This is a genomic window from Cycloclasticus sp., from assembly GCA_040743155.1.
GTDB lineage: Bacteria > Pseudomonadota > Gammaproteobacteria > Methylococcales > Cycloclasticaceae > Cycloclasticus.
The window spans coordinates 979,162-1,209,847 of record JBFLJU010000001.1 but is presented as its reverse complement, the minus strand read 5'-3'; the positions used below and the strand labels follow the sequence as shown (position 1 = coordinate 1,209,847).

Sequence of the window (230,686 nt, the reverse complement as noted above, 5' to 3'; positions counted from 1 at the left end):
GAATAGCAGCAGCTTATGGGGCAGTATTGGCGGTGCAGGAGGCAATTGCTGAGGCCCCGTCAATCAGGTTTCTGGCAGGATTCCACAAGCGCTTGGGTTTGCTGGCATCTTCTCGTCCTACCGCGATTAATTTATCCAATGCGCTCAATGCGGCAAAACAAGTTAATGACCCTGTCATTAATCTATTAAGTTGGGCGAATAATTGGCTAGCGGAAGATATTGCTGCGAACAAGGCCATGAGCTTGCACGCTAGCAACAGTTTCCTTGAGCAAACAAGGGTGCTGACACATTGTAATGCCGGCGCGTTGGCAACCGGTGGCTATGGCACAGCGTTGGGTGTGATTCGAACAGGTTTTCAGCAGGGTCAAATTAAAACAATATATGCCAGTGAAACACGTCCCTGGGATCAAGGTGCTCGGTTGACGCTTTGGGAGTTTCAACAAGACAATATTCCTGCCACCTTGGTGGCCGATAGCGTCGCCGCATCGTTGATGAAAAGAGGCATGATTGATTGGGTTATCGTTGGTGCGGACAGCCTTTGTATGAATGGTGATATTGCTAATAAGATTGGCACGTATTCGCTGGCGGTTTTAGCGAAATATCATGGTGTTAAAGTTATGGTTGTAGCGCCAACAACAACGCTGGATATAAATGCCAAATCAGGCGAAGACATTATTATCGAGCAACGTTCACAAGATGAAATACTGCCGTCGAATTACAAGGGGAGCATTGTGAATGCGTTGAACCCCGTGTTTGATGTGACGCCGGCAGAGTTAATATCCGTCATTGTGACGGAAAAAGGGGTGATTGAATCGCCAGATGCCAGTAAAATGCAGGCTTTAATCAATTAGAACTGATGGAAATCTGATGACGCAAATTCTAGCGATTGCAGCAGGTGGCTCAATTGGAGCGGTAATGCGGTTCCTCGTGTCTACAGGTATTTATAGCTGGCTTGGGCGTGGTTTTCCTTATGGCACACTGGTTGTCAATGTTCTGGGTTCATTGTTAATGGGCTTGCTATACGAGCTATTTTTGCAGCGCTTGTCCATTTCGCCAGAAGCCAGGGCTATTTTACTGGTCGGTTTTTTGGGTGCGTTCACCACGTTTTCAACCTTTTCCATTGAAACCATTAATTTGATTGAGCAAGGTTATTTAATAAAGGCCATCACCAATGTGTTTGCTAGCGTTATTTTATGCATACTGGCGGCGTGGTGCGGGCTACAAATAGCGAGGGGAACATGAAAACAGAAACTGTACGTATTGCTCGGGTTTATTTGACCGAAGCGGATCATCAACTCAGTGAGATTATGCAATACCTTCATGACAGCCAGAGCATTTCGGGTGCCACTGCCTACCGCGGTGTAGAGGGTTATGGTTCATCAGGAAAAATACACGATTCGTCTTTGATCGATTTATCATTCAACTTGCCCATAACGGTTGAGTTTTTTGATGAGTCAAATAATGTGCTCACAGTGCTTGAGCACTTAAAAGAAAACTTCAACCTCAGTCAAACCATCAGTTGGTTGGCTGAACGACACCTCTAAACTAACTTTAAAGGAAAGCTACATGCTTGACCCACAGCTTTTAAGAAACAACCCTGACGATGTAAAGAAACAAATGCAACGTCATGGTTCAGATTTGGATCTTGATATATTTAATGCGCTTGAAAAGCAGCGTAAAGAGATTCAAGTTAAAACACAAAATTTGCAAAATGAACGAAATACACGCTCTAAGTCTATTGGCATGGCAAAAGCGAAGGGTGAAGACATTCAGCCGTTGTTAGACAGCGTGTCTCAATTAGCCGATGAGTTAAAAGCGGCCGAAGCCGAGTTGCAAGGTATCCAGTCTAAATTACAGGGTATTCAATTATCATTACCCAACATTCTCTCGGAAGATGTGCCAACGGGTAAAGATGAAGAGCACAATATTGAGCTCAAACAATGGGGCGCGATTCCAGCGTTTGATTTTGCAGTGAAAGACCACGTTGACTTAGGGCAATCCTTATCAGGTATTGATTTTGAGGCAGGCGCAAAAATTGCGGGCTCTCGTTTTGTTACCTTATCCGGACCACTGGCAAGGTTGCAGCGAGCACTGACGCAATTTATGTTGGATACGCATACCGATCATCACGGTTACCGAGAAACCTATGTGCCGTATTTAGTGAATAAAGAGAGTTTGTTGGGTACGGGTCAATTGCCGAAATTTGAAGAAGACCTCTTTAAAATATCAAATGACTCGCCGTACTACTTAATACCAACGGCAGAAGTGCCCGTCACTAATCTAGTGCGAGATGAAATTATTAGCGCAGATAATATGCCACTAAAGTATGTTGCGCATACGCCGTGCTTTAGAAGCGAAGCGGGTGCTTATGGTCGTGATGTGAGAGGGATGATTCGACAGCACCAATTTGAAAAGGTTGAATTAGTTCAAATTGTAAAAGCATCTGAGTCTGAGCAGGTGCACGAAGAGTTAACGCATCATGCAGAAAGTATTTTGCAAGCGCTTAACCTGCCTTATCGATTAATGCTGCTTTGTTCTGGTGATACAGGGTTTTCAGCAACAAAAACTTACGATCTAGAGGTGTGGTTGCCCGGCCAAGAAGCGTATCGTGAAATTTCATCATGCAGTAATTTTAAAGACTTCCAAGCGCGTCGCCTCAAGGCGCGTTGGCGTAACCCTGAAACAGGTAAGCCAGAATTAGTTCATACCGTTAATGGCTCTGGATTGGCCGTAGGCCGTACATTAATAGCGGTGATGGAGAACTATCAACAAGCGGATGGCTCAATTAAAGTTCCAGATGCATTGAAACCCTATATGGGCCATGTAGAAACAATTACTGTTTAACTAGCAAGCACAAAAAAAGCCCCTAAAAAGGGGCTTTTTTTGTGCAAAATTGCAAATTAATCGCGGCCGTTTATCGCACCTAAGATGTGTAATAAGCTAGTGAATAGGTTAAATAAGCTGATATACAACGTTACGGTTGCCATAATGTAGTTTGTTTCACCACCGTGAATAATGGCACTGGTTTGATAAAGAATCATGCCAGACATCAACATAATAAACATAGCTGAAACGCCTAATGACAAAGCAGGGATGTTAAACACCATTGCGCCAATACCCGCTAAGAAAGCTACTAAAATGCCAACCATTAAAAAGCCAGAAATAAAGCTAAAGTCTTTCTTGGTTGTTAATGCGTAGCCTGATAAGCCAAGAAAAATAACGCCGGTGCCGCCTAGGGACGTCATGATCAGTTCATGACCATTTGAATAGGCATTTAAATACATATTAAGGATAGGGCCTAGCGTCATACCCATAAAGCCAGTTAAGGCAAATACGCAGACGATACCCATGGCACTGTTTCTAAATTTTGTTGTTAGCCATAAAAGACCGAAGTAGCCAACAAGTGTAATGATCATCCCAGGATGGGGAAGGTTCATACTCATCGATAACGCGGCTGATCCTGCGCTAAAAATTAAAGTCATGGCTAGCAATATATATGTATTTTTCAATACACTGTTAGTCGCTAATATACTTTCTTCGCTACGTGAAATTGGTTGATTAAATTGGTTCACTAAAATACCTCATTTGTAATTAAAAATGCTTACTGAACTAAGACTAGACATAGCACATAAGGTTCAATCTTACGTCTTCGCAAAAATACTTCAAGTCTTTTAACAATTAGGCTGGAAAAAAGGCTCAGACTTCAGTAATATGCGCGGCTTGAAAGCAAATCTTTAAGGTTTCTTTCTAATAACCGCTTAAATCTGGAGAGATGGCAGAGCGGTTGAATGCACTAGTCTTGAAAACTAGCATGGGTTAATGCCCATCCAGGTTTTTTATGTGTAGTACCATTTTAATGCATATTGTAAAATGCGTTAATCTTAGTAAAAAAATTATGGAAGGATGGCAGAGCGGTTGAATGCACTAGTCTTGAAAACTAGCATGGGTTAACGCCCATCCAGGGTTCGAATCCCTGTCCTTCCACCATTTTCAAGAAGCCTCACGGAAAGTGAGGCTTTTTTTTGCCTGCTCCTATACCCCATATCCAGTTTTATATTTACATGAAGATTGACAAACTAAACTTGCTACTGACGTCATGATTTTTATACTAAATTGCTATAAGGCGGTTTAATATAGTGGTTAATGTTTGGGGCTATATTTGCATAATTAGAAATTATGTTTCAGTTGCAATATACTCGTCATTGGAAATAACAAGGAAGAGATATGACTATTCAAGAATCAGTTCGAAGAGATGAGTGGGTTGAAATTATAGTTTCTGGTGTTATAAAAAAAAGCGAACTGGATGAGTTTCGAATAACAGCCAAGCAGTCAGTCCAAAATGGACATAATAAAATACTCATTATTTTGCAAGACTTCGGTGGCTGGGGAGATGACTCGGAAAATTGGTCTGATATATCATTAGCGGAAGAGCTTGATGAGCACCTTCATGGAATGGCCATCGTTGGTGAACCGCAATGGAAAAGCTCTGTTGAGCTATTCACGCTTAAAGGGTTAAGAAGCTTCCCTATTGAATACTTTGCCCCAGAGGAAGAAGAGGCCGCGAGATCATGGTTAAAAGAAAGGTCTTAATAGGTTTTCTCAACAAACATAATATTTTTCTATGTTTGATGCTGCTTGTCATACTATCAAGTATTGGTTGTGCAGTAGAGCAACATAAAGCGGGATCAGAAAAACTAAGGTTTAATGCGCTGATATTCGATAACCACTCTGGGATGATGCTCGAAAATGTTAGTGTCAGTGTTCAAAACTCTAGAGCCCATATGTCGTGCAGTGTGCTTTTAATTGGCCGTTCATGCTCAACTACCTTCCAGGAAAGAAATTACAAAGGAAATGCAGTTCATATAACATGGGAAGTCGATGGAGTAGCTTATAAGACGGGGCCCTTTTATGTGACGCTTCCTAAGATGATTAACAGTGAGAAAGTTGCGAGCGTAGCTATAAGCTTTTCATCAGAAAAAAATGTCTTGGCGGAGTTTAGGTATTAATCCATTTTTAAGGAGTTAAATTTTGAAAATGTTCTTTAATAAAAACAAAGGGTCTTATCTGGCAACATTAGGGAAAGGTGTTGTGGCATCGTGTTCAATGGCGCTGATCGTCGGTTGCCAAACCTTAGGCCCTGATTACCTGACTCCAGACGCGCCAATAAGAAGTGAGTGGTCTGAGGTCAGTTCAGAAATAAGTTCAAAGAAAGAGATTTCAGAAAAAACTGATTACGATAAGTGGTGGTTGGTTTTTGATGACGAGGTTTTGAATTCACTGGTTGAGACAGCTAAAGCGCAAAATCATTCTTTGAAAATAGCAGGGGTCAGGATTTTAGAGGCAAAGGCACGCCTTGGCATAGCAACGGGTAACAAATACCCCCAGCAACAGCAACTAAGAGCAGGGCTACTTAAAAAGGGCTTAAGCGAGAATTCGGCCAATTTTTCCTCCTCACTGGACACGTCATATTTGGATAACAACGTCGGCTTGGATATTGGCTGGGAATTAGATGTTTGGGGGCGTTTTAAACGCGGTATTGAAGCCGCAGATGCCGATATGTTGGCTTCAGTTGCTGATTATGATGATGTGATGGTGAGGCTGGTTTCTAGCGTAGCATTAACCTATACACAGGTGCGAACCCTTGAAGAGCGGCTGTATATTGCTAAATCTAATGTCACTATTCAAACAGATAGCTTGAGAGTGGCGGCGGCCCGTTTGGAAAATGGTGTAACGACTGAGCTTGATGTTTTTCAGGCCAAAACGTTGTTACTAAATACTCAGGCTACCATTCCTGCGCTTGAGGTTGAACTCCAAAAATCGCTACATGCGTTGAGTGTTTTACTGGGTGTTCCACCGGGTAATTTGCAACTTGAACTGGCAAGAAAATTGCCGATTCCGGTGGCGCCGGTAGATGTTGCTGTGGGTATACCGGCCGAATTACTGAGGCGCCGACCAGATATAAAGCGCGCCGAGTTACAGACTGCTGCGCAAAGCGCTCGAATTGGTATTGCTGAAGCTGAACTCTACCCGCATTTCACATTGACGGGATCTATAGGGCTAAGAAGCAGTGACACATTCGATAGTCATTTGAGTGATTTATTTCATTCGGACAGCATTGAAACTTTTGTTGGGCCGAGTCTGACCTGGAATATTTTTAATTATGGGCGAATAAAAAATAATGTACGCGTTCAGGATGCACGTTTACAGCAGTTAATAGTGGCTTATCAACGCACAGTATTAGAGTCGCTGCAAGAAGTGGAAGACGCAATTGTCGGTTTTGTTAGGGCGAAAGAGCAGGTTGCTTTTTTTAGAGAAAGTTCGGTTATGGCAAGGCGTTCCGTTGATTTATCATTAATCCAATACCGAGATGGCGCGGTAAATTACCAGCGAGTATTAGATAGCCAAAAAACATTGGCTAGCCAACAAGATTTATACGTGAGTAGCCGCGGCAATGTTGCAGTAAACCTTATCCAGTTGTACAAAGCCTTAGGCGGGGGCGAACGGGTGGAAAGCCAAAAAAACTTTATTCAAGATCCAACCTATCAACAGATGGGTGAACGAACTGATTGGGGTGGCTTAATAACGGATAGCCCTTTAGCTCGGTAATTGGTACTTAATTTTATTGGAATTGTTGATACTAACAGGCGAATAGAAAAATGAATGATCATCCTTTACTGGTTTTTACAGCATTATTGGTTTTTATTTACGGGCTGGTTTCAAAACTGTCTGAACGATCGGTGATAACTGGCCCGATGGTTTTTATGGCTGTTGGTGTTCTAGTCAGTCCAATAGGGATTAATTTGTTCGAGTTACATTTCAAAGCAGAGGCTGTGAAATTGTTGGCTGAAGTTACATTAATCATTATTTTATTTGTTGATGCGACACAAATAAAACTCGGTGATGTTAGAAAATCCAAACAAAAAATAGCCTTAAGGCTCCTCGCAGTAGGGCTTCCGCTAACGGCTTTGTTGGGTGTGCTAGTTGCTATCCCTATGTTTGAATCAATTAGTTTATGGGCGCTTGTGCTTATGGCGCTTATATTGTCGCCAACGGATGCAGCACTGGGACAGGCGGTAATCAAGAGCGCCTATGTGCCTGAAGATATTCGGCGAGCTATTAGCATTGAAAGTGGAATGAACGATGGGATTGCTTTGCCACCAATATTTTTATGTATTGCCGTGTTATTGGTGGAGCAAGGTGTTAGCGAGCACATAGAGAGTGGTTGGGGGCTATTTATGCTCAAACAATTACTAATTGGGCCTTTAATTGGTGGTTTAGTCGGCTTGCTTGGCGGCAGAGCCATTGAGTTTTTCTCAAAGATTGATTGGATGGACCTCTTGTTCCACCGGCTTGTTGTGGGGGCGCTGGCAATACTAGCTTTTGTTTTTGCTGAACTCGTTGATGGAAATGGTTTTATAGCGGCATTTTGTGGTGGTTTATTCTTAGGTGTTAAATCAGATAGTATCCGCGAAACTATGCAAGAGTTTGGTGAAGCCGAAGGGCTACAATTGTCCTTATTTGTATTTTTAATTTTCGGTTTGGTGGCCATTCCAGTGGCGATGAAAATGTGGTCCTTGGAGGTTTTTGTTTATGGCTTGTTAAGCCTCACCATTATTAGAATGCTACCGGTTTATATTTCACTAACAGGTATCGAAATGGACCTAAAAACTAAGTTGTTTGTTGGCTGGTTTGGGCCGCGGGGAATAGCCTCAGTGCTATACCTGTTGATTTTTATCGATGAAGTAGGTGCCGTTGGTAATGAGTTATTAGTGTCTATTATCGTTACAACAATCATGTTGAGTGTGTTGTTACACGGCCTTACAGCGGTGCCATTTTCAAAGTTATTAGCAAAAAAAGTAACTGAAAAATAGAGCCTGTATTGCTGTGATTCTACGTGGGATTGCCGTTAGAGTGCTCGCTTATATAGCCACCAACAAGGCTAGCAACAAGTATAGTTAAGTAAATCTGCCCGCTGATGGCCTCGATATAAGCCAAGGAACGCGCCAGTTCGTTAACCGGGACAATGTCTCCGAAACCCAGTGTACTTAGGGTGACGAAGCTAAAATATATATAACTCCAAAATTGATTAAATTCCTCATCAGGAATCCCATCAAACGTGTTTGTTGTTAATAAGTCGACAGACAAATAAAAGAGCGCCCAAATAATACCGAGCAGGATATAAATACAAATGGAACCTATTAATTTATTCAACGTAATCGGGCCGCTAAACAGTACCTGTTTCATTGCGACGATGACAGACAGTATGCAAAATAAAAGAAGAGGAAATAAATTCAATAATTGGTTTTTTGCGGAATGAAAATAGGCGTCGTAAATTGCCAGAACGATACTCATAATAATTAGACCAATACCTAAAGAAAACCAACGCTTGTTTTTTTGCAAACTCCATACGCTGAAAAACATAAGAGACAGGTATATTGTTTGAATGCCAATCAAAGAATGATTGGGAAACTGTTTTGATAGGCTTGGAGCAATTATAAGGAACACCAGTAATCCAACTAACATATAGCTAAAATTATCCTGTTTTATATCCTTCGTTTTCATGTTTCAGGAGTGGGCCTTAGCGCATTATCGATAATCCTTATTTACTAAGTTATCAATGGAAAGGGAAAAGGTAATTTAGCCAAGATGACATTCTGAGCAATACTTTTCGCATGATGGCAACATGGTGCATATGTTCTGAATAAACGGCTGTTTGAGCATAGGCTCCGCCGGGTGTGATATGTATATACTGTTGGTAATCAGGGTCAGTTATTTTTATCAGCACAGGTATTCGCCCAGGACGAGGAGAACGCGTGTAATTAAAGAGCTCACCGGAAGCCTGTACCTGTCCCTCTTGCATGACAGGCCAAACTTGCTCGACTTTTCCTGAAAATACTTGTCCTGGTAGACCATCAAAAGCCACTTCAGCTTCGTTACCAACGTTCAGGCGCAATAAACTATTTTGCCTGAACCAAGCCACAAAATAATGAGACTCGTTGTGTATAAAAATCATCACGGGGCGTAGAGGCAAAGAAGCGGCTCTCATACCTGAACGCAATGTATTTTGTATAACGTAGCCATCCGTCGGTGCGCGAACAGTGGCTTGATCTAAATTAAATTGAGCTTTAGCTAGGTTGGCACGGGCTTTAGATATAAGTGTGTTTTCACCACTAATAGTCGATTCTATTGCTGATTTAGCTTGAGACTGTTTAGCTTTAGCTTCTTTGATCGTCGCGTTCCATTTGCTAAGTTCTTTTCTCCAACGGTCAAGCTCACGTTGCGTTCCTGCTTTTTGTGCAACTAAACGGATATTTCGCTTCACTTCAAGGCTTGCGCGATCGCGTTCACTCGTCGCTTTAATAACACTGGCATCGGCAGAGTCTAATTCTGCTTTAAGCTTGGGGACAGTTGACTGAATCGTCTCTGCTAATATCGCCTCTTGTTGAGAAACAGTCGCCTGAAATGGGGTTGGGTCCAGAGTAAATAAAACGTCACCTTTCTTAACCTGTTTGTTACCCACAACAATAACGTCAACAACGGTGCCAGTCACAGCAGGAACGATGGGGGTGCTGACAAAGTATTTACGGCTAATTTCAGAATAGGGGTGGTTATAGTTCATCGTAAAAATGAGCGTTCCAATCAGTAAAACACCACCGAGTACCGCGGTTGGAACAGACCATTTATTTAAAGGAATCTTGAAAACTTTAAAGATTGTTATGCAAATGGCTGTGTAAGTTAGAACGAGAAGTAAATCCATTATGTTTTCCCCTCAGGTGCGTTTGAGTTGTCGGCGATGGATCTTTCTAATACGTTGATTCGATTTGTTAAATCAGACAGTTTTTTCTCAATATTCTCAGCTTCATGATGGCTAGCCGCTTTGTTTTGAAAGCCCCAGCCACGGTCTTCTCGATATAAAGTGGACCAAATCCAAAGGAAGGGCCACAAGATATGCAGGGTTAATAAACTGACCCAGCCAGCCACATGAATGGCGTCACTATGGGGGTGGTTTCGGCGCTTAGCAATTTCATAGGGTATGTCGTGAATAACAATAACCCCATAAAAAACGACAATGAAACTAAAGCACAGTATTCCTAACGCAATCCCGCCTATCATACTAACTCCTATAGTTCAAATATCTTATAGACAAATTATCTTAATATCATAAGATGAGGATGGCAATTCATTATTATTGTTATATAAAAGTGAGCTAGAGCGGCAGCATCAAGTGTTTAGCCTCGCAACGATATAAATTCATTAGTTGTTTTAAAAGTGCGTATAAACTTAAGGAGAAGTAATCATGAAACTATTTAACATTTTTTTAATGACAGCCGCCGTTCTTATCACTGGGTGCGCTGCTAATGAAGTAACGAAAGAAAAGTATTCTGGTTTTTTGGGTAACTATTCGCAATTACAGCAATCTCCAACATACCCAGCTTCCAAGATATTTATTGAACCGAAAACTAACTTCTCAAATTATAAAACCATCATTATTGAAAAAGTTGTCATTCTATCTGGAGGTGCTCTTGCGCAGCCGAATAATAGTTTATTGCAATCCATAGCAAGCACATATCAAGGTGAGCTTAAAAAAAGTTTTAAAGCTAAGGGGTATACGATTGTTACTCACGGTGGCGCAGGAACAGCGCGAATTCAAGCTGCAATCACCAGTGTTTACACAAGTTTTGATGATTTAAAGGCATATCAATATATACCCATTAGTGCCGCCATTACTGGGGCGATGCGCGCTTCAGGCTCAGCGAAAAAAAATGCTCGCGTTATGATGGAAGCTAAAGTGACAGATGCAAAAACAGGTCAGTTACTTGCAAGTATTGTCGATTTGCAGAAAGGTAAAGAAGTTGAAGAGTCCGGTGAGGTCACCTTGAATGACGTTAGGCCCGTTTTAAAGCAATGGGCGAAACGTTTCGCAACGGCGTTTTCCCTGTTATAAGCATCAGTTTAAAGAGCATTAGCTTTTTATGAATTTGAGCTGTAAAAGAACATGCCCGCAAACTGTGGGCATGTTCTTTTAGTCATTCAATTGTGCTGGTGAACTAGTCGGTTAAGGGGAGTGTCGACGTTCCGTAATTATTGCTTTCGCACTCAACTTTAATGCGTTCGGAAACTGTCCACCGTCGCTGTGGTTTTCCTTTTAAGTCCTGCATTTTCTGGCGTAACTTTTTACAGTGAGCTTCTTGTTTGTTAGCGACTGAAGTCAACGTCTTTTTGTCAGATGCGGCATCTGGATCAGCAAACATAATGGATTGACTTGTTTCTGCGAGTGCGCCAAGAGGTAGCATGAGTATCAACAATAAGAGTATTTTTTTCATATAGGGCTCTCTAGTAAACTCTGGAATATAAAAATAGCAATTTTTTGTTCTGGTTACAACTAACGTAACGTTTGATGAGTGTTATCTTTTCATGGGGTGACTAAAAGGCAAGGTTAAGGGGGTTATTGGCTGTGTCCAATAAACTGTCCCATATGGACACAGTAGGTGGTGGGTGTTAAAGTCAGTTTAACCTTAGAGTCGCAATGATAGTGCTTACATAGATAATAGCTAACCGGTTTAAAACTGTTTGGAGTTGTATGCAAGTAATAGGTCAACCTCAGAGCCTTTTCGTGTGTCACGAATGTGATGCATTACAAAGTATATCGGCTATACAGCCGGGTAATGTAGCTGTTTGCGTTTGCTGTGGTAGCACACTTTTTAGGAATCCTAAGGGGGGAGTGGAGCGGCCGTTGGCGCTTATTCTTGCATCGGCGATATTGTTTCTAGTTGCTAATATTTACCCAATAATGAAGATTAAAATTGCTGGCATAGAGCAAAGCGCCACGTTGACTGGTTCGGCGAGGGTGTTTCTCGAACTCGGCAACCCGGCTTTGGCTGCGGGGGTGTGGGTTCCCAGCGTGCTTATTCCTGGTCTTATTATCCTTGGCTTGCTCTACATACTGTGTTCCATTCGTTTTAATGTTGGTTTCCCTTATACAAAAGCCATTCTGGTTTTGGTAAGTCGCTTTTTACCTTTTGGAATGATGGACGTGTTTTTGCTGGGTGTACTCGTTGCACTGGTGAAATTAGTAGCTCTTGCCGATGTTTTATTGGGAGCTGGATTCTATGCTTTTGTTGCGCTTATTTTTGTTTTTGCAGCCGCAACAGCATCACTCGAAGTGCATCAGCTTTGGGAGAGTCTGGATAAACAATCTGATGAGCAACTGCAGCGAAGTTTGTTATGAATAAACGTTTCGTTCGTGCCAAAGATCATGGTGTGGCCGGCTGTCACATCTGCGGGCGGGTCGTTGCATTACATGACACGGCACATGCAAGCTGTCCACGTTGTGGCTGTGATGTGCATTACAGGAAACACAATAGTATTGCGCGCGCATGGGCATTGCTGATTAGCGCATTCATCATGTATATCCCATCTAACACCGAACCGATGATGTACACCGAGTCATTCGGCCAGCAGGGGGCAGATACTATTATGAGCGGCGTTTTATACTTTCTTTCTCATGGCGATTGGCCACTTGCACTGGTTATATTCTCAGCCAGCGTGTTATTGCCGTTGCTCAAAATGATTGCCATCGCCTATATTCTTATTATGGTTCAACTGGGGTCAACACACCGAAAAATTGAAAATACGCGCTTATACATGCTTGCCGAATTGATGGGGAAATGGTCAATGGTGGATGTTTTTGTCGTTGCCTTATTAACAGCGCTGGTGCAACTAGGCGCATTAACGACCATTGAGCCGGGGCCAGCTGGGCTGGCGTTCGCCGCGATGGTTTTATTAACCATGTTTTCAGCCATGGCTTTCGATCCAAAACTTATCTGGGACCAAACGGAATAATTAATTATGCTAGATATACCCGAAGCCAAGACAAAAGAGAAAAGCGGTTCTATTTCTGCGGTATGGGTCATCCCGATCATCGCTGCATTGATTGGTGCTTGGTTGGTTTTTCAAAGTGCCACGGAAGAGAAAATTAGTGTCGAGGTGACATTTAAGAGTGCATCCGGCTTGGAAGCAGGGAAATCATCGGTCAAATTGCTCAATATAAAAATAGGTAGCGTAACCGATATTAAATTTTCTAATGATTTGAGTAGCGTTGTTGTCACGCTGGAACTTGAAGGTATTGAACAGGATAGCATTACAGATAAAACGCGTTTTTGGGTCGTTCGACCTCGGGTGGGTGCTGGTGGGGTCAGTGGGTTAGATACCCTGCTAAGTGGTGCGTATATTGAAGTTGACCCTGGCGACGGCGGTGAGCCGGTTACTCAATTTACAGGACTTGAGGAGCCGGATATTCATCAACGAGGAAACCTCGGTACACGTTACATACTAAGAAGCGGCGCTTTGGGATCATTGTCTATCGGTTCGCCAGTAAAATTCAGAGGAATAGAAGTGGGCGAAGTGACTCGATATGGCTTGGTTGATAACCATAAATACGTTGAAATTGAGGTTTTTGTCGGAGCCCCACACGACAAATATATTAACGCTCATACGCGTTTTTGGAACATATCGGGTGTTGGGGTTCAGCTTAACTCGGAAGGATTTAGGCTAGACATAGATTCGGTAACCTCCTTGATGATGGGCGGTATCGCTTTTTCTACACAAAACGGTACTGAGGCCATGGCTCAGGCAACAGCAAGAACAGTCTTTAATTTATATAAAACAGAGACCGCTGAAATAGAAGAAACATTAACGGTCAGCGCACCGATGAAACTTTATTTTTCTAATGGGGTTAATGGGTTATCGAAGGGAGCGGCTGTTAAGTTTAAAGGCTTACGCATAGGCACAGTGACTAAAGTGGATGTGGAGCTTAGTAAGGACAAAAAAGAACTTTTAACGTTCGCGATTATTAACATTGAACCTCAGCGGTTACCATTGCAACTTGAAAAGGAGCTGACAGATGGGCAGCGAATAGAAAATATTCAGCGATTTTTTAAGATAATGGTCGCTAAAGGAATGCGAGGGCAATTAACGAGTGGAAATATATTGACGGGGCAATCCCAAGTCACCTTTGACTTTTTCCCTTCAATGAAAAAAGGAAAAGTGAAATACGTTGATGGGGTTATGGTTCTGCCGACGGCACAAGAATCGTTGAAAGGACTCCTCGAGAAAGTAGAGGTTATTATGACTCGGTTCGAAGCCATGCCGATAGAAAAGATTGGTCGAAATGTTGAACAAACGACGGCGTCTATTAATAGTTTAATTAAATCACTAAATGCGGTTGAAGGTGGCATGACTGGAGTGCAAATTGGTGAGGCAATAGATGAGATAACTCGTGCAGCAAGATCCATACGCTCGACGGCAGATTATCTCGAAAGGCACCCCGAGGCGCTTTTAAAAGGTAAAAGCAAAAAGTGAATGTACTTTGTAAAATAAATAGGAGGTCGTCAATGTTACGTTTCTTATTAATTTTTTCCTTGGCTTTAAGTTTGTCTGCGTGTGGAGTTACTCCTAAAACGCATCTTTATGTGTTGAATTCAGAGCAAGGTTTGCCCAGTCAAGAGAATGGGCTTGCTGTTGGGGTTTGGAAGGTTAAACTACCGGAGCTATTGGATAGGTCTGAGATCGTTACGCGAAGCGGGCAATATGAAATTGAACTCGCTGACTTTCACCATTGGGCGGGGCGTCTTGGGCCTAATATTGATGCGTTGACTGCGCAAGAATTGAGCAAACATTTAGATACAGTTAATGTGCGCACGTCGCCTTGGAACTCACAAAAAATAAATGACTATCAAGTGAAAACGTTTATTGAGCGTTTTGATGGGAAGTTGGGTGGAGAAGCAGTCGTTAGCGGTACTTGGGTGTTACTCAATGGGAAAGGCAGTAAACAATTGACTCGCCAATCATTTTCACTGAAGGCGCCTTTAACGAGTGATAAATATAGTGATTTAGTGGCTGTGCTTAGCAAGTTAACTAGTCAATTAAGCCAGCTAATCGCTGAGGAGATTGAACGAGTTTCGCAACAAAATAATAAGTAGTTATAAGCAATAAGTCTGTAGATAACGAGGGGAATATATCTGTCCTTCGGAACCCTTTCTTAGTAACGATAAATAATCGTGTTGTTTGTCAAAAGATTTAACGCCACCATAATTTTAAAAAAAAGAACGGCTATGCATAAACGATAGGCCGCCGAAAGCTGCGTCTTCATATCACCAATATCAATAATGATAAACTTGGTGGTGGTCTTGATGCGTTGTTGTTCAGGGCGTTCGCCAGCCGTTGCTTAAAGCTCTAAGAGTAGCTGGATATGCTATAGGACTTATTAAGGTAAAACCACGTCCAGTTGTTGTGAGTAAAGCGAAGTGCTTAACATGCAAGTCAGCTCGAAGTTACGTTTCATTTTTAGTTAAGCTGATATTAGCAGGGTCACTCCATGCCTCTTCTGGTTGGTAGTTATTTTCCCAGTCAATGATGTTTTCTGCCGGCATAGGCTTGGCTATTACATAACCTTGTGCGTTATAACAACCTAAAGCCATTAAAGCGGTGCCTTGTTCGATGGTTTCTACACCTTCGGCAATGACGTCTCGTTTAAATGCGTTGGCTAATGAAATAATGCCTTCGATAAGGGCGTAGTCTTCCTCATCTTCGAGCATGTCACGCACAAAGGTTTGGTCTATTTTTAGCCATTGTGCAGGGAAGTTTTTAAGGTAAGTCAATGATGAAGAGCCTGTTCCAAAGTCATCCAGAGCAAAGTTAACGCCCAGTGTCTGACATTGGTGAATAAGCTCAGCAACCTCCGCCACGTTATCAAAGGCGATTGTTTCGAGAATTTCTATTTCAAATAATTCTGCTGGTACCTCAGGGTGTCTCTGTAATGCTTGTTTTAAATCTTTATGAAAGCCTTCTTGCATGAAGTGATAAGCACTTATGTTGATACTCAAAACCCATTTTTTACCTTCTTTACACCACTTTTCAAGTTGTATAAGGGCGGCCTCAATAACCCAGTTTCCCAGGTCAATCATCACTGGAGTGTTTTCAACGGTCGGTAAAAATTCATAAGGCGGAACTAAGCCTTCTTCGGGGTGTTGCCAACGTACCAGAGCCTCTGAGCCAAACATCTTACCGGTACGCATATTAATTTTAGGCTGGTAAAACAACACGAATTCGTCGTTTTCAATGGCCCGTGATATAAGACCCAAGAACGTTTTTTGTTCTTGTGACAACTGTTCAGTGTTGGCATCAAAAAAAGCTAACGTGTTTTTGCCTGAAATTTTAGCGTCATACATGGCATGGTCTGCATGGCGCACTAAGGTATCAACGTCTTTGTCGTCTGCCGGATACAAGGTAATGCCACATGACGCGCTGATGGTATGTTCATGCTCACCAATGATAAACGGTTCCGCTAAGGCAGCTAGAATACGCTTGATAAGCTTTTCGCATTGCTGATAGGAACTTAAATTGCCCAATAACATTGTAAATTCATCGCCGCCTTGGCGCGAAACGGTATCTTCATCACGGATAGTTATGCTGATGCGCTGAGCAACTTGTTTTAGCACCTCATCACCAACAGCGTGTCCATGATCATCATTAACGGGTTTAAAGTTATCAAGGTCTAAAAAGCAAATGGCCAACTGTGTTTCGTTACGCCTAGCGTGTGCGATAGCGATATCAAACCTATCTACAAATAAGGCGCGATTCGGCAAGCCCGTTAAAATATCGTAATGCGCTAAATCCTGAAGTGTTTGTTGTTGTTTCTTCAGTACAGTAATATCGCGCCAAACCACGTGTAATATTTGTTTGTCCGCGACACTCAATGCTGTCAATAACACTTCGGCAGGAAAAACCTCACCATTTTTGCGTTTATGCTTCCATTCAAAACGGTTACTTCCTTTCGCAAAAGCTATCTGTACCATTTCATCTACTTTCTCGGCAGAATTCATTCCATCGTCTTGAGTTAGAGGAGAGAGCTCTGCCGGGTGCACACGTAACATCTCTTGCTTACTAACATAACCAAGCATCATCAGTGCGGCAGAATTACAGTCGATGAACCTTTCATCGCTATATAACAAGGTTGCATCGGCGCTGCCCTCAAATAAAGATTTATATTTTAGTTCACTATCAATCAACGCCTGTTGTTGACGTTTGATAATTGTAATATCTCTTATAACGGAGTACAGCATCACCGTATCTCCAACAACCATATGTGTCGTCAAAATCTCAGCTAACATCAGCTCGCCATTCTTTTTCCGGTATAGCCATTCAAAGCGGTGGCTTCCTTTCGCATAACAAATACCTAATACCTCCGCCATAACAATCTCAGAAGCGCGACCATCTGGCTGAACAGAAGATGACACAACGTCTGGTGTTATATTAAGTAACTGGTCACGCGAGTCGTAGCCAAGAAGGTTAACAGCGGCATCATTTACATCAAGAAACTTGCCATCTGCAAACAACACAAGAGCATCCGAAGAATTTTCAAATTGACTTCTATAACGAAGTTCGCTCTCCATCAGGGCTGCTTGTTGCTCCTTAACTTCTGTTAAATCTCGCCAAAAACAATGGAGTAACTTTTTACCAGCAAACGAGACGGGTGTCGTAATAACGTCAATGTCTATCGGTTTACCGTCACTCTTTAACAAAGTCCATTCAAAATGATGGGTACCCTTTTTAAAAGCGTGCGTTATCATTTCGGCCGCTTTCTCAAAAGATTCTCGTCCATCCGGTTGTTGAGCAGGAGAAAACTTGTCGGGCATTAAACCCAGCAAAGATTTTTCATCTGAATAGCCCAACATTTTTACTGCGGCAGCATTAAACTTAACATAGCCTGTTTCACTGAGTAGTGAAAAAGCAACGTCGACGTCCTCAAAAAAACTTTTGTACTCCTTTTGGCTCGCCTTTAATGAAAGTTCAGCTTGTTTGCGCTCTTCTATGCTACGGCCCTCAAGAACAATGTAACTAACCTCACCTAAATCGTTCAAAACAGGCGTCGCATTAAGTTCAATCCAGTGCAGGCCATCTAGGCTAATAAATTGAATTTCCCGAAATGTAGTTATGCCGGCGCGTGCTGACACGCAGTCAGATTGAATCAAGGCTCTTCTATCGCCTGTCCACCAAGGACAATTCCATACTTTTTCACCTACCACGTCATCCAAGGTTAAACCTGAAGCAGCTAATGGAGAGGCATTGGCATAAACCACTGCACCGTCTGGGTCTAACACCCCCGCAAGGGTTTGCGTATGATTAAGTAGGTGTAATAAAACTGAATTATCCGTTTCATGTTTGACTGTCATAAGACAAAGTATAGCAGTGATAATTTTTTTTACACCGTGATGGAAATGAATGTTAATACGTTGAAAAAGGCCCGTATAAATGCCCTCGTTTTGATATTTAGATTAACAAATAGGCGGTACGATTTTTTCGAGTTATCTGACTTTGAGTGGTCATGAGAGTCGTCATATGAAGCTCCTTTTCGCGTTAATATGGATGACGCTTAGTATCTTTTTAGTCTGGTTGAATTTGTTATTATTCAAAAGCATGTTTGGTGACTAAAGGCATCTGCTAAATAGCAATGATGGTTTAGTATTTGTTATTGTTTAAAGATACAAAAGGTTTTAGTCGTAAGCGGGGTACTTAGTTTGAGGGTATTATCGTGTTTTAGGAAAAGCTAATGTTGCCAATTAGTGGTCCAAGTAAGTCAAGGAAGAAGTTAATTTAATGAAAGCTAATAAGACAAACCGGCGTTTGAAGGTCACAATTTTTATATTGCTTTTAATTTCGAGCGTTTATTACATGATGTTTTCTGGTGCGGAAGAAGCACCAAAATCAAGTGTCATTAGAGTCGGCATTTTGCCGGATGAATCACCAAAAGCTTTGCAGGAACGCTACTCAAGGTTAATTGAATATTTATCCAAAGAAACAAAAATACAGTTTGAACTGGTTTACCCCAAAGACTACTCTCATTTGTTAAATTTGTTTGGTAACCACCAAGTTGATTTGGCATATTTGGGTGGTTTAACTTTCTTGAAGGCAAATAAACTATATGCTGCGTCGCCTATAGTTATGCGTGAAGTAGATACTCGCTTTACCAGTTGGTTTATTGTTAAATCCAATCAAACCGCAAAAAGCATTGTTGACTTTAAAGGCAAAACATTTTCATTTGGCAATATGCTTTCAACATCGGGGCATTTAATGCCGCGATATTTTTTGGAAAATGAATATGGCATAGTGGCAGAGGATTACTTTTCTAATGTCGGGCATGCCAAAACGCATGATGTAACCGTGCAAAAAATAAGTGATGGTGAAGTTGAGCTGGCTGCAGTTAACTCTAATGTGGTTCAAAATATGTTACAAGATGGCCGATTAAAGAGTGGCGATGTGCGTGTTTTATGGGAGTCAGCGCCTTATTATGGCAATGTTTGGGTTGTGCAAAAAGACTTACAAGCTGATGTGAAAATAAACATTCGAAATGCTTTTCTTAATTTAGACATCAATAGAGCTACGCACACTAAAATATTGCAAGATATGAGAACCACGGCATTTTTACCAGCAGGTAAGAGTGATTTTTCATTACTAGAAACGATTGCTATAAAACAAGGCGTATTAGAATAGCTATGGAAAGCTCGTTTAACCAATCGTGGCAAAAACTCATACGACGTTATATTTATACTCTGGTCGTACTTATTCTTTTATTGGTTGTAATAAGCGCTGGTTATGCTTATTGGATTAATTCAAAAAAAGAATGGGGTGAAACTGTTGCATACCAATACCATTCAACCAGTAGCACATACTATCTAAATGCAATGGAAGAGTTGCGTCATTTGCAAAACGACATGAACCATACTTTACTGCTGCAAAGTAGTCGTCCTCTTCCTAAGCAGATTGAGGTTAAGCTGCTTCATTATTCAGAAACATCTTTACTTAACCTCGTTCGACAACATATAAAATCTGGTGTTTCTTTGCATGAAAAATTTCCTAATAAGCAGTTTAATGGGTTGATCCTTCGACTTGAACAACAGTTGCTGATTTTCAATGAAAACTTTTATAGCTATCGAAAAACAATAAAACTCAATAGTGAGCTACCAACAAATATTGACGGCTTGTTACTGACGCTTAAACAACTTATTAGACTTCATACGGTCACACGTGAAGACATATTGCTTGAGTTGGCAAATCAAACTAAAAAACAAAATCAGTTCTTTTTTTTATTGGGGTTAAGCTTTTTATTCACCAGTATGTTTATTGTCTGGCGTACTGTTAAGTCAGTTAACAGGGTCGTCATTGAAAATGAAATTGCTTTTAGTGTCATTATTGATGAACTAGAGAAAACAAAAAAAAGGACAGAGAAAATCAACCTCTCCCTAGAAGATAAAAACTCAGAACTGGAACGTTTTACCTATACGGTATCGCATGACCTTAAGAGCCCCTTGGTAACGGTTAAGGGTTTTATTGGGCTATTAATAAGGGATATTAAGGAAGGTAATGAAGAACGTATAAATAATGACTTAGCTAAAATAGCCGCTGCTTCAGATAAGATGGGTGTTTTATTAAATGATCTTCTTGAGTTGTCTCGTGTCGGTCGAGTTATAAATAAGCCTCAGACCATCAGGCTAACTGAGTTATTTGAAGAGGCTCGCTCCTTGGTTGAGGGGCAGATGAGTGAAGCTGGTGCTACGGTCAGTATAGAAAATAACATGCCTTCTATATATGCTGATAGGCATCGCATGATCGAGGTTGCGCAAAACCTTCTGGATAATGCAATAAAGTTCAGAGCTAAAGGCGTGAACCCCATTATTGATGTCAGCGCAGAGGTTGTGGATGGTCAGGTTCATTGTTCAGTAAAGGATAACGGTATTGGCATTAATCCAAAATACCATAATAAAGTATTTGGTTTATTTGATAGGTTGGACCTTTCGTTTGACGGCACTGGCGTTGGGCTTGCGCTTGTGAAGCGTATTGTTGAAGTACATAATGGAACAGTAATGTTTGATTCGGAGGGAGAAGGTTTGGGGTGCACCTTCCGTTTTGCGTTACCTGAAATTCATACGGAGTAGTGAATTATGTCAGAGAGAGTTAATGGTGAGTCCTTGCACATATTGCTGGTTGAGGATAACGAGGCGCATGCCGAATTAGTTATGCGTAGCTTTGAACATCATCGAGTGTCCAACCGCGTTACCCATGTGCAAGATGGACAGGCCGCGCTTGATTATCTTTTTAAGCAAGGTCAATATGCGAAACTTGAACTGGCTCGTCCACATGTGGTTTTGTTGGACCTCCGTTTGCCTAAAGTTGATGGGCTGGATGTGCTAAGGCAGATAAAAACAAGCGACGACCTTAACAAAATACCCGTTGTTATACTAAGTACCTCCGCTGCCGAAAAAGATATAGCTAAAGCCTATGAGTACAGTGCCAATAGCTATGTGGTTAAACCGTTGGATTTCGATAAATTTGAACAGCTTATGGATGATATGGGCTATTATTGGATGGCTTGGAATAAAAATCCGTGGAGCGAGTAAAACAGGCCCCTTCACTATCTTAATAAGGATCGTTAGATACAATGCCGGCATCTTATAAACGCACAGCAAAAGCTTTAGTGGCGAATATTCTTCACCTCGCTAGCCTACCCAATGTGTATACACAATTGGAAAAGACACTAAAAAACCCTGACCATACGCGCAATGATATTGCGAAGGTTGTAAGTGTAGACCCAGCACTAACGGCACGTCTTTTGAGGATCATTAATAGTTCATATTACAGCTTACCTCGCCCAGTCGAGAATATTGGTATCGCGGTCAATTTGCTTGGCGAATTTGATTTGCGGAATTTAGTGTTAGTTTCCTCTGTGGTTAACTCAGTTGCAGCCCTCACGGATCGCGGTATAGATATACACGCATTTTGGCAACACAGTATTCGCTGTGGTATAGCTGTAAAAATGCTAGCTGTTTTAAAAAACCATGAAAATCCCGACCTGCTTTTTCTAGGCGGGTTATTGCACGACATTGGTCGACTAATTATTTATAAAAATGAGCCGGAACTCTCTAGTACGGTGTCATGGTATATAGCTTCGGAAGGGCGTGAAAGGCACCTGATTGAGCAAGAGTTACTGGGTTTTGATCATGCGACGGTAGGTTCTTTGCTGATAGAGTCTTGGGGTTTGCCGGTAAAGCTAATCGATATTATTAAATATCACCATCAACCAGAACTATCACCAGACAGCGAATATGGTGTTAACTTAATCGGTTTTGCCAATTTATTGGCGCATTACCTTGAGTTTAATGAAGCCTCAACTAGAATTGATTTAGATGAATGGCCATCAATAAAAGCTTATTTAGAAAAATTTCAAATAAAAGAAGAAACGCTTCAAAACTTATTCAATGACGTTTTAGAGCAAAGCCGAGCAGTAGAGGAGATAATTTGCGGTGCTTAATCAGGTTGTCTTTTTACAGTGAAGTTGTTTTTCAATACATAGGGAAGTTATGAGCACTGTATTGGTTGAGGATGTAACGAATGCAAAGAAGTATCAAGTTCTTCTGGTAGAAGATGACCTTACTCATGCGGAGTTAATTTCGCGTTCATTTGAATACCACGAACAATTTCAGTTGACTATCGTACACACCCTTTGTGATGCGCGCCGTTCGATAGCTGATTTAACACCCGACTTGATCATTACAGACTTCCGCCTGCCGGATGGAGATGGTAATGAGTTAATCACTGAGTTTAAAAAGAAAACAGGTCGCCCTATTATTTTGATGACTAGTTTTGGTGATGAAATAATTGCAGTTAATGCAATGAAAGCTGGTGCATCAGATTATGTTGTAAAAACGGATACATCACTGGTTGAGCTACCTTCAATAGCAAGCCGCGCGTTAAGAGAATGGCGGTTGATTCTGGATAAGAGCTTTGTACTGGAGCAGCAGAGTCGACTAACGGCTATTTTAGAAGCAACGCCAGATTTAATTTGTATTGCTGATATCGATGGTTTTCTAACTTACCTGAACAGATCCGGTCGAAATTTATTGGGAATATCAGATCAGGAAAATATCAGAAAGATTCGTTTGTCTGACTTTCATGCTCCAGAAGATGCAAGGCTTATTGTCTCCGATGGGATTCCTTATGCGATAGAGCACGGCGTTTGGACACATGAAACGACCTTTATTTCAAAATCAAAGGTGGAGATTTTAACGTCATTAGCATTAATCTCACATAAATCCGCTTCGGGTCATTTGGAGTTTTTTTCAACCGTTGCTAGGGATATACGGTATATCCGTTCGGCTGAAGAAAAGATTCAGTATTTAGCCTATTACGATACGCTGACAGATCTACCGAATAGAAATGAGTTGTTAAGGCGGCTAGATTTTGAGATAGCTAGAGTGAGCCGTCAAAAGTCTCAATCTGCGTTACTGTTTATCGATCTTGATAACTTTAAATATGTTAATGACTCTTTGGGGCACCCAACTGGAGACCTAGTGTTAAAGGAGATGGCGTTACGACTGAAGTCCGTTGTTCGTGCGGAAGATATAGTAGCCCGTTTAGGCGGGGATGAGTTTGTTGTCATATTGACCAACTTGAGTGTAAACCCAATTGAAGCGCTTAATCAGGCTCGTGAGGTATCAAAAAAAATAAATATCCATATTTCAATGGATATGCCTATTGGAGAAATGACGTTTAATTTAACGGCCAGTATCGGTATTTCTATGTTTTCCAATGAGTCTGTGAGCGGTCATGAGTTACTTCGGTTTGCCGATACTGCGATGTACGAAGCCAAAAGATCTGGCAAAAATCAGTCTGAGGTGTTTCACCATGATATGGGTGAAGACGTCACTAGGTTGCTAGAACTTGAGCATAAACTGAGGAAAGCTTCTACCAACAAGGAGTTTGTTCTTTTCTATCAAACAAAGGTCAATGCTCAAACGGGCAAAATGGATGGTGCAGAAGCGCTGATACGTTGGGATGACCCAGACAAGGGGTTAATGGCGCCCGGTGTTTTTCTTGATGTTCTAGAGTCTTCTGGACTAATTAACGAAGTAGGGAACTGGGTAATCGAAGAAAGTTTTAATCAACTAGCTATGTGGATTGCTGAAGGTTTATGGAATAAAGAACAGCGTCTCAGTATTAATATTAGCGCACGTCAGTTCCATGACAACCAGTTTTCAGGGTCGGTCATTAGGCTGTTGGAGAAAATCAATGTTCCAGCAACGTGTATTGACCTAGAAGTGACGGAGCATAGTGTTATTAACGATGTAACGAAGGCCGTATCGAAGATGAATGTACTCATCGATAAGGGCATTACTTTTTCTCTGGATGATTTCGGTACAGGCTACTCTTCTTTAGGCTATTTAAAAGCCCTGCCTGTTGCAACACTTAAAATTGACAAATCCTTTATTAATGACGTTGTTCTAGATAAGAGCGACCAAGCACTAGTGACATCTATTATCGCCATCTCGAAAAACCTTGGATTAACGGTTGTAGCAGAAGGTGTTGAGACAAAGGAGCAAATGTTGATGCTTAAAGAATACCAGTGTGAAATTTTACAAGGTTATTATTTTAGTAAGCCTATACCTGCTGATAAATTTAAAGAACTGTTGATTAGTCTTTAAAGGGGCTGGTTTGCCGGTGGTTGGGTAATGTAGTTGGTAAGTTAATGCCCGTATTTTAAGTCTTTCTTTTAGTATTACAAATGATGAGCTATCGCTGAAATAAAAGTCACTCATTTAGCCTTTTTTAAGATTAATCCGCGCTCCTATTGATTTATAGAGAGGGGAAAGGTTATTATATTATAACAACTGTTAGGTAGATTGGTTGTGCTCCTCACTAGCGAGGCTTAGGGCCTCGCGTTTTTTTGTCAGCCGTATAAGATATGGTTCTTTAATAGGTAATAGAGAATAAGATGTCAGAACAAAAAGAAACTGAATTACCACTTAAGGGCATTCGTGTATACGAAATAGGTACCAGTGTGGCTGCGCCGTTCGGCACTTGGATTCTTGCAGCGCTTGGTGCGGAAGTTATAAAAGTTGAGCCCGAGGGCCGCGGCGATGATTGTCGCCATTGGGGCCCCCCTTTTTGGAATGGCACCTCCGCTATGTTTCAGGCGCTAAATCGGGATAAAAAGTCAGTCACCGTGGATTTAAATGATCCTAAGGATAAGGCTTGGCTTAGAAACGAAATGGTGACTAAGGCCGATGTTGTTTTACAAAATATGCGCCCTGGTAAAGTATCGAATTTAGGTCTTGGTGCTGAGCAAATGTGTAAAGAGAATCCGGCGCTTGTGTATTGCAATATATGGGCATTTGGTGAGACCGGGCCAATGGCTGATAAGCCAGGTTATGACCCCCTTATGCAAGCATACAGTGGTCTAATGAGTTTGAACGGAGAAGAAGGTCGTCCTCCAGTACGTATAGGAACCTCAGCGATAGATATGGGTACCGGTATGTGGTGTTCTATCGCGATCATCGCGGCGTTATTTGACCGTCAAAAAACAGGCAAGGGCTGTGTTGTCGATACCGCACTTTACGAAACAGCGCTGAGTTGGATGACCTATCATATGGCGGGTTATCACGCGACGGGTAATCTCCCTACACCGCAAGGGTCTGGGGTGCAGGGTATTTCGCCGTACCAAGCGTATGAGTGCTCAGATGGCTATCTCGTTGTTGCAGCGCCTAATAATAAACTATTTGATTTGCTGAAAGGTGTGATGGGTAACCCAACGTGGGCAGATGAACCACACTTTGAAACAAACCCTAAGCGATTCGAAAACAAGGTCGAGTTGAACCGCCGCATGACCGAAATTTTAATAAAAGAACCTCGTTCCCATTGGCAGAAAAAACTAGATGATGTGGGTATTCCGAATTCACCAATTCAATTAGTTGACGAGGTACTCAATGATCCGCAAACTCAATCATTAGGAATTGTTCAAGAGTCTGTAGAAAATGCGATGAAATTAGTGGGCCTACCGATTAAATTTAATGGCAAAAGGCCACCATTACAAAATGAAGCGCCTGCATTAGGTGCCGATAACGATACTTATAAAAATTAACCGAGAAAAGAAAAATGAAGGAAATTTCTATACCACTAGGTAATGACTACGCCGATATTCGTGACGCGGTTAACAAGATATGTGCTGACTTTCCTGGCGAGTACTGGCGCAAATTGGATGCTGAAAGCGCCTATCCAGAAGAATTTGTTAATGCGTTAACAGAGTCGGGTTTTTTATCGGCACTAATTCCTGAAGAGTACGGTGGTGTTGGTTTACCACTACGCGCTGCAGCCGTCATTATGGAAACGATTCATGCTTCAGGCGGTTCTGCTTCTGCCTGTCATGCACAAATGTACATTATGGGCGCTGTTCTAAGGCATGGGAGTGAAGAGCAAAAACAGAAATATTTACCAAAAATAGCATCGGGTGAATTAAGGCTGCAGGCGTTTGGTGTGACTGAACCTACATCTGGGTCTGATACGACTAAGTTAAGAACGAAGGCCGTTAAAAAGGGTGATAAATACATCGTTAACGGGCAAAAAGTATGGACCAGTCGTGCGTTCCAATCTGATTTGATGCTGTTGTTGGCGCGTACAACGCCATTAGAAGAAGTGTCGAAACCAACCGATGGGATGTCTATTTTCTTGGTTGATATGCGTGAAGTTGTTGGCAATGGTATGGAAATTCGTGCCATTGACGCGATGATAAATCACAATACCACCGAAGTGTTTTTCGACAATATGGAAATTCCTGCGGACTCGCTGATTGGTGAGGAAGGCAAAGGTTTCCGTTATGTTATGAGCGGGATGAATGCTGAGCGGGTTATTATTGCCGGTGAAAGCATTGGCGATGCTCGTTTCTTTATTCAACGCGCTAAAGATTACGCTAGTGAAAGGAAGATTTTTGGTGGACCTATTGCTAAAAACCAAGGTATTCAATTCCCGATTGCTAGAGCGTATGCGGAAATTGAAGCAGCAGAATTAATGGCGCGTAAAGCGGCGGCTCTTTTTGAAGCGGGTGAATCGTGTGGTGCCGAAGCGAATATGGCGAAGATGTTGTGTGCCGAAGCGGCTTGGAATGCCGGTGAGGCTTGCATGCAAACGCATGGTGGTTTTGCCTTTGCGCGTGAATATGATATTGAACGAAAATGGCGTGAAGCGAGACTGTATTTGATAGCGCCTATTTCAACTAACATGATTTTAAGTTATATCGGGCAGCACGTATTGGGCATGCCTAAGTCGTACTAAATAATAAAAACGTAAAAACTAACGGGAGAAAAAAGATGGGTAGAGTCAGTGGAAAAATAGCATTAGTAACGGGTGGCGCAATGGGTATGGGACGTACGCATTGTGAATTGTTGGCGGCCGAGGGCGCGACAGTTATTGTCACCGATATGAATGAAGCTGAAGGCCAAGCGACGGTTAAAAGTATCGTTGCTGACGGCGGTAACGCTGAGTTCTTACCATTGAATGTGACAGTAGAATCTGAATGGCTTAGCGTTGTGGAAAAGGTTACTGCGTCACATGGTCAAATAGATGTACTTGTTAACAATGCAGGTATTCTTATTGTTAAACAATTAGAAGAAACCACAACAGAAGAGTGGGATCGTACATTTGATATTAATGTAAAAGGCGTCTTCTTTGGCACAAAAGCCGTATTGCCAGCGATGCAAAAAGCAGGTGGTGGTTCAATTGTTAATATTTCGTCAATTTACGGTCTAGTAGGCGCGCCTGTTTCGGCTGCTTATCAAGCCACTAAAGGTGCCGTGAAATTATTTACTAAAGCAACAGCGGTTGATTATGCGCAATACAATATTCGCGTGAATTCTGTCCATCCAGGTGTTATTGATACGCCAATGACAAAAGATTTATTGCATGGTGACGAAGAAACGCGCCAAGCTATTTTGGGTACAACGATATTGGATAGACCGGCACAACCAAAAGAAGTGTCTTATGCAGTATTACATTTAGCGAGCGATGATTCATCCTTTATGAATGGCTCTGAAATGGTTGTTGATGGCGGATACACAGCGGTTTAATTGTATATTTAATTAAGCATTAAACGATGAAGAAGCTGTATTTTACCCCTGTAATAACGGGCGAGAAAGAAGCGGCCTTAAGAGCTGAGGTTCGTTCATTTTTAGACCATTACGGGGCGTTTAATGTTTCAAATATCATCGACTCCTGGTCCATTTGTGATCCAGAACTAAGTCGGGCATTAGCCGAAAAAGGCTGGCTAGGGATGACCTGGCCCACTGAATACGGTGGGGGAAGTCGCAGTTACCTTGAACGATACGTCGTGATCGAAGAGTTGTTAGCGGCCGGAGCACCGGTGGGTGCGCATTGGGTAGCAGATCGCCAAAGTGGCCCGCTGTTGTTACGTTTTGGCAGCGAAGAGCAGCGTCAGTATTTTTTACCGAAAATAGTACGCGGTGAGTGTTTCTTTGCTATTGGTATGAGTGAACCTAATAGTGGCTCTGACTTGGCATCCATTAAAACGCGAGCCGAGAAAGTAGATGGTGGCTGGCTTATTAATGGTTCTAAAATCTGGACTAGTTGGGCTCATGTTTGCCACCAAATGATCACCTTGTGCCGGACAGCTCCACCGTCTGATAACCGCCATGCGGGGATGAGTCAGCTGATAGTCGACCTGAGTCAGAAAGGCATTACAGTTCGCCCTATTATCACATTGGCCGGTGAGGCGCACTTCAATGAAATCTTCTTTGATGATGTTTTCGTTCCAGATAATAGAGTGGTTGGTCAGGTTAATGAAGGCTGGAGCCAAGTGGTGGCGGAATTGGCCTTTGAACGAAGTGGGCCAGAGCGTTTTTTAAGTAGTTATCAATTACTTGAAGCGGCTATAAAGGAACTTCGTGAGACTAATTTAATGCAACAAGCAGAACCCATTATTGGTAAATTTGTTGCGAGGTTGATGGTTTTAAGGCAAATGTCGCTTTCTGTTGCGAATCAATTGCAGGAAGGAAAATTACCCATTAACGAGGCTTCTGTTGTTAAAGACCTTGGTACGTCATTTGAGCAAGAACTGCCAGAAGCGATGCGCTTGATTTTGGCGACTGAGCCGCGTTCATCAGCTAACGGAGGGGTCGCGCGTTTGTTATCCGATTCAATATTAAAAGCACCTTCCTTCTCGTTACGCGGTGGTACACGTGAAATTCTTCGAGGCATTATTGCGAGGGGCCTTGGTCTACGATGAGTGAATTAGCACAATTAATTGAACAGTCAGCGACTCGTTTATTTGAAGATTTCTCAGACAGTAACGCTCATGAGTTAATGGAAGCGGGGCAGTTTCCAGAAACGCTTTGGTCAGACTTTTTAGCTGACGGTTGGTTAACAACCTTATTATCCGAAAGCGATGGAGGCTCTGGCCTCGGTCTTGCGGGTGGTTGTGTGTTAATGAGGCTTGCTGGCTATTATTCGGTACCGTTGCCGGTGCTAGAGTCGTTGATGGCGGTTTACCTTGCGGCTGAGTCGGGTTTTACTGTTAACGATGAACTCTTGGTTCCGGCGATTATATCGGAGCCTTTAAAAGCTGATTCTGAGTACACCATTAGGGGCGTACCTTGGGCGCGACACGCCTCGTCTTTGCTGGTTATACTTAGTAGCAATAATGAGACACGGGTCAGTATGCTTTCTTGTCAGAGCGTCACTATCGTTGAAGGTCAAAATATGGCCGGTGAGGCTCGCGATGACGTGACCATCAATACAACTCAACTTAACGATTCTCAGAGCCTTAGTGGCATCGATATTGAACAAGTTAAATCGTGGTTAGCACTGGGCCGTGCGGCTCAAATGGCAGGTTCGCTACAACGAGTGTTAGAAATGACGGTTGAGTACGCCAATGATCGCTCACAATTCGGCCGCGCCATTGGTAAGTTTCAGGCGGTGCAACAACAAATGGCTGTGTTGGCTGAAATGACGAGCGCGTCCATTTGCGCGGTAGATGCTGCTATAGATCATTTAGCTAGCGAGCAAGAATGGGAATTAATTGCCTGTGCGAAAATTACTACAGGAGAGTCTGCAGGTTATGCGGCTAAAACGGCCCACGCTGTTCATGCAGCTATCGGCTTTACTCAAGAGTACCCACTACAGCTAAACACACGCCGATTATGGTCATGGCGTGATGAGTACGGTAACGAAGCACAATGGTCGGCAAAATTAGGTAAGCATTGTTTTCAATTAGAAACTGATAACTTGTGGAGTTGGTTGACAACACAGACGAGTTAATAGAAGAGGATAAATCAGTGACAACAGACGTAATAAGTGAAGTAAAAGATGGCATTGCTATTTGGCGGATGAATCGCGTTGATACGCGAAATGCCATATCTGATGGCAATATGATCAATGATTTAGTGTCCTTAGCCGAACAGGCGCAAAAGGATAGTCAAATTAGAGTCGTTATTTTAACAGGCAACGGCCCCGCGTTTTCTTCGGGCGGTAATGTTAAAAAGATTCGTGAAGAAATGACTGAATCGGATAAAACACCACATGAGTTGGCAACCTGGTATCGCGAAGGCATTCAACGCATCCCATTAGCGTTCCAAGCATTGGATGTGCCGATTATTGCCGCGGTTAATGGCCCTGCGATTGGCGCGGGGTGTGACCTTACATGTATGTGTGATATTCGCATTGCTGGACAAAGCGCACGCTTTGCTGAAAGTTTCGTTAAGTTGGGCATCATCCCAGGTGATGGCGGTTCGTGGTTATTGCCGCGTGCGATTGGTTTGGCAAAAGCTTCTGAAATGGCCTTTACCGGCGAGCCGATTAGCTCAGAGGAAGCCTTAAAATTTGGGCTTGTTTCAAAAGTAGTTCCGGATGAGCAATTGATGGATGAAGCGATTGCATTAGCTCAACGTATTGCTGTCAACCCACCTGTTTCAGTACGGATGACAAAACAGTTAATCCGTGAAGGACAGCGAACTGACTTAAATACACACTTACAAATGGCCGCAGTGATGCAAGCAGTCTCGCATCGGACAGATGATCATCGGGAAGCGATGGACGCCATTTTTGAAAAACGCCAAGGTGAATTTAAAGGTCGGTAAGTTATTGATTGTGAAAATTTAATTAAAGAGTTGGAGAAAATAGAATGATGATGAAAGATAAAGTAGTGCTCGTTACGGGAGCAGGTCGTGGTATCGGTCGTGCAATGGCCATTATGATGGCTAAAGAAGGGGCGAAAGTGGTTGTTAATGACCTTGGCGCGGGTGTTGGTGGTGAAGAGACGGGTGAAAGTCCAGCTGAAGAAGTGGTGGCAACCATTCGTGCGGCAGGTGGTGAGGCGGTTATCAATGGTGATAATGTCGCTAACCTTGAGGGCGCAGAAGCGATGATTGAAGCGGCCATTGATAATTTTGGTCGAATTGATACGGTCGTCAATAATGCCGGTATTTTACGCGATAGAATTTTCCATAAAATGTCACCTGAAGAGTGGAGTTCTGTGATCAACGTGCATTTAAACGGAAGCTTTAATACGGCCCACTTTGCAGCTAAACATTTTAAGAAACAAGAAAGTGGTAGCTTTGTTTTTATGACCTCAACGTCTGGTTTAATTGGTAACTTTGGTCAAGCAAACTATTCAGCTGCAAAAGCAGGTATAGCATCACTGTCTAAAAGTATTGCGCTAGATATGCAGCGTTACAACGTGCGTTCTAACTGTATATCACCTTTTGCATGGAGCCGAATGATTGGTGCTATCCCAGTAAACACACCAGAAGAAAAAGCGAGAGTCGATAAATTAAAAGAAATGACACCCGATAAGATTGCGCCGATGGCTGTTTATTTAGCCAGTGATTCGGCGGCTGATGTATCCGGTCAAATTTTTGCTGTACGAAATAATGAAGTCTTCTTGATGGGGCAATCTAGACCGTTGCGTTCAACGCACCGTTCAGAAGGGTGGACACCACAAACTATTTCAGAACACGCGATTCCAGCGTTGAAAAGCAGCTTCTATCCGTTAGACCGCTCCGCGGATGTCTTTTCATGGGATCCAGTTTAACGATTAAAACTATAAGCTAAGGATAAAAGGGGGATCTTGAATGGCAGCAAATGAGTTGAGTTATGACTTTGGCGTAAGTGATGTTCCCTTAATGGGTAAAACGATAGGCGTCGTATTTGACGAAGCAGTTGCGCGTTGGTCTGATAAGTTGGCAATTGTTAGCTGTCATCAAGGGATACGCTGGAGCTACCAGGAATATAAAGAAAAAGTAGATGCCCTTGCCAATGGTCTTGTAGAACTAGGTCTTAAGCCGGGTGATCGAATTGGTATTTGGTCCCAAAATAATGCTGAATGGGCGGTCATACAGTTTGCAACTGCGAAAGCTGGGCTGATAATGGTCAATATTAACCCAGCTTATCGAAGCGCCGAACTTGAGTATGCGTTAACGAAATCAGGTTGTGTTGCCTTGATAACATCGCCTGAATTTAAAAGCAGCAACTATATCGAGATCTTACACAAGTTGGCCCCTGAAATAGCCAACTGTCAGCCCGGTCAACTGGAATCGAAAAGACTGCCTGCTCTTAAAACGCTTATTCGTTTAGGCGAAGAAAAAACAGCAGGGATGCACAACTACAGTGATGTAATGGAATTGGCTTCAGACAATAGTGCGGCAGAGCTTGAGCGACTTTCGCATACCCTACAGTTTGATGATGCCATTAACATACAGTTCACCAGTGGTACAACGGGCTCCCCTAAAGGTGCAACACTCAGTCATCACGGCATTGTAAATAACGCGAATTTAACCGGTGTGACGATGGGCGTTACGGTGTCCGACACTGTCTGTATTTCGGTGCCGATGTATCACTGCTTTGGGATGGTAATTGGTACCTTAATGTCGGTGGTCAGAGGCTGTACGGCTGTGCTTCCAGGTGAGTATTTTGAGCCTAGCAGTGTGATGGAAACTATTCAGAGTGAGGCGTGTACCGTTTTATACGGTGTGCCAACGATGTTCATTGCAATGTTGGGTCTAGATAATTTCAAGTCATACGATGTGAGTTCACTACGCACAGGCGTTATGGCGGGATCACCGTGCCCTGTGGAAGTAATGAAGCAAGTCATTAAAGAAATGCATATGGATAAAATTACGGTTGCGTATGGCATGACCGAGTTAAGTCCTGTTTCAAATCAGTCCTTGATGGATGATTCGTTTGACATACGAGTATCGACAGTCGGTGTGTCACACCCACATGTCGAAGGAAAAATAGTCGATGAAAACAATCGCATCGTAGCCAGAGGTGAAATTGGTGAATATTGCGCTCGTGGATACAGCGTGATGATTGGTTATTGGGATGATACTGAGAAGACAGCAGAATCGATTGATGCGGGCGGTTGGATGCATACAGGTGACCTTGCGACAATGGATGAAAATGGTTATGTCACCGTTGTAGGGCGATCTAAAGATATGGTGATACGCGGAGGCGAAAACATTTACCCGAAAGAAATAGAAGACCTGTTATATCGACATGAAAAAATTGCCGATATCCAAGTTATCGGTGTGCCGGATGAGAAATTTGGTGAAGAAATTTGTGCATGGGTGAAAGTTGCTGCTGGCTGTCAGTTAGATGAAAGTGAGCTTAGGGCTTATTGCAAAGAAGAAATGGCTCATTACAAAGTGCCCAGATACATTAAATTTGTTGATGAATTTCCGATGACGATTACGGGGAAAATTCAAAAATTTGTGATGCGAGATGTGATGAAAAAAGAACTAGGCTTATAAAAGTGGTATTAAAATATAATAAATAACATTAACTAAGGGATATAACGCTATGAAATATGAAGATTTTCAACATTTATTGTTTGACCGTAAAGAAAACGGAGTTCTCTTGATGACACTCAATAGGCCCGAAGTAATGAATGCGACTAACGCGCGTTTACATTGGGAGTTAACCAAAATTTGGGCCGTCATTCAGGACGACGATTCAGTTAAAAACGTTGTGGTAACCGGTGCTGGTGATCGTGCATTCTCAGCAGGTGGCGACTTAGATTGGGTGTCAGGAATGGTAGGAAACCCAAAAGCAATCGAAGGCGTGCGCCAAGAGGCCGCAGACCTTGTCTATAATATTTTGAGTTTTGAAAAACCTATTATTTCAGCAATTAACGGTGTTGCCGTTGGTGCTGGTCTAGTGGTCGCTATGTTGGCAGATATTAGTATTATCTCTAAAGAAAAAGGAAAGTTTACAGATGGTCACGTAAAGTTAGGTGTTGCAGCGGGTGACCACGCGGCTATTATTTGGCCTCTATTATGTGGCATGGCGAAAGCGAAATACTATTTAATGACAGCGGAATTTATTAATGGCGAACAAGCCGAAAGTATGGGGATGGTGAGTTTATGTGTGCCACATGATGAGTTAATGGATGAAGCCTTTAGAGTGGCTAATCAATTAGCGAAAGGTAGTCAGTCTGCTATCAATGGCACCAAGAATACACTAAATGGCTGGATGAAAATGGCGTCACCTATTTTTGAAGCGTCGTTACGTGAGGAAATGCTTAATTTCTTAAGTGATGATGCTAAAGAAGGCGTAGCTGCAGTGCGCGAGAAAAGAGCGCCTAACTTCCCATCAGCGCAATAAGCAAGGCGCTAATGTATAGCAACTGGCTACTTGTGAGCCATCGCATACGTTTGCCTTAATGGGTGTAAAGCAGCCAGTTAGCTTGCTATAAAAAGAAGGGGCTCATCTGAGCCCTTTTTTATAGGCTCGCTAAAATTGGGTGTTAGAATAAATTTGAATTTAACACTAAGCAGAGAGTTGTAATTATGAAAATTGATCCTAAGACGCACGATAGGTTTTTTAATATTTTAAAAGCTGTCGTTATTCCTAGACCGATTGCTTTCATATCGTCCCAATCAAAAGAAAGTGCTTTGAACTTAGCGCCGTTTTCATTCTTTAATGGTGTTTGTTACGATCCGCCCACGATCAGTGTATCGATTGCGCGTTTCGCCGGTGCTAAATCAAAAGACAGCCTTGTTAATATTGAAGAAACGGGGGAGTTTGTGGTTAATCTGGTTAATAGAGACATTGCAGAAGCGATGAATAAGACAGCTGCGGAGTATCCAACTGAGGTCAATGAATTTGAAGTCTCTGGTTTAACGATGTCGCCGTCAGAACTGATAACCCCACCTTGCGTTGCCGAATCCCCAGTTAGCCTTGAATGCCGATTAATTCAGGTCGTACCCGTTAATGAAGGCACACGCAAAGAATGTGGCCTAGTGATTGCTGAAGTGGTTTATTGCCATATTAATGATGAGCTTTATGATGGCCGTTATGTGGACATGGCCGGCTTAGATGTTATTGGCCGTTTGGGCGGCCACAGCTACTGCCACGTAGATAACCTATTTGATATGAAGTTACCGGTTTATAAAGCGGACAAATAAATAAGGCGGCTCCTTAAAGAGCCGACGCGCCACCATCAACAGAGTAAACCCCGCCGGTACAATAAGAGGCCTCATCACTGCATAGAAATGCCATTAATGAGGCCACTTCTTCTGGTTCTCCATAGCGCTGCATCGGCATCATTTTATTAAGTTGTTCTTTGGCTTCAGCCTCATGTCCCGGTGCAAATCCAGTTTCAAGAGATCGCATCATTCTGGTTTCAATAGGTGCCGGGTTAACGGTATTTATACGGATGCCTTGAGCAGCATATTCTTGCGAGACACTACGCATCATACCCACCACGGCGTGTTTGCTGGTTACGTAGGGAGAAATATTGGCAGTACCCTTAACCCCGGCTAATGAAGATGTAATAACAATATTACCGCCACCGTTTTGAAGCATCGCTGGAATGACGTACTTTAGCCCCAACCAAACACCTTTAACATTAACGGCAATAACTTGGTCGAAGGCTTCAACGGGGGAATCTATAATGGGGGAAACGATGCCTTCGACGCCCGCATTGTTTATAAAAAAATCTATTGAACCATAACGTTCAATAGCTGTATTAACGTAAGCTTGAACCTGATCAGGCTGAGTAACATCAGCGACGTAATAAGAAACCTTTGAACCAGCATCAATGCTTTTCACGGCTTTCTCTAACTCACTTTCTTGTAAATCAACGAGCAGCACGTTAGCGCCTTGTTGTGAAAACAAAGTCCCGGCCGCAAGACCAATCCCTCTAGCACCACCAGTAATAATGACTGTTTTATTGTTAAATTTGCTCAAAGTTTTCTCCAATTTTTTATATAAATTTGTAATGAAGTACAGTTTTAAAAAGCTTTATTCACGTTTTCAATTAACCAATACGCTGGGTTTGCGTAATAAAGATTGGATGGCCGACTCAAGCCCACTGATGGTCAATGAAAACATGCGTTCATTGATTAATTGGCGAGTGATTTTGTTTGATGGCTTACGGTCCCAGTTACGTTGGTGGTCAGGGTTTAACCATACACTACTAGGAAAGGCGGTTAATAATCGCTGCATCCAGACCGCCCCCGTTTCTTCGTTCCAGTGTTCTACGCTACCGCCGGGGTAGGTTATTTCGTATGGGCTCATGCTAGCATCGCCGACAAAAATCAACTTATAGTCACTGGGGTATCGATTAATGATGTCCATAGTGGGCGTTGCTTCATCGAAGCGGCGCTTATTGTCTTTCCAAAGGTATTCGTAGGTAAAATTGTGGAAGTAGTAATACTCCAAGTGTTTAAATTCTGTTTTGGATGCGGAGAACAGCTCCTCACAAATACGAATATGGTCATCCATAGAGCCACCAATATCCAATAGCAACAACACCTTAATTGAATTATGCCGTTCTGGGACCATTTTAATGTCTAGGTAGCCAGCATTTGATGCCGTTGAACGGATGGTATCGTCTAGGTCTAATTCTTCTTCCGAACCCTGTCGGGCAAATTTTCGTAATTTACGTAGCGCGACTTTTATATTACGCGTATTGAGTTCAACACTATCGTCTAGGTTTTTAAATTCTCGTTTATCCCATACTTTAGTGGCTCGTCTATGGCGTGATTCATGTTGACCGATTCTAATGCCTTCAGGGTTGTAGCCGTAGGCACCGAAGGGCGAGGTGCCGCCAGTGCCGATCCATTTGTTGCCACCGTGATGTTCTTCTTTTTGCTCTTCTAAACGTTTTTTGAGCGTTTCCATCAACTTTTCCCAACCACCGAGTGATTGGATTTTTTGTTTCTCTTCCTCGCTGAGTAGTTTTTCCGCTTGTTTGCGTAACCATTCTTCGGGAATCTCACTAAAAACGTCTTCTAGCTGATGGTTATTTTCAAGCCCATTAAATGTTTCGGCAAATACTTGGTCGAAACGGTCGTAGTACCGTTCGTCTTTAACTAACGCGGTACGAGACAAGTAATAAAACGATTGAATATCAAAACTGGCTAATCTTTTTTCAAGCGCGCTTAATAAAGAAAGTAGCTCAGTAATGGAGACGGGTAGGCCTGCTTTTCGCAGGTCTAAAAAGAAACCAATGAACATGGCTTTCGGCTACTGGCTCTGTTTGCGTCTGTTAATAAACGCAATGCGTTCAAACAGGTGTACGTCTTGCTCGTTTTTTAATAGGGCGCCATGTAATTTCGGTAAAATATTATTGCTGTTTTGTTCGCGTAGGGTGTCTGCGCTGAGTTCTTCGGATAATAATAATTTAATCCAGTCGAGAAGTTCGGATGTTGACGGCTTCTTTTTTAGGCCGCTGATTTCTCGAACGTCGAAAAAGATACTCAGTGCTTCGGCCAGCAAGTCTTTTTTTAACGATGGAAAATGAAGGTTCACAATTTGCTGCATGGTTTCCAATTCAGGGAAGCGAATATAGTGGAAGAAGCAGCGTCTGAGGAAGGCGTCAGGCAGCTCTTTTTCATTATTACTGGTGATGATAATCAGAGGTCTATTCTTTGCCTTAACTAGTTCCTTGGTTTCGTAAACAAAAAATTCCATGCGATCCAATTCTTGTAAAAGGTCATTGGGAAACTCGATATCGGCTTTGTCGATTTCATCAATGAGTAAAACGGCACGTTTTTCTGAAGCAAACGCATCCCAAACTTTTCCTTTAACTATGTAATTAGCAATGTCGTGAACGCGGTCGTCGCCTAATTGCGAGTCACGTAGGCGTGAAACTGCATCGTATTCATACAAGCCTTGGTGAGCCTTGGTGGTAGATTTAATATGCCATTCAATAAGAGGCGCGCCCAACGACTTAGCAACTTCAAGAGCGAGTTGAGTTTTGCCAGTACCAGGCTCACCCTTTATCAACAGTGGGCGCTCAAGCGTTATGGCGGCGTTGACTGCCATGCTGAGTTCTTCGGTGGCGATGTACTGATTGGTTCCTTCAAATTGCTTATTCATAGATGGGGAAATTATGTCGGTGAAAAATGGTTATTGTAGAGAGTTGTAGCCGAAATTAAAGGGGATTTTGCTCGATCAGTTGTTTCGCAATAATGATGCGTTGAAGCTCATTTGTGCCTTCGCCAATCGCTAATAATGGGGCATCGCGGTAATAGCGTTCTACATTAAAATCGGTTGAATAACCGTATGCACCATGTATCCGTAGTGCTTCTGCTGAATTTGTCATGGCTGCTTCGGTGGCAAATAATTTTGCCATGCCGGCTTCCATATCACAGCGGTCGCCACGATCAAACGCCTTTGCCGCTGACTGAACGAGCAACCGAGCTGCTTCAACGCGGGTCGCCATATCGGCTAAATAAATTTGTATCGATTGGTGTTGGCAAATTGGTTTGCCAAAGGTCTTACGTTGTTGAGAATATTCGATAGAGTCTTTTAACGCCGCCGAGGCAACACCAATGCCGCGAGAGGCTACATTGATTCTACCCAATGCCAAAGCGCCTAGCGCGTGTTGCAAACCATGACCTTCTTCAAGGCCAATTAAATTCTCAGCGGGTAAGCGGTAGTCGTCTAAAAAAAACTCAGCCGTATCAATGCCTTTGTAGCCGAGTTTTTTGTGTTTGCTACCCATTACAAAACCTTCGCCTTTCGGGGCAATGAAAAGACTCATGCCTTTATGGGCTGGTTTTGCTGAAACATCAGTTTTGACGAGCATAGCAAAACAGCTACCGTGTAAACTATTGGTGATCCAAGCCTTAGAGCCATTAATTAAATAGTCGTCACCATCACGTTTAGCAACCGTTTTAATCGCTTGTAGGTCTGTGCCGCAATTCGGTTCGGTGAGTGCGAGTGCGCCACGCATTTCACCTGATGCAAATAATGGTAACCACTTTGCTTTTTGTTGTTCTGTTCCAAAACGTTGTACAGACATAGCCATTATTAGATGCGAGTTAAACACCCCTGTTAATGACATCCAGACGCAGGCGATGCGTTCTACAATTTTGGCATAAGTCGAAACGGGTAAGCCAAGGCCACCATATTGTGGGTCAATGACAGCACCGAACAAGCCCATCTCTTTCATCTCTTGGACGATTTCTTCAGGGTATTCATCATCCGCTTCTAGTTGATGTACAGACGGTTTTATTTTAATTAGAAATTTATCAATGGCATCTAATATCAATTGTTCATTTTCGTTTTCATAATGCATATCTAAAACCCTACAATCTAACAAACAGTTGTTATATTATGGCTTTAACAGGTAGACAATGCGAGGTTTTTACCTCTAAAAATAGGATATGAAATGATTAAACAAGCGGCGGCATTAATATTGGTAAGAGATTCTGGTAAAGGGCTTGAGGTTTGCATGTTACGGCGTGTTGAAACATCTGGTTTTGCAGCCGGTGCCTATGTTTTTCCAGGCGGGGCGGTGGATGAGCTAGATAAATTTTTGGCTGATAAAGACGTTTGTTTCCATGCCGAAAACAGCGATAAGAGTATGCACGTTTATAAAGTTGCTGCGGTAAGAGAAACATTAGAAGAGGCGGGCATTTTGGCGGCATCGATGAAAGCTGGAGAACAAATTAGCGATGCATCACGGCATAAATTGCACCGAGGGGATGTCAGTTTTGAAACCTTATTAAGGGACAACGATGCAAAAATAAACTTGGATGAGGTTGTTTTTTATGATCATTGGATAACCCCTGAGGGAGCACCGAAACGATTCGATACTCGTTTCTTTATATCCACTGCCTCATCAGAGCATCGCATCATGCATGATAATAAAGAAACGGATTCATCTTGCTGGACCTTGCCTAAAGCTATTTTAGCTCTCTACGAGCAAGGCGATGTGAAACTGATGCCGGTTACGCATGTTCAGCTTAAACGCTTGTCGAGGTTTGATAGCGTCACTGATGTTTTATCATTGGCAACAACACGCAACAGTATCCCCGTCACCGAGCCAATAATGAACTTTGGAGAGAACGGCAAGCCGGAGTCGGTAACTATTCATCTTACAGAAGGCACCGTTGAGTACCCGGTTTTCCAAAAAAGGTCTAAGCTTTAACGTTAGATAACAGGCTGACTAAGTCGGGGATTTCTTCAAAAACCAAGATGCCGTGCTCTACAAGACTCGACAGCAGCGTTGCTTGACCACCCATCCAAATAAGCAAGACCGGGCAAGACGGGTTATTTTTAAGTTGAAGTAAACCGTCCGTTAGTTGTTTAGCAACGCTTTCCATTAAGCCCATAAAAATAACGACGGCGTCAAATTCACCCGAGTCAACGAGTTGCTTGGTTACATCACGTAGCATGTCGGGCTGTGCAACAAGCGCGGCGGTCAAATCGACCGGGTTTTGTACGGCGCTAAAGGATGATAATAGTGGTTTTACAGAAGAGCATAATGGTTCACTAAACGGCGCGATTGATAATCCCGCGGCTTCTAATTGGTCGCATAACATAACGCCTGCACCACCGGATATAGAAACAATACCCACTTTATTACCCAGCAATTTGTGGCCATTTAAAAGAAATTGACTGCATTGGATCATATCGCTGAGAGAACTGACTTCGGTGACTCCGCTACGTTCGAAGATGGCTTGATAATCAACACCTTTTAGAGGGTAAGATGCGGTGTGGGCGGCTGTTGCACGTGCGCCTGCGGCCGTTTTTCCACCCTTTAAAGCAATCACCGGTTTGTTATTGTTTTTTGCTAATAAGAGAGCTTTTTCAAACTTATCGGGATGCCGAATTTCTTCAATATAGAGCGAAATAATGGATGTCTGCGGGTCAGTCGCCAAATATTCAACAATTTCGTCTAACGGCAAGTTGGCCTCGTTTCCGCTAGAAATCCATTTGCTAACGCCAATGTCTGCGCGAATAGTTTTGTCTAACCAATAAGCGCCAAGTGCGCCACTGTGTCCGGCAAAACTTAAACCGCCTACCTTAAGCGGGTGTTGTTCCATTGCAGTTGTAAAGGAGGCGACGAGTTGAGTTTCAGTATTAATGAACCCCAAACAATTTGGCCCAAGCAGACGGGCTGTTGTTGTATCAAACAAGGCCTGTAGCGCGCGTTGTTTTTCAATGCCTTGCTGGTCAGTTTCGGCATACCCTGAGGCAAAGACAACAAAGTTTTTAATGCCAACGGCAAGGCCATCCTTAATGACTTGCTCTACAAATGCGTCGGGGACGGCAACAATAGCGAGGTCAACAACTTCATCCAATTCCAATAACGAGCGTTTAGCAGGCAGACCTTGAATGCTATCGGCTTTTGGGTTGATCGGTATTAATTTACCTTGGTAGTTAAGTCGTTTCATATAAGCGACTGGGCGACCACCAATTTTATGTGGGTTATTGGACGCGCCAACGATGGCGACAGCAGTTGCTTCAAAAAGCGATTTAAGAGTAGACATTAAGATTAAAAACCTAAAGAGCGCGCAATAATGTTGCGCTGAATTTCACTGGTGCCCTCACCGATAATATAGAGGAGGGTGTCTCGATGGATACGGCCTACGGGATAGTCTCGCATAATACCCGCACCACCTAAAATACGAATAGCATCTTCGCTGACTTTAACGGCCATCTCACTGGCGATAAGTTTGATTTTGGCAGCCATTGCATTATCTAGTGTACCGTTATCGGTTAGCCAAGCACCGTGATAGACCATCCATTTTGCAGCTTCAATCTCAGCCGACATATTGGCTAACTTATGCCCAATAGACTGAAATTTTCCAATCGGTTGGCCAGAAATAATGCGCTGATGAGCATAGCGTTCGGCTTCTTCAAACGCTGCTGTTGCCATGCCCAAGCAATTGGCAGAAACACCCACACGATTTTCTGTAAGTGATTCGAGAATAATGGGATAAGTACCTTCTTGACCACCTAATAACGCATCATCCGGTAAAAATAAATCTTCAATGAAGATTAAACCGGTCTCCGAAGCGCGAATACTTTCTTTGGCTAACTTTTGTATCTCGATGTTTTTAGAAGGGAGGTCAACTATAAATAAACTGATGCTTTTAGCGCTGAGTTCAGGTGATGTACGTGCAGCCAATAACATGAAGTCGGCCATGGGTGCGTTAGTAATATAGAGCTTGCTGCCATTAATTATGTAGCCGCCATCTACTTTTTTTGCGTGCGTTTTTAATGCGCGAATATTTGAGCCACCATCGGGTTCGCTCAGCCCGAAACAGGAAACCTTCTCGCCAGCTAATGCAGGTTTAAAGTACTGTTCTTTTTGAGCATCGCTTCCAATTCGCCAAATAGGCCAGATACCTAAGTGACTATGTGCGGATAAGGACGATGCGAAAGCTTGGCATACGCGACTTGTTTCTTCGCGAATAATGCAATCTGCAATTTTATCGAAACCGCCGCCGCCATCGGCTATTGGGTAACGTGCTGCTATTAGCCCCATTTCGCCCCATTTTGGGAACAGTTCCTTAGGGAAAACTTCGTTATCGTCGGCCTCTCTTACCAGTGGTGCCAGTTCCGTTTCTGAGAACCGCCTAACGGTTTCACGAAGTAAGAGGTGTTCTTCTGAAAAACTAAAATCCATGAGATGTCCTTAAGTAAGTAGTGCTGAATGGCAATGCAAACAAGCACCTAACGAATGTTAGAAATAATATCAAAAGAGGCGGCGCTAGGCAAAGAAATAATTCAGTACATAATAATTAAGCGGGACTTAACGGGGATTAAGCCAAGTTAAATTAAGTAAAAAGGGGCAGGCCGGCGACGCATCATTTTCTGGGCAAAAGATCGTACATATAGCCTAGCTCAAGCTATAAAGAATACGCCGATAGCATAGGCTTAACGCAAAGCCATTAGGTTGATAGGGATAAGAAACACTTGCTCCAGTCATTTTCAAACTGGTTGTACGGTGAAAGTAACTCAGTCAGATCTATAGTGCATTATTCAACAGTCTTGATTTTTATTGCTGTTTTAACATTCACTTCGTTTGTAGAATTTGACTCAACGGGCTTTTTACACCATCAGCATCTTGTTTTAATACATGGGTGTAAATCTCCGTTGTTTTCACATCTGCATGGCCTAATTGAGATTGTACCGTGCGAATGTCCACGCCATTTTGTAACAAATGAATGGCGAACGAATGACGAAGCGTGTGGGAACTAATAGTTTTTGTTATTCCAGCTGCCTTGCCTGCTTGTTTAATCATCGATTAATCCATTTTTGATTCAACCAGCATTCGTGAATGGGTTGATGGGAAAAAACAAATAGAATCCATATCTGGTTGCCGTGTCCGAGCTGTGTTCATTGGTGGTGTCTTGGCTGGTTGGTGTGGGATACAGCCGGACGACAATGGTTTTGAAATAGCGATTGGTATAGCCAAAGACTTTTGGGGGTTTGGTATATCAATATTCCAAGAGATGATGTTATGGGCCAAAGAAATGGGGCATAAAGAAATAGTACTTCACCTGTTAGAAACTCGCCCTGAATACAAATTCCTAAAAAGAAAAGCCACTAAAGTTCAAAAAACAGAACTTTTTGGTCGAAATTTTACAACCTATTTTATATCCGTAGAAAAGTGGTATGCCGTGTAGTTGGCTGGGGTGTCTTGTTAGCGGTCAGGTTAAAAAAACAGGCCCGAGTTTTTATTCCTTTTAAGTAAAACGTAAATAATAATAAATCGCTTGAAGTGATGTAAGCGGTTTATTGATTTTTTGTCCAGCGTCTAACTTAAGCCGTTTTCACTGCAAAGCGATCTTCTAAATAGTTAATAATGTCAGAAGACTCGTACATCCAAGAAACCTTGCCTTCTTCTTCAATGCGTAAGCAAGGCACCTTTAATTTGCCGCCTCCCTCTACAAGCTCGTCACGGGCATTATCGCAGCGTTTAGCATCACGAGTTTCAATGTCTAAGGTATTGCGTTTCATGGTGCGACGTACTTTTACGCAAAATGGGCAAGCTTTATATTGGTAAAGGGCAAGGTTTGTGGTTTGCGCATCAACCTGTACTTGAATTTCCGTTTCACGCTTTACGCCTTTTGGGGTAAATACCCAGTTAAAGAACAAAATTAACGCACCCAGTGCCCAGCGAATAACTCTTAACATATAACCACCTTGAATATTAAACAGTAAGAATAATTGATCGTATTATATATAAACTGGCTTGATAGGGCTAATGCAGTGATTGCCCTAATTTATAGTCCAGTTTATAGCCCCAATTTATTGCCGAAAGTAAGCTCATAAAGCGCAAACCCTAGCCATGAAACCAGTAATAAAACCCAAGGCAGTTTAGGGCTTGTATGGGGTTCTTTTTCTTCTTCAATGATGCTTGTTTCAATTTGAGGTTGTTTGGCTTTTTTGAGTAATTTATCTAACTCACGGGCTTTGGGTTTTTGCTGCTTTTTATACAGTTCAATGCCTTTTTGAATGCCTTGTGCCACTAACTTGGTTTGTTCTTTTGTTTGCGCTGGCTTTTGGATACCTTTTGCAATGGTCATGGCTTCGGTTTTACTGTGTTCTGAAGCGGTGTCTTTTTTAGAGTAGCGTGCCATTAATGTGCTCAGTTTTTAAGGTGATTAATAGCAGCGAACATAACATAAAGCTGCCATTAAGGGTTAGGGGGTGTGAAAATAGCGGTGAGTTTAAAGTAGGGAAAACTATGCGCGCAGATACATTGGTAATTTTGGATTTCGAGACCACAGGTTTATCCCCTGAGATGGGGGATCGCGCCATTGAAATTGGCGCGGTGCGTTTACAAAACGGCGAGGTAATTGAAGAGTTTCAAGAGTTAATGAACCCTGGTTTTAAAGTATCGGGCTTCATCGAAAACTATACCGGCATCAGTAATAGCATGTTAAAAAATGCAGATTCTTGTGAAAACGTCATGGGGCGCTTTGCGGATTTTTTAGCCGGTGATAATTGGGTGGCCCATAATACGGCGTTTGATAAACGCTTTTTAGACGGAGAGCTTAAACGTATAAAACGGAATTATTCCGGTTTGCCTTCTTGCTCGTTATTGCTGTCTAGACGTATTTTTCAAGATGCCCATAGTCATAAATTAGGCGAATTAGTGAAACATGCTCGCATTCATAGTGAGGGGGGTTATCACCGTGCGTTATACGATGCGCAAATGACTGCCAAAGTATGGATGGCCATGTTAGAAGATGTGGGCGAGCGTTACGGAGTATTTGATTTGTCGTTTGAGCAGGTTCAAAAACTGAGCAAAACCCCTAAGAAATCCGTGGATAAATTATTGCGCCGTTGGGGGCTTTAGTTTTGTGATGATTTTTTTATGTCCAGCTTGGACGGTATAACGCGTGGACATGGACGGTAAAGAACGTTTAAAAGGATCGAGCTAAAGGGGAAGGTACCCATTGTTTGTAACGACGCCGTCAGCGCATAGCTGTTGGTTGCCCAATGGATACGCAATAATTAGTGTTCACTCAGTCACTTTAGCTATAAACTAAGTTTCAAATAAAAGCGGTAATTTGTATGGATAGAGATCGAGTAGTTTTAAAAGAATTCCTCTTTGATTTGTGTCTAAATACAAGCTGCTTAATAAACGTCTAATATATTATCAACAAAATTAAAGGAGAAATTTATGGCTAAAGGTCAAGACTCAAAAAAGGCAGCGAAAAAGAAACCTGAAAAAACGATGAAGGAAAAACGTATGGCAAAAAAAGAAAAAAAGGCCAATAAAACATAATTGTAAGTCCCTAATGAAAGGGTGCTGAATCTACATGGAATCAAGGAAAATCAAGGGTCAGCCAGCTTGATATTGTTAGTAGAAAAGCAAAAGAAATAAAGGCTCTTGATTCCCTTTAAGTGGATTGGCAAAGTGCGTTCATTCTTCCCAAGCATCCAATATTTCTCGAGCGGCTCGAAAGGCTTCTTGTGCGGCAGGCGCCCCACAATATACGGCTGAATGTAGCAGTGTTTCACGTATTTCTTCTTTAGTGCAGCCATTACGTAAAGCGCCTCGAACGTGACCTTTGAGTTCTGCAGGCGCTTTAATTGCGGCCAACATAGCAATGGTAATAAGGCTGCGTGTTTTAAGCTCTAAACCGGGCCTATTCCAAGTTGCGCCCCAGCCGTGTTCGTTAATATACTCTTGTACGGGCTGAGTTAGCCAATCGGCACTATCGAGTGCTTTGTCCACAAAATCATCACCCATCACTTGACGACGAACACTTTCACCAGAGGGTTTTTTACTATTATTTGTTGGCATAACTGTATGAAGTTAGATTAATTAACAATAGAACTAGGCTCTCGGTGTTTACCTGATAGAGCCTAGTTCTAGAAGTTACAATCTGTTAGATAGTCATTTCTGGTACGTTAGCTGGAACGACTAATTTACCGGCAGTTTTTTGCTGAATTTCTTCAACAGAGACGCCTGGCGCGCGTTCAAGTAAGTGAAAAGCTCCGTCTTTAATTTCCAGCACGGCTAAATTGGTCACTACACGCTTTACGCAGCCAACACCTGTTAATGGCAGGCTGCAAGTTTCGAGTAATTTGGAGTTATCGCGTTTATCCGCATGGGTCATCGTGACGATGATGTTTTCAGCACCAGCCACTAAATCCATTGCGCCGCCCATGCCTTTAACCAATTTTCCAGGGATCATGTATGAAGCAATGTTGCCGTTTTGATCAACTTCAAACGCACCCAGTACGGTTAAGTCAACGTGGCCACCACGGATCATGGCGAAGCTTTCCGCAGATGAAAAAATAGACGCGCCGAGAGCCGCTGTAACGGTCTCTTTGCCAGCATTAATCATGTCGGCATCGACTTGATCTTCGGTCGGGTAGGGGCCTATACCCAGCAGGCCATTTTCAGACTGTAACATTACTTCGATATCGTCTGGTACATAGTTGGCGACTAGGGTGGGTATGCCAATTCCAAGGTTGACGTAATATCCATCTTGAAGTTCTTGAGCCACTCGTATGGCAATTTGATCACGATTTAATGACATCTGAGACTCCTTAATTTTTTGCAAGGGTAACTTTTTCGATACGCTTTTCGAAAGAGCCCTTGATAATGCGGTTAACGTAAATGCCAGGGGTGTGAATTTGATTCGGATCAAGTTCGCCCACTTCAACAATTTCTTCAACTTCAACCACGGTTATTTTGCCGGCTGTTGCGGCCATTGGGTTGAAGTTCATGGCGGTGTCTCGGTAAACAAGGTTGCCTATTTTGTCGGCTTTCCAAGCTTTAACGATGGCAAAGTCACCAGTAATGCTCTCTTCTAAAATATAATCACGGCCATTGAACTGCTTAACTTCTTTGCCTTCTGCGACAGGGGTTCCAACGCCGGTAGCTGTGTAAAAAGCAGGGATGCCTGCGCCGCCAGCGCGCATTTTTTCTGCTAATGTACCTTGTGGAGTGAGGTCAACTTCAAGTTCACCTGATAGGTATTGGCGCTCAAACTCGGCATTTTCGCCAACATAAGAGGAGACCATTTTTTTGATCTGTTTGTCTTTTAATAAAATACCCAAACCAAAATCGTCGATACCACAGTTATTTGAGACGATGGTAAGCCCTTTTACGCCCATATCTTTAATCTCTTGGGTAAGCCCTTCAGGGATACCGCAAAGCCCAAAGCCACCCGCAATGATAGTCATGTCATCTGTTAGTCCAGCCATTGCTTCTTGGTAGCTAGATACAACTTTGTTAAAACCACTCATGGTCTTCCTCCTATATTATTTTTATAAATTAAAGGGTTATTGATAGACTGCGCCAACTTTACTATTATTACTGCAACCAATTTGCTCAGTAATGTAGTGGCCTGCGGCGACTAATTTTTCTAAGTTAACACCCGTTTCAATGCCCATGCCATGCAGCATATAAACGACATCTTCAGTTGATACATTGCCTGATGCACCTTTTGCATAGGGACAGCCGCCAAGCCCAGCCACGGAGGCGTCGATATTTGAAATGCCGTATTCGAGGCACGCTAGGATGTTCGCAAGGGCTTGGCCTCGTGTGTCATGAAAGTGTAAAGCTAATTTCTCAGCGGGCACTTTTTCCAATACAGCCTCGATCATTTTGCGTGCTTTAACCGGTGTGCCAATGCCGATCGTATCACCGAGTGATACCTCGTAGCAGCCCATGTTAATAAGTGCCTCGGTAACCCGAACCACTTCAGAGACTGCAACGTCACCTTCATAAGGGCAACCTAACACGCAGGATGTGTAACCGCGAACGCGAATCCCTAACTCTTTTGCTTTAACCATTAAAGGCGCGAACCGTTGTAAAGACTCTTCGATGCTGCAATTGGTATTTTTTTTGCTGAAGGTTTCAGACGCGGCGGCAAAAATAGCGACTTCTTTTGCGCCAGACTCAATCGCACGTTCTAAGCCCTGAAGGTTAGGTGTTAGCACAATATATTGTGTTTGATCTCGTGCTTGAAGGCCCGCCATTATATCGGCGGCATCCGCCATTTGCGGCACCCATTTTGGACTAACAAAACTGGTGACCTCAAGGTCTTTAACACCGGCGTTGCAAAGCTTATTAATGAGCTCTAATTTAACCTTGCTTGAGACTTCAGTCTTAATGTTCTGCAGACCATCTCTAGGCGAAACTTCAACAATCCTCACTTGATCAGGGTACGACATATGCCTTTACTCCTTTTCCTTAAAGGTAATTAAGGTAGCATCGGCTTCTACAAAGTCTTCAGTTACGTAGAATACTTGGTCTACTTCACCGTCAAATGGCGCACTTAAGGTGTGCTCCATTTTCATTGCTTCAATAATAGCCAGTGGTTGTCCTTCGGTAACTGAATCGCCATTAGAAACCAGTACTTTTAATAACTTACCAGGCATGGGGGCGATAATGTTTGAAGCACCACCAGCGCCAGTTAAATCAGGTTCGAATGGGTTAACTTCAGTTAATGGATACCAACGGTTGCGCCATGAAACAAGCACGAGGTCATCTTGTCTAAGGGTAATAAAACGCTCCCAACTGCCATCAATTTGTAGGCGGATAACGTTGTCAGCTACTTTTTCGGCAATAACATCTAAGTCATTTTCTAGGTGGAAGATAAAGTGGTTATCATTTTCTGTGACCTTGATTTCAACTTCATCAGCTTCTTCATAGCTAAAAAATAAGCTACGTTGACTTTGACCATTTGGACGCCAGCCAGTGGTATCAAACCATGGTGAATTACCATCGGCGGATACTTTTGCCATGTCTTCAACAGTTTGCTTGCCATCGAGTAAAATACTAACAGTCGCGGCCAGTAAGACATTATCAGGTAATTCAACTTGGCTATCGGCCAGTAGGGTGTCTAACTTCTTATCGATATATTGAGTATCAATTTTGTTACCAATAAAATCAGGGTGTGTGGCTAAGGTTTCTAAGAAAGCAATATTGTTTTCTACCCCAATAATGCCACTTTCACCAAGAGCATTTAACAACCGTTCACGAGCTACTTCACGGTCTTCGCCCCAAACGACTAATTTAGCGATCATTGGGTCATAAAATACACTGATGGTATCGCCTTGCTCTACACCGGTTTCAACACGCAGGTTTTCACTGGTAGTAGGGAAGCGTAGGTGGTGCAATTTACCGGTTGACGGTAAGAATAAATTATTAGGGTTTTCGGCATACAAACGTGTTTCGAACGAATGCCCCGTGCTGGTAATTTGTTCTTGCTTTAAGGGTAATTCTTGACCCGCTGCAACGCGTACTTGCCATTCAACGAGATCTTGCCCAGTAACCATTTCGGTAACAGGGTGTTCTACTTGAAGACGTGTGTTCATTTCCATGAAGTAGAATGAGCGATCTTCGCCGACGATAAATTCGATCGTACCCGCACCTAAATAGCTAATGGCGCGAGCGGCATTAACCGCAGCAATACCCATCGCTTGGCGAGTTTCTTCGTCTAAAAATGGTGATGGTGTTTCTTCGATGATTTTTTGGTGGCGACGTTGTAATGAACATTCACGCTCGTGCAAATGAACATAGTTTTCGTGTGAGTCACCAAATACTTGGAATTCAATATGACGAGGCTTACTGATGTAACGTTCTAGCAAGACACGTTCGTCGGCAAAGGCGTTCAGTGCTTCACGTTTTACAGAATCTAATAATTCAGCAAATTCATCGGCTGAATTAACCACACGCATGCCTTTACCACCACCGCCTGATACCGCTTTAATTAATAGCGGGAAGCCAACTTTTTTAGCTTGCTGTTGTAAGTAGTCTGGGTCTTGGTTTTTACCGTGATAACCCGGGACAACAGGCACGTTGGCTTCTTCCATTAACGCCTTCGCGGCATCTTTAGCGCCCATTTTTTCAATGGACTCAGCTGATGGGCCAATAAAGGTGATGCCGGCTTCAGGGCAAGCGCGTGCGAATGAACTGTTTTCAGATAAGAAACCATACGCTGGGTGAATAGCATCAACACCGACTTTTTTAGCTAAAGCCAATAATACATCAGCTTTAAGATAAGATTCATCGGGACGTGAGCCACCAATGTGGTAAGCCTCATCGGCTAGCTTTACGTGGCGTGAATCACGGTCAGCATCTGAATAAACGGCAACACTGGTGATGCCCATTTTTTTTAAGGTGGAAATAACGCGACAGGCGATTTCACCACGGTTTGCAATTAGTACTTTTTTAAACATTTGATCTGCCCTCAATTACATTCTAAACACGCCGAAATTGGCATCTTCTATCGGCGTTTTGGCCGCTACAGCAAGAGATAAGCCAAGTAGGCGTCGTGTGTCACGTGGATCGATTAGACCATCGTCCCAAAGGCGGGCGGTGGCAAAGTATGGATTTCCTTGTTCTTCATACTGAGCAAGAATGGGTGCCCTAAAGGCTTCTTCTTCCTCTGCAGACCAACTACCACCAGCGCCTTCAATTGAGTCGCGTTTAACGGTTGCGAGTACGGATGCGGCTTGCTCACCACCCATCGTTGAAATTCGTGAGTTAGGCCAGCTCCATAACATGCGTGAGCCAAATGCACGACCACACATGCCATAGTTACCTGCACCATATGAACCGCCAATAAGCACGGTAAATTTAGGCACGCTAGAACAAGAAACGGCGGTCACCATTTTGGCACCATTTTTAGCAATGCCTTCTTCTTCGTACTTTTTACCGACCATAAAGCCGGTAATATTTTGCAAGAACAGCAGAGGAATACCACGCTGGTTACACAATTCGATAAAGTGTGTGCCTTTTAAGGCAGACGGCGAAAATAGAATGCCGTTATTAGCGATAATACCCACGGGGTAGCCGTGAATATGGGCAAAGCCACAGATTAATGTAGGCCCATAAAGGGGTTTGAATTCTTGGAATTCTGATGCATCGACTAAACGTGCAATAATTTCACGTACGTCATAAGGCTGCTTAGGGTCCTTAGGAATTACCCCAAGAATATCATCGGTTGGATACAGTGGCTCACGTGACTCGCGAACTTTTACGTGAACTTCTTTGGTGTCGTTTAGGTGCTCGATAATGTTTCGTGCAATAGATAAGGCATGTGAATCATCTTCAGCGATATGATCGGTGACGCCCGATAACTTACAATGCAGCTCCGCACCACCGAGTTCTTCTGATGATACTTCTTCACCAGTAGCCGCTTTAACTAACGGTGGGCCACCTAGGAAGATAGTGCCTTGCTCTCTAACGATAATGGACTCATCACACAGTGAAGGAATATAAGCACCACCGGCAGTACAAGAGCCCATAACTACAGCAATTTGTGGAATACCCGCAGCAGACATGCGTGTTTGATTGTAAAAGAAACGACCAAAATGCTCTTTACCCGGAAATACTTCGTGTTGTAGCGGCAAGAAAGCGCCGCCTGAATCAACCAAATAGATACAAGGTAGTCTATTTTCAGAAGCAATTTCTTGCGCTCTAAGGTGTTTGGTCACGGTTAATGGGTAATACGTGCCACCTTTAACGGTTGCATCGTTGGCGATAATCATCACTTCACCACCATGTACACGACCAATACCGGTAATGATACCGGCTGCTGGTGCAACATCATCATATATGCCGTAAGCAGCCAGTTGGGATAGCTCAAGGAATGCGCTACCTGGGTCGAGTAGGGCTTTAATCCGGTCCCTTGGGAGCATTTTGTCGCGGTCTAAATGTTTTTTACGAGCGCGTTCACCGCCACCTTGAGCAGCGGTTGTAATTCGCTCGTTAAGTTCTCCAACCAGCGATTCCATTTGAATCTTATTTTCTTTGAAATCTGCGGATGCAGTTTCAATTTTCGATTTAATTACGGGCATGTTTTTACCTTATTCTAGTTAAGACGTAATGATTAAATTATTTCAATAGCCATGGCAGTGGCTTCACCGCCACCAATGCACAAACTGGCTATACCTTTTGAAAGCTGACGGGCTTTGAGAGCATGAATTAAGGTCACCAGAACGCGTGCGCCTGATGCACCAATCGGATGGCCCAATGCGCATGCGCCACCATTAACGTTGACTTTTTTTGCATCGAGGCCAAGGTCGTTAATCGCGGCCATGGTGACCACAGCAAAGGCTTCGTTTATTTCAAATAAATCAACATCACTGGTTTGCCAATTACATTTTTTCAAGACTTTCTGGATGGCGAAAATTGGTGCAGTACTGAACCAATCTGGGTCTTGTGCGTGTACTGCCTGCGCGGTAATTTTAGCCAGAGCTTGTAAGCCTTGTTTTTCAGCTTCTGCGGCATCCATTAGAACAAGAGCAGCAGCCCCGTCGGAAATAGATGATGCGTTAGCCGCGGTAACGGTGCCATTTTTTTTAAAAGCAGGACGTAGTGTTCTGATTTTCTCAACGACAGCTTTGGCGGGTTGCTCGTCTTCAGCAATAGAGGTTTCGCCTTTGCGAGTTTTTACCACAACGGGTGTGATTTCATTAACGAAAGCACCTGTTTGGATGGCGTTATTTGCTCGCTCGAGAGATGTGATGGCAAAGTCATCTTGCTGTTCACGGCTGAAGTCGTATTTTTCAGCGCAGATTTCGGCGAATGAGCCCATTAGCTGACCGTGTTTGACGTCTTGCAAACCGTCATGAAACATGTGATCAAGAATTTCGCCATGGCCCATCTTTAGACCGGCTCGAACCTTGGAAGTAAGGTAGGGAGCATTCGTCATCGACTCCATGCCGCCGGCAACCACGCAAGTGGCATCATCAGCTAAAATTTGGTTATACCCGTACATTACCGCTTGCATACCCGAGCCACACATTTTGTTGACGGTGTTACATGGCGTGGATAAGGGAATACCGCCTTTAACCGACGCTTGCCGTGCAGGCGCTTGGCCTTGCCCAGCAGGTAACACGCAGCCAAAGTGTACCGAGTCGATTTGCTCTGGATTAACTTGACTGGCTTCAACAGCTGCTCTAATAGCATAACTGCCAAGGTCAGAAGCGGTGAGTGTGGAAAACTGGCCTTGAAAACCGCCTAAAGCGGTTCGCTTAGCAGCAACAATAACAACGCTTTTGGTCGTCATTGTTACTTTGTGTCTTCAAATAATTCGCGGCCAATTAACATGCGGCGAATTTCGTTTGTACCAGCACCAATATCATAGAGTTTTGCATCACGTAATAAACGCCCCGTTGGGAATTCATTAATATAGCCGTTGCCACCCAGCGTTTGAATGCCTTCTAGTGCAACTTTAACGGCATTTTCAGAAGCAAACAGCAACAGGCCGGCTGCGTCTTTGCGCGAGTCATTGCCTTTGTCGTATTGTTCTGCAACGCGATAGGCGAAGGCACGTGTCGATTGTAGAGCAACATACATATCAGCCATTTTGCCTTGCATCAGTTCAAACATGCCAATAGGTTTGCCGAACTGTTTGCGTTCATGGATATAGGGTAAACAGATATCCATCGTGGCTTGCATAATACCGATAGGGCCGCCTGTTAACACCATGCGCTCGGTGTTAAGACCGCTCATTAAAACTTTAACGCCTTCGTTGACTTCGCCAAGAACATTTTCATGTGGAATTTCGCAGTCCTCAAACACGAGTTCGCATGTGTTTGAACCACGCATACCTAACTTGTCTAATTTTTGTGCTGTTGAGAACCCCGGCATGTCTTTTTCAACAATAAAGGCGGTCATGCATCGTGAGCCTGCTTCTGGCCCCGCGGTACGCATGTAAACGACCAGTACATCAGCATCAGGGCCATTGGTAATCCACATTTTATTGCCATTAGCGATCCATTTGTCGCCTTTTTTCTCAGCCTTGCAACTCATTGAGCCGACAACATCTGAACCTGCACCGGGTTCTGACATAGCCAATGCACCGATGTGTTCGCCGGTACATAGTTTTGGTAAGTATTTGTGTCGTTGTTCTTCAGAACCGTTTAAATATAAATTGTTTAAACATAGGTTTGAATTAGCGCCGTACGATAAACCGATTGAGGCAGAAGCTCTTGAGATTTCTTCCATCACAACGAGGTGTGATAAATAGTTTAGACCAGTACCGCCGTATTCTTCTGGAATAGTCATGCCAAGGAGGCCCATTTCGCCGAAGAGGGGCCAAAGCTCATTCGGGAATTCGTTTTTCTGATCGGTGGATTCTGCTAGTGGCGCAATTTCGCCCTCTGCAAATTTACGAACAGCATCTCGCAGTTCATCTACTTCATCATTAATGCGTATATTAAATGGCATGTATTTCCCCTCTAGTTTTAGTTATTCTGTATTGATTTCAATCGATCATATCACTATACTCAATCTAATACCAATTAGAATCTAATCTACCGTAGATTATTATTTTTTGCAAAAAAACAGTAAAAAAATGACTATTAAAATTACAAATAGTACAAAAAAGAGCTCAGTCACCCGCCAACTCATTTTAGATGCAGCGGCTAAAACGTTGAGTAGGAATGGCTATCATGGGACTTACTTAAAGGACATTGCTGAATCAATCAATATGCAAGCAGGCAGTCTGTATTACCACTTCAGTTCAAAGGAAGCGTTGATGCAGGAAGTGCTAAATAAAAGTATCCAGTTGATTCACGACATTGTTGATTATGAAATTGAGAAATTAGGTGAAAGCCCCAATTTTTATGACTTATTAAAAGCGGCTATCCGTGGTCATTTGATTGCTGTTTTGCGGCATTCAGATTATACGTTGGCCAGTATTAGGAACTATGGGCAGATTCCGGAAGCGGTTCATAATGCCGCCCAGCCGGATCGGGATGCTTATGAGAACTTCTGGCGAAATTTATTTGAACAAGCCGAAGAAGAGGGTGTTATTCGTCCAAATGTCGATATGCACCTTTTGCGGTTGGCTATCTTTGGTAGCATGAACTGGGCGACTATTTGGTATGCAGAAAGTGGCTCGAGTGTGGAAGAAATAGCGGAATCTCAAGCGGATTTGTTTTTACATGGTTGTTATCTTAAGGGAGAGTAGAGTGGACTATAAAACTAATATTTTGGACGTCGATAGTAGAGGTGTTGCGTACGTGACATTCAATCGACCCAGTGTACACAATGCGATGAGTGCGGAATTTATTCAGGAGGTACAGCATATTTGTGCTCGAATTGAATCTGATAATAATATTCGTGTTGTGGTGTTAACGGGCGCAGGGGATAGCTTCTGTGCTGGTGGGGACTTAAAGTGGATGGAGAGCAACATCACTAAAACACGGGCTGAGCGTGTTGAAGAGACGGGCGAGCTAGCGAAAATGTTAGCGGCCCTAAATGGCTTGAGTAAACCTTTAATAGGTCGTATTCAAGGCCCTGCCTATGGCGGCGGTGTTGGCATGATTTCAGTCTGTGATATTAGCATCGGTGTTGACACGGCAAAGTTTGGTTTAACTGAAGTTAAGTTGGGCTTAACGCCCGCCACGATTTCTCCCTATGTTGTTAAACGAATGGGTTCAGCCAATGCACGTAGAAACTTCTTTAATTCAAGAATATTTGGTGCGGCAGAAGCTAAGAGTATCGGCCTGTTATCGGAGGTTGTTAGCATGGATGAGTTAGACGATGCGATAGAAAAAGAAGTAAAGATGATCTTGAAGTGTGCACCGGGTGCGATTGCGTCCACAAAAAAACTGATCGATTATGTTGATACGCACACCGCAGCAGATAACCGAATTTACACAGCGGCAAATTTGGCCGATGCATGGGAAACAGAAGAAGGCAAAGAAGGTATTGATGCGTTCTTAAATAAACGTAAAGCAAGCTGGACTTAATTTTATCTATCAATTGGGAGTTAACAAATGAATTCAATTTATTTTAGTGAAGAACACAATATGCTACGAGACCAGATTCGACGTTTTGTCGAACAAAAGGTCATGCCAATCGCTGAAGATTGGGAAGAAACTGGCAAAATTCCGCGCGAAATTCTACAAGAAATGGGTGAGTTAGGCTTCTTAGGTATCCGCTACTCAGGTGAATATGGTGGTAGTGAAATGGACACGTTGGGGTCTGTTATTTTGGCTGAAGAATTAGGCCGTTCAACTTTCGGCGGTTTTGCCGTTACAGTATTGGTGCATACCGATATGGCCTCGCCTCATTTAGATAACTTCGGTAATAAAGAGCAATTATCTAAATTTATGCCGGATATTATTTCAGGTAAAAAAATTGTCGGTGTTGCGGTGACGGAACCAGATGTAGGCTCAGACGTTGCGGCGATGAAAACTCGGGCAGTAAAAGACGGTGATGATTACGTATTGAATGGCTCTAAAATGTTTATCACAAACGGTGTCCATGGCGATTTATTTTTTGTTGCTGCAAAAACAGATACCGATGTAAAGCCTTCACGTGGCATCACCATCTTTGCTGTTGAAAAAGGGACGCCTGGTTTCACTGTAGGTAAAAGTCTTAAAAAAATGGGTTGGTTATCATCTGATACCGCCGAATTGGTTTTTGATGATTGTCGAGTGCCTGCAGAAAATATTTTAGGTGAAGTTAATAAAGGTTTTTACTCCATCATGCGTAATTTTCAAAATGAACGCTTAGTTCTAGGCGCGCAATCGATGGGCGAAGCGACTAAGGCGCTTGAATTAACGATGGACTATGTAACGACACGCAAAGCCTTTGGCGGAGTATTATTTGATAAGCAAGTTATCCGTCAACGTTTAGCAGCATTAGCATCACGGGTTGAAGCTGGCAAACAGCTTATTTATCATTCTGCGTGGCTTGATGCACAAGGCTTGGATTGCATAAAAGAAGTTTCTATGGTCAAAGCGTACTGTGGAGAGCTTGTTAATGAAGTCATGTATGATTGCCTTCAGTTTCACGGCGGTTTTGGTTATATTCGTGAAAGTGCCATTGAACGTATGTATCGCGATGCTCGCATCCAATCAATTGGTGGTGGCGCGACGGAAGTGATGCTTGAAGAAGTGTCAAAAAGAATGATCCCATAAAAACAGAGGAAGCAAGAATGTCAGAAGGTTTTAGTATTAATGAGATGGAAGTAGGTCAATCTGCCTCCATGAGTAAAACGGTAACGGAAGCGGATATTATTTTATTTGCTGGCATTACCGGTGATTTTAATCCAGCACATATCGATGAAGAGTACGCCAAAAAAAGCATGTTCAAGGGGCGAATTGCACACGGTATGTTATCAGCGGGATTTATTAGTGCGACGTTAGCGATGAAATTGCCTGGGCCAGGAACTATTTATTTAGGTCAAAACATGAAGTTTAAAGCACCGGTTAAAATTGGTGATACCGTCAAAACAACGGTGACTATTACCGAAATTAATGTCGATAAAAAAATTGTTAAGCTAAATACTGTTTGCAGCGTTGGTGAGACGAATGTTGTGGTGGGTGATTGCACGATGATGAAACCATAACGTATGTCGAGTGATGATTTTCAATCATTAATAAGCCAATAAAAATAAAGACTCATCATTCAATGATGAGATTGGAGGAGAAGTATGCCTGTACAAAAAATGCTTAAAGAAAAGCGATTAAGCGTATCTGATGCGGTTTCATTTGTAAAAAGTGGGGACACGGTTGATTATGGTTTTGGGCTAACACAATCAAATTTGTTTGATACTGAATTAGCGGCTCAAAAAGATCGTCTTAGTGACGTTATTGTAAGGGGGACTTTGTCTACCGCCGCTAGGATGGTGATAGAAAATGACCCCGAGCAAAATCACTTTGAATATCAAAACTGGCATTTCTCGGGTTATGACCGAAAAAAATCAGAACAGGGCGGGATGAGTTATATACCGTTCAACTTTGGTGAAGGGCCTGGAATTTATAGGCAGTTTTTACATATTGATGTCTTAGTTCTTAGAACATCACCCATGGATGAGCACGGTTATTTTAATTTTGGTATATCGAATACCTTTGGAAGGGCGTGTTGCGATATTGCAAAAAAGATCGTTATAGAAGTTTCTGAAGCGATGCCTGTTTGTTACGGCAATCAGAATAGTGTTCATATCAGCGAAGTAGATGCGGTCATTGAAGGCGATAACGCGCCGTTGTTTGAATTACCGAGTGCGCCTATCAGTGATGTTGACCGTCAGGTTGCCGCTTATATTGTGCCATTGATCGAAGACAGAAGTTGCTTGCAAATTGGTATTGGTGGTATGCCCAATGCGGTGTGTTCTGCCTTGGCGAACTCTGACATTAAAGACCTTGGTATTCATACGGAGATGTTTGTTGATGGAATGGTCGATTTGGTTGAGAAAGGCAAAGTGACGGGTGAGTATAAGCAAACTTACCGCGGTGAAATCGTTTATACCTTTGCGCTGGGTTCAAAGAGAATGTACGACTTCATTAATAAGAATGAGATATGCGTCAGTATCCCTGTGGATGAAACAAACTTACCGGATAAAATTTCAGCTAATGACAATGTTATTTCCATCAACAACTGTTTGCAGATAGATTTAAGTGGGCAGGTTGCTTCAGAAAGCAGTGGCTATAGACATATTTCAGGCACCGGAGGGCAGTTACAGTTTGTGCGTGGCGCGGTCGCGTCTAAAGGCGGTAAATCCTTTATGTGTCTTTCCTCTAGGTTTATTGATAAAGAAGGCAAGGCGCACTCACGTATCGTGCCAGGTTTAGAAGAGGGCACGGTGGTAACAACACCTAGGTCAGATACGATGTATGTCGTGACCGAGTTCGGTATTGTTAATTTAAAAGGCAAAAGTATTACCGAGAGGGCGTTGGCATTGATCAGTATTGCACACCCCGATGACCGTGAAGGGCTGCTTCAGCAGGCTAGAGAAAACCGTATTATTTCACGCCGTTATTGGTAACCTTAAATAACTCATTGGATAGAAAATTGACATACAAAACAGTTAAGCTAGACGTCAAAAATAATATCGCTACGGTCACATTGAGCGATCCGGCGACACGGAATGCTATTACAGACCCGCTATTGCTGGAAGAGGTAAAGGCAGTTTTTACTGCGATTCAACAGAACCCAGATGTCTCTGTGTGTATTCTCACTGGCGAAGGTAAAGGCTTTTCATCGGGCGGCAATGTTAAAGACATGTTGAATAGAGAAAAGATGTTTGCCGGTAATCATTTGGAGTTACAGAATAATTACCGCAACGGTATTCACAGTTTATCTAAACTCCTTTATTCGATTGAAATACCGGTTATTGCTGCGGTCAATGGTGCGGCGGCAGGTGCGGGGTTTGATCTTGCGCTGTTATGCGACTTAAGAATCGGCTCTAAAAAATCAACGTTCTGTTCGTCCTTTTTAAATTTAGCCGTTATTCCAGGCGATGGGGCGTGTTGGTTGTTACGAAAAACTGTCGGTGCACAAAGAGCTGCAGAGTTGGTGTTGACGGGTAGAACGGTACGCGCGGAAGAAGCGTTAGAAATGGGGCTTTTGTTAAAGCTCGTTGAGCATGATGAACTTATGAGTTCTGCGTTGGAGCTTGCAGCGAGTATTGCTGAAAAATCACGCGAAACATTGGTAGTGACTAAGCGTTTATTAAGGTCAACAGATTCTCTAGGGTATGAAGATCACCTTAACCTTTGTTCAGCCAACCAAGCAATGTTTCATCATGCACCAGAGCACCAACAAGCACTCGAACGATTTTTTGATAAGACGTAATTGAACCAGCTGCCACTGATAAGGCAGCTGTTTTAAAAAAATAATTGATTAACGATAATGAACCTCTTTGACAAGAAAGAGGTTCATTTAAATGATTTAAAAGGCTGTTGAATATCAACCGTAAGGGTCGACACTTCAACCCTTCGTTTTGAAATTTGGGGAGTTACACTGGTATTTTGCAGTGATATACTTTAATAATCTAACTAACACTCGGTAAAAATTTAAAATGGCGCGAATATCTATACAGTACCCCGACAACACATTATTCAAACATGAGCTTTCTGTTCGTGTAACTGACCTTAATTTTGCGGATCATTTAGCGCACGATAGTATTATTTCTCTACTCCATGAGGCTAGAGCACAATTTTTTAAAGCGAATGGAATGTCTGAGTTAGATGTTGATGGGAAGGGCATTATCATGGCTGATATTGCTGTTAATTATCGATCTGAAGCATATTTTGGTGATGTGTTAGTCGTTGAAATAGCGCTGGGTGACTTTTCATCAAAAGGTTGCGACTTCTTTTATAAGATGACCAATAAACAAACTGGGGACACCGTGGCGGTTGCGAAAACTGGAATAGTTTTTATGGACTACGAGACTAGAAAATTAGCGCCAGTGCCAGAGCCATTTTTAAAGATAGCAGGAAAATAATTAGCTTTTATAGCATGGGTGATGGCAGCCGACAAAACATTAAATAAAGAGGGGTGTGAATCATTAAAACACTCGTAGAGCCGGATAAAATCCAGCATTGGATTCCCGGTAAGGTAACCTTTGATAGCAGTGTACGTGCTTGGGATGGCATGACCCTGCGTGGTTACCACTACCCTCAATTGGATGTTGCTATTCCCACTATGCGTGATTATATGTTTGTCGTGTATAAGGGGCGGCGCTCTGGTATGAGCCGACGCAGCGGTAAGGTATGGGAAAAACATCAAGTTGAACCGGGCGTTGTTTCTGTGCTAACACGAGCGCAAGAGTCACAATGGAGATGGGATAGCCCGATAGATGTTTCACACCTTTATTTATCTCATGCCTCGCTTGCGTCTGTTGCTGGCGACGTTTTTAATCGTGACATTGCTGACATAGCATTGACCGATTGCGTTAGGTCTGAAGATGAGGTTTTGCCGATGCTGGTATCGCAGCTCGAAAAAGAGTTGGCGATGGGAGGGTTTGGCACTCAACTGTATGTCGACGCGTTAAAAAATCAAGCCTGTGTTCACATCTTACGACGTTACTCGAATGTCGTGTTTAATGAAGCATCACACGGCGGCTTTACTGGCGCTCAAAAGCGTCTGATTAGTGATTTCATTGAAGAGTCTATTGGCCTTAATATTTCAATGGCTGAATTAGCAGAATTGGTGCACTTGAGTGTTTTTCATTTTAGTCGTAAATTTTCTAAAGAGTTCGGCTGTTCACCTCACGCGTACGTGATAAAAAAACGGGTTGATCTAGCCCTAACACTCCTTTCAACAACGCCGTTGCCGATTAAGGCCATTGCATCAGAATGTGGCTTTGCCGATCAAAGTCATTTAACGCGAGTTATTCGTCGCTTTGTTGGAACAACGCCCGCTGCTTTGCGCCGGCTAAAAAATTAGAAAGGTGGCTTACTAAGCGAGGATAAAAATACAGCAAGATTGTTCTAAACTCCCTTCTTATAGTTCTAGAGGAATGAAAATTACTGTCATTATAATTGGGTGTTTATCGTTGTTTGTTGAGCGTGTCAGAGCTTTTTGGCTATGGAAAAAGACAACACAATCACCTTTGGCGGGTGACCATGCGGTATGAAATAGCATGGCTGGGTAAGTCTTAAACGGTGATGACTTAATCATTATATAAAAGAGGAAGAGAGGAATGGCGTCAAAAGAATCAGATTATTTACGGGCTCTTTATCAAAATTGGATGGATCGTATGACGGCAAACCCAGAAATGGGGCTTGACGACATGCGCGCATTATTTGATGAGTGGGGAAAGCCCACGATGGAGCCAGAAAACGTCAGCTATAAAAATGAAAATATAGCTGGGATTAATGCAATTTGGGCGTTACCAGTTGACAGCGATAGTTCTAAAATTCTCATTTATACACACGGCGGGGGATTTGCGGTTGGCTCCGCCGATAGCCACCGTAAACTTGCGGGTCATGTGGCTAAAGCATTAGGAGCAATAGCTTTGGTATTAGATTACCGGCTTGCTCCAGAATATCCATTTCCAGCACAAATTGACGATGCGACGGCCGTTTATAAAGAGCTACTAAGTCGAGGTTTTGAGCCGGAAAATATAACGACTATTGGTGATTCAGCCGGTGGCAACTTAGCAATCTCTTCGGTCATGAAATTCCGTGAACTGGGCTTACCTTTACCGAAAAGTGTCATCGCCTTTTCGCCTTGGTTAGATATGGAATTGAGTGGCGCAAGCCTAGACCATAATGAAGCAACAGATGCACTGGTTAAACGCCCTGTACTTGAAGCAATGGTTGGTATGTTTTTAGGCGAAGGAGGTAAGGCCAACGATTCATTAGCGAACCCACTGTATGCTGATTTCACCGGTTATCCGTCGCTCTATATATGTGCTGGGAGTGTAGAAACGTTGGTGGATGATTCGCGTCGATTACATTCAATGGCAAGCGATGCTGGGGTAGATTCAACCTTATCGGTGGTTGATGATATGCAACACGTATTTCCGTTTTTAGCTGGAAGAGCACCAGAAGCGGATGCTGAAATTCAGAGAATCTCTGAATGGTACGCAAATTTATAAATACTAATAATAGAAACAGCTTTTTTGGAGAGAACATATGAGTAATAAAGTAAATGGCGGTACAAAAAATTCATCTGCGGATTTTGATGCCGTTGTCATTGGTGCAGGGTTTGGTGGAATGTACATGACGCATAAACTGCGTAATGAGTTAGGCATGAGCGTGCAGTGTTATGACAAGGATGGCGATGTTGGTGGTACGTGGTATTCAAACCGCTACCCGGGAATTTTGTCAGACACGGAAAGTTTTTACTATTGTTACTCGTTTGATAAAGAGCTTCTTCAAGAATGGACTTGGAAGAACCGCTATGTGAATCAGACTGAAATTTTAGAATACCTTAATCATTTTGCTGACCGCTACGAAATTCGTAAAAGTTACCAATTTGATACAAAAGTAACGTCTGCTGTTTTTAATGAAAGCACAAACCTTTGGGAGATAAGCACGGATAAAGGGGATAAGGTAACTGCGCAACACCTTGTCACTGGTTTAGGGCTGTTATCGGCTACAAACGTCCCCAACTTTAAAGGTCGAGAAACGTTCAAGGGTCAACAGTTCCATACCGCTAACTGGCCACACGAAGGCGTAAACTTCTCAGGAAAGCGTGTGGGCGTAATTGGAACAGGTTCAACCGGTACTCAGTTCATTACTCAAACGGCTAAAACGGCGGGTCATTTGACGGTGTTCCAACGGTCTCCGCAATATACGGTGCCTATTGGTAATGGACCAATATCGGAAGATTTTTCTAAAGATATTAAAGCGAATTACGACGCTAGTTGGAAACAAATTAAAGGCTCAATGGTCGCGTTTGGTTTTGAAGAAAGTATTGTGCCTGCTGCTGGCTTGCCAGTAGCAGAAACAGACAAAGTCTTTGAAGCGGCATGGAACAGTGGGGGTGGATTCCGCTTTATGTTTGAAACCTTTAGTGATATCGCCGTTGACGCAGGGTCAAATGAAGCTGCGTGTACGTTTATTCGTAAGAAAATTGATGAAATTGTTGACGACCCCGAGACGGCAGAGAAATTAAAGCCTTACGACCTGTACGCAAAACGTCCATTGTGTGACTCTGGTTACTACGCAACCTACAACCGCGATAACGTTTCGCTAGTGGATGTAAAGGCTCACCCTATTATTGAGATTACACCGAACGGTGTGTTGACTGAAGATGGCGAGCATGAATTAGATGTTCTTGTGTATGCAACAGGTTTTGATTCCGTTGATGGTAACTATACCAAGATTGATATTCGCGGTCGTGACGGCGTACAGATGAAAGACAAGTGGGAGCATGCGCCAACGAGTTACATAGGTGTGTCGAGTGCTGGTTTCCCAAATATGCACATGATTTTAGGGCCAAACGGACCGTTCACCAATCTCCCGCCAAGTATTGAAGTGCAAGTTGAGTGGATTTCAGATTTTATTAAAGAGATGCGAGATAAAGGCCAAGTAACGGCAGAGCCGACTCATGATGCCGAAAATGATTGGACAAATACATGTAAAGAAATTGCCGATGCGACTTTATTTTCAAAGGCTGAGTCATGGATTTTTGGTACTAATATTCCGGGCAGAGAGAGTTCAGTTCAGTTTTATTTAGCGGGCCTTGGGAACTATACAAACGTCTTGAATGAAGAAGCCGCAAGCGGTTATCAAAACTTTAAGTTTAAGCATTCAAGTGAGCTATAAAGTCAGTGCTTAAGAAAGCGCTGCAAAGTAACCGGTAGCGCTATGAGTTTGAAGGCATTATTTGAACCAGCCTCGGTTGCCGTTATTGGTGCATCGTCAAACCCTGCACGCATCGGTGGCCGTCCAATAGATTATTATCTAAAGGCTGGTTTTAAAGGACGTATTTACCCTGTAAACCCGAATAGAGATGAAGTTCAGGGTTTAAAAGCGTATTCAGATATTGCATCTATTCCAGGGACTGTCGATTTAGCCATCTTGGCGATTTCAGCCAAGATGGTGGCGGATGCGCTAACGGCGTGTGGAGAAAAGGGCGTGAAGGCGATCGCGCTTTTTTCAGCTGGTTTTTCTGAGATTGGCCATAGTGGTGATGCACTTCAGCAGCAAGTGGATGACATTGCTAAACGCTATGGTATGCGTATTTTAGGGCCTAATTGCCTAGGCCTATACAATGGCGACATCGGCAACTGTCCTACGTTTACCTCGGGTCTCGAAGGCGGCTTTCCAAAAGCGGGTAGAGTTGGCTTGATTACTCAGTCAGGTGCGTACGGCACGCATTTGTTGACGATGGCTAAATCTCGTCACTTAGGTGTTTCAAAGTGGATATCCACGGGTAATGAGTCGGATTTAACGGTCGCAGAATGTCTCGAGTATTTGATCGATTCTGATACGGTTGATGTGGTCGGCTGTTATATGGAAGGCGTTAAAAAACCGGACATATTAATTCGAGCGCTGAAAAAGGCTCGAACTGCCGGCAAGGCGGTTGTTATTATGAAAGTAGGCGTTTCCGAAGTGGGCTCTGAAGCAGTGCAGTCGCACACCGCTTCATTGACCGGATCTGACGCCAGCTTCCAAGCACTCCTTGATCAATACGGTGCCCAACGCGCCCGAACGACTGAGCAAATGTTCGATATTCTTTATGCTTTTAGTGTGTCACCACGCGCCAAGGGTGATCAGTTAGGGATTCTAACGGTATCCGGTGGTGCGGGTGTTTTGATGGCTGATGCGGCCGAAGAGCAGGGTATTCCCGTGCCAGCAATGCCGCAAGTCACACAAGACCGGCTGATTGAACGTAACCCTCTTTGTTCGCCACGTAACCCAGTTGATATAACAGGCAATGCATTAAATGATTTTTCACTGGTCAGTGAGAATTTAATGGCCATGATTGATGAAGGACACTATGACTTATTAGTTGCTTTTTTTACCTCGTGGCTAAGCTCGCCAGCGCATGGCGAAAAACTATTTAATGCCTTAAGTGATGGCATAAAAGGGCGCAATAAACCGTTTGCAGTCATCGGTCAAACAACGGAGGAGGTAAAAGAAAAATATGAATCCGTTGGCATCATGGTGTTTGAAGACCCATCGCGAGCGGTGGTGGCTTTATCGGCGTTGGCAAAGTTCAATACGACATTCAACCAGTCGGATCGAGAAGACGGTGAGATCCCCGATATTGGCGATATCGTATTACCGGTTGAAAAAATAGGTGAGGCTGAAGCAAAGTCTCTAATAGAACGAGCGGGCATTCCTATTCCAAAAGAAGAGCTGGTCACTGGTGCGCAAGAGGCATGCGACAGCGCCATTAAGATCGGCTTTCCTGTCGTGATGAAAATCGTTTCGCCGGATATTGCTCATAAATCAGAAGTAGGCGGCGTGGCACTGAACTTGATGAGTGGAAAGGCGGTTCGTGAAGCAGCAGAATTGATGCTTAAAACGATTCGTGAAAAAGAACCCAATGCAAAAATAGAAGGCCTACTGATCAGCCCAATGATTGGCGACGGGGTTGATTTTATTATTGGCACACAGCGTGACCCCGTAATGGGGCCCATTATCATGGTGGGTCTTGGTGGTGTTTATACGGAAATTTTGAAAGATGTCCGCCTGTCGTTGGCACCGGTTAGTACTGAGAGGGCATTATCAATGCTGCAATCATTACGTGGTGCAGCCATTTTTCAAGGTGCGCGTGGGCAACAATCAATCAACTTGAATGCAGCAGCAGATGCGATTAGCCGCCTGTCGGTATTAGCCGTAAATAACGTCAGTCACATTAGCAGCATCGAAGTAAACCCATTACGAGCAACCAACAACAACGTGATTGCTCTCGATGCCTTAATCATAAGTAATGAATAAACAAACACTCATTAAACGTATTATTTTAGGAGAACAAAGAATGGAAAACACTGATTACACGACACCCGCCTTATATATTGATGGCGAATGGATTACGCAAGCTAGCCGTTATGGTGAGGTATTAAACCCAGCAACGGATGAAGTATTAGCCAAATTTCCTTTTGCAGACGAGGAACAAATAGCTCGTGCATTAGCGTCTTCAGAGGCAGGTTTTAAAATATGGCGTGAAACCAGCTACGACGAACGTATTGATATTATGCACCGCGCAGCGGCCATCATTCGTGAGAATGCTGAGCACACGGCACGCTGTATGACGATGGAGCATGGTAAACCTCTGGCTGACTCGAAAGGAGAAGTTGAAAATTGCGCGTGTTTATTGGAGTGGTGTTCAACGGCCGCCGCCGAGCATAACGACCGCACCTTGCCAGAAATGAATGGTTTCGTTGATAGAACAGTTAAGAAGGAGCCGATTGGCCCCGTTGCCGCGTTTCCTGCATGGAATTTCCCGGCCTCATTAGCGACACGTAAAATGGCCTCGGCGATGGCTGTTGGCTGCTCGGTCATTATTAAACCTGCAAAGGAAACGCCGGTTTCATTTATGGCGATGGTGGATGCGCTTGATAAAGCGGGTTTACCTAAGGGCGTTGTGAATATATTGATGGGTGACTCAGCGCTTATCAGCAAGACATTAATTGAGTCACCAGTGATTAAAAAAATATCCTTCACTGGTTCAACGCCTGTGGGCCAACAACTAGCATCATTGGCCGGTGATCAAGCTAAACCATGTGTCATGGAGTTGGGCGGCCATGCGCCGGTGTTGATTTTTAATGATGCAGATATAGCAAAAGCCACTGATTTATCGGTGATGACAAAAAGTCGTAATTCAGGGCAAGTGTGCATTTCACCTACTCGATTCTTTGTGCAAGCAGCTGTTTATGATCAGTTCTTACAGGGCTTTACAGAAAAATTTGCCGGGCTTCGTATCGGCAATGGTTTGGATGCGGATACTCAAATGGGGCCATTAGCAAACCCACGCCGAATTGGTGAATTAGATGCACTAGTAAAAGATGCTGTCGACAAAGGAGCGCGTTTGATGAGCGGCGGTAAACGCATCGATCGTGCAGGGAATTTTTATGAAGCAACCGTGTTGGCCGACGTGCCATCAACTGCAAGAATAATGCAGGAAGAGCCCTTTGGTCCTATCGCGATCATCAATAAATTTGATACCTATGAAGAAGCTATTGAGACGGCAAACAATACCGATTTTGCACTGGCTTCATATGCGTTTAGTGGTTCTCAGGAAACGATTGATAACTTAGGCAGGGATTTAGATTCGGGTAAAGTTGGAATCAATGGTTTCCCAGTTGTTTTTCTAGATTCTCCACTCGGAGGGCGTCGCCAATCAGGGTATGGCAGCGAAGGTGGGTACGAAGGGCTTGATGCTTATCGGATCGTAAAATTTGTTAGTCAAAGCGCCATTTAAAAGAGAGGAAATACAAATGAAATGTCAGTCTTTAAATGAATTTGGTAGTGCAGTTGTCGGAGAAGAACGCGAAAACTTAGCTGTCTCAGGTACCGAAGTGTTGCTTCGAATTACCGCGAATGGAGTATGTCATAGTGACTTACATATTCGTGAAGGTTGCTATAACTTAGGCGGTGGTCAAACACTTAGTTTTGCTGAACGTGGCATGAAGTTACCGTTGGTGATGGGGCATGAGCCGGTTGGAATGGTTGTTGATGCTGGGGCTGACGCGGGTGAACTTGATCGCACAAAAAATTATGTGGTATACCCGTGGCAAGGTTGTGGTGAATGTCATCAATGCGAAGATGCGCGTGAAAACTATTGTTCAGCGCCGCGATATGTTGGTATGCATATTGATGGTGGCTATGCCGATCAAATGAAAATTCCTCACCCTCGTTATTTGTTCGATATAGGTAGCATGGCACCAGAAATAGCCGCGCCATTAGCCTGTTCAGGTTTAACGACGTATTCAGCGCTTAAAAAAGTAGAAAGCACATTGGCTAAAGCGCCGGTGGTTATTATTGGCGTTGGTGGCTTGGGTTTAATGGCGGTTGGTTTAGTTAAAGCGATGGGGGGCTTACCGCCAGTAGTGGTTGATTTAGACCCTGTTAAACGTGAAGCTGCGCTTAAAGCGGGTGCCAGTGTTGCCATTGACGGCGCTGCCGAAGATGCAGTGGCTCAAGTTCAGGCGGCGGTTGGTGGAAAAGGCGTGCTCGCTACGGTTGACTTAGTTGGCGCTGAAAGTACGGCATCTTTGGCCTTTAATGCCGTTGCTAAAGGTGGGAAAATGGTGATTGTTGGCTTATTTGGGGGTTCAGCACCTTGGGCATTACCGCTTATTCCAGTAAAAGCCGTCACGATTATGGGCAGTTATGTCGGTAGTTTGGCTGAGTTTTCCGAACTGATGGCGTTGGCTCATAAAGGCCTAGTGCCGGCCTTGCCGACAAAAACATACCCGCTGGATTCAGCCAACGATATTCTTAACGAATTAGAAGATGGCAAAGTGGTTGGAAGAGCGGTGCTCACGCCGTAACGTAAAGTAGGTAGCGAGATTTAAAAGGCCGAACAATTATGTTCGGCCTTTTTGTTAGTGCATAAATTAAACGGGTTATGTTGCTCAAAAAGAAGGCGTTTAATATAAATGAAAGCCATCATAAGGCTAATATTTATCACCCAGTACCCGAAGAGTTTTAATTATTTAGTTCATCGAAATTGGCTGCCATAGTGGGGTTGCGCCGAGTGAGTTTCTTGATCGTTACATCCTGTGCTTTGTTATTTGCAAGGCGAAGATTTCGGTCCGTACTAAGCAAGGCGTCCTTCGTTTTCTGTAGATGGTCGATTGACTTATCAATCTCATCAATTGCTGTTTGAAATTTCCTGGAGGCGAGGTCATAGTTCTTCGCGAATGCGGTCTTGAATGTATCGAGGTCGTTTTCGAAGTTTGTTATATCGACGTTCTGTGCTTTAACAAGTGCAAGCTCTGTTTTGTATTCAAGCGACTTCATCGCGGCGTTACGAAGCAGTGTAATGATTGGAAGAAAGAACTGCGGCCGAACGATATACATTTTCGGGTAGCGGTGAAACACGTCGACAATCCCAGAGTTGTACAGTTCGCTGTCGGGTTCGAGCAGGGACACCAGCACCGCGTACTCGCACCCTTTTTCTGTGCGGTCCTTGTCGAGTTCCTTAAGAAAGTCTTCGTTCTTTTTCTTAGTGGCGGTGGTATCGCTTTCGTTCTTCATTTCAAACATGATCGAAACAATCTCAGTGCCAGCCTCGTCTGAATCGCGAAAAATATAGTCACCCTTACTGCCGCTCCGTGCGTCATTATCTTTCTCGAAATATGCCCTCGGAAACGCTGTTGCTCGAATGCGATTGAACTCAGTATCGCAGTGCTGTTCGAGGGTTTCGCCAACCATTTTGGTCGATAGGCGGGCTTTCATATCCCGGAGGCGTTCTATAGCATCGTCGCGATCCTTGATCTGTGTCTCGTACTTGTCCTTGAGCGACGTCTCGGAGAGTTGTTTTTCAAGCTCAGCTTGCTTCAGGCCGTTCTTCAATTCGTCGCGTTCCTTCTCAACCGCACTGACAGCGCCGGTGATGGCGATCTTCTGCTCAATCCTAGTGGCGTCAAGCTTGGCTTTTAAACTCTGAATTTCTTTATCTTTTGTAGTGGCGGTTTCCTGTACCTCTTTAGCAAGCTTCGCATCGGCAAGTTCAGAAGCTGCTTGCTTATCGCGCTTAGTCTGTTCAATCTGACTAGCCAGAGCATCTCTCTCTTTTTCAACTTCACTGAGCGCCTCGGTCACCGCCAGTTTCTTCGTGACGTCACCGGCGTCCAATTTGGCTTTTAAGGCTTGAATCTCGGTATCCTTGGCAGCCGCCTCCTTTTGCATTTCTCTACTGGCTTCACTCTTAGCAAGCTCTACCGCATTCAGCTTGTCCTTATCTGCAAGCTCAAGCCGCTGGTGCAACTGTTCATCAAACTCATTGTCGCGCACCTGCTTTAGAATATCTGCATACCCGGCTTCGTCGATTTTAAATGCTTTATCGCAGTGCGGGCAGATGATTTCATTCATGTTTTTTTCTCTTTTTTGATGATCTGACCCTTTTTGATTTTGCTTCCAAGATTAGCAAATCAACCGAGTCTCTTCCTTGATTCGCCCAGCAACTATTCAGTGGACGCTGCTTGATTATAAGCCTTTATCTTCAGCCTTTTTAACGCGTATTTTATTGCCACCAATTGTTTTGTTGTTCAGTTTTTTGATGGCGATTTTTGCCTCTCCGGACTTTGGCATTTCAATAAAACCAAAACCTTTAGACTTGCCAGTATCTTGATCCATCACCAAGCTACAAGACTGAACTGTGCCAATTTTTTGAAACAAATCTTTCAGCTCTTCTTCTGTCGTTAATCGATCTAGGTTACGTATTAATAATTTCATATATATTCCGGGTGGGGTTAAGTTGGGTTGAGTGGAAGAGGGGGGGTAATGGGGACGCCGAGCTTTTATTTTCATTAACAAGCTGCCCTTATGATTCTCACAGTAGAATTTTCTGATTCAGAACTCAATTTTATCAACAAAACAATCAGTACCACAAGGCAAGCCATTCTCCAGATCCCATTCAATAATTTTTTCGTGTTAAAAAACTGAGCCCAGTTTAGTTGGAAAGCCCTAGCTTAACCCAGCTATGTCCTACTTAGGGTGAACCGAGTCTTTTGGTTTTTAGCTAAAGGGAGTGGCTTCTTTACCCGGTGACTTAGCAGCCTCAGCTACGGAGTAGCTCTGATCACGAACCAAGGCAGCGGCTTCTTTATATTCTTTGGTTACTGTTTGTAACTACGTTTCTGTCCCATATTAACTCTCCAATAACTAATGGGAGTTGTTTCTTACTAATGTGTCCGGTTTATTCAACTAGCATATTGCGGACGCTTGTCATAAAAGGGACGCCTTTAATTTTCAAATGGCGCTTTATTTTTGCGTTTTTTCTTGCCGCTACCTTCGGGTTTTGCCATCGGTTTATTGGCGGCTAAAAGCGCCTCACTGATGACTTCATCGGCTTCAAAACCCTCAACTTGCTCACGTTCCAGTCGAATCTTGTTCTTCTTTTCGATGACCTTGAAATGATGGTAATCCTCATAGTCAATCAGTGATAAGGCTAAGCCTACTTCACCGGCACGGCCACTTCGACCAATACGGTGCATGTAGTCTTGCGGGCTTCTTGGTAAATCAAAATTGATCACGACGGGCAGTTTGTCAATATCTAACCCACGAGCAGCAAGGTCAGTTGCAATTAGCACGTCGACTTTCCCCGTTTTAAACGCCTCAAGTACACGGTTACGAGCACCCTGGGTTTTGTCGCCATGAAACACTTCTGCAGCAATACCACGTTTAGCTAGTTTTTTAGCTAAGTGATGACAACTGTTTTTTGCATTAACGAAAACAAGCACTTGTCGCCATTTATGTTGCTTGATTAGATGTGCTAATAAGACTGTTTTTCCCCCTTTATTAACGGTAAAAACGCGCTGCACTAACGTGCTGGCGTCGTTACTTTGCAATTGCATCTCAACCGGGTCGTTGAGCAGCTCTTCGGCTAAAGCTTCTACTTTTTTAGGAAAGGTTGCTGAGAATAATAACGTTTGCCTTTTCTTTGGCAGTAATGCTAACAGCGCGGCTAGCTCGTCTGTAAAACCTAGGCTTAACATCCGATCAGCCTCATCAAGTACTAAGGTTTTAACCTGATCAAGTTTAATGGCATTACTTGAAATCAAATCGAGTAATCGACCAGGCGTTGCAACTAAAATATCCGTGCCGCCGCGTAATGCAAGCATTTGAGTATTCGCTGACACACCACCAAAAACAGCAACCGTTTTAATCACGCCGTTAAAATGCAGTGCATGAGACCTAATGCTGTCAGCAATTTGCTTGGCTAGTTCACGGGTAGGTACCAAAATTAGTCCAGTAACATAGTTACCGTTACGGCTTTCGTTACTCAATGGTTTTTCAGCGTATAAACGTTGCAACATAGGCAGTGCAAAAGCGGCTGTTTTACCCGAACCGGTATTGGCCCCTGCGATTAAGTCACGTCCGGCCAAGACACTTGGAATCGCTTGTGCCTGAATCGGTGTTGGTTGCTGATATTCCAACTCAGTTAATCGAGTTAACAAGGGCGCAATAAGGCCAAGTTCTTTAAAGTTGGTTTGTGTTTCGGTAGAGGTCATTATTTAGTTTTATCCAGTTAGTCGGCACAATTATAATCTTATCTTTTGACAGCATAAGAACAATACCCGGCTTGCTATATCTTATCGTATGAGAAAGAGACTGATTACGGCCTGCACCCAGCCTTTTTTTTAACCTTTATTCGGCGTCTGAAATAAATTGTTAAGTTCGTTTACAGAATAAATGAAATGTAATAACATAACAATTATAACTCACATCCAAAAGACTCCTCTATGCTAACTAAACTCTTTATACCTCTTGCCTTAATGGTTATCTCCCCTCTAGTAATCGCCGAAGGAGATATCACATTGGATACTCTTATTGTTTCTACTCCTATACATAAAAAAGCAGCGCAAACAATTCAGCCAGTTAATATTTTGTCGGGAGAAAAATTAACATTAAAGTTGGCAACGACTATTGGCGAGACATTAAAGCAAGAACTTGGTGTCCATAGTAGTTCATTTGGTTCGAGTGTTGGACAACCGGTTATCCGAGGGCAGTTTGGAGCAAGGGTTCAGGTTTTACAAAATGGTATAGGTAGCCTCGATGTGACAGGTGTTAGCCCAGATCATGCAAACAGTACTGAAGGCTTATTTGCCGAGCAAATTGAAGTATTACGCGGTCCTGCGAGTTTATTGTATGGTAGTGGGGCCATTGGCGGTATCGTCAATATTGTTGATAACCGCATACCACTTTATGTGCCTGAATCTTCGGGTTTTTCTTTTGAGCAACGCTATAACTCAGTTTCTGATGGTTGGAGCAGCGCATTAAAACATGAAGGTGGAGTAAAGAATGTAGCTTGGCACATTAATGGTTTTTTTCGTCAGCTTGGAAACTACTCTGTACCAAGTGGCGGGAATAGTTCAGGAGTTATTGCTAATACTGATGCGGAAAGTTGGAGTGGTACCTTTGGATCCTCGTGGGTCGATGATTGGGGTATGGTAGGTTTTTCTATTAATCATTTGGATAATAACTATGGTGTGCCACCGATAGATGAATTAGTCAGAATTGATTTGCAACAAACTCGCTATGACTTCAAAGCTGAGTTTAATGAGCCGTTTGCAGGAGTGGATAGTTTGAAAATTCGACTTGCCTATAATGATTATCAACATACAGAACTGGAAGATGGCGTTACTGTTGGAACAAAGTTGGATAATAAAGGGCTAGAAGGGCGAGTTGAATTAGTACATAGGACGTTAGGCATTTTTGATCGTGGGGCTATTGGTTTTCAATCGCAATATAAAGACTTTACTGCAACAGGTGAAGAAGCTTTTATTCCGCCATCTAGTTTAGAAACATACGCCATTTTTGCAGTGGAAGATATTTACGTTGGTGATATAACTTACGAGCTGGGTTTACGTGTAGAACAGCAAAGAATTGATGCACAAGGCCATCATAAGAAAATACATACTCCCGTTAACGCATCCTTTTCTGTTTTATGGCCTGCAACGGATGATATGCTCCTTAGCCTGTCATTTACACGCGCACAAAGAGCCCCTGACATACAGGAGCTCTTTTCTAACGGAGTCCATTTCGCAACACAAAGTTATGAGTTAGGCGATAAAAATTTAAAACTAGAAACTTCATACAATTTAGATTTAAGTTTTGAAGCAGGTTATAAGGGGCTATCAACTGAATTAAACATATTTCATAACTGGAGTAACGACTATATTCTTCAACAAAGAACAGAGGCATTGTTTGATACAGATTCAGAGGCCATTAATGCGGGGTGTATTGCTAATTGCTTGCCTGTTTACCAAGCAGTACAACAAGATGTTAGGTTTTACGGCTTTGAATCTCAACTGGGTTTTCCTCTTTGGAGTTCCAAAGACAATCAAGTAGGTGGGCAAATTTTTGCAGATTATGTTCGAGGACGACTAAAGACAGGAGGTAATGTGCCACGCTTAGCACCCCTTCGCTACGGTATACAATTAAATTATACGGGCTATAATGACTTTGCTGCTGGATTGAGGTTGACACGTGCTGAGAAACAAACGGATGTGAGCGATAATGAAAGCGCTACAAAAGGTTATTTATTATTAGATGCAAATATTCGTTATAACCGTAAGCTTACAAAGAATAGTAATGTGCTACTTTTTGTAAAAGGTAATAACTTGTTGAATGAAACTATCCGGAATTCAACATCATTTCTAAAAAACCATGTACCAGAGCCCGGGCGTGGCGCTGAAGTTGGCATAAAAATAACATTTTAATATGAATGAACTCGTTGACGAAAAAGCATTACAAGAGCCCCATAATCATCAGCAATGCATAGATGATACATTGTCTGCTGCAGAGGACATCTGTATCAAAAAAAAGGTGCGTTTAACCGTTATTCGCCGACGAGTTCTAGAATTGATTTGCTCCAGCCATAAGGCAATAGGGGCTTATGAGTTGTTGGATTTATTCCGTGAAGAAGACCAAAAGGCAAAACCGATCACTATTTATAGAGCTTTAGACTTTCTGATGGAAGTTGGACTGGTGCATAAAATTGAATCCCTTAACGCCTTTATTGGTTGTCTTCAAGCTGACACGAATCATCAAACCATTATTTTAATTTGTAATAACTGTAAGAATGCTTTTGAGCTTGGCGCAACCTCCGTCTACAAAACAATATTTGCAATGAGTAAAAAGGTTCAATTTGCCCCAGCCTCTTTGACTATAGAGCTAAAGGGTTTGTGTATTTCATGTTCTTAATAACCTTTTAGTACTCATATTTTCAGTGAGCATAAAGAGTTTAACCATTTACTATTTTAACGATTATTCATGACTTGATACCATTTGCAGCCTTTTTATAAATCGAAGGCATCAGCTACACCACAAGCTAGCAATGCGATGATGGCAATCACCTCAACCAAATGACGTTACCCCGAAAAACCAAGGATCAGGGAATCGATGGGGTCAGAGTAAATTGATTTAATAATTAGGGTCAGAGGATAAGCTAATTATTTGATAAAACAGCCTTATCAAGCTTTGAGAAATTGTAATATTCTTTTGCTTACTTCATCCGGCTTTTCAAGGAGCATGAAATGTCCAACGTCTTGCACCCATTGTGCTTCTGAGCCCTTTCCTAGGTAGTTTAGGGCGTCTTTTAAGCCGTCATCATCAATTGTCACGCACCCGTCATTTGTTCCATGTAGATAAAGCGTAGGTTGAGAGATGGGCTGTCCCCAAACAGCGCCTTGTTTTTTCATCTCATCAGGCATACCGAAGAGGGCAGGGTTAAATAATTGACGATAATAACCCATAGCTGCAGCCAGATTGGCTGGGTTGCGGAGGCAATCTTTCACATGTTTTAGATCGGTGCTTGCGTTGTAACCGGGCGACCAATCTGCCCATAGGCCATCAAGGAACGCCATGTCATTCATTGGAACAATGGCATCAGAAATATCCATTTGAAAGAACCAAAAATAGAAGGAGCGCTTAATTTGCTCGTATTGAAAAATATAATTACCAAATACGGTGAGTGGCGGAATGTTCATGATCACAGCGCGGCTCCAACGCTCGGGTTGCGCGGCTAGAGCAGCGTAGGCAGCAACAGAACCCCAGTCGTGAGATATAAGCACAGCGTCATCCCCACCACCAAGGGCTTCATGCAGGGCGTTAAAATCGGCGGCTCGTGTTTCGGTCGAGTAATCACCATTCTCAGGAATTGCCGTTGGTGCATAGCCACGAATAAATGGCACAACGACTCGGTAGCCAGCGTCTGCAAGTACCGGCATTAAGTGGCGATAGCTATGAGGGGAATCGGGAAACCCATGTAAGCAAAGAGCCAATGGTCCTGAACCCGCTTCGAAATAAGTAAAGTCAAGGCCGTTCGCGGTAATATGTCCTTCTTTCATTGTTTTTCTCCTGATACTTATTTTGTGGTTAGTTTAATTATTTCTAGATTGGGGGCAGTACACTTAACTTTACATGTCCAGTTATAAATTCTTATCTTCAGCCTTTTTAACGCGTATTTTATTGCTACCAATTGTTTTGTTGTTCAGCTTTTTGATGGCGATTTTTGCCTCACCGGACTTTGGCATTTCAATAAATCAAAATCCTTTAGATTCACCACTTTCTTGATCCATCACCAAACTACAAGATTGAACGGTACCAATTTTTTGAAACAAATCTTTCAGCTCTTCTTCTGTCGTTAATCGATCTAAATTACGTATTAATAATTTCATATATATTTTGAGTAGGGTTAAGTGATATTGAGTTAAGAGGGATAATGAGGATGCCTAGCTTTGTTTATATTAGCTAGTCGCTTTTATGGCTTATACAGTAAAACTTTCTAATTCAGAGTTCAATTATTATCAATAAAACGAATATCCCTACAAGGCACGCTTATAGAAATCAAGTTGGCTGCCCCCTTGATTTTCATAAGCCTCAGCTAGGGGATGAAGTGTGCAACACTTTGTCCCGCTTGAGCGTTTTGTTATGTTCTTATTGTCCACTACTGGTAATACCACCATCTTTGATAATTTTTGCGAGCTTTGCCTGCTTTTTCTTAGATATGCCCCATTCAGGGTGCACATAGTCTCTTCGATGCTTCACATATTTATAGGCACCTTCACCCTCAAAGCTTTTTACTCGTTGAGGCCACTCTGCGTTGTAATTTAACTTATCTAGGTGATCTTCAAAATTTTCTGGGTAAGATAGAAATTCAAATACCGCATAAACACTTTGTTCCTGCAACATAGGCAGCCGCTCCATCTTAGGAACTTCATACTCCCCAAACGTTGTAGGCCGATCAAACTTCATTGATTCGCAAGCTGCATCATTTGGCGCATCGAAGTATTCCCGCCAATTAGGAATACCATAAAAGAATGATACAGGGAGTGGGCTTTCTGTATTTTTCTCTTCATCAATCACCTGGAACTGATTAAGCAGTGAGTGCCTAACTTTCATTTTTTTGATGCCAAGAACTGTTTGATGCTCTGCGGTAGTAATCTCATCTTCTAGAGACTTTGTTTCCATGAGAAGCCTAGCTGCGTATATCCAGTCAACACGACTATTATTTAGGCCATCTAGAGTAGAGTAAAACGTATCATAGTTATCCGAGCAGAACTCAAGATAAAACTTTGACTTTTCATTTTCAGACTTTCTCGATTCTAGATAAGCATTGAAGCGAAAAGCGACGAAGGCACCTAAAAGAACAGAGAAGAATTGAGCTATATAGTCGTAATGAGCTGGCAGCGTATTTTCATCAATAGCCAATGCAGAAAAATACCATAGAATTAATGCGCTTATTCCAGCGAATATTCCTGTTATAACTGGGTCGTATCTATATTTGTTCAGGGTAATCCTCCGATCCTTGATGGAACATAACGCCTCAATAACCCGCAGCCGAAACGTAGCAGAGTCAAGTGTAGGCTGTCGGGCGCACGTCTTTTGTGCGCGTAGTTAATTGACTTGTTATGCATAGATTGAGAATGAAACTAGCCTCAAAAAATGAGGCTAGAAAAACTAAATAGCTTTAGTTTTTACATCCATTTTTATCACGGTAATTCTTTGTGACGACGACACCCAGTGATCAGAATGTTTTCTCGTGTCTACACCGCAACCGGTATTTCCTCCTTTGGCTCCTTGATCTACTACTCCTGTAGGTGTGTGCTTAACTGCCATGTAATTTCTCCTTAGTTTAAAATTGAGGCCGGAATTAGCCACAAGGTAAACCTACGCTTAAAGGTAAAATTGATCAAGCCATACCTATAAATGCAGATGCATAACAGTATTAATAAGCGGAAACGATTATTCACGTATTGTTTGTCTATAGGCGGATATGAATTCCATTTAAGTTAATATTTAAGCATGAAAAGGGAATGATATCTCTATAAATAAACATGGATAAGAACAACTAAAAAGGTTTATCACCTTTAAGAGAAATACGGTGCAATAACCGTCTGTAGCCATTGTAATCGTTGATCGGGTAATGATGTGTTGAGCGGTTATCCCATAGCGCGACCATGCCGATATGCCATCTTATACGACATTGAAATTCAGGTTTGCGCGCATGTTGATATAGGCGGTTTAGTAATGCGTTGCTTTGTTGCTCGTTTTGCCCTTTGAAGTGAGTAGTATGGGCTTCATTTACGAAGAGGCTTTTTTCTCCAGTTTCTGGGTGTGTACGTACCACTGGGTGGGTATTGGAGAATATTTGTTTAGCTAAAGAATTGCTGCTTATTCGGTGCAATCGTGTTTGTGATACGTCTGCCTTGTCTGAGGTATTGATTGCTTGTAATGGATTAATTGTTTGTTTTAGGCTTTGTGGTAACGCTTGGTAGGCGGCAGCCATATTGCAAAATATGGTGTCGCCTCCGGTAGGGGGTAACTCCAACGCATACAGGCTTGCGCCAGCAGCAGGCGTTTCTAGATAAGTGGTGTCGGTATGCCAAACACCGCCAAAGTTAATGCTTTCTTCAGGTAGTTTGAGCACCTCTGCAACATAGGGGTAACCTTCTACGCCCTCTAAAAAGGGGTATTGATCGAGTTCGCCAAATTGTTGGGTAAAGTCGGTTTGTTGTTGCGGGCTTAGTGTTTGCTCGGGGAATACTAAGAGTTTTCTATCTAACCAAATAGTGCGTAATTTTTTGAGTATTTCTTCAGAGATTGCTTGGGATAAATCAAGCCCATAAACAATAGAGCCAATAGATGGGCTAATCGGTTTAACAAGAAAGCCTTCGTTAGCTTTGGAGCTCATGAGCTATATGGACGGTGCTTTATATAGATGGAAGCCATCATACGGTTTGCTTTTGTCGTGCTCGGGTACGGACCAATTTTCTTTGGACAGTGGTAAACCACCATCAACAGCCATTGTTTCGCCGGTAATATAAGCTGCGCCGTCTGATAATAAATAAACAATCGCTGATGATATTTCCGCTTCTGTTGCTTGACGTTTCATGGGTACTTGGTGACGACGTTGGCGTAGTTTTTTCTTAAACTCTTCAGGATAAGTTTCCATTCCGCTAGAAGCTACTGATCCCGGAGCGACTGCGTTAACGCGCACGCCGGAGTGTACCCATTCGAGTGCTGCCGTTTGTGTTAGGTTAATCATGCCGGCGCGTGCTGCGCCAGTGTGGCCCATATGCGGCATACCGTGGGCAACCGTGGCGACGATATTGACGATACTGCCGCCGTGTTCTTTCATCCACAAATTATAGGTCTCACGCATCATAAAAAAGCCGCCGTTCAGGTTGTTTTTTATAACAGCTTCCCAGCCATTGTCGCTGATATCTTCGAGCTTGGACGGGAATTGGCCACCTGCGTTATTGACTAGGCCATCAATTTGACCGTGTTTATTAAGGATAGTATTTAAGGTGGTTTTAATCGCCTCAGAGTTTCTGATATCTAGGCTATAAAAATCACAGCGGTAGCCATCATTGGCTAGTTCATTAGCAACGGACTCAAGCTTTTCAATTGAGCGGCCAATAATAATGACGCTTGCGCCGAGTGATGCTAATTCATGCGTCGTACATCGACCAATACCGCTACCGCCTCCAGTCACAATGATCACTTTGTCCTGAAATAGGTCGTTTTTATATATAGATTGATACAAAAAAGCACCTCATAAATTTTATTGCTAGGTTGTTTTTAAATTAATCAATCTAACAGTTGTTAGTTTTAAAGGAATAAGTTTATACTCATGTGAAGAATAAATCCACGTTAGGAGATGTTAATCATGCTGTTTAGCCATGAGCACGACATGCTGCGCGAATCAGTTGCAAAGTTTGTTGAGCGCGAAATAAACCCATATGTAGATGAATGGGAAGAGGAGGGGATTTTCCCTGCCCACGAGTTATTCAAAAAAATGGGTGATGCAGGTTTTTTAGGAATTAACCGTGCAGAAAAATGGGGCGGCTTGGCATTGGATTATTCTTATATGCTGGCGTTTGCCGAAGAAGTGGGACGCATAAAGTGTTCAGGCGTTTCGACGGCCATTGGTGTGCAAACGGATATGTGTACACCGGCGTTGGCGAACTTTGGCAGTGATGAGCTAAGGCGTAACTACTTAGTGCCTGCTATTGCGGGGGATTCGGTCGGCTGTATTGGTGTGAGTGAAGAAGGCGCTGGTTCAGATGTGGCATCGATTAAAACAGAAGCACGTCGTGTCGGTGATGAGTACGTTATAAACGGCGGCAAAATGTGGATTACCACGTCCACACAGGCGGATTGGGTTTGCTTGTTGTGTAACACCGGCGAGGAGAATGGCCCGCATAAAAATAAATCACTGATTATCGTGCCGCTGGACACTAAAGGGGTGACGCGAGGTAAACGGCTAAAAAAATTAGGTGCGCACAGTTCTGACACTGCGCCGCTTTACTTTGATGATGTGCGAGTGCCAGTAGGTAATTTAATTGGTGAAGAAGGTCGTGGCTTTATTTATCAAATGAAGCAATTCCAAGAAGAACGCTTCTTTGCCATGTCAAAATATTTGAGCCAAATTCAAGATGCGGTGGATATTACGATTGAATATACAAAACAGCGCAAAGCGTTTGGTAAACCGCTGATTGAGAATCAAGAGATTTACTTTAAATTGGCTGAAATGCAGACAGATATTCAGGCCGTTAGAGCCTTAATTCATCAAGCATGTGAGCGTTATGTTGCGGGTGAAGATGTGGATATGCTGACATCCATGGCGAAGTTTAAAGTCGGTGCTTTAGGGCAAACGATTCCTACAACCTGCCTGCAGTACTGGGGTGGCCAAGGTTTTATGTGGGATAACTTAATCAGTCGAATTTTCCGTGATACACGTTTATGTTCTATTGGTGGTGGTGCGAACGAAGTGATGCTGGAAATTATTTCAAAAAAGATGGGTATTCACCCGTCAAATCGGGTTAGTTAAATTTTATGGCGGTTATTCAAAGCAAAGTTAATACACAAAGCGACTCATTTCATAAAAACAGAAAAGACTTGTTGGGCTTAATTGCACAAGTCAATGAGCTCGAAAATAAAGTTCATTTAGCGTCAAAAAGAAAGCAAGCCTTATTTAAAAAAAGGGAACAATTACTACCGAGGGTTCGCTTAGAAATGCTGTTAGACCCAGGCGCAAGTTTTATTGAGCTGAGTACATTAGCAGGCTTAGGCCAACACGATGATGATGGCGAGGAAGACGTGTATGGCGCAGGAATTATCGTCGGTATTGGTTTTGTAGAAAATACTCGGTGTCTAGTTTATGTGAACGACGCGGCGATCAAGGCGGGCACTAATATGCCGCACGCTTATGAAAAACTACGTCGGGCGCAAGAGATTGCAAGTGCGTCTAAGTTGCCGTTTATTTGCCTAGTGCAAAGTGGGGGCGGCAACTTATTTCTACAACACTTGGGCTTTAATTTAGCGGGTCACCGCTTTATGTCGCAAGCACACGCATCAGCCGCGGGTATTCCACAAATCACCGTGGTACACGGTGCTTCAACTGCCGGAGGGGCTTATATCCCCGGTATGTCGGATTATGTAGTGATGGTAAAAGACAAGGCGCGAGCCTACCTTGCTGGGCCACCCTTACTAAAAGCGGCCACGGGTGAAATCGCAGAGGAAGAGGAGTTAGGTGGTGCGGAAATGCACGCACGTGAATCTGGCCTTGCAGAATACTTAGCAGAAGATGATGCGCACGCGATTGAGATGACACGTGAAGTGGTCAAAAGCTTACATTGGAACGACCGTTTACCGGCCACGAAAAGAGCACCGTACAAACAGCCCCGTTATGATATTGACGAGTTGTGCGGGATTGTTCCAGCCGATTATCACAAGCCTTATGACAGCCGTGAAGTGATAGCGCGTTTAGTTGATGATTCGGATTTTGTTGAATTTAAGGCCAATTATGACCCTTTCACCATCTGCGGATTTGCTCAAATTGAAGGCCAACATTGCGGCATGATTGCGAATAATGGCCCGATTACGAATAAAGGTGCTGGTAAGGCAACGCAATTCATCCAACTGTGTTGTCAGGCTAATAAACCGCTTATCTTTTTACAAAACACCACCGGCTTTATCGTTGGGATTGAGCATGAGCAACGTGGCATGATTAAAAATGGCGCAAAGCTTATTCAAGCGGTTGCTAATGCAACGGTACCAAAAATAACGCTCAATATTGGCGGTGCGTTTGGAGCCGGTAATTATGCGATGTCGGGCCGATCATTTGAGCCAGAATTTTTATTTGCATGGCCAACCAATACCTTGGCGGTGATGGGTGGTGAGCAAGCCGCAACCGTGATGTCAATCGTTTATGAAAACAAGCAAAAGGCAAACAATAAGCCGGTTGATGAACCCTTTTTAGCCAAACAAACTGAAGATATTATTAACTACTATTCTAGTGTTTCTTCAGCCCTATATTGCACCTCTCATGTGTGGGATGAAGGCATTATTGACCCACGCAAAAGTCGTCGTTTGTTGTCTGAATTACTTGATATTGTCGTGCGTGGGCGGGAGACGAAATTAGACCCGAATACCTTTGGTGTGGCGAGATTTTAAGATGATGAGTTTGCCAAGCACAGAAACCATTTTGTTGAAGCAGTCAAACGGTCGCCTATACATCACCCTAAATCGGCCAGAGCGCCGTAATGCGATGAACAATCAGATGAACCAAGAGCTTCATGAGCTAGCTGACTTTTTAGCAGCAGAGCGTTCAATTCGCGTGGTTATTTTACTCGGAGCAGGTGGGCACTTTTGTGCCGGTGGTGATATTAAGGAACGCAAGCAACAAACAGATAGTAGTACAAATACTAGTGACCCTGCACGAGAAAGAAACATTCGCTCTGGGCATTTATTTAAGAAGTTTTGGTCGCTGCCGCAAACTTTAATTGTTGTTGTTGAAGGGTCTGCTATGGGTGGCGGTTTTGGTTTGGCTTGTTTAGCCGATCTGACCCTCGTACATAAAGATGCAAAGCTTGGCATGCCTGAAACTACACTGGGCATTGCACCCGCACAGATTGCGCCATACGTGGTTAAACGTATAGGCCTAACACGTGCTAAGCAAATGGCGTTAACAGGTGAAAGAGTTGACGGTGAAACAGCGTATCGATTAGGTATCGCGCAATACCTTGCGCCGTCCAGTGAATCACTACTCGAATTGTTGGAGTCTGTTATCCAACAAGTTGAACGCTGTGGGCCTAAAGCCTGCGCAGCGACAAAAATGATTATGCAAGAAGTTGGCGGTAGAGATGACGAGGAAATGATTGAGTTTTCAGCTAATATTTTTTCTGAATTGAATAAACAAGAAGAAGGTCGTGAGGGTCACAGTGCCTTTGTCGAGAAAAGAAAACCAATATGGATAACTGAGTAGATGAATAAATTTAATACCATATTGATTGCTAACCGCGGTGAAATTGCCGTTCGGGTAATTAAAACGGCTAAAGAGATGGGTTACGAAACGGTTGCTGTTTTCAGTGAAGCTGATCGTGCGGCACTTCATGTGTCCTTAGCGGATACAGCGGTTTGCATTGGTGAGTCGTCGGTTGATAAGTCATACCTTAATATTAACAACATCATCGATGCGGCCAAAAAAACCAACGCAGAGGCGATTCATCCGGGCTATGGCTTTTTATCAGAATCGACAGAGTTTGCACGTCGGTGTGAAGAAGCAGGATTGGTTTTTATTGGCCCCAGCTCTCATGCGATCGCAGTGATGGGCAATAAGACCGTTGCAAGGCATAAAATGTTGGATGCCGATGTGCCTTTAGTGCCTGGTTATGATGGCCCATCTGATGATGAGCAAGTGCTGCAACAAGAAGCAGACAGGATCGGTTATCCAGTGATGGTAAAGGCGGCAGCGGGTGGTGGTGGCCGCGGTATTCGTATCGTTAGAGAAGCTCAAAAATTAAAAGCAGAAGTTGAATCCGCAAGGGCAGAAGCACTGAGTAGTTTTGGTTCCTCTGAACTATTGCTTGAAAAGTGTGTTGAGCAGGCACGGCATATCGAAATCCAAGTGTTTGCTGATCAAGCAGGCAATACGGTTTATCTTGGTGAACGGGACTGCTCAATGCAACGTCGCAATCAAAAAGTTATTGAAGAAGCACCTGCGCCAGATGTCTCTCCTGCGTTACGTAAGAAAATGGGTGAAGCGGCTGTGCAGGCAGCTAAGGCGGTGAATTATACCGGTGCTGGAACCGTTGAATTCTTGCTGACCCAAGACCAAGAGTTTTACTTTTTGGAAATGAATACGCGTTTACAGGTTGAGCACCCAGTCACCGAGCTGATTACGGGCTTAGATCTTGTGGAGTGGCAATTGCGTGTTGCTGCAGGCGAGCGTTTACCGCTGAGCCAAGACGATATTCAACTGCAAGGGCACGCCATTGAAGTTCGACTGTATGCTGAAGATTGCGACGCCGGGTTTGTTCCACAAACAGGGCAAGTTTTAGATTGGAAAATAGCAACTGGCAAAGGTATCCGTGTCGATAATGGCTTGGTTAAAGGCCAAATTATCAGCCCGTATTACGACTCGATGCTCGCCAAGTTGATTGCCTACGGTGGTACACGTGAAGAGGCCATCAGACGCCTAAAAAGAGCGCTTAAAGATACCGTCTTGCTTGGTTTGTCGAGTAATAAACAGTTTCTACTGGGGTTATTGGATGACCCTGTGTTTATTAAAGGTAACGCGACCACGCGCCATATTGAGGAGCAGCATTTGCCCGCTAAAGAACAGGCGGGCAATTATTTACCGAGGGACTCGTTGTGGGCAATAGCAGCCATCGTATTATCACGCACGAGCGGTGCAACCGGTTGGCGTAGCACTGGCGTTCTAAGTTGGCCCGTTAGGTTGAGGTTCCAAGACGTGTTAGTCGATTTTACTGTCTCACAAGAGGCCGATAAATACACCGTTGAGAGTGAGCATATTGAGACAAAAACCATTCAAATATTGGCTGAAACAGAAGGGCAATTGTCGCTCCAAATAAATGGCATTCTCTCAACTGCGTGTGTAGCACTTGATGAACGTCAACACGTCTATATTGATAACCGCTCAGAAGTGGCGTTATTTGAAAAATTATCGTTTTCTGAAAAACGTGATGATGAAGAGTTGGGCGCGAACCTGACGGCTCCGATGAGTGGGCGCATTGCCGGTGTAAAAGTTAAAACAGGGGATAAGGTGAGTAAGGGCGACCTGATGGTTGTGCTTGAGTCAATGAAGATGTTTCAAGAGTTGACGGCGCAGCAAACAGGCGTCGTGAGTGACGTTTATGTAATGGTAGATCAGCAGGTTGAGGTAGGTATTCCTCTGATCGATGTAGCAATTTCTGAATAGGATTAAATAACAATGAAGACAGTTAAAATTGGTGGTGCATCTGGTTATTGGGGCGATAGTGCATACGCGACAAGGCAATTATTGGAAAAAGGTAACGTAGATTATTTGGTGTATGACTATTTGGCAGAGGTGACCATGTCGTTGCTTGCTAATGCTAAATCTAAATCCGAGCAACTGGGTTACGCCACAGATTTTGTTCAGCAAATTCTAAAGCCGAATCTAAAAGCCATCGCTGAAGGTGGCGTGAAAGTGGTGGCTAATGCAGGCGGTGTGAATTTACCGGCTTGTAAAGAGGCCATTCAAACAATATTAGACGAGCAAGGCATTAAGCTAAAAGTTGGCGTTGTCAGTGGTGATAATTTGTTACCACGAGAGGCAGAATTGCGTGCAATGGGCGTTACCGAAATGGAAACAGGCGCACCTTTCCCAGACAAATTAGCCAGTATCAATGCCTATTTAGGCGCGTTTCCGCTCGCCGCTGCGTTAGATGCTGGTGCGGATATCGTCATCACGGGTCGAGTTGTCGATTCAGCAACGACCTTGGGTGTTTTAATTCACGAATACAAATGGTCTGTTGATGATTTGGATAAATTATCGATGGGTTCTTTAGCCGGCCATTTGATTGAGTGTGGCTGTCAGGTAACGGGTGGGAATTTCACCGATTGGCAGGATAGTTGTGATGGCTGGGCAGACATGGGTTACCCCATCGTTGAATGCGATGAAAGTGGTGAATTTGTTATTACTAAAGCCGCTGGAACAGGTGGCTTGGTTTCGAAGCTAACCGTTGCCGAGCAATTAATTTATGAAATTGGCGACCCACAAGCATACTTTTTACCGGATGTTGTGTGCGACTTTTCTCAGGTAGAACTGACTGAGCAGGCAGCTAATCGCGTGTTAGTAACAGGGGGTATCGGTTACCCAGCAACGGATCAATACAAAGTATCGGCGACCTATTTAGACGGTTACCGAGCTATTTATACGCAACTTTTAACGGGTTTCGATATATTAAAAAAAGGTCAGTTAACGGCGGATGCCATTTTGCAACGCTGTAAAGCTCTATTCGATGAAATAGGCTACGGGGACTTCAAACAGCACTCGGTTAATTTGTTAGGCGCTAACGCATTATGGAATCAGTCGCATTTTGATGCGCCCGAGGCTTTGCGTGAAGTTGTTTTGCGAATGGCCGTTCATCACGATAAAAAGGAAGCGGTTGCACTTTTTTCTAGAGAGGTGATGGGCGTAATTTTGAATATGACGGGTGGTCGCTGTGCTGCTGGCGAAGCGGGTAGGCCAAAAGTTTCGCCTGTGATCAGCCTCTATTCTTTTTTATTGGGCAAAGATGAGACGAGCGCGATCGTTGAGGTCGATGGTAATGAAATAAGCTATCCAAAAGCAAAGGGAATAGCATTTGACGCGCAGCAAATTGACCGTGTTTCTGACCCATTAGAGGCAACAATCGGTGACGAAATGGAAGAAGTGCCACTGCTAGAATTAGCCGTTGCACGCAGTGGCGATAAGGGGCGTTTTGCCAATATTGGTGTGATCGCGCGGAAGCCAGAATATATGGCATATATCAGTCAGTCTTTGAGCTCAGATGCAGTAGCTGAGTGGTTTTCACACATATTAAATGGCCATGTTGAACGGTTTTATTTGCCGGGTATTCAAGCCTTTAATTTCTTCCTATACGATGCGTTAGGCGGCGGCGGTGTCAGCTCTATGAATATAGATGTACAAGGTAAAACCTATGCGCAACAAATTTTAACCATGCCCGTAAGAGTACCTAAAGGGCTGTTGCAGAAATAATAAAGGAGCTAAATATGTCTATCGTTGATCCTATTTTGTCGGATGAACGCATTAAATCAATGCGGGAATCAAAAAACTGGCGAGATAAAACACTGTTAGATTTCTTCGATTTAGCCACCGCTAAAAATGCCAATAAACCTGCTGTTGTTGGGTACCGTAAAGAAACAAATGATAAGCAAGTAAAAACATACGCGGAACTACTGATCCTATCCGACCGTCTCGCGGCAGGACTATTGCGCAAAGGCATCAGTAAGGGCGATATCGTTTCATTTCAACTGCCTAATTGGTGGGAATTTGTTGTGGTTTATTTGGCTTGTATGCGAATTGGTGCGGTCAGTAACCCGCTGATGCCTATTTTTAGGGAAAGCGAACTGTCCTATATGCTGGGTTTTGCAGAATCGAAGCTTGTTTTTGCGCCAAGCAAATTTAGAGGGTTTGATCACGCGGAGATGTTGGACGGTATCAGTGACTCTCTGCCTTGCTTAGAGCACGTTTGTATTTTGGCTGAAGATGGTTTTGAACCGTTTATGGTCGACACAGTGAATGACGCTGACCGGGCGCAATTTGATGCACGTAAACTAGCAGCGAATGACGTCTTTTTATTGATGTACACCTCGGGTACCACCGGTTCACCGAAAGGCGTGATGCATACGTCAAATACCCATGAATATGCCGCACGGCAATTTATTGGCAGGACTCAGTTGGATCATAATGAAACGATTTTTATGGGCTCACCAACGGCACATATGACCGGTTTAATGTTCGGCGTTAGTCTGCCGATTATGTTGGGCACAACGACCGTTTTGTTAGATCAATGGGACGCATCTGCCGCTTGGAAAATTATCCGGGATGAAAAGGTGGCTTTTACCATGGGAGCGACACCCTTTCTGTCGGACTTAAGTGAATCAAAGGATTTAGCTGACTGTAATCACGATGCTTTTAGGTTGTTTGTTTGTGGTGGCGCGCCAGTGCCACCTGCGATTGGACGCAGTGCTTCAAAGCGTTTAAACCTAAACTTAATGACGGTGTGGGGTATGACAGAAATGTCAGCCGTAACGACAACTTTGCTTAGTGACTCAGAAGAAAAAGTATTTGAAACAGACGGTTGTCCATATGACGGAACTGAAGTTCGTGTAGTCAATATGGATGGCGATCCTCTAGCAGATGGTCAAGAAGGGCGTTTACAAACACGTGGCGCGGGTAACTTTGTAGGGTATTTGAAATGCCCAGAAGCCTATGATACTGATCCCGATGGCTGGTTTGAAACCGGTGATTTGGCGATTATTATCCATCAAAAATACATACGAATTACTGGGCGATCGAAAGATATCATCATCCGTGGTGGCGAAAATATCCCCGTCGCGGTGGTGGAAAATGCACTTTATCGTCACCCAAGTGTGCAAGACACAGCCGTTGTGGCGAAACCAGATGAGCGTTTAGGCGAACGGGCTTGCTGTTTTATTACCTTACGCGATGGCGAATTATTTGAATTAGAGGCGATAAAAAATTACCTGGCCGGTGAGGGTATTAGTAAGAGTTATTGGCCTGAGTCTTTGCAAATACTTGACGCGATGCCAAGAACAGCGAGCGGTAAGATACAAAAATTTAAATTAAGAGAAATGGCTAAAGAACTATAGTTTTTAGCTGATACAGAAGGAGAGAAGAATGAACCCAGCACTACTAAATGAAGATGAGAAAATGATCCAAGAGATGGCTCAGCGTTTCGCAAAAGAAAGGCTATACGAAGGGTATCGTGAACGTGCCATCGATAGTAACTCCACACTAGATCGTGGGCTTATTAGTGAAATGGGTGAGCTGGGGTTATTAGCACCGAATATACCAGAGGAGTACGGCGGTATCGGGGCATCAAGTTTTGTGAATGGTTTGATTGGTGAAGCTATCGCGTATGGTGACTTTAACTTGAGCTATATGAACATGACCTGCCCTCTGATGAGTGATGTACTGATGCGCTTTGCTTCAGAAGAAATGAAGCAAGATGTGTTACCAAAGATCGCGTCGGGTGAAATTATTACCGGTTTAGCCTTAACCGAACCGCGAGGCGGATCCGACGCCGGTAATTTAATCTTAAAAGCCGAGCGTACCGATACCGGTTATATTTTAAATGGCGAAAAAACCTCTATGAGCTATGCGACGCAGGCTGATAATGTGTTGATGTTTGCTCGAACGGGCACAGTGGAATCTGGCCCTTATGGCGTCTCTGCATTCTTAGTTGATTTAGACTTGCCGGGTATTACGCGAACCGAGTTTGACGATATTGGCACCAAACCAGTTGGCCGTGGTTCGGTGTTTTTTGATAACGTTGAAATACCTGCATCGGCTTTAATCGGTAATGAAAATGAGGGCTTCACCAAAATAATGGTGGGTTTTGACCTGAGTCGAATCTTAATTGCTTTGCAGTGTGTAGGCACGGCGCAAGTATCGGTTGATGAAACTTGGGAATATGTTCAACAACGTGAAGCCTTTGGCACACCATTGGTGAAATTCCAAGGCGTTTCCTTTCCGTTGGCTGAGCATGAAAGCATGTTGGAAGTATTACGTGCGCTGGCGTATCAAACACTCAGGCTACGCGATGGTGGACATAAACATACTAAAGAAGCCGCTATATTGAAATGGATGGGGCCAAAGTACGCGACAGAGATTTTACAAAACTGCTTGCTACTTAGTGGACACTACGGCTATACCACCGATTTACCGCACCAACAAAGGATGTTAGATGTGATGGGCTTACAAATTGGTGACGGTACTGCGCAAATTATGAAAACTGTAATTTCTCGTGAGAAAGTAGGCAAGATAGCACTGCAATATAAATAAAATTACATTTTTTTCTGTTTGGCAGAGTCTGTGCCTAAAACAACAGAAAACCAGGCAAACAATAATAGGGAGCGTTAATGACCATAAAAAAAGTTGATGTTTTAATCGTTGGGGCTGGCTTTGCCGGCATGTATTTATTGCATTTATTACGTGATAAGCAAGGGTTAAACGTTGCTGTAGTGGATTTGGCTGGTGGTGTTGGTGGCACTTGGTATTGGAATAGATATCCCGGTGCACGTTGCGATGTTGCAAGTCATGAATATTCATTTTCTTTTTCTAAGGAATTACAGCAGGAATGGCAGTGGTCTGAAAAGTTCGCTTCGCAGCCTGAAATACTGCAGTATCTAGAACATGTAGCAGAGCGTTTTGATTTAAACAAAGATATCCAGCTTAATACAACTGTGGAATCGGCGGTTTATGATGAGCAAACAAAACGCTGGAATATAGCAACAAAGGACGGTCAGCAATTCAATGCGCAGTATTTCATCCCAGCATCTGGTACCTTATCGTCGGCTAATATCCCCTTCATAGAGGGACAAGATGCTTTTAAAGGTGATGTTTACATAACAGGGAAATGGCCGGCTGAAGGCGTTGACTTTAAAGGAAAGAAAGTTGGCATCATAGGAACCGGCGCAACAGCTATTCAAGTTATACCAGTGGTTGCAGAACAATGTGACAGCTTAACGGTATTTCAACGAACGGCAAATTACACCTGCCCCTTGCATAATGGCCCAATGACAGCCGATGAAGAGCGTGAAATAAAGGCAAATTATGATGCGCGTCGTGAGGTAGAAAGAAGTTCCTATGCAGGGATGTCATTCGAAGGGGTAAGACCTTCTGCATTGGCCGACTCCGCAGAAGACAGGGACGCTCATTATCAACAGCTTTGGGATACCAAAGGGTTTGGTATTTGGATGGCTAGTTATGAAGATATATTGTTTGACAAAGCGGCTAACAAAACGGCGGCTGATTTTTTTCGTAAAAAAATTCGCGAACGCGTGAATGACCCACAAATTGCGGAGTTACTTTGCCCACAAGAAGACCAGCTGTATGGAATAAAACGCCAACCATGTGAAACTAATTATTTCGAAGCGTTTAATCGCGACAATGTCACCTTGGTTGATATCAAGCGTGCGCCGATTCAAACGTTAACAGAATCCGGCTTGGACACGGGAGAACAGAGTTTTGAGTTTGATGTTTTAATTTACGCGACAGGTTTCGATGCGTTTACGGGCTCTTTGTTCAAGATGGGTATTAAGGGGCGAAATGGGCAAGATTTAAAAGACTGTTGGTCAGATGGGCCACGTACATACCTAGGTTTGACGGTGCACGGGTTTCCTAATATGTTTACGGTGACAGGACCGCAAAGCCCGTCTGTCTTATCAAACATGCCTGTTTCTATCGAATGTCATTGTGAGTGGATAGCGGCTTGTATTGAACAAATGAACCAGCAAAAAATCAGTGAAATTGAAGCAGATTTAGTGCATGAAAATGACTGGGTCAAACATACCGTGGAATTGGCCGATACGACACTTTTTCCCCAAGCAGATTCTTGGTATATGGGAGCAAATATCCCAGGTAAGCCTAAGGTGTTTATGGTGTATGTTGGCGGTTGCGGGGCTTATAGAGATATTATTTTTGAAAAGGCCGCAAATGGTTATGAGGGCTTTAAGTTAGCTTAATTGATAAACTTGTATGTTTATGAAAGGCGAATAACATGGCTGAAAAGTTTAAATAAACAGGAGAAGTTAGTGGGCAATGTGAAAGAAGTGGATGCTTTAATCGTTGGTGCTGGTTTTGCAGGTTTGTATATGTTGCACTTGTTACGTGATCAACTTGGGCTAAACGCAATCGCTATTGAACATGCCAGTGGTGTTGGCGGCACATGGTATTGGAATAGGTACCCAGGAGCGCGCTGTGATATCGCTAGTCATGAGTATTCTTTTTCATTCTCAGAAGAGTTACAACAAGAATGGAGCTGGTCTGAAAAGTACGCGGGCCAAGCAGAAATACTTGAATACCTCGAGTATGTAGCAACACGTTTTAATTTAAAAGCAGATATCAGCTTTAACACTAAAGTGCAGTCGGCTATTTTCGACGAAAAATCAAAACGTTGGTTAATTAAAACAGAGGCAGGTACCGACTATAGTGCGCAGTACTTTATTCCGGCTGTTGGCACGTTGTCTTCTGCAAACATTCCCGTCATACAAGGGCAAAAAGACTTTAAGGGTGATGTCTATATCACCAGCCGTTGGCCGGCGAAGGGTGTTGATTTTAAAGGTAAAAGAGTTGGCATTATAGGGACTGGTGCAACGGCTATTCAAGCCATTCCTGTTATTGCTGAAGAGTGTGAGCAGTTAATAGTTTTTCAACGTACAGCAAACTATACAAGCCCGTTATGTAACGGGCCAATGACAACAGAAAATGAACAGGAAATTAAGGCAAATTATCGGCAATTAAGGGAAGACGAGCAGAACTCTTTTGGTGGTATGCCGTATATGCAACAGCGTGAATCAGCCTTGACCGATTCAGCTGAAGAGCGTGAAGACCACTATCAAAAGCGTTGGGAAAAAGGAGGGTTCAATATTTGGCTTGGCAGCTATCAAGACATCCTCACTGACAAAGGTGCCAATAAAACGGTAGCTGACTTCTTGCGTTCTAAAATTCGTGAACGGGTGAATAACCCAAACGTAGCCGAATTACTTTGCCCTGAAGAAGATCAACTGTTTGGTATTAAGCGTCAGCCTTGTGAGACCCATTATTACGAAGCATTTAATCGTGATAACGTGACTTTAGTGGATATTAAAAGTGCGCCAATACAAGAAATAACCGCTCAAGGGTTAAGAACCTCAAAAAACAGTTATGAGTTTGATATTTTAATTTACGCAACTGGCTTTGACGCGTTTACAGGCTCCTTATTTAAAATGGGGATTACAGGGCGTAACGGACTGAGTTTGCAAAAATACTGGGCAGATGGGCCGCGGACTTATTTGGGCTTATCGGTGCATGGTTTTCCAAATATGTTTACGATTACTGGGCCGCAAAGTCCCTCGGTTCTTTTTAATATGCCACTGGCTATTGAAATGCATTGCGAATGGATTGCCGCTTGTATTAAGCATATGGATAAACAAAGCTTCTTGGAAGCCGAAGTCGACTTGCTGCATGAGGATGATTGGATTGAGCATACACGAGAGGTGGCGGATATGACCTTATTTCCGCAGGCTAAATCTTGGTATATGGGTGCCAACATTCCTGGTAAACCACGTGTTTTTATGGTTTATGTTGCGGGTGGACCAGCGTATAAAAAGTTGATTACCGAGGTGGCAGAAAAAAGTTACAAGGGTTTTAAATTTACTGGTTCTAGGACTTAAACGATAAGAAATAGGAAGAGGGAAAGGAAATGGCACTGAATGAAAGCACGCTAAGTTTTTTAGGTTTATTGGCAGAGGCCGATGTAAAAGCATTCCATGAGGGATCGCCAGAAGATGCTAGATTAGGCATAGATATGTTGATGTCGCAAGGCCCAGCAGGGCCGGAAAACATGACCATTAATAACCATGTTTTAGATGATTCTGGTGTCATGTTACGTGTGATTGAACCGGATGTAACGCCGACATCGATCATTATTTATTATCATGGTGGTGGTTGGGTGTGTGGCTCAATCGATGGCTATGAAGCAGTCGCGCGTCAATTAGCGGTATCAGCATCCGCTGTGGTGGTGCTGGTGGATTATAGGCTTGCCCCTGAACACCCCTACCCAACACCCGTTAATGATTGTTGGGACGCCTTGTTATGGGCTGATGCTAATCGTGAAAAGTTTAATGGAGAGGGCCTGCCGCTTATTGTATCGGGTGATAGCGCTGGGGGGAATCTGGCCGCGGTTATGGCGCAGCGCTCAACCGAAACTGGGCCGCGTGTTGCCATGCAAGCGCTTATTTATCCGGCAACCGATACCGATTTAAATACGCCTTCGTCGTTGAATGAAGAAAATCAATTATTGTTGACTAGGCAAGACATGATCTGGTTTTGGGATCACTATGTGGGTACAACCGCCGATCGTTCTGATACAGAAATGGCGCCAGTACAATCTGAAAAATTAGCTCAGCTACCGCCGTCGCTTGTTATTACGGCGGAATATGACGTGTTACTCGACGACGGTAAGCGATACGCCGAAAAGTTAAAGCAGGTTGAGGTTGATGTTCACTACCTTGAAGCCAAAGGTGAAACGCATGGTTTTATGTGTTCATACGGTATTCTTCCAAGTTGCCAGTGGGCGATTGATTCAATTGTCTCGTTTATTGAAGCGAGGCGGTAACGCGGAATGGCTATTTGAGTAATATGCCAAAAACTGTCTAGCGCAGCATTCAAACAATATAAAAGTGCTTTGACAACGAAGGGCTAAAGCTGAAAATAACTCGCTACATATTTGGCTGCCCTTTGTTAGAAAGGGCAGCCGTCCTGTTTTATTTAGCAAGCTGTTGTTGCGTTATATGGCAATGATTGGATTAGCTGCGTTCGATAACCATCGCTATGCCTTGGCCTACACCAATGCACATGGTGATTAAGGCATAGCGACCGCCGGTCCTTTCAAGTTGACGACTGGCCGTTAAGGCCAACCTTGCACCAGACGCCCCCAGAGGGTGACCGGCGGAAATTGCGCCGCCATTGGGGTTTACCCGTGGGTCATCTTCTGCGATGCCGAGTTGTTTTAGCCCGCCTAATACCTGAGCGGCAAAAGCTTCATTCACTTCAATGACATCCATTTGATCAATGCTTAAGCTGAGCCGTTTTAATAATTTTTGGCAAGCTGGAACAGGACCAAGGCCCATTTGTGATGGCTCGATGCCGGCAGAAGCACCACCTAAAACGCGTGCTATAGGCTTCAACCGGTGTTGTTCACCAAATTCACGTGAGCCAATCACAACGGCGGCTGCACCATCATTAATGCCAGATGCGTTGGCCGCGGTGACAACGCCACCTTCGTATAGAGGGCGCATGGTGGACATTTTGTCTAAGGTAGCATTCGCGCGAGGGTGTTCGTCGATGTCGACAATGACGTCTGGCTTGCCGCGCTTTTGCGGGATGCTAACAGGAATAATTTCTTCTTTAAAATATCCATTTGCGGTCGCGTTGGCCCATTTTTGCTGTGAATTGTAGGCAAATTGGTCACATTGTTCACGGCTAATATCAACGGCTCTGGCAACATTGTCAGCCGTTTCGGGCATGGCCTCATGGCCGTATAATTCGCCAATGACAGGGTTTGGGAAACGCACGCCGATGGCGCTGTCGTAAACGCTGATATCTTTGCTAAAAGCAGTGTTGCTTTTGTTAAAGGTGAGGGGCGCACGGGTCATGCTTTCTACGCCACCTGCAATAAATAAACTGCCTTCTCCACAGCTTATGGCGCGAGCGGCGTCAATGATAGCTGCGAGGCTGCTACCGCAAAGTCGGTTAACCGTTTGCGCGCTCACTTCAACGGGCAAGCCCGCGGCTAAGGTGGCATAACGGGCAACATTGCGGCTATCTTCGCCGGATTGGCAAGCACAACCCAAAATAACATCGTCAATGAGTAAGGGGTCGAGATTATTACGATCAACCAGTGCTTTAATAACGGCAGCGGCAAGATCATCAGGCCTAACGTGGGCAAGTGAACCACAATATTTTCCAAACGCTGTTCTTGCGCCATCGTATATATAGGCATCTAGCATGTCATTCTCCTTTTTTTATAATGTGTTTTTTATGTTGTGCTTAAACTATAAGCCAATTTGGTGGCATCCCTAATGGCTTGTGCGGCATCCAGTTCACGCACCTCTTTAACACCGCCAATCTTGTATAAGTTGTTTGTTACGTTACTTAGTGAGTCAGCTAAATCATCACGTGATTCTTGCCCTGCGCAAACAATAATACTGTCGGCCGGTAATAATTGGGCAACACCTTCTTTTTCTATATGTAAGCCTGCAGCATCCACTTTTAGGTAATTTAAATCGCCTAATAATTTAACACCACGTTTTTGCAACTCAGCTTGGTGAATCCAACCTGTCGTTTTGCCTAATGAGCGACCAAACTTTCCTGCTTTGCGTTGTAGCATGGTCACTTCACGAATGCTCTTTGTTGCGGGTTTTGCGGTGGAGTCTAACGCGCCTGACTGCATGCCTTCGGGATCGATACCCCAATTTGAATTAAACGATTCGATCGGGTCGGCGTCGTTATCTTGGTGAGTTAAAGATTGAGCCATGTCATAGCCAATCCCTCCAGCTCCAATAATGATGACTCGCCGGCCAATTTTATCCGGTGACTGAAAAGCCTCTTCGTAACTGAAAACAGTCGGGCCATCAATGCCCGGAATATCGAGTTGACGCGGTTTAATACCTGACGCTAATACAATTGAATCGTAATGAGCGGATTCGAGTTCTTCTGCAGTGACATAGCTGTTCAGTCGTAGATCTACTTTATATTTTTTAAGCATGACCTCGAAATAACGAAGTAATTCATCAAACTCTTCTTTACCGGGGACGTTACGCGCGTATGTCAGTTGCCCGCCTATGTGTGGGTTAGCGTCGTACAGTGTGATGTCGTGGCCAAATTTAGTCGCTTCAATGGCAAAAGATAAACCAGCAGCACCCGCGCCAATAACAGCGATTTTTTGTGGGGAAGCTGCGGTTTGGCTCTTTGACATAAATGTTTCGTGGCAGGCGCGTGGGTTGACTAAACAACTCACCGTTTTGAAATTAAATAAATTGTCTAAGCACGATTGGTTGCAAGCGATACAGGTATTAATTTCTTCAGTGCGTTGCTGTTGGGCTTTAATAACAAAATCAGGGTCAGCTAGAAACGGTCTAGATAAGTACACTAAGTCGGCATCACCTTGGCTAATGATTGCGTCCGCGACTTCGGCAGTATTGATGCGGTTAGCGGCGGAAACTGGGATATTGACAGCCTGTTTGATTTTTCCTGTGGCCCAACTAAAGGCGGCTCTGGGGACTTGCATGGCAATGGTTGGTATAGAGGCCTCATGCCAGCCAATTCCGGTATTAATGAGGTCGACGCCGGCTGATTCTAAGAACTTGGCGAATTGTTGCGCTTCGTCGATATTCCAACCACCTTCAACCAGTTCTAAAACTGACATACGGTATTGAATAAAGAACTGACGCCCCAACTTGTTGCGAATGGCACGAATAATTTCTAACGGAAAACGTGCGCGATTTTCTAGCGTGCCGCCCCATTGGTCGCTACGATGGTTAGTCCGTAAGGCGGTAAATTCGTTTAAGCAATACCCTTCAGAACCCAATAGTTCAATACCATCAAAACCTGCTTGATGGGCTAGCTCAGCACAGTTGACGAAATCGTTAATGGTATTTTGAATGTCGTTTTCAGACATTTCTTTAGGCTCAAATTTATTAATCGGTGAGCGAATCGCACTAGGCGCAACGAGGTTTTCCTGTTTGGCATAACGCCCAGCATGGAGTATTTGCAATAGGATTTTACTGCCGGCTTTGTGTACGGTATCGGCAATGAACTTATAGTCAGGCACTTGTTGAGTGTCCGTCAGCTTCATAGATCCGGGGCTAATTAAGCCTTGCTCATTAGGAGAAACACCACCGGTTACTATTAATGCTACGCCACCTTCCGCGCGTTCTTTGTAAAACTCGGCAAGGCGACCAAATGGATCTTCACTGTGGTCAAGCCCTGTGTGCATAGAGCCCATGATGATGCGGTTAGGCAATGTAAGAGAGCCTATTGTGATGGGTGAAAATAAGTGATCTGGCATGTTATTCCTTACATTAAATTTAAGTATAAAAAGTTAGTTTACCAATCATTTTGTTTATTGCTAACAACTTTACAAACTAACGCTTGTTTGGTAAATTATTAGCCAATTATACAAGTAAAAAATGAATAACGTCAGGGGGCGTAGTGATGGCAAATGAAGAGCTAATTTATCAGCTTGATAAAGGCGTGGCGACAATAAAGTTAAATCGCCCAGAAAGAAAAAATGCACTATCGACTAGTTTGGTAAATAAACTGGCTGACGCTTGGGAAGAGGTTGATAGTAATGATGATGTAAAAGTAGTAGTGCTCACATCATCGGACTGTGGTGTTTTTTGTGCCGGTATGGATTTAAAAGAGGCGGCTGAGATTAAAAAACGCACGGGCGATGACGTGCTTTCAATGCTGAAGGATCCATTTCATCAACGTATGCGTGATTGCAAAAAACCAATCATCGCAGCGATGACTGGACACTTAATGGCTGGCGGTATGTTGCTGTCTTTAAATTCGGATTTAAGGGTTGGTTTGGTTGGTACGCGGGTGGGGATCACCGAGGCAAAAATTGGCAGAGGTTCGCCATGGGCTGTGCCATTACTTGGTATGTTGCCGCAACCGCTCATTATGGAATTAGTTCTAACGGGCGAACAAATGCCCATTCAGCGTTTCTATGACGTTGGCTTTATTAATTATTTGGAAGAAACACCCGACCAAGTTAGGGAGCAAGCCTATCGGCTAGCCGGAATTATTAGAGATAACGCACCACTATCAGTGGTGGCAGCAAAGGCGAGCGTATTGAGTGCAATGAGCCTTGGCTGTAAGGAGGGCCTTAAAGAAGCTAAACGCCTACATGAGGTTGTTTATGCCAGTGAAGACGGTATTGAAGGCCCACTATCGTTTGCTGAAAAAAGAAAACCACAATGGAAAGGGCGCTAATAACGGCATCCCGCATCACACAAGAGAGATTTTATGAACTTTGAATTAAATGATGAGCAGCGAATGATCTATGAATATGGTGATCAAGTTGCAAAGAAATACGATCAAAAATACTGGTTAGAAAAAGCCCGTAAAAACGAATTTCCTCGAGAGCTTTGGGACCAAGTGAGTGAAGATGGTTTTATGGGGTTAATGGTGCCAGAAGAATACGGCGGCGCTGGTTTGGGTATGACTGAAATGGCCTTGCTGATGGAAGGAATGGCAAATAACGGGATTCCATTATTATCCATGGTGGTCGGTTCCACGATGACCTTACCAATGATCGCTGATCACGGTAGCGAGGCGATGAAGCAACGGTATTTGCCAGATGCTTGCGCGGGTAAAACTTTGTTCTGCTTTGCTATCACGGAACCTACAGCGGGTACCAACACGATTAAAATTAATACCATCGCCAAGAAAAAGGGCGACCGCTATTATTTAAACGGTCAAAAAACTTTTATCACCAGTGCTGACGAATCAGATTATGCTTTGGTGGTTGCTCGTACTCAAGCACATACGGATGTGGCCAGTAAAACGGATGGTTTTACCTTGTTTATTGTTGATATGAAGGCAAAAGGCATGAGTATGACGCCATTGGAAATGGGCGTGGTATTACCTGAGAAGCAATTCCAGTTATTTTTTGATGACATTGAACTGACCGAAGACGATGTGATTGGGACTATCGACAAAGGCTTTGATATTCTGTTTGAATCGTTAAATCCTGAGCGTATTGTGGTGTCAGCAATGTGTACTGGCATGGGTAGATTAGCGCTTAATCGTGCCGCAGAATATGCATCAGAACGCGTTGTGTTTAATGGTCCAATTGGTGCTTATCAAGGTTTACAGCACCCATTAGCCGAAGGCAAAACACAAATTGAACTTGCCTCACTAATGATTAAACAGGCAGCGTGGTTATTTGACAATAATAAGTCAGCGGGCGAAGCTTCCAGTATGGCCAAAATTGCGGCTGCAGATGCCGGCATTAAAGCGGTGGATTCTGCTCTACAATGCTTTGGCGGTAATGGGTTTACGGATGATTATGGTTTGTATGATATGTATTCAGTGGTTCGGTTATTAAAAACCGCACCGATTAATCGTGAAATGCTATTAAACTACGTTGCTGAGAAGAGCCTAGGCTTGCCACGCTCATACTAAAAAAAGATCAAAATATGAAGAATAGTTTAGACCTTTGTCGTTCCGTTTTATTTGTTCCCGGTTCGGTACAAAAGCGCATAGATAAAGCGGCGAGTATTGCTGCAGATGCAATTGTATTCGACCTTGAAGATGCCGTAGCACCTGCTGAAAAAGAACGTGCTAGGGAACTCGTGGTGGCGGCGCTGAGTTCCTCAGCGTTTGCATCAAAGCAACTGATCGTTCGCGTTAATGGCTTATCAACGCCGTGGTTTGTGGAAGATATAGAGGCGGTACTGGCAACCGGCCGTGGCGCCATTATGCTACCAAAGTGTGAGTCGGCAGGCGATGTAAAGGAAGCCAAGTCTTTTTTTAAAAACACTGCGCTTCCGCTCTTCGTTATCATCGAAACAGCCAAGGGCGTGTTGGCGGCATCCGATATTTCAAAGGCATTAACGACTACGGACTCAGTTTGTTTTGGCCATGTGGATTTTGCCGCCGATATGGCGCTGAATGAGGCAAATGCAAATACTGGGATTATTTATCATGCGCGTTGTCAGGTGGCGCTAGCCGCTAGAGCATTTGGCGCAACGCCGGTCGATAATGTCTGTTTGGATGTTAAGGACGATGAGGCGATACGGAATGATACGTTAAATGGTTTGAATTTAGGTTATGCGGGGAAACTGTGTATTCACCCACACCAAGTCGCTATAGTAAATGATGTTTATACGCCGACAGAACAGCAAGTAGAAAAGGCGAACGCTATCTTGGCCGCTTGGGATGATGCCCAACGTCAAGGACAGGGTGTATTCACCTTCCAAAATAAGATGATTGATCTACCCGTTATTCGTGCTCAACAAAGCATATTAATGCGTTATCAAGCCGCACATAATTAGAGGGTTATACGAGATGGAAGAAGTGTTAATCGAAGGGCCTTATTTTGAGGATTTTAAAGTAGGTGAATTTTTAGAAGAGCCACCTTCCATTACGCTAACAGATGGGCATGCAACAATGCACCAAATGTTGTTTGGCGACCGCTCAAGGTTACCGTTGGATCACCATCTAACGCGCGAAATCACCGGCTCTGAACGCCCGTTGGCGAATGCCATTATGGCGATGGGTTTTGGCATAGGTCAAACGACTTATGCTACCCAAAATGTAATGGGTAATTTGTTTTACAGAGGTCTTGTTCTTAAAAAACCGGTTTATATTGGCGACACCTTGAGTACTAAAACTCAGATTGTTGCTTTACGCCAAAATAAAACGAAAATGGGCCGTCCATCAACCGGCATGGTGGGCTTGGAAATTACCACAACCAACCAACATGGCGAAGAAATAATGCATTTTTGGCGTTGCCCTATGGTGCCATGTCGCGACTCAAAATCACAAACAGGTCACGCTGATGATCTGGGTATTATGCCGCCGGATATCTCTCTTGATGCACTAATTGACGCAGTGCCGACGGAATGGGATTTAAATAAATTTCGTGCTCGTTTTGCGGGCGTGCATTTCGACCAAGTAAAGGCCGATATTACCTACAAAATCAAAGCTAGAGAGACAGTGACCTCAGCTCCTGAATTGACCCGTTTAACACTAAACCTTGCAACGACACATACTGATGCAGGTGCCAGTGTTTATGGTAAACGGCTGGTTTATGGCGGGCATACGATTTCCATTGCCGCGGCTCAGCTAGTGAGAGCCTTGCCAAATATGTTATCGCTGCTTGCTTGGCGGCACTGTAATCATGTTGCGCCGGTGTTTGAGGGGGATATTTTGCGTAGTGAAATCACTGTTTTGAAAAAAACGCCACTCGCATCAGGCGGTGGGTTGGTAGATTTGCAAATTAATGTGTGGGCGGATAGGGGAGAGAATGCGCCTAAAGAAGGTAAAAATGACCATGTCCTTGATTGGGGATTGGTTGTTTTTATGGCCTAGGAGATTATTATTTTAAACACCAAAGCGGTTTCTCTAACGTTAGGAGAGTATGCACTAAGAGCTAATATTATTGGCAATATAAGCAGTGACAAGCCCGTTATTGTGCTATTGCACGGTGGTCTGGATTGCATAGAAATGTGGAAAGATTTCCCTCTTGAACTTGCACAGGCTACTGGTTTGGCGGTAGTGGTTTATGAGCGATTTGGCCATGGCAAGTCGGGCAAACTAACTCAGCAACGAGAACGTGACTATAGGCACCATGAAGCTGAAAAGGTGTTGCCAGCAGTCTTGCAGAGCTTGGGTTTAAAAAAAGTTATCTTAGTTGGACATAGCGATGGAGCGGCGATGGCATTAATTGCAGCACCTTTCTTGGCTGATCAAGTGTTGGCGGTCTGTGCAATTTCGCCACCATTAGTGGTTAATAAACTGGTCTGTGATGGTATTAGGGAAGCTATCAAACAGTATGAAACTGGTGCCTTAGCCAGACGCTTAAAAGTCTTTCATGGTGACGCAACAGATGCTTTGTTTTATGGCTGGGCAAGGCCGTGGTTATCGGAAGAGTTTAAAGACTGTTCATGGGCTGATGACATTAAGAAAGTCAGATGTCCAACACACGTCATCTTTGGCAAAGCGGATGTTTATGGTCATGAGGCGAGTTTGCAAGAATTGCTTGATCATTTAGTGAACCCACCTGATGTTCAACTATTAGACGGCGTTGGTCATATGCCGCACCACGAGTCACAGCATGCAGTGATTGAATCAATTGTAAAAATGTGTAATAAAGTAGCTTAAGAATACTTCTTAAGCTGTTGAAATAAAAATAATTAATTAAAAAATTGGAGAGAGTTATGGATTTAGAACTAAAGAATAAATCGGTTATTGTTACGGGCGGCGGATCAAATATTGGCCGTGGTATTGTATTAGGGTTTGCTAAGGAGGGCGCTAATATTACGTTAGCTGATATTGATGAAAAACAAGCTAGCCAAGTGGCAGAATTAGCGATTAAAAAAGGCGCATCTGATGTGCAGGTAATTAAAACGGACGTCACCGATTTAGATCAGGTAAAAGCCATGGTTGCTGCTGCGGATAGCAAGTTTGGTGGAGTGGATGCACTTGTTAACAACGTGGGTTGGGATGATTTGATGTTTTTCACCCAAACAACACCAGAACTTTGGCAAAAGCTGATTGCTATCAACTTCATCAGCAACCTTAACTGCACGCACTCGGTGCTTGAGGTGATGCTTAAAAATAAAACCAAAGGCTCTATCGTTTCATTAAGTTCCGATGCAAGTCGCCAAGGAGAGCCACGAGAGGCTGTTTATGGCGCACTGAAAGCGGGTATTAATAGTTTAATGAAATCGCTAGCACGAGAAAATGGTCGTTTTGGTATTCGTTGTAATGCCGTTTGTCCAGGTGTAACCATTCCTGAAGATGATGATGAAGTCGGTGCTAACAGCATGTGGACACAAAAAGACTCAATGTTTACAGAAGAACAATTTGAAATGATCGCTAAAGCCTTACCACTGAAGAAAGTTGGGCGGCCAAACGATTTGGCAAATGCGGTGGTGTTTCTGTCATCTAACGCTACAGCGGGTCATGTTACTGGCCAAGTGCTTAGTGTTAGTGGTGGTTATAGCATGGTGGGTTAAGAAATAACGATTGATTTAAGAGGTAGCAATCTATGTATTTTAATCTACAAGACTCAGATATTGTCTTTATCGCCATTTTCTATTGCGTGGTTAGTACCGTTATTTATTTAAAATTACGGAAACCAGTCTCTGATTCAGTTGATTCAATGGGTAAAATCAAACAGGTCATGTCTTTGATGGTGTGGTTGCTTTTCTTTTCAGGCTTTGTTGTGGTGTCTGGTGGGTTCTTGGCCCATCAAGACACGGCTTGGCACCAAGTGACCTTAATACCGGATGAATTAATTCCTGGTCGAATGATCATCTACAGTATTTTTTATCCTTTATACCTTATTGTTGGTGGGTCGATTTGGTTTTACGCACAAACGCGTTTAGCAGCGGATGATTTCGATCTCAAATTTAAAATAGCGTTAGTTTGTACCGCTGTTGCGCCGTTTATGTTTCTACCCAGTCAAGATTCAAGCGTTATGATCTTAAGCGCTGATTTGTGGAATATTATCTTTAGATCTAGTTATTGGGCAATGATGGCGATTTGGATTTCCTCATTGCTTTATTTAGTAGGGCGCTTAGGTTTGATGGTCGTTACGTTGTCTAAAGGCGAGCAAAAGATATAACACTCAATGTATAAAAAAGGCCCTATTTAATAATAGGGCCTTTTTTATACGGGAGAGGTTTAGCCGTTACTTATTTTTCCCGGTGTAATACTCAGGATGAAAATTTAACACTTGTTCTCCATCGCTTACCCAAGCATGACAGCCGTCAATATAAAAGGGTTTCGATGTTTCCTGATCAGTTTTACCCTTAGCGATTCCAGCCATAGTCTGGTACAGAGTTGTGGTAGCGGGAGCAACCAGGTCAGCTAAGTGTGTGCAGCCTTGAACACCAGCGACGAGGCTTTTAACTAACCGAGTCCAACCAGGAGCGATTTGTTTGCCGATAAGGCTTTTGAAAATAGGGGTGATGTCACCACAACAAGCGTAAGGTGAATGGTCAGTGACGGCAATACAATCATGAACCAGTAAATTGGTGTCGACGGTCAATCGTATCCACATTTCGTGTATGGGTTCGCCCGGTTCAATTGTGCCACGGTAAGTATTGTCAATCGGGTAGGTTTTAATGTCCTTTATTTGTGCATCCACATCCCATAAACCATCGTCTCGCTGAAACCCTTTACAGGTTATTTGGCGGGTATGGATCTCTTTTCGTTGATGGCTACTTTTAGGTAAGGGCATATGCTGTTTTGAAATTAAATTAAGGAAAACCTGAATCGGTTATTACGCAGTGATATCTTCTGTATTGAAATTATAATCGTTTCCAAGTTGTTGTTGTGCGAGCATTGCACAAAATTTTGGATAGGTTTTTTGTATGGCATCAATGAGTTCGTTATAAGGTAAGTCGGCATACATGCCGTGATCGGTGAGGTATTCCATATGTTTTTGATCTTGTTGGTTAAAGGGGTGCATAAATGAATCATTAACCCCATTAAATTCCAGTGGTTTAACACCAAATCGCTCGCACATTTCAATGTTAAATGCTGGCGTAGCTTTGACCCACTTTCCATTAAGATAAAGAACCGTGTAGCCATGCCAAATGAACACATCGGTTTCCATTAAATCGAGTAGCTTTTGAGTACTGAGGTGATTTCTAACGTCAGAAAAGCCAAGTTGTGCGGGAATGCCGACAGCACGGGCAGCGGCCGTTAGTAAAATCGCTTTCGGAATACAGTAACTGGATCCTTCATTTAAGGTGTTGCTGGCGGTAAAGTTTTCTTCATCAAGGTAAAACTTGTATGGGTCGTAACGAATCCTGTCGCGAACCGCATAATACAAGCGAATTGCTTTTTCAATATCGCTATTCGCGCCTTGAGTGGCTTCCCGCGCGAATGATTTAACCGCTTCAGAATCGCTGTCTATAAACTGTGTTGGTTTGAGAAATTCTTGCATGTTTTCTGTTGTCATTATTTTAGTAGCTCACCGGCAATGATTAATTTCCGCACTTCATTAGTTCCTGCGCCAATTTCAAGAATCTTACCGGTGCGATACAAGCGGTTGATTTCAGATTCCCACATAAAGCCCATGCCACCGTGTATTTGAACACCTTGGTCTAGAATGCGCATGCAGGCACGGCCAGCGTGTAAAGCAGCAGCTGCAGAGCGCATATGAATTTCACCGCGGCCACCACCGCCTTGTTCGAGGTCTTTAATTTCTTTTAATAATTGATAAGTAAGACAGCGCATTAGTTCAAGATCGGTATACATATCAGCAATCATCGATTGCACCATTTGGAAGGCAGCGATAGGCTTTTTAAACTGTTGACGTGATTTTGCGTATTCAATGGTGATGTCTAACGCACGTTGTGAAATACCAATAGCATGTGAGCACAGCACGACGCGCTCAATATCCAAGCCGCTCATGACGATTTCTACACCGTTATTTTCCTTACCAACGAGGTTTTCCACCGGTACTTTACAATCATCAAACACCAGTTCACCTGTCTCACTACCGCGCCAGCCCATTTTGACTAATTTTTGAGCCACTGAGAACCCCGGGAAATCTTTTTCAATAATGAAGGCTGAGATACCGTGAGCACCTTTTTCAGGTGCTGTTTTTGCGTAAACCAATAACACGTCGGCAACGGGGCCATTGGTGATAAATAGTTTGCGACCATTGAGGACATAAAAGTCGCCGTCACGTTTTGCGGTTGTTGCCATGCTACCTAGGGCATCGGAACCGGCACCGGGCTCTGTTAGACCGAGCGCGCCAATGGCCGAGCCATCACATAAACGAGGCAAGTATTTTTGTTTCAGCGATTCGTTTGCATTACGTAGGATGTTATTGACGCACAGGTTATCGCTGGCAAGATAATTACCCGCCATGGTGTGATTCCATATACTCATGGCCTCGCATGCAAATGCTTGAGCGCATAAATCCAGCCCCGGGCCGCCATATTGCTCTGGTACGGTTAAGCCTAATAAGCCAACGTCAGCCATGCTCCGAAAGGCTTCCTCAGGGAACCAGTCGTCGTTATCCATTTTGCTGGATAAATGATAAAGTTCATCGCGTGAATAGCCATACACCATGTCGTAAACCTGTTGGGTTTCTGAGTTAAAACCATATTTAGTAACATCAAGCATCTTTACTCCTTAGTTTGTTTAGTAGCGTGTTAAGCCGGTTCGTTGGAATACAAGTCGGTGTATTGTTCGCGCAACGGAGCTTTTAAAAATTTACCGGTGGCGGTGGTGGCCAAGGTCGTTAGAAAAATAACGCGTTTAGGTAATTCATAACCACCGAGTTCAGCTCGGCAACTTTGAATAATGTCGGCTTCAGTGGCATCCATATCGGGCCGTAAGATAACAAACGCGGTGACCGCCTCTGTCCAATGGGGGTGTGGTAGTCCTATAACGGTGGTGGCTGCAACAGCGGAATGGGCCATAATAACGCGCTCAACTTTCACTGACGGTACGTTTTCGCCACCGGTTTTTATCATGTCTTTTTTGCGGTCTACAAAGAGGAGTTGACGATCTTCATCGAAATAACCTAAGTCACCAGAGTGGTGCCAATCAAATTTTGACGCTTCAGCCGTTGCTTGTGGGTCTTTGTAGTAACCGTTCATCACCGACGGTGCGCGCCAAACAATTTCTCCAACCTCTCCGTTGGGTAATAAGTTTCCCTCATCATTCATCACGGCTTGATCGGTTGTTAATATGCCTTCGCCCCAATAATTACCTTTCTTTTCCGGCCATACGTCGTGAAAAACGGTTGCCAGGGGGGTCATCTCGGTTTGACCTGAGGCAAGCACGAAAGGGCAATTAAAACGTTTTTTTAATCGTTCTAAACTGGGTTGATCCATTGGTGCCATACCGTACATGCCCACCGATACAGAGCTTAAGTCATAGTCGTCAATTTCAGGGACGTCTAATAAGGCTTTCCACATCAACGGTAACAAGAAAACAAATTGTATTTTTTCAGTCTCAATGGCCTCTAAAAAGGCTTTAGGGTCGAATGCTCTAAATATAATCGCTGTGCCACCTACGTGCATAACCGTCGTTGTTACAAGGTGTTGGGCACAATGAAACATCGGCATAACCGATGAGCCAGTCATTTTTGGTCGTACGCCGAGTTCAATGGCGGCGGCTAAGGTGTTGATGAATAGTGCAAGGTGTGATGTTTCAACGCCTTTTGGTTTGGAGGTCGTGCCACTGGTGTAGAGGATTTGTAACGGATCGCGATCGTTGATTTTAACGTCCGTTACTTCCTCATCGGACGCCTCGTCTATTATGTCCTGAAAATCTAAGAAACCGCTCGGTATAGAACAGTTAGTTACCTCCATGGAGATCCAGTGATCGACCGATGATAAGGTGGTTTTTATCTGTTGAAACTTTTCAATAAGAGAATCTTCAACAATAACCGCTTTGGCTTCACAGTGGTTGATGGTGTAACTCAGGTCGTTTGTGCTTTGTAAATGATTGAGCGGCACGACAACGTAACCACCTTTCATGCAACCATAAATCGCTAGGGAAAACTCTATAGAATTTAAGCCAGCCAGTGCAACACGGTCACCGGGTTGTACGCCCAATGAGCGCAATGCACGGGCAACTTTATTGAGTGATTGGTTGAGTTTTCGGTGCGTTAAGCTGAGACGGTCCCCATCTCTATATTCAACTAAGGCAATAGAATGAGGGGCACTTGAAGCTCGGCGTCTAAACAAATCACCCATTGCAACTCGATCAATTAGATTTTTTTCAATAGCTGTTGACATCAGTTTTCCCCTCGTTGGAATGTGTGTTTATTGTGTTAAAGAACGCCCGATAATTAGTTTCATTATTTCATTGGTACCTGCATAGATCCGCTGTACGCGAGAATCAGCCCAAGCGCGAGCGACTGGGTACTCCCACATGTAGCCGTAACCACCATGCAGCTGTAGGCACTCATCCATCACTCGGCACTGCAAATCAGAGCATAATAATTTTGCTTTTGATGCGGTGACGGCGTCTAGTTTTCCTTCAATATGCAACTCTAAACAGCGGTCAACAAATACCCTAGCAGCTGTTAAATCGGTATCCATTTCGGCTAATTTAAACTGTGTGTTTTGCAACGTTGAGATGGGCTTACCAAAGGCTTTACGTTCTTTTGTATAGTCAATAGTTTGTTGCAAGATGGATTCGGCAGCGGCAATGCCGGTAATGGCCACAGACAATCGTTCTTGCGGTAAATCTTGCATGAGATATATAAACCCCTTGTTTTCTTCACCGAGTAAACAGCTTTGTGGAATACGCACATTATCAAAAAATAATTCCGAGGTATCCTGCGCCTTCATGCCTACTTTTTTGAGGTTTTTGCCCTTGGAAAACCCTTCAACACCGTCTTCAAGCAAAATAAGGCTGGTTCCTTTGCCGCCTAATTCAGGGCTTGTTTTGGCTACAACAATAACAATATCTGCCAGCTGACCATTGGTAATAAATGTTTTAGAACCATTTAAAATGTAGTCATCGCCATCTTTAATGGCGGTGGTTTTCACGCCTTGTAAATCCGACCCTGTTCCCGGTTCGGTCATGGCGATCGCAGAAATCATTTCTCCACTGACTAGTTTCGGTAAGTATTTACGTTTTTGCTCATCGCTACCGTAATGAATGATATAGGGCACGGCAATATCTGAATGCAGTGCAAACCCAAGCCCGCTAAGCCCTAACCGAGAAACTTCTTCATCAACAATAGCGTTATAGAGAAAATTAACGCCAACACCACCAAATTCCTCCGGAACAGTGGGAGAAATCATGCCTAGCTCGCCGGCTTTTAGCCAAACAGAACGGTCAACTTGGCCATCTTCTTCCCATTGTTCATGGTGTGGTGCAACCTCGTCTTCTAGAAATTTGCGCACACTGTCGCGAAAGATTTCATGTTCTTGCTCGTATATAGTCCTAGGGATCATATTTGATTACTCTTCGTTGGTTAAATTAAGGATGTTGAGTTTTTTTGTGCCACCATCTTGTAGAATTCGTGGGCCAACTCTTCAATCGACTTGCCTTGGCCAGGTATGAACCATTGGATGCTCCAATTAAGTGAGCCCAAGATAAAGAGCCGAATGAGCGCTGGCTCACCGGTTAGTATGTTGTTGCCAATAGCATCGCAGATAATTTTTTGCCAAAACTGTTCGTACTCGTCTCGTAGCGTAATTAAGTGCAATTTTGATTCGTCGCTTAGCGATCGCCATTCTGTGATTGAAACGATATGGGCATCTTTTTCATCGCCGTGTAATGTTTTTAAGTGGCCGTAAATTAATGCAAACAACTTTTTGTCTGTTTGTGTAACGGCGCTGGTTTCTTTCTGAATCGTTATCAATGATTTTTTTAGGCCGTCTTCAATAACCGCCATTAAAATTTCTTCTTTATCTTTGAAGTGATGAAAAAGGCTCCCAGACTTCATGCCAACTGCTGCTGCGAGCATGCGAACGGTCGTGCGATCAAACGAATTCTCCTTAAATAACTGGGCTGCAGAAGCTACAAGCTCCTTGCGTCTAATAGATTGTTTGGGTATAGTCATATTTTACCTAGCGCTTGCTTGGTTTCTGAGTATACGGAGGAGGAAAGAAGATGTCTACTAAAAGTACCATGATGGAATATCCATTAACGTTGACGAATATCGTGGAACGACTTGGCCTGTACTACCCAAGCGTTGAAGTGGTATCGAGAATGCCAGATAAATCCTTACATAGAACTAACTATTTAGCGGTGCAGCAGCGCGCTAAAAGGTTGGCTTCTGCGTTAACTAAAAGAGGAATTAAAAAAGGAGATTGCGTTGCGACATTAATGTGGAATCACTATGCGCACCTTGAGGCTTACCTTGGAATTCCAATAATGGGTGGTGTGATTCACACATTGAATTTAAGGTTATCGCCCGAAGATATTGCTTATATTGCCAATCATGCGAACGATCAAATACTTATTATTGACGATATATTGTTGCCCCTGTATGAGCAGTTCAAGAAAGACGTTTCTTTTAAAGAAGTGATTGTTGTGCCGTTAAGCGGTGAAGCTGTGAGCGCTGAATATACCGACTATGAAGAGTACTTGCGCTCAGGCGATAGTGACTTTACTTACCCAGAGATTGATGAGAATGATGCGGCGGGCATGTGCTACACATCCGGCACCACGGGTCGTCCTAAAGGGGTTGTTTATAGTCACCGATCAACGGTGTTGCATTCAATGGCAGAAGCGATGGCCGATACACTAGCCATTAGTCAATTTGATGTTGTGACACCGGTTGTTCCGATGTTTCATGCCAATGCGTGGGGCTTGCCTTATACCTCGGCGTTAGTTGGCGCTAAGCAAGTGCTCCCTGGCCCTCACTTGGATGCGGAAAGTTTATTGGATTTATACGAAAGTGAGCAGGTGACATTGAGTGCGGGTGTGCCAACCATTTGGATGGCAATAAAACAAGCTAGAGAGTCAGAACCCGAGCGTTGGAAAACGGCACCGAATATGCGAATGGCCGTTGGTGGCGCAGCAGTTCCTGAATCCCTATTCCGTGCTTTCGACACTTTCGATATGAAAATTATCCAAGCATGGGGTATGACGGAAACGGGGCCACTGGCGACCCTCGGCTTGGTGAAAAACAATTTGTTAGAGTGTGATGAAGACGCCCAATATGCCTATCGTGTAAAACAAGGTGTCGCGTTGCCATTTATTGATATCAGGATTGTAGATGAGCAGGGCGCCACGCTACCTTGGGATGGCTCAACATCGGGTAATACGGAATTGCGAGGTCCTTGGGTTACAGGTTCATATCACCAAAACGAAGGTGCCGATGATAAGTTCAGTGACGATGGCTGGTTAAGAACGGGTGATGTTTGTCAGATAGATAAAGAAGGCTACGTAAAACTCACTGATCGAACGAAAGATCTGGTGAAATCAGGTGGCGAATGGATCAGTTCGGTTGACCTTGAAAATGCCATTATGGGTCACCCTGATGTACTTGAAGCAGCAGTCATAGCGGTGGCGCACCCGAAATGGGATGAAAGGCCGCTGGCGGTTATTGTGGTGAAAGATGGCAAAGTGGTGACGACAAAGGATATCCGTCAATTCTTGGACGGTAAGTTTGCCAAAATTTGGCTACCTGACGCGGTTGAGACGATTGAAGAAATCCCCAAAACTTCTACCGGAAAATTCATGAAATTGACACTACGCGAGCAATACAAAGATTGGGTTTGGGATTAAGCTCTCAGCAGAACATTATTTGGTTAAAAACTATTTAAGGAAAAGAACATGAAAGATGCAGTCATAATTGAGGCTATTAGAACGCCATTTGGTAAATACAACGGAGCATATAGAGAAACCCCGTCTAATAAATTACTCGCCAATGCGCTTGAAGGTTTGGTTAATAAATCCGGTATTGATAAAGCAAAAGTGGATGATGTTATCGCCGGTGCTGTAACACAAATTGGTGAACAGGCAGCCGATGTTGCGCGTCAATCTTTATTAATGGCTGGCTTCCCTATAGAAGTAGCTGGTGTCACCTTAAATCGTTTTTGTGGCTCAGGTCAGCAAGCGGTACATTTCGCGTCTCAAGTGATCGATGCCGGGGATTCTGATTACACGATTGCCTGCGGTGTGGAAAATATGACGCGCGTTGCAATGTTAACGGACATGACTGTTGGCGGTCCGTACAAAGGTTTTGACCCAATGGGTGCTGAGTTACTTAATAAATACCCTTTAGTTCATCAAGGTGTAAGCGCTGAATTAATGGCTGAAAAATGGGGCATTACGCGTGCAGATGTAGATGCATTCGCTATCGATAGCCATGCTAAAGCTCAACAAGCGATCAACGCCGGTGCTAACAAGGAAATAATAGCGATGCCGGGGTTAGATAAAGAAGGTAATGCCATAACGCTCGAAGCGGATGAAGGTGTGCGTGCGGTAATAGACCCAGCAAAGCTCGGTTCGCTAAAAACTATCTTCCGCCCAAATGGTGATGGTGTTGTGACAGCCGGTAATGCAAGTCAAATTTCCGATGGTGCAGCGGCCGTACTCATTGCAAATAAGGATGTCGCGGTTGCGGATGGTTTTAAACCAAGAGCAAGATTCCGTGCACGTGTCGTCGTGGGTAGTGATCCTGTTCTACAATTGGATGGTCCTATCGCGGCAACAAAATTGGCGCTAAAAAAGGCGGGCTTAACGGTAGACGATATTGATTGGTTTGAAATAAATGAAGCATTTGCGACCGTTTCACTGGCGTGGATGAAAGAAATAAACCCAGCACCTGAGAAAGTTAACCCATGGGGCGGTGCCATTGCTCATGGTCACCCTTTGGGTGCGACAGGGGCGGGCTTAATGGCTAAGATGGTTGCAGGTTTAGAAGCAACCGATGGTCAATTTGCATTGCAAACCATGTGTATTGGTTTGGGCATGGCAACAGCAACAATTATTGAACGAATTTAAGGAGTAATGCAGTGAATTACGAAAATAGAACCTTTCTTGTAACGGGTGGTAGTTCTGGCCTAGGAGGCGCGACAGCGTCGATGTTAGTTGAACAGGGTGCAAACGTTGTTATTCTTGATATTAATGAAGAAACAGGTAAAGCAAAAGAAGCTGAACTTGGTGCGAACAGTCGTTTCGTCAAAACCGATGTGACGAGTGAAGCGGATGTAATGGCGGCGATTGAGGTTGCAAAGAGTACGTTTACAGGTGTTCATGGGGTTGTTAATGCAGCAGGTGTTGCGATTGTGAGCAAAGTGCTTGATAGAGACGGTAACCCGCATTCGTTAGAGCTCTTTGCTAAAGGCATTAACATTAACCTCATTGGTACGTTTAATGTTATTCGCTTGGCCGCTCAAGCGATGGCGAAAAACGAGCCCACTGACGATGGTGAACGTGGCGTTATCATTAATACAGCGTCTGTAGCTGCATTTGACGGCCAGATTGGCCAAGCAAGTTATTCCGCCTCAAAGTCTGGCGTAGTGGGCCTAGCACTACCTATTGCACGTGAGTTAGCACGTTACGGCATTAGGATTTGTACCATTGCACCGGGGATTTTCGAAACCCCCATGTTGGCAGAATTATCTGATGAAGCACGTGTCTCTTTAGGACAAATAGTTCCATTCCCACCGCGCCTCGGAAAACCAGCGGAATTTGCTTCACTGGCTGGGCATATTATTGAAAATGTTGTGCTAAATGGGGAAGTCATCCGACTTGATGGTGCGGTACGTTTAACAGCAAAATAGGGGGGGGGGAGATACATGAGTTATGAAACGATATTAATTGAATCGCCTGCACAAGGTGTTGGCCTGATTAGGCTTAATAGACCTCGTCAATATAATGCACTTAATTCTACATTATTGATAGAGTTGGGTACCGCGCTAGACAACTTTGAGCAAGATGATGCAGTCGGAGCTGTGATTATTACGGGTTCTGAAAAAGCCTTTGCAGCGGGTGCGGATATTGCTGAAATGGTTGGTATCAGCGGCCAAGAAATGTTGGAAATGGTTGAGGCTTCTACGGGGTGGAGAGCTATTTCTACTTTCACTAAGCCAACTATTTGTGCCGTTTCTGGCATGGCATTGGGTGGTGGTTTTGAATTGGCATTACAGTGCGATATCTTGCTTGCTACTAAGGGCGCAAAATTTGCTTTGCCTGAAGTGAACCTAGGGGTTATTCCAGGTGCAGGTGGGACTCAACGTGTTGCGAGAATTGTTGGTAAATCCTTGGCGATGGAGATGGTTATGAATGGACGTACCCTGCTTGCTGAAGAAGCGCATCAACGTGGTATTGTTAGTCGCGTCATTGACCCTGCTGATATTGAAGCTGAGGCGGTGCAATTAGCCACTGAACTTGCCGGCAGAGCACCTTTAGCGGTTCGTGCTGGTAAAGCTTGTGTAAACAAAGCGATTAATACAACATTAGAAGAAGGTTTGGTGTTTGAACGTGAAGCGTTTATTCCATTGTTTGATACTGAAGATGCAAAAAATATGATGACTGCATTTTTAAATAAATCAAAGTAGTTTTAGTTTAATCAATTATAAAAGGCTTTAAATATGGGTTATCAATCAGATTTACGTCCTGGTTTATTCAGCAATCGAAATATTATTGTGACGGGTGCCGGCAGTGGTTTTGGACGTTGTAATGCACATGAGTTGGCATCTTTAGGTGCTAATGTTTTATTAGTAGGCCGTAAGATTGAGAAGCTTGAAGCCGTCCGCGATGAAATTATTGAAGACGGTGGAATTTGCGACATAGGCAGTTGTGATATCCGTGATGAAGAAGCTGTGACGGAGCTTGTTGCCAAGTTCATTGCTAAACACGGTGAAATTTATGGTTTAGTTAATAACGCCGGTGGGCAGTTTCCATCGCCTTTAGATAAAATCAGTAAAAATGGTTGGAATGCTGTGGTAAACACAAATCTAACTGGCGGGTTTTTAATGGCGCGAGAAGTGTATAAGCAATCAATGTCAAAACACGGTGGTTCAATAGTTAACATTGTGGCTGATATGTGGGGTGGCATGCCGGGTATGGGGCACTCAGGTGCTGCTCGAGCTGGTATGGCTAACTTCACTCAAACAGCGGCATATGAATGGGGTCATGCAAATGTACGAGTTAACGCGGTGGCTCCAGGCTGGATAATGTCGAGTGGTATGGATACCTATGGCCCTGAATTTAAAGCTGTTTTGCGTACATTAAAGGATGCTGTGCCATTGGGTCGATTAGGTAATGAGGCTGAAATCAGTGCGTCTATTTGTTTCTTATTAAGTGACTCGGCCTGTTATGTAAGCGGCACGACAATTCGAGTCGATGGTGCAGCATCACAAGGTAATACGGCTGTTTACCCTTTACCTAAGGTGATAAATACATCACCATTTGCGGGCTATCATCGAGAAGTAACACCTGACCTTTTTAAATAAAACACTTTAAGATTTATGTATAAGCCATTAGAAAATATAACTATTGTTACCTTAGCGTTGAATTTACCAGGGCCCTTAGCGGCTAAGCGTTTTGTTGATTTAGGTGCAACAGTTATTAAGGTTGAACCACCACAAGGTGATCCGTTTGAGCAATATTGCCCAAGTTGGTATGCCGAGGTTAACCGTGGGCAGCAACGAGAGAGGATAGATGTAAAGTCAGCGCAAGGAAGGGCTCGGTTAGACCAGCTACTATTATCTGCAAGTTTGCTATTAACTGCCCAGCGTCCAGCCGCATTAGACCGGCTTGGACTTGGTTGGGATGCATTACATAAACAGTTCCCAATGTTAAATCACGTTGCGGTGGTGGGTTATCCCGCACCTAACGATAATCATGCAGGGCATGATTTAACCTATCAAGCAGCACTAGGTTTATTGAGCGCTCCTCACATGCCGAAAACATTGGTAGCCGATTTAGCAGGGGCAGAGCGGGCAGCTTTTGAAGGACTGGCAGCGATCATGGGGAGTAAAGACGGACAAGAAGGGCGGCAAGTGTTGGTGGCGTTATCCGATGCTGCGGATTATATGGCACAACCCTTTGTACATGGCATGACTAGCGAAGGTGCCTTGTTGAGTGGTGTTCTGCCTGAATATTCTTTATACGAAGCGCTAGATGGTTGGGTGGCTGTTGCAGCGCTGGAACCACATTTTAGGGCGCAATTTAAGCAGCAACTAGAACTGGAGTCACTGAACAAAAACGATGTTGCGCAAAAATTAAAGCAGAAATCAGCTTCTGATTGGGTGGTTTGGGCTAACCAACACGATATTCCACTTGTGGAAGTTAAAAAAACTTAGTGGCAGTACTTCAGTAGCGGTATGTCACTAAGTTAATGTTTATAACCGACGGATAAACTCTCAGTGGCCCACAAGTACTTTGTTGTAAATAAGTTCTAGGCTTTTAATTTCATATTAAGAGGGTCTCTCATTACAACGCTTTACTAGAGGCTAGGAATAAAATTTGAGGGTGATAATGCGCCGATAAACTTTGCTATACTTCTTTCCTTTCTTATACCTTTATATGGATCATGACAGGTTTAAACCAACAGCCTCCGACGCAAACTGTTAAAGCTAATTTTTTTGTGTTGGGTTTTCGCCCATTTTTTTTAGCCGCTGGAATATTTTCAGTTGTATCGATGTTGTCGTGGCTAGCAGTGTACGTGTTTTATGTGCAAATTCCACTGCTTGGGCTTGCTAGCCATTATTGGCATGCGCATGAAATGATCTACGGCTTTGCGATGGCTGCTGTTGCAGGCTTTTTACTTACCGCAGTTAAGAACTGGACAGGCGTTCAAACAGTCCAAAATACACCCTTATTGATACTTGTTTTAATGTGGTTCGGTGCGAGGATTAGTATGTTGTTAGGGGTGGATTTTTTTACTGCTGCTGCAATTTTTGATTTAAGTTTTAGTGTGTGTTTATTTGTTGCTGTCTTGCTGCCAATATTGAAGGTGAAGCAATGGCGGCAAGCTGGAATTGTGTCTAAAATATTTCTATTAGCCGTTTGCAATATGTTGTTTTACCTTGGCTTATTTGGTGTTCTTGAGAAAGGCGTTTATTGGGGGCTTTATGGTGGATTGTTTTTGATCTTAGCGCTTGTGTTAACGATAGCGCGTCGAGTGATGCCGTTTTTTATAGAAAAAGGTGTTGATTACAACGTTCAATTGAAAAACTCGACATTTTTAGACTCTTCAAATTTATTTATATTTCTAGCATTTGCTCTTGCTGAGGTATTTGTTCAAGATGCAAGGATAAGTAGTTATTTATCGACTCTTTTATTTGTCATTTCATGTGTTCGTCTATACAACTGGCACACGATAGGTATTTGGAAAAAGCCACTATTGTGGGGTCTATACAGTTCCTTTATTTTTATTACGCTGGGTTTTTTGCTGTTTGCCTTACAACCATATGTCAATCTAATAAGTCGTTCTCTTGCATTGCATGCTTTTACGGTGGGTGGTTTTGGGTTGATCATTCTCTCTATGATGTCGCGCGTGACGTTGGGACATACTGGACGAGGTGTTAAACAACCTTCACGCTGGGTGAGTATGGCGCAGTGGCTAATATTGGCAGCTGTTATATGTAGGGTGTTTTTGCCGTTGGTGTTGGAAGGGGTTTATGTGGAATCGGTTTTTATTTCGCAACTTCTTTGGATAATGGGATTCGCTCTGTTTGTTCTGGTTAACTACCCTTATTTAACGCAACCTAGGGTGGATGGTGCAGAAGAGTGAATTTGAATGCCCGAGGTGCATTGTTCTACTTAAGTGAAAGAGGTGTTTGTATAACAACTAGCGCTACCGTAACGTGAGTAGCGCTAGGTTTTATAAAATTTAATCAGCCCATGTGGTAAAGCTATTGACATCATCACGGCGTGTGCGGTATTTATTGACAGCTTTATCAAGATCAGGGTAACCCAGTGATAAGCCGCAAATAAGTGAATACTGGTTTGATACACCCAAAATATCACGAACGATATCGGGGTAATCACTGGTTGATGCCTGTGGGCAGCTGCCTAAACCATGTTCGCGAGCAGCCAACATAACGCTTTGTAGGAACATGCCCATATCGAACCAAGATCCTTTGCCCATTACTTTGTCTATGAAGAAAAATAAACTAACCGGAGCACCAAAAAAACGGTAATTAGCTAAAGAAGCTTCCATTCGTTTTTCTTTATCTTCTCGGCCAATATCTAAAGCTTGATATAAATCCATACCGCATTGAAAACGTCTACCCTTAAATGGTTCAACCCATTCTTCTGGGTAATAGAGGTAATCAGGGTTGGTTTTTATACCATTATTTGCAGCGTCTAATAAAGCATTTGATATGGCTTGTTTGCTTTTACCTTGTGCCACAACGACTTTCCATGGTTGAGTATTTGTACCAGAGGGAGCCCATTTAGCTGTGTCTAAGATTTGAGTGATAACCTCTTTAGAGACAGCCTTGTCTTGAAAAGATCGTACTGAAATCCGCCCTTCAATCGCTTCTTTTATATTCATTTTACCGTTTACGTTGATTTTAAAATAAAGCATGTTATCAGCTAATGCCAAAGAAGATAAATTAAAACTCGAAGAAAAACTCCAGTAGATTGGAGTGATTAAGACGAAATGTTTGAGGATGTGATGTACAATTTATCCCTTATAGCTGAGGGGTTGAGTTGTAATAAGTATTGGCTTGAGAGGCATGTAAACTATTAAAAAAAACTAATGAATGTTAGAATATAATTTGAGAACAAATCATAAAAAAGGTGAGTAGATGAAAATTTTAGTGGGTGTTAAGCGCGTTGTAGATTACAACGTTCGTATACAAGTTAAGACTGACGGATCTGGTGTTGCAACCGATGGCGTGAAGATGAGCATGAACCCGTTCGATGAAATTGCTGTTGAAGAAGCATTACGCATCAAAGAGGCAGGCAAAGCAGATGAAGTTATTGCTGTAACGATTGGCCCAAAAGTATGTCAAGAACAATTAAGAACAGCCCTTGCGATGGGTGCTGATCGTGCTATTCATGTTCAAACAGATGATGAGATTCAACCACTCACAGGCGCCCGTATACTGAAAGCTCTGGCTGATAAAGAAGAACCTAAGATCGTCTTGCTAGGTAAACAAGCTATTGATGATGACAATAACCAAACAGCTCAAATGTTGGGTGCGTTATCACACTGGCCACAAGCTACATTCGCATCTGAAGTTGAAATCAATGGTGATACGGCGCTTGTAACTCGTGAAATTGATGCCGGCCTTGAAACATTATCTGTCGACTTACCGGCTGTTATCAGTGTGGATTTAAGATTAAACGAACCGCGCTATGTTAAGTTGCCAGATATTATGAAGGCAAAACGTAAACCCATTGAAACACTGACCTTGGCTGATATTAATGTAGAAGCCGCGCCTTCGGTCAAATTGTTAAAAACATCTGCGCCAGCCAAACGTCAAGCAGGTATCAAAGTTGAATCTGTTGATGAGCTGGTTGCAGCATTAAAAGAAAAGGGGTTGATCTAATGAGCAAAGTATTAGTTGTTGCAGAACATAATGGAAGTGATTTAAACGGATCAACTGCACGTGCTGTTGCTTGTGCAAGTGAACTTGGTCTTGATGCGGTTGATGTGGTTGTATTAGCATCTGATGGCGCTTCAGTTGCAGAGCAAGCGGCAAAATTAACAGGTGTTTCAACGGTATTGCTGGTTCAAAACGCTGCTAATGAGCACGCAGTGGCTGCATTGCTAGCGCCTCAAATCGAAGTGTTGGCGTCTGATTATAGTCATGTCTTCGCACCGAGTACGACGTTTGGTAAGGACTTAATGCCACGTGTAGCGGCTCACCTAGGCGTGCCACAAATCAGCGATATTATGCGTGTTGAGAGTGCGACTGTATTTGATCGTCCTGTATACGCAGGTAATGCTGTCGTGACGGTTGAAGCGCCTGAAGGCTTGGTCGTTGGTACGGTTAGAACTGCTTCTTATTCAGCAGTGACGGACGAAGGTTCTGCTAGTGTTGAAACACGTGAGGTATCAGCTAACTTACCATCACATACTCGTTACGAGGGTCTAAAAACGAGTGGTGGCGGTGATCGTCCTGACCTTCAAGCGGCTTCAAAAGTTGTTTCTGGTGGTCGTGGTGTTGGTAGTGAAGAAAACTTTAGTGCTATTTACAGCTTAGCTGACCACTTAGGTGCGGGTGTTGGTGCATCAAGAGCGGCTGTTGATGCTGGCTTTATCCCTAATGACCATCAAGTGGGTCAAACAGGTAAAATTATTGCACCAGAACTGTATATGGCATTTGGTATTTCAGGTGCAATTCAACATCTAGCCGGTATTAAAGATGCTGGAACAATTGTTGCCGTTAATAAAGATGCTGATGCGCCGATTTTTGAAGTGGCTGATTATGGTCTAGTTGGTGATTTGTTCGAAGTGATTGAAGAGCTTAAAAAAGCCCTGTAGACACTTTGTAAGATAAGAAAAGGTGTCAGGGCTAACAGTAGCGCTGACACCTTTTTTCGTATTAATTTAGGGGGTTATTATGGAACGTGAATCAATGGAGTTCGATGTTGTTATCGTCGGCGCAGGACCTGCTGGTTTATCTGCAGCATGTAAATTGATGCAGTTAGCACAAGAAAAAGAACAAGAATTAATGGTTTGTGTCATCGAGAAAGGTTCTGAAGTGGGGGCGCATATCTTATCAGGTGCAGTGTTAGAGCCCACTGCCATGAATGAGTTGTTTCCTGACTGGAAAGAAAAAGGCGCACCATTAAATACAGAAGTAAAAGGTGATGATGTCTATTACCTAACCGGCGAACAAAAAGGCATTAAAACTCCTGGGTTCTTAGTGCCTAAGCCGATGCACAATGAAGGTAATTATATTGTCAGCATGGGTAATGTTTGTCGTTGGCTGGCTGAACAAGCTGAAGGCATGGGTGTGGAAATTTTCCCAGGCTTTACCGCGTCAGAAGTTTTATTTAACGATGATGGCAGCGTTAAAGGAATTTTAACGGGCGATATGGGTGTGGCTGAAGATGGCAGTGAAAAAGATAGTTATATGCCGGGTATGGAATTACTGGCTAAACAAACTATTTTTGCTGAAGGTTGCCGTGGCCATTTAGGTAAAGAATTAATGCAAGCGTTTAACTTGCGTGACAACGTGGACCCACAACACTATGGTTTAGGCATTAAAGAAATTTGGTCTATCGATCCCGACAAACACCAAGAAGGGCTTGTAGTCCATACGGCTGGCTGGCCGCTTGATAACCATACTGAAGGCGGCGGGTTTCTCTATCACATGGAAGGTAATCAAGTTGCACTTGGTTTTATCATCGCATTGAGTTACACGAACCCACATTTAAGCCCTTTTGACGAAATGCAGCGTTGGAAACTTAATCCAAAAATCGCACAATTCCTAGAAGGTGGTGAGCGAGTTGCTTATGGCGCACGTGCAGTTAATAAAGGCGGTTTACAGTCAGTGCCTAAACTCAGTTTTCCGGGCGGCTTACTAGTAGGTTGTGATGCAGGATTTTTGAACGGCGCAAAAATAAAAGGCAATCATACGGCGATGAAAACAGGTATGTTAGCAGCCGAAGCAATTATGGAATCTATGCTAGCTGGCGATATTGCAACGAAAGAACTAGGCTTAATGGATGAAAAATATAAAGCCTCTTGGGTGTTTGATGAGCTTCATAAAACGCGTAACTTTGGCCCGGCCTTACACAAATTTGGTACCTTATTGGGTGGCTCTTTCGCTTGGCTAGATCAAAATATTTTTGCAGGTAAAATGCCGTTTACTTGGCATAATACTACGCCAGATCACGCTACCTTAAAACCTGCGGCTGAATGTGAAGCACCTGTTTATCCAAAACCGGATGGTAAAATCACCTTTGATAAGTTGTCGTCTGTGTTTCTTTCTAGCACCAATCATGAAGAAGATCAGCCGTGCCACTTAAAACTAACAGACCCATCTATACCCATTAGTCAAAACTTACCACTTTATAATGAACCAGCGCAGCTTTATTGCCCAGCAGGTGTCTACGAAGTCGTGGTAGATGAAGAAGGGAATAAAAAGTTCCAAATAAATGGCCAGAACTGTGTGCACTGCAAAACATGTGATATTAAGGACCCGGCTCAAAACATCACCTGGGTAACTCCCGAAGGTGGAGGCGGCCCGAACTATGGGAATATGTAACCATGTCTGCAGCAGAGGAAGGTAAGGCTAAGAACAAAGTTAAAAAGACGAGAGAAAAAATCTTAGATGCGGCAGCGTCTCTTTTTAGTCAACAGGGCTACAATGGTACTGCATTAAGGGATATTGCAAGTGCTTTAGATATGAAAGCGGGAAGTCTTTATTACCATTTTGATTCTAAAGAGCAACTGGTTCTCGAAATACTAAAGATCGGTCTTGAAAATATAATACAGACCGTCATTACACGCGTTAATGCCTTACCTGAAGGCAGCTCAACAAGAGAGGTGTTGATTGCAGCAGCGAAAGGTCATTTGGTTGCGTTGCTAGAAAAAGGTGACTATACGTCGACCAGCATTCGAAACTATGGGCAAATGCCGGCTGCAGTTCAAGAAGAAGGCCTTCTTATACGCGATAAGTACGAAAACATGTGGCGTAAGTGGCTCATTGCTGCGCAAGAGAAAGGCGACATAAAAGCGTCAGTTGACCTGAAGATATTAAGGTTGTCACTTCTTGGATCGCTGAATAGAACGCTCGCGTGGTATGCGGTAGGTGAGAAGTCGATCGATGAAATTGCTGAAATTCAAGTAGGTTTTTTTTGGGACGGTATCAAAGGATAAAGCATGTAACCGAATAGCGTAAACCATGGTTTACGCTATTCGGTTAAGTTATAAACTCTATAACTGGCTTGTTAATTCGCTAACACTAGCAAAAGATGTCAAGTTCAAGATTGAAGCCTTAATACGCTCTGCTTTTTCTTGAGATAAGGTGGGCTGGCAATTAAGGAAAAACTTATTTGCTATGACTTCTGAGCTCAACGGTCTGTCAAAACAGCCTCTGTTTTTATGCTCCCTATGCTTTAGTGTACGGCCATCTTTCAAGTGAATATGAACTTCCCCAGAATAGTACGTTGGAAACCCTGAGTTAGGGTCCACTTCATAGTGGACTTTTTTTGCCAAGTCAGCGACAACCTTGTCTGCTAATGGTTCAGGTTCTAGGTCTTTTAAGGTGAAATCATGGCGAACCAAAGCAACAGCTACTAGGTAGGGAACACTAAATTGAGCTTCATAAGCACAAGTTGGTGATTGTTTATTTTCAAGAGGCTCGCAAACAGTTTTAACGACTTCTTCAGGAACAAGAGCGGTAATGCTTTCAATTTGCTCGACGGTTAATTGGTGTTCTTTAGTTAATATCAAAGTGGCGTCAATAGCGGCATGTGTAAAATGACATGATGGGTAAGGCTTAACGCCAACATTCATTACTTCCCAAACCTCGTTTAATCCAGCGGTTGCTAAACTATAATCGCAGCCGGGTTCAAGACCAATTAGGTGGCTATTGTATAAGCCAAAACGGCCTTCATACGGCAAGCTAGGGCCGATATAACCGGCCTTAGCAAAGGTCGCTGCCATAATGCCGGATACGGCTGCCCAACCTGGGTGGTAACGTTTGGTCCAAGCGCCATCTTCTAAGAATTCAAAATTACCAGAGGCCATGCTGAGTGCAATACCCTGCGCCATCGTCATTTCCTCTATTGATAATTTCATCAGTTTTGCAGCAACAAGACTACAAGCAAATGCGCCAGCAATACCGGTTGGGTGATGACCTACCTGGTGAAAGGCTCCTTTTGCGACCATACCAAGCCGTGCGCCAACTTCCATACCGACCATGTAGGCTGCTAGCATCTCTTCACCGGTGGAGTTTTGCTTTTCGGCAACGGCTAAAACACAGGGCCAAACGGCAGATGTCATATGAACAACACCGGCAACATGTGTGTCATCAAAATCCAAGCCATGAATGAGTAGCCCATTTGCCAGTGCAGCATCTCGGTAGGCCATTTTCTCACCAGTGCCTAACACAATATGTTCACCGGGCTCGTCGAATAAGCGCAAAGCTTCTAGACCCTTTTTACTAAATTCATATTGGCTAGAAGCATAGGCGATACCGGTGCCATCAAGAATTAAGTGCAGTGCGTATTGCTGAACATCTGAAGGTACTTGGGCTAAATCAAAGTTGTAAGCAAATGTCGATAGTTCGGTTGAAATTGTTCGTTGAGGCTGTTCAGTCATAGTGTTAGTTATCCAATGATAAAAAATATTTATTAAATGAGAAAAATACCATAAATAGATTTAAATTTCTTGTAAAATCTAACAATTGTTAGTATTTTAGTTGCTTGTATTTTCATTGTAGAAAATAAACATTAATTTAGGAGATGTTTGTGGATTTTAGTTGGTCGGAAGAGCAGTTAGCCATTAAAGAAACGGCTCGTCGTTTTGCCGAAGATAAGTTATTTCCAGAATATCAAAATAACGATAGCAAGCATGCTTTTGACCGCTCCATGTTAAAAGAAATGGGGGAGCTTGGTTTGATTGGTGCGGAGCTTTCTGAAAAATATGGCGGGCTTGAATTGGGTTATGTCACCGCCGGCCTTATTACAGAAGAAATTGCTCGTGCAGATTTTAATGTTGCATACGTACAGATACTGGCTGGTTTGAATGGTGGCATTATTGAAAAGTTTGCTGCACCACATTTAGCCAATAAATGGATCCCTAAAATTATAGCTGGTGAAGCGTTATGCGCAATTGCACTAACAGAACCGAGTGCCGGTTCAGATGCGGCTAACCTAAAACTAAAGGCCGAGCGGAAAGGCGATGTATACGTACTTAATGGTGAGAAAACATCTATTTCTGTCGCAGCCCAGGCCGATGTGGCGGTTGTGTTCGCTAGAACAGGTACGGTTGAGGAGAAAGCTAGAGGTGTGTCGGCCTTTTTGGTACCGCTAGATAACCCAAAAATTGAGCGGACACACTTTGATGATTTAGGCGAATCTATTGTTGGCCGCGGGTCTTTGTTTTTTGATGACGTTGAAGTGCCTGCTGAAAACATTCTTGGTGAAGAAGGACTTGGTTTTATTCAGGTTATGCAAGGCTTCGATTATAGCCGTGCGTTGATAGGACTAGAATGCTTAGCAGCAGCCAAAGTGTCTGTTGAGGAAGCTTGGGATCAGGTGAGTACACGAGAGGCATTTGGGAAAAAAATATCTAAGTTTGAAGGCGTTAGTTTCCCGTTGGCAGAGGCAGAAACCTTTATTGAAGCCGCTAAGCTACTTTGTTACAAAACCTTATGGTTAAGAGACCAAGGTAAGCCGCACACAGCAGAGGCAGCAATGTGTAAATGGTGGGCACCAAAAGTATCATTTGAAATTATTCATAATTGTTTGCTAGCCCATGGGCACGGTGGCTACAGTAAGGATTACCCAATTCAGCAACGGCTGCGTGATGTATTGGGGCTACAAATTGGTGACGGCACATCACAAATACAAAAAATCATTATCGCGCGTGAAAAGATTGGTCGCGACGGCGTACCTTATTAAATAAATAGAATATTAGGAAACCTAATGTCAGAAAATGTAGTTATTTCAAAAACTGAAGGCCATGTTGGCTTAATCATCATAAACAGGGCGGATAAATTTAATTGCTTATCGATGGAGGTCCATCAAGGGTTGCAAGATGCTCTGCTGGCGCATGAGGAGAACCCAGAGGTTCGCGCTATTTTATTGTGCTCAGAGGGTAAACATTTTTGTACTGGTGCGGATCTAGATGAAGTGCAAACAACCATACAGGCTGATGATAAAGATGCATTGCAGTTCTTTGTCGAACTGGGACATAAAACATGTGCGGGTTTTGAACAAACATCGCTGCCTGTGGTTGGTGCTGTGCAAGGCTTTTGTTTGGCTGGCGGTTTGGAAATATCGCTTGGTTGTGATCTTATATTTGCAGCAGATGATGCCGTATTCGGCGATCAACACGCGAATTACGGCTTGATTCCTGGTTGGGGTGGAAGTCAGCGATTACCCAGAATTATTGGCTTTCGTCGAGCCTTAGATTTAATGATGTCCGGTCGCCGTTTAAAGGCTAAAGAGGCGCAACAATGGGGCATGGTGAATTACTTAGCGCCTGCCGATGAGTTACGTGATAAAGCACTTGAATATTGCCATTTGCTCGCTTCTAAGAGTGCAGAAGGCCTCGGAATGATGAAAGACCTTGCGTATTCTGGCGTTGATCTACCCTTAGAAAGCGCACTCAAATTAGAACAAAATGAAGCTGTTAGGGGTTTGAAAAGTGGGGATGTGAAAGAAGGGCTTGCGGCCTTTAATGAGCGCCGCGAACCAGTTTTTAAATCACGCTAATTTTATAAAAACTAACAATAGATTAAGGAACAAAGAATGGATTATCAGGACATTACGTATGAAGTTAAAAACGGTGCAGCATACGTCACCATTAACCGCCCCGAAGTATATAACGCGTTTAGAGGTATTACCTGCGAAGAACTCATCCATGCACTAACGAAAGCGGCTTGGGATAAAAGTATTGGCGTTATCGTTTTATCAGGTGCGGGTGATAAAGCTTTTTGTACGGGCGGCGACCAAAGTGCTCATGAGGGCCAATATGACGGACGAGGCATGATTGGTTTACCTATTGAAGAATTACAAACGATTTTGCGTGATGCGCCAAAACCAGTAATTGCCATGGTCCAAGGCTATGCCATTGGTGGTGGTAACGTCTTGGCGACTATTTGTGATATGACGATTGCGTCTGAAAAAGCGGTCTTTGGTCAGGTAGGGCCTAAAGTAGGTTCAGTTGACCCAGGGCATGGCACGGCCTATTTGGCGCGAGTTGTTGGCGAAAAGAAGGCGCGTGAAATTTGGTATATGTGCCGAAAATATTCCGCACAAGAAGCATTAGAAATGGGCTTGATAAACAAGGTTGTGCCACATGAACAACTGGCAGATGAAGTGCAGAAGTGGTGTGATGAAATCATGGAAAAAAGCCCAACCGCGTTGGCTATTGCAAAACGCTCTTTTAATGCAGACAGCGAGAGCATTCGTGGTATTTCATCGTTGGGTATTCAGACCCTTCAGTTGTACTACAACACAGAGGAGTCCCAAGAAGGCGTTAAGGCGTTTAACGAAAAACGTAAACCTGATTTTCGTCAGTACAGCCAATAAAAATGGAAAAAGTATCGCAGCCTCAAGTATTTGCTATAGATGGCGTTATACCGGTCATCCATCCGTCATCGTTTGTTGATTCGAGTGCGGTTGTAATAGGTGATGTAACCATTGCCGCGAATTGTTATATAGGCCCAAATGTTGCCCTTCGAGGCGATATGGCTGCTATTGAAATTGGTGAAGGCTCGAATATTCAGGATAACTGCACACTTCACTGTATGACCGGCATTCCTACCATTGTTGGTGCTTGGGGGCATATTGGTCATGGTGCTGTGGTGCACAGTGCGCAATTAGATACAAACGTATTAGTCGGAATGAATGCAGTGGTGATGGATGAGTCGTTCGTTGGAAAAAATAGTGTAGTGGCCGCGATGGCATTTGTGAAAACAGGTCAACAAGTCCCAGCAAACACCCTTGTAGCTGGCATTCCGGCGCGTGTAGTACGAGAACTGTCGAGTCAAGAAATCGAATGGAAAAAGGCGGGTACAAGGTGTTATCACGAGTTGGTTGAACGGTGTAAATCCACACTTAAGCGTGTCGAACCGTTAACGGAAAAAGAACAAAACAGGCCTGCATTGCAGGTCAATATGGTGGCAAAAAAATAACTGCCACTGTTTACAATTTAAGACTTAAAAAGAAACTTAAAGTTATAAAGGAGTAACTCATGGATTTAAATTATAGTCCCGAAGAAAAAGCCTTCCAATTGGAAGTACGTGACTTTCTTAAGGAAAATTACCCAAAAGATATACAACAAAAAGTGGCTAAAGGTATAGCGCTAAAAAAGGATGATTATGTTCGTTGGCAAAAAATACTGGCTAACAAAGATGGTTGGGTTGCGCCAGGTTGGCCTGCTGAATATGGCGGCCCAGGTTGGACACCAGTACAAAAATATATTTTTGATGAGGAATGTGGTGCAGCAAATTGCCTACGAACAGTCGCCTTTGGTTTAGTGATGTTAGCGCCGGTGCTAATGAAATTTGGCACCGTTGAACAACGAGAAAAATATTTAGGCGATATATTAAACAGTGATGTCTGGTGGTGCCAAGGCTATTCAGAACCTAATGCTGGTTCGGACCTAGCCTCTTTGCAAACAAAAGCCGAGAGAAATGGGGACCACTACATTGTTAATGGTTCGAAAACGTGGACGACACATGGTCATTACGCCGACATGATGTTCACACTCGTACGCACCAGCCAAGAAGATCGCAAACAAAAGGGCATTAGTTTCCTACTGATTGATATGACCTCACCAGGGGTCACAACAACACCGATTATTACCGTAGACGGTATGCATGTGGTTAATCAAATCTTTTTAGAAGACGTGAAAGTGCCAGTAGAAAACCTTGTCGGACAGGAAGGCGAAGGTTGGTCGATAGCAAAATCATTATTGATGCATGAACGTACGTATATTGCACAAGTACCTCGTTCGAAGAAGCAAATAGTACGACTTAAAGAACTCGCTTCCAAAGAACGTTATAACGGCAAACCATTAATTGAAGACGCCAATTTCAAAGCGAAAATATCGGCTGTGGAAATCGAGCTAATGGCCTTGGAAATGACCAATATGAGGGTGTTATCTAAATTGTCGTCGGGTGATGCGCCGGGTGCAGAATCATCGCTGCTAAAAGTTAAAGGGACCGAAGTTCAGCAGGCCATTACAGCGTTATTAATGGAAGCAGTAGGTTATTTTGGAATGCCTTATGTAAAAGAGTCAATGACCGAAGGCTGGCAAGAAGCGCCGATTGGCCCAGAAGAAGCATCCGTACTCGCGCCGCATTATCTTGACTGGCGCAAATCGTCGATTTATGGCGGCTCAAATGAAATTCAAAAGAACATCATGGCGAAGGCCGTGTTGGGCTTTTAAAGGTAGGAGTTATTTAGATGAATTTAGAATTTACTGAAGAAATGGTTATGTTGCAAGACTCAGTCAATAAGTTTTTGCAAAATGAATATGATTTCGAAACACGTCAAGGGTTGAGTAAAACAGGCGTTGGTTATAGCGAAGAAAATTGGCAAAATTTTGCTGACATGGGCTTACTAGGCATTCCTTTTGAAGAGCAATACGGTGGCTTTGGTTTTGGCCAAACTGGTTTAATTGTTGTGATGGAGGCGATCGGTAAAGGTCTTGTCGTAGAACCGTATTTAGCCTCTGTGGTGTTGGGTGGTTTATTAATTCAACGAGCAGGCAATGAAGAGCAAAAAGAAGCCTTATTGCCTGAGCTTATCGGCGGCAATTTAAAATTAGCCTTCGCATACGTTGAGCGTCAATCGCGGTATAACTTGACTGATGTTGAATTTACAGCGGAAAAGAAAGGTCAAAAATACTGCCTATCAGGCTCAAAATCCGTGGTGTTTAACGCAGAAACCGCCGATAAAATAATTGTCTCTGCTAGAACCAGTGGCGACAATTTTACAGAAAGTGGTATTTCATTATTTATTGTTGATAAAAATGCAGCTGGCTTGAGCTCGCGTGATTACCAAACAGTTGATGGCTTGCGTGCTTCTGAATTGACATTTGATAATGTGATGGTTGATATGGACGCGCTTGTTGGTGATGTAGATGGCGCTTTTTCAGACATAGAATACGTGATTGATGCTGCATCAGCGGCCATTTGTGCCGAAGGCGTCGGGGTTGTTACTCAACTGCGTGAAAAAACAGTCGAATACCTTAAAACACGTAAACAGTTTGATCAGGCAATTGGTAACTTTCAAATACTTCAGCATCGCTGTGTGGATATGTTCATGACCGAAGAGCAGATGCGTTCGCTTACTTATCTTGCGGCTATCAAAGTAGCTGAGGGTGATGGCGCTGAGCGTACAAAAAGTGTGTCGGCTGCAAAAGTTTATTTGGGAGATGCACGTTCAATTGTTGGTGAACAAGCCGCACAGTTACACGGTGGTATTGGTGTTACCGATGAGTTAGATGTGGCGCATTATGTAAAACGGTTAACAATGATGAATGCCTTATTTGGCGATCGTGATTATCATCTACAGCGCTTCAGTCAAGCCTAAGCGGAATTTAAAGCCTTGAGTATAAATAAGCTGCAATACACGATTCCTACTAAACCTGAGTTTGGTGTACCGATGAAGGTAGACGAGGGTGTTTTCTTATTGAAGATGCCCATACCATACGCCTTGGACCATATAAACCTTTGGCTATTACGCGATGGTGACGGTTGGACTATTGTTGATTCTGGGTTTCATTGTGAAGAGGCGGTAACCATTTGGGAGGCCGTATTAACTGGTTTTTGTAACGATGAACCTATCCAAAAAATAGTGATCACCCATTTTCACCCTGATCACGTGGGTATGGCCCAGTGGTTGGCGCATAAAACAAACTCGACTATTTACATGAGTCAGATCGAGTTTTTAACGACGCAGATGGCGTGCCAGACTTATTCAAGCCAGCAAAAAGCGGTACGTTGTCAGTACTTTTCACGCTTTGGCTTAGCTCAAGCAGAGGTCAATAAATTACAAGATAGAATTGGTGGTTATGTCACGGGCGTGCCCGAGGCACCAATTTCATATCAACGCTTAATCGATGGAGAGTCGCTTTCAATTAATGATGAAGCATGGCATTTGTTGCAATTTAGTGGGCACAGTCCTGGTCATATTTGCCTAAATAACCGTCAGCGCAAGTTATTAATATCGGGTGACCAAGTACTGGCTAATATTTCGCCCAATGTTAGCGTTAATTTTTATGAAGCAGAGGCGAATCCACTAGCTGATTATTTAGCGAGTCTAAGTAGTTTATCAACCTTACATAACGAAACAATAGTGTTGCCGTCGCATGGTCGGGTCTTTAAGGGGCTGCAAGAACGCACAAGAACACTCAAAGAAGGGCACCATAAATCGTTAGATCAATTAAGAGACTTTTGCCAACAAACCAAGTCAGGTCTTGAGGTGATAGAAGAGCTGTATGGCAATCGTTTGAGTTTATTTAACCTATCGCTGGCGACTGGCGAAGCAATGGCCCATTTGAATTACTTGATTGCCATCGGTGATATATCCCGAAGCGGCGACGATGTTTACCAATATAAAACTAATTAACTAGAGATTTTACGATGAGCGATTATGTGAAATACAGCAGCATGTCGGAAGGGGATGATTTTCTTGATCCGGTGCCTTCTTTTGAGGTGACTCAGGAGCGCGTAGAGAAATACATTAAATCTACCAATGACGGAACGAAACAACTCACAGTAAAGGATTCGCAGGGTAATACAGTAGCACCACCTATGTTGGCCGCGGTGTATGTGATTGACGCATTACGTACACGGGTGGGTCCCCCCGGCGGCATTCACGCCAAGCAACAGTTCAAGTTCCACCGACCAGCTTATATTGGTGAAACACTATTCACTTCGGCACAGGTTCTTAAACTATATGAGCGTAAAGGCCGGAATTACGTAGAAATGACAACCACGACACGTAATCAAGAAGGAGAATTGATCACCAGCGGAATGATCACGCGAATATGGGGGAAAGAAGCATGACACAGTTACAGGCATATGAAGGCTATTCGGTTGGCGATCAACTAGACGAAATTGTTCAGTCGGTAGACCAAAGCATGATTAATGCGTACGCCGATGCCTCAGGCGATATTAATCCGCTACATATAGATACAGAATTTGCAAAAACCACTTTTTTTGGCCGCACCATTGCACATGGCTTGCTGACACTGGCATTTGTGTCACGTGTTTTATCAGTATGGAATTGGCAAGGTTGGGCCTACGGAGGGGACCTAAACGTTTCTTTTTTGGGGCCGGTTTATCCGGGAGACACTGTTCGTGTTTCAGGCGAAATTGATCTGATAGAAAAAAGAGAAGACGGTGTTTATGCACGATGCAAAATCGTTTGTCATTGCGATGATAGAACGGTGGTTAAAGGCTTTGCTATTTGCAAAATCTCGCCCAAGGAAACATAAATAATGTACAGACGAGAGCGCGCCATAAGTAAAAAGGGGGAGGCCTGCTATCACCCTATTGAAGTTAGTTCATCAGCGGATATTATTGATCTGCAGGAAAAAAAGCTACGACAGCAAATGGCTTATTTATCAAAAAACTCTGTCTTTTACCAACAGAAGTTTAGCGCAGCAGGTATTGAATTTGCTGATATCAAAACGCTAAAAGATTTGGCGACAGTACCGTTCACTGTAAAACAAGATTTACGCGACAGCCTACAAGCTGAGCCACCATTTGGCTTACACCGTGCGGCATCAATGGCCGATATTATTCAAATGCAAGCATCATCGGGCACCACCGGTAACCCGGCTTATGTGGCATTAACCGAAAGCGATGTTGAGATGTGGAATGAACTCAGCGCACGTGGTTTTTATGCCTGTGGTATCAACCCGGGGGATTTTGTATTGCATGGATTCTCTATGAGCAAGGGTTTTGTTGGCGGCGTGCCTTGCTTGCAAGCTATTCAATACATGGGCGCTATTGATGTGCCTATTGGTGCAGATGGCGGCGTGGATCGACTTCTACGTGCTTGTGCCGATACCAAGCCGCGCGTGCTAATTGGTGCACCTAACTTTTTATTGCACGTCGCCTCTATGGCGAAAGATATCTTAGGCATATCAGCCGATCAATTAGGTGTTGAACAGCTAGTAGTTGGCGGTGAACCTGGTGGTGGCATTCCTGCCATTCGTGAAGCACTAGAGCAAGCTTGGGGTGCAAAAGTATGTGAAATGATGGGTGGCACCGATTTGGGCGTTATCTATTGGGGCGAGTGCGCGGAGCAAGATGGTATGCACATGCTTTGCCAAGACCACATCATTGTTGAGCTTATTAACCCTGATACGAATGAAGTAATCGCTTTTGAAAAAGGGGTGACAGGTGAGTTGGTCTATACCGCGATAGGGCGTGAAGCATCGCCCGTTGTACGCTTTAAAAGCGGTGACCATATTATTGTGACAGATACTGAGTGTGGCTGTGGTCGCACCGGCCCTAAAATACGTTGCTTTGGCCGAACTGACGATATGCTAATTGTGCGTGGCATCAATGTTTTCCCTTCGGCGATACAAGACTTAGTGCTTCAGTTGCAACCTGAAACAAACGGCGTGATGCGTGTATTTGCTGATTTTGAAGGTCACACCACACAACGTAATCTCAAAGTCATTGTTGAGCGAGGAGCTGAGAGGGCCAAAGATGACGATGGTGCGCTTGTAAAACAGATAGAAACAACCATCAAGAATGCTTTGTCGTTCAAGGCCCAGGTATTGATAGTTGATGCGAATAGTTTTGATAAACCGGGGGTTGCAAAAGTAGCGCTTACGTTACGAGAGCAGCCTGAGTTTTTAACCCTTAATACCTAAGAGCATTAAACATGTCCATTTTAAAGAGTACCGTTAACACCCAATCGGAAAGCTTTATGGCTAACCGAGATTTTTATCTGGAGCGAATAAAAGACCTACAAGAACGTCGCCACCGCGCACACCTTGGCGGCCCAGAAAAAGCAAAGCTTAGGCACACAGAGCATCGAGAACAAATATTACCGCGTGATCGTATTAGCCTGATTTTAGACCCCGGCTCACCCTTCTTTGAACTGGGTGAATTAGCGGGCGATAACTTGCCAGAAGGCACCGCCATCGGCGCAAGTTTGATTACGGGTGTTGGGCTGATTAATAATCGCCAATGCATGATTATAGTGAATGATGCGACGGTCAAAGGTGGCACGTATTACCCCATGACCTGTAAGAAGCATGTGCGAGCACAAACGTTTGCGATTCAGCATCGCTTGCCGTGTATCACGATGGTTCAAAGTGGCGGTGCTTTTTTACCAGAGCAAGAAGGTATTTTTCCTGACGAAGGAATGTTCGGTAGTATTTTTGTTAACCAAATTGAAATGTCGGGCCAAGGAATTCCTCAAATCTCAATTGTTATGGGCTCTTCAACTGCTGGTGGCGCATACATTCCAGCATTGTGCGATGAAATTGTCATCGTTCGAGGCAAAGGCTTTATGTATTTAGGCGGCCCGCAATTAGTTGAAGCCGCTACAGGCGAGCAGGTCGGTCATGAAGAATTAGGCGGTGCTGAAATGCATTGCCGTGACAGTGGTGTTACAGATCATATCGCTGAAGACGATGCGCATGGCCTAAGTATCGTTCGAGATATTGTACGCAATTTAGGGAACCTACCGACACAACGTTGGGATGTTGCCAAGTCCGTAGAGCCGCTGTATCCGATTGAAGAAATATACGGCATCATCAATAAAGACACAAAAATTCCAACGGCAAATAGAGAAATACTGGCACGCTTGATTGACGGCAGTAATTTTGATGAATTTAAAACCAATTACGGTAACACCTTAATGTGCGGCTTTGCCAAAATCCATGGTTTTGAAATTGGAATTTTGGCCAATGATGGCGTGATGTTTAGCGAATCTGCGAAGAAGGGGGCACACTTTATTAACTTATGTTGCCAGCGTGATATCCCCTTGTTATTCATTGCCGATGTGCCTGGATTTATGGTCGGTGAACATGCTGAACGAGGTGGCATTGCTAAAGACGGTGCAAAATTTATTACTGCGATGAGTTCGGCTAAAGTACCTAAATACACCTTAATCACAGGTGGTTCTTACGGCGCGGGTTATTTAGCCATGTGTGGGCGACCTTTTAAACCCAATGCAATGTTAGCTTGGCCATCTGGGCGCTCAGGCATTATGGGGCCAGAGCAAGTGGCAAACACCTTGGCAACTGTTCGCGAGGATATTCTTAAACGAGAAGGAAAAAGCTGGACTGAAGAAGAACGGGAGACGTTTAAAGCGCCTCATCGTAAACGTTTTGAAGACTCCGAAGGTGCTTATAACTTTGCCTCTAATTTGTGGTATGACGCGGTTATTGACCCCGTTGAGACACGCGAAGCTTTAGCCTTATTGCTAGATTTAGCTGGACGTTCTCCCAAAATAGAAACTAACTTTGGGGTATTTAGACAATGATAAAACGAATTTTAATCGCCAACCGCGGCGAAATTGCTTGCCGTATTGCACGAACCTGTAAAAAATTGGGTATAGATGCAGTCGCTGTTTACTCTGCCGCTGATAAGAATAGCCGCCATGTTAGAGAAATTGGCCACGCCATCTCATTGGGTGGTGCGCTCGCTTCAGAGAGTTATTTAAATATAAATAAGGTGATCGACGCCGCCAAACAGTCAGGTTGTGATGCGATTCACCCCGGCTATGGTTTCTTATCAGAAAACCCATATTTTGCGGATGCGGTTGAACAAGCAGGTCTGGTTTTTATTGGCCCACGAGCAGACAGTTTGCGTCGTTTTGGTGATAAGTCGGCCGCAAAGAAAGAAGCAATAAATGCGGACGTTACGGTTATTCCCGGTAGTGATGGAAAACTGAATGATCCCAAAATAATTGCTGATTTAGTTAAAAGCATGCGTTTGCCAGTGATGTTAAAAGCTGCCGCGGGGGGCGGTGGAAAGGGCATGCGTGTATTGAATGACCTAGATAATTTAGAAACAAACATTAATGCAGCGATGAGTGAAGCATTACGTTCTTTTGCGGATGATTCATTAATCGTCGAGCAATGCATTAATAATGCACGGCACGTTGAAGTTCAAATTGCGGGTGATGGCGAGGGCAATGTAGTACACCTATATGAGCGCGAGTGCTCCTTACAAAGACGACATCAAAAAGTTGTTGAGGAAGCGCCAGCGGTATTTCTAAGTGATACTTTACGAGAATCATTATTGTCAGCAGCGTGTCGCCTTGGACGAAATATTCAATACCGAGGTTTAGGCACGGTTGAGTTTTTAGTATTAGGTGATGAGCATTATTTTCTAGAGGTAAACCCAAGACTGCAAGTTGAGCACCCAGTGACTGAAAGTATTACTGGGCTAGATTTAGTTGAGTTGCAAATTAGCATTGCTAATGGAAATGGATTTGGTTTTGAACAGCAAGATATTCAAGTCAAAGGCCATGCGATTGAAGTTCGTTTGTATGCAGAATCGCCAATACAAAACTTTATGCCGTCAACAGGAACGCTCGAGCTGATTAAATTTCCGGAAAATCAACTCAGGATTGAATCGGGGGTTGATAGTGGTGATGAAGTGTCATCTTATTATGACCCGATGATTGCAAAGTTAATTGCTGAAGGTGAAACACGTGTTCAGGCACTTGATCGCTTAGAACAAGGTCTTGGTGACACAATGATTTTCGGTCTTGATAATAATCGACGATTTTTGCAACAACTGGTGTCCGATAAGGATGTGCGCGCCGATAAGATTGACACCGGCACACTGGATCGTTGGTTGGTGGATTATAACGAAGATATTGATAATGAGACTGCACAAAGGCAAGCGGCAATAGCGGCTGCATTATGGATGCTTCAGCACCGTGATAATGGGTCTACAAACCCTTGGAAAAGAACCGATTTATTTAGCCAGTGGTCACTCAATTCACCGATAGATACACCTGTTTCTACGATCAGTTTATTACAGGCTGAGAACGAGTGGAAAATTGCCTTTTTATCGATAAATTCAAATAACGAAATATCGTTAAAGGTTAATGAGCAGCTGTATTCTTTATCCTTAAACGGGTTTTCTGAAGCCGGTTACTTGGTTGAACTCAATAATGTACGTATGCCAGTTCATGTTATCGCAACTGAAGAATCTGTCCACGTTCAGACCTTATCTCAGCAAATAAGCTTTGAGGTGAAACCCGTAGTGAGTGATAAAGGCGGCGAATCTGAAGGGCATGATAGCGTGATAGCACCTATGATGGGTGAAATCATCAAAGTGCACGTTAGCGAAGGCGACAGTGTGGAGGCTGGGCAATTATTAATTGTGATGGAGTCTATGAAAATGCAGCTACAAATTGCCGCAATACACGCAGGCGTTGTGAGTGGGATTCATTGTAAAGCTGGAGATAATGTCGCACGCGGCGCAATCGTTGTGGATGTCGATGCGCACGAATAGGTCATTGCGTGGCAAGGTCGCCATTGTTGGAATAGGGCAGTCGCCTTCTGGTCGCGTACCGGGCAGAAGTCCATTAGATTTAACGGCGGATGCAACTTTAAAAGCGCTCGCCGACGCGGGTATGGATAAATCTGAAATAGATGGCGTCTTAACCGGTAATGCATTTGCTTCGTCGTTCCACCGTTTTAGTATTGCGCTCAGTGAATATTTGAATATACAACCGAGCTATTCAAATACATTGCAAGTGTCTGGTGCAACAGCTGGCGCAGCGATTAATACGGCAGCAGCGGCGATTCACGCAGGTCTCGCGGATACGGTGTTAGTGGCATGTGGTGATAGTCTACTAACCGGCATGACGCCTGATATGGCTATTCGAGCCATGACAGAAAGCCGCGATCAACAATACGAAATGCCATTTGGTATTCCGGTTGCTAATACCTTTGCGATGACCGCGCAGCGGCATATGAAAGAGTATGGCACGACATCCGAGCAATTTGCACAGGTGGCGGTAACATTTCGAGAACACGCTCGTCGAACACCGGGAGCTCAAAAAATCGATCCGATAACAATTGATGATGTGCTTAACTCTAAGATGGTTACCACGCCCTATCATAAATTAGATTGCTCGCTTATTTCAGATGGCGCGGCGGCGTTGATATTAACCTCGGCTGAAAGGGCGCGGGACTATACAAACGAGCCTATTTACATTTTAGGCGGTGGTGAGTATTACAGCCACGAGCACATATTTCTGATGCCTAATTTGACCCAAACAGGTGCCGTGCAATCTGCTCAAAAAGCTTACGATATGGCAGGCATCTCGGCTAACGATATAGACGTCGCCGGTATTTATGATTGCTTTACGGGCACCGTCATTATGATGTTAGAAGACCTCGGCTTTTGTAAAAAAGGTGAGGGTGGAGCTTTTGTAGAATCTGGCCAGATAACGTATGGCGGGGAAATTCCAACGAATACACATGGTGGAATGTTGTCGTATGCTCATCCGGGTATTCCAGCTGCTTGGTTTCACTTTATTGAAGTGGTGCGGCAACTACGTGGTAGCTGTGGCGAACGACAAGTAGGCGGCGCCGAACATGGCTTAGTGCATACACTAGGGGCAGGGTTTTCAACACAAGCAACCACTATATTAGGCACAGAGAGCACGTTATGAACAGCCAAGCAATAGAAAAACCATTACCTATTGCAGACGGCGATAGCGAGGCATTTTGGGAAGGCTTAAAAACGGGTAAGTTGTTGTTACAGCATTGCTGCGAATGTGACCACGTGCAATATTACCAGCAACGAATTTGCCGCCAATGTCAGTCAGAAAATCTACAACATCGTGCCGCTAGCGGGCGCGGCACTATTCATTCGTATAGCGTTGTGCATCGTGCGCCAGGTCCAGCTTTTAAGCTGGATGTACCTTACGCCGTTCTTCTTATCGATTTAGAAGAAGGCCCGCGAATGATTAGTTCCTTAGTCGGTAAGGATTTTGATGCGCTGAATTTTGATATTCCAGTCAAACTTAAAACGGTGCAAATCGCGGATGATAGCTATCTGCCTTGCTTTGAGTTGGTCACTGAATAATTAACCTCTTTCATGTTTTTTATTAAAATGTGAGCGAAGGACGACGCTAAATAAGGAGTTTCTAATGGCTAAAAAACTATCACCAGAAACTAAAATTTCGACAACCAACGAACAACAAATTTTGGTACGAAATAAGGATCTCGTTCATGAGCTGATAGGCAAGGTCAGTTTTACAGAGATGTTTTTTTTACACCTAATGCAGCGCATGCCTAGCGAGGGCGAAATAACGGTCTTTGACTCGGTATTGGTCACTCTTATGGAACATGGTTTAACGCCGAGTGCTATTGCGACTCGATTGACCATTATGGCCGCACCTGAGTCCGTGCAGGGAGCTATATCGGCAGGCTTGCAAGGCATTGGTAGCGGTTTGGTGGGTACCATGGAGGGGATGGCCAAAAACTTACAAGAAATCATAAAGGCAGAAGAGGGCGTTGATGCCGCGTGTATACGTATTGCCCAAGATTTTAAGGATTCAGGTCAAGCGATACCGGGGTTTGGTCACCCGTTCCATAAACCAGATGACCCACGAACGCCTCGGCTGTTTGATATAGCCCGTGGTGCAGGTGTAGAAGGACGCTATATTGACGTGGTAAACACCTTGTCTGAGGCGGTAGATAACATCTATGGAAAGCACCTGACTATCAATGCAACGGGCGCAATTGCGGTGGTGTTATCTGAAATAGACGTCCCTTGGGACGTTATGCGTGGTATCGCCGTTGTAACCCGTAGTGCTGGTTTATTGGGTCATATTCGCGAAGAAAGAGAACACCCAATCGCACCGTTTATCTACTCTCATATTGAAGCCACAGTACCTTATGCCGGAGAGCGACAGTTAGACGAGTAGCTAGCTTAGGCGATGCCTTACTAGTAAGACTTGGCTAAGCCCAACACTTTTTCTGCTATGTAGCACAAAGCGAGCTGCGGGCTAACAGGCGCGATTCGCGGTACCATTGACTCTCGTAAGTAGCGCTCTACGTGATATTCCTTCGCATAGCCAAATCCGCCGTGTGTCATAACGGCAGTTTCGCAGGCGTGAAAGCCCGCTTCCCCCGCCAGATACTTTGCAGCATTTGCCGCTGCACCACAAGACAGTTTATTATCGTATTGCCAAGCAGCAGACATAACCATAAGCCATGCCGCTTCAAGCTCAGCCCAGCAGATAGCTAAGGGGTGTTGAATTCCTTGGTTTTGGCCTATTGAGCGATTAAAAACGACGCGTTCATTTGCATAACTGGTTGCTTTTTTAAGTGCTACCCTGCCTAAGCCAACCGCTTCTCCAGCAATTAATACGCGCTCAGGGTTCATGCCATGGAGGATATACTCGAAGCCTTTTCCTTCTTCGCCAATACGGTCTTCAACGGGTATTTCTAAGCCATCGATGAAAAGCTCATTAGAATCAACGGCCTTGCGGCCCATTTTTTCAATTTCATGAACGCTTATTTTTTCGCGGTCAAAGTCGGTATAAAAAAGACTCAAGCCATGCGTTGGCTTTTTAACGTCTTCTAATGAGGTGGTTCTGGCTAGTAAAAGAATTTTGTCGGCAACTTGCGCGGTGGATATCCAAACCTTTTGACCATTGACAATATAACGGTCGCCTTGGCGTACGGCTAAAGTTTTAAGTTGCGTGGTATTTAATCCAGTGTTCGGTTCGGTCACCGCAAAACAGGCTTTTTCTCGTCCTTCTGCCATTGGCCGTAACATACGTTGTTTTTGCTTTTCTGTTGCAAACACAACTACTGGGTTTAAGCCGAAAATGTTGATATGGACGGCTGAAGCGCCTGACATTCCTGCGCCACTTTCAGCGATGGTGCTAGCCATAATGGCGGCTTCGGTAATGCCTAAACCAGAACCGCCGTAGGCTTCAGGGATGCAAATACCCATCCAACCACCAGCGGCCATGGCGTCATAAAAATCATGAGGGAAGCCACCTTGTTGATCGCGCTTTAACCAGTAATTGTCATCAAAGGGTTCACATATTTTTTGTATGGAATCTCGGATGGCTTGTTGTTCGTCGGTATAGGAAAACTTCATTGGTTTATGCGTATCAACACGAGGCGAAATTAAATAATGCCTGCTTCTAAACTGGCGGCCATAAACAGACCTAACTCCTCAGCTTGGTCAATAAACTCTTCTTGAAAGTCACCCCGACAAATAAGCGGTTCTTGTACAATCTTCCAGCGTAATCCTGTCAAAATTGACTCAAGAGCACGTCTCGTGCCGGTGCCATCGTTACCCGCACGAATTAAAATAGCACACGGCATTGCTTCTGTTTTATCAATGCAGGGGTAGTAATTCCGATCAAAAAAATCTTTTAAGGCACCACTCATATAGCCTAAATTTTCTGGCGTTCCTAAAATTAAAGCATCGGCCTTGAATACATCCTCAGCAACGGCTTCTAAGGCTGGTACGAAAGATGCCTCAACACCTTTTATTTCATTATTCCTTGCTCCTTTTAGAACAGCATCAATCATACGTTGTATGTTGGGCGAGGGTGCGTGAGCAATAATGAGTAAATGTTTCAATTTATATTCAACTATTTACGAGGAGTATCTAATGTTATTTGCATCTCTTTAAACTGTTGTATTTCTTCTGAAGTGTAACCAGCATCTTGCAAAATTTCAGTGTTATTTTCACCGTACTGGGGTGGGCGGCATACAAATGCGCCGGGGGTGCGTGATAGTTTGATGGGAATCCCCGTGCCTTTGTAGCCATCCGATTCGATGACCATGTCACGTGCTATGGTTTGCGGGTGTCGTAAAGCATCTTCAACGGTTTGAACAGCGCCCGCGGGGATGCCTTTCTTCATTAATTGCTCGGTCATCGCTTTTCCATCTCTGTCCGCTAGCTTCTCTACAAGTATGGCGCGAAGTTCAGCTCTATTTTTTGCGCGGTTCGCATTAATGGTAAAGCGTGGGTCTGTAGCAATGTCAGGGCAGCCTAGTTCTTTACATAAAGCCGCAAACTGGCGATCATTACCTATGCCTAGAAATAGCATGCCGTTGGCGGTAGGGAACAGGTCATATGGTGTGATATTTGGATGAGCACTACCCAAGCGCTTTTGTGGTTTATCATCTAAAAACCAGTTTGCCGCTTGAGGGTGGATTAAGCTAACAGCGGTATCATACAAACTAACTTCTATTGATTGTCCAAGGCCTGATTTTTCGCGCTCGTATAGAGCGAGTAACACGGCAATGACAGAGTTCATACCGGTGGTCAAATCAACGATTGGCACACCAATTCGAACCGGTGGCCGATCTGAATCTCCGTTGATGCTCATTAAGCCGGATGTTGCTTGAGCAACGGCGTCATAACCTGGAAAGCCAGCGTATGGACCGTTACTGCCAAACCCTGTCACACGGCAATGGATTAAGCGTGGAAACTTTTTCTGTAAAACGTCTTTAAAACCAATACCCCATTTTTCGAGGGTGCCGACTTTGAAGTTCTCTACCAATACATCGGCCTTTTCTAGCAGGCGAAACAAAATGTCATGCGCCTCAGTTTGGCGCATATCTAAAGCAATGCACTTTTTATTTCGATTTACACCGTCATAGTAAGCACTACCACGTTCGTGATAAGGAGGGCCCCAGCCGCGTGTTTCATCACCAGCGGGGGGTTCAACTTTTATAATTTCTGCACCGTGATCGCCGAGGATTTGGGTGCACAATGGACCACCTAAAACGCGCGATAAATCGACAACTTTAATACCATCTAATGAAGATTTATTCATTTATAAAACAGCCTCTGTTCCTAAAATAGTTGTTACTTGGCTTGATAGTACACCACCATTACCGTTAACGAGGGCAACTTCTGGATTTTCTACTTGTCGAGCGCCACAGTCGCCTCGTAACTGTTGAATCGCTTCAATCAATATAAAGATGCCATACATACCAGGGTGGACACACGATAGTCCTCCACCATTGGTGTTGACCGGTAAACTACCACCCGGTGCGATATTACCATTTTCGACAAAAGCACCGCCTTCGCCTTTCGCACAGAACCCCAAGTCTTCAAGAAAAAGAATAGTGTTAATGGTGAAAGCATCGTAAAGCTCCACCACATCAACATCGTCTTTAGTTAACCCTGCCATCGCAAAGGCACGCTTGCCGGCATCAACAGCCGCGGTGGTTGTTAGGTCGGGCATTTGTGTTATTTGGCGATGCCAATGAGCAGTGCCAGTACCTAAGACATAAACAGGTTTATTTGGAAAATCTTTAGCGCGTTCGCTAGAGACCATAATAACTGCGCCACCCCCGTCGGTTACCAAACAACAATCAAGCAATGACAAAGGATCACTGATCATTCTTGAATTTAAGACATCTTGGCGTGTTAAATCATCGCGTGCAAAGGCGGCTGGGTTCAATTGTGCCCATTGGCGGGCAGCCACTGCAACGTCTGCCATTTGTTCGCGTGTCGTACCGTACTGATGCATGTGGCGAGCCGCAGCGAGTGCGTACGAACTTATAGGGTAACGTGGTTTGTAGGGTGCTTCGTATATCTGCTGTTCAGACATGGTCGCTAACTTACCGCCGGCGGTACGTTGGTTACTGCCGTAACAGATCAAGGCGACCTCGCACTGGCCTGTTTTAATGGCCATGGCTGCATTTAATGTGTGGGCAACAAACGAGGAGCCACCGACCATACTGCCATCTGAAAAGCGCGGTTTTATGCCTAAATACTCAGCGGTGCTGAGAGTTGGCATAAAATGATATGAGGAACCGGTAAAAAGGCCATCCACATCAGATAGTTTTAAACCAGCGTCGTCCAATGCGTTGTGAGTCGCTTCGGCTAAAATATCTAGGGGCATTCTGCCATGTGCTTCACCGCAGCCTGCTAAACCAACGCCTACGATCGCGGAAGAACCTCTTAATTCATGCGACATATTTTAAACTCCCTGTGCTGGTGTGAAAACGATGAAAGGCGCGTCTTCATCTTTGTTAATGACGGCGGTGACTTGATCACCAATTTTTACATCTAATGAATCAATTCCTTCGACACGACTCATTAAGCGAGGGCCTTCTGCAAGCGTAACATGGCACACGTTATAGTTGCCGCCACGCTCGGGTTTACGTCGAATGGTTGTTGTTGAATAAACTTCGCCTCTTCCAGAGACTGGTTGCCACTCTAGATTGAAGCTACCGCAATGAGGGCAGACAACACGCGGGAAGAAATGAAATTCATGGCAGTCTTGACATTTTGGTAATGAAAAAACGTCGTTCTTTAAAAAATCGCTATAGATCTGATCGGGTCCTGGACCACTAAACTTTTCATTCGTAGCGCTCATTTACATTCACTCCTGTAGTCAAATATGGTGATAATTAGGTTTAAAATTTGTGTAAAATTCTAACAGTTGTTATGTTACATATCCACAAAGATTTCAAGAGTATTGCATTGATGAAAAAGCCGCCGTTTATTTTTAGACCCATTAAGTTTCGCGGGCTTGAACTGCCTAATCGAATAATGATTTCGCCTATGTGTACCTACCAAGCCAGCACAGATGGCAAGGCGGTTGATATGCATTTTGCACACTATGCGCAGTTTTCACTGGGTGGCGCTGGTTTGGTTATGCTCGAAGCGACGGCCGTGCAGGAAAAAGGTCGAATAAGTGCGTGGGATTTAGGTCTTTGGAGTGATGAACAGATCCCCCCACTAAAACGGATTATTGACTTCACCCAACGGCAAAGTACTAAGGTAGGCATCCAATTAGCGCATGCTGGCTTAAAAGCATCGACAAAAACGCCTTGGAATGGCAGCGGCTACCTTGATGAACGGGATGAAAAAAATGGTGCTGCTGCTTGGCAAGTGGTTGGCCCAAACTCAAGCCATGAGCTAAAAATAGATGACGGTTCGGTATCGAAAGCGCTGACCGTTACAGAAATTAAAGAGATCGTGAACGACTGGGGTAGAGCCGCCGCTCGTGCCGATGAAGCTGGGTTCGATGTGATTGAAATTCACGGCGCACACGGCTACCTAATCAGTGAGTTTTTATCGCCTCTCTCCAATCTACGTAATGATGAATACGGTGGTGACTTTACCGGTAGGACGCGTTTAGCACGAGAAGTAGCTGATGTGGTGAGAAAGAATTGGCCTGATGATAAACCGTTATTTTTTAGATTATCTGTCATTGATGGAGTTGATGTGGGTTGGTCAATAGAAGATTCTGTGAAATTGGCGAAGCAATTAGAAGCGATAGGTGTTGATTTAATAGACTGTTCAAGTGGCGGCTTTAAGGTTGAGCGGGATAGGGCGTTACCTAGAACGCTTGGGTTTCAAGTACACCTTGCGTCAGCCATAAAAACGAGAGCAAAGATAGCTGTTGCCGCCGTTGGGTTAATAACGCAGGCCTCTCAAGCAGAAAATATATTACAGTCAGGTGAGGCCGATTTGATTGCCATTGGACGGACGGCATTAAACAACCCTTATTGGCCGAGACATGTTGCTGAGTTTTTTGATTATGATGAAAAATTTGAGCAATGGCCGGAACAATATGGATGGTGGTTGTTTCGTTGGGCAACATCATTGAAAAAATTAAAGGGCGCTTGGCCCTTAAGTAACCTGTTTAACCGTTGAGAGGAAGGATATGAAAAGTTCATCAATACAAGAAAAAATGCGACCGAATGAATGCTTTGGTTGCGGTCATGATAACCCTTATGGACTACAGATCGAGAGTCATTGGGAAGGTGATGAGGTTGTGTGTAAGTGGACACCCAAAGACTATATGATTGGCCCGCCCAACTATTTGTATGGTGGGATTTCAGCGAGTTTAATTGATTGTCATTCCGTTAATACCGCTTTGTCGCATGCTCATAAACAGGCCGGAAACCATGATAAATATGATCGAAGCATACAGATGGTTACCGGCTCAATGAATCTTCGATACGTTAAACCGGTTCCAATGGCTGAAGTTGAATTACGTGCAATTGTAGAAAAAGTCGAGGGTAGGAAGTACTTTATTAAAACAAGGTTACAAAGCTCAGGAGTAACCTGTGTAGAAGGTGAGGTACTAGCGATACAGCTTAAAGAGGCTAAGTAAATACCGCTAATTATTACACCACGCCTTAATTTCTTAATGGCAATAAAAACCCCAGCATTTGCTGGGGTTTTTATTGATGGAAGGCCTGTTAACTGTCTTTGCTAGATGTGTCTTTTACAGTATTACTGGGCTTTGGTTGAACAGCTACACTGTCGTTTGAAACCACCTTTTTAGTTTGTATGTCTGCTTGTGGTTTTTGAACAGGCTTATCTTTTGCAACCGATGACGTATCGTTTGATGTCGTTTCACTTGCTTTTCGTGCGCCCGTTGACGTACGCCTTCTTCGGCGTCTTGGGTGACGAGAAGAACTTTTAACGGCATCTGAGCTATCCGCAGCTGCTGGTTTAGCTTCTACAGGCTTAGCTTGCACTGGTTTAGCTTCTACAGGTTTGGCTTGCACTGGTTTAGCTTGCACTGGTTTAGCTTCTACAGGTTTGGCTTGCACTGGTTTAGCTTGCACTGGTTTAGCTTCTACAGGTTTGGCTTGCACTGGTTTAGCTTCTACAGGTTTAGCTTCTACAGGTTTAGCTTCTACAGGTTTAGCTTCTACAGGTTTAGCTTCTACAGGTTTAGCTTCTACAGGTTTGGCTTCTACAGGTTTAGCTTGCACTGGTTTAGCTTCTACAGGTTTAGCTTCTACAGGTTTAGCTTCTACAGGTTTAGCTTCTACAGGTTTAGCTTCTACAGGTTTAGCTTCTACAGGTTTAGCTTCTACAGGTTTAGCTTCTACAGGTTTGGCTTCTACAGGTTTGGCTTGCACTGGTTTAGCTTCTACAGGCTTGTTAGCGCCAGCATTTGGGTTTGAAGAGCGGTTGCTTGGCCTGCGACGTCTTCTAGGTTTTGATGGTTTCTCACTACCCTCTGGCTTAGCTTGTTCAGGCTTGGCATTTAACTTTTCTTTGTTGGTATCGCTCTTCGGAGATTGAGATTGGTTCGGATTTCTTTTATCTTGATCTTTATTGCTTTTATTGCGGTTTCTATTGCGATTTCTATTTCTGTTTTCGTTAGGTTTGTTGCTACGCTGTTGAGCGCCGCGCTGCTTATTTCTATTCGTACTAGCTGGTTTGGTCTCTTCTGTCTTCGGCGTTTCTTTTTCTGTCGTAGGAATCATTTTGCTAAATAAGCGCTTAAAGAAACCATCGCCATTGGACTGTTCTTGTGGAGCAGGGCGTTGTGTGGGCGGCATGACATTTTTTACAGCAGCTGCTTGTTCAGCAGCAGGCTCACGTTGATATGGCTTGGTTTCACGCGTATTTTGATTTTGCACGCGCTCATGGCTTGCAGGGGCATCCGCTTTTACTTCTTTGGTGCGAACCCGCTCAATTTCATAATGAGGGGTTTCGAGGTGCTTATCAGGAACGATAATCAATGACACTTTATGTGTTTCTTCAATTTGCTCGACTTCCGAACGTTTTTCGTTGAGAACAAAGGTGGCGCAATCGATAGGCACGTGAACAATAACGCGTGCTGTATGCTCTTTCATGGCTTCTTCTTCCAAGATGCGAATAATGGATAGAGAAAGCGACTCAACGCTACGAATGGTACCTTGTCCATGACAACGTGGGCAAACAGGTAGACTTGACTCTGTTAGGGATGAGTGGATCCGTTGACGCGACATTTCTAATAAGCCAAAGCGTGAAATTCTGCTAAATTGGATTCGTGCTCTGTCATGTTTCATCGCTTCTTTAATGCGCGTTTCGACCATCCGTTGATTTTTAGTAGGGCCCATATCAATGAAGTCGATAACGAACAAGCCACCCATATCACGAATGCGCAGTTGCCTAGCAATTTCATCGGCTGCTTCAAGGTTGATATTTAACGCGGTTGTTTCAAAGTCAGCACCTTTTGTTGCGCGTGCTGAGTTAATATCGATGGAGGTAAGCGCTTCTGTAGGGTCAATAACAATTGACCCGCCTGAAGGCAGAGGGACTTCACGACCGTAAGCAGTTTCAATTTGGCTTTCAATTTGGTAACGCGTAAACAAGGGGGCTGTATCTTCATACAATTTAACGCGTGATAAATATTGCGGCATGATTTGTTGCATAAAATCATGTGCTAAATTGAAAGATGCTTCGCTATCTATCAAAACTTCATCGATATCTGCACGCAGGTAATCTCGGATAGAACGAATAACAAAGTTACTTTCCTGAAAGATTAAGTAAGGTGCTTTGCGGTCTTCAGATGCTCGACTAATGGCCTCCCACAAATGTGTTAGGTAATTTAGATCCCATTGCAATTCTTCAACTGATTTACCAACGCCAGCAGTGCGTACGATAAGCCCGATGGACTCAGGTATTTCAAGCTGATCAAGGACTTCACGTAAAGCGGTTCTGTTGTCGCCATCAATTCGACGAGAAATGCCGCCCGCGCCAGGGTTATTTGGCATGAGTACTAAATAGCTACCGGCTAAACTGATTTGTGTCGTTAGGGCCGCGCCTTTGTTGCCGCGTTCTTCTTTTTCCACTTGAACAACAATTTCCTGACCTTCTTTAATCAGGTTTTTGTCTTTAATGTCTTGCGTATCTAAGCCAATTGCTCGGCCGGTGATTTCTTTGAAGGGAAGGAAACCGTGGCGTTCTGAACCGTAGTCAACAAAAACAGCTTCTAAGCTACGTTCTACACGGGTGATAATACCTTTATAAACATTGGATTTCTTCTGCTCTCTAGCAGGGACCTCAATATCAAGGTCATATAGTTTTTGTCCATCGACAAGTGCAACTCGTAGCTCTTCGGTATGAGTTGCGTTGATTAACATTCTTTTCATTTAGTTCTTTTCCTGATGCCACCTGGCACACAGAAATAATAGGGTTGTGAGAATGGTAGAATATATTCATTTCTTGGTTATGTATTTTTAAATTTTATTTTAGTTGTTTAAAAATAGTTGGTTTCTCACCAGATCAGACATTAAAGCTTAAATTTGTTTTATGATTAGCTTGTTTGCAATGTCCGTATTAAATTCCTGTGGTTGCGGGGCAATTAAAAATCGCTCATCATGGGTTGAGCAAATAAAACCCGTTTGAATGCCCGTTTTTAACGGATACATTCAGATTCTGTTTTAAAGCTGAGCGAAGCGGATTTCCACTTCAGCGAAACTTATCCCTCATTGGGGTAATCATTAAACAATCAATTAGCCTTACTAATAAACAATCGTTATTATGATGACAGTGTTTAATGTTCCTTATTGAAGGCACATTAAACTTTTTCGACTATAGCAAGTTAAGCCAGTAACATCAATAAGATAAGCAGTAAAGTTAAAATTTTATGAAAACAGAGTCACACGATCAAGTTCGATTTATTGAAGTAGATGAAAATTCAGTAGGACAGCGCTTAGATAACTTTTTAATGACGCAATTAAAAGGCGTCCCTAAAAGCCATATTTACAAAATTATTCGCCGTGGTGAAGTGCGAATTAACAAGGGGCGTGCTAAAAACATCTATCGATTAAAGTTAAGCGACTTAGTAAGGATACCGCCGGTTAAAACTGCGGAAAGAAACACATCAGCACCAGCAAAATGGATGATTAATAGCCTTGAGAAACGTATTCTCTTTGAGGATGACGATTTATTAGTGCTAAATAAACCTTCTGGAATAGCTGTGCATGGTGGCACTGCCAATAGCCATGGTGTTATTGAAGCCTTACGATTTTTGCGTCCAGATGAGCGTTATCTAGAGCTGGTTCATCGTTTAGATAAAGCGACTTCTGGTTGCTTACTGATCGCCAAAAATAGAAAAATGTTGAATGGACTGCAAACCTTACTGAGAAATAGAAAGGTTAAAAAAACCTATACCGCGTTACTTTGTGGTGTTATTCATCAACAATCGGTTAGAGTCAATGCACCTTTGGAGAAACGTACGCTAGAAAGCGGAGAGCATAGGGTTCGCGTTCACCCAGAGGGTAAAAAGTCTGAAACAGTGTTTGAGCGACTGACGCAGTATAAAAATGCTACATTGGTATCAGCATCACCTAAAACAGGTCGCACCCACCAAATAAGGGTTCACGCAAAGCACCTCGGGCACCCGATAGCAGGGGATGAGCGTTATTCGACGCCGTCGCAATATAAACAGTATCGGGAGCATGGCTTAAAAAGGCTTTTTTTACACGCCAGTAAGCTTAACTTTACGCACCCTCTGAACGATAAGCAGGTTAATTTTGAAGCGCCCTTGGATGCTGACCTTGAGGTTTTTTTAAAACACTTATGATTGCTGATTACGATTTAATTGTTTTTGATTGGGATGGAACGCTTGTCGATTCTATTGATTGGATTGTTGAGTGCATACAAGATGTCGCAGACGGTCAGAGTTTAACTAAACCATCAAAACAGGCTTGTAAAGATGTTATTGGCTTAAGTCTATCGAAAGCGATGTTGCAGCTTTTTCCAGATATTTCGGATGAAGACAAGGCCGCTATGGTTGCATCATATCGGACGAGCTATGTGGCGAAAGGCATTTCAAAAAATGATTTGTTTCTAGATGCATTGCCTGTACTGGACGCGTTAAAAAAAATGAATAAAACGTTAGCGATTGCGACAGGGAAAGGGCAGGCCGGGCTGGATAGGGGGCTTGATGGCACAGGGGTTCGCGACTATTTTGAGCACCTTAGGTGTGCAGACAATATGCAGTCTAAACCTAGTCCGCACATGCTTTTTGATATTATGAAAGAAAGCCAAGTGGAGCCAGAGAAAATATTAATGATTGGTGATTCAACGCTTGACCTGATCATGGCAAAAAACGCCGGTGTAGCAAGCATTGGCGTGACAACAGGTGCGCATTCATTAGAAACGCTTAATGAGCACGCCAGCATTGGGTGTATTAGTAGGTTAAGCGAATTACTTTCTTAAAGCGTATCTAAAAATAGAGCCGATTGGCTTAGGTTGTGGTTTAAAAAAAGCGCGTTATTTTTGCTCACTTAACCGATGTTTCGGATTAAAAAGGCAGCCAAGGTTACAGATAGGTTTTAAGTTGGTTCGTCATTTTTTCTCTTTCAAGACACTTCACTGCAGATAATCGATTGTTTTTGAGTATAATTAAGCCCTACTATTAAGCAAGGTTGAAGCCCAACTTCTAATTGTTAACGTTCGTTTAAACTTTCGGTGCACATATGTCTTTATTTAGTAAAAAAGTCCCAACCCAAAATAATGAGCAGTGGGAACGCTCTGTACTTGAAAAAGTAGCCCTAGCATCGGTAGTCGAACAACGACGAGCACGTCGTTGGAGTATCTTTTTTAAACTATTTTTCTTCGCATATATTGTTGTTATTAGTACTTTGGTTATGTCTCCACTTAAGGATGGTGCAGTAATGTCTAAAGGTGCACATACCGCAGTCATCGACGTAAAAGGCGTTATTGTTTCTGGTGGTGAAGCGGACGCTAACAGTATTATCGAGAGTTTAAATAACGCCATTAAAGATCCCAATACCAAGGGCATTATTTTGCGCGTAAACTCACCCGGTGGTAGCCCCGTACAGTCTAGTTATGTTTATAAAGCGATTCGGGAAGTAAAGAAAAATAACCCAGACATACCTGTGTACGCCGTGGTTGAAGATTTATGTGCCTCAGGCGGTTATTTCATTGCTTCAGCAGCGGATAAAATATTTGTTAACGAATCCAGCATTGTTGGTTCCATAGGTGTGGTGATGAATGGTTTTGGGTTTACCGATGCAATGAAAACGCTAGGTGTTGAACGTAGATTATATACGGCAGGCGAACACAAAGGGTTTCTAGACCCGTTTTCAGATGTAAACCCAAGTGAGCGCGCGCACGTACAAAGTATGCTGAATGATATTCATCTTGAATTTACTCAAGCGGTTAAAAATGGTCGTGGTGAGCGTTTAACAGATAACCCGGATTTATTCAGCGGCTTAGTGTGGGCTGGCTCAGAAAGCATTCGATTAGGCCTGACCGATGCCATCGGCAATGTTCAATCGGTTGCCAAAAATGAAATTGGTGAAGAAAAAATAGTCGATTTCACTGCACAGCAACCGTTCATAGAAAGACTCGCTAAAAGCATGGGCGTTGCAATGGCGGAGTTTACCGCTAAGCTATCAAATATGAGCAATAGGCCGCTATTTTAGGCGCTGGATCGTTTGTATTATTCAGTCAAAATTCATGTGAGATGGGTTAACTTATTATAAATATCATGATGATGCCGCGAACCGCTATGTACCATATAAAAACACTCTTTTTTGTAATCCTTTTTAACCTTGTTTTTTCAATACCCAGTTTGGCCTGCGATACGCGCATTATTTTGGCAGAAGTGGATACTATAAGCTTAGATCAAGCTGTTAATAGGATAAAAAAGAACAGTAAAGGGAAAGTGCTGGGCGCGAAAACAGTCATGATAGATGGTCGGCCAATTCATGTGATTAAAGTTCTGACTAAAAGTGGCCGTGTTAAAAGGGTTCGTGTTCCAACTAGGCCGAGTAAACATTAACGAATAGACGGGAAAAGGTTTGTTATGCGAGTACTTGTTGTCGAAGATGACCAAGCGTTACAAAAGCAGCTGGTTAACAACTTAACTAAAAAAGGTTACGCCGTTGATGCCACGGATAATGGTGCAGATGCGCTTTACTTTGGTACGGAATACCCAGTTGATGTTGCGATTATTGATCTAGGTTTGCCCGATATGTCCGGTATGGATGTTATCAAGCGGCTCCGTGCTAAAGATATTAACTTCCCAATCCTCATCTTAACGGCTCGAACACGTTGGGAAGAAAAAGTAGAAGGGCTTGAGGCAGGCGCCGATGATTATTTAGTTAAGCCGTTTCACACAGAAGAGTTATTGGCGCGTATGAATGCCCTGATACGCCGTTCTGTTGGAGTTGCCACGCCGCAGCTTGTCTGTGGTGCTATAAGATTAGACACAAATGCACAACAGGTGTTAGTGGATAGTGTGCCAGTTGAATTAACGGCATATGAATATAAAATGCTTGAATATATGATGCTGCATTCAGGCAGGGTTATTTCTAAAACGGAAATCACAGAGCATATCTATGATCAAGACTTTGATCGTGACAGTAATGTCATTGAGGTTTTTATTGGACGATTAAGGAAAAAATTAGACCCGAATGAGAAATACAAGCCTATTGAAACCCTACGAGGTAGAGGGTATCGTTTTTCTATACCCCTTAATAGCTAATAGTTTTTTATAGGTGAATGAAAAGTAGCATTCAATCCAGACTCGTTTTTTCTGCCAGTGTTGTTTTATTTTGCTTTTTAGGTTTAGCGGGATTTGTTTTAGACACGGCCTACCAAAAAGGTGCACAAAACGCATTAAACGACCGACTACAAATCCACCTTTATTCTATCCTTGCCACAGCGGAACTGAGCAAGAATAGTCGTCTTATGATGCCTTCAGGTCTTTCTGAGCCAAAGTTTTCACAGATTGACTCAGGTTTATACGCCTATATCTTTAATAATGATGGAACTGTCGTTTGGCGAAGTTCATCGTCAGCCGGTGAAAGCATAACACCTGTTAAAAACTTATCCCCCGGAGAAAAAACATTTCTAAACAATCGCTTAGATCAGGTCTCTAATGTTGAGCTTCACTATAAAGCGATTTTAGAAAGTCCGTTTGGTCAGTCCAGTGCGTTTGAATTTGTTGTTATAGAATCAACTCAGAGTGTTGATTCTCAAGTTGCGGGTTTTAGGTCTGTTTTATGGCAATGGCTCGGTGGCATCAGTTTATTATTAATCATTATTCAGTTTTGGATTATTAGAGTAAGCCTTCAACCTTTACGGCACATTGTGTCGGACCTTGAAAAAATTCAACAGGGCGATGCGCAACACCTTGCAAACCATTACAGCGAGGAATTGAAGGATATTGCCAATACGCTAAACAGGCTGATCGATAATGAGCGTACGCATTTAAAACGCTATAGAAATACGCTTGCAGATTTGGCGCATAGTTTAAAAACCCCATTATCTGTCTTAACGGGCTTATATGGGCAAAACAACTTGTCCACTGACGATATAAAAACACTAGAATCACAAACCCTGCAAATGCGCCAGTTGGTAGATTATCAGTTGCAAAAAGCAGCCGCTAAAGGGCACCAAACCTTAGCGGCACCTTTGCACGTTAAACCGGTTATTCAGCAAATAACAACATCGCTAGACAAAGTTTATCTCGAAAAACAGCTATCCATTGTTAGCAGTGTTGATGCAAGCATTAAATTTAATGCGGAAAAGGGCGATATGTTCGAGTTATTTGGGAATTTGTTAGATAACGCCTATAAATGGGCCAAATCATCGGTGAATATTAGCGTGCAAATACTTACTAACAAAGAAGGCGAAGCATTAGGCATACAAATCATCATTGAAGACGATGGGCCAGGTATTCCTCTGGATAAGCTTGATAGTGTATTGCAACGCGGTATTCGTGCTGATGAAACGACTAAAGGACATGGTATCGGTTTAGCGGTAGTAAACGAATTAGTGTCACTGTACAAAGGGACGCTTGAGTCCACTAGTAGCGATTTAGGTGGTCAGCGGTGGATTATTATCTTGCCTAAATAATGATCAGCTCTTTAGATGTAATAAACGCCAACATACCAAAATGAGCCAACAAATAGCTGGAATTAAGCAGGTTATTGGAATAATAGGTGAAGCATGCATAAGCAATAATTTACTGTAATAAAACAGCGCAAAGAATTTAGCCGCAATAAACCACTGTCGCTCGGGTGTTGAATAAAAAACCGATAGTGCTAGAAAGCACTCAATTTAACTCGAACAGTCGCTTCAAGTCCGCATGCTATATTTCAGCACCTTGAAAAAATCAGCGTTAATCGTTTAAAGTTTTTTGATCCAAATCAACTACCTTCACCCAAATAGTGTTCTTTTGTTTAGTTGTTTGTGCGTGCCGACCCAATATTTTCGATGATGTTTGGGTCGAAGTATCATCAATACCCGCCAATTGAATCCAAGTGTTCAAACGACCTCGTATAACACTAGAGGCACGAGTAAATTCAGCGGATGTTCTGTTTTTAGATAAGGGGTCTTCATACCAAGGGGCAATTTCTAAAATAACCGAGCCGTTAGCTAAGCGGGGTGTAACGTAAAAACCATTGGATGCTTCTTGGTAGTTTGTTGAACTTGATATATGACTATGATTGCCGTACTGCTGAACTTGAATATCTGTAATCGGTTCGCTTACGCCTTCAGAAATATGCGCTGTGTGACCTTCTAATACCTGAATCGTTTGGTTGTTTTTATTACTTGAATTATCTTTTGTACTGTAGATTTTTACGCGGCCTTTATACGAGCTTTTTAGATCTGAACCGACACCAATATTAATGCGATTGTTGACGTTGTAGCCTTCTGTTTGTCGATTAAACTGACCATCACGGTTTACATAAATAATAAGGCGATGTGCGGGTTGGTCCAGTTTTTTGATGAGTTTTTTGATATCCGCCATGTTTTCAGGCTCGACGCGAAGTATTAGTTCATTATAACCTGCACCGATGGTTTCACCAGGCTGTAAAAAAGGCCTGATGGCGGGAATGATATCCTCTGGCGCTCTATGGCTTAATGAATAAAACGTTAGCTCAGCTAGCACGGGTGTTGCCAAGGCGAAAAGTATCGTGGCGGCTAATATTTTAATCATAGTGGTATTGAACGAAGCTCAATGTCAGGCGCGCTTTGCTCCCAAGCCTCTTTAAAATAAGATAAAAACCTAGCCGTATTTTCAGCATCGGCGAAGTTACAAATCCCTGCATAATGTTGATGGTTCGGTAGTTGGAAATATGCACTTCTGTCAAAGCAGACAAAATCATCTTCACGCGAAGAAACCACCGAGTCTATTTTTTTGAAAAAAATACTACTTGAATGCCGGTGAGATAACCCGAGTAAACGATGCGAGATGCGAGTTATGGGGCGACTTTCGTTCACTAGGATATTGACCTTGGTTCTAGAGTTTTTTAAACAAAATTTTTCAAAAGCAGAAATAACAGGCTCTGTATCGAAAACAGTGGGGTTTAAGGTGTGGCTGTAAATGCTTATGCTTGACCGGCATTGATTGATCAAAGAGACTAATGCCAGTATGTCTTCTTCAAAAGACATTAAATTGAAGATTGCTTCTGTTTTTCTAAAAACAGCGTGCTCTAGTTCATAGGTTGACATTAGAAGATCCTCAATAAGTTTAATTGATAAGAATAGTTAACCAGTGCTTTTATCTAATTGCAAATAAAGCAAAAAAAAACCGAATCAAACGATTCGGTTAAGTGTACAAGGCGTAAAGCTTAAAAAGGGGAGAGGGAGAGAAATAAGCTCTTCAAACCGCCTTGTTGAATTAACTATAGCAAGTAAACCTTAACAAACCATGAACTCCGTCACACTTTACGAGTTATGTGTAATATTTTTTGCGAGTTCTTCGGCGCAACCCGTGTAACTAGCAGGTGTCATTTCTAATAATAACTGCTTGGCATCATCTGGCATGTCTAGAGTTTTGATAAACGCTTGCATAGATGCTTGATCTATACCTTGCCCACGTGTGAGTTCTTTTAGTTTTTCATAAGGTTTCTCAATGCCATAGCGACGCATAACTGTTTGAATAGGTTCCGCCAGTACTTCCCAATTTGCGTCTAGGTCAGCCAATAATTTCGCTTCATTGATTTCCAGTTTAGAAATACCTTTTTGAAGTGATTTAAAAGCAATAAGGCTATGCGCTAAACAAGTGCCTAAATTTCTTAAAACAGTTGAATCTGTAAGGTCACGTTGCCACCTTGAAATAGGTAGTTTCTCTGAAAAGTGATTCATTAAGGCATTTGCAATACCAAAATTGCCTTCCGCATTTTCGAAATCAATCGGGTTTACCTTGTGCGGCATGGTTGAGGAACCAATTTCGCCGGCAATCGTTTTTTGTTTGAAATAACCAACCGAAATATAACCCCAAGCATCCCGTGAGAAATCGATAAGAATGGTGTTTATTCTTGCCAGCACATGGAAGTACTCAGCAATGTAATCATGTGGTTCAATTTGAATGGTGTAAGGGTTAAATGTTAGGCCGAGAGATTCAACAAAATTTTCAGCAAACGTTGGCCAATCGATATCTGGATAAGCCGAGTAATGCGCATTGTAGTTACCGACGGCGCCATTGATCTTACCCATAATATCAACATCTTCAAGCTGCAATAATTGGCGATCCAGACGAGCTACGACATTGGCAAACTCTTTACCCATGGTACTTGGTGATGCCGTTTGACCATGTGTTCTAGAGAGTAAAGGCGCTGATGCGTACTGAACGGCTTTCTCTTTAATATCATCAATAACATTAGCAATGGCAGGCCCCATCACTTCATCGCGACCCTCTTTTAGCATCAGTGCGTAGGACAAGTTATTAATATCTTCTGAGGTGCAGGCAAAATGAATAAATTCATTAACGGCTTGTAGCTCAGCGTTGTCCGCTGTTTTTTCTTTTAGGAAGTATTCAACGGCTTTAACGTCATGGTTGGTCGTGCTTTCAATCGTTTTGACACGCTGTGCATCATCCAACGAGAAAGTGCTCACAATGCCGTCTAAAAGATGATGTGTTTCATCAGAAAAAACGGGGACTTCCGCAATCTCATTGTTTTCAGATAACGCTTGTAACCAACGCACTTCAACTGTTACACGGGCTTTAATTAAGCCAAATTCTGAAAAAATAGGGCGTAGCTCGTCTACTTTGCTGGCATAGCGTCCGTCAACGGGGGAAAGGGCGTTTAGTTTATCTAGAGTCATTAGTTTGAATATTCGTTTAGTTGTTTGAAGAAGTTGAGTCTATTATACCGCCACCGAGGCAAATAGCGCTGTCATAAAAGACTACCGATTGCCCAGGGGTGACGGCGCGTTGTGGTTCATCGAAGTGAACAATGCATCCGTTATCAACGACGCTAACTTGGCAAGCTTGATCCTGTTGTCTATAGCGCGTTTTCGCGGTGCAACGAAAGCTGGAAGAGGGGGCTTTTCCGCTTGCCCAGCTAAGTTGGGAGGTATTCAGCGAGTCACTTTGCATTAAGCTGTGATCGTGACCCTGCGCGACAACGAGGATATTGTTGATTAAATCCTTTTTAACCACGTACCAAGGCTGATCAGGCGCGTCTTTAACACCGCCAATGCCCAAACCCTGTCGCTGGCCTAATGTGTAATACATAAGCCCTTGATGCTGACCGATAAGGGTGCCTTCAGGTGTTTTTATATCGCCCGGTTGAGCCGGTAAGTACTGCTGTAAAAAATCTTTAAACTTGCGTTCGCCGATAAAGCAAATACCGGTACTGTCTTTTTTACGGCTATTGATAAACCCTGCTTTTTGCGCAAGTTCTCTAACCGCTGGTTTTTGCATATCACCAATAGGGAACAAAGAGCGGCTCAGCTGTGCTTGCCCGAGTGTATATAAAAAGTAGCTTTGGTCTTTGTTGGAATCTAAGCCGCGCAGTAATTGAAATTGATTGTCTTGCTGAGCGATTTGCGTGTAATGGCCTGTCGCAATATATTCTGCGCCAAGTTCCGTTGCGTAGTCTAAAAAGGCTTTAAACTTAATTTCACGGTTACACAGGATATCGGGATTGGGTGTTCGTCCGGCAGCGTATTCGCTTAAAAAGTCTTCAAACACGTTATCCCAGTATTCGGCCGCAAAATTAACCGTTTTAAGCTCAATGCCGAGTTTATCGCACACCTGTTGCGCGTCTTCTAAATCTTCTTTAGCCGTGCAGTATTCGCTTCCGTCGTCCTCATCCCAATTTTTCATAAACAAACCGGTAACATCGTAGCCCTTTTCGAGCAAGACAAGCGCAGAAACTGAAGAGTCAACACCACCGGACATGCCGACAATTACTTTAGTATTATTCATAGAAACAAAGAGTTAAAAGGACTATTTAATGAAAGACTTTATCATGTCTAATGGGTATTTTTTACCGGCAAGGTAGTCGTTGATGCTTTCTAAAATGATAGGGCTTCTCAACCTGTCTTGGTTTGCTAGAATGTCCTCGTGTGCCATCCAAAGCGCGCGAATAATTCCTTCATCAAGCTTCGTCTCGACGTTTTTCTCACACACAGAGCCAGAGAAAGTGCTCCGAAAGTAGGTCGTCTCGTTGTCTCCGTTATGCCATAAATAAGACCCAACAATCGCTTCAGGTGTAAAGCGATAACCCGTTTCTTCTAGTGTTTCACGAATAACGGCTGCCTCAACGCTTTCATTCGGTTCTAAATGTCCTGCTGGTTGGTTTAATACTGGACCCGAAGGTGACTCTTCCTCAACCATTAAAAACTTGCCGTTTAGCTCCACAATAGAGGCTACGGTGACATTTGGTTTCCAGATCATACGGGGGCAACAATAATTATGAATTAAATATTATAGAATAAAACGTCTGATAAAAAATCCTCATTTTAGCTTTCTTACGTTACCATCAAGCTTGTAATTTTCATCTGCAGGTACAAGCTTCTCATTACAATTTAGCTAAAACAGGAGTTAGCTTTATGTCTAGTTTAAGGTTGTTTCATATGGCAATACAAAGTTACGGCCATTCACGGGCCTTTCGATGTGTTTGGCTTCTTGAAGAACTTGGAGTCGACGACTTCGAAGTCTGTATGCTAACCCCAGGGCTGCCTTATGCGCCGCAAATGCAGAAGTACGGCGTTATACGTTCACATAAAATCCCCACATTACAAATGGATGGCCATGAAATTGGAGAGTCTGGCGTTATTTCACAAGTCATTGCTGAAAGGTATCAGGCGCACCATCAACTACTGGGCGACCCTGATGAGCGTCTAGAAATGTTGCAGTGGATTGCAATGGCAGAAACATGCCTTACCTTTCGAATGCCTCTTTTCCATTTACTTATGGGGAACGGAAAGGAGTTGAAGAACCTGCAATCTGAGATAATTGAGCCCATGCAAAATGTTTTAAGGGAAAACGTTGCACATTTTGAATCTCATTTTGAAAAGCACGGTAGCGATTACCTTTTAGACAGTGGCTTTAGCGTGGCCGATACTATGTGCGGCTTTAGCCTACACATGGGCGACTCATGGGGTCTTATGGATTTAAAAACAGGTAATTCACCAAGGACCTTGGCGTATCTAGAGCGTATGAGAGCAGGGCCAGCCTTTAAAAACGCAGAAAAATACGCAGAGGTTAAACCGGGGCTTTATGGGCGCGGCTGTGTTCCCATTAACTATCCTCTTTAATTTTAACGAGGCATTTTCTTTTTACAACGACGTGAGAGGTGTTTTATGAATTGGGGTGCAATTGGAGCTATTAGTGACATAGTGGCGGCTTTCGCAGTCGTGGTATCGTTAGTGTACCTATCCCTCCAAATTAGAGTGCAAAGCAAGGAAACGCATGCCTTAGCAATGCATGAAATAGCTGCGGCCTTCCGAGAAAATATTGGAAAATTTTCCGAAGAGGGGCTGGCTGATATCGTTATCAAAGGTATAAAAGATATAGGTTCACTTGATGAAAAGGAAAGGTTCATACTTGTTAGCTCTATGAATCAACTCCTACGTGTTTGGGAAGAAGCCTACATTATGAATAAGAGTGGCAGACTTGATGATGATTTGTGGAGATCGATTACTAAGCAGTACGCTTCATTTATGGGCTCACCACCCGTCTTTTATGTATGGAACATTAGGAAAGAGTTTTATAACGATGGATTTAGGGAATATGTAGATAGCTGTGAATCCACCGAATATAAAGTATGACTTGTAATGTATAGCACTTTAGGCAAGAGTAGCGCCATCAAAAAGCACCTAAGGAATAGTTATGAATAAGAGGGAATCAACGCATTGGGTCGGTATCGGTCTAACCTTTATTATTGGTGTGGTAGCCTCTATCGCCATTACAAAAGCAAGCCCCGCTTTACTCGTTATACAACGTGAGTTGGCGTTAAGCGCTGTTCAAGTGGGTTGGATCATGTCCTCAGTATCGATTGCCACCGTTTTACTAGGCATTATTGCCGGTAGGCTTTCGCAACAATATGGTTCAAAAAGAATATTACAAATAGCCTTGTTGTTACTGTTCTTTTCGGCTTCTTTTAGTTTTTTAGTAGAATCTTCTGCGAGCATTATGGCTATTCGGGTGATTGAAGGGATTGCTATTATTTTAATTTCGGTTTGCGCCCCTACACTTATCTCGCACCTTTCCAAGCCAACGGATACCGGCTTAAGTATGGGTGTCTGGTCAGTTTGGATACCCGCTGGCAGCTTTATTGTGTTTTTATCAGCGCCGCTTATTCTTCAAGAACTAGGCTGGCGTTGGTTGTGGTTTTCCACGGGCATACTGGCAATACCATTATTATTCCTTTTACGGTATATCCCCGATATTTCGTTTAAGTCGGTGAAAGCTAATAATGAGGGTAATTCAAAAGAATTTGTATTTGGTGCTGTCGTTCTAAGCTCCGTATTTGTCTGTTTTGCCTGTGTTCTTTTTAGTTTATTAACTTTTCTACCGTCTTATTTAATCAATAATCACCAATTGACTAATTACTCCGCCTTATGGGTTAGTTCCTTGTTGCCTCTGAGTGTTATCCCAGGCTGTGCACTTTGCAGTGTGTTAATTCATCGGGGTATTAGGCCCACGCAGATGATGATCTACCCAACTTGCCTAGTCGCCTTAATTTTTAGCATAGTATTTAATTTTCAATATACCGATGGCATGGGCTTGTTGTTACTGGCTTTCCTCGGCGTAACGATAGGCATGATTCCCACCGCTGTTTTTGCGCAGGCACCACGTATGCCAGCAAACCCTAAAAACATTGGCTTAGTGCTAGGTATTGTTGTGACAGGGCAGGGAGTTGGGATTTTATTAGGAACGCCTTTTGTTGGCCTATTAATGGGCGAGGCGTTTGATTGGCAGTCTGTTTATTTCTTTTATCTAGCCATGTCGGGGGCAATTTTACTGTTAGCAAAGCCTCTGGATAGGTTGCAACACTCCAGCTACCATTAAGGGATTAGATGAGCCGTTGCTCGTCAGACTTTTACTAGATAAGTGAGTGAATGGAAGCGATTATGGCGCTGATCGATACGCTCACAACTATAGTTGTGGTTAGTAGTATTGCTGTTGCTATTATTAGTAACGTAAGCACGGTCTCAGTTTTGTGTTCTTAGGTGCTTATGTGTCACGCTAGCCACAGGGGCATGGCATTCTTGAAATTGCTCTATCTAGGGTAATAGTCGTTAAGAGGCTTGAAAAAAACTCGGGTCAATCAGTTCAATAAAGTTCTTAGCTGGTAATGATAGGTTGCCCTTCCTTTTCATCGTAACTCCATAATAATAATCAGGAAAATATTTTGATAATGGCTTGGCAATAAGTTGCTCATTACCGGTTAAGGAGACGCTGGTAACGATAGATAAGCCCAAGCCTAGCTCTACGTACTTTTTAATAATTTCCCAACTCCAAGCTTCTAGTGACGTTTTATAACTTAATTTATGTTTCTGTAATACATCATCAACGATGCGCCAAGTATTTAGGTGTTTTGGCGGTAAAATCAGCTCGTATTGAACAATATCGCGCAAGCTCACGTCTTCCATAGACGCAAGAGGGTGACCAAAGGGCATGATGAGTACGGGCACAAAGCGGTAAACCTGTTTATAGATAATATCAGCAGGTACTTCGAGCATTGGGCCTACCGCAAAGTCCACTTCATTATTCCTAATGGCTTCAACACCGGATTTACCCGATACGTTATGCAGCCGTATATGAACATTTGGGTAGCGCTGTTTAAACGTTTCAATAATACTTGGCAGTAAGTACAAGATGCTGGCTTCCCCTGCAGCTATATTAATTTCGGTGGTTTCTTCGGGGTTATGAACGGCCTTAAATCGAGTAGGTAAGCTGTCCATTTGTTCAACGAGAGGCTTTGCCAGTTCAAGTAATTTTTTACCTGCGTCTGTTAAGGTGATTTTGGGACCATTTCTAGTGAATAGTTTAGCCTTAAGCTCCTTTTCTAGGCCCTGAATTTGCAAAGAGACGGATGGTTGGCTCAACTGTAATAAATCGGCAGCTTTTGAGAACCCACCTACCTTTGCAGCCATACAAAAAGATCTAAGCTGTTTGTGCCGGTTTGACTTTATGATGTGATCGTTCATAACTGACATTCTATCATTAATTTTCTTAATGATAGAAATAGCTTTATTGGGATTGTAAGGGGGTAGAAAGTCAATATAATGCATTGCACAAACCAACTTGATGATGATTTTAGGGGATTTAAAATGAAATCTTTAACTTTTAAGGGTGAGATGTTACCCGAGTACAGCAGTATCTTTAGCGATGAAGCTAATACCTTTGTAGCAACACTAGCCGAAGAGTTTGCACCACGCGTCGCTGAATTACTTGCCGCACGTAAAACTAGGCAAGCTGAAATTGATGCGGGTGAATTACCTGACTTCTTAGCTGAAACGAAAGACATTCGTGATGGCGATTGGAGTATTTTAGGTGTTCCCGATGATTTACAGGACAGACGTGTCGAAATCACCGGCCCTGTTGATCGCAAAATGATCATTAATGCCTTAAACGCGAATGTAAAAGTGTTTATGGCTGACTTTGAAGACTCTTTATCACCAACGTGGGAAAAAGTTGCTCAAGGCCAAATAAATATGCGTGATGCGGTTAATGGCACGATCACACTAGATGATCCTAAATCGGGCAAGCACTACGAGCTAAACGAAGATCCAGCCGTATTGATCTGCCGTGCACGTGGCTTGCACTTGCCAGAAAAGCACGTCCAATTAGAATGCGAAAATATCCCAGGTGGGCTTATTGATTTCGCGTATTACTTCTTCCATAACTATAAAGAGTTATTGGCAAAAGGTTCAGGCCCTTATTTCTACATTCCTAAGCTCCAGTCGCACAAAGAAGCGCGCTGGTGGGCGGACTTAATGGACAAGGCTGAAGATTTAGTTGGCCTAGAACGTGGCACCGTTAAAGCAACTGTTTTAATTGAAACATTGCCAGCCGTGTTCGAAATGGATGAAATTCTTCATGAATTTAAAGACCATATTGTTGCTTTAAACTGCGGCCGTTGGGATTACATTTTCAGCTACATTAAAACTCTGAAGAACTACCCAGATCGCGTCCTTCCAGATCGCCAAGCGGTAACAATGAACAAGCCTTTCTTAAGCGCGTACTCACGTTTATTAATTAAAACTTGCCATAAGCGTGGTGCATTGGCGATGGGTGGCATGGCGGCTTTCATTCCAGCTAAAGACCCAGAAGAAAATGCAGCGGTGTTAAAGCGCGTTGTAGGCGATAAAACATTAGAAGCACAAAATGGCCACGATGGCACATGGGTTGCTCACCCGGGACTTGCGGATACTGCAATGGCAGTTTTAGATGAATACATCGGTGAAGGCAATGCCAATCAAATGGCTGTGTCACGTGCTGATGACGCTGAAGTAACCGCTGCTGACTTACTAGAGCCGTGTGAAGGCGATAGAACGGAAGAGGGCATGCGCGCTAATATCCGCATCGCTGTGCAATATATTGAAGCGTGGATACAGGGCAATGGTTGCGTGCCTATTTATGGTTTGATGGAAGACGCGGCAACGGCTGAAATTTCACGTTCATCCATCTGGCAGTGGATTCACCACGGTAAAGACCTAAGCAACGGCAAGAAAATTACCGTTGAATTATTCCGTGAATTTATGAGCGAAGAAATGGACACGATTAAAGGCGAAGTAGGCGAAGAACGTTTTAACGCCGGTCGTTTTGATGAAGCCGCGAAGCTTATGGATCGCTTTACCACATCCGAAGAACTGGCCGATTTCTTGACTGTATCCGCTTACGAATATTTGTAAAACTTTATTAACTTTAACTATTTTTAACTTAACTCACTAACAAAGGAGACAAAATGTCATCTTATACTAATGATATTAATGCTGTTTCAGCATTGGTAGAAGCCAAGGGTTCATCATGGGACCCCATCAACCCTGAATCAATTGCACGTATGCGCGCGCAAAACAAATTCAAAACAGGTCTTGATGTAGCACAATACACCGCTGACATCATGAACGCTGACATGGCTGCATTTGATGCGGACAAGACTAAATACACTCAGTCTCTAGGTTGCTGGCACGGTTTTATCGGTCAACAAAAAATGATTTCAATCAAAAAGCATTTTGGTGGAAAAACAGACCGTCGTTACCTTTATCTTTCAGGTTGGATGGTTGCTGCATTACGTTCTGATTTTGGTCCTTTACCTGATCAATCAATGCACGAAAAAACATCTGTTGCGTCTTTAGTTGAAGAGCTATACACATTCCTACGCCAAGCGGATGCACGTGAACTAGGCGGTTTATTCCGTGACCTAGACGCAGCACGTGAAGCGGGTGATGCTGCTAAAGAAACAAGTATTCAAGATAAAATTGATAACCACGTCACTCACGTTGTGCCAATTATTGCGGATATCGATGCGGGCTTTGGTAATGCAGAAGCAACTTACCTCATGGCTAAGCAAATGATCGAAGCGGGTGCTTGTGCACTTCAAATCGAAAACCAAGTCGCTGATGAAAAGCAATGTGGTCACCAAGATGGCAAAGTAACGGTTCCTCATGCTGACTTCCATTCTAAAATTCGCGCATTACGCCACGCTTTCTTAGAACTAGGTATTGATAACGGCATTATCGTTTCACGTACTGATTCTGAAGGTGCTGGCCTTACTAAAGAAATAGCTGTTGTTAAAGAGCAAGGCGATCAAGGCGATCGTTACAACTCTTTCTTAGACGTTGAAGAAATTGACGTAGCGGACATGGCTGAAGGCGATGTATGCTTCAACCGTGATGGTAAATTGGTTCGTCCTAAGCGTTTACCTTCAGGTCTATACCAATTCCGTCAAGGTACTGGTGAAGAGCGTTGCGTATTTGATTCTATCGAAGCCATTAAAGCGGGTGCCGATCTTCTTTGGATTGAAACTGCAACGCCAAGCGTTAAAGACATTGCTGGCATGATGAATGCGGTGCGTAAAGAAATCCCCGATGCGAAACTTGTTTACAACAACAGCCCATCATTCAACTGGACACTTAACTTCCGTCAACAAGCATTCGACGCAATGGTTGCAGCGGGCGAAGATGTTTCTGGCTACGACCGTGCTGGTTTAATGAGTGCTGAATACGACGAAACTGACTTAGCCCATGCGGCCGATGAAAAAATCCGCACATTCCAAGCTGACTCTGCTCGTGAAGCGAACATTTTCCATCACTTGATCACATTACCTACTTACCATACAGCTGCCTTGTCTACAGACAACTTAGCGAAAGAGTACTTCGGTGAGCAAGGTATGCTGGGTTACGTAGCTGGCGTACAGCGTAAAGAGATCCGTCAAGGTATTGCCTGTGTGAAACATCAAAACATGTCTGGTTCAGACATGGGCGATGACCACAAAGAATACTTTGCTGGTGAAAACGCGCTTAAAGCGGGCGGTGCGAAAAACACATCTAACCAATTCTCATAATTTGAGACTGGCTAGTTAAGCTTTTTTTATAAAAGCTTAAGTTGTTATAAGGGGCGACTTTTTTAATTGAAAGTCGCCTTTTTTATAAGTACATTTAAAATGCCACTGCTAATAACCCACTAAACCAACAGTAAATAAATTATGAGTGATATTCCAAGTTATCTACGGGACGGAACACATCTGTTAACAAAAGACGGCTTTGCAACGGGCAATATTTGGTACCACGGAACATCATCTTCCTTAGCCGATTCTATAAAGTCACATGGCTTAAAGCGTTCAGGCGATAAAGCGATGAAGCAAGCAGCGAAAAACACGATGGCAACAATTGGCAATAGCTATACTGAATCGATTGAGCCCGTATTTTTAACGCAAAGCAAAGAGCTAGCTTACTACTGGGCGCAGCAGACAGTTCGAGAGCGACGTGTTCGTTTTGAGGGTGAGGAAAGTGCAGTCGTTTTTGAAGTTGAATTACCCGAAGAGCAGAACGCTAAGGTTCTCCCTGATGTGGGCGCAGCTAGTTTGCTGATGGTTAAAGAGGGTGAGGCGTACATGACTCATGTCGCTAAAATATACCAAGATTGTAGTGCAGGTGTGCTAGATATTGATTTGATGAAGGCCAGTCGTTTAGAGTATTTGAATAAGCTGGGAATGGCTTATATTAATCAAGATATTGACGCAGAGTTTGTTTTACTTGTTTCTAAGTGAGCATTTATTGAGTCCTCAGCATATCTACTGCGCTTGACAATACGGCGCCGCTTAAAGCGCCTACTGTTGATATAAATCAGCTCAAAATTCTCATTTACATAAGTAGCAAAAGTAGGCCTCATGAGAAGAACTGAGTTTGTTCGCTAATTTTCGCCTTATCTTGCCTGCACTCGCTAGGTTATGCAGTGACTTCAATTCTTAGAGTATCTTTTTCTGCTCGTGTTTTTACCAGCAAAAAAACCATCTGACACAGCCGCACTATCTATCTCTGTAGATGAGAAAAAACCGCAGCTTTTCAATTTCCAAGCAGGTGCAGCGCGTGAACCCGGTATTTTCCATCACCTTATTACTTTGCCTATTTAGCACACCGCTAGCTTGAAATATAAAGCCAGAGCCCCCACTTTATGATTCTCTGCTTTTTATACCCAAATAGCATAAATTTCGTGTAAGCCAAAAAAATGGCTCAAAACAGCTTTATATTTAAAGAGCCTAAGTCTTAATAGAAAAGAATTAACGTGTATTTCATTTGGCTTTATACCCAAGGGGCATAAGTCTCTTAGAAATGAATAAAAACACATTTCATTCGGCTTTATACCCAAAGGGCATAAGTCTTATAGAAATGAATAAAAACACATTTCATTCGGCTTTATAGAACAAGGCAGCTATTTTTCTGTCAAAATAAACATCAACCTATTGGAAGTATATTTTAAGAATGCCTGATTTACCTTTTAAAGATGATGATGACGAGGGCAACCTAGCGGTACAAGAAGCTAGGCCCAAGTTACAAAAACCACCTATGTACAAGGTGTTATTATTAAATGATGATTTTACACCGATGGATTTTGTAGTTTCTATTTTGCAAACGATCTTTTATAAAGATAAAGAAGAGGCGGTTAGGATTACAATGAATGTGCATACAAGTGGTATTGGCGTGTGTGGCGTTTATACTAAAGATATTGCAGAAACAAAGGTGCAACAGGTTTTAGCGTACTCTCAGGAGAGTCAGCACCCTTTGCAATGTACATTAGAAGAAGTGGAGTAAATTATGCTTAACAAAGAATTGGAACAATCCCTAAACGATGCATTTAGGCGTGCGCACGAAAAGCGCCAAGAGTTCATTACGGTAGAACACTTATTGCTAGCGATGATGAGCAATAAATCCGCATGTGAAGTCTTTCAAGCTTCGGGTGGTAATGTGGAGGCTATGATCGTTGAGCTTGAAGCCTATTTGGAAGAATCAACCCCAATTATTCCTAGTGATGTTGAGCGTGAAACTCAACCAACTCTTGGCTTTCAACGTGTTTTACAGCGTGCTGTCTTCCACGTGCAATCATCCGGTAAGAAGGAAGTAACGGGTGCGAATGTCTTGGTTGCCATCTTTAGTGAACAGGATTCACAGGCCGTTTATTTAATGAACCGTCAAAACGTTAGTCGCCTTGACGTTGTTAACTTCATCTCTCATGGCATAGCGAGGATTGAAGATGATGATATGAGCAACTTTGAAGAGATTCCTAACGTAGAAAGTGACGAAGCGGCAAATGATCCGCTAACAAAATACACGGTGAACCTAAATGAGCAAGCCAAGCTTGGAAAAATTGATCCACTGATTGGTCGTGAGACAGAATTAGAGCGCACGATACAAACATTATGTCGGCGACGCAAAAATAACCCGTTACTTGTTGGTGAGGCGGGTGTTGGTAAAACAGCGATTGCTGAAGGGTTAGCGTTGAAGATTACGGAAGGCAATGTACCGGAAGTGCTTGAGGATACGACTATTTACTCATTAGATATGGGCTCATTAGTGGCGGGTACGAAATATCGAGGTGACTTCGAAAAACGACTAAAAGGCTTGATCAATCAGTTAAAAACTCAAGAAAAAAGCATCCTATTTATTGATGAAATTCATACGATTATTGGGGCGGGATCTGCTTCAGGTAGCGTAATGGATGCATCAAACATGATTAAGCCAGCTTTGGCTTCTGGTGATTTGCGCTGTATTGGCTCTACTACTTATAAGGAGTTTAGGGGTATATTTGAAAAAGATCACGCCTTGGCAAGACGTTTTCAAAAGATTGATATTAACGAACCATCCGTGGACGATACGATTCAAATTTTAAGAGGTTTGAAGCCTCGTTACGAAGAACATCATAATATTGAATATAGCTCAGATAGTATTGAAACGGCGGCCAAGTTGGCGGACCGTTATATAAATGACCGCTTTTTACCCGATAAAGCGATTGATGTGATCGATGAGGCAGGTGCGAAACAGCGTTTATTGCCAGAAGGTGAACGGCAAGACATCATTCTAACCAGTGATATTGAGAAAATTATTGCTCAAATTGCGCGTATTCCTGAAAAAAGCATTTCCTCTCAAGATAAAGACAAACTTAAAGATTTGGCGCGCAATCTTAACTTAGTTGTGTTTGGCCAAAACGAGGCCATCGAGAAACTATCAGATGCGGTTGTCTTGAGCCGTGCAGGGCTTGGGCATGAGGAAAGAACCATCGGCTCATTTTTATTTTCTGGCCCAACCGGTGTTGGTAAAACTGAGGTCACTACTCAGCTCGCAAAAATACTTGGCGTCGACTTAATTCGTTTCGATATGTCTGAATACATGGAGCGGCATACCGTGTCACGCTTAATTGGTTCACCACCAGGTTATGTGGGTTATGACCAAGGCGGCTTGCTAACGGAAGAAGTGAACAAACACCCGTATGCGATTTTGTTATTGGATGAAATCGAAAAAGCGCACCCCGATATTTTTAATTTGTTATTACAAATTATGGACCATGGTACGTTAACGGATAATAATGGCAGAAAGGCCGACTTTAGAAACATTATGTTGGTGATGACAACAAATGCCGGTGCTCAAGAGGCAAGTCGTGCGTCGATTGGTTTTACAGAGCAAGAGCATTCATCAGACAGCATGAAAGTTATTGAAAAATCATTTTCGCCAGAATTTAGAAACCGGTTAGATGCGGTTGTTCAATTTAAAGCATTGGGCGAAGATACCATCATCCACGTAGTGGATAAGTTTATATTCCAGCTTGAAGCCCAGCTTCATGAGAAGAATGTCACGCTAACCTTGGAACCTGAAGCACGTAGCTGGTTAGCCAAGAAGGGCTATGACCCTAAAATGGGTGCAAGACCGATGGACCGTACGGTTCAAGAGCACATCAAAAAACCGTTGGCTAACGAACTATTATTTGGTCGGTTAACAAACGGTGGGACTGTTAAGGCTTACGTGAAGGATAATAAGATTGACTTTATTATCACTGAAGCAAGAAAAGATTTGGTCGGGCAGAGTTAGCGCTTATTTTACTCGGTATGTAATGCGGCCTTTAGTGAGGTCGTAAGGTGTCATTTCTACTTTTACGCGGTCACCCGTTAGGATACGAATGTAGTGTTTACGCATTTTTCCTGAGATGTGCGCTGTGATAACGTGACCATTTTCTAATTCAACGCGAAACATTGTATTTGGGAGCGTGTCTTTTACTACGCCTTCCATTTCAATCTGATCTTCTTTTGCCATGTCTTCCTTTAAAATAATTAACTAAACGCTTGATTAACAAGCTAATGCGGCGCGATTTTACACTATTTAGCCGCCTTAAGTGTGAATTGGATTAAAAACTTAGTATCGAATGTAACGAAGCGCTCTGAAAGGGCAGTTGATCCTTTTTATTATAAGAGCGCCAACGGCCTTCAATTAACATTTCAATCGGTCTGAAATTAGCTTTATAAGACATTTTTACTGAGTCTTTGATGTAATACCCAAGGTATAAATGCTTCTTTTCAAATGCTTGAGTAGCTTTAATCTGCTGTAAAACACTATAGGTACCTAGGCTTCTTGCCGAATAGTCAGGATCAAAAAACGTATAGACCGCGGAAAGCGCTTCTGAAAAAACATCAGTGACCGAGACCGCTACTAACGTGTTTTCCAAATATGTTTCATAAATCAGTGTGTTGCCAAATGACTCACATAAGAATGCTTGATATTCTTTTGTACCAAATTTTTCCATTGAGCCACCTGGGTGTTTATACGCTTGATAGCGTAAATATAAATCATAGTGCTCCTCCGAAAAGGCAGCCTTAACGGCACGAAATGATAGGTCTTTGTTTTTTACTAAGAGCCGTCGTTGACTTTTCGAGGGCTTGAAATCCTGGACATTAACTCGACAGGAAATACAGGCGCGACATGATGAACAATGTGGCCGATAAGCATAATGTCCGCTTCGCCTGAAGCCTACACTAATCAGGTATTCATAGATGTCGGGCGTCACTTCTATCTCGGGTGAGATAAAAATACTTTGTGCCAATTGGTCGGTCAAATAGTCACATTTTTGTGGTGATGAAATATAAAGTTCCAGCTGCCGACCGGGTTTAGAGGGTGTTGTCATGTCGCCAACCAAGCCTTTGCTGAAGCACTCTTTGAGCAATATAAACCCAGCTGTTGTGCAAACAACTCTCGTGAAATAGTTGCTGCGCCGAAGCTATTAAGGTGATCTGATTGGACTTGACAGTCAATCAGTTCGTAGCCCCAGTTACTTAATTGTTTACACAAAAAAGAAAAACCAACTTTTGACGCATTATCTAGATGACTAAACATAGACTCACCAAAAAAAACTTGCCCGATACTGATGCCATATAGCCCACCTACCAGTTTATCATTTGACCACACTTCAATCGAATGGGCGTGACCTAAGTCAAATAAGGTTTGGTAGGCGTCAATCATTGAATGGGTAATCCAAGTGCCTTGCTGACCATCTCTCGGCGCAGAGCAAGCCAAAATAACTTCGCTGAAAGCTTTGTCTGTGGTACAGGTGTAAGTGCCTTTGTTAATGAACTTTTTAAGGCTGCGTGAAAGGTGAAATTGTTTGGGCCTTAAAACCAGCCTAGGGTCGGGCGACCACCAAAGGATAGGTTGGTCGTCTTCAAACCAAGGAAATACACCGTGACTATACGCGTTTAATAAACGCTGGGGGCTTAATGACCCCCCAGCGGCTAACAGGCCATTTGGCTCTTCAAGTGCGGTGTTTAAAGCGGGGAATGGCGTTGCATCATCATCTGGTTCAAACCACGGCAGCATCCTGAGTTTCGACCTTTAGCTGGCGTCTAAATCATCAAGAAACCGTTCAGCGTCTAACGCGGCCATGCAACCTGAGCCAGCCGAGGTTATGGCCTGTCTATAAATAGAATCGGCAACATCACCAGCGGCAAAAATGCCGGGGATACTGGTTTGTGTCGCATTGCCTGAATTGCCACTTTCGGTGGTTAAATAACCACGTGGCATATCTAGGTGTCCGTTGAAAATTTGAGTATTAGGCGAATGGCCAATGGCGATAAAGACACCTTCGAGGTCGATGTTTTTTGTACTACCGTCTTGAGTATTCTTAATGCGAATACCCGTGACGCCCATGTTATCACCTAAGACTTCGTCCAGTTGATTGAACCACTCGACTGAAATATTACCATCAGCCACTTTTTTCATTAACTTGTCTGATAAGATTTTTTCTGAACGAAACGAGTCTCGACGATGGATAACGGTAACGTGTTCAGCAATATTGGATAAATACAGCGCCTCTTCAACAGCTGTGTTACCACCACCGATAACAGCGACCCTTTGTTTTTTATAGAAAAAGCCGTCGCAGGTTGCACAAGCAGAGACACCTTTGCCTTTAAATGCATCTTCTGAAGGTAGGCCTAAATATTTAGCTGACGCGCCCGTAGCTATAATTAATGCGTCGCAAGTGTATGTTCCAGCGTCACCTTTTAAGGTAAATGGTCGCTGTTGCAATTCAGTCGTGTGAATATGATCAAATTGAATCTTTGTGTCGAAACGTTCGGCGTGTAGCTTCATTCTGTCCATTAATTCTGGGCCTTGCAATCCGTCAATATCGCCAGGCCAATTATCTACATCGGTCGTTGTCATCAGCTGCCCACCTTGTTCAATACCGGTAATTAATAATGGCTTAAGATTGGCTCTAGCTGCATAAACAGCGGCTGTGTAACCCGCGGGACCAGATCCTAAAATAATTAACCGGTGGTGTGAATTCTCGCTCATGAATAACTCCTTATTTAAACTTTTGTAGACAATTTCCAAAGTCCTGTAGTATGGCGATAAGACTGAATTAGGTAAAGCGTTAAGCATATGAATATTGGTATTCCAAAAGAAATCAAAACTTCTGAAGGTCGTGTTGCTCTCACGCCCGATGCTTGTGCAGAGCTGGTTAGTAAAGGGCATGCTATTTTTGTTGAGCAGGGGGCCGGTTGTTTAAGCGGTTTTACTGACGATGAATACCGCCAAAAGGGGGTGAAAATTTGTGTGTCGGCTGAAGAGCTTTATGGACTTAGCCTGCTTATTGTGAAGGTTAAAGAGCCGCTGGAAGGGGACCTTAAATATTTAACTGCCGAGCATGTGCTTTTTTGCTTCCTCCACCTTGCTGCCAACATAAAATTGGCGGATGATTTATCAACTATCGGTTTGACGGCGATTGGCTTTGAATCTGTTCGAGAAAATGGTCAATTACCAATCCTTAAACCAATGAGTAAGATAGCGGGAAAATTATCGGTTCAAATTGGCGCGACGTTATTGCATCAATACCAAAAAGGGGTAGGTTTATTGCTTGGAGGCTTGCATGGTAGCGTTATTGATAAAGGGCAGGTGTTAGTTTTAGGTGCGGGTTCTGCGGGGAAACAAGCGGCGTTATTAGCAAGCCAGCTGGGTGCTAACGTTTTCGTTTATGATAAATCTATCGAGGCGCTATCTTCAATTACCGACATAGATCCTCTGATCAACATCATCAATAATAAGGTTGATTGTTTATCATTAGTCAACACAACGAACTTATTGATAGGGGCGCTGCTTATTCCAGGAAAGAAAACGCCACATTTTATAAACCGCTCTCACCTAAAGTTGATGGCTAATGGTTCCGCTATAGTCGATATCTCGGTTGATCAAGGTGGCTGCGTTGAAACAACTCGCGCCACGACTTATGACGCGCCAACCTTTGTGGAAGAGGGTGTTGTCCACTTTTGTGTGGCGAATATGCCCGGCGCAGTTCCTAGGACGGCAACACAAGCCTTGTCTGCAGTATTACCGGCGTATATTCACCGTTTAACGAGAACGAGTTGGTATGACGAAGATACCGTGATGAAATTAGCCGTTAATGTAAAAGAGGGAAAGACTTTAATCAACCTACTCTAAGACATTAACGGCCATGGTTTTTAACTACAGCGTGCCTTCAATAAGCTTTTTATTTAGCTCTACCCAGCCTGTACCTGCTTTAGCAGCATTATCTAAATAGTTCTGAGGGGCTGTTTGGTAAGGAGGGCGGCAAGGGCCTGCTTTCATCCACCCAGCTGCATTAATGCGCGTTTTCTCTAACTGGATGTTATAGCGAGAGAATTCAGCAAAACCACCGGGAGGGAATAGGTTCGATAGCACTTGCATTATTTGCGGGTACAAAGCATTCGGTACGCTCCAGTCACCTGTTTTAACGGATTCTTTTACGCTATCACGGATATGGAGTGTTAATTCAGGACCGGTGCATGCGCAAGGTGACCAAAAAGCCGTGTGAAATTCTGGGTCCATTTTCGCGGCATCGGCATGGTCAAATTCAAGAGGTAAGAAACGAATTTGCTTACGTGAGACCATCGTATGCAATTGTAGGTGGCCAATATTAATGTATTTACAGGTAATAACTTGCGGGATATCAGCAACTTGAGCCCAAAATGGAGCAGGGAAGTCAAACTTAAATGCTTCTGGGTTTGCGTACACGCAAATAGCCATTTCTGGAACAGCTTCGGCTACATCTTTGTAAAAACCAACTGCAGCTGGCACATCAATTTGCTGCCACATTGGTAGACCAAGCATCGTTCCATCGGCGCCGATATCACGTGCATGCTTAAGTTGTCTGATAGTTTCGCGTGTGCTCGTGGTGGTAACACCAACAAAAATAGGAACGCGGCCATTGGCAGTTTCTACCATGACTTCCATCATTTTTTTCTTTTCTTCCCAAGACAGTGTTGCACCTTCACCAAACGTACCTTGACACATAATCGCGTCAATACCAGCCTCGATTAAACCTTCAACAGACCTTGCTACTTCATCGTAATCAACGCTGTCTTCTGTTTGCCAGTCACCGGCAGTCTCAATTGCTGGTGTGGGAATAATTGCCCATGCGCCATTTACGTCATCTACTGTCAGTCTATCCTGTCTTCTCGCCATGTTTATTCCGCCTATTTAGTTATTAGAAATGGTGCAATGATTGTAATTGTAAATTGACGACTATAACAAGGCTTTTATCAGTTTTTGCTTATATTAGGGTTGTTAGTAACTCATTCAACAATTGCTATGTCAAAAACAGTGAGTTCCACAATAAAGCGCTACAGTCATTTGCTAAGTTTTATATTAGCCGAGTATTTAAGGCGTTACACCTGAAATGAATTTATTGCACTAGGGGTAAGTTAGGATATTTACTCTGAACAGTTAAGAATAAGATCTAAGTTACTGTTTAAACGAAATATTTATTTTTATTTCGGCATTTTAAAAGCAGAAAAAACAATATCCTTTTTAACTGGGAACCTTAAATTTACGTATTGTATTAATATCTGCTTTTATGCTCGATTTGTAACGACTTGAGTAATCAAATTCACCAAACATATTGATGTGAGCCCAAGAGAGTACAGATCCTTTGCTAATAGATTCAATTAAAAAGCGTTGCTCATTGGGTGGGGCATCAATAATAATGTCCGATAGCACAATATAATTCCAACAAATGATGATGTTCCTGATAAGTGTTGTACATAAAATAACTCTTTCCATATCTTCCGGCTCAGACTGATAAAGCTTGCCTTGTCTACCATGAAAAACAGCCCTAAATAGCTTCTGTCCCAGCTCAACGAGCGAAAGCATTTTTTCAATTCTTTGTCTTAATTCGATATTATCAAAGTACTCTAGCAGGAAGATTGTTTTGTTGATTCGTCCATATTCCTTAAAAGCACGATAAAGCTCATTTTGCTTTTCACTTCTTGCCAGCCTATCAAAAGTCTCTGATGCAGATGCGCGTCCAAGACTTATCGACGCAATAGTTCTTAACATTTCCTTCCAATTACGTTTTATAAGTTTTGTATTTATAACACCCGTAGGAGCAATTTCATGACTGTTTCTTTTTTTGACTTGCGACCGGCTAAAACCTCTTAGGACTTGTCTACCTGCATTTGCAATTCTAGGTGCTAAAGAGATCTTGAACATATCAGTTGCGCCAAATATTGCATCAGTGTAAACATGAGAATCACCGGAGTGGCTAGGGTTGTTGCTTTTAACAACTGAGTTACCAGAATATGCATCGAGCATATATAGAGCTTCTCGATCTGTCGAGCTTTGAATATTTGCATGAAAAAAAGCAGATTTTTCATTGATAAAAGAATTTGCGACAACTCCAGATTCTTTACCGTAATACTTGAATGAAAAATTGGCTAAAATCGAATTGACGGCAACAGTGATCTTAGCTCCATCACTGCTGGCATGGTCGGTATCAGGATTTAATTTGAAAATATTTGGTAATGATAAAGAATTAATTTCTTCTACTATTAGGTTGTTTGCATTTTTTATGCATTCCTTAGAGAATAGCCAGTCATTTGCATGCTGAAGCTTACTTTCAGTAATTGATGACCCACATGCATTCGCCATTTGGCGAAAGCTGATATTGCAACCTAGGCTGACAATGACAGCATACATTAACTCACTAGGTACTTTTTTCTTGCTGCCTACAATATGAGAATGCTTAAAAAGTTCAGAGAAACCTATAAATTCATCTACTTCGCGTATGACTTTACTCAAAGTTACTGATCCATTATCGCCAAGTAAACCGGGAATTACTTTGGTGATATCATAATCAGTTTTAGGCGTATTAATATGCCAGTAACCTTTCTTCGTAAATTTAAGGTGAGGGTTTTCACCATTAATTAAACCCTCATTAACATTTTTGAACGCAGCATCCACAGCTTCCCTTTTCTTTTTAAGTATGCCGCTTATATCTTTAAAGCCTTCTAAGTTTGCCAGCTCTAGGATATGATCTTCGTCTTCCTCGAACTCACTTCTAGTAATACCATAATGCTCTTCTGGTAAGTGATTAAATGAATATTTTAAGCATAATCTCCTAGACCTTAGCGCTTCACACACTTCAACCATAAACAACATGTTATATAGCTTCATGTTTTTTATATTATTTTCAAATAGCTGTGTTTTTTCACTTTTCTTCAAGAAGTAGAGGGGTAGGTCTTCGGTATATTTACCATTTGATTGGTTGTAATGTTTAATTGCCTGGATGATGTTGTTATCCGAGTACTTTTCGTCAAACTCAATAACCTTTAACATTGATCGATATTTTCTTAATACTTTTTCTGCATCCTTTTCTAAGGATAAATAGTAATTTATAGATGCCGTATTGCCCGTTAATTTATTATTTAGCCGGTCTGTTGTAGTCATTATTTCAGGGTTTATGGCTTCCAAATAACGATCTATGTGATCTAATGTTTGAGTATGTTTTTCAGCAAAACTCACTGAAGGGTCTTTTTGCACCTTATAAACAAGCTTTATAATTGCGTCTGCTGTTTTTGCGTAGTCAATAACGGTTATTGCTTGTTCAGCAAACGCTTCTTCTTGCTCCTCGTTCTCAATTTTTTGGCTTCTTTTTCCCCTCGTAATACAGCTTTTAATTTCTTTAATGAAGGAGTAACAGGCGTAATCATTGCGTTGATAATATTCCTCACGTATAAAACAGAGTATCCTCAGTGATGCATTGCCTTTTTTATGCATGGACAAAATTTGTCTCAAGGTAGCTTCTTTTATCCATTTAGCGAAAAACCTGAACGACTCATCATAAAGATTTAATTTTGACAGGGTAGGTAATACCGCAGCATGATAGGCTCGATAATTTTCAAGCAGACTTATATTTTTCCAAAAGTGTCGAGTGCTATCTGAGTGGTCATATTTTTTATTCAGTAATATCTTGGCATCATCAGCGGTTTGACAGATATTACTAACCAGTTGTTGTTGATTATCATCAAAATGTGTCGAGAAAGAGGCAATAAGCCTTGATTCAAACTTTAGATAACCTTCGTTTATGTAGTTTTGAAGTGTTTTAAAATTCGGAATATCAAATTGACGTTTCCAGCATATACTGACTAACTGAAAGAATTGTTGCTCAGCAGGCATGCGCTTATTAGCGAAATTAAATGCGTGATCTTGCAGTGCTAACCTATCTTCAGGTGTAGCAATATGCCAGTTAAATAACATTCTAATCTTAGCTCGGTGTTGCTTCTGTATTGATTGGGTATATGACGATAAATCGACAGGAGTTTTAATTCCCAACATTTTTTCTATAAAACCTTTATCTTTATTACGTACATGTTCGGTACTATAAAACTGTCTTGTGGCTGAAAAATAACCCAATTGAAGAACAAACCCAACTTTGTGAATAGCTGATTTCCTCGGTAAGACCTTGCGTATTGCTGGAGTGATAAAAAAGAATGCGCGCCTTTCTTCTGCTGTAAATTTGGGAGGGCGTTGAAATCTACTGCTAATAGAATAGGGAATGATTTGAGTTGTTGTCATTGTTATAGTCGCTATTTATCAGACTGCGTTAACTTGAAATACGCAATCATTGTCTAAATCATAAAGTTTACTCGTTATACTGGATGAATCTTGTATTTTGTAACGCGGATTAAAATCTAAAGTGCATCACCCCCCCCTATGGTCGTTCTTTAACTGCGCTCGAGTTTTGAAGCCCAGGCCTTTTCTTGGGCAAGAGTTCAATCGATTGACTGCTCTTCAAACAATTTATATCTGTATGTAAGATGTTGATGGCTTTACGCGTATCAGCGTCAATCAAAAAGTAGCTGTATCGTGCATTAGACGATAGCTTAGGTGCATCATTAAATGTACGTCTGCGAGTGGTAGAAAGAATTTTAAGATTGGGCATAGGCTTTTGCTCTTAATTTGTTATTATTGAAATCGTGCCATATCTAATCGCGTAATACCGTTTCTATAACTTTTTATACAGTATTAGCCACTTGATATAACCAAAAGCGCAAATATTTGTAGTGTACACTACACGTTTTCGTGATTATGGTTATAAGAACAGTCTTTTTAATTCCTTTTTGTTATTTAAGTAACAATCCTCTCTATCTTCAAAATGCAATAAATTGCTAATCCCTGTATTATTTATTGTTGTACAGCGACCATAATTCAATATTATTGAGCAATTAATGAACCCTACCTCTGAACTTTATACATCACTGTTGGATGCCTATGAGCATTTCAATACAGCTTTATTTGGAGGTAAATTACCGAGCGTAATTTTTACAGTACAACGTAAAAAAGGGGTCATGGGCTATTTTGCACCTGAGCGTTGGGGAGGTATTGATGGTACTAAATGCAGCGAAATAGCGATTAATCCAGCGTATATTGCCAATTCAAGACTAATTGAAGTGATGCAGACGTTGGTCCATGAAATGGCACATTGCTGGCAGCACTGTTTTGGTCATCCCGGCCGTGATTATTACCATAATAAAGAATGGGCCTTAAAAATGATTGAAGTTGGGTTGATGCCTTCCTCGACAGGAGAGCCGGGTGGACGAATTACTGGCCAGTTTATGAGTGATTACATTATTGAAGATGGGCCATTTATTCGAACTTTCCAACAGCTATCTGATGATAAAGGGTATCAGCTTAAGTGGATGGATCGACGCTCATTGCCACGTCTATTCGAGCCGGTAATAGCACCCATGGTCAATTCAAATGGGACTGAGCCTGACAAAGTCTTAGCTTCTGTGCCTGTTAAAGCAACGCCGACACTGTCGGAGTTAGTTAAACCCACTGATTCACCCATATCAGATTTTTTGATCCCTGAAGCGGCGAAGCGTCAAACTAGGTATCGTTATATCTGTTCAGGTTGTGATACTAAAGTTTACGGTAAGGCGCAGTTAAATATTCGCTGTGAAGATTGTGATAGGGTGTTTGAATGCAATGAATAATGCTTTTGCGAAAAACCTGATAGATAAAAAAGCGGATTTTAGGAGATTGACGGTCTCGTTCTAGCCCCTACGAAGCTGATGTGGTGTCCACAAGGCGCCTTAAATATAGTCTTGTTATATTCATTTCTCATATTGCTCACGGTTATCTATAAAAATTACGGCTAAGAAATGATTTCAAAATAATGTTCTGGCCCAGCCAAACCATTTGATTTAGCAATAACACTAATAATTTGACAACCTATAATTCTAAAGGTTAGACTGCCACAATGTTTCCAACACCCCCTCATTGTGCTTAAACACTTAATGCTATTACTTATGATTCTTAGCTCACTGAGCTATAGCAGTGTGTGGTCAATGAGTGGTCATGATGATATTGCAGGGAAACACCAACAGACCACGTTTCAACCAGCTGATTTACACAACACTGACCTAACGAGTGATCAAGACAATCACCTAGATGATGATCACTGCTGTCATGCAGGAGCTCACTTATTAGGCTTGGTTGGTCTATACACAAAAGTGTCGCCTCACGTGGCTAAGCGTCACAACTTGACATATAGCTCACTTTTTCAATCACTTCAAACCAGCCCGCCCCAGCGCCCCCCTCTTAGCTAATTCCTAATAATTTTGTCGGTTATAGCCGGCATACCTACACGATTCATAAATTTAAATTGTGTTTGTTTTATTTTATATATAGGAATTATCATGAGATTTTTAAATGTCATTAGCCTTTTTACATGTGCCTTATTGTTATCTCCAACAGCCGGCGCTAACGAGCAACAAAAACTCGAAAACTGGCTAAGCCAAGTAGTACAACAGCACCCAAGATTACAAGCCACACAAGCTGCTGCTGATAAGGCAACAGCTGAACTTCGTGCTGCCGATCAGCCTTTGTTCAACCCAGAGCTTGAGCTTGAGTATGAACAAGCAGGTGTTGACACAAAAACAGCAGGTATCACCCAGAGCATTGATTGGGGTGATAAACGATTTGCGCAAACACGTGTTGCGGATTATAAGCTGCAACTTAGCCTCACCGAATTAACTGTTGCACAGCAGAAATTAACAGCTGAAATTCTATTGGCATTGGCTACATATCAAGCCAGTATTGATACTCTGAAAGTAATCGAAAAACGTTCAGATTCAATGTCACAATTTTTCAGCATTGCCAAACAACGCTATCAAGCTGGAGACCTTGCTGAAATTGAACTAGCTCTGGCACAATTAGCAAGCAGCGAAGCCAGTTTTGAATTAGCCGGTGCTCGTTCTGAATTAATTATCAATAAACAAAATCTTTACATGGTATTAGGGAATGGGGGTAACGCACCAATAACATCATTACCAATAATGAGTGATGTACCTAACAACTCTGAATATCCGATAAAAGATTCAAATCAATTACTCGATCGCTTACCAGAAATGCGCCTAGCCCGTGCTCGAATGAACATTGCTCGTGCAGAAATTAAATTACGTCAACGCGAACAACGCCCTAACCCAAGTATTGGAATAAAAACTGGTAAGGAAGGCAGCGACAATTTAACGAGCCTTAGTTTCTCAATGCCTCTGTTTGTACGAAATAATTTAAGCGCTGAAGTAGAAGCCGCCCAATTACTGCTTATACAGCGTGAATATGAAGCAACAAGTACGAGACAAGCATTACTCGCTCAACTGGCTTCAGCAGAACAAACACTTCAGGTTAATCGTCAAGCATGGGTTCAGTGGAAAGCAACCGGAGGTCAGCATTTATTACGAAAAGAAAAACTGTTAGGCCGTCTATGGAAAGCAGGTGAATTAAGTACGGCCGACTACTTGGTGCAACTTAAACAATCACTTGATACCGAGGAAAGTGTCATTAGGCAACGCGCCAAACTTTGGCAGTCCTGGACCAAATGGCTCATCGCCTCAGGGGATATTGCTAGATGGACAAGATCAAAAAGCAACCTACTAACAAACAACAGCCCTAAGAAGTTAGGCAGTGGAGAATAACAATGAATAAATTTAATACCGTTTTTTTGGTCGCTCTTTTAACGCTATCAGGTGCTCAAACTATCCATGCATCAGAAGGAGATGACCATGACAAGAAAACCCCGCACACTGAAGAAGATGATGATCATAACCACAAAACTGCACACACTGAAGAAAGTGACGATACGCAGGAAGAAGAAGGAATTCATTTAACTGCCATTCAACAAAAAGCAGCTGGCATTTCAACTACGGCCATTCAGTTAACGGATATAACCCGCAACATTAGCGCGCCAGGGGAAATAACCCTAAATGCCTATGCAACTAGTCAGGCTGTATCACTTATTAATGCTCAAGTTGTTAAGAGACATGCAAAACTAGGTGACTTAGTATCTATGGGGCAACCATTAGTCACGCTCTCTAGTGTTGAAATGGCACAGGCACAAGGTGACCTTTTAGTGGCCGCTCGAGAGTGGAACCGAGTTCGAAAGTTAGGCCAAAAAGTAGTTTCTGCGGCTCGATATATACAAGCCAAAGTAAACAATGAACTGGCACGTGCAAAAGTGCAAGCATATGGTATGAATCAACAGCAAGTGAACACCATGCTGAAAGCTGGTAATGGCAGACTAGCCAACGGTCGTTTCCAACTGTTAGCACTGCAAAGTGGCACCGTAATTCAGGATCAATTTACATTGGGTGAGGCTGTTGAAGCAGGTCGAATGTTATTTAAAATTAGTGATGAAACGAAACTTTGGGTAGATGCTCGATTAACTGCAAATCAAGTACAAGACGTGCAAATAGATGCTACGGCCGATGTTAATTTTGCTGGAAAAACATTAAAGGGAAAGGTTATTCAACGCCATCATTCTTTGGATGAAAGCACACGTACCATTGGTGTTCGTATCGAAGTAGCGAACCCTAATGACGTATTACACTCAGGTGTTTTTGTTGACGTAAGCATTGCAGCGACTAACACAGAAAAAGCGTTAGCCGTTCCTGCTGATTCGGTTTTACGCAGCCCGGACGGTGATTGGATGGTATTTATCGAGCACGAAGACAATCAATTTGAACCGCAAGAAGTTGAGGTGCTACGAACAAATCAGGGAGTTACCGTCATTGAGGGTATTAAAGCAGGCTCTCGCGTGGTAACTCACGGTGCATTCTTTTTACAATCAGAATTAGCAAAGTCTGGTTTTAGTATTCATAACCATTGAGGTCACAACCATGCTAAATAAAATTATTGACCTCGGTATTAATAACCGCCTACTGGTCGTGCTTTCGCTGCTCGCGACATTTGTTGGCGGAACACTAATATTACCTTCACTCAACCTTGATGCCTTTCCGGACGTAACCAATGTTCAAGTACAAATTAATACTGAAGCTCGTGGGCTTGCTTCGGAGGAAGTAGAGCAGCTAATCACCTTTCCTATTGAATCCGTTATGTATGCCCTTCCTGACGTTAAAGAGGTTCGTTCAATATCTAAAACGGGGCTATCTGTTATCACTGTCGTTTTCAAAGAAGGTACCGACATTTATTTTGCTCGGCAACTGGTTTTTGAACGCCTGCAATCTGCTCGTGAGCAAATTCCAGATGGTATTGGAACCCCTGAAATGGGGCCAAATACTTCAGGACTTGGGCAAGTATATCAATACATTTTGCGCACTGATGACCCTGAGAAATTTGATGCCATTGCCTTGCGTAGTCTAAACGATTGGGTGGTAAAACTGCTGTTAATGCCTGTTAGTGGGGTAACAGAAGTCTTGTCATTTGGTGGTGAAGTAAGACAATACCAAGTGCAAGTACACCCCAGTAAATTACTTTCTTATCAACTAACCATTAGTGATATTGCTGAAGCTATTGAAAAAAATAACCGTAACGCAGGTGGTTGGTATTTAGACAGAGGTGCGGAACAACTCGTTATTCGTGGTGTAGGCTGGGTACGCAGTGACAACGAGGGTTTGCGTGACATCGGTAATATTCCGTTAAAAAATATAGATGGCGTATCAGTACGAGTCAGTGATGTGGCAGTGGTCGATTTTGGCCCTGAAATTCGTCAAGGTGCAGTGACCATGTCTACCCGTGATGCTAAAGGAAACCCAGTTGCAATGGGCGAAGTAGTAGCAGGTATCGTAATGAAACGCTTAGGCGCTAATACAAAAGCGACTATCGATGGTATTAAGGCAAGACTACCCGCGATACAAACGGCGTTACCGGACGGTGTGACTATTGAGCCTTTTTATGATCAAGCAGACTTGGTCGATCAAGCTGTTAATACGGTAAGCTCAGCATTATTGCAAGCATTCGTGTTGATTGTCGTTGTCTTAATGCTGTTTTTAATGAACATCCGTGCCGCCTTTTTGGTGCTCATCTCAATGCCAATATCGGTCGGTTTAGCGCTCATGTTTATGGCCTATTGGGGTATTTCAGCGAACCTCATGTCGTTAGGTGGCTTAGCCATTGCTATCGGTATGATGGTAGATGGTTCGGTTGTGATGATGGAAAATGTTTTCAGTCATTTAAGTAAGCCTGATAAGGAGCACCACCAATACGCTCAAGAAGTGCTAGCGGAAGGTGCACCCGATCCATATAACGCGGCTCAAGACCATCATGGAATTGCGCTTCGCATCCAAGAAGCTGCCCGTGAAGTGGGCCGTCCGGTGTTCTTTGCGGTGATGATTATTATCATCGTATTCGCGCCATTATTTACTTTGGAAGGTGTCGAAGGCAAGTTGTTCCAGCCAATGGCTATTTCAATTGTATTGGCGATGTTAGCCTCGTTATTAGTTGCGCTTATTATTGTGCCCGCGCTGGCAACATACATGTTCCGTCACGGGGTTAAAGAAAAAGAGAATCCAATTATGGCGTTTTTTGACAATATGTACCGCCCGCTGTTATCACGGGCTTTAAGTGCACCTCGTAAAATTGTCTTTAGCGCCGTCATCTTGTTTATTGGCTCACTCGCTTTAGTGCCTTTTCTTGGCACAGAGTTTGTGCCTGAATTGGAAGAAGGCACCTTAAATATTCGCGTTACACTGGCCCCCTCTTCAAGCCTTAATACTTCGCTAGGTGTTGCTGCGAAACTTGAAGACAAAATAATGACATTCCCTGAAGTGTTATACGTCTCAAGCCGTGCGGGACGTGCTGAAATTGGTGGCGACCCAGAACCTGTATCCAACGTTGAAATATTTGTTGGTTTGAAGCCTGTAAATGAATGGACAAGCGCATCCAACCGTCAAGAATTACAAAAATTGATGGAGGAAAAGATGTCAGTTCATCCTGGTTTGCTGTTCTCATTTTCACAACCCATTGCTACTCGCGTAGATGAATTACTGTCGGGTGTAAAAGCACAATTAGCTATAAAACTGTTTGGTCCAGATTTAGCCACGCTTGCTAGCACCGGTAAAGAAATTGAAGGCTTGGTTCGCAAAATTGAGGGTACCCGAGGCGTTGAAATGGAACAAATTGCGGGTGAAGCTCAATTGGCTATTCGCCCTAATCGCGATTCATTAGCTCGTTATGGCATTCCTGTTGCGCAAGTAATGAACTTAGTCGCTAATGCCATTGGTGGTATGGAGGCAGGTCAAGTCATTAACGGCAACGAACGTTATGATATTACCGTTCGTTTGGATGCGGGTTATCGCAACAGCATGGAAGCCATTCAAAACATCACCTTACAAGCACCAAACGGCGCATGGGTTAGATTAGCTGATGTAGCTGAGGTGAAAATAGAATCGGGTCCACCACAAATCCGTCGAGATGATGTGCAACGGCGAGTGGTTATCCAATCCAATGTTGAAGGTCGAGATATGGGTGGTCTTGTAGCGGAAATAAGTCAGCGAATCAATGACGAGATAGATTTACCTGATGGTTATACCGTTGTGTTTGGTGGGCAGTTTGAAAACCAAAAACGAGCACAAGATAAGCTGATGATTGTCGTTCCGGTTTCACTGGGAATGATATTTTTAATGCTGTATTTTGCATTCAACTCTGTCGGGCAATCCTTATTGATTATGTTGAATGTGCCCCTAGCAATGATTGGCGGTATCGTTGCATTATTTATCTCTGGTCAATACTTGTCTGTACCGGGTTCAATTGGCTTTATTGCCTTGTTTGGTGTTGCGGTATTGAATGGCGTGGTGATGATCAATGCCATTAATCAACGCATTGAAGATGGGCTATCTAGTGAACAAGCCGTGTTTGAGGGTGCTGTGTCACGTTTACGTCCTGTGCTCATTACCGCCGCAACCACTGCACTTGGGCTTATTCCGATGTTAATGGCGACAGGAATTGGCTCAGAAGTACAGAAGCCACTAGCAACGGTTGTCGTTGGCGGGCTTTTCTCAGCAACCTTATTAACACTAGTGGTAATACCTGCGTTATATTCGTATTTTTCAAAACAACATAATGCGGAGTAGGGGATATCATGGCCGGATGTGACAGCTGTTCCAGCGATAAAATAGCGACAGCAACGAAACAACAGAAGCGCGTATTGATTATCGTTTTACTTATAAACGCCAGTATGTTTTTTGTTGAATTCGCGGCAGGCCTTATTAGTCACTCCACTGCGCTCATGGCAGACTCGCTTGATATGTTGGCGGACGCATTAGTTTACGCTCTAGGGCTTTTTGCCCTAGGGCGTGCGGAACATTGGAAAAATCGGGCAGCGCTCACCAGTGGTATTTTTCAAATGGTATTAGGTCTAGGAATTCTGGTTCAGCCTATCTATCTCATAAGCACCAATAACATACCAGATGCCTTCAATATGGGGGTGTTTGGGGTGTTAGCACTTATCGCTAATTCAATATCTTTCTTCTTGTTAATGGCGTATCGAGACGGGGACATCAATATGCGAGCCACATGGCTATGCACGCGCAACGATATGATTAACAACGTCGGCGTGCTAATTGCTGCTGGCTTGGTTTATTGGTTCTCCTCACCGTTGCCGGACATTATTATTGGCTTGATCATTGCCATAATCGTTATGCGCTCTGCTTGGGGTGTTATTCGTGAGGCTAAGGGCGCTTTAAGTATTGACTTAAAGTAGCTATCAAGTGAGTCACTATCTCGTTAAAGTTTTTGAGACACCCAAGTCTCCAAAGTCGCCCGTCAAACGCGACAGCCTAATGCGTATCATGCGTTTTAGTTACGACGAACAACAAGAGCTTGTGCCTTGCTCAATGGGAGGGCACGGTACAGAACCGTAAGAACAAAAAACACAACAATCCCCAGGCTTTGGCTTGAGCAGCACACCGCAACCCTTGCATTCATAAAACCATTGGCAAGAATCTGTGGGCATTGCTTCTGTTTCCTTATGACCACATTCTGGGTAATAGAGAGTAGATTTCAAAATGATTTCAATAACTAAACCTCGCTGTTGCTGCTGTTAATAGTACACTTTTTATTGGGCGGCGACATTAACCTCAATCGATATATGGGACAGCCGAGGTAGGTGTTGCTTTAAGATGCGTTTGTAAAAATAAGGCTCAAGCGGTTCTTCAGTAACAACTGAAAGGATGGCGGCTTGATGTGATGTTCCAACTTTCCAGATGTGTATATCGTTAATAATTGCATTATTTTCCTCCTTCATATTTTTCGCTATTTTGGCAAAGGAAGTAAAGCTGACAGTTTTATCGAGCAGAACATTACTAGATTCTTTAATTAGCCCATAAGACCACCGCAAAATAACAGCTGCACCAACAATACCCATAACTGCGTCCATCCAAATCCAGCCATAATATTTACCGGTAAGTAATGCAATAATGGCCAGTAGTGAAGTCAATGTGTCTGCTAGAACATGAAAATAAGCTGCTTTCATATTATGATCGTGGTGGTGATCATCATGTTCTTCACCGTGATGGTGATGATCTTCATGTAAAACGAAGACTGAAGCTATATTGACTACAAGCCCAATTATGGCAACGATAATTGCCTCATTGAAAAAAATCATCTGAGGCTCAATTAGTCGCTGGACGGATTCTATTGCCATCATAAAAGCAACGATTGCAAGTGCAACAGCACTAGCAAAGCCACCAAGGTAATTAACTTTTTCGGTTCCAAAGCTGAAGCTTTTATTGTCAGCATGTTTCTTAGCGTAAGAGTACGCGAATATTGTAATTAGGAACGCTGCGGAATGTGTTCCCATGTGCCATCCATCAGCAAGTAGGGCCATTGACCCAGACGTTGTACCAACGGTAATCTCAAGCACCATAATGATGGTCGTCAACCAAAAGACTATCTTCACTTTATTTTCTCGGTGCTTATTATCAATACCGAAATCATGCGAATGATCCCATTGAATACTGTTATCGTCTTGCACGGGTGCTCCTAACTATAATTTTATTGCCTATAAATGTAATTTCTTGGCTTACTACTATACTGTACCCCAGTATAGTATTAAAAACAGGTGTAATATGTCTCATACAACCATAGGTAAAAAGAAGTTGCTAACTCGTGTTCGAAAGGTTAAAGGACAGGCAATAGCTTTAGAAAATACATTAGAGGGAGAGCCTGATTGCATGAAAGTTTTGCAGCAAATTGCGGCTATAAAAGGTGCAGTTAATGGACTAATGAAAGAAGTATTGGAAGGTCATTTGCGAGAACATTTGGGCGCAGAAGAGCTGTCAAAGGAAAGGCGAACAGAAGAAGTAGAACAAGTAATCTTGGTTTTAAAAAGTTATTTAAAATGATTAATATCACACGTCAGGTGTTGAGCCTCGCACTCCCGCTATTGGCCTCGCTATTCTGAAAAAGGTATTCAGCTCTTCGGGTGTGAATTCGTCAGGTCTCAAAGGCGTGTTGTCATACCGTGGCGGATAATGCGCCTAACAAGGCTATGAAAAGAAGATGAAGAGACTATTTTTTGAATGATGGGTGTTCGACAACATTGGAAGGAGAGTAGCCCTCGGCTGACCTTAAGCATTGATATTACTCATAAGGTTCTGATTTAACATAGATGACAAAATATTCACTATGACCAATACCGTTTAGTATTGGACATAGTGAGATAAGCCTTATATACTCATAAAAACAATTTCTGGGTTAAATATGGCCATTCATAAGCCTGTCGCACTGTATCCAACTTATAAGGAGCTTAAAGATGTTCAGCTCGATGAGTTTCCAGAGTTGTCATCTTTTATATCTTCTGGCCCACGTTGGCGTAAACAAAGTTGGCTATGGGGACGAGAATTTCTTTCCTACATTGGGCGCAACAAATCACAACACACCTATACACGCTTTCGTTCTGAAATCGAAAAGTTCTTGTTATGGAGCTTCGTCATTAAAGAGAAAGCTTGTGATGAGTTTCGTAAAACGGATATTCTAGACTATGCTGATTTTTGTTGGAAACCACCGCAGACTTGGATCTGTTTAACGAATCACGAAAAGTTTCAGCCTAAAGGTGATGGAACATATGTGCAGAACAAAGCTTGGTCACCTTATCGCTTAGTCGTTTCTAAAGGTGACAATTCAACGCCTGATAAGAAAAAGTATCGGCCATCGCAACAGACTTTGCAGGCAACTTTTACGGCCATTATTGCTTTTTATAAGTACTTAATGGATGAAGAATACTGTATGGGCAATCCCGCCCAGTTAGCTAAAAAGGATTGTCGTTACTTTATCAAAGATGCCCAGGTGAAAGATGTGAAGAGGTTATCTGAAGACCAATGGTTGTTTTTATTAAAAACTGCAACGGTTATGGCTGATGATAACCCACGCTATGAGCGTAATTTGTTTTTGGTAGCGGCTTTAAAAACACTTTTTTTACGAATTTCTGAGTTTTCTGAGCGCCCTGATTGGATGCCCGTTATGGGGCATTTTTGGGAAGATGCGCACAAAAACTGGTGGCTTAAAGTCTATGGTAAAGGCCGTAAGTTACGCGATATAACGGTGCCTTCCAGTTTTATGCCCTATCTAAAACGCTATCGCTTATACCGAGGTATGAGTAGCTTACCCTTAGAGGGTGAAAGTCACCCTATTGTTGAAAAATTGCGTGGAAGTGGTGGCATGTCAGCGCGGCAGCTATCTCGATTGGTGCAAGAGGTATTTGATCAAGCGTATGAAGCGATGAAAAAACAGCAGGGTGAAGAAATAGCACGCAAATTCAAAGAGGTCTCTACCCATTGGCTACGCCATACAGGTGCCAGTTTGGAGATTGAACGAGGTCGCGCCTTAAAAGACTTATCAGAGGACCTAGGTCACTCCAGCATGGCGACTACTGATACTGTGTATGTGCAGTCAGAAGATCGAAAACGTGCTGAAAGTGGGAAAAACCGAGAGGTATAATGATCAGTATATCAATTGGTTAAAGTGATCCTAGGGATGTTTTTCTCCCAATATTGTCGGACACCTATTATAGCTAGCTAGAGCTAAATATAATGGGAAGCCGTCTAAAATCAATATCTTATGCGATATTTTTGCCTGTTCAATAAAAATATCCTAACTTACCCCACTAGGCAAATCCCGCGCACACAAATATCTAAAGATGACGATTGGTTTTCGTGCTGAAGAGAACACCAGGCTAAAGCAACAGATCGAACGCCTAAAGTCTCCAAAAGCCTTTATGAACCTCGGGAAAAGTTTTCCCTGATTATTCTAGAGTAGACGCTGTGAGCCTTTTCCTGCCTATCTTTACTGAATATCCTACTTCGCATAATGTATATTATGTTAAATAGAATACATTATACAAACCCAGCTAAAGGGTCTGAGATTGTTAACTTACATATCTAAAACGTAACTACTAAGGAGTTTAAAAGCATTAGGGTCTTTACCTTAAATAAGTTTATGTTTTCACAATAACATATTGAAACTAAACTACTTAACCAGTGCTATTTCCTCCCAACTCGTTGTGTAAAGTTTTGACTTATTGATTGGTATTGATTGCTGTAGCATCTTACTGCCTGTTGAGGCGAAGCTTATGCGGTTATTAAAACGTGTATTGATGTCATCGATGGTTTTCATTAGCTGTAGGCTTTTTCCACTGTCTTGCGAAACCAAATTAAACATATCTTCCTGTTTACATACTTCGTCATTCCTAGGCTTTATATCACTCAAAATAACACCAGCCTGTTGGTATTCATAAGCAGGAAGGTAAATGCTCGATAGTAACTTCTTGGCAATTTTTAATATGTCTCGACTATCTTGTGTGCCGGATTTTAATTTGTAAGTCGCTTTTTCTGAATAAAACCGCTTTTTGTCAAAGGGACTGGTGCGAATGAAAATGCTGACTTGCTGAGCAACACCACCTTGAGCACGTAATTTTTCGGCGGCTTTTAAACAGAAAACGCTGATCGTCTGCGCTAGCTCTTGCTGGTTATTTATTTTATCTTTAAAACTTCTAGAGCAAATTATTTGCTGTTTTGGCTTACTTTTCTCATTGAAGGAAATGATTGGGTTGCCCTGTAATTCTTGCACCGTCTGAGCTAAGGTTAAATTGAAATGCTTTTTTATTGCGGCCACGGACTGAGACTGCAGCTCCCACACGGTTTTTATGCCTAGCTTATTGAGCTTTTTATTTATCTGTCGACCTATACCCCAAACTTCGCTGACTGGCGTTATTTGCATTATTTTTTTCCGCCGTTGTAGGTCTCCAACATCCACAACACCGCCTGTCTTTGGCCATTTTTTAGCAGCGTAATTAGCTAATTTAGCGAGTGTTTTAGTTGGCCCTATACCTATTCCAACGGGTATCCCAACCCAGCGAGATAAACTGCTTTTTATATCTAAACCTAATGCTGTTGGATTTCCGCTGTATCGATCTAGGTCAATAAATGCCTCATCTATAGAGTAAATATCCACTGATGGTGAAAAAGCGTTCAGACTATGCATGACCCTAGCGGACAAGTCAGCATACAAAGGGTAATTAGATGAGAAAAGTTGAATGTTATGTTGCTTTACAAGGTGCTTAATTTGATAAACAGGGACAGCCATTTTTACGCCTAAGTCTTTAACTTCTTGGCTACGCGAAACAATACAGCCATCGTTATTGCTTAGAACCGCGACAGGCTTATTAAGCAAGTCTGGGCGAAACAATCGTTCACAGCTAACATAGAAATTATTGCAATCAACCAGCGCTATATTTTCGGGGTATGACACGATATTAAGCGTTTTTAGACGTTGTGGATAACGCTAGTCACGACACCCCAAATAACCATCTCTACCTCCTCTCTTATCGGTATATCAGAGTAATCTGGGTTCTCCGGCGCAAGGACTAATTTACCTTCTTTTGAACGTAGCCGTTTGACAGTCAGTTCCCCGTCTAAGGCGCAGACAACTATTTTACCGACGCCGGCATGTACGGAGCGATCTACCACGAGAACATCCCCTGGATGAATGCCTGCGCCGAGCATCGACTCGCCTTCTGCTCGAACAAAAAAGGTGGACGACGGCTTTTTAATCAGCAGCTCATTAAGGTCTAGTCGTTTTTCTACATAATCATCTGCTGGTGACGGGAAACCCGCGGCAACACTGGCGCTATAGAAAGGGATCGAGGGTACAGGGCTATCAAGATCGGGGAAATAAATCGCTGGATGCTCTATGTTTTTAGTGGCCAACAGCTTCTTTTTATGATCCAGCAGTTCGCTAACAGTTGCTAGCAAACTTTCTGGAATCCTAACCGCTTTTGTTGCTTCTCCATAGACAGACGAGCCCTTCTTACGCCCTGCTCCAATGCGTGTTCCACCGTGTTTTTTAAGTTCTTTAACCATCATAAAAGCCTCTTTAAAATAACTATTGAATAGTGTACAAAAATCAAATGGCAATTAAAAGGGATTTTTAAGTTATCCACGAAAACTGTGGATAACTTTGTGGGCAACTGGAGTAAGCGCAGAAAATCAGATGACTGTCATGCACTTAGAAAAAATGGTCAATTTTTGAACATTAAGGTTGAGTCTAATAGGATTGTCGTTTGGCAAAAGTTTATTCCCAACATGAATACAATTTAGCTAGCAATACGAATCAGGTATAAAACCCTTCACATTAATGTTTAAAAAGGAGCCTAGCTGGTACGCTTTTCGGGCGTTGTTGACACTGCTCGAAAAGGTGCGCATAGCACTGCGGAAAAAACCTATGAAAGCGCAGGCCATAATACACAACTATTGACCCTCACTTTCGTCCGTAAGTATCCTCAAAACGGACGATATCGTCCTCGCTTAAGTAGCTACCTGACTGCACTTCAATTATTTCGAGTTCGATCGCACCGGGGTTTTCTAAGCGGTGATAGGTAACGCCTAACGAAATATAGGTAGACTCATTTTTTCCTGCTATATAACTTGTGCGGTAAATCTAGCTGGTTAGCCCCTTGATATTCTATTGATATTTCTAAAAGGTAACGTCGGGGTTAATTATTGATTGTAACTTGCTGGTTTCCACTGGTACGAATTCTCTCAGAGTGATTCACTCTTAAATCAGCCACCTGATAGACACAGTAAATGGCAATAATAGTAGCCCTAGCGCGATAAATAGGTGTTTTTTTCTTTTGTGCTTCTGGTATTTCTTATAGATGACATCAAAAACAAAAAATAAAACCATGCTAATGATGACATATAGCATAGAACGAAGTATTCCAATGCCTCTCCCCCTTAGATAACAGCCTAAACTGCACCTTTTTAGTCTAGATTTTTAAGGCAGTATCTGACCACTGTTGACCCTGCCTATTTATCTATAGGCATTTCTATAATAGCCACTATTAGCCAAACAATACTGCCAAAAAAGCTGGCATCCCACTGGGGCACAAAAAACAGCTTCTTAAATGTTCTAATATCAAACAGATAGCCGCCAAATAAAATAATAGCAATCGTATATGAAAAATATAACTCAGCACTGTCTTAGACAAAAGCCTGAATAATATGAACTATGATTGCGAATACCTTAAAAAATAAGGTTTATTATTTTTTGCATGACTCCTCCCCGCCTTTTTTAATATAATATAAATCAAGACCTCAGAATTCAAAATAGCCAATTAACGCTAGCCTGATCAGCAAGAGAAGCAAAAATCAAGGGGCTCAGGCTCTATTGATTTTTATACTCCACCCCTCTTTGATTTTTAAAACAAACCATGAAATCCACACCCAAAATAAATCATATTATTGTGGCATAGTTAAATTTCTCACTACGAACCCACTTAATGGTGTTTTAGAAAATTAATGCGCACACTGAGTATTTTATTATCTCCAATTGATAAGTTTTAGGCTAACAATCTTAATTAGAACATTAGGAAAACCAAGGTATTGAAATTACTGTTTAGAGAGTTATTAATTTTGAGCTCATTTATCCGTATTTACTTCCGTATAGACATAAAAAAACCACTTACATTGCTGTAAGTGGTTGATTTATATGGCGTCCCCAAGGGGGTTCGAACCCCTGTTACCGCCGTGAAAGGGCGGTGTCCTAGGCCTCTAGACGATGGGGACTAAGTCTTTATTACTACTAAAGTGAATCGTCTAAATCACTTTTATTCACCAATAGTGGTGGAGCCAAGCGCGATCGAACCGCTGACCTCAACACGACAAGTGTTTTGCACTCGCAATGTTCCGTATAAACATAAAAAAGCCACTGACATTGCTGTTAGTGGCTGTTTTATATGGCGTCCCCAAGGGGGTTCGAACCCCTGTTACCGCCGTGAAAGGGCGGTGTCCTAGGCCTCTAGACGATGGGGACTAAGTCTTTATTTACTACTAAAGTGTATCGTCTAAATCACTTTAGTTCACCAAAAATTGGTGGAGCCAAGCGGGATCGAACCGCTGACCTCAACACTGCCAGTGTTGCGCTCTCCCAGCTGAGCTATGGCCCCTCTAGCAGGACGCGAATTGTACTGAATGATTATCTTAGTGTCTAGCTTTCTTGCGCAACAATTCGTCTTTTTATGTAATCAATACCTCGTTGTATATTCTTTAGGCACATTTGTTTGCCTAATAATAGAAGTGTTGAGTCCAGTGCAGGCGAAACGGATGTTCCTGTCAGTGCTACACGCAAAGGCTGCGCTACCTTTCCTAGCTTTAGTTCTAGAGCTTCAGCGGTATCTAAAATGACTTGATGCAGGGGTTCTTTTGACCAGTCTGATAATTGTTCAAATTTTGCGAGCATTATTTCTAAGGGTTCTAAGCCGGCAGCTTTTAAATTCTTTTTCGCTGCCTTTTCATCAAACTCATCGTAGTCGTTATAGAAGAGTAAGCTTTTTTCGGCCATCTCTTTTAATGTCTTAGCGCGCTCTTGTTGCGTCTTAACGATTTCAAGCACATCTGGACCATGTTCAACATCGCAGCCAAGTGTTTCTAGCTGGGCGATTAATGGCGCCACTAATTTTTCAGGTTCGCTCTTCATAATGTATTGCTGATTGATCCAAAGCAACTTTTCGGTATTGAATGCGGAGGCAGTTTTGTTGACGTCTTTTATGTCGAACAACTCAATCATTTCATCGCGGCTAAAGATTTCTTTATCGCCGTGCGACCAACCCAACCTCACTAAGTAATTAAGCAGCGCTTCGGGTAGGTAGCCTTCATCACGATATTGCATAACACTTACCGCACCATGACGTTTTGATAAACGCGCCCCATCGTCGCCCAAAATCATAGGTACGTGGGCAAAGCGAGGCAGTTCAGCGCCTAGCGCTTGCATGATGTTAATTTGCCGAGGCGTATTGTTAATATGGTCGTCACCTCGAATAATATGCGTCATATTCATATCAAGGTCATCAATAACGACGGTTAAGTTATACGTTGGTGTGCCGTCTGAACGGGCAATAATTAAGTCGTCTAGTTCATCATTGCTGATTGATATTTCACCGCGCACTAGGTCATCAAATACAACCTGCCCTTGCTCAGGGTTTTTAAAGCGCACCACGGGGCTCACCCCTTCTACTGTATCGGTACGGTGGCGACATTTGCCGTTATAACGTGGTTTTTGCTTATTGGCGCGCTGCTCTTCTCGCACCGCTTCCACTTCTTCTGCAGAGCAATAGCAATGGTAGGCATCACCTTGTTCAAGTAATTGCTGAATAATTTCTAAATAACGTGGGAAGCGATCCGTTTGAAAAAACGGCCCTTCATCGTGCGCAAGCCCCAACCATTCCATCCCATCGAAAATGGCTTGTACAGACTCTTCTGTAGAACGTTCTTTATCTGTGTCTTCAATACGCAAAACAAATTGGCCATTGGTTTTTTTTGCATATAGCCAAGAAAATAAGGCTGTTCTAGCACCGCCAACGTGTAAATAGCCAGTTGGGCTGGGAGCAAATCGAGTACGAACTGTCATGTAGGTTTACCGCGTTATAAGAAAAACGGTATTTTATACCCAAAGGGCGTAAGTTTCATTGAAGTGAATAAAAAACCATCCACTTAATTTAATGGCAACAAAAAATGACTAGCGTTTTGTTAAAGCTCTTGTTCTCGACGAAACCTAATCAAACTAAGAATGCGTTTTTTTGTATCATCCAATACCACGGCCATACCGGGTTTTATGCCGTGCTCTGATGCGACAAAGGCTTTCATGGTGTTACATATCTGCCCATCTAAGCGAATACCTAACCCACGAACCTGCATCATATTTGCCCAATCACCAAACATTTGCAGGGTCATTTCACAGGCGGTAATAATGTAGGTGATTTCTAGTGTCGGATGCTTCTGAACCTGTTTTACGATAATTTCACCAATTTGATGCACCGTGGTGATAAAAACGGGCAATACACGTTCTTTCGGTAAGCTGTGTACGCACTTACCAATAAAGCACTGCCCGCATACAGGATTGCTTAGCTCATGAACACACTCTTGGGTAAATCGGCCCGATGGGCACTCAAACGGTTTGTGGCAATAAGAAAAACCAATCACCAATAAACTACCTGGTTTGGCTAAAACACTTTTAAATTCCGCTTCATCTTTTAAGCCATATAAGAAAAAGTCTTTATCGCGGGTAAATGGCAGCGGCTTTAAGTAGGACATTATTAAATTAAACCCATGTTTAAGCGGGTTTGAAAAAAAATAACGAATAAAGAATTTATCTTTATCGTACTTAGCCAAATAATTTAATGCTTTCCAACGTAAATTCTTTTTCGTTTTAGGCCGAATGCCCGGTAATGTCGGAATCTTAACCAGTTGTTTTATCGGCTGTGTTTTTTCTAGCGCATCGGCGCGCTTATCCCAACTTGTCTCGGCTTCTTCCCAGGTCGAATGTTTATCCCAATGTGCGCTCATCGTGTCACCTATTGATTAAAGTAAACCTTATTAATATCTACTTTATAATTCCAAGGTAAGCTGCTGTTTTTCCAACCATTAATTGTTCTATGTCCTTTATGCTTACCTTTTTTAGCTTTATCGCCTTCAAAGCCATCAACCACCGTATAGGCTTGCGTGTAACCTAGTTTAGTGGCCAAGTTTGCCGCTTTTGAACTACGGCTACCTGAGCGACACATAAAGATAATCGGGCTGTTTTTATTCAGCCCTTTTGTCGCTATTAAATCCTCAAAAGCAAGCGGGAAATCACCGTTAATTACTTTTTTGTAGCGGTACTTTTTAGCATTCCACTCATCAAAGTCATTCGTCATATAAGGAATAACCGCATCTACCAATGGCGTCCAACCGATAAACTCAATTTCTGCTAGCGTTCTTACGTCGATAAACAGGACCTCACTGGCGGTATTTTTAACAAGCTCATAAGCCTCAGCCGCCGTTAAGTATTTATTTGCCTCTGACTGCTTTTTCTTTATAAGATCAGCACTTGTTAGCGTTGTGCTGACATCAACAGCGGCGCTAACGGCAGGCACAAGGAAGGAAAGGCACATCAGTACGGCCAATACTTTTTTGCTAATGCTTTTGTTCATTCTAAGGCTCCTCATCTAATGTTCTGTTTAGTTACTCAACGTCTCCCAAACGCATTCTCCACCGGATGATTTTTTGATCGCTTCAAGGCGTTGAAAATGCTCGACTAACTCATCATCACTGGCTTTTATAACCGGAAATGCGGGTCTGTTTTTATCAAATACTTTCGGTTTAAACTCCTTTTCTGCCGCGTTTTCATCGGCAAACAAAGAGTTTTGACCGCCGGTCATCATCAGGTATACGTCAGCGAGAATCTCAGCATCTAGCAAAGCGCCGTGCAATGTGCGCTGGCTATTGTTTATTTCATACCGTTTGCACAGTGCATCCAAACTATTACGTTGGCCGGGGAACATCTTCCTCGCCATATGCAGCGAGTCGGTGATCTCGCACCAAGATGCCATATCGGCATGGTCGGAGCCCATTAAGCGGTATTCATGGTTAATGAACCCAACATCAAAAGCTGCGTTATGAATCACAACCTCTGAGCCCTTTAAGTATTCAAAAAGTTCTTCAGCAATGTCTTCATACAAGGGCTTATCGGCCAAAAACTCTGTCGTTATGCCATGAACGGCAACAGCGCCTTCATCAATTTCACGCTGAGGGTTGATGTAGTAATGGAAATTATTACCGGTAAGACGCCGGTTAACCACTTCCACGCAACCTACTTCAATAATACGGTGCCCTTGCTTCGGCTCAAGCCCGGTGGTTTCCGTATCTAAAATAATCTGCCTCATAACGAATCTATGCCCATATTGGCCAGTTCATCGGCTCGCTCATTACCGGCGTTACCGCTATGCCCTTTAACCCATACCCATTTGATTGTATGCGGCTGGATAAGTGCATCCAACTCACGCCATAAATCGACATTTTTAACGGGCTTTTTAGCCGCGGTTTTCCAGTTTCTTTTTTTCCAGTTTGGCATCCACTCGCTAATGCCACTTAAAACATACTTGGAATCACTGTTGATGGTTAAGTCGCTCGGTTGTGTTAATGCTTTAAGTGCTTCGATAACGGCCTTTAATTCCATCCGATTATTGGTTGTTTCCTGTTCGCCACCATAAATTTCTTTACGGGTGTCGTTATAGCTCAAACTGGCGCCCCAACCGCCTATTCCTGGGTTTCCACGGCATGCGCCGTCAGTGTAAATTTGCACGCTTTTTTTCAACATGTATGTTCTTTGTCGCTGGTTTAGTTAGAGGTGAAATAAATCGATTTTTTAGATCTTGTAAGTGAAAAACAGACGTGCCACCTGATACACGTTTAACACCCATTATAAAATATGCTGCTGGCAAAAAAGGTAAGTAAGCCAGCACTTTCTCAAAGATTGATTGTAGCTTGGTCGACTTCTCGTTTTTGAGTAATGGAAACAAACAACACCCCCGGTTCACTTCAATCTTAAAATTCAGTAACTTTAACCAATCAATCACTCTATAACGGCTAATGAAATGACCATTCCAAGGTGTTTTTCTTTTTGCTTGGGGCAAAAATCGGGGTAAATGCCAAAACGCCCACGGATTAAAACCCATTAATAGAACGATACCTTCTGGTTTTAAAACTCGATCAACCTCACGTAGTACTTGGTGTGGGTTTTCCTCAAATTCCAGTGTATGCGGCATGATCACGATATCAACGCTGCATGTATCAATCGGCAAACCATCTGCCTCACCAACAACACGCGCATATTTAGTAGGCTCGGACACTTCGTGGTCTAAAATTGTATAGTGCGCAAAGCGCATCGCCTCATGAAACTCACCTTCCCAGCCAATAAGGTCTAACTGCAAGACTTCAGTACGGAAGTTTTCACTGAGCTTTTGACTTAAAAGAGCCGATTCGGCATACCGGTAAGCCTGACCAATTGGCGTTTCAAACCAATGACGAAGCTCCATTGTGCCGTTTAAATGTGAGTTTTTTTTATGTGCCATTACCTAAACAATCTATAATTGGACAATTAAATGACTCTAATAACCACATCACTCAATGCATTATTTAATCACAAATAAAACGATTAAGTTCCTTTTATTTGCAGGCTTTTCCGTGCTTATCGCCTGCACGCCATTACAGCTTAGACCCCCTGAAACCACTAAGTTCACTACAGCTATTAAGCCGGAACTTACGGTTAGCAGTATCGTTGATGAACAACTTAAACATACGCCAGCTGATGTACCCGTCGTGCCAGATAACTTATGGCAGCGATTATTTTCATTATACAAATTGCCCGTTATTGAAAACAAACGTGTTCAAGCGGAAATAAACTGGTATAGCAAACACCCTGAGTATTTAGATCGGGTGCAAAAAAATGCGACGCCTTACCTTTACCATATTGTTAATGAAATTGAAAAACGCGGTGTGCCCGGTGAACTGGCGTTACTACCTATTGTTGAAAGCGCCTACAGACCTTTTGCTTACTCTCATGGTAGAGCGGCCGGTTTATGGCAATTTATCCCTTCTACTGGACGAGCGTATGGCCTAAAACAAACTTGGTGGTACGACGGGCGTCGTGATGTCTACGCATCCACGGGGGCTGCGTTAACGTATTTATCAAAACTTTCTAAACGTTTTAACGACGACTGGTTACTCGCCTTGGCTGGTTATAACGCGGGCGGTGGTTCTATATCATCCGCCATTCGCAAAAACAAACGGCTTGGGCGAAATACCGATTTTTGGGCATTGGACCTTCGCAAGGAAACCGAACATTACGTCCCTAAGTTAATCGCCATCGCAACAATCCTAGCGAACGCCGAAAAATATAATATTACGCTACGCGATATCCCGAATGAGCCATTTTTTGAGCGTATAGATACCAAGAAGCAAATTGACTTAGCCCGTGCCGCAGAACTTGCCGATATCAGTATTGAAGAGCTCTACGTGCTAAACCCATCGTTCAACCAGTGGGCGACGAGCCCAGAAGGCCCTCATTACCTTTTAATCCCTACCTCTAAATCAGTTGATTTTAAAAGCAAACTGGCCGATTTGCCCGATTCGCAACGTCTAAAATGGGTGCGACATAAGGTAAAAAGTGGTGAAAGCTTGGGACAAATTGCTAGACGTTATCACACAACGGTTGCTCAAATAGAACGTGCGAATCAGATAAAAAACAAGCTGATAAGGGCAGGCAAGCACCTGCTCATCCCAACCGCTAACTACAACAGTAGTTTGTACACGAATAGCGTTGCAATGCGTAAAAATGCCATTGTTAACACAACCCGCAAGGGCTATAAAATTGAGTATTACGTGAAATCTGGTGATTCATTCTGGACGATTGCTAAACGCTATCAAGTCGGCGTTAGAAGCCTTGCAAAATGGAATGCTATGGCGCCAAGAGACACCTTGAAAATAGGCCAAAAATTGGTTATTTGGAGTAAAAAATCTCACCCAGCTGCCCGCACTCAATTAACGTCTGCTCGCAAGCACCAAACGATTCGCTATACCATTAGAAATGGTGACTCTTTGTACCTGATTTCAAAAAAGTTTAAAGTCAGCATTAACGACCTTAAACGTTGGAACACTTTGAATAAGAAATATTTGCAGCCAGGGCAAAAACTAAAAATTATTGTCGACGTGACACGTTCCTAAGCCTTTTAAAGACCTAGTTCATTAATACTTTTGCTAATTCGAATTGATCGCGGCTTAAAAACTAATCGTCTGTTTGGCTAAATAACAAACAGGCGACTTTATGGCTCTCGCTCAGCTGTACATCGACTGGCTTAAGCTGCTTGCATTGCGGCATGACCTGCTCACAACGGGTATGAAAATGACAGCCCGATGGCGGGTTAGCTGGAGACGGCATATTATCCGGCAGTTTAATCACTTTTTTCTGTAGCGTTGCATCCCACGTTGGCACTGCATCAATCAGCGCTTTTGTGTATGGGTGGGCTGGATTATTTAACACATCATCCACCGTGCCAACTTCCACAATGCGCCCTAAATACATCACAGCAACCGTATCGGCTAAATAAGAAACAACCGATAAGTCGTGGGTAATGAATAAGTAGCTCAGGCCTTGCTCATGTTGCAGCCTTTTCAATAAGTTTAGTACTTGCGCTTGTACCGACACATCCAGCGCACTGGTTGGCTCATCACAAACAATAATGGAGGGATTGACCGCTAGGGCTCGCGCTATGCACAGACGCTGACGTTGACCACCAGAAAACTCATGTGGGTAACGTAATCTCACCTCTGCATTAAGCCCTACTTTCTGTAATAACTCATCGCATTGCTGTTCTACGCTTGCATCGTTTAAATCAGGTTTTAACGCCCTTATGCCCTCTTCTAAAATGTCGCCCACTAGCATTCTGGGGTTCATCGATGAGAATGGATCTTGGAAAATAATTTGCAATTGCTTTCGATAGGCTTGAAACGCTTGTTCAGACAACGATGCCAAGTCCTGACCTTGATAGTGAATCTCGCCAGATGTAGTGGGTAATAACTGCAGTAGGCCTTTGCCTAAAGTCGTCTTGCCACAACCAGACTCGCCCACTAGAGCCGTTGTTGTACCTGCTAATAATTCAAAACTAACGTCATCGACCGCTTTCACCTGCCCAACGGTTCGCTTTAATAAGCCTTTTTTTATGGGAAAATATATTTTTAAATGTTTAACGAGCAGTGACGAACTCTCTGTTAAATTCTCTTTAGGCGTCGCTAATGAACCACCGGTTTTATTAACTTGCTCAATCTCAGCAACTCTTAAACATCTAACCTGCTGATTATTAGCTATTCGCTGCCAATCAATAGCAGGCACGTTAACGCATTGTTCTTTTTTAAAATCACAACGTTCGGCAAAACGACAACCAATAAATGTTTGCGATAACGACGGTACTGCACCACTGAGCGTCACCAATAACTCGTGACGTTTATCGATAGTTGGCAGCGCATCAAATAAACGCTGGCTATACGGGTGCAAGGGTTTTTTAAAGAAGTCATCACGCGTTGCTACTTCTACCAATTGGCCTGCGTACATTACCGCTACCTTATCGGCGATATCAGACACTATGCCTAAGTCGTGTGTGATAATCCACAACGACATGCCCATTTGACGCTGAAGGTCTTTTAATAATTGCAGAATTTGCGCTTGAATGGTGACATCTAAGGCCGTTGTTGGCTCATCAGCGATCAGTAAATCCGGTTCATTCGCTAACGCTATCGCGATCATTACCCGTTGCCTCATGCCACCCGATAATTGGTGAGGATACTCTGCATAACGTTCAACAGCATCGGGAATGCCCACTTGCTGAATTAAGCTGATAACGCGTTGCTTTACGTTTTTAGCGGGCTGCTGTTTATGAACGAATACCGCCTCTGCTATTTGATCGCCAATGCTCATCACTGGGTTAAGCGAGGTCATTGGGTCTTGGAAAATCATTGAGATACGCACGCCACGTATAGCGCGCATATCCCTTTCTGCCGTTCGTAATAAGTCTGACCCGCGATAGATCACTTTACCGGCGGTAATTTGTGCATTACTTGGCAGCAATCGCAACACAGACAAAGCTGAAACTGACTTGCCGCAACCCGATTCCCCCACTAATGCAAAGGTTTCACCTTCTGCAATATCAAAACTAATGCCATCCACCGCCCTGATTGTCTCAGCAGGTTGATTGAATTGAGTTTTGAGTCCTTGAACAGACAGTAAGGGTACTGACATACTGATTAGGCTTTCAAAAGATCAACCACAGCGTCTAAGCCACTATGGTTTAGCTGAATATCCGTTTTTGCTTGTACCGTAGGTTTTGCGTGATAAGCGACACTTAAACCAGCCTCATCCATCATCAATAAATCATTTGCCCCATCCCCCATCGCTATCACTTGATGCTGTTGAAGCCCTAGGTCATTTGAGAGCGTTAGCAATAAATCCGCCTTAGATTGAGCACCAATAATATTGCCATCTACTTTACCCGTTAGGCAGTCATCTTCAATCCCAAGCGTATTGGCCAAGGTGTAATCCAGCCCTAAGCGTTGCTTTAATTTCTCAGTAAAAAAAGTGAAGCCGCCCGACACTAGGGCCAACTTGATGTTTGATTGTTGCAAATAACTAATAAGCTTTTCTGCACCAGGGTTAAGTTTAAGCCGTTCGTCATACACACATTGAAGTTTAGCAACAGGCAAGCCTTTTAATAAGCCTACGCGCTGCGTCAGTGATTCTTCAAAATTTAATTCGCCACGCATTGCCGCCTCTGTAATAGCAGATACTTGCGGCTTTATTCCCAGCATATCGGCAATTTCGTCGATACATTCAATGGATATGAGTGTCGAATCCATGTCCGTCACCAGTAGGCGAATCTGCTGCCCATCAAAATCAGCCGTTAACAAGCTGACATCAAAATTGAGTTGTTCACGTAGTACCGCAAGCTCGATTGTTTCAGTTGTTTGCAAACTATAAAAGCCGTCTTTTTGTTCAGCTTTCTGATTAAATAGCGATTCAATAAGCGTCAGCTGTTCGTTTGTTAAGGCGTTAGAATGGAAAATATATTTATTCATTTATCAATTAGTTATATTGTTTAGTTAATCTTAATTATTAGTAATTTGATCGCGGATCAAAAGCATCGCGAACCACGTCGGCAAATAAATTCGCTGCCAACACTAAGGTGAACATAAAAATAAACGACGCGGTTAACGACCACCAAACAATCGGTTCGCGTGCCATTTCAAGACGAGAGGTATTGATCATATTGCCCCAGCTATAGGTTGATGGATCCACACCAATGTTTATATATGATAAGACGGCTTCAGCTAGCACCAGACCGCTAAAATCCAGCACTATGGTAATCATCACCAAATGCATGACATTAGGTAGTACGTGCCGCTTTAGTAGCTGGAACCGGCTCACGCCTAAGGCACGGGCTGCCAGCACGTAGTCCATTTCTCGAATTTTTAAGGTTTCTGCACGCAATAAGCGGCACAAACCGGTCCAACTGGTAATGCCTAAAATGAGACACAGTAACAATAAACGCATATCGGCACGGTCTTCAACCGTTGTGAATAACTCGGGGTTATTCGCCATATATACTTGCGCCATAAGGATCGCGGCGGCTATCAATAACACACCTGGAATAGAACTAAGCGTTGTATAAAGATACTGAATCAGGTCATCAACCCAACCTCGAAAGAAACCGGCCATCAAGCCCAAACTGATCGCAATGGGCAACATGACAATGGTTGTTAGCGCACCGATAACCAAGCCCGTTCGTATACTTTTTATTGCTTGATATAGAACATCCTCGCCCACTTTGTCGGTACCGAGAATATGATAATAAGGTGCCAGCATCGCGCCCATACCCATTAAGCAGAAAATAGCTAATAGCGTTAAAAGACTCGTTTTAACGCCTTTAGGCTGGGTGATAAACAAACGCTTAAAGCTGAGCCTAAGAACAACCGCTAGGGCAAACCAAGCAGCTACGCCAAACGCTAGTCCTTTTATCGTTTTGCTGACTATATCAACGTTTTTTTCTACTGCAGGGTCGGATAAGTGAGCGCCGCCATAAACTAATCGTGGATACGTCCATCGGGTCTGCCCGTCTTCAGCAACGCTCATTTCTTTTGCGTAAGCGGTAGAGGCAAAAGGCTCTGAATAAGTTTTTTCAACCTGAGAGCGTAAAGGTGTCAAGACGATATCCAACACACTCAATGTCTCGGCATTATTACTTATATTACCGTTTGATAGCGTTTTATGATGTTGTAGACGTGTTGAATCCAACACGCCGATCAATATAAATGACAACAAAATGGTTAGCGAAATAACGCCGACACGATTATTGAATACTTTTAACCAAGGCCTGCGTAAGTGCTCCTTTTTACTGGAACGCCAGACGAGCAACGCCCCACCAATCACCAGGGCAAAAATTGCCATGTCTGTCCATAGAAACGTCAACATCACTCTAAACGCACCCTTGGGTCAACTAAGGTATAAGAGATATCCGTCAACAGTAGGCCAATGATATATAAAAAAGAACCTAGAAAGACCATGGAGCGGACAATCGCAAAATCCTGACTGCTAATCGCGTCAATGGTGTAACTGCCAAGACCGGGTATGCCGAAAAATGATTCCGTGATTAAACTGCCCATAAACAACAAAGGCAGTATCACCACGATACCGGTTAGTATCGGAATCATCGCATTTTTTAAAACGTGTTTGAACAGCACTTGAAGGTCCGATAAGCCCTTTGCTTTTGCCGTTCTAACGTAGTCTTTAGCCGCTTCTTCTAAAAACAAGCTTCGGTACCAGCGTACGCCAGAGCCCAAACCGCCCACAACGCCAATTAACACCGGCAAAATGATGAATTTAAATGCATCAGCGCCGGGGGCATAGCCCGATATGGGTGTCAGAGCCAATAATTTTCCGACAAAGTATTGCGCTGAAATAATGTAGAAAAGTCCGGAAATAGACATCAAGGCGATGCACAAAAACAAGCCGCCAAATTCTAGAACACTGCTACGGTAAAAAATAAGCAATAGCGCGAATGTGATATTGGCTAATACGCCAAAAATTAACGATGGGGTCGCTATCGCTAAACTCGGCCACATTCGCTGACTAATATCCGCCACGATATCACGGCCACTGTCAGAGATACCTAAATCGAACACAAACAAACCAACAGACTTTTCAAAAAAAATAGTCTTAGTGGCCTGTTTAAACCCCTTTTGCTCGGTATTCCACAACAAGGGTAAATCATAGCCTCGCTGATGTTTCCAATTGTCGATAGCCGCTTGGTTAACGTGTTTATTACCCAATTGCATACGCGCCATATCGTCAGGCGTATTAACAACAAAGAACAATACGAAGGTCAGTATATTGACCCCGATCAATACAGGTAATACATACAGCAAACGTCTGATGATGTAATTAATCATAAAGCCGAGGCACGCTCAATTCGTTGGTAAATGATATAAGCCGGCAACAGCAAACAAAGAAACGCCAATAAAATCAACATCAGCGGCCAATAAACAGGCTTATTCCATTGTGCCTGATACGACTTGCGTAATTCGACATCAATATTGATGTATTTTGTTTTATTATTGGCCATTAAGTTAGGGTTGGCATTTTTATACCATGCATGATGCAGGGAAAAGGCTTTTGGGTGAAAACCCCATAACCAAGGCGCGTCTTCTTGTGTAATAGCCACCATTTCATTAATAATTTCTTGTCTCTCTGGGGTGTTTTCCATGGTACTCATTTTTTCAAATAAGTTGTCAAATTGTGCGCTTTGATAATTCGCTGCATTTTCACCACCATGCAACGATTTAGCATTTTTACCATACAATAAAAATAAGAAATTTTCGGGGTCGGGGTAATCGGCGTTCCAACCCCACATGAACATTTGCGCATTACCATTACGCATTTTCTGTTGAAAACGATTGTAATCCGTCCCACGAATGACTAACTGAATATTTAATTTATTAAATTGCTTACGCAACCAATTCAACCGAGCCTTACTGTCGGGGCCGCTATCCATGGTGTCGAAATATAAGACTAAGGGCTTACCTGTTTTAGGGTCGATACCCTGAGCATAGCCCGCTTCAAGCAATAAGCGATTGGCTTCTGTTAGCGGACGCCTAATGGCTCCCTCATTCCAACTGTAAACAACTGGATTGACACCTTGCTTGCCGTCAACATGACCGAAGATTCCCGGTGGGATAATCCCTTGTGCCGGCACACCACGACCATTTTGGAAAATTGAAATGTATTCCTCGTAATCCATCACAATAGAAATAGCTTGGCGTAGCTTTTTAGTTTGCTCAGAATAACCGCCAACGACATCATCCAACATATTAAAGCCAAAATAATAACTGGATGTGGTGACGGCTGTTTGCAGGCCTATGCCCCGCTCAAGCATATTGTCGGTTAGGCCGACGTTACCTGCGGCTGAAAAACTAACTGCTTGATCAAAGCTATCAGAGCTAATACCGGAGGCATCGTAATACCCTTGTAAAAACTTATTCCAATAAGGGATGCTTTCTTTTTCTAGTGAGAAAATGGCTTTATCTGTTAGCGGAAGTCGTTTACCGGCATCATCTAACAAACCTTGTTCACGAGACCCTGCAGCGCCTTCTGACGGATAGTATTCAAGATGAAAATTAGGGTTTTTAGCTAAGACCATCCGCCTATTCGGGTTATTTTCTTGTAGGTAATAAGGCCCTGTTCCTACTGGAAACCAATCTAGCGTTATATTGTTTGATACCAACATGGGATTAGAGTAAAACTCATCCGCTTCCCAAGGCATCGGTGCGAAAAATGGCATTGCCAACCAATTAACGAACTGCGGGTATTTACCCTTAATTCGTATGATAAAAGCATGTTCATCTATTTTTTTCAGTCCAGACATCGTTTCAGATTGCAGCCGTTGCACCTTACCCCATTGAGGGTACTGTTTTGCTAACGCTGACTGCCTTTCTGAAAAATCATTAAAACCAACGATATAGTTAGCCATCAAACCGGCTATAGGCGATTGCGTTGCCGGGTCAGCCAGACGTTTTATCTGATAGATAAAATCATCGGCCGTTAACACTCTGCTCGCCATGGGTAAATCGTATAAAGACTTAGCGTCCCAATCTTGCGGGAAACCCTTATGCAGAGCTATATTAAAACTAGGGTGAGGCTGGAATTTAGTGCCCGCATTGATTGTTAAACGGTATTCGCTAAAGGCAATAGTGTTATCGGGCGCACTATCGGGCAGTGGTTGCCCGTCATTGTCGAAATAGCTAACCGTTGGCATAGCCCTAGCCAACAATGGCTCTAATTGGTATGGACGCTTTAAGTAATGGTATTGAAACAATGGTTCGTACACTTGGGCGATAATCGCATACTCGTTTGAACTGTATGCTTTTGCAGGGTCCAAGTGCTTTGGCCGTTCTGAAAACGATGAATAAATAACTTTATCCGTGCCATCATCTTTGACGTAGGGATTATTTAACGCGTCATCAGTACAGGCCGACATCAGCAGCAATAAAAAGATAGAACTCGCTGTTTTAAGCACGTTATTCACGGTGATTTAATTCGAGCGTAGAACCTGATCCTCGCCTTCGCTGCGTGCAATAATAACCGCACCACATGAATCACTGAACACGTTAACACTCGTTCTGCACATATCAAGCACTCGATCTACAGCTAGGATTAGACCAATACCTTCTAAAGGTAAACCAATGGTTACCAAGATAATGCTGATGGCAACAAGGCTCGCCGCAGGAATGCCCGCAACGCCAATGGAGGTAACCAATGCGGTGATCACAATAAGAAACTGTTCTGTGAAGCCTAAGTCCAAACCATAGGCTTGGGCAATAAACATCGCCGCCACACACTCATATAGCGCAGTGCCATCCATATTAATGGTGGCACCTAAGGGCAACACAAAACTACTGGTCCTATTAGAAACGCCGGCATTTTTTTCAACACATTCTAAGGTAATAGGCAATGTAGCCGATGAAGAGCTGGTGGAAAATGATGTTAATAACGCTGGCGTCATCGCCTTGTAATGGCGTAACGGTTTTACTCGACCCAAATACTTCAACGCTAAGGGCATTACGACGAACAAATGAACCGCTAAAGCCGCTATTACGGTAAAAAAGAAATAGGCCAGCGGTAAAAACACCGCTAGTCCCGTTGATGCAACTACTTTAGCCACAAGCCCAAACACTCCCACCGGTGCGAATTTCATCACCCAGTCGGTCATTTTCATCATGACATCAAGAATGGCGTTCCAAAAAGTTAGCAAGACAGCCTTTCTTTGTTCGACTATTTGAGTCAAAAAGTAGCCAAACAACAAGCCAAAGAAAATTAAACCCAACATTTGACCATTCGCAGCCGCAGCAACGATATTAGTTGGAACCATGCGTAAGAATATGCCTGTTAAGTCCCCTGCTCCTTTGCCTTCAATTTTTGACGCAATATCACTAATATCTTCCGTTAATCCAACTCTGTCACGGACAGGTTCGCCATCAATCACCCCAGGCTCGACAATATTAACCAGTGCTAAGCCAATCAAAATGGCGATCACACTGGTTGAAAGGTAATATGCAATTGTTTTTCCACCCAGACGACCTAAGCCGCCTAAATTTCCCATATTACCGATGCCACAGATGATGGAAGACAATATGAGAGGGACAATCAACATTTTTAGTGCATTAAGGAACAAGGTTCCTAAAAACACATAAACGTCATAAAACCGAAGTGAGCCTATACCAGCCGTTTCACCCGTTAAAATACCGGCAATAACGGCCAGTCCAATCGCTATGAAAATTTGCCAATGAAGTTTCACTTTACTTATTCAGGCTGATTTGCAAGAACAACATCGGTCTCAACGCTTAAATTTGCGAGCGATGCCGCCAACGTCACTTCGCCGGTTAAACGCGACAAGAAATTCTTAAAGGATTCTCGTGAAGACTCAGTAATATCAGTCTCGTCACCATCTGCAATCTTTCTTAGCTCAATAATTGCGACGTCACCATTATCCAATGTAGTTTGTTTAAAGGATGGCTTGCCATCAACTGGGTGAGACATGCTAAAGGTGTCTCTCAGTAACACCGCGGGGACGGACTGCTCATTTCTTGTCACTGGGCCAACATCAACTAAACTAGTGCCATCCAACGATGCTAATTCTTTAATCGGCACACCCGTTTTAGCTTTAGCCAGCATCTCGGCAGCCTTATCGCTTAAGAGTTTAACGGCTTTATCTTTTTTAACCGACAATTCAACCACCGCCTTTACTGCTTGCAGCGGCATAACATCTTCTGGTGTATGTTGAGCGATACGTAAAGCAACCAAATGTTCTGGTGCCAATTCGATTGCATCACTATTATTACCCGCTAATACATCTTCATTAAATGTAGCGTGACGAACTTTGTCGAATGCTGCGATGCCCTCTCCACTATTCTCTGTAACATTAGCCTGCTGCTGAATCGACAAACCTAACTCATCAACGATAGGTGCTAAAGTGTCGGGGTTTTCAAAGCTTAATTCGGCAAAGCGCTCGGCCATTTGATAAAATTTTTCGCTAGCAATAGTCGATTTAAAAAGCGCGAGTACTTTATTCTCAATATCTTTATAAGGTTGAATCTTGTCAGACTCTTTTGATATCAGCTTTATGATTTGAAACCCATAAATGGTTTGGAAAACTTCGCTTACTTCACCTTCTTGAAGGGAGGCTAGTGTTTTCTCAAACTCCACTCCCATCATTCCTTCAGTAATAATACCTAAGTCACCACCAACTTTAGCGGAACCAATATCATCAGAAAATTCACTGGCTAATGTAGCAAAGTCTTCACCATTTTTTATTCTGTTCAAAACGCTTTCAGCCTGCGACCTTTTCTTCTCAGCGTCAGATTCATTCGTCCCCTCTGCTGCTTCAAAAAGTATATGGCTGGCTCGACGATGCCCGGCTAAAGTAAATGACTGGCTTTCACTTTCATAAAAGGCCAATAACTCTTCTTCAGAAGGATTAATTTCTAGCATAAGGTTATCTAAACTTAGCTCTACATAATCAATAGAGGCCTCTGCAGGTGTCTTATATAAGTGTTCGTTCTGAGTGTAATTTTTATTAATTTCTTCCTCTGTTGCTACGACATCAGCAATAACAGATGAGATGGGCAATGATAAGTATTTAATGTCTCTTGTTTGGTTATTCAAACGATAAAAATCGTTTATTTCGCTATCATCAACTAAGGTCGTATCTACAATCGCGTTTATAAATTGATCGCGTTCGATTCCGGTCCTTATCGTCGCTACAAAACTCGTTGTTGTTAAGCCTCTTGCTTGTAAAAGCTGCTCATATGTTGCCTTATCAAATTGACCGTTTTTCTGAAACGCATCTATTTTAGAAATGACCTCAAGAATAGCCTTATTTGACGCAACATAGCCATCATTACTGACGGTCTGTAACACAAGTTGATCTTGGACTAAGCGGTTTAAAGATTCTTGACGAACAGCTTCTTCATTGAATAAATCCGGGGAATATTGATCTCCGTATTGATCCTTTAATTGAGCCACACGATTTTGATACGCTCTATTCGCATCAGCTTGGTAAATTTTATAATCACCAACTTCAGCTACCGGTTTCTCAGAACCGCCACTGGTGTAATTTTGCAATCCAAACAAAGCAAATGGTATTGATATCATTATCAGAATAACGATGCCTAACCAACCTTTAACATGCACTCTCAATCTATCTAACATAAAAATAACCTACATAAAATTTTCAAAAAAAAACCCTAAGACCTTAAACGGCCTTAGGGTTGTTTTGGCGGAGTGGACGGGACTCGAACCCGCGACCCCCGGCGTGACAGGCCGGTATTCTAACCAACTGAACTACCACTCCTATTTGGTGGGTGCTGAGGGGATCGAACCCCCGACATTCGCCTTGTAAGGGCGACGCTCTCCCAGCTGAGCTAAGCACCCTGTGTCCTGAAGAAGGCGCTAGTTTACAGAGTCTTTTAAAGTTTTGCCAGCTTTAAATGAAGGAATTTTTGATGCTTTAATTTGGATAGTTTCACCGGTCTGTGGGTTACGACCTGTTCGTGCTGAACGCTCTTTTACAGCGAATGTACCGAAGCCAATAAGTGAAATTGAATCGCCGCCTTTAAGTGCGTTAGTTACTGATGTAAGTGTTGCATCTAGTGCGCGACCTGCGTCAGCTTTCGTTAGTCCTGATTCTTCTGCAATTGCGTTGATAAGCTCTGATTTGTTCATGAATTCCCCCAATAGGATTAATAAATAATTTTTAAAGTCGTTTTTTAGCTGTTGATATTAAAATCCGTTATATCTACTACACTATAAATTCAACAGGGTGGTTTTATATCCTTTCACCCCTACCAGTGTCAAGCGCCATAAGGCTTTTAGGCTGCTTTTTTGAGATAACGCTGATCTTAATGGTTTTACTATGCCTTATCTCAATCTAATTTTCACTCTTAATGTGCTGTTATTATTTTGTTTTTTACAGCTTTCTTCTTTTTTGACTCACTTTTAGCCAGTTTATCGCTGCCTTTGGGTGGGGCTGGCAATCTCTCTAATGCGACAGCTAGTACTTCATCAATCCAACGAACAGGAATAATAGTTAGATTATGCTTTATGTTTGCAGGCATTTCCACCAAGTCCTTTTCATTTTGATGCGGAATAACAACCGTAGTAATGCCGCCTCGTAATGCTGCTAGCAGCTTTTCTTTAAGCCCGCCGATGGGCAATACCTCACCACGTAGCGTAATTTCACCTGTCATCGCAACATCTGCTAAAACGGGTATGCCCGTTAGAGAAGACACTAAAGCCGTACACATGCCAACGCCTGCGCTAGGGCCATCTTTTGGTGTTGCTCCCTCTGGCACGTGAACGTGTATATCGTTGTTTTGATAAAAATCTGGTTTAACACCTAACGTGGCCGCACGGCTTCTTACTACTGTTAGCGCAGCTTGAATGGATTCTTGCATCACATCACCTAACTTACCGGTTAGCGTTAACTTGCCTTTACCCTCGGTTATTGCTGACTCAATTGTTAGTAGTTCGCCACCTACCTCTGTCCATGCCAAACCGGTCACTTGCCCAACTTGGTTTTTCTCTTCGGCACGGCCAAAGTCAAATCGTCTAACGCCTAAATACTTATTAAGGTTACGCGATGTAATATTAATCTTTTTCTTAGGTTTGCTTAATAAAATATCTCTAACCACCTTCCGGCAAATTTTAGACATTTCTCTATCAATGTTCCTGACGCCCGCTTCACGGGTGTAGTAGCGAACGGTGTCTCTTATTGCTGACGGACTGATGTGTAATTCAGACTCTTTCAGGCCATTATTTTTAAGCTGTTTTTTAATTAAATAGTTTTCACTGATGCTGATTTTTTCATCTTCCGTATAACCCGCCAAGTTGATGACCTCCATACGGTCTAACAAAGGGCCGGGGATATTCATACTATTAGCTGTTGCAACAAACATAACCTCAGATAAGTCAAAATCCACTTCCAGATAATGGTCATTAAATGTATTGTTTTGTTCGGGGTCCAATACTTCTAATAAGGCTGACGCAGGGTCACCGCGAAAATCCATTGCCATCTTGTCAATTTCATCGAGCAAAAACAATGGGTTCCTGGTTTCTACTTTAGAAAGGTTTTGTAGAATTTTCCCAGGCATAGAACCAATATACGTACGTCTGTGCCCTCTTATTTCAGCCTCATCACGAACACCACCTAGTGACATACGAACAAACTTACGGTTAGTTGCACGGGCAATGGATTGCCCTAACGATGTTTTACCAACACCAGGAGGTCCCACTAAACAAAGAATAGGGCCTTTCATGTTTTTTACACGTTGCTGAACAGCTAAATATTCTAGAATCCTTTCTTTAACCTTATCTAGGCCAAAATGATCAGCATCCAATACCTTTTGCGCTGCCACTAGATCGTGTCTAATACGGCTACGTTTCTTCCAAGGAACACTGACCATGCAGTCAATATAGTTTCTAATAACGCTTGCTTCGGCCGACATCGGCGACATCATTTTTAATTTGTTAAGCTCTGACTCGGCTTTATCTTTTGCCTCTTTAGACATTCCTGCGTCAGCTATTTTCTTTTCTAACTCATCTGTTTCATTAGAAGCTTCATCCATATCGCCTAGTTCATTTTGAATGGCTTTCATTTGCTCGCTTAAATAATACTCGCGCTGATTCTTCTCCATCTGCTGCTTAACACGGCTACGAATTTGTTTTTCCATTTCGAGAATATCAACTTCACCTTCCATCAATAGCATTAAATGCTCTAGGCGCTCACGAAGATTATTGGTTTCTAGAATTTTTTGTTTCTCTTCAACCTTAAGCACCATATGCGCTGACATGGTATCGGCAAGACGACCTGAGTCATCAATTCCTGATAAAGATGTTAGTACTTCGGGAGGGACTTTTTTATTTAATTTAACGTAGCTTTCAAAGGCAGAGGTAACTGTTCTTATAAGAACATCCATCTCTTTCTCTTCTAGATCTAATTCATCATCTAATAGTGCAACGTCAGCACCAAATAGTTTATCACTGACATTAATTTTATCTATTTTTACGCGCTTCTCTCCTTCAACTAGTACCTTTACAGTTCCATCCGGTAGCTTGAGAAGTTGCAAGATAGTGGCTAAGGTGCCGACCCTATAAAGGTCTTCCTCTTTAGGGTCATCGTTATCAGGATTCTTTTGCGCAACTAAAACAATTTTTTTATTCTCTTCCATAGCCAAATCAATCGCTTGGATAGATCGGTCACGACCAACGAAAAGTGGGATAACCATATGTGGGTACACGACCACATCCCTTAACGGGAGAATGGGTAAGTTTGTCAGGTTTAATTTGTCGTCCATTGAAGTACCGCCTTAAAGAAAATAATAAAAGTTAACTAATATATTAGGGCATGAGGCACTAATTTCAAGCCGCTAAATATAAAAAGTATTATTATTAGTTCTTAATCAAACAGGCTGCAATACCGCTTGAATCAACACATTTATGGCTCTATAAAGGCTTAACCTCTACTTATAACTTCGGTTGTTAATGAGGAAATTACAAGTCGGCGGGGAAATTGCTGGGATAACACCTTAATAAAAAGCTTTTTAAGACATTAAAAACTGACGTCATTTAGCCAGAAAGAGCCGCTGGGCAACCAGTAAGTTTATTGGTCATAAAAAGCATGATCGTCCGAATAGCACAAATAATTACTTATCATCGAGCTAATTTGAATCTATCAAGCTAGAAGAGGCAGCTCAATTTGAATATTGTCTAGGTACTCCATTTTTCCACAATACAATTAAACCACTAGCCGCAATAGTAAACCATAAGGCGACCCAAAAAAATTCCGGTAACCAAGTATAGCTTGCTAAGTTTGCGCCATCGCCAAGATCACGTCCATCGAGTAAATACAGTGGGCTGCGAATAGCGTCCAGTAATACAAAAATACCGACCAGCTGAATAAAAAACGTGACGCTAAACCAAAGCGATTTATACAAGGGTAATGCGTACATCAATAATAATACCAACAATATAATAATAGTCGACACGTCACGCGCCCATAATAATAAGGTTACCGCAAGCATGACTACCATGGTGCCGACCATCACCTTTGCACTCGGCTTAGATAGTGTTGCTGCAACGCTATAAATCAGCAACCCCCACAGCGCACTGCCGGCATACCCTGAAAAACTAATAATAAAAGCTGACCCGCCACGGGTGGTACAAAGACCAGAGCCATTAAAGTTTAACGTAATACTATCAATCGAGCCGCCTGTGAAGAGTGCGGCAAGGCCATGGCTGATTTCATGAAAAAAAGTTTCACTCCATAAAAATGGCAAATTGATGAAGGGTAAATAATCAACAATAAAAGCGGCGATAATAAAAAGCAGCAGTCGTTGTCGTGGTGTTAGGCGCATGAAGATTGAATCATATTTAAACGGTGAAATTTCTCACTATAAGGTGAGGTATCGCGAGTTAGAGTTAAAAATGCTTTGCTGCAGTACGGAGCTGTCATCTGACAGGTGTACATAGCCGTTATTAAAATTGCTTCGTTCAGCTTACCTGTTTGCTAACGTCGCCTGCCATGGGCTGCTTTTTATGCGCCAATCAGTCCAGCCAGTAACAGGCCCACCACAATATAAATACTGCCTTCAATAGCACCCACCGCTATATTGCCTTGTTGGCCCACCTCTTCACCCACATTGACCTTATGCAATACACCGTAGCGCATCACAATTGCAATTAAGGTGAGTAAAACGAATAACAGCAATGCTGCAGCAAACCACAAGCTGAAGACAAATATGAAAGCATCGGCATCATACTCAACTACGCTGAAAGCGGCGCTAACGGCTATCGCTAGCCCTATGCGATAAGCACTAAAGCGCAACGCTAAGGCAATATTATTGTTTTCAATCGCGGTGTGTAGCTGACCACCTGCGTGACGCTTTTCATATACTTTGACTCGGTATAATGTGGCCAGCGCCATGATGATTTGTGAAGCAAAAAAACTAACCGCCACCGCCAACAGTGCAGCCTGCATATCGCCATCTACCCAGATCATTGCACCCTTTATAATGATCGCCGTGGCTATCATGTTACAGGCATCAATAATGCTCGCCGCCATATTGCCCTTCATGATTTGCTCATGAATAGAGAGACCTGGGAATGAAATGCGGTCAAAAGCCATCCGGGTTACCCACATTAAGCTGATACCAAGAGTGCCAAATAAAACCACGCTCACCGCTTCGTCGGCTAAATTGTAACCGGCATCACCGGAAACAACCCCCATCAGCATAATACTGACGGCAATCATTGCACCGGCCAGGGAGACCCCAAACGCTTTATTATCGTTATCTGAAATTTCATTTGTGGCGGAGACATTACTGACTAAGCCGGCAAGAAAACGTATTGCCGTTAATAACGCCACTGCAATTAAAAAATCCACTAGGTAATACAGCGCCAGATTCACGTCTACATTGATAAAATCGGTTAACATTTTTTTGTCTCCTTATTTGCCTGAGCGAAAGCTACGTGAACTTGAATAGGATGAGCTTCGACTACTAGAGCCATACGAGCTATTACGTGAAGAAGATGTTTTTGATGACGAACCGCCATAACTTGACGAACGTGAGGAGCTTGTTGCATAACGCGTTCTTGTTGCTGCGCTGGGCTTGTTATAACGAGTAGGGTTACGCTGACTCAAATTATAATTTCGATTAACGTCCTGACTTGAACCCCAGCGGTTACGCCCATAATTGCCGTAATAGCTGTAATGCGGCCGTGATGCCCAGCCACCATAAGAATAACGATTCATGCCAACGACATTGCTGAACATAGAATACATGCCATACCACGCCCAAAGAGATTGCCCACTACTGTTCTGGCTCCAGCTCCCATAAGCTGGGTTACCCACCAAGGCGTTGGTTTGTTGAGCGCTCGCGCGTTGCGAAGCCGAAACATTAACCACCGCTAACTGGCCATCGGATAAGGCTGCAAGCGTATTAACAACATCAGACAGGCTGTTATTAAATTCATACGGGTCCGCCGCCGCATAAATGAGCTTTAATTCTTGTAGGCTACCGGCAGCCTCTTCTTGGCTGCTGGGAACCAGATTCACTGCGGCAAGACGTTTTGTGAGTGCGGTATAGGCTTTACCTTGCGAGCTTGCTTCTAGCTTAAGTAATGAGGCAATATCCGCGTAATCGGGTTTTTGTTGCTCTAATGCACGGGCGTACTTATTAATTAATAAACCATTGATTAATTGCTTGGTGTCCAACTGCTCTTGCAAATTACTTAGGCCTGAAGAGACGAGCTGATGATTGTCGCGTAATTGTTCTTCGAAACGGTTACTACAAGCGGATAACACACTGCCAACGAGCAACAGAACAATTAAGTATCCCCATATCCTTACATTATATTGTTTCAATGTTTTCTCCTATGAAACCAGTGCTTTCACGTCGTCATTACTGTGCATATTACACTCCTTACTAATAGTGAGGAGTGCTTGTATATTCGGTTTGCTATGAGCCGGTGGGTTATAGACCATCTCACTGCTATCGCGATCAATATAAGCGACGGCAATACCAACGTCTTGGCTAATTAAACGCGTAACAATATCACACCAGCTCATACCTGTGATATCAACATCATAGCGGCGGTATTCATCGTCATCACTGTTAAACATATTTTCAATGATGCGCTCCGAACCTGGCGCATCAAAGGCGCGAACGATCATTTCAGGGTAAGCGCGAATCGGCCGGATGACAATATTAGCCCCCGCATCGGCTAAGCGCTGTCGATTAGTATCATCGACACATTCTGCCAGCACCGTGGCCTGCACTTTTAAATCTTTTAAGCGATGCAAGATATCAAAGGTACGCCCGTCCGAGCTTTCATCATGCTCATCTTTGGCCAGCACAATAATATCACTGGCTTCGGCAACACATACAGCGGCCAAATCTTCTGGATTACTCGGATCGCCTGAGTAATGCACAACATCATCGAGTTGAGTAATAAATTCAGGCAAACCCTGCGGAAATTGGCGGGTCAATAAATAAACAACCGTGTCATTATAATCGGCCGACGCTCTAAATTGTTTTATCAGCCGTTGTAAATAACGCTCCCCAGAGTGTGTGGGGCTATTAAGGATAACAATATGGTTATGCATACTCCAACTCCAATGACCTTTAGTTTTTTTATCACGAACAGTTAACCGATAATCAAAATAATCACCGACCACTTTGGCTAAAATAAAAATACCGCCCAGATAAATAAGAAAAACCGTGGCAAAGCGCCCCTCGGTGGTATTCGCCGACATATCACCATAACCCACCGTCGAGGCGGTGGTAAGCGTGAGCCAAGTCGCATCACCCAAGCTTAAGCCTTCAAACATCATCATCAAGCTTATGTGCAGGGCAAAAACAACGCTTAACAACAGTGATGAATTAATAATCGAATGAACTAAATTATACTGAATGCGGAGCCCTACTCGGCGCCGTCTTTTTGCAAAATAGCTAAATATAAAACCCATAAATCAGCCTAACAGATACGTTTTTAATGCCATAGCCGATGACTCATTTTTTTGTGATTTTAAGGAGTTCTTGCTTTATTTTGCCGCGGATTAGTTCTTTCTCATCAGCCATTAACTGATAACGCTTGCCCAGTATTTGATAATCTTCAGCCGACAAACTAATGCTAAGTCGAGGCCGTATCGGTTTTTTACGCGGTAAACCAATAATCTCGCGGATATAATCAGAGGGGCTTAAATCTTGCTCAATTGCTTGAATACGTAAGATTCGCGACGGCTCTAAACCTAATTCAAATATCACCTGAACCGCGCGTATGCTCTTGTCTGATTTTGACCAACTGGCCGAACGAGGTGGTTTAACAGTCATATCATTAAGCTAGAAAGTATTCTTCGACTTTGCTTAACGCCAAGTAAGCAATTAAATAAACATCGGTACGACCACCATCATAAATTTCAATACGAATGGCGTGTTGACGGTCATCGCTCACCATCAACTTATAATCAAAGCCAAGCCAATCAGATTCATCTAAGGTTTTGTTACGGCAATCTTTCTGACTGCGATAAGCCTCATTAGTACGCTCTTGATAATAAGAGCTAGCAATAAAACCTTCCAGCTCATTCAGTTCACCAGTCTTGGCTTTGCGTTTTAGACGATGATTGGTATTGTCAGGTTCATCAAAAATAGCCACGAACTGTTGTCGATTAAACAGCTCAAAAACCTTGTCCGGTAATATCGCAACCGCCACTTCCAACGGCCTATTAGGGTTGACGCTACTGGTGGAAAGCAAAACCCGCTGCTCGGCGCCGCTCATGATGGAAACGACTTTACCATTCTCAACCTGGCTTACGTCATAAAACAGCTGTTCGGACACTTTTAAGGTTTGCGCAGAAATCAAGGCTTGCTCGGCAAACTCCATTTTCAGCATATCGCCAATATGTAAATCTTTTGGTGATTCTATTGGCGCTGTCGGTGGTGACTTATCGCCACCACCAAACAGTGATTTAAGCAAGCGCATGCTTATTTATTGCCTTGTTGCTTCTTTAAGCGATCTAAAATCGAAGAACCAGAGCTGGCAGAATTAACAATCCCGGCACTTTTCAAGCGAGCCTGTAAATCATCCCCGTCATCTTCAGCGGCAAAATCCATCGCCGCCGTGGCTTGGTCTTCTTTCTTTTGCTGGCGCGCTTTAATCCGCTCTAAGGAATCCGTCGCACTGCGTAATGATGAGTTTGAGCCGGAAAACTTTGCCGATGCTAACTCATTGGCTTTTTGTACCTTCGCCGTTGTTTTCACCACCGACACTTCTCGGTCCATTGCTTGAATATTACGTTCGGTTTGACGAATCATTTTTTTCAAGCTGACCACTTTAGATTCATAACCCTCTTGAATCCCTTGTTGAATAGTTAAGTCGTGCTCAAATTCGGCAATCTTATTCGCCACATCCAAGGCCAGACTTTCATCGCCTTTATCCATCGCAGACATTGCATAGCTTTCGTGCTCGGTGATTTTTGCGCTCAGCTCTTTCACTTTACGCTCGACCCCCATCTTTTCCGCCATAATCGACGTTAGGCCCGTTTTAGCATCACTCAGCGCTTTTTTAGAATCACGTAATTCTTGCTCTAAAATACGGATCGCCTGAGAATCGACAATGGCCTCACCTACGTCCGTTGCACCACCTCGTACCGCTGTTAATAATTTTCTAAATATACTCATGGCTACGCTGCCTCCTTTAAATAATCCGCTACCGCTTCAATCGCTTCCAGCACATTGTCACTGAGTAGCTCAATTTCATGTACTAACTCATCAATACTCGCTTTCGGTGAGAGAGCACCAAACATAATGTATTGATCACCAATTTTAGAAAACGCCGATAACGGAATTGAAACGTTCATAATAAGCATGTCTTCAGCCAGTGCTGCACGCTTATTGGGGTCAACTTGATCATCGCCAAACAGGTAAGTAATACACAGTATCTGCCCCTCATCGACGGTCATGTAAATAGGGAACTCTTCCCGGTCTTCAACCTTGATGCAGGCCACGGTATTTTCGCCATCAAACATCTCAATTGAAAGCTGAGTGCCGTCTGCTAATTGTTTACCTGCTAAATCCTTAATTAATTGCTGTAAATTCTCGTTGCTCATATTTCCTCCGGTCATCAACGTTAAGACATAATAGGTCGCTAAGACATAATATGTCAATTATTTTCGGTAATATATATTCCCTGCTGCTTTTCCCAACCCTCTTTATGATACTGATAAGCTGCTTGGTTATTGATTCTATTAACTTTTATAGTATCAAGACGGTCAAAAAAGTGTTTATTAAACTCAAACGCGGCCAGTAAAACACCCTTGGTCGACCAACCATCATCCACCGCCAAAGTCTCTTTTAGCATTAACCTAGCCTTTGCCGATACGCCGTTTTTAGTGGCAATCGTCCAGCCCCATTCGCCAAAACTGGGCACATTATGATGATACTGCTCCACGTGCTTAAAGCCCGCGTAGTGAATCGTTTTACCAATCGATAAGAAGGTGTTTTTCGCGTGATACGGTGAGGTGGATTGCACCGCCATCGCACCATCTCCAGTCAGTAATGTTTTCAGCTTGGCATAAAAACGCGCAGAATATAATTTGTTCAAATCAGGGTGACTCGGGTCGGGTAAATCAACAATAATAACGTCATATAAACGTTTCTGTTGAATCAGCTCATCCACCTTAATAAACGCATCACCAAAATGAGTCTGCACTCGCTTATCACTAAAGGCATGCTCGTTTAATGCTAATAAAGGCTGGTTAATAACGCGCCCTTTCTCATGATAAGGGCGGGTAAAAAAATCAACAATCGCTGCGTCAATATCAATAAGATCAACCGACTGTGGCTGCCAACGCAACACATCACGCAAGGCTAGGCCATCACCACCGCCAATAATTAACACCTTTTCATGCCGCGCCGCCGAATGCATCACCGGAGCCACCAACATCGCGTGATAAATCGCCTCATCATTACTGGCAAATTGAGAACGACCATTAATAAACATCGAAATAATTTTAGGCTTGGTCGGATCCATAATGCGCTCAGTAATCGTCACGTGCTGGTACTGGGTGTTATAACTAAAGATCACCTTATCCTTATAAAGCAAATCCTCCATCGCGTTATCCCAGTCGGTGCCATTAACCGCCACCAGCGCAATAATAAGCCCCACCAATAAATGAGCACTAACCACCCAGCCGCCAAAAGAAATACGTCGCCGGTACACAGCATAAAACACCAACCCCACCACCAGGTTAACACTGGCAGTAATCGCCGCCGCCATGGTCGGCGGCATGCTCAACATGAAGAACACCCAAAGACCCGCGCCGATGCCTGCGCCTATATAATCCGCGCCATAAACAGAACCGGTATTATTCTTGATATGCTCGCCATAAATTTGCTCACGAATACTGGCGATTAAGGGGATTTCCATACCAATTAAAAAGCCCAATACAAAACCGCTAATATACGGCATGGTAGAGGCAATGCTATGCGCCCAAGTAATCATCCCGCCACGCGGTAATAAGTCCGCTGGCAACGAAAACGTTTCCATCAGTATTTGCGGCAAAATATTCGCCAGCGCAGTGGTGGCCGCTAACAGCAAAACCGAGGTCGCACCAATTAAAGCAATGCTTACTTCTAACCAAACAAAGGTATTAAAGTACGATTTAAAAACACGCGCAGCAAATGCGCCCAAGCCCATGGACACTATCATAACGCCAATCATCGCGAAAATAACGTGTTCCACCGCGCCTAAAATACGCCCCGCATAATGCGACAACAGGTATTCATAAATCAGCCCGCAACCGGCCAAAATACCCATAATCGCAAACAGTAGAAAATCGTGCTGGCGCAAGGTGAGTTTTGATGAAAACTGGCTCATTGCTTGGCTGTTTTATTCATTATCTTTGTGCCCGCGCAATATTTCTTTTACCTTCAGCTCGCTCGGGCTAAAGGCTTCTTGCAAAATAGCAATCGCATTGGCAGGTTTAGCCGCGCCACACATAAACACATCAAACGCAGCATAGCTGCGCTCCGGCCAGGTATGCACACTGATGTGCGATTCGGCCAGCACCGCCACCCCAGAAATACCGCCTGTGCTAGAAAACTGATGTACATGACAGTGCAATAAGGTTGCCTGACAAGCCGTAACACAGCGTTTTAACACCTCTTCTATATAGGCTTGCTCATCCAAATGCGAAGCCCCCCACAAATCAATTAATAAGTGCGTACCAGAGTATTCCACTCCATCTTTGATTAAAAAATAATCGGCGCTGGGAGAGGTGTTTAACAAGGTTGGTTTATTCATGCTATTTATTATAAATGTCGGCGGCGGGGTTATCTTAATACATGCGTAAGCTAAAAAGACAGATCTGACCTGCCTTTCTCTGGCTTGCTAATTATTATTAGCCTTATAGTATTTCGCTGCCGCGAGGGCGTTCATTTCTTTTGCTTGTCCAAAAGAAACAGAACCAAAGAAAAGGACACCCTACCGCAAGAATACCTTTATTTTCGGGCGTGTCCGAACTCGCTACGCTCAGACAACGTACACACTCATCCGAATATAAAAATATTCTTAAGCGCGATAAAGGGAATTTTTGGGCTCGTATTCAATCAAAGGGTAGCGTCTCATTTAATTCAAGTAGGCGCCGCCTTAGGTGTTGCTGGCCCAATGGCTAGACAATAATGAGTATTCAATCGGGCACTTTAGCTATAAACTACGCAGCGAATAAAAGCGGTAATTTGTATGGATACAGATCAAGTGGTTTTAAAAGGACTCTTCTTATCAGGCGTTTCTTGTCGCCAACATCAATTATCTAAGCAAGCAGTAATAGATTAAAGGGTAGCGTTTTGTTTAATTCTGGCTTTATGCAGAAAGAGATGAAAGTACCTTGTTCTTGCTTCATTGTCTCATTACAGGGAAAATTAATTCCCGTTAATGCATTGTTATGTTTTTCCGAGGGTATATCGATAAATGGCACAAAAAAATATTGTTACGGTTGGCTTTAAATTAAACAACGATAATGTCAATTATTGCGAATTCAATAGCGATTCCTCATTATTAGATTTTGACATCATTTTATTCAAACCAGATATTGATGAGTTTGTTTCGCACAATGATATGTTTGAGGGCAAACCATCTTTAAGTGATCATATATCTTTTCAATTGAAAGACAGGATTCAGCATTGGAGAAGAGAGATTCTTGAGTCTGTAGACTGTGGAAAAACAGTAGTTGTTTTCCTTTCCAAACTAACACAAGTATTCATAGCTACTGGCGATAAATCATTTTCAGGGACAGGAAGAAATCGACAAACAACAAGGCATGTTGGATCTTATGATAATTATAAAATAATTCCTGCCGAATTAAATGTTGTTAAAACTCAAGGGCAAGAAATAAAACTTGCTCCAAAAAACTCAGAATTAATTGCATCATATTGGAAAGAGTTTTCGGGTGAATCTAGTTATAAAGTAACTATTGGAGATAAAGTACCTCCGTGTTTACTTACAAAGAACGGTGATAAAACAGTCGGTTCTATTCTAAGGTCTAAAAACTCAAACGGAGCTCTTATACTCCTTCCTTATATAGATTTTTACCCTGATGATTTTTTTGATGAAGAAGGGGATTGGACAAATGAGTCGGTGAAATTTGCTTCAAGACTCACCAAATCAATTGTAACTATAGATAAAGCTATTAAAAATACAGGTGAAGTTACTGCTGAACCTGAATGGTGTAAATCAACAGATTACAAACTTAAATCAGAAGACAAATTAGATACAGAATTACTTAAGATCGAGTCAGAGCTAGAGCAAATTCAACTTAAGAAAGAATCTATTATCAACAAATTGGAAGATAGTGGGAGATTAAGAAACCTATTATTTGAAAAGGGTAAACCTTTAGAGTTTTCAATTTTAGACGCATTGAAACAGTTAGGCTTCTCTGTTTCACAGTTTGAAAATGGTGAATCTGAATTTGATGCTGTCTTTGAGTCTAAAGAAGGCCGCCTTATTGGTGAAGCTGAAGGAAAGGATAATAAACCACTTAATATAGATAAGCTTAGGCAGTTAGCACTAAATATTCATGAAGACCTAGAAAGAGAAGAAGTTGAGTCCCCCGCTAAGCCTGTTTTATTTGGTAATGCTTACAGGCTTCAAGAACTAAGTGAAAGGGAAGATCCTTTTACTACTAAATGTCATACCGCATCTAAGACAAATTCTACAGCTTTAGTGTTTACACCTGATTTGTTTATGGTGGCAAAGTACCTTTCAGATAACAAAGATTTAAGGTTCGCTACAAAATGTAGAAAAGCTATATTAAGCAGCATCGGAAGAGTTAACTTCCCCGAAGTTCCAAAGGAAAAGGCTACAAAGAAAGCTGTCACAAACAAAACATAACATAACATAACAAGAAATTAAACAAGGACAAAAAATAGTTGGTTTTTGCTCCTTCGTCGCTTATTTTAACCAACTATTTTTTGCCTGTTAATTGGGCGTTATAAATCGAAAGGAAGATGATGACTAAAGAGATATACAAAGTTTCTCAAGTGTTTACTCCTGCTTCTCCGGCGAAAATAAACTTTGTAGAGAGAGAAGACATAAATAGGAGAGTTGTTAGAGCATTAAACACCCCCGGGATGCAGATCATTGTTTATGGCCAGTCTGGATCTGGCAAAACAACTTTACTTGAAAATAAGTTGTATCAAGTATACGAGCGCCATATAAAGACAAGCTGCATGAAGGGAATGAATTTTGAATCTGTGATTCTTGATGCATTCGATCAGCTTTCTCCATTTTACCTTAGTGAAAAAAGTTCAACAGATAGCGACTCCATAGATGTAAGCTTGAAGGCAAGCTTTAAAGTAATAGATTCACAAATAAAGGCGACTTCTAGCAGTTCAAGTCAAGAAAAACACCAGCGTGCACTGCCACCCCAGCTGACGGCTCAGAGTTTAGCAAGGTTTATGGGAGGAGCAGGATACTGTTGGATATTGGATGATTTTCATAAAGTTCAGGAAAGAGACAAGAGTAAGCTATCTCAACTTATGAAGGTTTTTATGGATATGTCAAACGATTATCCTGACTTGAAAATTATATGTGTTGGTGCTGTTAATTCTGCAAGGCAGGTAGTCCAGTACGATGTAGAAATGAGAAATAGAGTCTCTGAAATAAAAGTTCCTTTGATGAGTAACATTGAAATTAAGAAAATCGTAGAAAATGGATTTTCACTACTTAATGTAAAGGTCAGTGATCCATCTTTGTTTTCCGATATATATCACTATACAAATGGTTTAGCCGCTATTTGCCATAAGTTGTGTTCTCTTATGTGTGAGTCAATCGCTCTATATCAAACTGTCTCGGCAACCAGAGATAAAAATATAATCATTCAAGATCCAAGAGAAATTGAAGATGAGCGTACTGAAACAAAATCCGTGTTAGACGTAAATTTAAGCCAAGTTGCTAATGAAATAGAAAACAAGTGTTACTCAAAAAATGCGTCGGTGGGATTTAATGACTTAACTTTTGCTGTTAGTGAATATCTCGATGATGCTTCAGACACTATTAAAAGTTCATTTGATTCAGCTTTTAGAGTTATATCCGCTCCACTAGTGCTTGAAGCTTTGTCAGAAGGTGGTGAGGAAGGTGAATGTATACAAGAAATCATTGATATTCTAAATGGCATGGGCTTCGACAATGACGAATCCACCTTGGAACTTACTTTGAGAGAGTTGATGGCAGATGAAGGTGGGGGGATAGTTACCTATGATGCATCGTCTCATCTATATAGGTATACGACACCGTTTCTAATGGTTTTTGCAAGAAGTCTCTTTGAACACAGCTCTTACAGGCAAAAGATGTCCCAAGCAGAGCTTCTAAAAGTACTCAATAGTGCCTTTAATTCGATGCAAAAATCTTATTCATAAATTTCTCGGTTTACACGGTTTAAGGGGACGTTTAAGGGGCCGGTACCCATTGATTGGCCAGATGCCCCAATAATCCCTTTCTCGTGCTTAAGGTTCTCTCTTTTTTCGGAATAGTGTGTGCGTTGTTTGAGCGTAGCGAGTTCGCGCACGCCCGATAAAAGAGAGGTTCTTGCGATAGGGTGCCCTTTTCTTTGGTTCTGTTTCTTTTGGGCACGCAAAAGAAATGAACGCCCTCGCGGCAGCGAAATACTAAAAGGCAACATCTCTATAGCAACGCGGAACCTAACTTATAAAGACTAGCGAACCGATGGAATAAAGATAAGGGGGTCACGTATATTTTACAATGCAATATTCTTTCTGAGACTGTAAATTAAATTGGAAAAATCCGCTTAACTGGGGTGTCTGAGTTTAGTTGATCACGTCAGAGGTCTCTTGATACAAACTCAGTTAAAAAAGCCCTAGGTTTAAGGGGCCGGTACCCATTGATTGACCAGAAGCCCCAAAAATCCCTTTATCGCGCTTAAAGTTCTCTCTTTTTTCGGAATAGTGTGTGCGTTGTTTTAAAGCTGAATTGATAATTTATTATCAATGAAACTTATACTCCGTGTGAAGAGCGTAGCGGGTTCGCGCACGCCCGATAAAAGAGAGATTCTTGCGATAGGGCGTCCTTTTCTTTGGTTCTGTTTTTAATCGAATTGCGGATGGGTCTTTATCCGCATTCATGAGATTTATGCCTCAGGTACTTTTGCACCCGCGGGCATAAAGACACGCAAAAGAAATGAACTCCCTCGCGGCAGCGAAATACTAAAAAGCAACACCTCTATAGCAACACGGAACCTAATTGCTATTAGCTTAAAGCAACAAACAATTGGGGTCAGAGTAAAATTAACCTTCATTGTCAACTATCTTAGGTCTTCCCGCTTTTCTTGGCGTAATTCGCCTATTGGTTAATGCCTCAATTTGGGTGGTAAATCGCTCACTACCTAAAGCCAGCCCTTTGTTTAAACTATCTCTTATTTCTGTCAATAACTCCACTCCAACATGTACTTTAAATAGTTCCCTATAACTTGATAACTGCTCTTGCTTTGTCTTACCTAAAGCAAGGTAAAGTTTATGTGGGGTTTGTAATTTACTTTCCATGCCTAGCCCATTGCAGCCATAACTTGACCAACTATATTCGCTCGGTTCTTCAACCATGCCTGCTCTTACTGGATTTAATTCGATGTAACGATGCAATTCAAGCAAATAACGCTCACTATCAATTAAGCTGGCTTTGAATCGACCTTCCCACAGTGTACCGCTTCGCTGGTAGGTATAATTGTAATATCGGACATACATACGACCAATAGATTGCATCATCTTACTAATGGCTTCTTCTGACAGCGGTGTACAAAGCAGATGAACATAGTTTGTCATTAAAACCCACGCATGAATCTCAACACCATGCTTTATTGAATACTCTTCCAACCAATTCAAATAAGCCTTCATATCTTCCTCACCACCGAAGCATATTTGACGGTTATTGCCTCTTTGAACAATATGTTGAGGAACGCCAACTGGATTGACTCTAGTTAATCTTGCCATTTCTTATAATCAATTATTATTTCGGGGGAGCTTAATCATAACAAGATTTATTTTACTCTGACCCTAGTTATTTAGACCCTAATTATTTATATTACTCTGACCCTAATTATTTTGTTGCATAGTAAAGTTGGTTCCCAGGGCTGCGACCTAATGATGATTAACAATCGTAATATCATTTCAAGACTAACGCCATTTTGCTTTTTTAAAGCTCAATCTAGCGCTGAGGCACCACATTTAGTTGTGTTGTTTAGAATAACGACCGCTCAATTTAAAGAGCCTCCATATAAGGCTTACCAGGGCGCGGAGGCTTGTGAATTAGCATTAGTGGAGCATCAACGCTATCTCGTAACTAAATATAGTTCAATCTGAGCCACATCATCTAGCCTGATCTGTTTAAACTATTTAGCTGCTTTTCGAGCAAAAACGTCTATTCCTTTTCAGTCCACCTTTCCTGTCATCCAAGGTTTAGGGTTAATGATAAACGCTTGCACAATTTAATTTACGTCTCGATAAACACAGAACTTATGAATTGTTTGTTAGATTATATCTGGCTCTTTGGATTTAAAAACGCGCACTAAAAACCACTAGGCAATATGCCTACAACATCAAAACAGGATGAAATTTAGTTTCTAAAAAGCAAAGAGAGTCGCCTCCCCTAGGAGAGGCTCCTATTTCCTACCCATTAAGAATGGGTGACAAGCAAGTAATTAGTTTTAATTAACAGTTTCTTTTAATAGTAAGAAACTGTTAATTACTAAGTTACTCTAAGCCTGTTACTTCTTCAGCTTGAAGCCCTTTATCACCTTTAGTAATAGTAAACTCAACAGCTTGGTTTTCTTTCAGGGTACGGAAACCATCACCTTGAATAGCCCTGAAATGTACAAATACATCTTCACCACCTGCATCGGGTTGAATAAAGCCAAAACCTTTTGAATTATTAAACCATTTAACAATACCGCGAACTCTCTCTGACATCTCTCTTCCTCGTTATAAATAAATATAAAAATCAGATGGTTAAAGATTACTTTTAAAGTAAATAATATTAATTTTTTTTGACTTATTTAACCTATCCGTGTTCAAAGTATACTAAAAGCATTAGAAAAGTCCTAGTGTTTCCTTAAATTATAAAAACCTTATATTTGATAGCTCATTATCTTGGTTTTAAAACAAAACAAATATATATCTCAACGCGTCTCATGGACTGTTTTCTAACAGTGCACTGTCAATCAAAAACTCAGCCTTTTTAAGTATGCTCTAAGTGCCTAACTATCAGCTGCGCAGTGGAACGGCCCATATATGTATTCACATCTAACTGATAAACCAACCTGACTTGCGCCAACCCTATAATGTTTTCAGGGCCATCAACATTG

At 42.9% G+C, this 230,686-nt stretch carries 206 protein-coding genes, 6 tRNA genes and 1 pseudogene (2 of these 213 running past the window's edge); 116 read left to right on the top strand and 97 right to left on the bottom strand.

The features are described 5' to 3' along the window. The 4 genes in view from mtnA to serS are tightly spaced (at most 22 nt apart) and all read left to right on the top strand, a layout consistent with a single transcriptional unit that may run on beyond the window. Positions 1-851 carry the 3' portion of an S-methyl-5-thioribose-1-phosphate isomerase gene (gene mtnA / locus AB1Y31_05795; protein ID MEW4982677.1) on the top strand. The gene continues 181 nt to the left of window position 1, outside the view, so the window shows 851 of its 1,032 coding nt (coding positions 182-1,032); the start codon falls outside the window, past its left edge; it ends in the stop codon at positions 849-851. 16 nt (positions 852-867) lie between these two features. Then, positions 868-1,242 (top strand): fluoride efflux transporter CrcB, encoded by a 375-nt coding sequence (crcB, locus tag AB1Y31_05790; protein ID MEW4982676.1) that lies wholly within the window; start codon positions 868-870, stop codon positions 1,240-1,242. Next, positions 1,239-1,544 (top strand): DUF190 domain-containing protein, encoded by a 306-nt coding sequence (locus tag AB1Y31_05785; protein MEW4982675.1) that lies wholly within the window; start codon positions 1,239-1,241, stop codon positions 1,542-1,544. The genes crcB and AB1Y31_05785 overlap by 4 nt, the downstream gene beginning before the upstream one ends. 22 nt (positions 1,545-1,566) lie before the next feature. After that, the gene (gene serS / locus AB1Y31_05780; protein ID MEW4982674.1) at positions 1,567-2,844 is read left to right on the top strand and encodes a serine--tRNA ligase; all 1,278 of its coding nucleotides are present in this window, start codon (positions 1,567-1,569) and stop codon (positions 2,842-2,844) included. Positions 2,845-2,900: 56 nt separating this feature from the next. Here the strand turns inward: serS and AB1Y31_05775 are convergent, their stop codons facing one another. Continuing rightward, the gene (locus AB1Y31_05775) at positions 2,901-3,572 is read right to left on the bottom strand and encodes a Bax inhibitor-1/YccA family protein (GenBank protein MEW4982673.1); all 672 of its coding nucleotides are present in this window, start codon (positions 3,570-3,572) and stop codon (positions 2,901-2,903) included. A 325-nt stretch (positions 3,573-3,897) separates the two neighbouring features. On the opposite strand from AB1Y31_05775, the gene AB1Y31_05770 reads away from it, so the two are divergent. The 4 genes from AB1Y31_05770 (at position 3,898) to AB1Y31_05755 (ending at position 7,871) form a co-directional block, all read left to right on the top strand. Next, positions 3,898-3,987: transfer RNA gene (locus tag AB1Y31_05770), tRNA-Ser, on the top strand. 237 nt (positions 3,988-4,224) lie between these two features. Further along, on the top strand, positions 4,225-4,590 hold the full coding sequence (locus tag AB1Y31_05765; GenBank protein ID MEW4982672.1) for an STAS/SEC14 domain-containing protein: 366 nt from the start codon (positions 4,225-4,227) through the stop codon (positions 4,588-4,590). Between the two features lie 444 nt (positions 4,591-5,034). Continuing rightward, positions 5,035-6,606 (top strand): TolC family protein, encoded by a 1,572-nt coding sequence (locus AB1Y31_05760; GenBank protein ID MEW4982671.1) that lies wholly within the window; start codon positions 5,035-5,037, stop codon positions 6,604-6,606. A 50-nt stretch (positions 6,607-6,656) separates the two neighbouring features. Continuing rightward, a complete protein-coding gene (locus AB1Y31_05755) occupies positions 6,657-7,871 on the top strand; it encodes a cation:proton antiporter (protein MEW4982670.1) in 1,215 nt (404 codons plus the stop codon). Positions 7,872-7,890: 19 nt separating this feature from the next. On the opposite strand, the gene AB1Y31_05750 is transcribed toward AB1Y31_05755, so the two are convergent. The 3 genes from AB1Y31_05750 to AB1Y31_05740 are packed head-to-tail and all read right to left on the bottom strand — an operon-like array spanning position 7,891 to position 10,113. Continuing rightward, on the bottom strand, positions 7,891-8,562 hold the full coding sequence (locus tag AB1Y31_05750; GenBank protein ID MEW4982669.1) for a potassium channel family protein: 672 nt from the start codon (positions 8,560-8,562) through the stop codon (positions 7,891-7,893). A gap of 52 nt (positions 8,563-8,614) precedes the next feature. Beyond that, entirely contained in the window at positions 8,615-9,757 is a 1,143-nt protein-coding gene (locus tag AB1Y31_05745) for an HlyD family secretion protein (protein ID MEW4982668.1), read from the bottom strand. Continuing rightward, positions 9,757-10,113, bottom strand: a complete 357-nt coding sequence (locus tag AB1Y31_05740; protein MEW4982667.1) for a DUF3302 domain-containing protein — start codon at positions 10,111-10,113, stop codon at positions 9,757-9,759. Before AB1Y31_05740 ends, AB1Y31_05745 begins: the two co-directional genes overlap by 1 nt. Before the next feature lie 184 nt (positions 10,114-10,297). Here AB1Y31_05740 and AB1Y31_05735 point away from each other — a divergent pair, with 184 nt between their 5' ends. Next, positions 10,298-10,945, top strand: a complete 648-nt coding sequence (locus AB1Y31_05735) for a DUF3313 domain-containing protein (protein MEW4982666.1) — start codon at positions 10,298-10,300, stop codon at positions 10,943-10,945. Positions 10,946-11,048: 103 nt separating this feature from the next. Here AB1Y31_05735 and AB1Y31_05730 read toward each other — a convergent pair whose 3' ends face one another. Beyond that, positions 11,049-11,324, bottom strand: coding sequence for a hypothetical protein (locus AB1Y31_05730; protein ID MEW4982665.1), 276 nt, complete (start codon positions 11,322-11,324; stop codon positions 11,049-11,051). A gap of 410 nt (positions 11,325-11,734) precedes the next feature. Here AB1Y31_05730 and AB1Y31_05725 point away from each other — a divergent pair, with 410 nt between their 5' ends. From AB1Y31_05725 to AB1Y31_05710, 4 genes are read left to right on the top strand one after another with little or no spacing between them, the layout of a single operon-like run. Further along, on the top strand, positions 11,735-12,229 hold the full coding sequence (locus tag AB1Y31_05725) for a paraquat-inducible protein A (protein MEW4982664.1): 495 nt from the start codon (positions 11,735-11,737) through the stop codon (positions 12,227-12,229). After that, positions 12,226-12,843: a paraquat-inducible protein A gene (locus tag AB1Y31_05720; protein ID MEW4982663.1), complete on the top strand. Its 618-nt coding sequence runs from the start codon at positions 12,226-12,228 to the stop codon at positions 12,841-12,843. Before AB1Y31_05725 ends, AB1Y31_05720 begins: the two co-directional genes overlap by 4 nt. 6 nt (positions 12,844-12,849) lie before the next feature. Further along, the gene (locus AB1Y31_05715) at positions 12,850-14,361 is read left to right on the top strand and encodes an MlaD family protein (protein ID MEW4982662.1); all 1,512 of its coding nucleotides are present in this window, start codon (positions 12,850-12,852) and stop codon (positions 14,359-14,361) included. Positions 14,362-14,393: 32 nt separating this feature from the next. Then, entirely contained in the window at positions 14,394-14,981 is a 588-nt protein-coding gene (locus AB1Y31_05710; GenBank protein MEW4982661.1) for a PqiC family protein, read from the top strand. Positions 14,982-15,332: 351 nt separating this feature from the next. On the opposite strand, the gene AB1Y31_05705 is transcribed toward AB1Y31_05710, so the two are convergent. Continuing rightward, on the bottom strand, positions 15,333-18,233 hold the full coding sequence (locus AB1Y31_05705; protein ID MEW4982660.1) for an EAL domain-containing protein: 2,901 nt from the start codon (positions 18,231-18,233) through the stop codon (positions 15,333-15,335). 424 nt (positions 18,234-18,657) lie between these two features. Here AB1Y31_05705 and AB1Y31_05700 point away from each other — a divergent pair, with 424 nt between their 5' ends. The 15 genes from AB1Y31_05700 to AB1Y31_05630 all read left to right on the top strand — a co-directional run bounded on the left by AB1Y31_05700 (position 18,658) and on the right by AB1Y31_05630 (position 35,300). Further along, the gene (locus AB1Y31_05700; protein ID MEW4982659.1) at positions 18,658-19,551 is read left to right on the top strand and encodes a phosphate/phosphite/phosphonate ABC transporter substrate-binding protein; all 894 of its coding nucleotides are present in this window, start codon (positions 18,658-18,660) and stop codon (positions 19,549-19,551) included. Positions 19,552-19,553: 2 nt separating this feature from the next. Further along, positions 19,554-20,993: an ATP-binding protein gene (locus tag AB1Y31_05695; GenBank protein ID MEW4982658.1), complete on the top strand. Its 1,440-nt coding sequence runs from the start codon at positions 19,554-19,556 to the stop codon at positions 20,991-20,993. 6 nt (positions 20,994-20,999) lie between these two features. Further along, on the top strand, positions 21,000-21,455 hold the full coding sequence (locus AB1Y31_05690) for a response regulator (GenBank protein ID MEW4982657.1): 456 nt from the start codon (positions 21,000-21,002) through the stop codon (positions 21,453-21,455). A 41-nt stretch (positions 21,456-21,496) separates the two neighbouring features. After that, positions 21,497-22,366: an HDOD domain-containing protein gene (locus tag AB1Y31_05685; GenBank protein MEW4982656.1), complete on the top strand. Its 870-nt coding sequence runs from the start codon at positions 21,497-21,499 to the stop codon at positions 22,364-22,366. A gap of 49 nt (positions 22,367-22,415) precedes the next feature. Continuing rightward, a complete protein-coding gene (locus AB1Y31_05680) occupies positions 22,416-24,536 on the top strand; it encodes an EAL domain-containing protein (protein MEW4982655.1) in 2,121 nt (706 codons plus the stop codon). 290 nt (positions 24,537-24,826) lie between these two features. After that, positions 24,827-25,972, top strand: a complete 1,146-nt coding sequence (locus AB1Y31_05675; GenBank protein ID MEW4982654.1) for a CoA transferase — start codon at positions 24,827-24,829, stop codon at positions 25,970-25,972. A 14-nt stretch (positions 25,973-25,986) separates the two neighbouring features. Beyond that, a complete protein-coding gene (locus AB1Y31_05670; GenBank protein ID MEW4982653.1) occupies positions 25,987-27,159 on the top strand; it encodes an acyl-CoA dehydrogenase family protein in 1,173 nt (390 codons plus the stop codon). Between the two features lie 35 nt (positions 27,160-27,194). Then, entirely contained in the window at positions 27,195-27,950 is a 756-nt protein-coding gene (locus AB1Y31_05665; GenBank protein ID MEW4982652.1) for a glucose 1-dehydrogenase, read from the top strand. Between the two features lie 26 nt (positions 27,951-27,976). Continuing rightward, positions 27,977-29,125: an acyl-CoA dehydrogenase family protein gene (locus AB1Y31_05660; protein ID MEW4982651.1), complete on the top strand. Its 1,149-nt coding sequence runs from the start codon at positions 27,977-27,979 to the stop codon at positions 29,123-29,125. After that, positions 29,122-30,156 carry an acyl-CoA dehydrogenase gene (locus AB1Y31_05655; protein ID MEW4982650.1) on the top strand — a complete coding sequence of 345 codons (1,035 nt, stop codon included), beginning with the start codon at positions 29,122-29,124 and terminating at the stop codon, positions 30,154-30,156. Before AB1Y31_05660 ends, AB1Y31_05655 begins: the two co-directional genes overlap by 4 nt. Before the next feature lie 17 nt (positions 30,157-30,173). After that, complete coding sequence (locus tag AB1Y31_05650; GenBank protein MEW4982649.1) at positions 30,174-30,974, top strand: crotonase/enoyl-CoA hydratase family protein; 801 nt, start codon at positions 30,174-30,176, stop codon at positions 30,972-30,974. 44 nt (positions 30,975-31,018) lie between these two features. Next, entirely contained in the window at positions 31,019-31,927 is a 909-nt protein-coding gene (locus tag AB1Y31_05645; GenBank protein ID MEW4982648.1) for an SDR family NAD(P)-dependent oxidoreductase, read from the top strand. A gap of 40 nt (positions 31,928-31,967) precedes the next feature. After that, positions 31,968-33,644 carry an AMP-binding protein gene (locus tag AB1Y31_05640; GenBank protein MEW4982647.1) on the top strand — a complete coding sequence of 559 codons (1,677 nt, stop codon included), beginning with the start codon at positions 31,968-31,970 and terminating at the stop codon, positions 33,642-33,644. 49 nt (positions 33,645-33,693) lie between these two features. Beyond that, complete coding sequence (locus AB1Y31_05635) at positions 33,694-34,497, top strand: enoyl-CoA hydratase/isomerase family protein (protein ID MEW4982646.1); 804 nt, start codon at positions 33,694-33,696, stop codon at positions 34,495-34,497. 185 nt (positions 34,498-34,682) lie between these two features. Beyond that, positions 34,683-35,300 carry a flavin reductase family protein gene (locus AB1Y31_05630; GenBank protein ID MEW4982645.1) on the top strand — a complete coding sequence of 206 codons (618 nt, stop codon included), beginning with the start codon at positions 34,683-34,685 and terminating at the stop codon, positions 35,298-35,300. Positions 35,301-35,313: 13 nt separating this feature from the next. Here the strand turns inward: AB1Y31_05630 and AB1Y31_05625 are convergent, their stop codons facing one another. From AB1Y31_05625 to AB1Y31_05610, 4 genes are all read right to left on the bottom strand, one after another. After that, positions 35,314-36,084, bottom strand: coding sequence for a glucose 1-dehydrogenase (locus tag AB1Y31_05625; GenBank protein ID MEW4982644.1), 771 nt, complete (start codon positions 36,082-36,084; stop codon positions 35,314-35,316). Positions 36,085-36,150: 66 nt separating this feature from the next. Beyond that, positions 36,151-37,356, bottom strand: a complete 1,206-nt coding sequence (locus tag AB1Y31_05620; GenBank protein MEW4982643.1) for a VWA domain-containing protein — start codon at positions 37,354-37,356, stop codon at positions 36,151-36,153. Positions 37,357-37,365: 9 nt separating this feature from the next. Next, entirely contained in the window at positions 37,366-38,220 is an 855-nt protein-coding gene (locus AB1Y31_05615) for a MoxR family ATPase (GenBank protein ID MEW4982642.1), read from the bottom strand. Positions 38,221-38,275: 55 nt separating this feature from the next. After that, on the bottom strand, positions 38,276-39,424 hold the full coding sequence (locus tag AB1Y31_05610) for an acyl-CoA dehydrogenase family protein (protein MEW4982641.1): 1,149 nt from the start codon (positions 39,422-39,424) through the stop codon (positions 38,276-38,278). A 93-nt stretch (positions 39,425-39,517) separates the two neighbouring features. On the opposite strand from AB1Y31_05610, the gene AB1Y31_05605 reads away from it, so the two are divergent. Next, entirely contained in the window at positions 39,518-40,279 is a 762-nt protein-coding gene (locus AB1Y31_05605; protein MEW4982640.1) for an NUDIX domain-containing protein, read from the top strand. Here the strand turns inward: AB1Y31_05605 and AB1Y31_05600 are convergent. The 3 genes and pseudogenes from AB1Y31_05600 to AB1Y31_05590 form a co-directional block, all read right to left on the bottom strand. Continuing rightward, entirely contained in the window at positions 40,269-41,624 is a 1,356-nt protein-coding gene (locus AB1Y31_05600) for a CoA-binding protein (GenBank protein MEW4982639.1), read from the bottom strand. The two genes, AB1Y31_05605 and AB1Y31_05600, sit on opposite strands and share 11 nt — an antisense overlap. Positions 41,625-41,629: 5 nt before the next feature. Further along, complete coding sequence (locus AB1Y31_05595; protein MEW4982638.1) at positions 41,630-42,766, bottom strand: acyl-CoA dehydrogenase family protein; 1,137 nt, start codon at positions 42,764-42,766, stop codon at positions 41,630-41,632. Between the two features lie 390 nt (positions 42,767-43,156). Beyond that, positions 43,157-43,378, bottom strand: a pseudogene (locus AB1Y31_05590) (tyrosine-type recombinase/integrase). Positions 43,379-43,493: 115 nt separating this feature from the next. On the opposite strand from AB1Y31_05590, the gene AB1Y31_05585 reads away from it, so the two are divergent. Continuing rightward, positions 43,494-43,769: a hypothetical protein gene (locus AB1Y31_05585; GenBank protein MEW4982637.1), complete on the top strand. Its 276-nt coding sequence runs from the start codon at positions 43,494-43,496 to the stop codon at positions 43,767-43,769. A gap of 136 nt (positions 43,770-43,905) precedes the next feature. Here the strand turns inward: AB1Y31_05585 and AB1Y31_05580 are convergent, their stop codons facing one another. Then, on the bottom strand, positions 43,906-44,280 hold the full coding sequence (locus tag AB1Y31_05580; GenBank protein MEW4982636.1) for a glutathione S-transferase N-terminal domain-containing protein: 375 nt from the start codon (positions 44,278-44,280) through the stop codon (positions 43,906-43,908). 101 nt (positions 44,281-44,381) lie between these two features. Next, positions 44,382-44,726 carry a DUF2956 domain-containing protein gene (locus tag AB1Y31_05575; protein MEW4982635.1) on the bottom strand — a complete coding sequence of 115 codons (345 nt, stop codon included), beginning with the start codon at positions 44,724-44,726 and terminating at the stop codon, positions 44,382-44,384. A 107-nt stretch (positions 44,727-44,833) separates the two neighbouring features. On the opposite strand from AB1Y31_05575, the gene AB1Y31_05570 reads away from it, so the two are divergent. Then, positions 44,834-45,448, top strand: coding sequence for a 3'-5' exonuclease (locus tag AB1Y31_05570; GenBank protein ID MEW4982634.1), 615 nt, complete (start codon positions 44,834-44,836; stop codon positions 45,446-45,448). 570 nt (positions 45,449-46,018) lie between these two features. On the opposite strand, the gene AB1Y31_05565 is transcribed toward AB1Y31_05570, so the two are convergent. From AB1Y31_05565 to AB1Y31_05530, 8 genes are all read right to left on the bottom strand, one after another. After that, positions 46,019-46,402: a carboxymuconolactone decarboxylase family protein gene (locus AB1Y31_05565; GenBank protein MEW4982633.1), complete on the bottom strand. Its 384-nt coding sequence runs from the start codon at positions 46,400-46,402 to the stop codon at positions 46,019-46,021. A gap of 85 nt (positions 46,403-46,487) precedes the next feature. After that, entirely contained in the window at positions 46,488-47,144 is a 657-nt protein-coding gene (locus AB1Y31_05560) for a CoA transferase subunit B (GenBank protein ID MEW4982632.1), read from the bottom strand. A gap of 10 nt (positions 47,145-47,154) precedes the next feature. Then, positions 47,155-47,856, bottom strand: coding sequence for a CoA transferase subunit A (locus AB1Y31_05555; protein ID MEW4982631.1), 702 nt, complete (start codon positions 47,854-47,856; stop codon positions 47,155-47,157). Positions 47,857-47,892: 36 nt separating this feature from the next. Next, a complete protein-coding gene (locus AB1Y31_05550) occupies positions 47,893-48,786 on the bottom strand; it encodes a hydroxymethylglutaryl-CoA lyase (GenBank protein ID MEW4982630.1) in 894 nt (297 codons plus the stop codon). 6 nt (positions 48,787-48,792) lie between these two features. Next, a complete protein-coding gene (locus AB1Y31_05545; GenBank protein MEW4982629.1) occupies positions 48,793-50,796 on the bottom strand; it encodes an acetyl/propionyl/methylcrotonyl-CoA carboxylase subunit alpha in 2,004 nt (667 codons plus the stop codon). 15 nt (positions 50,797-50,811) lie between these two features. Next, positions 50,812-52,419 (bottom strand): carboxyl transferase domain-containing protein, encoded by a 1,608-nt coding sequence (locus AB1Y31_05540; GenBank protein ID MEW4982628.1) that lies wholly within the window; start codon positions 52,417-52,419, stop codon positions 50,812-50,814. A gap of 32 nt (positions 52,420-52,451) precedes the next feature. After that, positions 52,452-53,633, bottom strand: a complete 1,182-nt coding sequence (locus AB1Y31_05535) for an acetyl-CoA C-acyltransferase (GenBank protein MEW4982627.1) — start codon at positions 53,631-53,633, stop codon at positions 52,452-52,454. 2 nt (positions 53,634-53,635) lie between these two features. Beyond that, on the bottom strand, positions 53,636-54,796 hold the full coding sequence (locus AB1Y31_05530; protein MEW4982626.1) for an isovaleryl-CoA dehydrogenase: 1,161 nt from the start codon (positions 54,794-54,796) through the stop codon (positions 53,636-53,638). Between the two features lie 127 nt (positions 54,797-54,923). On the opposite strand from AB1Y31_05530, the gene AB1Y31_05525 reads away from it, so the two are divergent. The 13 genes from AB1Y31_05525 to AB1Y31_05465 all read left to right on the top strand — a co-directional run bounded on the left by AB1Y31_05525 (position 54,924) and on the right by AB1Y31_05465 (position 69,263). After that, the gene (locus tag AB1Y31_05525) at positions 54,924-55,541 is read left to right on the top strand and encodes a TetR/AcrR family transcriptional regulator (GenBank protein ID MEW4982625.1); all 618 of its coding nucleotides are present in this window, start codon (positions 54,924-54,926) and stop codon (positions 55,539-55,541) included. Position 55,542: 1 nt separating this feature from the next. Beyond that, positions 55,543-56,325, top strand: coding sequence for a crotonase/enoyl-CoA hydratase family protein (locus AB1Y31_05520; GenBank protein MEW4982624.1), 783 nt, complete (start codon positions 55,543-55,545; stop codon positions 56,323-56,325). Positions 56,326-56,352: 27 nt separating this feature from the next. Then, positions 56,353-57,501, top strand: a complete 1,149-nt coding sequence (locus AB1Y31_05515; GenBank protein MEW4982623.1) for an acyl-CoA dehydrogenase family protein — start codon at positions 56,353-56,355, stop codon at positions 57,499-57,501. Positions 57,502-57,518: 17 nt separating this feature from the next. Then, complete coding sequence (locus AB1Y31_05510; protein ID MEW4982622.1) at positions 57,519-57,932, top strand: MaoC family dehydratase; 414 nt, start codon at positions 57,519-57,521, stop codon at positions 57,930-57,932. Positions 57,933-58,016: 84 nt separating this feature from the next. After that, entirely contained in the window at positions 58,017-59,348 is a 1,332-nt protein-coding gene (locus tag AB1Y31_05505) for an acetyl-CoA hydrolase/transferase C-terminal domain-containing protein (protein ID MEW4982621.1), read from the top strand. 26 nt (positions 59,349-59,374) lie between these two features. Then, on the top strand, positions 59,375-60,157 hold the full coding sequence (locus tag AB1Y31_05500; protein ID MEW4982620.1) for an enoyl-CoA hydratase-related protein: 783 nt from the start codon (positions 59,375-59,377) through the stop codon (positions 60,155-60,157). 226 nt (positions 60,158-60,383) lie between these two features. Continuing rightward, a complete protein-coding gene (locus AB1Y31_05495) occupies positions 60,384-60,809 on the top strand; it encodes a thioesterase family protein (GenBank protein ID MEW4982619.1) in 426 nt (141 codons plus the stop codon). 149 nt (positions 60,810-60,958) lie between these two features. After that, complete coding sequence (locus AB1Y31_05490; protein MEW4982618.1) at positions 60,959-61,753, top strand: AraC family transcriptional regulator; 795 nt, start codon at positions 60,959-60,961, stop codon at positions 61,751-61,753. Positions 61,754-62,009: 256 nt separating this feature from the next. Next, positions 62,010-62,909 (top strand): alpha/beta hydrolase, encoded by a 900-nt coding sequence (locus AB1Y31_05485; protein MEW4982617.1) that lies wholly within the window; start codon positions 62,010-62,012, stop codon positions 62,907-62,909. A 37-nt stretch (positions 62,910-62,946) separates the two neighbouring features. Beyond that, a complete protein-coding gene (locus AB1Y31_05480; protein MEW4982616.1) occupies positions 62,947-64,584 on the top strand; it encodes an NAD(P)/FAD-dependent oxidoreductase in 1,638 nt (545 codons plus the stop codon). A gap of 42 nt (positions 64,585-64,626) precedes the next feature. After that, a complete protein-coding gene (locus AB1Y31_05475; protein MEW4982615.1) occupies positions 64,627-66,708 on the top strand; it encodes an acetate--CoA ligase family protein in 2,082 nt (693 codons plus the stop codon). Next, entirely contained in the window at positions 66,701-68,191 is a 1,491-nt protein-coding gene (locus AB1Y31_05470) for an NAD-dependent succinate-semialdehyde dehydrogenase (GenBank protein ID MEW4982614.1), read from the top strand. Before AB1Y31_05475 ends, AB1Y31_05470 begins: the two co-directional genes overlap by 8 nt. Before the next feature lie 16 nt (positions 68,192-68,207). Beyond that, positions 68,208-69,263 (top strand): alcohol dehydrogenase, encoded by a 1,056-nt coding sequence (locus AB1Y31_05465; GenBank protein ID MEW4982613.1) that lies wholly within the window; start codon positions 68,208-68,210, stop codon positions 69,261-69,263. Positions 69,264-69,420: 157 nt separating this feature from the next. Here AB1Y31_05465 and AB1Y31_05460 read toward each other — a convergent pair whose 3' ends face one another. The 3 genes from AB1Y31_05460 to AB1Y31_05450 form a co-directional block, all read right to left on the bottom strand. Beyond that, on the bottom strand, positions 69,421-70,809 hold the full coding sequence (locus tag AB1Y31_05460; protein ID MEW4982612.1) for a DUF2130 domain-containing protein: 1,389 nt from the start codon (positions 70,807-70,809) through the stop codon (positions 69,421-69,423). A gap of 114 nt (positions 70,810-70,923) precedes the next feature. Next, positions 70,924-71,172 (bottom strand): RNA-binding protein, encoded by a 249-nt coding sequence (locus tag AB1Y31_05455; GenBank protein MEW4982611.1) that lies wholly within the window; start codon positions 71,170-71,172, stop codon positions 70,924-70,926. A gap of 509 nt (positions 71,173-71,681) precedes the next feature. After that, entirely contained in the window at positions 71,682-72,950 is a 1,269-nt protein-coding gene (locus AB1Y31_05450) for a DEAD/DEAH box helicase (GenBank protein ID MEW4982610.1), read from the bottom strand. A 231-nt stretch (positions 72,951-73,181) separates the two neighbouring features. Between AB1Y31_05450 and AB1Y31_05445 the strand changes: the two genes are divergently transcribed. Then, a complete protein-coding gene (locus AB1Y31_05445; protein ID MEW4982609.1) occupies positions 73,182-75,161 on the top strand; it encodes a TonB-dependent receptor in 1,980 nt (659 codons plus the stop codon). 1 nt (position 75,162) lies between these two features. Beyond that, positions 75,163-75,645, top strand: a complete 483-nt coding sequence (locus AB1Y31_05440) for a transcriptional repressor (protein MEW4982608.1) — start codon at positions 75,163-75,165, stop codon at positions 75,643-75,645. A gap of 269 nt (positions 75,646-75,914) precedes the next feature. Here the strand turns inward: AB1Y31_05440 and AB1Y31_05435 are convergent, their stop codons facing one another. The 5 genes from AB1Y31_05435 to AB1Y31_05415 all read right to left on the bottom strand — a co-directional run bounded on the left by AB1Y31_05435 (position 75,915) and on the right by AB1Y31_05415 (position 80,491). Further along, on the bottom strand, positions 75,915-76,790 hold the full coding sequence (locus tag AB1Y31_05435) for an alpha/beta hydrolase (protein ID MEW4982607.1): 876 nt from the start codon (positions 76,788-76,790) through the stop codon (positions 75,915-75,917). A gap of 195 nt (positions 76,791-76,985) precedes the next feature. Continuing rightward, entirely contained in the window at positions 76,986-77,120 is a 135-nt protein-coding gene (locus tag AB1Y31_05430) for an RNA-binding protein (GenBank protein MEW4982606.1), read from the bottom strand. A 259-nt stretch (positions 77,121-77,379) separates the two neighbouring features. Continuing rightward, positions 77,380-78,153, bottom strand: coding sequence for a hypothetical protein (locus AB1Y31_05425; protein MEW4982605.1), 774 nt, complete (start codon positions 78,151-78,153; stop codon positions 77,380-77,382). A gap of 640 nt (positions 78,154-78,793) precedes the next feature. Continuing rightward, a complete protein-coding gene (locus AB1Y31_05420) occupies positions 78,794-79,636 on the bottom strand; it encodes a TauD/TfdA family dioxygenase (protein MEW4982604.1) in 843 nt (280 codons plus the stop codon). Between the two features lie 3 nt (positions 79,637-79,639). Continuing rightward, positions 79,640-80,491, bottom strand: coding sequence for an SDR family oxidoreductase (locus AB1Y31_05415; protein MEW4982603.1), 852 nt, complete (start codon positions 80,489-80,491; stop codon positions 79,640-79,642). Between the two features lie 123 nt (positions 80,492-80,614). Between AB1Y31_05415 and AB1Y31_05410 the strand changes: the two genes are divergently transcribed. The 10 genes from AB1Y31_05410 to AB1Y31_05365 all read left to right on the top strand — a co-directional run bounded on the left by AB1Y31_05410 (position 80,615) and on the right by AB1Y31_05365 (position 95,120). Next, positions 80,615-81,778 (top strand): acyl-CoA dehydrogenase family protein, encoded by a 1,164-nt coding sequence (locus tag AB1Y31_05410; GenBank protein MEW4982602.1) that lies wholly within the window; start codon positions 80,615-80,617, stop codon positions 81,776-81,778. Between the two features lie 5 nt (positions 81,779-81,783). Beyond that, the gene (locus AB1Y31_05405) at positions 81,784-83,403 is read left to right on the top strand and encodes a carboxyl transferase domain-containing protein (GenBank protein ID MEW4982601.1); all 1,620 of its coding nucleotides are present in this window, start codon (positions 81,784-81,786) and stop codon (positions 83,401-83,403) included. 1 nt (position 83,404) lies between these two features. Continuing rightward, positions 83,405-84,214, top strand: coding sequence for an enoyl-CoA hydratase-related protein (locus tag AB1Y31_05400; GenBank protein ID MEW4982600.1), 810 nt, complete (start codon positions 83,405-83,407; stop codon positions 84,212-84,214). Next, positions 84,215-86,170 (top strand): acetyl-CoA carboxylase biotin carboxylase subunit, encoded by a 1,956-nt coding sequence (locus tag AB1Y31_05395; GenBank protein ID MEW4982599.1) that lies wholly within the window; start codon positions 84,215-84,217, stop codon positions 86,168-86,170. It abuts the gene before it with no gap. Between the two features lie 12 nt (positions 86,171-86,182). After that, entirely contained in the window at positions 86,183-87,973 is a 1,791-nt protein-coding gene (locus AB1Y31_05390; GenBank protein ID MEW4982598.1) for an acyclic terpene utilization AtuA family protein, read from the top strand. Positions 87,974-87,987: 14 nt separating this feature from the next. Beyond that, positions 87,988-89,610 carry an AMP-binding protein gene (locus tag AB1Y31_05385; protein MEW4982597.1) on the top strand — a complete coding sequence of 541 codons (1,623 nt, stop codon included), beginning with the start codon at positions 87,988-87,990 and terminating at the stop codon, positions 89,608-89,610. A 28-nt stretch (positions 89,611-89,638) separates the two neighbouring features. Beyond that, positions 89,639-90,805 carry an acyl-CoA dehydrogenase family protein gene (locus AB1Y31_05380; GenBank protein MEW4982596.1) on the top strand — a complete coding sequence of 389 codons (1,167 nt, stop codon included), beginning with the start codon at positions 89,639-89,641 and terminating at the stop codon, positions 90,803-90,805. Between the two features lie 77 nt (positions 90,806-90,882). Next, positions 90,883-92,487: an NAD(P)/FAD-dependent oxidoreductase gene (locus AB1Y31_05375; protein ID MEW4982595.1), complete on the top strand. Its 1,605-nt coding sequence runs from the start codon at positions 90,883-90,885 to the stop codon at positions 92,485-92,487. Between the two features lie 69 nt (positions 92,488-92,556). After that, positions 92,557-94,176, top strand: coding sequence for an NAD(P)/FAD-dependent oxidoreductase (locus AB1Y31_05370; GenBank protein ID MEW4982594.1), 1,620 nt, complete (start codon positions 92,557-92,559; stop codon positions 94,174-94,176). A 29-nt stretch (positions 94,177-94,205) separates the two neighbouring features. After that, positions 94,206-95,120, top strand: coding sequence for an alpha/beta hydrolase (locus AB1Y31_05365; protein MEW4982593.1), 915 nt, complete (start codon positions 94,206-94,208; stop codon positions 95,118-95,120). 190 nt (positions 95,121-95,310) lie between these two features. Here the strand turns inward: AB1Y31_05365 and AB1Y31_05360 are convergent, their stop codons facing one another. Further along, the gene (locus AB1Y31_05360; protein ID MEW4982592.1) at positions 95,311-96,513 is read right to left on the bottom strand and encodes an acetyl-CoA C-acyltransferase; all 1,203 of its coding nucleotides are present in this window, start codon (positions 96,511-96,513) and stop codon (positions 95,311-95,313) included. A gap of 29 nt (positions 96,514-96,542) precedes the next feature. Further along, positions 96,543-98,573, bottom strand: coding sequence for an FAD-dependent oxidoreductase (locus AB1Y31_05355; GenBank protein ID MEW4982591.1), 2,031 nt, complete (start codon positions 98,571-98,573; stop codon positions 96,543-96,545). Between the two features lie 146 nt (positions 98,574-98,719). Here AB1Y31_05355 and AB1Y31_05350 point away from each other — a divergent pair, with 146 nt between their 5' ends. The 7 genes from AB1Y31_05350 to AB1Y31_05320 all read left to right on the top strand — a co-directional run bounded on the left by AB1Y31_05350 (position 98,720) and on the right by AB1Y31_05320 (position 104,867). Continuing rightward, entirely contained in the window at positions 98,720-99,502 is a 783-nt protein-coding gene (locus tag AB1Y31_05350; GenBank protein MEW4982590.1) for an enoyl-CoA hydratase/isomerase family protein, read from the top strand. 33 nt (positions 99,503-99,535) lie between these two features. Next, positions 99,536-100,696: an acyl-CoA dehydrogenase family protein gene (locus tag AB1Y31_05345; GenBank protein ID MEW4982589.1), complete on the top strand. Its 1,161-nt coding sequence runs from the start codon at positions 99,536-99,538 to the stop codon at positions 100,694-100,696. 14 nt (positions 100,697-100,710) lie between these two features. Further along, positions 100,711-101,568, top strand: a complete 858-nt coding sequence (locus tag AB1Y31_05340) for a CoA ester lyase (protein MEW4982588.1) — start codon at positions 100,711-100,713, stop codon at positions 101,566-101,568. A gap of 13 nt (positions 101,569-101,581) precedes the next feature. Beyond that, positions 101,582-102,607: a MaoC family dehydratase gene (locus tag AB1Y31_05335; protein MEW4982587.1), complete on the top strand. Its 1,026-nt coding sequence runs from the start codon at positions 101,582-101,584 to the stop codon at positions 102,605-102,607. Positions 102,608-102,709: 102 nt separating this feature from the next. After that, positions 102,710-103,399: an alpha/beta hydrolase gene (locus tag AB1Y31_05330; GenBank protein ID MEW4982586.1), complete on the top strand. Its 690-nt coding sequence runs from the start codon at positions 102,710-102,712 to the stop codon at positions 103,397-103,399. Between the two features lie 56 nt (positions 103,400-103,455). Beyond that, positions 103,456-104,256 (top strand): SDR family oxidoreductase, encoded by an 801-nt coding sequence (locus tag AB1Y31_05325; GenBank protein MEW4982585.1) that lies wholly within the window; start codon positions 103,456-103,458, stop codon positions 104,254-104,256. A 32-nt stretch (positions 104,257-104,288) separates the two neighbouring features. Next, positions 104,289-104,867, top strand: coding sequence for a methane monooxygenase/ammonia monooxygenase subunit C (locus AB1Y31_05320; GenBank protein MEW4982584.1), 579 nt, complete (start codon positions 104,289-104,291; stop codon positions 104,865-104,867). Positions 104,868-104,933: 66 nt separating this feature from the next. Here AB1Y31_05320 and AB1Y31_05315 read toward each other — a convergent pair whose 3' ends face one another. Genes AB1Y31_05315 through AB1Y31_05290 form a run of 6 tightly spaced genes read right to left on the bottom strand, consistent with a single transcriptional unit; the run spans position 104,934 to position 110,792 of the window. Next, positions 104,934-105,485 (bottom strand): DUF2889 domain-containing protein, encoded by a 552-nt coding sequence (locus tag AB1Y31_05315; protein ID MEW4982583.1) that lies wholly within the window; start codon positions 105,483-105,485, stop codon positions 104,934-104,936. Positions 105,486-105,527: 42 nt separating this feature from the next. Continuing rightward, positions 105,528-106,211 (bottom strand): transglutaminase family protein, encoded by a 684-nt coding sequence (locus AB1Y31_05310; protein ID MEW4982582.1) that lies wholly within the window; start codon positions 106,209-106,211, stop codon positions 105,528-105,530. After that, positions 106,211-107,386: an acyl-CoA dehydrogenase family protein gene (locus AB1Y31_05305; protein MEW4982581.1), complete on the bottom strand. Its 1,176-nt coding sequence runs from the start codon at positions 107,384-107,386 to the stop codon at positions 106,211-106,213. The genes AB1Y31_05310 and AB1Y31_05305 overlap by 1 nt, the downstream gene beginning before the upstream one ends. 29 nt (positions 107,387-107,415) lie before the next feature. Continuing rightward, the gene (locus AB1Y31_05300) at positions 107,416-109,011 is read right to left on the bottom strand and encodes an AMP-binding protein (protein ID MEW4982580.1); all 1,596 of its coding nucleotides are present in this window, start codon (positions 109,009-109,011) and stop codon (positions 107,416-107,418) included. 27 nt (positions 109,012-109,038) lie between these two features. Then, on the bottom strand, positions 109,039-110,181 hold the full coding sequence (locus AB1Y31_05295; protein ID MEW4982579.1) for an acyl-CoA dehydrogenase family protein: 1,143 nt from the start codon (positions 110,179-110,181) through the stop codon (positions 109,039-109,041). Positions 110,182-110,201: 20 nt separating this feature from the next. After that, entirely contained in the window at positions 110,202-110,792 is a 591-nt protein-coding gene (locus AB1Y31_05290) for a TetR/AcrR family transcriptional regulator (protein MEW4982578.1), read from the bottom strand. A 50-nt stretch (positions 110,793-110,842) separates the two neighbouring features. Here AB1Y31_05290 and AB1Y31_05285 point away from each other — a divergent pair, with 50 nt between their 5' ends. The 7 genes from AB1Y31_05285 to AB1Y31_05255 all read left to right on the top strand — a co-directional run bounded on the left by AB1Y31_05285 (position 110,843) and on the right by AB1Y31_05255 (position 118,427). Further along, complete coding sequence (locus AB1Y31_05285) at positions 110,843-112,465, top strand: long-chain fatty acid--CoA ligase (protein ID MEW4982577.1); 1,623 nt, start codon at positions 110,843-110,845, stop codon at positions 112,463-112,465. A 48-nt stretch (positions 112,466-112,513) separates the two neighbouring features. After that, positions 112,514-113,686 (top strand): thiolase family protein, encoded by a 1,173-nt coding sequence (locus AB1Y31_05280; protein ID MEW4982576.1) that lies wholly within the window; start codon positions 112,514-112,516, stop codon positions 113,684-113,686. A gap of 11 nt (positions 113,687-113,697) precedes the next feature. Beyond that, a complete protein-coding gene (locus AB1Y31_05275) occupies positions 113,698-114,468 on the top strand; it encodes a 3-hydroxyacyl-CoA dehydrogenase (protein ID MEW4982575.1) in 771 nt (256 codons plus the stop codon). A gap of 15 nt (positions 114,469-114,483) precedes the next feature. Further along, positions 114,484-115,245 carry an enoyl-CoA hydratase-related protein gene (locus AB1Y31_05270; protein ID MEW4982574.1) on the top strand — a complete coding sequence of 254 codons (762 nt, stop codon included), beginning with the start codon at positions 114,484-114,486 and terminating at the stop codon, positions 115,243-115,245. Between the two features lie 33 nt (positions 115,246-115,278). After that, positions 115,279-116,142 (top strand): SDR family oxidoreductase, encoded by an 864-nt coding sequence (locus AB1Y31_05265; protein MEW4982573.1) that lies wholly within the window; start codon positions 115,279-115,281, stop codon positions 116,140-116,142. A gap of 15 nt (positions 116,143-116,157) precedes the next feature. Next, positions 116,158-116,994: a CoA transferase gene (locus AB1Y31_05260; protein ID MEW4982572.1), complete on the top strand. Its 837-nt coding sequence runs from the start codon at positions 116,158-116,160 to the stop codon at positions 116,992-116,994. 230 nt (positions 116,995-117,224) lie between these two features. Then, positions 117,225-118,427: an NnrS family protein gene (locus AB1Y31_05255; GenBank protein ID MEW4982571.1), complete on the top strand. Its 1,203-nt coding sequence runs from the start codon at positions 117,225-117,227 to the stop codon at positions 118,425-118,427. Positions 118,428-118,526: 99 nt separating this feature from the next. On the opposite strand, the gene AB1Y31_05250 is transcribed toward AB1Y31_05255, so the two are convergent. Next, a complete protein-coding gene (locus AB1Y31_05250; GenBank protein MEW4982570.1) occupies positions 118,527-119,225 on the bottom strand; it encodes a nitroreductase in 699 nt (232 codons plus the stop codon). Between the two features lie 223 nt (positions 119,226-119,448). Between AB1Y31_05250 and AB1Y31_05245 the strand changes: the two genes are divergently transcribed. The 4 genes from AB1Y31_05245 (at position 119,449) to AB1Y31_05230 (ending at position 123,479) form a co-directional block, all read left to right on the top strand. Further along, positions 119,449-120,195, top strand: a complete 747-nt coding sequence (locus tag AB1Y31_05245) for an electron transfer flavoprotein subunit beta/FixA family protein (GenBank protein MEW4982569.1) — start codon at positions 119,449-119,451, stop codon at positions 120,193-120,195. Continuing rightward, on the top strand, positions 120,195-121,133 hold the full coding sequence (locus tag AB1Y31_05240; protein MEW4982568.1) for an electron transfer flavoprotein subunit alpha/FixB family protein: 939 nt from the start codon (positions 120,195-120,197) through the stop codon (positions 121,131-121,133). Before AB1Y31_05245 ends, AB1Y31_05240 begins: the two co-directional genes overlap by 1 nt. A 79-nt stretch (positions 121,134-121,212) precedes the next feature. After that, on the top strand, positions 121,213-122,865 hold the full coding sequence (locus AB1Y31_05235) for an electron transfer flavoprotein-ubiquinone oxidoreductase (GenBank protein ID MEW4982567.1): 1,653 nt from the start codon (positions 121,213-121,215) through the stop codon (positions 122,863-122,865). A gap of 2 nt (positions 122,866-122,867) precedes the next feature. Continuing rightward, a complete protein-coding gene (locus AB1Y31_05230) occupies positions 122,868-123,479 on the top strand; it encodes a TetR/AcrR family transcriptional regulator (protein MEW4982566.1) in 612 nt (203 codons plus the stop codon). A gap of 57 nt (positions 123,480-123,536) precedes the next feature. Here AB1Y31_05230 and AB1Y31_05225 read toward each other — a convergent pair whose 3' ends face one another. Beyond that, entirely contained in the window at positions 123,537-124,925 is a 1,389-nt protein-coding gene (locus tag AB1Y31_05225) for an MmgE/PrpD family protein (protein MEW4982565.1), read from the bottom strand. 149 nt (positions 124,926-125,074) lie between these two features. Here AB1Y31_05225 and aliB point away from each other — a divergent pair, with 149 nt between their 5' ends. From aliB to AB1Y31_05150, 15 genes are all read left to right on the top strand, one after another. Continuing rightward, positions 125,075-126,229 (top strand): cyclohexanecarboxyl-CoA dehydrogenase, encoded by a 1,155-nt coding sequence (gene aliB, locus AB1Y31_05220; protein ID MEW4982564.1) that lies wholly within the window; start codon positions 125,075-125,077, stop codon positions 126,227-126,229. Between the two features lie 24 nt (positions 126,230-126,253). Next, a complete protein-coding gene (locus AB1Y31_05215) occupies positions 126,254-127,045 on the top strand; it encodes an enoyl-CoA hydratase/isomerase family protein (protein ID MEW4982563.1) in 792 nt (263 codons plus the stop codon). Positions 127,046-127,081: 36 nt separating this feature from the next. Continuing rightward, positions 127,082-127,864 carry a 2-ketocyclohexanecarboxyl-CoA hydrolase gene (badI, locus tag AB1Y31_05210; GenBank protein ID MEW4982562.1) on the top strand — a complete coding sequence of 261 codons (783 nt, stop codon included), beginning with the start codon at positions 127,082-127,084 and terminating at the stop codon, positions 127,862-127,864. A 2-nt stretch (positions 127,865-127,866) separates the two neighbouring features. Next, positions 127,867-128,469 (top strand): transferase hexapeptide repeat family protein, encoded by a 603-nt coding sequence (locus tag AB1Y31_05205; protein MEW4982561.1) that lies wholly within the window; start codon positions 127,867-127,869, stop codon positions 128,467-128,469. A gap of 59 nt (positions 128,470-128,528) precedes the next feature. After that, positions 128,529-129,728: an acyl-CoA dehydrogenase family protein gene (locus AB1Y31_05200; protein MEW4982560.1), complete on the top strand. Its 1,200-nt coding sequence runs from the start codon at positions 128,529-128,531 to the stop codon at positions 129,726-129,728. A 17-nt stretch (positions 129,729-129,745) separates the two neighbouring features. Next, positions 129,746-130,876 carry an acyl-CoA dehydrogenase gene (locus AB1Y31_05195; protein ID MEW4982559.1) on the top strand — a complete coding sequence of 377 codons (1,131 nt, stop codon included), beginning with the start codon at positions 129,746-129,748 and terminating at the stop codon, positions 130,874-130,876. 15 nt (positions 130,877-130,891) lie between these two features. Beyond that, positions 130,892-131,914, top strand: a complete 1,023-nt coding sequence (locus AB1Y31_05190) for an MBL fold metallo-hydrolase (protein ID MEW4982558.1) — start codon at positions 130,892-130,894, stop codon at positions 131,912-131,914. Between the two features lie 41 nt (positions 131,915-131,955). Then, positions 131,956-132,354, top strand: coding sequence for a MaoC family dehydratase (locus tag AB1Y31_05185; protein ID MEW4982557.1), 399 nt, complete (start codon positions 131,956-131,958; stop codon positions 132,352-132,354). After that, a complete protein-coding gene (locus tag AB1Y31_05180) occupies positions 132,351-132,785 on the top strand; it encodes a MaoC family dehydratase (protein MEW4982556.1) in 435 nt (144 codons plus the stop codon). The genes AB1Y31_05185 and AB1Y31_05180 overlap by 4 nt, the downstream gene beginning before the upstream one ends. Positions 132,786-132,788: 3 nt before the next feature. Beyond that, positions 132,789-134,177, top strand: coding sequence for an AMP-binding protein (locus AB1Y31_05175; GenBank protein MEW4982555.1), 1,389 nt, complete (start codon positions 132,789-132,791; stop codon positions 134,175-134,177). Positions 134,178-134,188: 11 nt separating this feature from the next. After that, positions 134,189-135,799 carry a carboxyl transferase domain-containing protein gene (locus AB1Y31_05170; protein MEW4982554.1) on the top strand — a complete coding sequence of 537 codons (1,611 nt, stop codon included), beginning with the start codon at positions 134,189-134,191 and terminating at the stop codon, positions 135,797-135,799. Continuing rightward, positions 135,796-137,787 carry a biotin carboxylase N-terminal domain-containing protein gene (locus tag AB1Y31_05165; protein ID MEW4982553.1) on the top strand — a complete coding sequence of 664 codons (1,992 nt, stop codon included), beginning with the start codon at positions 135,796-135,798 and terminating at the stop codon, positions 137,785-137,787. The genes AB1Y31_05170 and AB1Y31_05165 overlap by 4 nt, the downstream gene beginning before the upstream one ends. Continuing rightward, entirely contained in the window at positions 137,741-138,955 is a 1,215-nt protein-coding gene (locus tag AB1Y31_05160; GenBank protein MEW4982552.1) for a thiolase, read from the top strand. The genes AB1Y31_05165 and AB1Y31_05160 overlap by 47 nt, the downstream gene beginning before the upstream one ends. Further along, positions 138,952-139,371 carry a Zn-ribbon domain-containing OB-fold protein gene (locus AB1Y31_05155; protein ID MEW4982551.1) on the top strand — a complete coding sequence of 140 codons (420 nt, stop codon included), beginning with the start codon at positions 138,952-138,954 and terminating at the stop codon, positions 139,369-139,371. The genes AB1Y31_05160 and AB1Y31_05155 overlap by 4 nt, the downstream gene beginning before the upstream one ends. A 64-nt stretch (positions 139,372-139,435) precedes the next feature. Then, complete coding sequence (locus tag AB1Y31_05150; protein ID MEW4982550.1) at positions 139,436-140,215, top strand: citryl-CoA lyase; 780 nt, start codon at positions 139,436-139,438, stop codon at positions 140,213-140,215. A 20-nt stretch (positions 140,216-140,235) separates the two neighbouring features. Here AB1Y31_05150 and AB1Y31_05145 read toward each other — a convergent pair whose 3' ends face one another. From AB1Y31_05145 to AB1Y31_05125, 5 genes are read right to left on the bottom strand one after another with little or no spacing between them, the layout of a single operon-like run. Beyond that, positions 140,236-141,402, bottom strand: a complete 1,167-nt coding sequence (locus AB1Y31_05145) for an acyl-CoA dehydrogenase family protein (GenBank protein ID MEW4982549.1) — start codon at positions 141,400-141,402, stop codon at positions 140,236-140,238. Positions 141,403-141,431: 29 nt separating this feature from the next. After that, positions 141,432-141,893 (bottom strand): NAD(P)H-dependent oxidoreductase, encoded by a 462-nt coding sequence (locus tag AB1Y31_05140; GenBank protein MEW4982548.1) that lies wholly within the window; start codon positions 141,891-141,893, stop codon positions 141,432-141,434. A gap of 11 nt (positions 141,894-141,904) precedes the next feature. Next, a complete protein-coding gene (locus AB1Y31_05135) occupies positions 141,905-143,098 on the bottom strand; it encodes a CoA transferase (GenBank protein ID MEW4982547.1) in 1,194 nt (397 codons plus the stop codon). Next, entirely contained in the window at positions 143,099-144,250 is a 1,152-nt protein-coding gene (locus AB1Y31_05130) for a thiolase (protein MEW4982546.1), read from the bottom strand. It lies immediately after the preceding gene. Between the two features lie 3 nt (positions 144,251-144,253). Beyond that, positions 144,254-144,652: an OB-fold domain-containing protein gene (locus AB1Y31_05125; GenBank protein ID MEW4982545.1), complete on the bottom strand. Its 399-nt coding sequence runs from the start codon at positions 144,650-144,652 to the stop codon at positions 144,254-144,256. A 71-nt stretch (positions 144,653-144,723) separates the two neighbouring features. Between AB1Y31_05125 and AB1Y31_05120 the strand changes: the two genes are divergently transcribed. Both AB1Y31_05120 and AB1Y31_05115 read left to right on the top strand, forming a co-directional pair. Next, complete coding sequence (locus tag AB1Y31_05120) at positions 144,724-145,938, top strand: NADH:flavin oxidoreductase/NADH oxidase (protein MEW4982544.1); 1,215 nt, start codon at positions 144,724-144,726, stop codon at positions 145,936-145,938. A gap of 10 nt (positions 145,939-145,948) precedes the next feature. Next, positions 145,949-146,401 (top strand): PaaI family thioesterase, encoded by a 453-nt coding sequence (locus AB1Y31_05115; GenBank protein MEW4982543.1) that lies wholly within the window; start codon positions 145,949-145,951, stop codon positions 146,399-146,401. An 88-nt stretch (positions 146,402-146,489) separates the two neighbouring features. Here the strand turns inward: AB1Y31_05115 and AB1Y31_05110 are convergent, their stop codons facing one another. Then, positions 146,490-149,165: an Rne/Rng family ribonuclease gene (locus AB1Y31_05110; GenBank protein ID MEW4982542.1), complete on the bottom strand. Its 2,676-nt coding sequence runs from the start codon at positions 149,163-149,165 to the stop codon at positions 146,490-146,492. A 497-nt stretch (positions 149,166-149,662) separates the two neighbouring features. On the opposite strand from AB1Y31_05110, the gene AB1Y31_05105 reads away from it, so the two are divergent. The 5 genes from AB1Y31_05105 to AB1Y31_05085 all read left to right on the top strand — a co-directional run bounded on the left by AB1Y31_05105 (position 149,663) and on the right by AB1Y31_05085 (position 154,911). Then, entirely contained in the window at positions 149,663-150,601 is a 939-nt protein-coding gene (locus AB1Y31_05105) for an RluA family pseudouridine synthase (GenBank protein MEW4982541.1), read from the top strand. Further along, positions 150,598-151,239 (top strand): HAD-IA family hydrolase, encoded by a 642-nt coding sequence (locus AB1Y31_05100; GenBank protein MEW4982540.1) that lies wholly within the window; start codon positions 150,598-150,600, stop codon positions 151,237-151,239. Before AB1Y31_05105 ends, AB1Y31_05100 begins: the two co-directional genes overlap by 4 nt. A 260-nt stretch (positions 151,240-151,499) precedes the next feature. Beyond that, positions 151,500-152,471 carry a S49 family peptidase gene (locus tag AB1Y31_05095; protein MEW4982539.1) on the top strand — a complete coding sequence of 324 codons (972 nt, stop codon included), beginning with the start codon at positions 151,500-151,502 and terminating at the stop codon, positions 152,469-152,471. Positions 152,472-152,854: 383 nt separating this feature from the next. Further along, entirely contained in the window at positions 152,855-153,535 is a 681-nt protein-coding gene (locus AB1Y31_05090; GenBank protein MEW4982538.1) for a response regulator transcription factor, read from the top strand. A gap of 17 nt (positions 153,536-153,552) precedes the next feature. Further along, positions 153,553-154,911 (top strand): ATP-binding protein, encoded by a 1,359-nt coding sequence (locus AB1Y31_05085; GenBank protein ID MEW4982537.1) that lies wholly within the window; start codon positions 153,553-153,555, stop codon positions 154,909-154,911. A gap of 265 nt (positions 154,912-155,176) precedes the next feature. Here AB1Y31_05085 and AB1Y31_05080 read toward each other — a convergent pair whose 3' ends face one another. The 5 genes from AB1Y31_05080 to AB1Y31_05060 form a co-directional block, all read right to left on the bottom strand. Further along, positions 155,177-155,998 (bottom strand): nodulation protein NolW, encoded by an 822-nt coding sequence (locus AB1Y31_05080; GenBank protein ID MEW4982536.1) that lies wholly within the window; start codon positions 155,996-155,998, stop codon positions 155,177-155,179. Next, positions 155,995-156,513, bottom strand: a complete 519-nt coding sequence (locus tag AB1Y31_05075) for a GNAT family acetyltransferase (GenBank protein MEW4982535.1) — start codon at positions 156,511-156,513, stop codon at positions 155,995-155,997. The genes AB1Y31_05080 and AB1Y31_05075 overlap by 4 nt, the downstream gene beginning before the upstream one ends. Before the next feature lie 216 nt (positions 156,514-156,729). Continuing rightward, positions 156,730-158,109 (bottom strand): adenylosuccinate lyase, encoded by a 1,380-nt coding sequence (gene purB / locus AB1Y31_05070; GenBank protein MEW4982534.1) that lies wholly within the window; start codon positions 158,107-158,109, stop codon positions 156,730-156,732. A gap of 16 nt (positions 158,110-158,125) precedes the next feature. Then, complete coding sequence (mnmA, locus tag AB1Y31_05065) at positions 158,126-159,217, bottom strand: tRNA 2-thiouridine(34) synthase MnmA (protein MEW4982533.1); 1,092 nt, start codon at positions 159,215-159,217, stop codon at positions 158,126-158,128. Between the two features lie 21 nt (positions 159,218-159,238). Next, positions 159,239-159,688, bottom strand: a complete 450-nt coding sequence (locus AB1Y31_05060; GenBank protein MEW4982532.1) for an NUDIX hydrolase — start codon at positions 159,686-159,688, stop codon at positions 159,239-159,241. 179 nt (positions 159,689-159,867) lie between these two features. On the opposite strand from AB1Y31_05060, the gene AB1Y31_05055 reads away from it, so the two are divergent. The 3 genes from AB1Y31_05055 to AB1Y31_05045 all read left to right on the top strand — a co-directional run bounded on the left by AB1Y31_05055 (position 159,868) and on the right by AB1Y31_05045 (position 162,307). After that, the gene (locus AB1Y31_05055) at positions 159,868-160,551 is read left to right on the top strand and encodes a glutathione S-transferase family protein (GenBank protein MEW4982531.1); all 684 of its coding nucleotides are present in this window, start codon (positions 159,868-159,870) and stop codon (positions 160,549-160,551) included. Positions 160,552-160,596: 45 nt separating this feature from the next. Continuing rightward, positions 160,597-161,064, top strand: a complete 468-nt coding sequence (locus tag AB1Y31_05050; GenBank protein MEW4982530.1) for a hypothetical protein — start codon at positions 160,597-160,599, stop codon at positions 161,062-161,064. Between the two features lie 61 nt (positions 161,065-161,125). Then, a complete protein-coding gene (locus tag AB1Y31_05045) occupies positions 161,126-162,307 on the top strand; it encodes an MFS transporter (GenBank protein MEW4982529.1) in 1,182 nt (393 codons plus the stop codon). Positions 162,308-162,537: 230 nt separating this feature from the next. Here the strand turns inward: AB1Y31_05045 and AB1Y31_05040 are convergent, their stop codons facing one another. Next, complete coding sequence (locus AB1Y31_05040) at positions 162,538-163,449, bottom strand: LysR family transcriptional regulator (GenBank protein MEW4982528.1); 912 nt, start codon at positions 163,447-163,449, stop codon at positions 162,538-162,540. Between the two features lie 123 nt (positions 163,450-163,572). On the opposite strand from AB1Y31_05040, the gene aceB reads away from it, so the two are divergent. The 5 genes from aceB (at position 163,573) to clpA (ending at position 170,823) form a co-directional block, all read left to right on the top strand. Further along, the gene (aceB, locus tag AB1Y31_05035) at positions 163,573-165,156 is read left to right on the top strand and encodes a malate synthase A (GenBank protein ID MEW4982527.1); all 1,584 of its coding nucleotides are present in this window, start codon (positions 163,573-163,575) and stop codon (positions 165,154-165,156) included. A gap of 53 nt (positions 165,157-165,209) precedes the next feature. After that, entirely contained in the window at positions 165,210-166,808 is a 1,599-nt protein-coding gene (locus AB1Y31_05030) for an isocitrate lyase (GenBank protein MEW4982526.1), read from the top strand. 141 nt (positions 166,809-166,949) lie between these two features. Continuing rightward, positions 166,950-167,513 carry a hypothetical protein gene (locus AB1Y31_05025; protein MEW4982525.1) on the top strand — a complete coding sequence of 188 codons (564 nt, stop codon included), beginning with the start codon at positions 166,950-166,952 and terminating at the stop codon, positions 167,511-167,513. Positions 167,514-168,225: 712 nt separating this feature from the next. Beyond that, a complete protein-coding gene (clpS, locus tag AB1Y31_05020; GenBank protein MEW4982524.1) occupies positions 168,226-168,555 on the top strand; it encodes an ATP-dependent Clp protease adapter ClpS in 330 nt (109 codons plus the stop codon). Between the two features lie 3 nt (positions 168,556-168,558). Continuing rightward, on the top strand, positions 168,559-170,823 hold the full coding sequence (clpA, locus tag AB1Y31_05015) for an ATP-dependent Clp protease ATP-binding subunit ClpA (GenBank protein ID MEW4982523.1): 2,265 nt from the start codon (positions 168,559-168,561) through the stop codon (positions 170,821-170,823). A 3-nt stretch (positions 170,824-170,826) separates the two neighbouring features. Here the strand turns inward: clpA and infA are convergent, their stop codons facing one another. From infA to trxB, 4 genes are all read right to left on the bottom strand, one after another. Then, positions 170,827-171,045, bottom strand: coding sequence for a translation initiation factor IF-1 (gene infA, locus AB1Y31_05010; protein ID MEW4982522.1), 219 nt, complete (start codon positions 171,043-171,045; stop codon positions 170,827-170,829). 91 nt (positions 171,046-171,136) lie between these two features. Next, entirely contained in the window at positions 171,137-171,910 is a 774-nt protein-coding gene (locus AB1Y31_05005) for an arginyltransferase (protein MEW4982521.1), read from the bottom strand. Further along, a complete protein-coding gene (gene aat, locus AB1Y31_05000) occupies positions 171,907-172,599 on the bottom strand; it encodes a leucyl/phenylalanyl-tRNA--protein transferase (protein MEW4982520.1) in 693 nt (230 codons plus the stop codon). The genes AB1Y31_05005 and aat overlap by 4 nt, the downstream gene beginning before the upstream one ends. 15 nt (positions 172,600-172,614) lie before the next feature. Then, on the bottom strand, positions 172,615-173,574 hold the full coding sequence (gene trxB / locus AB1Y31_04995; GenBank protein MEW4982519.1) for a thioredoxin-disulfide reductase: 960 nt from the start codon (positions 173,572-173,574) through the stop codon (positions 172,615-172,617). Positions 173,575-173,661: 87 nt separating this feature from the next. Between trxB and AB1Y31_04990 the strand changes: the two genes are divergently transcribed. Next, entirely contained in the window at positions 173,662-174,717 is a 1,056-nt protein-coding gene (locus AB1Y31_04990; protein ID MEW4982518.1) for an alanine dehydrogenase, read from the top strand. A 24-nt stretch (positions 174,718-174,741) separates the two neighbouring features. On the opposite strand, the gene AB1Y31_04985 is transcribed toward AB1Y31_04990, so the two are convergent. Further along, positions 174,742-175,740: a dihydrodipicolinate synthase family protein gene (locus tag AB1Y31_04985; protein MEW4982517.1), complete on the bottom strand. Its 999-nt coding sequence runs from the start codon at positions 175,738-175,740 to the stop codon at positions 174,742-174,744. A 345-nt stretch (positions 175,741-176,085) separates the two neighbouring features. Next, complete coding sequence (locus AB1Y31_04980) at positions 176,086-179,130, bottom strand: Tn3 family transposase (protein ID MEW4982516.1); 3,045 nt, start codon at positions 179,128-179,130, stop codon at positions 176,086-176,088. A gap of 653 nt (positions 179,131-179,783) precedes the next feature. On the opposite strand from AB1Y31_04980, the gene AB1Y31_04975 reads away from it, so the two are divergent. The 6 genes from AB1Y31_04975 to AB1Y31_04950 all read left to right on the top strand — a co-directional run bounded on the left by AB1Y31_04975 (position 179,784) and on the right by AB1Y31_04950 (position 187,555). Further along, complete coding sequence (locus AB1Y31_04975) at positions 179,784-180,551, top strand: SprT-like domain-containing protein (protein ID MEW4982515.1); 768 nt, start codon at positions 179,784-179,786, stop codon at positions 180,549-180,551. Positions 180,552-180,905: 354 nt separating this feature from the next. Continuing rightward, entirely contained in the window at positions 180,906-181,166 is a 261-nt protein-coding gene (locus AB1Y31_04970) for a hypothetical protein (GenBank protein MEW4982514.1), read from the top strand. Between the two features lie 90 nt (positions 181,167-181,256). Further along, positions 181,257-182,534, top strand: a complete 1,278-nt coding sequence (locus tag AB1Y31_04965) for a TolC family protein (GenBank protein ID MEW4982513.1) — start codon at positions 181,257-181,259, stop codon at positions 182,532-182,534. Between the two features lie 2 nt (positions 182,535-182,536). Next, the gene (locus AB1Y31_04960) at positions 182,537-183,724 is read left to right on the top strand and encodes an efflux RND transporter periplasmic adaptor subunit (protein ID MEW4982512.1); all 1,188 of its coding nucleotides are present in this window, start codon (positions 182,537-182,539) and stop codon (positions 183,722-183,724) included. Positions 183,725-183,734: 10 nt separating this feature from the next. Continuing rightward, positions 183,735-186,926, top strand: coding sequence for a CusA/CzcA family heavy metal efflux RND transporter (locus AB1Y31_04955; GenBank protein ID MEW4982511.1), 3,192 nt, complete (start codon positions 183,735-183,737; stop codon positions 186,924-186,926). A gap of 8 nt (positions 186,927-186,934) precedes the next feature. Next, complete coding sequence (locus AB1Y31_04950) at positions 186,935-187,555, top strand: cation diffusion facilitator family transporter (protein MEW4982510.1); 621 nt, start codon at positions 186,935-186,937, stop codon at positions 187,553-187,555. 99 nt (positions 187,556-187,654) lie between these two features. On the opposite strand, the gene AB1Y31_04945 is transcribed toward AB1Y31_04950, so the two are convergent. Then, positions 187,655-187,870: a GDCCVxC domain-containing (seleno)protein gene (locus AB1Y31_04945; protein ID MEW4982509.1), complete on the bottom strand. Its 216-nt coding sequence runs from the start codon at positions 187,868-187,870 to the stop codon at positions 187,655-187,657. A gap of 39 nt (positions 187,871-187,909) precedes the next feature. Continuing rightward, complete coding sequence (gene dmeF, locus AB1Y31_04940; protein MEW4982508.1) at positions 187,910-188,827, bottom strand: CDF family Co(II)/Ni(II) efflux transporter DmeF; 918 nt, start codon at positions 188,825-188,827, stop codon at positions 187,910-187,912. A 94-nt stretch (positions 188,828-188,921) separates the two neighbouring features. Here dmeF and AB1Y31_04935 point away from each other — a divergent pair, with 94 nt between their 5' ends. Both AB1Y31_04935 and AB1Y31_04930 read left to right on the top strand, forming a co-directional pair. Next, positions 188,922-189,197 (top strand): metal/formaldehyde-sensitive transcriptional repressor, encoded by a 276-nt coding sequence (locus tag AB1Y31_04935; protein MEW4982507.1) that lies wholly within the window; start codon positions 188,922-188,924, stop codon positions 189,195-189,197. 358 nt (positions 189,198-189,555) lie between these two features. Further along, entirely contained in the window at positions 189,556-190,791 is a 1,236-nt protein-coding gene (locus tag AB1Y31_04930; GenBank protein MEW4982506.1) for a site-specific integrase, read from the top strand. 528 nt (positions 190,792-191,319) lie between these two features. On the opposite strand, the gene AB1Y31_04925 is transcribed toward AB1Y31_04930, so the two are convergent. From AB1Y31_04925 to AB1Y31_04870, 12 genes are all read right to left on the bottom strand, one after another. Continuing rightward, on the bottom strand, positions 191,320-192,600 hold the full coding sequence (locus AB1Y31_04925; GenBank protein ID MEW4982505.1) for a Y-family DNA polymerase: 1,281 nt from the start codon (positions 192,598-192,600) through the stop codon (positions 191,320-191,322). Positions 192,601-192,614: 14 nt separating this feature from the next. Continuing rightward, positions 192,615-193,214, bottom strand: a complete 600-nt coding sequence (gene umuD, locus AB1Y31_04920) for a translesion error-prone DNA polymerase V autoproteolytic subunit (protein MEW4982504.1) — start codon at positions 193,212-193,214, stop codon at positions 192,615-192,617. A 394-nt stretch (positions 193,215-193,608) separates the two neighbouring features. Beyond that, complete coding sequence (locus AB1Y31_04915; protein ID MEW4982503.1) at positions 193,609-193,770, bottom strand: hypothetical protein; 162 nt, start codon at positions 193,768-193,770, stop codon at positions 193,609-193,611. A gap of 1,069 nt (positions 193,771-194,839) precedes the next feature. Then, positions 194,840-194,915, bottom strand: a tRNA-Glu gene (locus tag AB1Y31_04910). 171 nt (positions 194,916-195,086) lie between these two features. After that, positions 195,087-195,162, bottom strand: a tRNA-Glu gene (locus tag AB1Y31_04905). Positions 195,163-195,219: 57 nt separating this feature from the next. After that, a tRNA-Ala gene (locus tag AB1Y31_04900) sits at positions 195,220-195,295 on the bottom strand. 41 nt (positions 195,296-195,336) lie between these two features. Continuing rightward, complete coding sequence (gene gltX, locus AB1Y31_04895) at positions 195,337-196,755, bottom strand: glutamate--tRNA ligase (protein MEW4982502.1); 1,419 nt, start codon at positions 196,753-196,755, stop codon at positions 195,337-195,339. Between the two features lie 119 nt (positions 196,756-196,874). Continuing rightward, entirely contained in the window at positions 196,875-197,690 is an 816-nt protein-coding gene (locus AB1Y31_04890) for a hypothetical protein (GenBank protein ID MEW4982501.1), read from the bottom strand. An 8-nt stretch (positions 197,691-197,698) separates the two neighbouring features. After that, on the bottom strand, positions 197,699-198,316 hold the full coding sequence (locus AB1Y31_04885) for a rhodanese-like domain-containing protein (protein ID MEW4982500.1): 618 nt from the start codon (positions 198,314-198,316) through the stop codon (positions 197,699-197,701). A 27-nt stretch (positions 198,317-198,343) separates the two neighbouring features. Further along, positions 198,344-199,048 (bottom strand): DNA polymerase III subunit epsilon, encoded by a 705-nt coding sequence (gene dnaQ, locus AB1Y31_04880; protein ID MEW4982499.1) that lies wholly within the window; start codon positions 199,046-199,048, stop codon positions 198,344-198,346. Further along, on the bottom strand, positions 199,045-199,482 hold the full coding sequence (gene rnhA, locus AB1Y31_04875) for a ribonuclease HI (GenBank protein MEW4982498.1): 438 nt from the start codon (positions 199,480-199,482) through the stop codon (positions 199,045-199,047). Before rnhA ends, dnaQ begins: the two co-directional genes overlap by 4 nt. Then, the gene (locus AB1Y31_04870) at positions 199,451-200,236 is read right to left on the bottom strand and encodes a methyltransferase domain-containing protein (GenBank protein ID MEW4982497.1); all 786 of its coding nucleotides are present in this window, start codon (positions 200,234-200,236) and stop codon (positions 199,451-199,453) included. The genes rnhA and AB1Y31_04870 overlap by 32 nt, the downstream gene beginning before the upstream one ends. 55 nt (positions 200,237-200,291) lie before the next feature. Between AB1Y31_04870 and AB1Y31_04865 the strand changes: the two genes are divergently transcribed. Further along, positions 200,292-201,887 (top strand): LysM peptidoglycan-binding domain-containing protein, encoded by a 1,596-nt coding sequence (locus AB1Y31_04865; protein ID MEW4982496.1) that lies wholly within the window; start codon positions 200,292-200,294, stop codon positions 201,885-201,887. A 61-nt stretch (positions 201,888-201,948) separates the two neighbouring features. On the opposite strand, the gene AB1Y31_04860 is transcribed toward AB1Y31_04865, so the two are convergent. The 21 genes from AB1Y31_04860 to speD form a co-directional block, all read right to left on the bottom strand. Beyond that, positions 201,949-203,955 (bottom strand): ABC transporter ATP-binding protein, encoded by a 2,007-nt coding sequence (locus tag AB1Y31_04860; GenBank protein ID MEW4982495.1) that lies wholly within the window; start codon positions 203,953-203,955, stop codon positions 201,949-201,951. 5 nt (positions 203,956-203,960) lie between these two features. After that, complete coding sequence (serB, locus tag AB1Y31_04855) at positions 203,961-204,788, bottom strand: phosphoserine phosphatase SerB (protein MEW4982494.1); 828 nt, start codon at positions 204,786-204,788, stop codon at positions 203,961-203,963. 37 nt (positions 204,789-204,825) lie between these two features. Next, positions 204,826-206,157, bottom strand: coding sequence for an ABC transporter permease (locus tag AB1Y31_04850; protein MEW4982493.1), 1,332 nt, complete (start codon positions 206,155-206,157; stop codon positions 204,826-204,828). Positions 206,158-206,180: 23 nt separating this feature from the next. After that, the gene (locus AB1Y31_04845) at positions 206,181-207,158 is read right to left on the bottom strand and encodes an ABC transporter permease (protein ID MEW4982492.1); all 978 of its coding nucleotides are present in this window, start codon (positions 207,156-207,158) and stop codon (positions 206,181-206,183) included. Then, positions 207,155-209,281 carry an ABC transporter substrate-binding protein gene (locus AB1Y31_04840; protein ID MEW4982491.1) on the bottom strand — a complete coding sequence of 709 codons (2,127 nt, stop codon included), beginning with the start codon at positions 209,279-209,281 and terminating at the stop codon, positions 207,155-207,157. The genes AB1Y31_04845 and AB1Y31_04840 overlap by 4 nt, the downstream gene beginning before the upstream one ends. Before the next feature lie 15 nt (positions 209,282-209,296). Beyond that, positions 209,297-210,559 carry a dicarboxylate/amino acid:cation symporter gene (locus AB1Y31_04835; GenBank protein MEW4982490.1) on the bottom strand — a complete coding sequence of 421 codons (1,263 nt, stop codon included), beginning with the start codon at positions 210,557-210,559 and terminating at the stop codon, positions 209,297-209,299. Between the two features lie 5 nt (positions 210,560-210,564). Continuing rightward, positions 210,565-212,472, bottom strand: coding sequence for a SurA N-terminal domain-containing protein (locus AB1Y31_04830; protein ID MEW4982489.1), 1,908 nt, complete (start codon positions 212,470-212,472; stop codon positions 210,565-210,567). A gap of 65 nt (positions 212,473-212,537) precedes the next feature. After that, positions 212,538-212,614: transfer RNA gene (locus AB1Y31_04825), tRNA-Asp, on the bottom strand. 4 nt (positions 212,615-212,618) lie between these two features. Next, positions 212,619-212,694 (bottom strand) — tRNA-Val (locus AB1Y31_04820). A gap of 18 nt (positions 212,695-212,712) precedes the next feature. Beyond that, positions 212,713-212,997 (bottom strand): HU family DNA-binding protein, encoded by a 285-nt coding sequence (locus tag AB1Y31_04815; GenBank protein ID MEW4982488.1) that lies wholly within the window; start codon positions 212,995-212,997, stop codon positions 212,713-212,715. Between the two features lie 206 nt (positions 212,998-213,203). Then, positions 213,204-215,615 carry an endopeptidase La gene (lon, locus tag AB1Y31_04810; GenBank protein MEW4982487.1) on the bottom strand — a complete coding sequence of 804 codons (2,412 nt, stop codon included), beginning with the start codon at positions 215,613-215,615 and terminating at the stop codon, positions 213,204-213,206. 396 nt (positions 215,616-216,011) lie between these two features. Then, positions 216,012-216,674, bottom strand: coding sequence for a M50 family metallopeptidase (locus AB1Y31_04805; GenBank protein ID MEW4982486.1), 663 nt, complete (start codon positions 216,672-216,674; stop codon positions 216,012-216,014). 179 nt (positions 216,675-216,853) lie between these two features. After that, positions 216,854-217,753, bottom strand: a complete 900-nt coding sequence (locus AB1Y31_04800; protein MEW4982485.1) for a DUF350 domain-containing protein — start codon at positions 217,751-217,753, stop codon at positions 216,854-216,856. A 12-nt stretch (positions 217,754-217,765) separates the two neighbouring features. Next, positions 217,766-218,683, bottom strand: coding sequence for a hypothetical protein (locus AB1Y31_04795; protein ID MEW4982484.1), 918 nt, complete (start codon positions 218,681-218,683; stop codon positions 217,766-217,768). A 9-nt stretch (positions 218,684-218,692) separates the two neighbouring features. Beyond that, the gene (locus AB1Y31_04790; GenBank protein MEW4982483.1) at positions 218,693-219,787 is read right to left on the bottom strand and encodes an ion channel; all 1,095 of its coding nucleotides are present in this window, start codon (positions 219,785-219,787) and stop codon (positions 218,693-218,695) included. 43 nt (positions 219,788-219,830) lie between these two features. Then, positions 219,831-220,151, bottom strand: a complete 321-nt coding sequence (locus tag AB1Y31_04785) for a hypothetical protein (GenBank protein ID MEW4982482.1) — start codon at positions 220,149-220,151, stop codon at positions 219,831-219,833. 4 nt (positions 220,152-220,155) lie between these two features. Next, positions 220,156-220,800 (bottom strand): hypothetical protein, encoded by a 645-nt coding sequence (locus AB1Y31_04780; GenBank protein MEW4982481.1) that lies wholly within the window; start codon positions 220,798-220,800, stop codon positions 220,156-220,158. Positions 220,801-220,802: 2 nt separating this feature from the next. Further along, positions 220,803-221,498: a PspA/IM30 family protein gene (locus AB1Y31_04775; protein ID MEW4982480.1), complete on the bottom strand. Its 696-nt coding sequence runs from the start codon at positions 221,496-221,498 to the stop codon at positions 220,803-220,805. 2 nt (positions 221,499-221,500) lie between these two features. Further along, a complete protein-coding gene (locus AB1Y31_04770) occupies positions 221,501-221,926 on the bottom strand; it encodes a DUF2170 family protein (GenBank protein ID MEW4982479.1) in 426 nt (141 codons plus the stop codon). Between the two features lie 53 nt (positions 221,927-221,979). After that, positions 221,980-223,695 (bottom strand): polyamine aminopropyltransferase, encoded by a 1,716-nt coding sequence (locus AB1Y31_04765; GenBank protein MEW4982478.1) that lies wholly within the window; start codon positions 223,693-223,695, stop codon positions 221,980-221,982. A gap of 12 nt (positions 223,696-223,707) precedes the next feature. Continuing rightward, positions 223,708-224,121 carry an adenosylmethionine decarboxylase gene (speD, locus tag AB1Y31_04760; protein ID MEW4982477.1) on the bottom strand — a complete coding sequence of 138 codons (414 nt, stop codon included), beginning with the start codon at positions 224,119-224,121 and terminating at the stop codon, positions 223,708-223,710. A gap of 666 nt (positions 224,122-224,787) precedes the next feature. Here speD and AB1Y31_04755 point away from each other — a divergent pair. Together AB1Y31_04755 and AB1Y31_04750 are read left to right on the top strand one after the other, a co-directional pair. Then, entirely contained in the window at positions 224,788-226,206 is a 1,419-nt protein-coding gene (locus AB1Y31_04755) for a hypothetical protein (GenBank protein MEW4982476.1), read from the top strand. Between the two features lie 116 nt (positions 226,207-226,322). Further along, the gene (locus AB1Y31_04750; protein MEW4982475.1) at positions 226,323-227,732 is read left to right on the top strand and encodes an ATP-binding protein; all 1,410 of its coding nucleotides are present in this window, start codon (positions 226,323-226,325) and stop codon (positions 227,730-227,732) included. An 885-nt stretch (positions 227,733-228,617) separates the two neighbouring features. On the opposite strand, the gene AB1Y31_04745 is transcribed toward AB1Y31_04750, so the two are convergent. The 3 genes from AB1Y31_04745 to recJ form a co-directional block, all read right to left on the bottom strand. Continuing rightward, the gene (locus AB1Y31_04745) at positions 228,618-229,316 is read right to left on the bottom strand and encodes a transposase (GenBank protein MEW4982474.1); all 699 of its coding nucleotides are present in this window, start codon (positions 229,314-229,316) and stop codon (positions 228,618-228,620) included. Positions 229,317-230,075: 759 nt separating this feature from the next. Continuing rightward, positions 230,076-230,291, bottom strand: a complete 216-nt coding sequence (locus AB1Y31_04740; GenBank protein ID MEW4982473.1) for a cold shock domain-containing protein — start codon at positions 230,289-230,291, stop codon at positions 230,076-230,078. Positions 230,292-230,559: 268 nt separating this feature from the next. Then, positions 230,560-230,686 carry the 3' end of a single-stranded-DNA-specific exonuclease RecJ gene (gene recJ, locus AB1Y31_04735; protein MEW4982472.1) on the bottom strand. It continues 1,613 nt past the right edge of the window, so 127 of the gene's 1,740 nt are visible here — the last part of the coding sequence; the start codon falls outside the window, past its right edge; it ends in the stop codon at positions 230,560-230,562.

Coding starts and splice junctions, on each gene's coding strand:
- crcB (MEW4982676.1), top strand. CDS start 868: ATGACGCAAATTCTAGCGATTGCAGCAGGTGGCTCAATTGGAGCGGTA.
- AB1Y31_05785 (MEW4982675.1), top strand. CDS start 1,239: ATGAAAACAGAAACTGTACGTATTGCTCGGGTTTATTTGACCGAAGCG.
- serS (MEW4982674.1), top strand. CDS start 1,567: ATGCTTGACCCACAGCTTTTAAGAAACAACCCTGACGATGTAAAGAAA.
- AB1Y31_05765 (MEW4982672.1), top strand. CDS start 4,225: ATGACTATTCAAGAATCAGTTCGAAGAGATGAGTGGGTTGAAATTATA.
- AB1Y31_05760 (MEW4982671.1), top strand. CDS start 5,035: ATGTTCTTTAATAAAAACAAAGGGTCTTATCTGGCAACATTAGGGAAA.
- AB1Y31_05755 (MEW4982670.1), top strand. CDS start 6,657: ATGAATGATCATCCTTTACTGGTTTTTACAGCATTATTGGTTTTTATT.
- AB1Y31_05750 (MEW4982669.1), bottom strand. CDS start 8,562: ATGAAAACGAAGGATATAAAACAGGATAATTTTAGCTATATGTTAGTT.
- AB1Y31_05745 (MEW4982668.1), bottom strand. CDS start 9,757: ATGGATTTACTTCTCGTTCTAACTTACACAGCCATTTGCATAACAATC.
- AB1Y31_05740 (MEW4982667.1), bottom strand. CDS start 10,113: ATGATAGGCGGGATTGCGTTAGGAATACTGTGCTTTAGTTTCATTGTC.
- AB1Y31_05735 (MEW4982666.1), top strand. CDS start 10,298: ATGAAACTATTTAACATTTTTTTAATGACAGCCGCCGTTCTTATCACT.
- AB1Y31_05730 (MEW4982665.1), bottom strand. CDS start 11,324: ATGAAAAAAATACTCTTATTGTTGATACTCATGCTACCTCTTGGCGCA.
- AB1Y31_05720 (MEW4982663.1), top strand. CDS start 12,226: ATGAATAAACGTTTCGTTCGTGCCAAAGATCATGGTGTGGCCGGCTGT.
- AB1Y31_05715 (MEW4982662.1), top strand. CDS start 12,850: ATGCTAGATATACCCGAAGCCAAGACAAAAGAGAAAAGCGGTTCTATT.
- AB1Y31_05710 (MEW4982661.1), top strand. CDS start 14,394: ATGTTACGTTTCTTATTAATTTTTTCCTTGGCTTTAAGTTTGTCTGCG.
- AB1Y31_05705 (MEW4982660.1), bottom strand. CDS start 18,233: ATGACAGTCAAACATGAAACGGATAATTCAGTTTTATTACACCTACTT.
- AB1Y31_05700 (MEW4982659.1), top strand. CDS start 18,658: ATGAAAGCTAATAAGACAAACCGGCGTTTGAAGGTCACAATTTTTATA.
- AB1Y31_05695 (MEW4982658.1), top strand. CDS start 19,554: ATGGAAAGCTCGTTTAACCAATCGTGGCAAAAACTCATACGACGTTAT.
- AB1Y31_05690 (MEW4982657.1), top strand. CDS start 21,000: ATGTCAGAGAGAGTTAATGGTGAGTCCTTGCACATATTGCTGGTTGAG.
- AB1Y31_05685 (MEW4982656.1), top strand. CDS start 21,497: ATGCCGGCATCTTATAAACGCACAGCAAAAGCTTTAGTGGCGAATATT.
- AB1Y31_05680 (MEW4982655.1), top strand. CDS start 22,416: ATGAGCACTGTATTGGTTGAGGATGTAACGAATGCAAAGAAGTATCAA.
- AB1Y31_05675 (MEW4982654.1), top strand. CDS start 24,827: ATGTCAGAACAAAAAGAAACTGAATTACCACTTAAGGGCATTCGTGTA.
- AB1Y31_05670 (MEW4982653.1), top strand. CDS start 25,987: ATGAAGGAAATTTCTATACCACTAGGTAATGACTACGCCGATATTCGT.
- AB1Y31_05665 (MEW4982652.1), top strand. CDS start 27,195: ATGGGTAGAGTCAGTGGAAAAATAGCATTAGTAACGGGTGGCGCAATG.
- AB1Y31_05660 (MEW4982651.1), top strand. CDS start 27,977: ATGAAGAAGCTGTATTTTACCCCTGTAATAACGGGCGAGAAAGAAGCG.
- AB1Y31_05655 (MEW4982650.1), top strand. CDS start 29,122: ATGAGTGAATTAGCACAATTAATTGAACAGTCAGCGACTCGTTTATTT.
- AB1Y31_05645 (MEW4982648.1), top strand. CDS start 31,019: ATGATGATGAAAGATAAAGTAGTGCTCGTTACGGGAGCAGGTCGTGGT.
- AB1Y31_05640 (MEW4982647.1), top strand. CDS start 31,968: ATGGCAGCAAATGAGTTGAGTTATGACTTTGGCGTAAGTGATGTTCCC.
- AB1Y31_05635 (MEW4982646.1), top strand. CDS start 33,694: ATGAAATATGAAGATTTTCAACATTTATTGTTTGACCGTAAAGAAAAC.
- AB1Y31_05630 (MEW4982645.1), top strand. CDS start 34,683: ATGAAAATTGATCCTAAGACGCACGATAGGTTTTTTAATATTTTAAAA.
- AB1Y31_05620 (MEW4982643.1), bottom strand. CDS start 37,356: ATGTTCATTGGTTTCTTTTTAGACCTGCGAAAAGCAGGCCTACCCGTC.
- AB1Y31_05615 (MEW4982642.1), bottom strand. CDS start 38,220: ATGAATAAGCAATTTGAAGGAACCAATCAGTACATCGCCACCGAAGAA.
- AB1Y31_05610 (MEW4982641.1), bottom strand. CDS start 39,424: ATGCATTATGAAAACGAAAATGAACAATTGATATTAGATGCCATTGAT.
- AB1Y31_05605 (MEW4982640.1), top strand. CDS start 39,518: ATGATTAAACAAGCGGCGGCATTAATATTGGTAAGAGATTCTGGTAAA.
- AB1Y31_05600 (MEW4982639.1), bottom strand. CDS start 41,624: ATGTCTACTCTTAAATCGCTTTTTGAAGCAACTGCTGTCGCCATCGTT.
- AB1Y31_05595 (MEW4982638.1), bottom strand. CDS start 42,766: ATGGATTTTAGTTTTTCAGAAGAACACCTCTTACTTCGTGAAACCGTT.
- AB1Y31_05580 (MEW4982636.1), bottom strand. CDS start 44,280: ATGTTAAGAGTTATTCGCTGGGCACTGGGTGCGTTAATTTTGTTCTTT.
- AB1Y31_05575 (MEW4982635.1), bottom strand. CDS start 44,726: ATGGCACGCTACTCTAAAAAAGACACCGCTTCAGAACACAGTAAAACC.
- AB1Y31_05570 (MEW4982634.1), top strand. CDS start 44,834: ATGCGCGCAGATACATTGGTAATTTTGGATTTCGAGACCACAGGTTTA.
- AB1Y31_05565 (MEW4982633.1), bottom strand. CDS start 46,402: ATGCCAACAAATAATAGTAAAAAACCCTCTGGTGAAAGTGTTCGTCGT.
- AB1Y31_05560 (MEW4982632.1), bottom strand. CDS start 47,144: ATGTCATTAAATCGTGATCAAATTGCCATACGAGTGGCTCAAGAACTT.
- AB1Y31_05555 (MEW4982631.1), bottom strand. CDS start 47,856: ATGAGTGGTTTTAACAAAGTTGTATCTAGCTACCAAGAAGCAATGGCT.
- AB1Y31_05550 (MEW4982630.1), bottom strand. CDS start 48,786: ATGTCGTACCCTGATCAAGTGAGGATTGTTGAAGTTTCGCCTAGAGAT.
- AB1Y31_05545 (MEW4982629.1), bottom strand. CDS start 50,796: ATGTTTAAAAAAGTACTAATTGCAAACCGTGGTGAAATCGCCTGTCGC.
- AB1Y31_05540 (MEW4982628.1), bottom strand. CDS start 52,419: ATGCCCGTAATTAAATCGAAAATTGAAACTGCATCCGCAGATTTCAAA.
- AB1Y31_05535 (MEW4982627.1), bottom strand. CDS start 53,633: ATGACGACCAAAAGCGTTGTTATTGTTGCTGCTAAGCGAACCGCTTTA.
- AB1Y31_05530 (MEW4982626.1), bottom strand. CDS start 54,796: ATGCCATTTAATATACGCATTAATGATGAAGTAGATGAACTGCGAGAT.
- AB1Y31_05525 (MEW4982625.1), top strand. CDS start 54,924: ATGACTATTAAAATTACAAATAGTACAAAAAAGAGCTCAGTCACCCGC.
- AB1Y31_05515 (MEW4982623.1), top strand. CDS start 56,353: ATGAATTCAATTTATTTTAGTGAAGAACACAATATGCTACGAGACCAG.
- AB1Y31_05510 (MEW4982622.1), top strand. CDS start 57,519: ATGTCAGAAGGTTTTAGTATTAATGAGATGGAAGTAGGTCAATCTGCC.
- AB1Y31_05505 (MEW4982621.1), top strand. CDS start 58,017: ATGCCTGTACAAAAAATGCTTAAAGAAAAGCGATTAAGCGTATCTGAT.
- AB1Y31_05495 (MEW4982619.1), top strand. CDS start 60,384: ATGGCGCGAATATCTATACAGTACCCCGACAACACATTATTCAAACAT.
- AB1Y31_05490 (MEW4982618.1), top strand. CDS start 60,959: ATGACCCTGCGTGGTTACCACTACCCTCAATTGGATGTTGCTATTCCC.
- AB1Y31_05485 (MEW4982617.1), top strand. CDS start 62,010: ATGGCGTCAAAAGAATCAGATTATTTACGGGCTCTTTATCAAAATTGG.
- AB1Y31_05480 (MEW4982616.1), top strand. CDS start 62,947: ATGAGTAATAAAGTAAATGGCGGTACAAAAAATTCATCTGCGGATTTT.
- AB1Y31_05475 (MEW4982615.1), top strand. CDS start 64,627: ATGAGTTTGAAGGCATTATTTGAACCAGCCTCGGTTGCCGTTATTGGT.
- AB1Y31_05470 (MEW4982614.1), top strand. CDS start 66,701: ATGAATAAACAAACACTCATTAAACGTATTATTTTAGGAGAACAAAGA.
- AB1Y31_05465 (MEW4982613.1), top strand. CDS start 68,208: ATGAAATGTCAGTCTTTAAATGAATTTGGTAGTGCAGTTGTCGGAGAA.
- AB1Y31_05460 (MEW4982612.1), bottom strand. CDS start 70,809: ATGAATGAAATCATCTGCCCGCACTGCGATAAAGCATTTAAAATCGAC.
- AB1Y31_05455 (MEW4982611.1), bottom strand. CDS start 71,172: ATGAAATTATTAATACGTAACCTAGATCGATTAACGACAGAAGAAGAG.
- AB1Y31_05450 (MEW4982610.1), bottom strand. CDS start 72,950: ATGACCTCTACCGAAACACAAACCAACTTTAAAGAACTTGGCCTTATT.
- AB1Y31_05445 (MEW4982609.1), top strand. CDS start 73,182: ATGCTAACTAAACTCTTTATACCTCTTGCCTTAATGGTTATCTCCCCT.
- AB1Y31_05440 (MEW4982608.1), top strand. CDS start 75,163: ATGAATGAACTCGTTGACGAAAAAGCATTACAAGAGCCCCATAATCAT.
- AB1Y31_05435 (MEW4982607.1), bottom strand. CDS start 76,790: ATGAAAGAAGGACATATTACCGCGAACGGCCTTGACTTTACTTATTTC.
- AB1Y31_05430 (MEW4982606.1), bottom strand. CDS start 77,120: ATGAAATTATTAATACGTAATTTAGATCGATTAACGACAGAAGAAGAG.
- AB1Y31_05420 (MEW4982604.1), bottom strand. CDS start 79,636: ATGAGCTCCAAAGCTAACGAAGGCTTTCTTGTTAAACCGATTAGCCCA.
- AB1Y31_05410 (MEW4982602.1), top strand. CDS start 80,615: ATGCTGTTTAGCCATGAGCACGACATGCTGCGCGAATCAGTTGCAAAG.
- AB1Y31_05405 (MEW4982601.1), top strand. CDS start 81,784: ATGGCGGTTATTCAAAGCAAAGTTAATACACAAAGCGACTCATTTCAT.
- AB1Y31_05400 (MEW4982600.1), top strand. CDS start 83,405: ATGATGAGTTTGCCAAGCACAGAAACCATTTTGTTGAAGCAGTCAAAC.
- AB1Y31_05395 (MEW4982599.1), top strand. CDS start 84,215: ATGAATAAATTTAATACCATATTGATTGCTAACCGCGGTGAAATTGCC.
- AB1Y31_05390 (MEW4982598.1), top strand. CDS start 86,183: ATGAAGACAGTTAAAATTGGTGGTGCATCTGGTTATTGGGGCGATAGT.
- AB1Y31_05385 (MEW4982597.1), top strand. CDS start 87,988: ATGTCTATCGTTGATCCTATTTTGTCGGATGAACGCATTAAATCAATG.
- AB1Y31_05380 (MEW4982596.1), top strand. CDS start 89,639: ATGAACCCAGCACTACTAAATGAAGATGAGAAAATGATCCAAGAGATG.
- AB1Y31_05375 (MEW4982595.1), top strand. CDS start 90,883: ATGACCATAAAAAAAGTTGATGTTTTAATCGTTGGGGCTGGCTTTGCC.
- AB1Y31_05365 (MEW4982593.1), top strand. CDS start 94,206: ATGGCACTGAATGAAAGCACGCTAAGTTTTTTAGGTTTATTGGCAGAG.
- AB1Y31_05360 (MEW4982592.1), bottom strand. CDS start 96,513: ATGCTAGATGCCTATATATACGATGGCGCAAGAACAGCGTTTGGAAAA.
- AB1Y31_05355 (MEW4982591.1), bottom strand. CDS start 98,573: ATGCCAGATCACTTATTTTCACCCATCACAATAGGCTCTCTTACATTG.
- AB1Y31_05350 (MEW4982590.1), top strand. CDS start 98,720: ATGGCAAATGAAGAGCTAATTTATCAGCTTGATAAAGGCGTGGCGACA.
- AB1Y31_05345 (MEW4982589.1), top strand. CDS start 99,536: ATGAACTTTGAATTAAATGATGAGCAGCGAATGATCTATGAATATGGT.
- AB1Y31_05340 (MEW4982588.1), top strand. CDS start 100,711: ATGAAGAATAGTTTAGACCTTTGTCGTTCCGTTTTATTTGTTCCCGGT.
- AB1Y31_05335 (MEW4982587.1), top strand. CDS start 101,582: ATGGAAGAAGTGTTAATCGAAGGGCCTTATTTTGAGGATTTTAAAGTA.
- AB1Y31_05325 (MEW4982585.1), top strand. CDS start 103,456: ATGGATTTAGAACTAAAGAATAAATCGGTTATTGTTACGGGCGGCGGA.
- AB1Y31_05320 (MEW4982584.1), top strand. CDS start 104,289: ATGTATTTTAATCTACAAGACTCAGATATTGTCTTTATCGCCATTTTC.
- AB1Y31_05315 (MEW4982583.1), bottom strand. CDS start 105,485: ATGCCCTTACCTAAAAGTAGCCATCAACGAAAAGAGATCCATACCCGC.
- AB1Y31_05310 (MEW4982582.1), bottom strand. CDS start 106,211: ATGACAACAGAAAACATGCAAGAATTTCTCAAACCAACACAGTTTATA.
- AB1Y31_05305 (MEW4982581.1), bottom strand. CDS start 107,386: ATGCTTGATGTTACTAAATATGGTTTTAACTCAGAAACCCAACAGGTT.
- AB1Y31_05300 (MEW4982580.1), bottom strand. CDS start 109,011: ATGTCAACAGCTATTGAAAAAAATCTAATTGATCGAGTTGCAATGGGT.
- AB1Y31_05295 (MEW4982579.1), bottom strand. CDS start 110,181: ATGATCCCTAGGACTATATACGAGCAAGAACATGAAATCTTTCGCGAC.
- AB1Y31_05290 (MEW4982578.1), bottom strand. CDS start 110,792: ATGACTATACCCAAACAATCTATTAGACGCAAGGAGCTTGTAGCTTCT.
- AB1Y31_05285 (MEW4982577.1), top strand. CDS start 110,843: ATGTCTACTAAAAGTACCATGATGGAATATCCATTAACGTTGACGAAT.
- AB1Y31_05280 (MEW4982576.1), top strand. CDS start 112,514: ATGAAAGATGCAGTCATAATTGAGGCTATTAGAACGCCATTTGGTAAA.
- AB1Y31_05270 (MEW4982574.1), top strand. CDS start 114,484: ATGAGTTATGAAACGATATTAATTGAATCGCCTGCACAAGGTGTTGGC.
- AB1Y31_05265 (MEW4982573.1), top strand. CDS start 115,279: ATGGGTTATCAATCAGATTTACGTCCTGGTTTATTCAGCAATCGAAAT.
- AB1Y31_05260 (MEW4982572.1), top strand. CDS start 116,158: ATGTATAAGCCATTAGAAAATATAACTATTGTTACCTTAGCGTTGAAT.
- AB1Y31_05255 (MEW4982571.1), top strand. CDS start 117,225: ATGACAGGTTTAAACCAACAGCCTCCGACGCAAACTGTTAAAGCTAAT.
- AB1Y31_05250 (MEW4982570.1), bottom strand. CDS start 119,225: ATGCTTTATTTTAAAATCAACGTAAACGGTAAAATGAATATAAAAGAA.
- AB1Y31_05245 (MEW4982569.1), top strand. CDS start 119,449: ATGAAAATTTTAGTGGGTGTTAAGCGCGTTGTAGATTACAACGTTCGT.
- AB1Y31_05240 (MEW4982568.1), top strand. CDS start 120,195: ATGAGCAAAGTATTAGTTGTTGCAGAACATAATGGAAGTGATTTAAAC.
- AB1Y31_05235 (MEW4982567.1), top strand. CDS start 121,213: ATGGAACGTGAATCAATGGAGTTCGATGTTGTTATCGTCGGCGCAGGA.
- AB1Y31_05230 (MEW4982566.1), top strand. CDS start 122,868: ATGTCTGCAGCAGAGGAAGGTAAGGCTAAGAACAAAGTTAAAAAGACG.
- AB1Y31_05225 (MEW4982565.1), bottom strand. CDS start 124,925: ATGACTGAACAGCCTCAACGAACAATTTCAACCGAACTATCGACATTT.
- AB1Y31_05215 (MEW4982563.1), top strand. CDS start 126,254: ATGTCAGAAAATGTAGTTATTTCAAAAACTGAAGGCCATGTTGGCTTA.
- badI (MEW4982562.1), top strand. CDS start 127,082: ATGGATTATCAGGACATTACGTATGAAGTTAAAAACGGTGCAGCATAC.
- AB1Y31_05205 (MEW4982561.1), top strand. CDS start 127,867: ATGGAAAAAGTATCGCAGCCTCAAGTATTTGCTATAGATGGCGTTATA.
- AB1Y31_05200 (MEW4982560.1), top strand. CDS start 128,529: ATGGATTTAAATTATAGTCCCGAAGAAAAAGCCTTCCAATTGGAAGTA.
- AB1Y31_05195 (MEW4982559.1), top strand. CDS start 129,746: ATGAATTTAGAATTTACTGAAGAAATGGTTATGTTGCAAGACTCAGTC.
- AB1Y31_05185 (MEW4982557.1), top strand. CDS start 131,956: ATGTCGGAAGGGGATGATTTTCTTGATCCGGTGCCTTCTTTTGAGGTG.
- AB1Y31_05180 (MEW4982556.1), top strand. CDS start 132,351: ATGACACAGTTACAGGCATATGAAGGCTATTCGGTTGGCGATCAACTA.
- AB1Y31_05175 (MEW4982555.1), top strand. CDS start 132,789: ATGTACAGACGAGAGCGCGCCATAAGTAAAAAGGGGGAGGCCTGCTAT.
- AB1Y31_05170 (MEW4982554.1), top strand. CDS start 134,189: ATGTCCATTTTAAAGAGTACCGTTAACACCCAATCGGAAAGCTTTATG.
- AB1Y31_05165 (MEW4982553.1), top strand. CDS start 135,796: ATGATAAAACGAATTTTAATCGCCAACCGCGGCGAAATTGCTTGCCGT.
- AB1Y31_05160 (MEW4982552.1), top strand. CDS start 137,741: ATGTCGCACGCGGCGCAATCGTTGTGGATGTCGATGCGCACGAATAGG.
- AB1Y31_05155 (MEW4982551.1), top strand. CDS start 138,952: ATGAACAGCCAAGCAATAGAAAAACCATTACCTATTGCAGACGGCGAT.
- AB1Y31_05150 (MEW4982550.1), top strand. CDS start 139,436: ATGGCTAAAAAACTATCACCAGAAACTAAAATTTCGACAACCAACGAA.
- AB1Y31_05145 (MEW4982549.1), bottom strand. CDS start 141,402: ATGAAGTTTTCCTATACCGACGAACAACAAGCCATCCGAGATTCCATA.
- AB1Y31_05135 (MEW4982547.1), bottom strand. CDS start 143,098: ATGAATAAATCTTCATTAGATGGTATTAAAGTTGTCGATTTATCGCGC.
- AB1Y31_05130 (MEW4982546.1), bottom strand. CDS start 144,250: ATGTCGCATGAATTAAGAGGTTCTTCCGCGATCGTAGGCGTTGGTTTA.
- AB1Y31_05125 (MEW4982545.1), bottom strand. CDS start 144,652: ATGAGCGCTACGAATGAAAAGTTTAGTGGTCCAGGACCCGATCAGATC.
- AB1Y31_05120 (MEW4982544.1), top strand. CDS start 144,724: ATGTTACATATCCACAAAGATTTCAAGAGTATTGCATTGATGAAAAAG.
- AB1Y31_05115 (MEW4982543.1), top strand. CDS start 145,949: ATGAAAAGTTCATCAATACAAGAAAAAATGCGACCGAATGAATGCTTT.
- AB1Y31_05110 (MEW4982542.1), bottom strand. CDS start 149,165: ATGAAAAGAATGTTAATCAACGCAACTCATACCGAAGAGCTACGAGTT.
- AB1Y31_05105 (MEW4982541.1), top strand. CDS start 149,663: ATGAAAACAGAGTCACACGATCAAGTTCGATTTATTGAAGTAGATGAA.
- AB1Y31_05100 (MEW4982540.1), top strand. CDS start 150,598: ATGATTGCTGATTACGATTTAATTGTTTTTGATTGGGATGGAACGCTT.
- AB1Y31_05095 (MEW4982539.1), top strand. CDS start 151,500: ATGTCTTTATTTAGTAAAAAAGTCCCAACCCAAAATAATGAGCAGTGG.
- AB1Y31_05090 (MEW4982538.1), top strand. CDS start 152,855: ATGCGAGTACTTGTTGTCGAAGATGACCAAGCGTTACAAAAGCAGCTG.
- AB1Y31_05085 (MEW4982537.1), top strand. CDS start 153,553: ATGAAAAGTAGCATTCAATCCAGACTCGTTTTTTCTGCCAGTGTTGTT.
- AB1Y31_05080 (MEW4982536.1), bottom strand. CDS start 155,998: ATGATTAAAATATTAGCCGCCACGATACTTTTCGCCTTGGCAACACCC.
- AB1Y31_05075 (MEW4982535.1), bottom strand. CDS start 156,513: ATGTCAACCTATGAACTAGAGCACGCTGTTTTTAGAAAAACAGAAGCA.
- purB (MEW4982534.1), bottom strand. CDS start 158,109: ATGACTCTAGATAAACTAAACGCCCTTTCCCCCGTTGACGGACGCTAT.
- mnmA (MEW4982533.1), bottom strand. CDS start 159,217: ATGAATAATACTAAAGTAATTGTCGGCATGTCCGGTGGTGTTGACTCT.
- AB1Y31_05060 (MEW4982532.1), bottom strand. CDS start 159,688: ATGATCTGGAAACCAAATGTCACCGTAGCCTCTATTGTGGAGCTAAAC.
- AB1Y31_05055 (MEW4982531.1), top strand. CDS start 159,868: ATGGCAATACAAAGTTACGGCCATTCACGGGCCTTTCGATGTGTTTGG.
- AB1Y31_05050 (MEW4982530.1), top strand. CDS start 160,597: ATGAATTGGGGTGCAATTGGAGCTATTAGTGACATAGTGGCGGCTTTC.
- AB1Y31_05045 (MEW4982529.1), top strand. CDS start 161,126: ATGAATAAGAGGGAATCAACGCATTGGGTCGGTATCGGTCTAACCTTT.
- AB1Y31_05040 (MEW4982528.1), bottom strand. CDS start 163,449: ATGAACGATCACATCATAAAGTCAAACCGGCACAAACAGCTTAGATCT.
- aceB (MEW4982527.1), top strand. CDS start 163,573: ATGAAATCTTTAACTTTTAAGGGTGAGATGTTACCCGAGTACAGCAGT.
- AB1Y31_05030 (MEW4982526.1), top strand. CDS start 165,210: ATGTCATCTTATACTAATGATATTAATGCTGTTTCAGCATTGGTAGAA.
- AB1Y31_05025 (MEW4982525.1), top strand. CDS start 166,950: ATGAGTGATATTCCAAGTTATCTACGGGACGGAACACATCTGTTAACA.
- clpS (MEW4982524.1), top strand. CDS start 168,226: ATGCCTGATTTACCTTTTAAAGATGATGATGACGAGGGCAACCTAGCG.
- clpA (MEW4982523.1), top strand. CDS start 168,559: ATGCTTAACAAAGAATTGGAACAATCCCTAAACGATGCATTTAGGCGT.
- infA (MEW4982522.1), bottom strand. CDS start 171,045: ATGGCAAAAGAAGATCAGATTGAAATGGAAGGCGTAGTAAAAGACACG.
- AB1Y31_05005 (MEW4982521.1), bottom strand. CDS start 171,910: ATGACAACACCCTCTAAACCCGGTCGGCAGCTGGAACTTTATATTTCA.
- aat (MEW4982520.1), bottom strand. CDS start 172,599: ATGCTGCCGTGGTTTGAACCAGATGATGATGCAACGCCATTCCCCGCT.
- trxB (MEW4982519.1), bottom strand. CDS start 173,574: ATGAGCGAGAATTCACACCACCGGTTAATTATTTTAGGATCTGGTCCC.
- AB1Y31_04990 (MEW4982518.1), top strand. CDS start 173,662: ATGAATATTGGTATTCCAAAAGAAATCAAAACTTCTGAAGGTCGTGTT.
- AB1Y31_04985 (MEW4982517.1), bottom strand. CDS start 175,740: ATGGCGAGAAGACAGGATAGACTGACAGTAGATGACGTAAATGGCGCA.
- AB1Y31_04980 (MEW4982516.1), bottom strand. CDS start 179,130: ATGACAACAACTCAAATCATTCCCTATTCTATTAGCAGTAGATTTCAA.
- AB1Y31_04975 (MEW4982515.1), top strand. CDS start 179,784: ATGAACCCTACCTCTGAACTTTATACATCACTGTTGGATGCCTATGAG.
- AB1Y31_04970 (MEW4982514.1), top strand. CDS start 180,906: ATGAGTGGTCATGATGATATTGCAGGGAAACACCAACAGACCACGTTT.
- AB1Y31_04965 (MEW4982513.1), top strand. CDS start 181,257: ATGAGATTTTTAAATGTCATTAGCCTTTTTACATGTGCCTTATTGTTA.
- AB1Y31_04960 (MEW4982512.1), top strand. CDS start 182,537: ATGAATAAATTTAATACCGTTTTTTTGGTCGCTCTTTTAACGCTATCA.
- AB1Y31_04955 (MEW4982511.1), top strand. CDS start 183,735: ATGCTAAATAAAATTATTGACCTCGGTATTAATAACCGCCTACTGGTC.
- AB1Y31_04950 (MEW4982510.1), top strand. CDS start 186,935: ATGGCCGGATGTGACAGCTGTTCCAGCGATAAAATAGCGACAGCAACG.
- AB1Y31_04935 (MEW4982507.1), top strand. CDS start 188,922: ATGTCTCATACAACCATAGGTAAAAAGAAGTTGCTAACTCGTGTTCGA.
- AB1Y31_04930 (MEW4982506.1), top strand. CDS start 189,556: ATGGCCATTCATAAGCCTGTCGCACTGTATCCAACTTATAAGGAGCTT.
- umuD (MEW4982504.1), bottom strand. CDS start 193,214: ATGATGGTTAAAGAACTTAAAAAACACGGTGGAACACGCATTGGAGCA.
- gltX (MEW4982502.1), bottom strand. CDS start 196,755: ATGACAGTTCGTACTCGATTTGCTCCCAGCCCAACTGGCTATTTACAC.
- AB1Y31_04890 (MEW4982501.1), bottom strand. CDS start 197,690: ATGAGCGCACATTGGGATAAACATTCGACCTGGGAAGAAGCCGAGACA.
- AB1Y31_04885 (MEW4982500.1), bottom strand. CDS start 198,316: ATGAACAAAAGCATTAGCAAAAAAGTATTGGCCGTACTGATGTGCCTT.
- dnaQ (MEW4982499.1), bottom strand. CDS start 199,048: ATGAGGCAGATTATTTTAGATACGGAAACCACCGGGCTTGAGCCGAAG.
- rnhA (MEW4982498.1), bottom strand. CDS start 199,482: ATGTTGAAAAAAAGCGTGCAAATTTACACTGACGGCGCATGCCGTGGA.
- AB1Y31_04870 (MEW4982497.1), bottom strand. CDS start 200,236: ATGGCACATAAAAAAAACTCACATTTAAACGGCACAATGGAGCTTCGT.
- AB1Y31_04865 (MEW4982496.1), top strand. CDS start 200,292: ATGCATTATTTAATCACAAATAAAACGATTAAGTTCCTTTTATTTGCA.
- AB1Y31_04860 (MEW4982495.1), bottom strand. CDS start 203,955: ATGTCAGTACCCTTACTGTCTGTTCAAGGACTCAAAACTCAATTCAAT.
- serB (MEW4982494.1), bottom strand. CDS start 204,788: ATGAATAAATATATTTTCCATTCTAACGCCTTAACAAACGAACAGCTG.
- AB1Y31_04850 (MEW4982493.1), bottom strand. CDS start 206,157: ATGGCAATTTTTGCCCTGGTGATTGGTGGGGCGTTGCTCGTCTGGCGT.
- AB1Y31_04845 (MEW4982492.1), bottom strand. CDS start 207,158: ATGATTAATTACATCATCAGACGTTTGCTGTATGTATTACCTGTATTG.
- AB1Y31_04830 (MEW4982489.1), bottom strand. CDS start 212,472: ATGTTAGATAGATTGAGAGTGCATGTTAAAGGTTGGTTAGGCATCGTT.
- lon (MEW4982487.1), bottom strand. CDS start 215,615: ATGGACGACAAATTAAACCTGACAAACTTACCCATTCTCCCGTTAAGG.
- AB1Y31_04805 (MEW4982486.1), bottom strand. CDS start 216,674: ATGCGCCTAACACCACGACAACGACTGCTGCTTTTTATTATCGCCGCT.
- AB1Y31_04800 (MEW4982485.1), bottom strand. CDS start 217,753: ATGTTAACCGATTTTATCAATGTAGACGTGAATCTGGCGCTGTATTAC.
- AB1Y31_04790 (MEW4982483.1), bottom strand. CDS start 219,787: ATGGGTTTTATATTTAGCTATTTTGCAAAAAGACGGCGCCGAGTAGGG.
- AB1Y31_04785 (MEW4982482.1), bottom strand. CDS start 220,151: ATGACTGTTAAACCACCTCGTTCGGCCAGTTGGTCAAAATCAGACAAG.
- AB1Y31_04780 (MEW4982481.1), bottom strand. CDS start 220,800: ATGCGCTTGCTTAAATCACTGTTTGGTGGTGGCGATAAGTCACCACCG.
- AB1Y31_04775 (MEW4982480.1), bottom strand. CDS start 221,498: ATGAGTATATTTAGAAAATTATTAACAGCGGTACGAGGTGGTGCAACG.
- AB1Y31_04770 (MEW4982479.1), bottom strand. CDS start 221,926: ATGAGCAACGAGAATTTACAGCAATTAATTAAGGATTTAGCAGGTAAA.
- AB1Y31_04765 (MEW4982478.1), bottom strand. CDS start 223,695: ATGAGCCAGTTTTCATCAAAACTCACCTTGCGCCAGCACGATTTTCTA.
- speD (MEW4982477.1), bottom strand. CDS start 224,121: ATGAATAAACCAACCTTGTTAAACACCTCTCCCAGCGCCGATTATTTT.
- AB1Y31_04755 (MEW4982476.1), top strand. CDS start 224,788: ATGGCACAAAAAAATATTGTTACGGTTGGCTTTAAATTAAACAACGAT.
- AB1Y31_04750 (MEW4982475.1), top strand. CDS start 226,323: ATGATGACTAAAGAGATATACAAAGTTTCTCAAGTGTTTACTCCTGCT.
- AB1Y31_04745 (MEW4982474.1), bottom strand. CDS start 229,316: ATGGCAAGATTAACTAGAGTCAATCCAGTTGGCGTTCCTCAACATATT.
- AB1Y31_04740 (MEW4982473.1), bottom strand. CDS start 230,291: ATGTCAGAGAGAGTTCGCGGTATTGTTAAATGGTTTAATAATTCAAAA.